This is a genomic window from Streptomyces tendae, assembly GCF_008632955.1.
In the GTDB taxonomy this organism is placed as follows: Bacteria; Actinomycetota; Actinomycetes; order Streptomycetales; family Streptomycetaceae; genus Streptomyces.
Genome location: NZ_CP043959.1, coordinates 2452109 through 2682794, shown reverse-complemented (window position 1 = coordinate 2682794; position 230686 = coordinate 2452109). Strand labels below are relative to the sequence as shown.

Here is a 230686-nt window from a genome sequence, read left to right as displayed (position 1 = left end):
TCCGAACTGTTCACCGGCACCTCGGCCGCACAGAACCTCGGCCACTCCGGCTACGGCCCCCTGGTCCCCGACCCCCACGGGCTGCTCGACCTGCCCAAGGGGTTCCGCTACACCGTGCTCTCCAAGGAGGGCGACCAGCTCCGCTCCGGAGAGGGGCCCGTTCCCTCCAACCACGACGGCATGGCCGCCTTCGCCGGCCGGCAGGGCCGCGTCCACCTGGTCCGCAATCACGAGAACCGCGCGACCGGCAGAGTCCCGGTCCCGGTGATCGACGGACTGACCTACGACCCCGAGGGCAAGGGCGGCTGTACCGCCCTGACCCTCGACCGGAGCGGCCGTGTGCTCTCCGAGCGGGTCGCGATCGCCGGTACGGCCGTCAACTGCGCGGGCGGCCCCACCCCGTGGCACACCTGGCTGACCTGCGAGGAGACGGAGGACAAGGCCGGCACCAACGGCTACGCCAAGGACCACGGCTTCATCTTCGAGGTCGACGGCGCCGACCCGCGCCGCACCGGCGCCGTACCGCTGACCGCGATGGGCCGCTTCCAGCACGAGGCGATCGCGGTCGACCCGGGGCGGGGCGTGGTCTACGAGACGGAGGACGCCTTCGAGCGCCCCTTCGGCCTGTTCTACCGCTTCCTGCCGAAGAAGCCGCTGGGCGGCACGGGCTCGCTGCGCGCGGGCGGCAAGCTGCAGGCGATGCGGGTGCCCGGGGTGCCGGACCTGTCCTCGATCCAGGAGATCGGTGCCCGCTTCGACGACATCGAGTGGGTCGACGTCCCCGACCCGCTGGCCGTCGAGACGCCCATCCGCTTCCAGGACTTCGGCCCGAAGGGCATCACGCACGCGCAGAAGCTGGAGGGCTGCTACTGGGGCGGGGGCTCCGTCTACTTCGTGTCGTCCTTCGCCCGCAGCGCCGACGGCTCGGCCGCCGACCACTACGGCCAGATCTGGCGCTACGACCCGGACCGGCGCCGCCTGACGCTGGTGATCGTCTTCGGCCCGGACACCGACATCCAGCTGCCCGGTGAGTCCCCGGACAACATCTGCCTCGCGCCCAGCGGCGGTCTGATGGTGTGCGAGGACGGCGGCGGCGCCCAGCACGTCTACGGCGTGACCCGGCGCGGCGAGGTCTACCCGATGGCCCGCAACCGCCAGAACGTCGGCACCCCCGAGGAACCGGAGTGGGGCGAGTTCGCCGGCGTCACGTTCTCCCCGGACGGCCGGACGATGTACGTCAACTGCTACGACCCCGGCACGACGTTCGCCGTGACCGGACCCTGGCGCCGGTAGCACCGTCACGGCCGGGGCGCAGGGCGTGACGTCCTCCGCCCCGGTGCCGCGGGTGCGCCGCGGCCAGGTGTGACCCGGACGGCTCACACCTGGCCGCCGGTGAACCCCGGACACCGGGGTACCCGGCCCCGCATGACGCAGAAGCAGCACACGGGTGACTCGTACTGGCTGAGCACCGCACCGGGCGGGGAGCGCCGTCCCGCGCTCGCCGAGGACCTCGACGTCGACGTGGCCGTGATCGGCGGCGGCATCGCCGGCCTGTGCACGGCGTGGGAGCTGACCCGGGCCGGCCGGAGCGTCGCCGTCCTGGAGGCCGGGCGGGTCGCGGCGGGCGTCACCGGACACACCACCGCCAAGATCACCGCGCTGCACTCGCTGGTCTACGACAAGCTGCGCCGCACGCGCGGCAGCGAGGGCGCGCGGCTGTACGCCCGCTCGCAGTCGGAGGCGATCGAGCGGACCGCCGAGGTGGTGGCGGAGCTGGGCGTCGACTGCGACTGGGAGCGCCGCAGCGCGTACACCTACGTCCGGGACGGGAACCGGGTGGACGAGCTGCGCGCGGAGGCGCGGGCCGCGCGGGAGGCGGGGCTGCCCGCGTCGTTCGTGACGGAGACCGGGCTGCCGTTCCCGGTGGCGGGCGCGGTGGTGGTGACGGACCAGGCGCAGTTCCATCCGCGCAGGTACCTGCTGGCGCTCGCGGACGACATCGTGGCGCACGGCGGACTCGTGTACGAGGACACCACCGTCCTCGGCCTGGAGGAGGGCACGCCCTGCCGTCTGTCGACCTCGACCGGGGCCTCCGTGACGGCCCGCGACGTCGTGGTCGCCACCCACTACCCGCTCTTCGACCGCGCGCTGCTGTTCACCCGCCTCTCCCCGCGCCGCGAACTGGTCGTCGCCGGTCCCGTGCCGGCCGGGCTGGACCCGGACGGGATGTACATCACCCCCGACGAGAACACCCGCTCGGTGCGGACCGCCCCCTACGGCGACGACGGCTCCCGCCGGCTGCTGGTGGTGACCGGCGAGCACTTCACCCCGGGCACCGGTGACACCCGGGCCCGCTTCGACCGGCTCGCGGACTGGGCCCGCGGGCACTTCCCCGGCGTGGAGCTCACCCACTTCTGGGCCACCCAGGACAACGACCCCACCGACACCGTGCCGATGGTCGGGCCGCTACACCCGGGCGCCGACCACACGTACGTCGCCACCGGCTTCGGCGGCTGGGGCATGAGCGGCGGCATGATGGCGGGCCGGCTGCTCACCGCGCAGATCACCGGCGGGGAGTGCGCCTGGAGCGGGCTGTACGACCCGCGGCGCCTGGCCTCCGCGGTCCGTGAGGCGCCCGCCTTCCTCAAGCACCAGGCGCAGGTGGCCAAGCACTTCGTCGGCGACCGGCTACGCCCGTCGCCGCCGGTGGAGGCGCTGCCGCCCGGGGAGGGCGCGGTGGTCCGCACGGAGGACGGCCGGCTGGCAGTCTACCGCGACGACGACGGCGCTCTGCACGCCGTGTCCGCCCGCTGCACCCACATGGGCTGCCTCGTCGACTTCAACGCGGCCGAGCGCGCCTGGGAGTGCCCCTGCCACGGCTCCCGTTTCGACACGGACGGCAAGGTCGTCCAAGGCCCGGCGACGCGGCCGCTGGAGCGCCGGGACATCTGAGCGGGGCGTGACGGCGGGGCGGCCCCTTGGCCCGGGGCCGACCCGCCGGTCGGGTGAGCGCGCCGTTCCCTCCGCACGAGCTGCGACGATCACCGCCGAGGGTCGCCGTATTGTCATACGGTGATCACACTTTCACGCCGTGTCATCGCCGTCTGTGCCCTCGCCGCCGCCCTGGCCGCCTGCGGCACCACCGCCGGGCCCGCCGCGCACCCTCCCGCCCCCGCGCCCTCCCCGGCCGCCCCGTCGGCTCCGCCCACGCTCGCCGCGGGCCCCGCGGGTGTCACCCCGGTCTTCGAGCACGGCCCCCGGGACGGCGGGAAGACCGTCGCCCTCACCTTCGACGCCGACATGACCGCCGACCAGGGCCCGAGGGCCGCGGCCGGCGAGCACTTCGACCATCCGCGGCTGATCGGGACGCTCCGCGCGCTGAAGGTGCCGGCCACCGTCTTCATGACGGGCCGGTGGGCCGAGGAGTACCCGGACCAGGCCCGCTCCATCGGCCGGGACCCGCTGTTCGAGGTCGCCAACCACTCGTACAGCCACTACGCCTTCACCGCCGACTGCTACGGCCTGCCCACGGTCACGCGGGAGCGGATGCGGGCCGACGTGGAGCGGGCGTACGAGGTGTTCCGGACCGCGGGCGTGCCCGATCCGATGCCCTACTTCCGCTTCCCGGGCGGCTGTTACGACCGGCGGGCACTCAAGGCGCTCACCCCGGCCGGGGTCACCGCCGTGCAGTGGGACGTCGTCGGCGGGGACGCGTTCGCCACGGACCCGCAAGCGGTGGCCCGGCAGGTGCTGGACGGGGTGCGCCCCGGCTCGGTGGTCGTCCTGCACTGCACGCGCAGCGCGGCCCCGGCCACGGAGGAAGCGGTACGGACGGTCGTCCCGGAGCTGCGCCGCCAGGGCTACCGCTTCGTCAAGGTCTCCGAGCTGATCGGCGCCGCGAACGGGCGCGGCTGAGCGTCCTACGCTGGAGGTATGAGCGACAACGGCACCGACCGCGACTACTGCCTCGTCCGCACGGAGACGCCCCCGAAGGCGGACGGCCCGCCGTACGCGGCGTGCGTGCTCTGCCAGGAGCCGACGGAGTACCCGGAGACGTACAAGGGCATCACCCTGTGCCCCACCTGCGAATGGCGCGAAGCAGAACGCACGGCCTGCTCCGGCTGACGGACACGTTCGGATCCGACGCGGCGGGCGGTGCGGTCAACCGCGTCGGAGACGCTCCGCGAGCACCTGCGAGGGCCCGCACAACCACCGCAGCGATCGCGCGTTCCGGTAGGTCGTCCGAGGGGCGCCGGTCGCGTTCGCTACTTGCGCCTCGGTTCGTCACGCGCCTGCTGGAACGCCTCGGAGACCGTCTCCACCGCGCCGGACAGCAACCCCTTGGCCACTCCCTTGGAGCCCGACTCGCGCATCTTCCCCGGGAGTTCGGTCAGCCCGGCGGGCTTGCGCGGCCCCGCCTCCAGGTCCAGCCGGTTGCACGCCTCGGCGAAACGCAAGTAGGTGTCGACGCTGGCCACCACGATGCGAATGTCGATCTTGAGTATCTCGATCCCGACCAGTGACACGCGTATGAACGCGTCGATCACCAGCCCCCGGTCCAGGATCAGCTCCAGCACGTCGTAGAGACCGCTGGAACCTCCTCCGCCACGCTGCGGCACCACCTGGGTCATCGCTCATCAGCCCCTTCCCCCCACCCTCGTGCCCGCTCGGCGCCCCTTGATGTCTGACCGAGCCGGCCGTCACGGCCGGCGTCCGGCTTGGCACACTGGGCGGGTGAACGACGACCGGACGACGCCCGACCCCGACAGCCCCTTCCGGCCCGACCCGGGCTCCCGTGACGAGGCCCCCCAGTTCGTGCTGCCCCTGGTGGTCCGCATCGAGCGCGGCTCACCGCCGGCCCGCACGGACGCCCTGGAGACGGCCGCCCGCGCGGTCCTGGTGATGCTGACCGACGAGCGCTCGGTGGGCGACGGCGAGTGGGCCCGGGCGGTGCGGGACTGGCAGGACGCCCGCATCCGCAAGGTGGTGCGCCGGGCGCGCGGCGCGGAGTGGCGGCGCGCCGAGGCGCTTCCCGGGATCACCGTCACCGGCAAGGCGGCCGAGGTGCGTGTCTTCCCGCCGGTCCCCCTGGACGGCTGGCCGAAGGACCTGGCCCGTCTCCAGGTCTCCGGCACGGACCTCGACGACCCGGACCCGGTGCCCCCGGCCGACCCGGCGTCCCCACGCTCTGGCTGAACCCGCGCTGGGATGTCGGCCGGCAAGGCCATGGCCCAGGCCGGTCACGGTGCCCAACTGGCCTGGTGGGAGCTGCCGGACGCGGCCCGTGAGGCCTGGCGCGCGGCCGGCTTCCCGCTCGCCGTGCGCACCGCCGACCCGGCCGACTGGCCCGCGCTGACCGGCGGGGGCCTGCCCATGGTGCGCGACGCCGGCTTCACGGAGATCGCCCCGGGGTCGTGCACCGTGGTCGCGGACCACCCGGCGCTGCGCTAGCTCCGGCACCGTCCGGCCCGCGCCGGCTCCGACACCGCCCGGCCGCGTCCGCCCGGCCCCGTCCGATCGGCCCCGTCCGATCGGGTCCGCCGACCGGGTCCGCCGACCGGGTCCCCCGGATGGGTGTGCGGCCGTGCGGCGGCGGTGGGGCCGCCGGAGGCTGAGCCCATGCCGACACGACGTACGACAGCCACTGCTGCCCTGCTGTCCGGTGCCGTCCTGCTCTCCGCCTCCCTGGCCGCCTGCGGCCCGGCGGGCGAGGGCGGCGCGGGAGGCGGAGGCGGCGAGGAGGACGACCGCGGACGGATATGGGCGCAGTCCCTCGACTGGAAGGACTGCCCCGCCCCGTCCCCCTTGCAGGGCGGCGGAGACGCGCCCGAGCCGTTGCCGGACGGCACCCGCTGGCAGTGCGCCACCGCGCGGGCGCCGCTGGACTGGGACAGACCCGACGGCGCGACGACCGAGCTCGCCCTGATCCGGGCGGCGTCCCGCGCGGACACCGCCGACCGCATCGGCTCGCTGCTGTTCAACTTCGGCGGGCCGGGCGAGTCCGGGGTGGCCACGCTGCCCGCCCTCGCCTCCGACTACGAGCACCTCCGGTCCCGCTACGACCTGGTGAGCTTCGACCCGCGCGGGGTCGGCGCCAGCGACGGGGTCACCTGCCTGGACGCCGAGGCGGCACAGGCGATGGCCGAACAGGACGACACCCCCGACGACGGCGAGGCCGAGGTGGCCGCCGTGCTGCGGGCGCGGGAGCAGTACGCGGCGGCCTGCGCACAGGAGTCGGGCCGGATGCTGCCGCACGTGGGCACCGAGGACGCCGCCCGCGACCTGGACCTGCTGCGCCACCTCCTCGGCGACGACAAGCTGCACTACTTCGGCATCTCCTACGGCACCGAACTCGGCGGCGTGTACGCCCACTTGTTCCCCCGCCACATGGGCCGGGCCGTCCTGGACGGGGTCGTCGACCCCACGCTGAACCAGATGGAGGGAGCCCTGGCGCAGGCCGCCGGGTTCCAGCTCGCCTTCGACCACTTCGCCCAGTGGTGCGTGGACACCGGGTGCGCGCTCGGCGACAGCTCCGAGGAGGTGGCCGGCCTCGTCATGGAACTGGAGGCGGCCCTGGACGACGAGCCGCTGACCGTCGGCGGGGAGAGGGTGCTCACCGGATCCCAGCTGATCGACGCCGTGATCCAGGCGCTGTACCTGGAGACCGCCTGGCCCGCCCTGGAGGTGGGCCTGGAACTGCTCGCGGCCGACGAGGGCGCGACCCTGCTCGGTCTCGCGGACGCCCTGAGCGGCCGCCACGCCCGGGGCTACAGCGACCAGCAGGACGCCCGGACCGCCGTCACCTGCGCCGACCGCGGCGACCGCTACACCGTGGACGACGTGCTGGAGCAGGCCCCCGCGTTCGAGGAGGCGTCGCCCGTGTTCGGGGACACCATGGTGTGGGGCGCGCTGGAGTGCACCGGCTGGCCGGTGCGCGGCAAGGCCGAGCACCCGGACGTGCGGGCGCCGGGCGCGCCGCCGGTGCTGCTCGTCGGCAACACCGGTGACCCCGCCACCCCGTACGGGGGTGCCGCGCGGATGGCCGAACGGCTCGGCGAGGGCGTCGGCGTGGAACTCACCTACGAGGGCGAGGGCCACGGCGCGTACGACTCCGGCAACACCTGTGTGCGTGAGGCCGTGAACGCCTACCTGCTGGAGGGCGCGGTGCCGGCCGCGGGGACCGTCTGCGAGCGGGAGCCGCTGCGGGGCAAGGGGTGACACCGGTCCGGTACCGGCACTGAGACCGCCGAGCCGGCCCGCCGGGCCCGTCGTGAACGGGCCCACCGGGCCGGCTTCGTCGTGCCGCAGGTGCGGGGGCCCCGGGCCGGCTTCGTCGTGGCGCAGGTGCGGGTGTCGGCGTGGCGCTCTCGTCCCGGCGTCGGGGCCGCGCCGGGGGTTCTCCTGCCCCGTGCACACCTCTTGCCGTGTTCATGTCGGGCGGTGTACCAATGAGGCGCGCGGAACTTGAATGTTGTTCATGTTTTGCCCGCCGGGGGCCGACCGACCCTGAGGAGCAGCGTATGACCGCGAAACGTCCTCCGTCGCGCAGCCGCCGGACCGTCCTGAAGGCCGGTGCCGTCACCGGCCTCGGGCTGGCGGGCGCCCATCTGGTCGCCCCGGGCGCCGCTGCCGCCGCCGCGGGAGGCGGCGGCTACCTGGTCGGCCGGGGCATCTCCGACGCCACCGGTGAGGTGGCCGAGGTCGGCATGATGGGGTACGGCCGGTTCGACCAGCAGGCCGCGGGTCTGCACACCCGGCTGCGGGCACGGGCGTTCGTGGTGGTCGAGGAGGCGAGCGGCCGCCGTGTGCTGCTGATCGTCGCCGACTCCCCCATGATCTTCGAAAGCGTGCACCGGGCCGTGCTGCGACGGCTGAAGCAGGCGTACAGCGACCTGTACACCGAGCAGAACGTGCTGATCACCGCCACCCACACGCACGCCGGTCCCGGCGGATACTCGCACCATCTGCTGTACAACACCACGACGTTCGGCTTCCACAAGGCGACCTTCGAGGCGGTGGCGGACGGCCTGTTCGAGGCGGCGCGCAACGCCCACGAGGACCTCGCCCCCTCCGAACTGCTGCTGAGCCACGGCACCTTGACCGGCGCCAGCGTCAACCGCTCACGGACCGCCTTCGACCGCAACCCGAAGACCGACCGCGACCACTTCCCCGACGCCGTCGACCCCCTCACCACGCTGCTGCGGGTGGAGCGGGACGGCCGTACCGTCGGGGCGGTCAACTGGTTCCCGGTGCACGGCACCAGCATGTCCGGCGACAACCGCCTGATCAGCGCCGACAACAAGGGCTACGCGGCGTACCACTGGGAGCGCGAGGTCCACGGGGTGGACTATCTGGCCGACGGCTCCCCGGCGTTCGTCTCGGCGTTCGCCCAGACCAACAGCGGCGACATGTCCCCCAACCTGGACCTCGTTCCGCCGACGACGCCCGCCGACTTCGAGTCGACCCGGGCCAGTGGGCTGCGGCAGTACGAGGCGGCCGCGGCCCAGGCGGAGGGGCCCGGCGCACCGCTGGCGGGCCCGGTCGACTCCCGGCTGGTGTACATCGACCTCTCCGACGTCACGGTGCGCCCGGAATTCACCGGTGACGGGCGGACCCACCGGACGTCCAAGCCGTGCGTCGGCGCGGCCATGGCGGCGGGAAGCCTGGAGGACGGGCCGGCCTTCCCCGGGTTCGACGAGGGCGAGAACCCGTTCTGGGACGCGATCTCCAACTCCCTGATCTACACGGTGTCCCAGGAGCTGAAGCAGGCGCAGGCACCGAAGGACGTCTTCGTGCCGATCGGGGAGATGAACCGGATCTACCCGTGGGTGCAGGAACGGGTGCCGGTGATGCTGGTGCGCATCGGCGCCCTGTACCTGATCGGCATCCCCGGCGAGGTCACCGTGTGCGCGGGTCTGCGGCTGCGGCGCACGGTCGCCGGGATCGTCGGCGCCCCTCTCGACGACGTCCTGGTCGCCGGGTACAGCAACGCGTACTTCCACTACGTGACGACGCCCGAGGAGTACGACGCCCAGCAGTACGAGGGCGGCAGCACCCTCTTCGGCCGCTGGCAGCTCCCGGCGCTCCAGCAGACCGCGGCCGAGCTGGCGGTCTCCCTGCGCGACGGCACGAGCCTGCCCCTCGGCCCCGAGCCGCCGGACCTGACCGGCAAGGCGCTCGCGCTGCAGCCCGGGGTGGTCCTGGACGCGCCGCCGCTGTTCCGGAAGTTCGGTGACGTGCTGGTGAGGCCGCGGGAGACCTACCGTCCGGGTGAGCGCGTCGAGGTGGTCTTCGCGGGCGCCCACCCCGGCAACGACCTGCACCGCGGCGACACCTACCTGCGGATCGAGCGCCGGGACTCCGGCGGCGCCTGGCACACCGTCGCCGACGACGGCGACTGGACGACCCGCTTCCAGTGGGCCCGCGACGGCGTCGCCGCGTCCAAGGTCACGATCACCTGGGACGTCCCCCAGGGGACCCCCTCGGGCACCTACCGGGTCGTCTACCACGGCGACGCGAAGAGCCTGGGCGGGAAGGTCTCCCCGATCACGGGCGTGTCGACGGCCTTCCAGGTGCGTTAGACCTGCGGCCGGCGGCCGCACGACGCCCGGATCCCCGGCCGTCGCCCGACCGGCCGGACACGTCCGGTCCAGTTCCGGCGAGGTACGCCAGGACGGCCCGGGAGGGGGGCGTTCGAGCGTGCCCCAGGGGAGACGCCTTCTTCCCGGGCCGACGCCGGCCTCCTGCTCCATGAGCCGTCCCGCGGCCACGCGGACACTGCTCGCGGGTGTCACAGCGCCACCCCGGCCGTCAGCAGTACCCCGAGTACCGCAGCCAGCGCTCGCGCACGCCCGCGCACCACGAGGCCATGGCGAGCGCGAGAGCCGCTGCAATCGTCGTGTGCCCGCTGGGGTAAACGGGCGGCCGTCGGTGCCCTCACCGTGAGGGAGGGTTCGCCGTCGCGGCGCCCGAAGCCGTCGTCCGGCGGCGGTTCCGACGCCCGCTGCGACGGACCACCCCGAACCTCAAATGTTCCTCTGAAGGCGGCCGGAGGACGGTTCGGGCGCGGAGCCCGGGGTCATATCCCCGGCACGCCCGTGCGGGCGGAACCGGGGGCCGGGCGGTACGCCGGGTGAGGGAGGGGACGGGGATGACGGGGATGACGGTGCGACTGGGTACGGGGATCGGCTGGCGGCCGGAGATCGCGGACGCGGTCGAGGCGATGCCGGGGATCGACTGGGTCGAGGCGGTGGCCGAGAACGTCTGCCCCGGGCACCTGCCCGAGTCGCTGCTGCGGTTGCGCGAGCGCGGGGTGACCGTCGTCCCGCACGGTGTCTCGCTGGGCCTCGGCGGCGGGGACCGGCCGGACGAGCAGCGGCTGACCGCCCTCGCCGAGCGGGCCACGGCGCTCGGATCGCCCCTGGTCACCGAGCACATCGCGTTCGTGCGGGCGGGCGGGCCGCTGACCGCATCCCCCGGAAGCGAGGCCGGGCACCTGCTGCCGGTGCCGCGCACCCGTGACGCTTTGGACGTGCTCTGCGAGAACGTCCGCATCGCGCAGGACGCGTTGCCGGTGCCCCTCGCCGTGGAGAACATCGCCGCGCTGTTCTCCTGGCCCGGCGAGGAGATGACGGAGGGCCAGTTCCTGTACGAGCTGGCCGACCGCACCGGCGTACGGCTGCTCATCGATGTCGCCAACCTGCACACCAACCACGTCAACCGCGGCGAGGACCCGGCCGAGGCGCTCGCCGAACTGCCCCTGGAGGCCATCGCGTACGTCCATGTCGCGGGCGGCCTCGAGCGGGACGGCGTGTGGCACGACAGCCACGCCCACCCGGTGCCGCGGCCGGTGCTCGACATCCTCACCGACCTCGCGTCCCGCGTCTCGCCGCCGGGTGTGCTGCTGGAGCGGGACGAGAACTTCCCGGCCCCGACGGAGCTGAAGGGCGAACTGGACGCGATCGGGCGCGCGGTGGAGGCGGGGGCGCGGAAGCGGCGGGAGACCCCGGCCCCGGCGTACGCACCGACGCGGAACGTTGTTGCCGTCGAGGGCGGGACCGCGCCGGCCCGGGAGCGGCTGGCGCTCGCGCAGACCGCGGTGCTGTCCGCGCTGACCGCGGGGACGCCGGTGCCCGAGGGGTTCGACCGGGCGCGGATGAGGGTGCAGGCGCGGGCGCTGGCCGCCAAGCGGGCCGATGTCGTCGCCAAGGTGGCGCCCGAGCTGCCGGTGATCCTCGGCGACGGCTACCGGGCGGCCTTCCTCGCGTACGCGCAGACGCGGCCGATGACCGGCGGGTACCGGCGCGACGCGATGGACTTCGCCGAGGAACTACTGCTGACCGGGCGGCCCGAGGACACGCGGGCGCGGCGCGAGCTGCGCGCCTGGTGGCTCGACCGCTCAGGCCCGAGGCCCCGCCCGGCCCGCCCGGTCATCCGCCTGGCCCGCGCGACCCGCCGCGCCCTGCTGCGACGCTGACGCGGGTCCGCACCGGGTGTTCGTCCCCGGGCTCCCGGGCGAACCCCACGTCACCGGACGGCACGTACCACTGGTTCGACCTCGCAGTGCGCGATCCGGTCGGTGTACTGGAACTTGGCGGGCACCCGGTACGTGACCTTGTCCTTCGCGGGGACGTCCACCTGATTGCTGGTGTCCAGCAGGGGGGAGCCGTACGCGTCGACGAAGTGGGTCTTGACCTCCAGCAGGGCCTCACGTGCGTTGGGATTCCTGATCTCCACGGTCGCGTACGGGTCCTCCATGTCCGCGCAGCGGACGAGTACGGCGGTGCCGTCCTTCAGGGGCGGGGCGGGGCTGGCGGAGGCGGACACCGTGGGTGTGGGTGAGGGTGTGGGTGTGGGCTGCGCGCCGACCCCGTTCTCACCGGCGGCCGTCACGGGGTCGCCGGAGTCACCGCCTGGCGAGCAGCCGGCCGCCAACACCACGGCTGCCGCCGCCACACTCCAGCTCCATCGGCGTCGCCGACTTCCCTTGACCCGCATCGTGCCGTCCCTCCCGCTGATGATCGTCGCCAGAATGTCATGGGACGACTCCGCGGATCGCCACCCGCCCGCGACACCGTGTCCGCATGGTGAACAAGGCATGGTGTTCTCGCGACCGTGTCCCTTACAAACAACCCATGTTCTGGGTTCCTCTCCTGCTCCTGGCCTGGGCGATCGCCGGGATCTCCTGTCTGCGGCTGTGTCTCGCCGCGGTGCGTGACGCGGCGGCCGGTGACGGCGCGGGAGAGGGGCGCGGCCTGACGTTGTACGAGGCGGCGTTCCTGTCCGGCGGCCCCGCCCGGGTGGCCGACGTCACGCTCGTCGCGATGGCCCGTCAGCGGCGGCTGCTGCTGGCCCACACCGGCTGGGCCACCGTCGTCGATCCGCGCGGGCGGGACGACATGGAGCGGACGGTGATCGGGGCGATCGGGCCGGACGGGCAGTCGCCCATAGCGCCGGTGCGGAAGGCCGCGGCGGCCACGGAGGCAGTGCGCGCGCTGGCGGACCGGCTGGTCCGCGCCGGACTCGCGGTGCCCGAGGGTGCCGGTCGGAGCGTCGGGGAGGCGGTCCGCCGGCTGCGGCTCGCGGCGCCGGCCGTGGCCGGGCTCGGGGCCGTCGCGCTGCTCATGCCGGTCCCGTCGGGGATGCCGCGCCATCTGGTCGCCCTGTGGTTCGCGCTGCCCCTGGTGTTCACGCTGGGCTGCCTGGCCATAGCGCGGTTCGAGGCGCACCCCGCCTCTCGCTGGGCCTCCCCCGCCGGACAGCGGCTGCTGGACTCCGCGTGCCGGGCGGCGGCCGGTGACACCGACGACGACCGCGCCTACCTCACCTCCGTCGCGGTGCGCGGGGTGCACGCGGTGGGCGAACCGCAGGTGCGCGCGGCCTTCGCCCACCGGGAGCCCCGCCCGGGGTGGTGACCCGGGCCCGGCGACCCGCGGCCGACACCCGGTGAGCGGTCCTTGCCCGCACCCCCGCCGCCCGAAAACATCCCTTTTGTCGATGCAGCGCACCGGCGCGGCAGCGCACCGAAGGGATCACCGATGAGAACCGCCGCCGTCCTCCTGGCCGCCGGGGCCGCAGGGTCCTTGCTCCTCACACCCCTGGCCGCGGCGCCGGCCGGTGCCCGGACAGTCACCGGTGAGGCGCGCGGCACCGCCGTCGCCGCCGCGCGCGCCGCCGGGGCGGGCATCGACTTCGGCCCGTGCGCCGAGGAGCAGGACCTGCCGCCCACCGTGGAGTGCGGCACCTTGCGCGTCCCGCTCGACTACGCCCGCCCGGACGGCGAGCAGATCCGGCTCACCGTCAGCCGGTCCCGGGCCACCGGGACGGACCCCGGGACCGGGCGCACGGTGCCCCGGCAGGGCTCCCTGGTGCACAACCCGGGCGGGCCCGGCGCCAGCGGCATGTACTTCCCGATGCTCGGCCACGTCCCCGGGTGGAAGCGTCTCGCGGCGGCCTACGACCTGGTCGGCTACGCCCCGCGCGGGGTGGGCCGGTCCGCGCCGCTGTCGTGCACCGACCCGAAGACCTTCCACCAGGGCCCCGCGCCCGCTCCCGCCCATCCCCCGGCGGAGGTCAAACGCGACCGCGCGGCCCGCGCCGCGGCCTACGCGCGCGGCTGCGCCGAGCGGGCCGGCGACACCCTGCGCCACTTCACCTCGCTCGCCAACGCCCGGGACCTGGACGTGCTGCGCGCCGCGCTGGGCGAGACCCGGCTGACGTTCCTCGGGTCGTCGTACGGCACGTACATCGGGGCGCTGTACGCGACGCTGTTCCCCACGCACGTCCGGCGGATGGTGTTCGACTCGGCGGTGAACCCGGCCCCGGAGCGGATCTGGTACCGCAACAACCTGGCCCAGTCGGCGGCGTTCGAGGACCGCTGGGCCGACTTCCGGGCCTGGGCCGCCGAACACCACGACGTGTACGGGCTGGGCGGCACCGCGCAGGAGGTGCAGGACAGCTACGACCGGGTGCGGGCCCGGCTGGCGACGCGGCCGGCGGGCGGCAAGGTCGGCCCGGCGCAGCTGCACACGGCCATGCTCAGGGCCGGCTACTACGACGACTACTGGCCGCAGCGCGCGCACGCCCTGTCGGCGTACCTGAAGGGCGACCCCGGGCCGCTGGTCGAGCAGGCCGAGGAGCATCCGGAGGCGGCGGCGGAGGCCGAGAACACGCGCGCGGTCTACCTCGCCGTGGAGTGCAACGACGCACCCTGGCCGACGGACTTCGCGGTGTGGGACCGGGACAACACCCGGCTGGCGCGCCGGGCGCCATTCGAGACCTGGGACAACGTGTGGACCAATCTGCCCTGCGCCTACTGGCCCGCGCCCCGGCAGCGGCCGCTGGACGTGCGCGCCGGACAGGGCGCGCTGCCGCCGACGCTGATCCTTGCGGCCGAGCGGGACGCGGCCACCCCGTACGACGGCGCCCTGGAACTGCACCGCAGGCTGGCCGGGTCCACGCTGGTGACGGAACGGGACGCCGGCAGCCACGGCCTCGCGGGCGGGGCCAACGCCTGCGTCAACGAGCACCTGACGGCGTATCTGCTGGACGGCCGGGTGCCGGGCCGGCGCGCCTCCTGCGCACCGCACCCTGCACCCACTCCGGCAGCACCCGCTCCGACGGCACCCGTGACGCCCGCCCCCGCGGCCTGAGGCCGGGCGGGCGTCAGGCCAGGCCCGCGACCAGGTCCGCGACGTCCTTGCGGCGGCCCGTGTAGAACGGGACCTCCTCGCGGACGTGCATGCGGGCCTCGGAGCCGCGCAGGTGGCGCATCAGGTCGACGATGCGGTGCAGTTCGTCGGCCTCGAAGGCGAGGATCCACTCGTAGTCGCCGAGAGAGAACGAGGCGACGGTGTTGGCGCGCACGTCCGGGTAGCCGCGGGCCATCTTGCCGTGGTCCGCGAGCATCCGGCGGCGGTCCTCGTCCGGCAGCAGGTACCAGTCGTAGGAGCGCACGAACGGGTAGACGCTCACGTAGTCGCGGGGGGTCTCGTCGGCGAGGAACGCCGGGATGTGCGAGCGGTTGAACTCGGCGGGGCGGTGCAGCGCCATGTTCGACCAGACCGGCTCGAGCGCGCGGCCCAGACGGGTGCGGCGGAAGAGGTTGTAGGCCTCCTGGAGCTGGTCGGCGGTCTCGGCGTGCCACCAGATCATGAGGTCGGCGTCCGCGCGCAGGCCCGACAGGTCGTAGGTGCCGCGGACGGTGACGTCCTTGGCGGCGAGCTGGTCGAACAGCTCCTGGACCTCGTCGGCGTAACCGGCGCGGTCCTCCGGGAGGACGTCCTTCAGCTTGAAGACGGACCAGAGGGTGTAGCGGATGACCTCGTTGAGGTCCTTGGCCAGCTTGCCCTTGTTGGGGATCCGGTCGGGCGCGGGGGTGGTGGCGTCGTCACTCATGTCCCTCATTCTCCTGCTCCTCCGTGAAGGCTTTGCACCGGGTGGGCGGTGAGCTCCTGCACCGCGCGCAGGTCACCGCTGATCTGGTCGGCGGCGGCATACGCGCTCGCGATGCACGCCGGGACGCCGACGCCGTCGTACGCGGCGCCGCACACGGCCAGCCCGGACAGGCCCGCGAGGTGTGCGCGGACGCGGGCCACGCGCGCGTGGTGGCCGACCGGGTACTGGGGCAGGCCGTCGTCCCAGCGGGTGACGCGGGTGGCGACCGGGGCGGCGTCCAGGCCGGTGGCGGCCTTCAGGTCGTGCCGGGAGAGCTCGACCAGGTCGTCGTCGTCGCGGTGCAGGATCTCCGTCTCGCCGTGGCGGCCCACGGAGGTGCGGACGACGGCCAGGTCCGGGTTCTCCTCGGCGACCCAGCCCCACTTGTGGGAGGCGAAGGTGGAGGCCTTGATGGTGCGTCCCTCCACGGGCGGCACCAGGAACCCGCTGCCCTCGGGCAGCCGGGCCTCGGCGCGGCGGTAGGCCAGGGTGATCAGCGCCATCGAGGCGTACTCGACGGCGGACAGCTCGGCGGCGGCGCCGGGCGCCTCGGTGCGCAGCAGTGCGGCGGCGGCCGGGGCGGGCACGGCGACCACGACCGCGTCGGCGTGCAGCACCTCGTCGCCGGCCACGAGCCGCCAGCCGTCCTCGGGTTCGCGGCGCAGTTCGGTGACCGGGGTGGCGGTGAGGATGCGGGCGCCCCGGGAGCGCAGGGAGTCGGCGACCGCGAGCGGGAGGGACCCCACGCCGCCCGCGACGCCCATGAAGACGGGGCCGGCCTGCTGGGCGGCGGCGGTCTTCGCCTGGACGGCGCGGACCGCTTCGGTCAGGGAGGGGTGGACGCGGGCCGCGTCGAAGAGCGCCGGGACGGCCGAACGCATGGAGATGCGGTAGGCGTCACCCGCGTACACGCCGCCGAGCAGGGGCTCGACGAGACGGTCGACGACCTCCCGGCCGAGACGCTCGGCGACGTACGCGCCGATCGCCACGTCGTCGCCGATCTCGGTCGGGGGGAGGGCGGTGTCGCGCCCGATGCGGGCGACGCCCTCGTCGGACAGCACGCCGGCGAGGGCGGCGGCGGTGCCGGGGACGCCCATGACGTGCCCCTTCGGCATGGGGCGCAGAGCGCCGCGGGTCCACAGCGCGGCCGTGGCGGTGGCGGGCGGCCGCAGCCGGTCGGACAGCCCCACGGCGCGGGCGAGGCCGACCGCCTCAGGGCGCCGGGCCAGCAGCGACTCCGCCCCGAGGTCGACGCGGGCGCCCGCGATCTCGCCGGGCAACAGCTTGCCGCCGACCCGCTCCGAGGCCTCCAGCACGGTGACCCGCGCCCCGTGCTCCAGCAGCCGGTGCGCGGCGGCCAGCCCGGCGATGCCCGCTCCGACGACGACGGCGTGCCGCCCGCCGTCCCTGTGTGTTCCGCTCATGCCTCCCACCTTCTCAAATGCCGCACGCCGGTCCGCCAGGGCCGTGTGGCCCCGCCGAGTCCCGACCGTGACCCCATCGCGACCGTCCGGCCCGAACGCCCGCCCCTCTTCCGGCGTCTCAGGAGCGTCAGCCATGACGACACGAGGGGGACTCCCGCATGCGCACACGACGATCCGTACGAACCGGCCCCGCCCTGGCCGGAGCCCTGCTGGCGGCGGCCCTCGCGGTCACCGGGTGCAGCGCCGCCACCGACGGCGGGGCCTCGTCCGACAGCAAGGCCGACAAGGGTGTGATGGCGGACGAGGCGGCCGGGGACGCGGCGGCGGAGTCCGCCAAGGAGGGCGCGCCGGGCGGCACGGCGAACCGGGCCGCGGCGTCCGCCCCGCGGGTGGCGGCGGAGCACGTCATCCGCACCGCCTCCCTGACGGTGCGGGTCAAGGACGTCCCGAAGGCGCTGGACGAAGCCCGCGCGGCGGCCACGGACGCCGGCGGTCACGTGGGCGACGAGACCACCCGCCGGGACGCGGTGGGCCACGAGCACACCCGTGTGGTGCTGCGCGTCCCGGCCGACGCGTACGAGGAGGTGCTGACCGGTCTGGAGGGCACGGGCACCCTCGTCGAGCGCAGCGCGAAGGCGCAGGACGTCACCGGCCAGGTGGTCGACGTGGAGAGCCGGATCAGCACGCAGCGGGCCAGCGTGGCGCGTATCCGCGAGCTGATGGACCAGGCCACCCGGCTCAGCGACGTGGTGACCCTGGAGGGCGAACTGAGCAGCCGTCAGGCGGACCTGGAGTCGCTGCTCGCCCAGCAGGCGGCGCTGAAGGACCGTACGAGCCTCGCCACCATCACCCTGACGCTGACCGAGACCCTGGTGAAGGAGGAGGCGAAGGACGACGACCCGGGTTTCCTGGACGCGCTCGCGGGCGGCTGGGACGTCTTCCTGACGCTGCTGCGCTGGCTGGCCCTGGCGCTCGGCGCGGTCCTGCCGTTCGCGGCGGTGGCGGCGCTGGTCGTCCTGGTGTGGCGCACGCTGGTACGCCCCCGGCTGCCGCGCCGGCCGGATCCGGTGCCCGCGTCGGGTGGTCCGGGGTCGCTGCCCGTGGCTCCGCCGGTGCCGGGACGCGCCCCCGGGGGCGGGGAGGGCGAGGCCTGAGGGACCGCTCCGGTCCCGCCCCCGTAGCGTGGTCCGCATGGACACGAGCGCTGCGCACGGAGCGAGGGAACGCCTGGTCGTGATCGGCGGTGACGCCGCGGGCATGTCCGCGGCGTCGCAGGCCCGGCGGATGAAGGGCCCGGACGAGCTGGAGATCGTGGCGTTCGAACGCGGCCACTTCACCTCCTACTCCGCCTGCGGCATCCCCTACTGGGTGGGCGGCGACGTCGAGGACCGGGACCGGCTGATCGCGCGCACCCCCGAGGAGCACCGCGCGCGGGACATCGACGTGCGGCTGCGTACCGAGGTCACCGAGATCGACCTGGACCGGGGGCGGGTCCGCTCACGGGACCTGGAGTCCGGGACGGAGGCGTGGACGTCGTACGACAAGCTGGTGATCGCCACCGGCGCGCGGCCGGTCCGTCCGGAGCTGCCCGGCATCGACGCGCCGGGGGTGCACGGGGTGCAGACCCTGGACGACGGGCAGGCGCTGCTCGACACGCTGGCCCGGACCGGCGGGCGCCGCGCGGTGGTCGTGGGGGCGGGGTACATCGGCGTGGAGATGGCCGAGGCGATGATCAACCGCGGCTACGAGGTGACGGTCGTCAACCGGGGCCGGGAACCCATGGCGACGCTCGACCCCGACATGGGCCGGCTGGTGCACGAGGCCATGGCCGGCATGGGCATCACCATGGTGAACGAGGCCGAGGTGACCGGGCTGCCGACCGGTGACGACGGCCGGGTGCGGGCGGTCGCCACCGCGGACGCCGAGTATCCGGCCGACGTGGTCGTCCTGGGCATCGGCGTACGGCCGGAGACGGCTCTGGCGCGGGCGGCCGGACTGCCTCTCGGGGACCACGGCGGGCTGCTCACCGACCGTTCCCTGCGGGTGCGCGGGCAGGAGAACGTGTGGGCGGGCGGTGACTGCGTGGAGGTGCTGGACCTGGTCTCCGGGCAGCAGCGGCACATCCCGCTCGGCACCCACGCCAACAAGCACGGCCAGATCATCGGCGCGAACGTGGGCGGCGGGTACGCCACCTTCCCGGGCGTGGTCGGCACGGCGGTCAGCAAGGTGTGCGACCTGGAGATCGCGCGCACCGGGCTGCGGGAGAAGGACGCCCACCGTGTGGGCCTGCGCTTCGAGACGGTGACCATCGAGTCGACCAGCCGGGCGGGCTACTACCCGGACGCCTCGCCCATGACGGTGAAGATGCTGGCCGAACTGCGCACCGGCCGGCTGCTGGGCGTGCAGATCGTCGGCCGTGAGGGCGCGGGCAAGCGGGTGGACATCGCGGCGGTGGCCCTGACGGCCGGCATGACGGTGGACCAGGTGGCGGCGCTGGACCTCGGGTACGCCCCGCCGTTCTCCCCGGTGTGGGACCCCGTCCAGGTGGCGGCCCGCAAGGCGGCGACGCGCCTCAGGGGCGCCCGGTGAGCGTGCCCCGCGTCCACCGGGCGCCGCTCACGCCGTGCTCACCGTCGACGCCGCGGGCGCCCCGCACACAGTGACGCCGCGTCGCTCACGCCGTCCCGTTGATCCGCTCGATCGCCTGGCGTGCCTGCTCCCCCGGCGGCCGGGACGGCAGGGAGGACACCGAGGCGCTCGACGACACGGACGCGGCCGACGGGACCGAGGAGGGGGGCACGGCGGGCGGCTGCTCCCCCGCGGGTTTGGCGTGCGCGGCGGCGGCCCGCGCGGACCGCAGGCGGCGGCTCACCGCCTCGTCCAGCGTCACCGGCCGCTGCATCTGCGTGGCGAGCCGCCCCGCCTCCTGGCCGAGCCGGGCGACGTCCTCCCAGGGGAGGCGCACCACGAGGGTGAGCTCGGCCTCGCCGTCGGGCAGCGCCTGCATGGCGGTCACTCGGTCGTTCATCGCCTGTGTCCTCACGTCGGCCCCGCGGCCACTTCCCCGCGCCGCGGGCGGTTGGTGAGTCATACGCACGGCGTACGGGCGGCGTTCAGGGGGTCCACGGATTCACCGGCGGCCGTCCGGGCACCAGTGGGATGTGGTCATCCCCGTTCATGACGTGAACCCCGCGCGCCGCACCCCCTGGGTGACGTACGCGCTCATCGTCGCCAACGTCGTCGTCTTCGTGGCCCTCACGCCCGGTGTCGTGGGCTCCCTGACCGGGGGCGGCGGCAGCCTGGCGGAGCTGTGCCACCTTCAGGCGTTCCTGGACCGGTGGGCCGTGGTGCCGAGGGAGCTGATCCACCACCACCTGCCGAACCTGGTGCCGACCGGCGCCACCGGCGTGGGTCCGCGGGGACCGGGGTGCGTGATCGGGCCGCCCGGCTACGACAAGTCGCCGGAGCTGAGCGTGCTGACGGCGATGTTCCTGCACGGCGGCTGGCTGCACCTGCTGGGCAACATGCTCTTCCTGTGGATCTTCGGCAACAACATCGAGGACCGCATGGGGCACGTCCGTTTCCTGCTGTTCTACCTGGTGTGCGGCTACGCGGCCGCCTACGGTTTCGCGCTGCTGAACGCGGGTTCGGGCGAGCCGCTGATCGGGGCCTCGGGGGCGATCGCTGGTGTGCTGGGCGCCTATCTCGTGCTGTATCCGAGGGCACGGGTGTGGGTGCTGGTGCCGTTCCTCATCTTCCTGCCGCTGCGGCTGCCCGCGTGGATCGTGCTGGGCCTGTGGTTCGTGCTCCAGGCGGTGTACTCGGGCGGGCAGGGCGTCACCGACGCGGGCACGGTGGCGTACGCGGCGCACGTCGTCGGCTTCGTCGTCGGCATGCTGCTGGCCTGGCCCCTCAAAGCGGGCACTCCGCCGCCGCCCGAACCACGCGGCATCCTCTTCGGCCGAAGGGCGCGGACGGGCTGGTAGGGGCGCCTAGACTCCCCTTTCGGCGGCCTGGCCCGAAGAGGGAGACGATGTCCGAGCACCTGTACGACAACCCGGTGATCAGCGGGTTCCACCCCGACCCGAGCGTGTGCCGGGTCGGCGACGACTACTACCTGGTGTGCTCCAGCTTCGAGTACGTCCCCGGGCTGCCGCTCTTCCACAGCAGGGACCTCGTGCACTGGGAGCAGATCGGCAACGTGCTCGACCGGCCCGGGCAACTGCCGCTTCCCCTGCCCGGCGCCAAGGCGTCCGGAGGTCTGTACGCGCCGACGATCCGTCACCACGACGGCCGCTTCTGGGTCGTCAACACCAACGTCGACGGCGGCGGCAACTTCGTCGTCTGGGCCGAGCGGCCCGAGGGGCCGTGGAGCGACCCGGTGTGGCTCGCCCTGGACGGGATCGACCCGGACCTGGCCTGGGAGGAGGACGGCACCTGCTGGTGCGCCTTCTCCGGCCCCGCGGGCGGCATCAACATCGCCAGGATCGACCCGGCCGGGGGCAAGGTGCTGGAGGGGCCCGTCCCCACCTGGTCCGGCAGCGGGCTCAAGTACCCCGAGGCGCCGCACCTGTACCGCGTCGGCGGCTGGTGGTACCTGCTGATCGCCGAGGGCGGCACCGAGCGCGGCCACGCCGTGTCCGTGGCCCGCGCCCGCTCCCCGCGCGGCCCGTGGGAGGCCGCGCCCGGCAACCCGCTGCTGTCCCACGCCGGCACCGCGCGCCCCGTCCAGAACACCGGCCATGCCGATCTGGTGGAGGCTCCCGACGGCAGCTGGTGGATGGTGCTGCTCGGCGTCCGCCCCCGCGGCTTCACGCCCGACGTGCACGTGCTCGGCCGCGAGACGTTCCTGACCCCGGTGGAGTGGGACGCGGACGGCTGGCCCGTCGTCGCGCCCGTCCCCGAGCGCCACCCGGCGCCGGGCGGTGCCTGGCATCCCGTTCCGGTCCCGCCCGCCCGTGACGACTTCACCGGCACCGCTCTCGCGCCGTACTGGGTCTCGCCGTTCGCCCGCCCGGAGAGCTGCTGGTCGCTCACGGACCGCCCCGGGTGGCTGGTCCTCGACGCCACCGGACCCACCCTCGACAGCCCCGGGTACACCTTCGTCGGCCGCCGCCAGCAGCACCACGACTGCCGGGTCACCGCCCTGCTGGACCCGGGCACGGGACGCGGCGGTCTCTGCGTACGGCTGGACGAGGCCCACCACTACGAGCTGGAGGCCGGGGACGGGGAGGTCCGGGTCGTCGCCCGGATCGGGCCGCTGCGCCAGACCGTGGCCCGCCGGCCGGTCCCCGCGGGGCCGCTGTCCCTCACCGTGACGGTCCGGACGTCGGACCTCGTGCCCGCGTCGCCCCACCTCACCGACGGCGGGACCACGGGCCCCGACACCCTCGCCTTCTGGCTGGGCGACCCCGGCGCCCCGGACGCCCGGCCGCTCGCCGAACTGGACGGGCGCTACCTGTCCACCGAGGTCGCCTGCGGCTTCACCGGCCGTGTCATCGGCATGTACGCCACCGAGGGCTCGGTCGCCTTCGACTGGTTCGAGTACGTCCCGTCGTCCGCCGTGTGAGGAAGGGCCGGCCCGTCCGCCGAAGGCCCGGCTCCCGCTCCCGGTGGGCGCCCGCACGGTTGGGCTAACCTGTCCCCCATGCCACCCCGACCAGCCGGAACGCGCCCCACCCTGTCCCTGGTCGCGAAAACCGCCGGTACCAGCGTGCCGACCGTCTCGAAGGTGCTGCGCGGCGGGACGGACGTCTCGGCGGAGACCCGCGCGCGGGTCATGGAAGCCGTACGGGCCGTCGGTTACATCCGCCGGGCCGGCTCCAAGAACGAGGCCGTGCGCGACGAGAACGGCTGGTCCAACGTCCTGGACCTGGTGGTCACCCACTTCGAGGGTTCGTGGGCGAACCTCCTCATCGCGGGGGTCGGGCGGGAGGCGGCGGCAGCGGGACTCGACGTGGTCCTGACGCTCGCCGATCCGCAGAGCGACTGGGTGTCGCGGCTGCTGAGGAGGCGCACCCTGGGGGTCGTCGGGACGCTGGTCGATCCGGCGTCGGCGCAGTTCGGCGCGCTCTTCGCGGCGGGCGTCCCCGTGGTGCTGGTCGACCCGATGACCACTCCCCCGTCGGGTGTGTCCAGTGTCGGCGTGGCGAACTGGGAGGGCGGCCGCATGGCCGCCGAACACCTGCTCTCCCTGGGCCACGAGCGGCTGGGGGTGGTCGCGGGGCACGCCCGCCATCTCTTCAGCCGGGCCCGCGTCGACGGTTTCCGCGGGGTGGCCGACACGGCGTCCTCCGGCACCGCCACGGTGTCGGTGGCCCACGGCGGCTGGAACCGCGCCAAGGCGACGACCGCCACCCACACGCTGCTCGACGCGGATCCGGGGATCACCGGTATCTTCGCCTGCGCCGATTCCATGGCTCTCGGCGTCTACGACGCACTGGGCGCCCGTGGCCTGCGGGTGCCCGAGGACATCAGTGTCGTCGGCTTCGACGACCTGCCCGAGGCGCAGTACATCACCCCCGGGCTGACCACCGTCAGACAGCCCAGCACGGAGCTGGGCGCGGCGGCGGTCAGGCTGCTGACGGAGCTCGCCCGCGGCGAGGACGGCGGCTCCCGGCCCGCCGCCCGTATGAAGCTGGCGACCGAGCTGGTCCTGCGCGCCTCCACCGGACCCGCCCCCGGGACCGCGTCCCGCCGGTGAGGCGGACGCCCGTCCTCACTCCGGTGGGGACGTGACGGTCCGCAGGACGAGGCGGCTCGGACGGACGGTGCCCTGAAGGATCGTGTACTCGGCCGCGACGGGCGGCGGGGCCTGGCCGGCCGGAGCGAAGGTGTTGCCGCCGACGTCCCAGCGGGGTGACGAGCTCGGGGCGATGTCGACGCGCACCCGGTGGCCGGGCAGGAACGTGTGCGCCGTCGACCAGAGGTCCACGACGAACTCCTGCGCCCGGCCCGGAACGAGCGGACGCCTCTCACCCGCTCCGGTCACCGGGTCGACGGACCGCGCCGACCCCCGCTGCATCCCGTCGGCGACAACGCGGCTGGTGCCGTCCGGGTGCTCGTCGCACAGCCGGACCACCACGTCCGCGTCCGTCCCCGTGGTCACCAGGTGCACGACGGCGTGGACCGCGCCCATCACCGTGAGAGCCTCGTCCAGCGGCTCGGTGCGCCAGGAGACGACGTCCTGCCGCGCCTCGACCGCCGACTGGTCGGCGGGCCCCGCCACGAACGGCCCGAAGAGAAGGACCGCGCCGCCGCACGTCGGGACCGGGGACCCGGGATCGCTGTTCAGCCGTCGTTCGGCGCTCGCACCCGGCTTGGTCCCGAGCGTCCCGCCGGCGTTCAGGTACAGCGCGAGCGGCCGGGTGTCACGCGGCGGGAACACGTCCAGGTCGACCCACCGGTTCGCGCCCATCAGGAACACCCGCACCGGCGGGCCGTCCTCGGCGTGCGTGACGTCCCGGCGCAGGACGGTGTCGAACCACCGCACGTGGTGCGCCGTGAGGTCGCCGTCGCCACCGGGCTCGTCGGCGGACGCGCCCGGTCCGAAGTCCGCACCGGCGGCCCGGCCGGACAGGTCGTCGTGCGTCCAGGGGCCCACCAGCAGACGGGGCGCCGGCGGCCCGCCGGTGTCCCGCGCGCGGCGCAGCAGCCGCCGGTAGATCTCCAAGGTCGGTCCGAGGAAGACGTCGAACCACCCGCCGGTCAGGAACACCGGGACGTCGACCGCGTCGGTCCGGTCGACGACCTTCCCCTCGCGGTGCCGCGGCGACCCGAGGGGCTCCCGCAGCAGGTCCAGTCCCCACCCGACGATCGCCTCGACGTCCCGCCCGGGGCTCAGGGCACCGGCGCGGAACGCCTCGCCGGTGGTGAGCGCGCGTTCGGTCGCCTCCCAGCGTTCCCGCTCCGCCTCCCGGGCGGCGGCGGAGCCGAGGCGGTCGATCATGTCCGGGGCGATGGCGTAGTGCGTCCAGGCGAGCGTGCTGCCGATCTCCGGCGCCCCGCCGCGGAACCGGAAACCGTCGAGCGCCGACACCGCCGGCGTCATGGCGGGGGCGATCGCCCGCAGCGCCGGGGCGCCGCCCAGCAGGGCGGCGAACTGGGTGTCGGAGGCGTACGACGCTCCCCACATCCCCACGGTGCCGTCGCACTCGGGCCGTGCCGCGAGCCAGGCCACGGCGTCGGCGCCGTCGGCCACCTCCTGCCCGCCGGGGTCGAAGTCCCCCTCGGAGCCGAAGCGGCCCCGTACGTCCTGGAGCGCGACGAGGTAACCCGCGGCGACGAGACGTCCGACGTCCAGCACCCCGGGTTCCTCGGCGCTCACGTCGTAGGGGTGACGGGTCAGCAGGGCCGGCCACGGCCCGCTCCCGTGCGGGAGCAGCAGCAGGGTCCGCAGCCGTGTCCCGTCGCGCATCGCGCAGGTCACCTCACGTCGCCTCGCCACCGCGGTCAGCCCTTCACCGCGCCGGTGAGGCCGCCGACGATGCGCTTCTGGAAGACCGAGAAGAAGACCAGCGCGGGCAGCATGGCGAGCGAGGTGAAGGCGAGCACCTTCGCGGTGTCCGTCGAGTACTGCGAGGAGAACACCTGGACGCCGAGCGGCAGGGTGAAGTTGGCCTGCGAGTTGAGGACGTACAGGGGCAGGAGGTAGTTGTTCCAGCTGCCGACGAAGCCCAGGATGCCGACGGTGACCACGCCGGGCAGCGACAGCGGGACGGCCATGCGGAAGAAGAACCCCAGCCGGCTCATGCCGTCGATCGCGGCGGCCTCCTCGATCTCGTTCGGGATGGCCCGCAGGAACGGCACCAGGATGATGACGGTCGTCGGCAGGCCGAAGGCGATCTGCGGGACGATCACGCCGAGCAGGTTGTCGACGAGGCCGAGGTCCCTGATGACGAGGTACAGCGGGGTGATCGCGATGACCATCGGGAACATCAGGCCCGCGGCGAACAGGGAGTACAGGGCGCCTTTGAGCCGGAAGTCGTAGCGCGCGATCACGAAGCTGACCATCAGACCGAGCGCGACGATGCCCACGGTGCTGGCGAGCGCCACGATGAGGGAGTTGGCGAACTCGCCCCAGAAGACGGACGACTTGAGGATGCCGAGGTAGTTGCCCGTCACCCAGGGGCTCGGCAGGGCGGCCGGCTCGGTGGTGATCTGCGCGTTGGTGCGGAAGCCGCCGATCACGATGTAGACCACCGGCGCGACGCACACGCCGACGAAGAGCAGCGCGACGAAGTAGGTGACGGGGCTGCCCCACTTCTGCGGGCTGTCGCCGCGGCCGGCGGAGCGCTTCGGCCGAGGATCGAGGGACGGGCGGCGGGGGGTGGTGGTCGTCGCGCTCATCACACGGTCCCTTCGGTGACGGCGCCCCTGAGGTCGCGGCGCAGGACGAAACGCTGGTAGAGCAGCGCGACGGCGAGCGAGATCACGAACATCACGACGGCGACGGCGCTGCCGTAGCCGTAGTTGCCCGCGTTGCGGCCCTGGGCGAGCAGGTAGATCGCCATGGTCGAGGTCCCGGCGGTGCCGGAGACGTACTGGCCCCAGATGATGTAGACGAGGTCGAACAGCTGCAGCGAGCCGATGATCGACAGGAAGGCCCAGATGCGGATCGTCGGTCCGAGCAGCGGCAGCGTGATGCGGCGCTGGATCTGCCAGTAGGAGGCGCCGTCGATCTGCGCGGCCTCGAAGATCTCGTCCGGGATCGACTGGAGACCGGCGAGCATCAGGATCACGGCGAAGCCGATGTACTTCCACGTGATGATGGCCATCAGCGTCCAGATGGCCAGGTCCGGGTCGGCGATCCAGTCGGCCTCCAGGGAGCCCAGGCCGATCGAGCGCAGCAGGTCGTTGACGGCCCCGTTGCTCTGCAGCATCAGGCTCCAGCCGGTGCCGACGATGACCTCGGAGATGATGTAGGGCACGAAGATCAGCACGCGGATGGCGGAGCGGCCGCGGATCCGCTGGTTGAGCAGCAGGGCGACACCGATCGCCAGCGGCCCCTGGATGGCCAGGGAGAGCACCAGGATCAGGCCGTTGTGCCACAGCACGTCGTGGAACGCGGAGTCGGTGAGGATCAGCTTGTAGTTGTTCAGGCCGACCCAGTCGGTGGGCTCTCCGTAGCCCTTCCACTGGTAGAAGCCGTAGTACGCGGCGAGCGCGACCGGGAAGATCACGAACGCCAGGAACGTGATGACCGCCGGGGCGGACAGGACGGCGATCTCCAGTCGCGTCCTGCCCCGGCCCCGTCGGCGCGCAGCCGCTCGCGGCGGAGCCGGGGGGACGGACGGGTCCGCGCCCCCGGCTCCGGTCGAGCCCCGCAGCGTGCGGCCGTCGGCCGTGTCGGTGCCCAGGGTGTCGCTCATGTCCGCCCGATCAGCCCTTCTCCGCCGCGGCCTTGACGTCCTTGACGATGTCGGCGGCGGTCCCCTTGCCGGCCAGCAGGTTCACGACGGCGTTGTTCATGGCGTTGCCGACGTTTTGGCCGTACACGGTGTCGAGGAACTGCATCGAGTAGGCGGCCTTGTTGAAAGCCTGGAGCGCGGAGATGTTGTAGGGCTCGGTGACGACGCCCTGGGCCGCCTTGTTCACCGGGATGGTGTCGAAGGCCTCGGCGTACGCCTCCTGCTGCTCCTTGGTCACGGTGAACCGGAGGAAGTCCAGGGCCTCCTTCGGCGCGTTCTTCGAGAGGGAGTAGCCGCCGGCGCCGCCCATGATGGCGGTCGGTTCGCCCTTGCCGCCGGAGACGGCGGGAAAGGGGAACCAGCCGAGGTCGGGGAGCGGCTTCTTGTCCGGGGTCAGGTCGGCGATCACCCCGGGGTTCCAGTTGCCCATGAGCTCCATGCCCGCCTTGTGGTTGGCGATGAGGCCCGCCGAGGACCCGGCTCCCTGCTGGGACGTCGCCGTGAGGAACCCCTTCTGGAAGGGGTCGCTCTCCAGGAGGTCGGCGAGGTCCTCACCCGCCTTGGTCCAGCAGGGGTCCTCGAAGGTGAGCGACTTGGCCGCCTCCTGCATCGTCTCCTGACTGCATTCCCGCAGGGCGAAGTTGTAGTACCAGTGCGCGGCCGGCCAGGCGTCCTTGGCGCCGACCGCGATCGGCGCGACGTTGATCGCCTTCAGCTTCGCGACGGCGTCCTCGAGTTCGTCCGTCGTCGTCGGCGGCGCGGTGATGCCGGCCTTCTTGAACAGGTCCTTGCTGTAGTAGATGCCCTCGGGCTGGGTGTCCATCGGTATCGCGTAGACCTTGCCGTCGATCGAGACGCCCTCGAGCGCCGCCTCGCCCACGTTCTCCCGGTCGGCGTCGGTCAGTTCCAGTGCCTGGATCTGGCCGGCCTCCACCATGGCCTGCATCTTGCCGCCGCCGCGCTGCAGGAAGATGTCCGGCGCGGAGCCCGAGTTGAGCGCGTTCTGCAGCTTGCCGTCGAGGTCCTCGTTCTGCACCGTCTGGATCTTGATCGTGACGTCGGGGTGCTGCGCCTTGTACTCCTTCGCGGCGTTCTGCCAGAAGACCAGGCCGCGTCCCTCCATCGCGTTCGTCCAGAGGGTCACCGTGCCCTTGCCGCCGCCGGACGCGCCGTCGTCCTCGCCACCGGCGCAGCCGGCGGTGGCGAGTGCGAGGCACAGGCCGATCGCGGCAGCCGTCGCGCTGCGGGTCATCCTCGTCATCGTGGAGCTCCTGATCTGTCGTCAGTGATCCAACTACTTATTAGTTTGCGCAAACTAATGGGCCATCCGCGAAGTAGGAGCAGGTCTATCGCCGAAAATGAACGCGGGGCAACAACGAGTTTTCGCAAGTTGCGCAATCGTTACCGACATAGCGACCATTGTTCGAAATGACGAACACGCGAAGAGGCCACCAGGAACTCAGGAGCGGCGCCCGATACGCACACCCGGCAGCACGCGAAAAGCCGGTGCCGCGCGCTCAGCGCGCGGCACCGGCTCGGCCGACGGCCCGTGGGCCGCCGTATACGGTCAGCGGGCGGTGGCCGTGTGGACGTACTCCACGAGGCGCGTCAGGGCGTCCGGGTCGGTGGCCGGCATGACGCCGTGGCCGAGGTTGAAGACGTGACCCTCCAGGCCGGCCGCCGAGTCCAGCACCTCCCGCGCCTTGGTCTCCACGGCCTCGCGGCCGGCGAAGAGCACGGTCGGGTCGAGGTTGCCCTGCAGCGCCTTGCCGGGGCCGACACGACGGGCGGCCTCGTCCATCGGGACGCGCCAGTCGACGCCCACGACGTCCGCACCGGCCTCGCCCATCAGCCCGAGCAGCTCGCCGGTGCCGACGCCGAAGTGGATGCGCGGCACCCCGTAGGAGGCCACCGCGTCGAACACCTTCGCCGAGGCGGGCAGCACCGAGTGGCGGTAGTCGGCGGGGGCCAGGGCGCCGGCCCAGGAGTCGAAGAGCTGGACGGCCGAGGCACCGGCCTCGATCTGCACCTTCAGGAAGGCGGAGGTGATCTCCGCGAGCCGGTCGAGCAGGTCGGCCCACAGCTCCGGGTCGCCGTACATCATCGCCTTGGCGTTCTCGTAGGTGCGGGACGGGCCGCCCTCGACGAGATAGCTGGCGAGGGTGAAGGGGGCGCCCGCGAAACCGATCAGCGGGGTGGACCCCAGCTCCCGGGTCAGCATCCCGATCGCCTCGGTGACGTACGGGACGTCCTCGGGAGCCAGGTCGCGCAGCCGGTCGAGGTCGGCGCGGGTGCGCACCGGCTGCTCGACGACCGGGCCGACGCCCGGCTTGATGTCGAGGTCGATGCCGATGGCCTTGAGGGGGACGACGATGTCGCTGAAGTAGATGGCCGCGTCGACCTGGTGGCGGCGCACCGGCTGCAGCGTGATCTCGGTGACCAGATCGGGGCGCATGCACGAGTCGAGCATGCCGATGCCCTCGCGCACCTTGCGGTACTCCGGCAGGGAGCGCCCGGCCTGCCGCATGAACCACACCGGGGTGTGCGGCACCGGCTCACGCCGGCACGCCTTGAGGAAGGCACTGTCGTACGTCGAAGTCGGCTGGCTGCCCGTCGGGCTCACGTTGGCGCTCACATCGGCCAGTCTCGCATGTCGGGAACGGGGTCCGGCCGCCGGGCGTCCCGGGTGGCCCGGGTCACTCGCCGCGACCGGCGGTCCCCCGGAGAGCGGGCGCGCGGCGGGGGTGCGGCGTGATCCGGACACCCCCGGACGGCACGGGTGTCCCTCCCTGCGCCGACGGCCCGTTCCGCTTAATCTTCCCCGCATGGCTGCGGCTCAGGGACGACTGTCGGACGGCGCTGGCGGAATGGACGAACCGAAGGAGGCGGGGGCGAACACCGGACCCGGGGGTACGCCCCCGTTGCCCTTCCGGGCCGCTGTCGACGCGCTGCGCGGCGCGCGACTGCGGCCGCAGATCGAGGTCGAGCCCACACCTGCGCCCAAACGCCTCGCGCCGTACGCGCACGCGCTGGAGGCGGCGGTCGTGGACGGTGAGGACGATCTCGCCGACGGCCGGCTGGTGCTGCTGTACGACCCGGACGGGCACGAGGCCTGGCGGGGCGCGTTCCGCCTGGTGACCCTGGTCCGCGCGGAGCTGGAGCCGGAGATGGCGGCGGACCCGCTGCTGCCGGACGTGTGCTGGTCCTGGCTGACCGGTGCGCTCACCGCGCGCGGACTGGCGTTCGGGGAGCCGAGCGGGACGGTGACACGGGCGAGCTCCCACTACTTCGGCGGGCTGTCCGAGCGGCCCGCGGCCTCGCAGATCGAGATCCGTGCCTCCTGGACGCCCCGGGAAGGGCTGGGCGGGGTGCCGGACACGGCCGGCCACATGGTCGCCTGGTGCGATCTGCTGGCGCAGGTGGCGGGGCTGCCGCCGGCCGCGCCCGGGGACGCGTCGGTCGTGACGCTCCCGCAGCGGAGGGGACCGCAGTCGCGCTGAGCTGCCCGTGCCGGGCACCGGTCAATCCTCGTTGCCCATCTCTTTGTCGATACGGCCACATTCGGAAGCGTTGCGACGCGGACCGAAACCGTTCGATCTTCGAATGATCGATCGTGCGTCCGAATTGCCCGGATTGTTACTCACCAGATCGTGATCATTTCCTAAAGGACATCAGGTTTGCTGCCGAAGACGACTGTGACCTTGAAAGCACGGTTCGTCCCGGCTTCACCCCCACGAGCCGGCCCCGTCCCCGCACCCCAGGAGGCCTGGTGTCCGTTCTCCTCGAGCAGCCCTCAAGCCTGGTCGCCTACCGCCCGAACAAGCCGACCGCCATGGTGGTCGTGGCCGACCCGCGCGTCCGATCCACCGTCACCCGCCATCTGTGGGCGCTCGGTGTACGCGACGTCATCGAGGCCTCGTCCGTCGCGGAGGCTCGTCCCCGCATCGGCAACCCCCGCGACATCTGTGTCGCCGAAGTCCACCTGCCGGATGGTTCCGGCCTCACCCTCCTCTCCGAAACCCGCGCCGCCGGCTGGCCCAACGGGCTCGCCCTCTCGGCCGCCGACGACATCGGCGCCGTGCGCAACGCACTGGCCGGCGGCGTCAAGGGCTACGTCGTCACCGGCACCCGCACCAACCTCGGGCTCCCCACCCGGCCCGGTGCCGCCCCCATCGGCGCCGCCGCCGCGCGCCTGCACCGCCGCCCCCCGGGTGCCCCGAGCCACCCGGGCGGCTACCGCGAGCTGTCCGGCCGCGAGGTCGAGGTGCTGCGGCTGGTTGCGGAGGGCCAGTCGAACAAGGCGATCGGCGTCTCCATGGGTCTGTCCGCCCTGACCGTCAAGAGCCACCTCGCCCGCATCGCCCGCAAGCTCGGCACGGGCGACCGCGCCGGCATGGTGGCGGTGGCCCTGCGTACCGGCATCATCCACTGACGCCCACTTCCCCGTCCCCCACTTCCGCGTCCCTCACTCCCCCGCCTCGCCCCCACTCCCTTTACCTAGCGCCGCCGATGTCCCCATGTCGGCGGGCGCCCTCGCGCGCGCTGCCGCACGCGGGATCAGCCGCGGCCTGTTTTCGCTGGTCGGCGCCGTCACCGGGCGGAGTGGCAGGTCGGGTACCGGTCCGTACGGATACTCTTGACAGGTGACCGACGCCCACGACACCGCAGCAGACAGTCCACTGCGCACCACCGGAGGCGCCCCTCCGGACGACGGCGGAGCCTCTGCTGCACAGGCGCCGATCCCCCTGCTGGAGCCCCGCGAGGGCATTCCGCCCGTGATCGCCGACGAGGCCGCCCTGGCCGAGGTCGTCGCCTCCTTCGCCGCGGGCCGCGGCCCCGTCGCCGTGGACGCCGAGCGCGCCTCCGGCTACCGCTACGGCCAGCGCGCCTACCTCGTCCAGCTGCGGCGCGAGGGAGCCGGCACCGCGCTGATCGACCCGGTCGCCTGCCCCGACCTGTCCGCGCTCGGCGAGGCGCTGTCCGGCGTCGAGTGGGTGCTGCACGCCGCCACCCAGGACCTGCCCTGCCTGCGCGAGATAGGCATGGTGCCCACCCGCCTCTTCGACACCGAGCTGGCCGGCCGGCTGGCCGGGTTCCCGCGGGTCGGCCTCGGCGCGATGGTCGAGAGCGTGCTCGGCTTCCTGCTGGAGAAGGGCCACTCCGCCGTCGACTGGTCCACCCGCCCGCTCCCCGAGCCCTGGCTGCGCTACGCCGCCCTCGACGTCGAGCTGCTGGTCGACCTGCGGGACGCCCTGGAGAAGGAGCTGGACCGGCAGGGCAAGCTGGACTGGGCCCGCGAGGAGTTCGACGCGATCGCCTCGGCGCCGCCGGCCGAGCCCCGCAAGGACCCCTGGCGGCGCACCTCCGGCATGCACAAGATCCGCCGCCGCCGGCAGATGGCCGTCGTACGGGAGCTGTGGCAGACCCGGGACCGGATCGCCCGGCGCCGTGACGTGTCCCCCGGCAAGGTGCTCTCCGACGCGGCCATCGTGGAGGCCGCGCTCGCCATGCCGCCCAACGCGCACGCGCTGGCCGGACTGAACGGTTTCGGGCAGCGCGTGGGCCGGCGCCAGTTGGAGCAGTGGCAGGCGGCCGTCGACCGGGCCAAGGCGCTGAGCGAGGACCGGCTGCCGCAGCCGGGCCAGCCGGTGACCGGCCCCCCGCCGCCCCGTGCCTGGGCCGACAAGGATCCGGCGGCCGCGGCGCGGCTGTCGGCCGCGCGGGCGGGCGTGAGCGCGCTGGCGGAGGAGCTGAACATGCCCGCCGAGAACCTGATCACCCCGGACACGGTGCGCAGGATCTGCTGGGAGCCGCCTGTCCCGGCGACCGCCGACTCGGTCGCCTCGGCGCTGACCGCGCACGGCGCCCGGGCCTGGCAGGTCGAGCAGGTCACACCGGTGCTGGTGGCGGCACTCACCGCCTGACCGCCGCGCCGTCCGGCGTACGGCGCGGGGCCGGCGGATCGCCGACCGAACGGCCCGTCGCCGCACCGGCCCGACGCCCCACCGCGCCCGGCGGCCCGCAACGGCCGTGGGCGCCCGCGCCGTTCGCGGAGGGGGCGCCGGTGCCGGGCGGGCCGCCGGTGCGCGTGCCACGATGCAGGCATGCGGATCGTCGTGGTGGGTGCGGGCCAGGTCGGTCACACCGTGGTCAAGTCGCTCGCCGAGGCGCACGAGTGCACGGTGATCGGCAGTGACCGGACACGTCTGGACGCCCTGTCGCACGCCTACGACGTGCGGACCGCGCACGGCAGCGGCACCCGCCGCGAGACGCTTCTGGACGCCGGCGTGGCCGGCGCGGACCTCGTCCTGGCGTGCACCTCGCGCGACGAGGTGCACTTCCGCTTCACCCGCCGCGAGCTGGAGCAGGATGTGCATCCGGAGCCGTCCTGCCGGTGCGGGTGAGCGGCCGGGTGGTCGGCACTCCGGTGCTCCGCTCGGTGCTGCTGTTCGTCCTGCTCTACCTGCTCGCCCTCGCGCTCGGCACGCTGGGCCTCGCCCTGGACGCGGGAGCGGACGCGGGCGGCACCCGCGCGTTCACCGCGCTCGGCGCCGCCGCGGCCTGCCTGGGCAACGTCGGCCCGGCCTTCGGCGAGCTCGGTCCGTTCGGCTCCTACGCACCGCTGGGGCAGGCGTCGAAGGGCTTTTGACCGCCCTGATGCTGCTCGGCCGCATCGAGATCGTGCCCCTGGCGGTGCTGCCGCGCCGCCGCTACTGGCGCGCGTAGGCGTCACGGCCCTCCCGGAGGGGTCCGTGCGGCCGATGTGCCGGGTCGAGATCACGCCAAGATCCCCGTAGGCTCCGGGGGACCGCCGCGACCGGGCCCGCGTGCCGCGCGGAGGGGACGCACGCCGCCTCGTCGTCGAAGTCCGGCTAATTCGGGGTCACTTGGACGGCAATCCGTCCCGTCGGCGGGGGCGGCGGCCGATGATCGGAAAAGCACGGAGCGAGCCGCGGGACCGCCTCTCGCTCCACAGCGGCGGCATAGGTTAGCCTCGACCCGGCTGCTCTCCCTGTGAAAACGCCCGTACCCCACGTCGGAGGAGTTTCCTGCGGAGCGGCCTGGACTCCGAACGGAAAATCTCTGACAGGAACAAGGGGCACCATTTCATGGAACCCAGCCACGTCCGCCCGGCCAACCCGCAGCATTCGGACACACTCCCCCACACGTCCGAAAACTACAGGACAGCGACGATCCGCACGCCCGAGATACGTGTGGAGAAATACGGCAACTGGGAGATCGAGTACGAGTTCACGCCCGCTGCGGGCGACCACGGCAACCTCCTTGTCGTGTTTTCCTCGGTCGGCTCGAAGTACGGTTTCGGAAACGCCCTTTCCGGCGTCCAGTGCAACGTGCTGCGAATCCGTGACCGGTTCGACGGAGGACCGTCGTACTACGTGGCGCGGGCGATGGACTTCTCCGTTTCCGACGCGGTCGAGGAACTGATTACGCACTACCGCGAGAAGCTGGGCCTGTCCCGTGACACCGTGGTTCTCGCCGGTTCCTCGAAGGGCGGCAGCGCCGCCTTTTACTACGCCCTGAAGTACGGCTACCGGAACATCGTCGCCTCCACCCCGCAGTACTTCATCGGCAGCTACTCGCAGGGTCACGGCGTGCTGGGCGCGTGGGTGCTCGGCGAGGGTGAGCCGCAGGAGAACGTGGACCGGCTGGACGCGGTGCTCCCGGAGCTGCTGGCCGAGAACACCGACCTCGACCGCAACATCTACCTGTTCTCCTCGACCCGGGACTACCAGTACGAGGAACACGTCGTCCATTTCCTCCCGGCGCTGCGGAAGTACTCCAACTTCAACTTCTTCATGGTGGAGTCCACCGCCCTGGTGAAGCACGCGGAGGTGACGCGGCAGGGGCTCTCGGTGATCCTCAGCGTCATCTACGCGCTCACCGAGGGCACGGTGCCGCGGTTCGGCGAGGTCCAGGTCGGCTCCGGCGAGGTGGACGAGCCCGCCGCGACCGAGCACCTCGCGGAGCTGCGGGCGCGGGACACCGCGACGGGCGTCCTGGTGGCCGCGCAGCTCTCCCCGGAGCAGGCCACGCTGACCGGGCACGCGTTCCTTCCCGGTGTCTCCGCGGAGCGGGGCGAGGAAGCCGGCGCGCAGGAGACCAAGCAGTTGGTGCTGGTCCGGGACGACCAGGCGTGGGTGGCCGACGCGACGTCGGTGCCGGCGGACCAGCTCTACCTCAAGTACTTCGACACCCACTTCGCCTCCTACAAGGACGGCGGCTTCACCTGCGACGCTCGGGAGCTGCTGGACTCCCTGCCGGTCGGCGTCTACGACGTGTTCGCGCGGGTGACCAGCGAGAGCGAGGACATCGACCGCAGGGTGCCCCTGGTGGCCTACCGGACCATCGACCGGCGGGCCGCCTCCGGTGGCAGCGAGGTCATCCTGCGGGCCGACGTGAAGGGCGCCCGGGTGGTCAAGCGCGACCTCACGGGGGCCGGCCCCGGCGGCACGGTGTTCTCCCTGAAGCGCTTCGCGATGGACGGGGCCAGGCTCCGCGTACACGGCGTCTTCTTCCTCCCCGGCCGCAACGCGGACCGCGCGACCCACTCCGCGTACTACCTCACGCTGCGCGGTGAGGAGAGCACGCACACCGTGGCCCTCAAGGCCATCAAGAAGGTGGACAAGATCCAGCCGCTCATGGCGACGGGCGACTTCGGCTCGTACGGCTTCGGGTACTTCACCGCGGAGGACCGGGACGGCGTGGACCTCTCCGACGTCCCGCCCGGCACGTACACGGCGGAGATCGCCATGAGCACCGGCGGCGCGCTGTTCTCGCAGCGGGCGGGCGAGCTGGACGTGGCCGAGAACCGGTCCGCCTCGGTGGCCCGCCGCGTCTCCGGCCGCAACGAGCGGATCAGCACCCGGGCCCGGCTGCGCAGGGGCCTGCGGGCGCGGTTCCGGCGGTCGTAGGACCGGCGCCCGCACCGGGCGCGCACACGCCCGGCCGGCCCTCGTCCACGGGGCCGGCCGTGTGATGTTCGCCGCTCCAGCCGACGGGGGTGTGCAGTGACGTTACCCGCAAGTAGCATGGGTCGTAAGCAAGCGCTCAGCATCCCGCACCCTGGAGGAGAGCCATCGTGCCTCGTACCGTCAGGGACGTCGTCTTCGTCGACGGCGTCCGCACCCCGTTCGGCAAGGCGGGCCCGAAGGGCATCTACCACGAGACCCGCGCCGACGACCTGGTCGTCAAGGCGATCCGGGAGCTGCTGCGCCGCAACCCGGGTCTCGACCCGAAGAAGATCGACGAGGTCGCCGTCGCCGCGACCACGCAGATCGGCGACCAGGGCCTGACCATCGGCCGTACGGCCGGCATCCTCGCGGGCCTGCCCACCTCGGTCCCGGGTTACTCCATCGACCGCATGTGCGCCGGCGCGCTCACCGCCGTCACCACGGTGGCGGGCTCCGTCGCTTTCGGCGCGTACGACGTCGCCATCGCGGGCGGTGTCGAGCACATGGGCCGCCACCCGATGGGTGAGGGCGTGGACCCCAACCCGCGGTTCGTCTCCGAGAAGCTGGTCGACGAGTCCGCCCTGTTCATGGGCATGACCGCGGAGAACCTGCACGACCGCTACCCGAGCATCACCAAGCAGCGCGCCGACGAGTACGCGGTGCGCTCCCAGGAGAAGGCCGCCAAGGCGTACGCCAACGGCAAGATCCAGGCCGACCTGGTGCCGATCTCCGTGCGCCGCACCTCGCCCGAGGGCGGCGAGACCGGCTGGGGCCTGGTCACGGCCGACGAGCCGATGCGCCCGGGCACCACGCTGGAGAACCTGGCGGGTCTGAAGACGCCGTTCCGCGTGCACGGCCGGGTCACCGCCGGCAACGCGGCCGGCCTGAACGACGGCGCCACCGCCTCGCTCATCGCCTCCGAGGACTTCGCGCGCGAGAACGGCCTGCCGGTCAAGATGCGCCTGGTCTCCTACGCCTTCGCCGGCGTGGAGCCCGAGGTCATGGGCTACGGCCCGATCCCGGCGACGGAGAAGGCGCTCGCGCAGGCGGGCCTGTCCATCGACGACATCGGCCTGTTCGAGATCAACGAGGCCTTCGCCGTCCAGGTCCTCGCGTTCCTGGAGCACTACGGCATCGCCGACGACGACGCCCGCGTCAACCAGTACGGCGGCGCCATCGCGTTCGGCCACCCGCTGGCCTCCTCCGGCGTCCGTCTGATGACGCAGCTGGCCCGCCAGTTCGAGGAGCAGCCGCAGGTCCGCTACGGCCTGACCACCATGTGCGTCGGCTTCGGCATGGGCGCGACGGTCGTCTGGGAAAACCCGCACTTCGAGGGGGACAAGTGAGCACCACCGCAGAGCTTCTGAAGGGTGCGGCCGAGCTGTTCCCGGGCGAGGTCGTCACGCAGGCGCACGTGCGCCACTTCGACCTGCCGCTGGGTGCCGGGCGCTTCGCCCTGATCACCCTGGACAACGGTCACGACCACACCAAGCCGACCACGCTCGGCCCACAGTCGCTGGCGAACATCGACGCCGCGATCGACCAGGTCGAGAAGGAGGCGGCGGACGGCGAGATCGTCGGCGTCGGCGTCACCGGCAAGCCGTTCATCTTCGCGGTCGGCGCCGACCTCAAGGGCGTCGAGCTGCTGAAGCGCCACGAGGACGCGCTGGCCATCGGCAAGGGCGGCCACGACGTCTTCAAGCGGCTGTCGCAGCTGGCCGTGCCGACCTTCGCGTACTACAACGGCGCCTCCATGGGCGGTGGCGTCGAGGTCGGTCTGCACTGCACCTACCGCACGGTGTCCGCGGCGCTGCCCGCGTTCTCGCTGCCCGAGGTCTTCCTCGGCCTGGTGCCCGGCTGGGGCGGCTGCACCCTGCTGCCGAACCTGATCGGCGCGGAGAAGGCGGTCTCGGTGATCATCGAGAACAGCCTCAACCAGAACCGGCAGCTCAAGGGCAAGCAGGTCTACGAACTCGGCATCGCGGACGCGCTGTTCGAGGGCGCCGACTTCCTGGAGCAGTCGCTGATCTGGACCGCGGCCGTCCTCAAGGGCGAGATCACGGTCGAGCGTCCGGCGATCGACCGCGGCGAGGCCTGGGACCAGGCCGTCGCCAAGGGCCGCTTCGTCGCCGACTCCAAGGTGCACGGCGCCGCCCCGGCCGCCTACCGCGCCCTGGACATCATCGCCGCCGCCAAGGACGGTGACCTGCAGAAGGGCTACGACGCCGAGGACCAGGCGCTCGCCGACCTGATCATGGGCGGCGAACTGCGGTCCGGCATCTACGCGTTCAACCTGGTGCAGAAGCGCGGCAAGCGTCCCGCGGGCGCCCCGGACAAGAACCTGGCCCGCCCGGTCACCAAGGTCGGTGTCGTCGGCGCCGGCCTGATGGCCTCCCAGCTCGCGCTGCTGTTCCTGCGCCGCCTCGAGGTGCCGGTCGTGCTGACCGACATCGACCAGGAGCGCATCGACAAGGGCGTCGGCTACGTCCACGCCGAGATCGACAAGCTGCTCGGCAAGGGCCGCGTCAACCAGGACAAGGCCAACCGCCTCAAGGCCCTGGTCACCGGTGTGCTGGACAAGGCCGAGGGCTTCGCGGACGCGGACTTCATCATCGAAGCCGTGTTCGAGGAGATGGGTGTCAAGCAGCAGGTGTTCGCGGAGGTCGAGGCGGTCGCCCCGGCGCACGCGGTCCTCGCCACCAACACCTCCTCCCTGTCCGTGTCGGAGATGGCGTCGAAGCTGCAGCACCCCGAGCGGGTCGTCGGCTTCCACTTCTTCAACCCGGTCGCCGTGCTGCCGCTGCTCGAGATCGTGCGCGGCGAGCAGACCGACGACGCCTCGCTCGCCACGGCGTTCGGTGTCGCCAAGAAGCTGAAGAAGACCGCGGTGCTGGTGAAGGACGCCCCGGCGTTCGTCGTCAACCGCATCCTGACCCGCTTCATGGGCGAGATCCAGAACGTCATCGACGAGGGCACCCCGGTCGAGGTCGCCGAGAAGGCCGTCGAGCCGCTCGGTCTGCCGATGTCGCCGCTGGTGCTGCTCGAGCTGGTCGGTCCCGCGATCGGCCTGCACGTCTCCGAGACCCTCAACCGGGCGTTCCCGGAGCGGTTCACCGTCTCCCCGAACCTCAAGGCGGTCGTCGAGGCGGGCAAGCGCGGCTTCTACGTCTACGACTCCGGCAAGCCGGAGCTGGACCCGGAGGTCGCCGCGCTGCTGAAGCAGGGCGACACCGTCCTGACCGAGGAGCAGGTCCGCGCGCGGGTGCTGGACGCGGTGGCGCAGGAGATCGGGCTGATGCTCGACGAGGGCGTCGTCGCCGAGGCCCAGGACATCGACCTGTGCCTGATCACGGGCGCCGGCTGGCCCTTCCACCTGGGCGGCATCACGCCGTACCTGGACCGCGAGGGTGTCTCCGAGCGCGTGAACGGCAAGCGGTTCCTGGAGCCGGGCGTGGCGTCGGTTCCGGCGTGACGCACCTGAAGTGACCGAAGAGGGCCTCCGTCGGTGACGACGGAGGCCCTCCTCACGTGCGTCGGCGGGCTCAGCCCGCCACGGTCCACGCCCCGAACTCCTGAGAGCCGGGGGCGCTCTGACGGGAGACGGCGAGCCGTCCGTCGGCGCCTACGACCGCGACGGTGGCCCGCCCCATCGCGTCGAAGGCGGCGGCGGGGGCGCCGGTGAACGTGCCGCCGAGCGCGGTCACGGGCAGCTCGCGCCAGCGCCCGTCACCGGGCAGGAAGCGGTAGGCCACCCCGCCCAGGTCGCTGCGGCAGGCGACGAGCGTACCGGTCCCGGCGTCCGGGCCCGCGGCGAGTGCGACCACGCCGTAGCCGCCGCGGCCGCCGATCGACGCCGCCGGCTGGGCCCAGCGACCGCCCGGGGCGTCCTCCTGCGCCATGAGCAGCCGCGCGGAGTCCGGCTGCCGGTAGACGGTCATGACCTGCCCGCCCGGCTGCACGACGGCGGCCACGGGCCCGGCGGACGGGGCGAGCCGGAACCGGGGGGCCCGGGTGAGCGGCTCGTCGGGCGAGCCCTGCGCCCAGTGGAAGACGCCCTCGCGGCTGGCGCCGAACACCTCGACGTGGCCGTTGCCGGCGGTCAGCGCGGCGAGCCCTTCCTGGAGGTCGTACCCGCGCAGGTCGGTCCACTCCCCCCAGGTGCCGTCGCTCTCCCGCACCCGGCTGTGCAGGCCCTGCCCGGCGTTGCGGACGAACAGGTGCAGACGGCCCCGGCCGTCCCGGGTCACCACGGGGGTGCCCAGGTGCCGGTCGCGGCGCGGGTCGCCGGCGGAGGGGTTGCCCAGCCCGACCCAGTCGAGGAACGCGCCGTCGGGCTCGGCCTGTTCCAGCAGGACGATCTCGCGGACGTGCGCGTCGTCGGCGGCCAGGTGCGACAGGCGTTCGGCGAGGACCTGCCAGCGCCCGTCCGGCGTGAGGCTCACCGCGAGGCCCGGCGCGAGAGGTCCCCCGCCGAGGGGGAACGGGCCGCGCCACCGGTCGGCGCCCGGCTGCTCCTCCAGCCATACCGCGCACTGTCCGCCGAGCACGGCGAAGGCGGTGAGCCGGCCGAGCCGGTCGGCGAGCAGCCAGGGCGCGCCGCCCGGATGGCGCGGGGTGGTGCTCTGCACCCAGCCGGTGCCCCGGGAGTTCAGGCCGACCGCGTAGTCGCCGCTGCCCGCCGGGTCGCCGCAGTCGTACCCGTCGGCCACACCGTAGACGTTGAGGAAGAACTCCTTCAACGAGACGGCCCGCGGGCCCAGGTTGTGCGGCCAGCGCTCGTTGTAGTAGCCGCGGTAGGCCTCGACGGCGAACGTGCCGTTCTGCTGCGAGCGCCGGTAGTGCTCCAGGGCGCGCCAGGTGAACAGCGCGGCGGCGGTGTGGTCGCAGTGGTCGGACAGGTCGCCGAAGTCGTGGCGCTGCGGGAACTTCTCGTCGTGCACCAGCCGGTCGGGGTCCGGGTCCATGGTGCGCACCAGGGTGGGGCGGACCAGCTCCATGATCTGTACGAGGGTGCCGGTGAGGCCGTCCCGGGTGTAGCCGTACGCCTCCTGGACCAGGCCGCCCGCGGGGATCAGCGTCGGCACCGACTCCACCTGGTCGTGCCAGAGGACGTGCAGGCTGCGGGCCGGGCCCTCCGGGGTGCCGTGCTGCCGGATGTTGAGGAAGACGAGCGTCACCCACGGCGCGTCGGCGAGCGAGAACACCTCGGCGACCGCGCCGCCCGCGGTGACCAGCGTGGACGGCTTCCAGGCCGCCGTGCGTCCGCCGAGCGCCATGGCGCCGTAGGCGGCCTTGATGCCGTTCTGCCGGGCCTTGCCGTAGGCCTCCCGGTCCTCCGTGACCGGGTCGGTCTGCCAGGGCCGCGGGTTCTGGCCGTTCGCGTCACCGGCGGTCACGTAGACCGTGGTGGTGCGGGTGCCGGCCCGCAGGCCGTGGAAGGTGGCCGGGTTCATGAAGTACAGGTCGTCGTCCGGGTGGGCCACGACCTGCAGCACGGACGCGGGGCCGGTCATGGGTGCTCCTTCCGACAGCGGGTGGGACGGCTCACAGCGGCCAGTCCGGGAGGTGGCCGGCGCGGGCGAGTTCGTTGCGGCGGGAGCCGGTCTCGAACTGGCTGGGCACCGGGAAATAGCTGGGCAGGAACGCCGCGAGGACGGCGTCCTGCTCCTCCTCGGACACGTCGCCGTCGTGGTAGTCGTTCAGGCAGAACACGTCGTGCGGGCGGACCGAGAGGATGCGGTTGAGCCGGGGGGCGTGCTCGCTGAGGCCGACGTTGACGAAGCCGCAGGAGATGCTGCCGGGCACGCTGCGCAGCGTGTGGAAGCCGACGTAGTGGTGCAGCGAGGAGGCGACCGACACGTCGCTGTGGTCACGCAGCCGGTTGGCCGCGGTGGTCGCGACGGCCCGCGCGTAGTTCGCCTCGATGTCGGCGAGGACGCTGCGCCGCAGCGGGTGCGGGGCGTGCAGGAACGAGTGGACCGGGGTCTGACCGAAGGACCGCTCGATCAGGGCCCGGTTGTTCTTCGCGGCGCTGATGTTGAACTCGTCGTCGGGGGACGGCGGCGACATCGGGACGGAGGTGGGCGACATGAAGTGCTTCGCCTGCCCGTTGCCCAGGAAGAACATGTCGGGGAGCAGGGTGCGCCCCACGAAGACGTCGTCGTTGAAGTACAGGAAGTGCTCGGCCAGGCCCTCGATGTGGTGCAACTGGCTCTCGATGGCGTGCGAGTTGTACGTGGGCAGGGCGCCGCGGTCGCCGAAGATCTCGGTGTGGTCCACGACCCGCACCCGGGGGTGGGAGACGTCCAGCCAGTGGGGCACCTGCTGGTCGGTGACGAGGTGGATGGTGCGGATCCAGGGCGCGTACATGTCGATGGAGCGCAGGGAGTACCGCAGCTCGTCCCGGTCCCGGAAGCGCGCGGCGCTGGTCGCCGCGTCCTCGGTCTCGAGGCCCATCGACGCCAGGACGGCGTTCTTGCGCTCCAGCCAGGCCATGTCGGCGCCGTTCACCCAGGTGTAGACGGCGTCCACGGGGAAGGCCACGTCCCCGTGCAGCACGCGCCCGAAGGCGTCGATCGTGGGGTAGGCGCGGCCGCCCAGGGTGCGGGCGGTGCGCCGCAGGGCGGAGCCGGGCACCCGGTCGCCGATCAGGGTGCGCGCGGGGGACTTGAGGTGGCTGCGGGTCTCGTCGTCGGGGTCGGTGTCCCAGAAGGAGACGGTGCAGCCGTAGACGGCGCCGAGGCGCAGGGTGCGCGACGGGGAGACCAGGTTGCGGTAGACCCGGACGCCGGAGGAGGGCGTGTCGGCGTACGGCGCCACGAGGCCCGCGAGCACGGTGGCCATCGTGTTCTGCCCCTCGTTGAGGACGGCGGCGTACACCGCGTCGCGCGCGTACCGCTCGGCGAGGGCCTTGAAAACCGCCTCGCGGTACACGGCGTGCACCGCGACGGAGTGCCGCACCAGGTGGTCACGGACCACGAAGTAGGGGATGTCGGCGGCCTCCAGCGCGTCGGCGACCAGCGAGAGGTTCTGCTGCACGACGTCCCAGGGCGACTCCCAGTCCATCAGCCGGCAGATCTGCCCGCCGTCGCTGACCAGGCCGCGCCGCTTCAGCAGGCGTGCCTCCAGCGCGCGCTGGTCGGAGGTGCGCACCGTGCTGGCCGGTGCGGCCGCCGCCGCGGGCACGGTGCCGTCGGGGCCGCTGCGGACGTCGTGCGCGGCCTGACGTTCGGCCTTGACGACGGCCCGGCGTCCGCTGTCACGTTCGGCGACCAGCTCGTGGAACAGGCGCTCCCAGGTGGCGGTCACCACCGCGGGCGAGAAGCGGTTGACCGAGGCGAGGGCGGCCGCGCCCATCCGCCGGCGCAGTTCGGTGTCCCGGATGAGGAGCATCAGGGCGGAGGCGAGGGCGTCGGTGTCGCCGGGCGGCACGAGGATGCCGGTCTGCCCGTCGACGACCACCTCGCGGGGGCCGTTGGGCGCGTCGTAGGAGACGACGGGGACGCCGGCCGCGTGTGCCTCGGCGAGGACCAGGCCGAACGCCTCGTTGCGGGAGGTGAGGGTGGCGATGCTGGCCTTGGCCCACTCCTCCGCGAGGTGCTTGGAGTTGCCGTTGAGCTGGACGCAGTCGTGGAGTCCGAGCGTGTCGATCTGGCGGCGCAGGGCACCGCTGAGCGGTCCGTCGCCGAAGATCCGCAGCTGCCAGTCCGGGTGCTCGCGGGACACGGCGGCCCAGGCGGTCACGGCGTGGTCGATCTGCTTCTCTGCGACGAGCCTTCCGGCGATCACCACCGTGCGGGTCTGCAGCGTGGAGCGCGGCCGGAAGCCGCCGGGCAGCGCGTTGGGCACGACCTCCAGGCGGGGCGCGGCGTCGCCGAGGGTCTCGGCGAACCAGTCCCGGGTGCGTTCGCTGAGCACGGCGAGCGCGTCCAGCCGGGGGGTGTACCGGCGCAGCGGCTCGCCGCTGGTGCCGCGCAGTTCGGAGACCCGGTGTTCCTGGTGGACGGTGACGACGTGCGCGGGGGCCAGCTCCACCGCGAGCGCCATCAGGGCCGGGGTGGTGGTGACGAGCACGTCGGTGTCGGTGGCCTGGAGGGCGAGTTCGAGCTCCAGGTCGGAGAGCCGGCTGAACGCCGCCTCCCAGGAGCGGTCGACGATCCGGCTGGGCTGCGCGGCGAGTTCGGCGCGCACCGCGTCGTCGACGCCGGTGGTGCGCAGCGGCCGCGGGGTGGCGGAGGTGAGGTCGATCAGGTAGTCGAGCCGGACCCGCTCGTGCGGGGTGAAGAACTGCTCGCGCCGGCTCTTGAAGACGCTGAGGACCCGGACGTCGTGCCGGGCGGCCAGCTCGGACGCCTGGTTGAACACGGCGCGTTCGGTGCCGCCCACCGCGTCGGCGGTGGTCAGCAGATAGGTGATCTTCATCGGTGGGTGTCAGCCTGCCTCGGGCATACGCGTGCAGGTGACCCGGAGATTGCCTGCGGGGGTGTAACGGGGTTGGACGATCATCGGCGGGAGTCCCGGTGGGGTGATCGCGAGGCTGCGCATGGCGAAGACGCGCAGCGGGTTGCGTACGTCGTGCAGCCGGCGCCCCAGCCGGAAGCGCCGTCCGCCGGCATCGCACAGCACGACGTCCCAGTGGTCGGGCCGTTTGCCGCGCGGCGGCATTCGGTCCAGGGGCACCTCCACCCGGAGGGTGCCGGGGGCCGGCCCGGTGACGGGCTGTTCGAGCCGGCGCCCGGAGGCGACGAACTCGGCCCATGGCTGGTCGGCCCGGGTGCCGAGCAGCCGGAAGTCGACGGTGATGCCGGCGTGCGTGAGGTGCACCTTGACGACCTCGGCGGCGGGGCGCGCGCCGGTGCTGACGACGCGGGCGCTGCCGCGGAAGGAGCGGCCGAGCCGGTGCCGTTCGCCGGTGACGGAGGAGGCCGTCATGGGCCTGGTCGGCCCCTCGTACGGCACCGGCGGTGCGAGCAGCAGCAGGGGGACGGTGCGGGTACGGCGTCCGGAGCGCAGGCGCAGCCGCAGCCGCCAGCGGCCGGGTCCCGCCGGGGCCCCGCCGACCTCCGCGCCGAGCAGGACGACCGCGTCGACCAGGGCCTCGCCGTCCGGGCCCGCGTACACGGTGGCCTCGGCGGTGTAGGTGCGCCGGCCCCGGCTGAGGACGACCTCCGCGCTCTCGGGCAGCCCGGCCGACACGGGCAGCCGCGCGTGCAGGTTGACGGTGTGGCCGTCGAGGATCGCGGCGTAGTCCAGCCGGGCGGTGCGGTCCTGCCGCAGGGGCAGGAAGACGCTCTGCATCAGCTGGTTGCGCAGGGTGGCGGCGCGGGCGCGGGCGGCCCGGCGCGGGCGGGCGGCCCCGCCGCGCGGGGCGGCGGGGGTCGTGGTGCGAGGGCTCATCGGCCGGCGTACCCCAGTTCGGCCATGCGCTCGGTCTGCGGGGCGGGCCGGCGCGGTGCGGGGGTGCCGGCGCCCGTCTCGAACGGGCTGGGCACCGGGAAGTAGGTGTTCAGGAAGTCGGCGACCATCCGGGACTGGGCCTCGGGGTCGCGGGCGGTGACGGTGTCGTTCATGCAGAAGGTGTCGAAGTTGCGCCGGGCGAGGAGGTCGTCGAGCCGGCGCTGGGCGGTGTCGGCGGCCAGGTCGACGTAGACGTAGCGGATGTCGCCGACAGTGGCGCGGGCCGAGTGGTAGGCGTAGTAGTGGTGCAGCGAGGAGGCGATGGGCACGTCGTGCGGTGAGCGGAACCGGGAGTGCTGGGTGACCCGGTGGGCCTTGGCGTAGACCTGCTCGATCTCCTCGAGGACGCTGCGCCGCAGGGCGTGCGGGGTGTGCTTCATCTTCTGGGAGATGACGGTGCCGAAGTGCTGGGCGACCAGGCCGCGGCTGTTCTTCCCGGCCGCGTTGACGGGCTGGTCCCCGGTGCTCGCCCGGCCGGACGGGATGAGCGCCTTGCTGGGGAAGAACTTGGTCAGGCCGTTGGCGTGGAAGAACTGGCCCGGCTGCACGGGGCGGGCGAAGAACACGTCGTCGTTCAGGTAGAGGAAGTGCTCGGCGAGTTCGGGGATGTGGTGCAGCTGGCTCTCGATCGCGTGCGAGTTGAACGTCGGCAGCGCGGCGGGGTCCGTGAAGATCTCCCGGTGGTCGACCACGCGCAGGCCAGGGAAGTCGGTGCTCAGCCAGGAGGGCGCCTGACCGGCGGTGACCAGGAAGATGTTCCGCACCCACGGGGCGTACTGGTGGATCGAGCGCAGGGAGTGGCGCAGTTCGTCGCGGCTGGTGTAGCGGGAGTCGTTGGCCGCGAGTTCGTGCAGGCCGCCGCCGGGGACGCCGGTGAGCCGCTCACGGGCGGCGTCCCGGCTGGCCCGCCACCGCGGGTCGGAGTCGTCGACCCAGGTGTAGACGACGTCGATCGGGAAGGTGTGGTCGTCGGGCAGCGTGGCCGCGAACTCGGGCAGGGTGCGGGCCTGACCGGTGTTGTACAGGGACGGAACGGGGCTGAACCGTTTCTGCTCCACGAGGATGCGCCCGGCGTCCACGGGGATCTCGGTCACCACCTTGTTGGGCCGGGGCGCGACGAACTGCCCGTCCCGCTCCTCCCAGAACTCGATGTCGCAGCCGAACTCCGGGCCGAAGACCAGGTGTCCGGTGGGGTCGCAGACGACCCAGGTGACGTGCACGACGGACCGGTCGCGCAGCGCGCGCCAGCCGGCCGGCGACGTCCCGGGACGCTGCTGGCCGCGGGCGCTCTCACCGACGTACCCGGGGTTCTGCGCGCAGGCGAGCCGCAGCAGTTCCTCGACCTCGGCACGCCACGGCGCGGGGACGGCGACGCAGGGCACCGGGGAGGTGGTGCCGCGGACGCAGAAGTGGTCGATGCCGGCCTCCTCCAGGAGGGCGACGAGGATGTGCAGGTTGCGGGCCCGGGCGGCCCAGGCGGTGGCGCCGGGCACCTCCACGGCGCGCAGGTGCCGGCCGGCCGCGCGGACGACCCGTACCGCCAGGTCCGAACCCTGCCTGTCCGCCTTCCGGTTCGCGCCCAGGGCGCGGGCGACCACGGCGGAGCGCACGGCGTCGGCGGACGCCAGCGAGCGCTTCACCGAGTTGCGTACCGGCCCCGGCACCCGACGCACGATCCGGCGCCGCGCTCCCGCGGGCACCAGGGATCGATATGTCGACACGAGCGCGCTCGCCTCGGGGTTGTGGAGGCTCACCAGACTTCCGCACCATTCACGTCGAGGCCGGAGCCGACCGGCTCCGGCACATGTCCCCACCCTGACCGGCGGGCGCTCTCCCGGCGTACTGCCCGCGGGAACCGCCCGGGACCGGCCGCTTCACCTCCGGTCGACCCCGCGGTCACACAACGCTCACCGACCTGGCGGAATGTTTACATCACAAGCACTTCATGTCCACCGGTGATCGCTTCCCGGGCTGATCTGTCGGATGTGCCACACCGGTGCAACCTTTTGGCGGGTCGCGGTATCCGCGTGCGAGACGCACGACGGAATCCGCAGCCGCCTCACGACGGAATCCGCAGCCGCCTCACGACGGAATCCGCACCCACTCCGAGAAGGTCAGTCCGGGGCCGCCGCCCTGCCGTGCCACCCGCAGACCGCCGTCGGGTCCGAGGACGGCGAGCACGGCCCGCCCGCCGGCGTCGAGGGCCAGCGCCGGGTCGCCCGCGCAGGGCCGCCCGGTGTCCGCCCACCAGAGGCCCGACGCCTCCGCCTCCGTCGCGCAGACCCCGACGAGCACCGTGCCGGTCGCGCCGCGGTGCGCGACGACCGTGCAGTCCCGGCCGTCGAGCGACACCCTCAGCAGCGCGTGGGCCCCGTCCGCGGGGCTGCCGGGCAGCGGGATCGGCCACGCGCCGGGGCGCCGGCAGACCAGACCGGCGCCGGCCGGGTCGGTCCAGAACCAGGTGACCCGGCCGGGGGCCGTCTCCAGGGCCGCCGCCGATCCCGGCAGCGCGCCGGGCCGCACGTCCTCGGAGCGCCCCGGCGTCGCGCCCGGCTCCGGCTGGCCCCAGGTCAGCGTGACGCCGTAGGCCGGGGCGAACACCTCGACGCGCCCGGTCCCGGCGGCGGTCGCGGCGGGTCTGCCTCTCAGGTCGCTGCCGCGCAGGTCGGCCCAGGGCTCCCACCTGCCGCCCCGCCCTTCCCTGCGCATCATCAGCCCGCCTCCCGCGTTGCGTGCGAAGACGTGCACGTCGCCGCCCGCGTCCACGGCCGCCGCCGGCGGGCCGAGGAGCGCGGCCCGGTCGGGCTCGGCGTGCGGATTGCCCAGGGAGCGCCACTCGGTGAGGGGCCGTCCGGTCTGGTACTGCACCGCGTGCACGAGGTCCACCTGGGCCGTGCCGCCGGCGCGCCGCTCGCGGCGGCCGAGGAAGTGCACATAGGCGTCGGCGCCCTGGGCGACGGTCAGGTCGGTGAGGTCGCCGACGGGGAAGAACACGGGCGCCGACCAGTCGGGGCCGCCCGGCCGGTGCTCGGTCCAGCGCAGCAGACCGCCCTCGCAGCGGGCGTACGCGGTGAGCCGGCCGTCCTTGCCCCGCACCAGCCAGGAGCCCGCCGCGGTACCGGTGACGGAGGGTGTCGCGGACCCGGCGGCCATGGCGGGCCGGCCGCGTCGCGGCGTGCGTACGGACCGATCCCGCATCACCATGTCGGACTCCTGGAACGTTCGCCCGATCGGGACACGGGACCTGGAACGGCCACATGATAGGCACGCCGTGCCCCGCCGAAAGGCACCCGGGGACGCCGCCGGGGCCCCCTCGCCGACGCGGGCCACACCCCGGCCGGCGCCTCTCCCCCGCCACACTGAGTGATGTGGATCACTGTCGTACAACGCCCGACGGGGGTCGTGGGTCTCTCCGTTCGCCCGCGCCGCCGCGGTGGCGGGCGGACCCGCGACCGGCGTCGGCGCCGGGTCGCGTCCCTGCAGGACCCGCGGCACCCGCACCGGCACCACGCGCCACGCACAGACGAGGATCCTTCGGATGACGACCCCAGCCACCGACACCCCGAGCATGTCGCGCCGCGGGCGCGGACCGGACGCGCCCCGCAGGCGGCGCACCGGCCGGTGGATCCTGCTCTCGCTGGCCGTGCTCGTCGTCGCGGGCGCGGGCACCGGGTACTGGCTCTGGAGCGGCCTCGACGGCAACATCAAGGGCGTCGACATCGACGACGCGATCGGCACGGACCGCCCCGAGAAGCTGCCCACGTCCGGCCAGAACATCCTGATCCTCGGCTCCGACTCGCGCGCGGGCGACAACGCGCAGCTGAACACCGGCAAGATCGCCGGGGCGCGCTCCGACACCGCGCTCGTGATGCACATACCCGAGGGCCGCACCCAGGCCGTCGCCGTCAGCATCCCGCGCGACACCCTGGTGACCCGGCCCGAGTGCAAGGACCCGGACGGCTCCACGGTGGACTCCGCGGAGCGCGTGATGTTCAACTCCATCTACTCGCAGGTCGGTCCGGCCTGCGTGGTCAAGACGGTGGAGAAGATGTCCGGCGTCCGCATGGACCACTACGTCGAGATCGACTTCGCCGGCTTCAAGGACCTGGTGGACGCGATCGGCGGCGTCGAGGTCACCGTCGACCAGGACATCCGCGACAGGTCCAGCGGCCTGGACCTGACCGCGGGCACCCATCGTCTGGACGGCACCGAGTCCCTGCAGTTCGTCCGCACCCGGCACGGCGTCGGTGACGGCAGCGACCTCGGCCGGATCGGTCTGCAGCAGGAGTTCATGGTCGCCCTGCTCGGTGAGATCAAGAAGCAGGACCTGCTGGGCAGCCCCGCCAAGACCTACGAGATCGCGGACACGCTGACCTCCGCGCTCACCACCGACACCGAACTCGCCTCGCTCACCGCGCTCGCGGACTTCGGGCGCAGCATGAACGGTGTCGACCCGGGCTCCATGGAGACCATCATGCTGCCGGTGGCGTACGACAGGACCGACCCCAACCGCGTGGTGGCCGCCGAGCCGCAGGCGTCCACGCTGTGGAAGGCCATCCGGAGCGACCAGGAGATCCCGGAGTCGGCGAAGAAGTCCCCGGCGACCGGCGGCGGTTCCTGACCTGCCGGCCGGGTCGCCGCCGCCGTCGGGCCGTCTACCGGCGGCCTCTCAGACCTCCCGCCACGGACGCAGCGCCAGGCCGGGTTCGTCCGTGCGGCGGGTGACCCGGAGCGTGGCGGAGTCGGGTTCGAGGGAGGCCGCGACGACCTCGCCCGCGGCGTCCACGGCCAGGTCGACCAGGGTGCCGGACGGCAGCTGGGGGCCGGACTCGGTCCACCAGGCGCCCGCCTGCTCCTGCTCGGTGGGGTAGGCGGCGAACGCCACCCGGCCGCTCGCGGAGCGCTGGGCGAGCACCGTGCAGTCGTGGCCGTCGATGGCGCAGCGCACGGCCGCGACGGGGCCGGGTCCCGCCGCGGGGAGCAGCGTCACCGGCTTGCCGCCGGGACGCCAGGCGCACAGGTCGCCGTGCCGGTCGACGAAGAAGAGGGTGGTCCGCTCGGCGGACGTGCGCAGGGCGCGCAGGGTGCCCGGCCGGGCGGCGACCTCGGCCTCCTCCTCCCGGGCGGGGGTCCTGCCGGGCTCCCGCTGACGCCAGTGCAGGATCCGGTCGTCGGTGGCCGCGTACAGCTCGACGAGCCCGGATTCCCGGCTCGTGGCGGCGAGTTGGTCCTGGATGTCCGTGCCCGCGAGGTCCCGCCACGGGTACCAGCCGCCCCGCTCCTTCTGGACGAGGAGGCTGACACCACCGCCCGCGTTGCGGACGAAGACGTAGGCGCGCCTGCGGTCGTCGACGGCCACGGCGGGGTGCCGGTGCGGTCGCCCTTGCCGTTGGGGTGGCCCACGGGGGACCAGTCCAGGGGGGCGAGGCGGGGGCGGAAGTGGGTGGAGTGCACCAGGCGGGCCTCGCCCTTCCCGGCCGGCCGCCAGGCCGCCAGGTGGCGTAGCCGTCGGCGCCCTGTCCCACGGCAGCCGGTCCCGGGTGGAGCCCCAGGCCGCCGCCGGCCTGGCGGAAGGGCTCCCAGGGTCCGCCGGGAGCGAGCTCCGCACGGCACAGGACGGCGTCGTCCGATTTCAGATAGACGGTGAGGCGGCCGTCGCGGCCGCGGAGAAGCCAGTCGCCGTTCACCTGTTCACCTTACGCACACGGCTCTGCGGCCCGGGCGCGGGGACCCCGCCGTACGGCCGCCCCCGCGGCGGGATTGCCCGGCTTGCGTGGGACCCTGACCGTATGGAAGACGCCCTGCTCGTGATCGTCGACGCCGCGAACGTCGTGGGGTCGGTACCCGACGGCTGGTGGCGGGACCGGCGGGGCGCCGCGGAACGGCTGCGGGACCGGCTGGCCGCCGACGGGCTGCCCGGGCACGAGGGACCGGTGGACATCCTGCTGGTCGTGGAGGGTGCGGCGCGCGGGGTGGAGCCGGTGCCGGGCGTCCGGGTGGCGTCGGCGCCCGGCAGCGGGGACGACCACATGGTCGAGCTGGTGGCCGCGGCGGGCGACCGACCGGTGCTGGTGGTCACCGCCGACCGTGAACTGCGCCGCCGGGTGGCGGCGCTGGGCGCCGACGTCACCGGGCCGCGCGCGGTGCGCCGCTGAGACGTGCGGCCGTCCGCCAGGCCGGGCCGTGGCGCCGGGCCGGGCCGTGGCGCCGGGCCCGGCGGACGGCCCGGCCCGGCGCCACGGCGACGACCGGCTGCTCCTCCCGGTCCCGGGGCGAGGCGCTGATGCACCGGGCGAGCGCAGTGGTGCGGGGTGCGGCCGTCCGGTGGCCAGGCGGGCCGGGGCGAGGCGGCAGGACGTCCGGGGGGTGAGCCGCCCCTTCGGGTTCACCGGCCACAACATCGTCCTTGCGCTCGCCTCCTGACATGCCGGAGCCCGGGGCGCGCACCGCTCGGGTGCGCGCCCCGGGCTCCGGGGGCCGGGCGGACCGGGACCGGGTCAGCCGGATCCCTTGCCGGACGGTCCGACGGCTCCGGCCTCCGTGTCCTCCCCGCCGGCCAGCCTGCTGTGGCTGCGGCTGTAGAGGAAGTACACGACGATGCCGATCGCCATCCAGATGCCGAACCGGACCCAGGTCTCGGCGGGCAGGTTGAGCATCAGCCACAGCGAGGCCGCCACCGACACGATCGGCAGCACCGGCACCCACGGGGTGCGGAACGCGCGGGGCAGGTCGGGCCGGGTGCGGCGCAGGATCAGCACGCTGATGGCGACGATGACGAAGGCGAACAGCGTGCCGATGTTCACCAGCGCGGCCAGTTCGTTGAGCGGGGTGAAGCCGGCCAGGATCGCGATGAGGACACCGAGCAGGATGGTCGGCCGGTGCGGGGTCTTGAACCGGGGGTGGACCCGGGAGAAGAACCGGGGCAGCAGTCCGTCGCGGCTCATAGCGAAGAAGACGCGGGTCTGGCCGAGCAGCAGGATCATGCAGACGGTCGTGAGGCCGACGGCGGCCCCGAAGCTGATGAAGCCGGCGAACCAGGGATGCCCGGTGGCCTTGAACGCGTCGGCGAGCGGGGCGTCCACGGACAGCTCGGTGTAGTGCTGCATGCCCGTCACGACGATCGACACCAGGACGTAGAGCAGGGTGCAGATGAACAGGGAGCCGAGGATGCCGCGGGGCATGTCGCGCTGCGGGTTCTTGGTCTCCTCGGCGGCCGTGGCGACGATGTCGAAGCCGATGAAGGCGAAGAACACCACGGAGGCGGCGGTGAAGATGCCCATCACGCCGAAGTTGGCCGGGGCCCAGCCGAACATCAGCTGGATGAGCGGGGAGTCGAGACTGTCCCCGGCGGGCACCGGCTTGGCGTCCGGGATGAACGGGTCGTAGTTGTCGGCGGTGATGAAGAAGGCACCGGCGATGATGACGACCAGGACGACGGTCACCTTGATGGCGACGACGACCGTGGTGACCCGGGCGGACAGCTTCATGCCGAGGACCAGGATGCCGGTGAGGACGAGCACCAGGACGGCGGCGAGGATGTCGAAGCCGAAGACGTCGGAGCCTTCGCGGCTGCCGAGGGCGGCGGGCATCTCCCAGCCCGCGTTGTCCATGAGCGACTGGATGTAGCCCGACCAGCCGACGGCCACCACCGCCGTGCCGAGCGCGAACTCCAGGACCAGGTCCCAGCCGATGATCCAGGCCGGCAGCTCACCCAGGGAGGCGTACGAGAACGTGTAGGCGGAGCCCGCCACGGGGACGGTGGAGGCGAACTCGGCGTAGCAGAGCGCGGCGAGCGCGCAGACGACACCGGCCACCACGAACGCCAGGGCCGTCGCGGGCCCGGCGTTGTCCTTGGCGACCGTACCGGTGAGGACGAAGATGCCGGTGCCGATGATGACACCGACACCGAAAACGGTGAGGTCCAGCGCGGACAGGGACTTCTTGAGGGCGTGCTCGGGCTCCTCGGTGTCGCGGATGGACTGCTCTACCTTCTTCGTCCGGAAGAGGGGGCTTGTCACGGGTACCTCCCACGCTTGTCGTCCTCGACATGATCGAGAGGGGGCGTGGTTCGTATGCCCCGGCGCGGACGCCTTCACGCGAACGGGCCGCGCGCGCCACACTTCACGGTGGCACGCGCGGCCCGTTCGGACCACGTGCGCGCGGCCGGACCGGTGACGGCGGGCCGCGCGCGGACGGCGGGTCAGTCCCGGGCGGGCTCCACCGCGTCGACGGCGTCGGCGGAGGACCGCTCGTACCGGCCGTCCAGCTTCGCCACCAGGCCGGTGACCTGACGGGCGATGTCCGGGGCGGTCAGGCCGATCTCGGTCATGACCTCGGCGCGCGAGGCGTGGTCGAGGAAGCGCGGCGGAATACCGAAGTCACGCAGCGGCATGTCCACCCCGGCGTCGCGCAGGGCCTGGGCGACCGCGGAGCCGACACCGCCGACGCGCGAGTTGTCCTCGACGGTGACGACGACGCGGTGCTTCTCGGCGAGCGGGGCCATGGCCTCGTCGACGGGCTTGACCCAGCGCGGGTCGACGACGGTGGTGGAGATGCCCTGCCGGTCCAGCAGGGAGGCGATCTCCAGGCACATCGGCGCAAGCGCTCCCACGGAGACGAGCAGCACGTCGGGCGTGTCGGTGCCGGGCTCGCGCAGGACGTCCATGCCGCCGACGCGGCCCACGGCGGGCACGGCGGGGCCGACGGCGCCCTTGGAGAAGCGCACCACGGTGGGGGCGTCCTCGACGGCGACGGCCTCGCGGAGCTGGGCGCGGACCTGGTCGGCGTCGCGCGGCGCGGCGAGCCGCAGTCCGGGCACCACCTGAAGGATCGACATGTCCCACATGCCGTTGTGGGAGGCGCCGTCGGTGCCGGTGACGCCGGCCCGGTCGAGCACGAAGGTCACGCCGCACCTGTGCAGGGCCACGTCCATGAGCACCTGGTCGAAGGCGCGGTTGAGGAAGGTGGCGTAGACGGCGAACACGGGGTGGACGCCCGCGTGGGCGAGGCCAGCCGCGGAGACGGCGCCGTGCTGCTCGGCGATGCCGACGTCGTAGACGCGGTCGGGGAAGCGCTTGGCGAACTTGTCGAGGCCGACCGGCTGGAGCATGGCGGCGGTGATGGCGACGACGTCCTCGCGCTCCTCGCCGAGCTTGACCATCTCCTCGCCGAAGACGGACGTCCAGTCGGCGCCCGAGGTGGCGATCGGCAGGCCCGTGTCGGGGTGGATCTTGCCGACGGCGTGGAAGCGGTCCGCCTCGTCCTGGAGGGCGGGCTGGTAGCCGCGGCCCTTCTCGGTGAGGCAGTGCACGATGACCGGGCCGTTGAACCGCTTGGCGCGGGCCAGCGCGGACTCCAGGGCCTCGATGTCGTGGCCGTCGATGGGGCCGACGTACTTCAGGCCCAGGTCCTCGAACATGCCCTGCGGGGCGATGAAGTCCTTGAGGCCCTTCTTCGCGCCGTGCAGGGTGTCGTAGAGGGCCTGGCCGACGACCGGGGTGCGCTCCAGGAGGTCCTTGGTGCGGGTCAGGAAGCGCTCGTAGCCGTCGGTGGTGCGCAGGGTCGCCAGGTGGTTGGCGAGGCCGCCGATGGTGGGCGAGTAGGAGCGCTCGTTGTCGTTGACGACGATGACCAGCGGGCGGTCCTTGGCGTCGGCGATGTTGTTGAGCGCCTCCCAGGCCATGCCGCCGGTCAGGGCGCCGTCGCCGATGACGGCGACGACGTGGCTGTCGTCCCGCTTCATGATCTGGTTGGCCTTGGCGATGCCGTCGGCCCAGCCGAGGACGGTGGAGGCGTGGCTGTTCTCGATGACGTCGTGCTCGGACTCGGCCTGCGAGGGGTAGCCGGACAGGCCGCCCTTCATCTTCAGCCGGGAGAAGTCCTGCCGGCCGGTCAGCAGCTTGTGCACGTAGGACTGGTGACCGGTGTCCCACAGGACCTTGTCCTTGGGGGACTCGAAGACCCGGTGCAGGGCGATGGTGAGCTCCACCACACCGAGGTTGGGGCCGAGGTGGCCGCCGGTCTTGGAGACCGCGTCGACGAGGAAGGTCCGGATCTCCCCGGCCAGCTGGTCGAGCTCCTCCAGGGTGAGCCGGTCCAGATCGCGCGGTCCCGTGATGCGGGTCAGCAGCGGCACCCGTGCCTCCTTGCAGTAGAGCTGATCGAGCTGTTGCCGGGCGGGTCGAGTCTAATCTTCCGCCCGGGCGGCCGTTTCCCGGGCGGTGCGTCGTACGTCACCCGATCAGCAGTACCCACGAACGAGGCGCCGAGCCCTCCCGGCCCCGCCCGCCTGTCCGCGTCCCGTACGGGTACCGGAGAGTCCATCGGGCGGCGGACCGGCCGCCGGGCGGGCCGAGGAGTGCGGATGTCGGTGGACCTGACGGGTTTCCTCGGTGTCGTCGTGGTGGCCTATCTGGTCCCGGGACCGGACTTCCTGGTGGTGGTGCGCTCGGCCGCCGACAGTCCCGCCCGGGGACGGGCCGCGGCGCTGGGCGCCCAGACGGGGCTGTGCGTGCACATGCTGGCCGCCGCGGCGGGCCTCTCGCTGATCGCGGACCGCTCCCCCGTGGTCTACGGCGCCGTCAAGCTGCTCGGCGCGGCGTACCTGGTCCACCTCGGGGTCCGGGCCGTTCTGGCGGCCCGGCGTACGGCCCGCGCACACGGCACCGGGACGGCGGCGCCCCCGGACGAACCGGCGCGCGGCCGGTCGGGCTTCACCGAGGGATTTCTCACCAACGTGCTCAACCCGAAGGCGGCCCTGTTCTTCCTCAGCGTCCTGCCGCAGTTCGTGCACGGCACGGACTCACCCGCACGGCCGATCCTCCTCCTCGGCGTCCTGGACGTCCTGATCGGCGTCGTCTTCTGGTTCGCCCTGGTCACCGTGGCCGGCCGGTTACGGGCCCTCCTCGCCCGCCCACGCGTCCGCCGGCGCTGGGACCTGACGACGGGGTGGCTCTTCATAGCCATGGGCCTCACCCTGGCCACCGCAACCCCCTGACCCGGAAACACCGCTGCCCGGCGCCTGAAAGGCGCCGGGCAGCGGTAACGCTTTTGAGAGGGGGCGCGGGGAACTGCGCGATCAGCCACAGTCCACCGTCAGCGGACCAACTAGGCCCGCCCCGCGGTCTTCTGCGTCTTCCTGGTGACGGCGTCGATGACGACCGTCGCCAGCAGCACACCACCGGTGATCATGTACTGCACCGGCGAAGCGATACCTTCCAGCGCGAGCCCGTACTGGATGGAGACGATGACCATCACACCGAGCAGCGCGTCCCACGTGCGGCCACGCCCACCGAAGAGGGACGTACCGCCGATGACGGCGGCGGCGATGACGTTCATCAGGAACTCACCGGTACCGGCGCCCTGGTTGGCGGAGGCGATCTTCGACGCGACGAACAGGCCGCCCATCGCGGCGAAGGTGCCGGCGATCGCGAAGACCGATATCCGGATCAGCTCCACGTTGATGCCCGCGCGGCGGGACGCCTCGACGCTGCCGCCGAGCGCGAACACCTTGCGGCCGTAGGCGGTACGGCGCAGCACGAAGTCCGTGAGGACCAGGAAGGCCAGGAAGATCACCACGGCCAGCGGCAGGCCCTTGTACTGGTTGAACACGATCGCGACGGCGAACGCCAGGATCGCGAGCAGCACCGTCCGCACGATGATCTCGTTCAGCGGGCGGGAGGGCACACCGGCGGCCTCACGGCGGCGGTTGTCGAAGAACGCGGCGAGGAAGTACGCCACGGTCGCGAGCAGCGCCAGACCGTACGCGGCGGCCACGTCGCTGAAGTAGTAGCTCGTCAGCTTGACGACCAGACCGTCGCTGTCCAGGTTGATGGTGCCGTTGTCGCCCAGGATCTGGAGCATGAAGCCCTGCCAGAACAGCAGGCCGGCGAGGGTGACGGCGAAGGCCGGGACGCCGATCCGGGCGAAGATGAAGCCGTGGATCGCACCGGCGACCGTGCCGGTGAGGATCGCCAGCACCAGGGCCAGGATCTCGTTCATGCCGTGCGTGATGTTCAGCACGGCGAACGTGGCGCCCGCGACACCGCTGACGGAACCGACCGACAGGTCGATCTCGCCGAGCAGCAGGACGAAGACGATGCCGACGGCGATCATGCCGGTGCCGACCATGGCGACGGACATGTCGGAGAAGTTGCCGGCGGTGAGGAAGTTGCCGTTCAGGCTGGTGAAGATGGCCCAGATGATCAGCAGGCCGACCACGACGGGGATGGAGCCGAGGTCACCGGCCTTCATCTTCCGCTTGAACTCGTTCCAGTAGCCCGCGAGGCCCTGCTCGCGCACCAGCAGGCGCGGGTCGACCACGGTGACCGCCTTGGCGGCCGCTTCGGGGTTGGCCACGGACTTGTCTTCGGCGGTGGGGGTGGAGGTCTTCTCGGTGCTCACTTCGCGATCTCCCCATTGGTGCGCGCCGCACGACGGGTCACGGCGTTGTCCGTGGCGCCCGTGATGGCGGAGATGATTTCTTCCTGCGAGGTCGACTTGACCTCGAAGACGCCGTTGTTGCGCCCGAGGCGCAGGACGGCGACCTTGTCCGCCACGGCCTTCACATCGGCCATGTTGTGGCTGATGAGGATGACCGCGTGGCCGCGCTCGCGGAGCCGCTCGACCAGGTCGAGGACCTGCGCGGTCTGCTCGACGCCGAGGGCCGCGGTGGGCTCGTCGAGGATCACCAGCTTGGGCGCGCCGAGCATGGAGCGGGCGATGGCCACGACCTGGCGCTGACCGCCGGAGAGCGAGGCGATCGGGATACGGACGCTGGGGATGCGGATCGACAGGGTGTCGAGGAGCTCGCGGGAGCGGCGCTCCATCTCCACCTCGTCCAGGACACCGCGCCTGCGGATCTCCCGGCCCAGGTAGAGGTTGCCGACGACATCGATGTTGTCGCACAGCGCGAGGTCCTGGTAGACCGTCGCGATGCCCAGGCTCTGGGCGTCGTGCGGCCTGCTGATCTGCACCGGCTTGCCGTCCCACTCGATGACGCCCTCATCGATGGGATGCACGCCGGCGATCGTCTTGACCAGCGTGGACTTTCCGGCTCCGTTGTCGCCCACCAGGGCGACCACTTCACCGGCGTGGACCTCAAGCTCGACGTCGGTGAGCGCCTGGACGGCACCGAACCGCTTGGAGACCCCGCGCAACGCCAGCACGGGCGTAGCGGACACGTGAACCATCTCCTTCGCCGCCTGACCCGGCGGGAGGTTGTGCAGAGGATTGGGGGGTGTTCCGTCCGGCGCCCCGCGTAGCTTGCGGGGCTGTGGTGTGCGGGGCGCCGGAGGAAGCGTGGGGCAGTCGGTCCCGTAAGGGAGTCCGGGTCACGGACTCCCCGGCTCACGGGACGCGAGGGCTGCTTACTTCAGGCCGATCGCGTCGCAGGCGGCCTTGTACTTGTCCGTGCAGATCTCCTGGACGGTGTAGATGCCGTCCTTGATCACGGTGTCGTTGATGTTCGCCTTGGTCAGCGACACGACGGGGACGATCACCGACGGGATGCCCTTGTCGGTGGGGCTGTCGACCTTGTCCTTGGCGATGGAGTCCAGCGACTTGCCCTGGGCCAGCGCGACGGCCATCTCCGCGGCGACGTTCGCCTCCTGCGGGTACGGCTTGTAGACGCTCATGTACTGCTCACCGGTCACGATGCGCTGCACACCGGCGAGTTCGGCGTCCTGACCGGTGACCGGGATGTTCTTCAGGCCCGCGGCCTTGAGGGCGGTGATGATGCCGCCCGCCATGCCGTCGTTGGCGGAGTAGACGCCGACGATCTTGTCCTTGCCGAGCGCGGAGATGGCGCCCTGCATGTTGGCGTTGGCGTTCTCGGGCTTCCACTCCTTGGTGTCGTACTCGCGCCCGACCTTCACCTTGCCGTCGAGGACGGAGTGCGCGCCCTGCTTGAACATGGCGGCGTTCGGGTCGGTGGAGGAGCCGTTCATCATGACGATCTGGCCGCTCTTGGCCTTGGCGCCCAGCGCCTGCAGGAGGGCCTCGCCCTGCGTCTTGCCGACGGTCACGTTGTCGAACGACGTGTAGGCGTCGATCGGACCCTCGGCGAGGCGGTCGTAGGCCACGACCGGGATGCCCGCGTCCTTGGCCTTCTTCACGGAGCCGGCGATGGCCTTGGCGTCCACCGCGTCCACGATGAGCACGTCGACCTTGTTGGTCACCATCGTGTCGACCTGCTGGTTCTGCAGGCTGGCGTCCTGCTTGGCGTTGGCGTAGACGACCTCGCCCTTGTTGTTCGTGAGCTCCTTGACCTTCTTCTCGATCAAGGGCTTGTCGAGCTTCTCGTACCGCGCGGTCTGGTTCTCCGGCAGGAGCAGCCCGACCTTGATGTTGTCGCCCTTGGCGGCGGAGTCGCCCGAGTCACTCTTGTCGCCGGACTCGGCGGCGCTGCCACAGGCGGCGAGCGAGACGGCCATCGCACCCGCGGCAATGGCAAAGGCTGCACGACGCATACGCGTGTTCACTTCTACAAACCTCCCTGACGAGGCCGCGTCGTTGCGGCCGAGGTGGCTGGAAGTCAACTCGGCCACGCGTGCGACGTCAAGAAGTAAATCCTTAACGAGATGGCAACGGTGCCATCCGTTCTCTAAGTGAAGGCAGGGGTGGACACGGCGAGGGACCCCGTCGCCGTTCCATCCAAAAGGGTCGAATCGCCCATTTCGCTCAGCGCCAGGGCGAGGGCGCCGAGCACCTCCGCACGGCCGCCAAGTGCCCCGGGAAGCACGGACAGTTGACGCGCGGCACTAGGGATGGCATAGCGTCCCACAGACTCCCTTATGGGCCCGAGGACCAGCTCACCCGCCTCCGCGAGATCACCGCCGAGCACCACCCGGCTCGGATTCAACAGGTTGCAAAGATTGGCCACACCCGACCCGATATGGCGCCCCACGTCGGCGATCACGCGACGGCAGCCCGGGTCGCCGTCCCGCGCCAGCCGCACGACGCCCTCCATGGTCAAGTCCGTCCCGTGGCTGGGCTGGAGGAGCGGCAGCACATAGCGCGCGGCCGTGAAGGTCTCCAGGCAGCCGCGGTTGCCGCAGCGGCAGACCGGACCCGACTCATCCAGGGTGATATGCCCTATCTCGCCCGCTGTTCCGCCCGGCCCGCGGTAGATCTTGCCGCTGATCACCAGCCCCGCCCCGACGCCGCTGGCGACCTTGATGTACGCCAGGTCGCGCACGCCCCGGCCGCTGCCCCAGACCATCTCGCCGAGGGCGCCGAGGTTGGCGTCGTTGTCCACGTGCACCGGCACGCCGAGCCGCCCCCGCAGCTCCTCGGCGGGCCGGGTGCCGGACCAGCCGGGCAGGATCGCGGTGGACCCCAGGGTGCCGGACTCCACGTCGATCGGGCCGGGCACGCCGAGACCCACCCCGGCGACCTTGGAACGGTCCACCCCGGTCGCCTCGATCAGCCTGCTGACCAGCTGTTCCGCCCGGTCGAAGCCCTGCGCCGAGGAGGCGTCCACGTCCAGCGGCTCGGACTCCTCCGCCAGCACCTGGTGGGCGAGGTTCCCGACCGCGACCCGCAGGTGGGTGTGGCCGAAGTCGACTCCGATCACGATGCCGGCGTCCCCGCTCAGCGACACGCTGCGGGCCCGGCGTCCCCCCGACGAGGTGGGGGTGACCTCGACCGTTCCACCCTCCTTCAGTTCCCGGACGATGTTGGAGACCGTGGCCGCGGACAGGCCGGTCGTCCTCGCGATCTCCGCCTGGGTCAGGGAACCCGCCAGACGTACTGCTCGGACGACCCGCTCCAGGTTGGCTCGGTGCAGCGACGACTGCGACCCCGGAGTCTCCATTGACTCTCACCCTCATCCCTGGCCCGCGTCACCATGGGGCGACGAGGCCTTGTACAAGTTATGAAGTCCAAGCTCCGCTGAATCGCCCAGTGGCGTCAAGACCTTGACAGAAATCGGTTCCAGGCCGTGTCCGGCCGACTACCCGCGGTGCGCCACAGGGGTCCGGCCCCGGAGAGCTGTCTCTCCGGGGCCGGACCCCTGCGTACGACGGGTGGAGCGGCGGTGGGCGTCAGCGGAAGGTTCCCTGCGACACCGAACCGGCGATCCGCCGCTGGAAGACGCAGTAGACGATCAGTACGGGCACCACCGTGATCACGATCGCCGCGAACAGCGCGCCGTAGTCGATGTCGTAGACCTGCGAGGAGGCGTAGGCGGCCATGCCCTGGGTGAGGACCCACATGTCCTGGTCGGTGTTGAGCGCCACCGGCAGCAGGAACTGGTTCCACAGCCCCAGGAAGTTGAAGATCGCCACTGCCGCCATGCCCGGACGGGCCATCGGCAGCATCACCTGGAAGAACGCCCGCCAGTCCCCGGCACCGTCGATCAGCGCGGCCTCGTACACGTCGTGCGGAAGCGACCGGAAGAACGCATAGAGGAAGAACATCGTGAACGGCAGCGCGAACGCGACATAGGTGAGGATCAGTCCAGGACGCGTGTTCAGCAGCCCGAAGTTCTGCAACTGGAAGAAAAGCGGAACGATCGCCAGAAAGACCGGGAACGTCAGACCGGCGAGCATGACGTAGTAGATCAGCCGGCGGCCGGGGAACTCGAACCGGGCGAGAATGTAGGCACACATCGCGCCGAGCAGCATCACCAGGATCAGTGCCGAGACCACGACGATCACGGAATTCAGGAAATACCTTCCGATGCTCGCGTCGGTCCACGCGTTCGCGTAGTTCTCGATCCGCCAGTGATCCGGCAGCGAGAACGGCGACGAAAGGATCTCGCCGGTCGATTTGAACGACGACATCAGCACCCACAGCATGGGCACGATAACGATCACGGACCACAGGATCAGCAGGGCGTGCGAGACCGCCGCGAATCTGCGGTCGCTGCTCGCGGCGACGCGCGTCAGCCTCCGGTCTCTCGCCGGTTCACGGTCACTGGCCGGCTTCCGGTCGGCGGCAACGACGCTCACCCGGCACCTCCCTTGGCTGCGGCACGCCGAGCTCTGGACCCAGGTGCTTTCCTCTTGGTCTCGCGCTCGCCGCCGCCCGTGAGGCGGTTGACGAGAAACACCAGCGCCGCGAACACCAGGGTGACGACGGCGAGGACGACGCCCATCGCGGTGGCGTAGCCGAACTGCTGCTTGGCGAAAGCGACGTTGAACAGACGCTGGCTGATCGTCAGGGTCGAGTTGTCCGGGCCGCCGTTCGGCACCATCGCCTGGACGTAGACGAACGCGTCGAGGGCGGCGATGCCCAGGTAGATGTATGCCGTCTGCACGCTGTCCCGGATCGCCGGCAGGGTGATCGAGATCGTGGTGCGGAACCGGCCGGCCCCGTCGATCCTCGCCGCCTCGTACAGCTCGGCGGGAACGCCCTTGATCGCGGCGATGAAGAGCACCGCGTAGAACCCGACGAGCCCCCAGATGATGACGAACATCACGGCCGGCATCGCCGTCGCCTTCTCGCCCAGCCACGCGAACGTGTCGAACTGGTCGAGGCCGACGCCCGTGAGGACGCCGTTGAGCAGGCCGGCGTTCGGGTCGTACATCTGCGCCCAGATCAGACCGACGATGATCGCCGGCACGACGTAGGGGAAGAACGAGACGATCCGGTAGAACGACGCTCCCCGGATCCCTCGGACGGGGCCCTTGCCGGGTCCTCCCAGGGTGATGGCCACGGCGACCCCGAGGGCGAGCGTCAGCGTCACCAGCGGCACGAAGACCGCGAGGAGTGCGACGTTGCGCAACGCCTTCAGGAAGATGTCGTCCTGGAACATCTTCGTGAAGTTGTCGAAGCCGACGAAGTTGTAGTCCGGGCTGAAGCCGCGCCAGTCGGTCATCGCCCAGAAGATCGCCTGGCCGAACGGGATCAGCACGAAGATCACGAAGATGGCCAGCGGGACACCGAGGAACGCGAGGAAGAACGTCACCCGGTCGAACGTGAGCTTGCGGCGCCGTGGCCGCCCACCGCGAGCGGCCGGCTCGGGCCGACGGCTCGCGGTTTCGGCAGTGGGGATCGTGTCCTTCATCGCCGTGCTAGCTGACCTTGACCTTGTCGACGGAGTCGTCCTCCCGGACCTTGTCGGAGATCTTCTGCAGGGCCGAGGTCAGCCCCTTGCCGTCGAGGTCACCGGCGAGGAACGAGTTCCACGGCACCAACTGGTCGGTGTTCATCCCGTAGGTCTCGACGAACATGTAGTTGAAGATGTTGGTGCCCGCGGCCTCCAGCATCGTCGTCTGCGAGACGAGGGCCGTCGATCCGTAACCGTCGGCGGGCACGGTGCCCTTGACGATCGTCGGGGCCAGCTTCGTCCTGGAGAAGTTGGCGGCCGCCTTCTCCGACAGCATCGCCCGCAGCACCTCCTTGGCGCCGGCCGGATTCTTGCCCTGCCTGGGCACGATGAACGGCTCGCCGGCGGCCGCGCGGAGCGACTCGTAGGGCAGCGCCGGCTTGTCGGTGAGCGTCATCGACGGGAATCCGGTCATCTGGAAGTCCGCCTTCGTGGCCTTCTTCATCTCGTTCTCGATCCAGCCACCGGACGGGTAGAGCAGCGCCTTCTGGTCGTTGCTCCAGATCGCCTGCGCCTTCTGGAACTGGGTGCCGGAGCCACCGGGGACGAACATCTTCTGCCTGACCATGGTCTCCATGACCTTGATGACGCCCTGGACGGCCGGGTGCGACCAGCAGCCCTTCTCCAGGTTCTCCAGGGCGAGCCGGACCTCGTCGCCGCCCTCCTTGATCGCCGAGTCGATCAGGAGCGTGCGGTAGTAGGTCGCCGCCTCCTTGCCGTGGACGAAGAGGTACTTGCCCTTCTTCTTCGCCTTCTGGCCGAGGTCGAGCGCCTCGTCCCAGGTCTTCGGCGGGGTCCAGCCGTTCTCCTCGAAGAGCGTCTTGGAGTACCAGACGCCGTACACGGTCATCACGTAGTTGAGCGCGACGAACTTGTCCCTGAACGTGCCGGGGGCCTTGACGCCGGGGTAGACGATGTCGGCGATCTTCTTGCCTTCGTAGGTGTTGGCCTCGAAGAGGTCGTCGAGTTCCTCCAGCTGGTCGAGGATGCCCAGGAAGCCGATCTGGTCCTCACCGGAGTTGTCGATGAGGTCCGGCGGATTGCCGCCGACGAAGCGGGGCTGGAGCTGGGGGGCGATGTCGACGACCGGCTTGACCTGGACCTTGAGGCCCTTGACCTGGCTGCCGAGCACCTGGTTGGTGTAGTCGACGTAGTCGGTGCCGTAGCCGCCGTCGAAGATGGCCGCCTCGACCGTGGAGTTCGCGGCGACACCGAACGGATTCGTGGCGCTCTTCTCGCCCTTCGGGCCGCTGTCGCCGTCCCCGTCCTTGCTGGAGGGAGAGCTGCACGCTACCGCGAACGAGCCCATCGCCGCGGTGGCGATGGCCCCGCGCAGGAGCGTCCGCCTGTCAAGAGAGCCGGCACGAATGGTCATCTCTGCATCCTCACTGATCGAATGGCTCGGTACGGGTGTGCTGCGTGTGCGCCCGCCGTGGCCGGACCGGTCCTGAACCGGCCGAACGTGGGGCGTTGTCGCCGTCGTTTCGGAGCCGCGGTGCGGCGCCGATGATCAGCTGAGCGATGCCGGCACGGAAGTCGCCGGTGCCGGAGCGGCGGTCGCACTCCGCCTGATCAGATCGCAATGGCCTACGCCGGAAGTGGGTCCCATGCTCAAGTCCTCGCCTTCTCCAGGACTCAGGCGGTGAACCGGATCCTTCCCGGCACCGCGTTCGGGTCACGCTGGGTCGTGCAGGAAGTGCGGCTGGTACTGGTCGGGTGCGGTGAAGATTGCCCCGGAGTGCCGACAGGTATAGTCCACTTCACGCCGACGGAGCAAGATCGAATGCAAGGTTCCCCTTACGTCTTTTCCGAGTTGAGACCTCGCGGAAATAAGAGCCTCGGGCACCTTACGCAACGGAAATGTCCGCACCATCGCTTGCGAATGCCACAATCAACCCCTTGACATCAAAGGCCACTTGGCCCACTACTGGTCCTTGCGCACTGCAATTGACAACGTTGTCCAGGGCAGGGAGGGTGCGAGCGCATGCAACAGAGGGTTCGGCACAGATGGGGTTCGGCGGTCGTCGCGACGACCGCCTTCGCCTTGGCCGCGGGTTCGCAGGGCGTCGCGGTGGCGCTGCCCGCGGCACCGCCGAAGGCCGACCGGGAGTTCGTGTCGTCGTTCGAGTCGGGTGAGCCCGCGCCGGACTGGCTGAACACCGTCGAGACCACGCGGGGCGGCGGCAAGCGCGCCTCGGGGGTGAACGGCGGGTACAGCTCCGGCATCCCGGGCAACATCACCGACCACGTCACCGAGGTCCGGGCGAGCGCCGAGAACACCTCCGGCCGGGAGGTGAAGGAGCACCTCGTCGACAGTCTGTCGAGCACCAAGTGGCTTGCCTTCGAGCCCACCGCCTGGGTCGAGTTCGACTTCGACGCCCCGGTCGAGGTGCAGCGCTACGCGCTCACCTCCGCCAACGACCACGACGAGCGCGACCCGCGCGACTGGACCCTCAAGGGCTCCACCGACGGCGAGGACTGGAAGACCCTCGACACCCGCTCCGGCGAGACGTTCACCGAGCGCTTCCAGACCAGGACGTACGCCCTGGACGCGGCGGCCGTCGGCGAGTACCGCCACTTCCGGCTGGAGATCACCAAGAACGGCAGCGGCGATCTCGTGCAGCTCGCCGACGTCCAGTTCGCGGCCGGCGGCGAGGACGAGCCGGTGCCCGAGGACATGCTGTCGCTGGTCGACCGCGGCCCGACGGGCTCCCCGACCGCCAAGGCACGGGCGGGCTTCACCGGTACCCGCGCGCTGCGCTACGCCGGCCGGCACCTCGCCGACGGGCGGGCCTACTCGTACAACAAGGTGTTCGACGTCGACGTGAAGGTCGAACGGGACACGCAACTGTCGTACCGGGTCTTCCCGTCGATGGCGGACGGCGACCTCGACTACGACGCCACGAACGTCGCCGTCGACCTCGCCTTCACCGACGGCACCTATCTGAGCGACCTGCGCGCCACCGACCAGCACGGCTTCCCGCTCACCCCGCGCGGGCAGGGCGACGCCAAGGTCCTGTACGTCAACCAGTGGAACAACGTGGTCTCCCGGATCGGCTCGGTGGCCAGGGGCAAGACGGTCGACCGGATCCTGGTGGCGTACGACTCCCCCAAGGGCCCGGCGAAGTTCCGCGGCTGGCTGGACGACGTGGCGCTGAAGCAGGTGCGGCCCGAGCCGCCGAAGGCCCATCTGTCCGACTACGCGGTGACCACCCGCGGCACCAACTCCAGCGGCAGCTTCTCGCGCGGCAACACCTTCCCCGCGACGGCCGTGCCGCACGGCTTCAACTTCTGGACCCCGGTGACCAACGCCGGTTCCGACAGCTGGCTGTACGAGTACGCGGCGGGCAACAACGACGACAACCTGACCACGATCCAGGCGTTCAGCGCGAGCCACGAGCCGAGCCCCTGGATGGGCGACCGGCAGACCTTCCAGGTGATGCCGTCGGCCGCGGAGGGCACCCCGGAGACCGGCCGCGAGGCCCGCGCGCTGCCCTTCCGGCACGAGAACGAGACCGCCCGGCCGTACTACTACGGGGTGCGGTTCGAGAACGGCGTGAAGGCTGAGATGGCGCCGACGGACCATGCGGCGATGATGCGGTTCACCTACCCCGGTGACGACGCGAGCGTGATCTTCGACAACGTCACAGACCAGGCGGGACTGACGCTGAACAAGGAGGACTCCTCCTTCACCGGCTACTCGGACGTGAAGTCCGGCCTGTCCACCGGCGCGACCCGGCTGTTCGTCTACGGCGAGTTCGACAAGAAGGTCACCGGCGGCGACTCCAAGGGCGAGCGGGGCCACCTGCGCTTCGACGCGGGCAAGGACCGCACGGTCACCCTGCGCCTGGCCACCTCGCTGATCGGCGTGGACCAGGCGAAGGACAACCTGCGCCAGGAGATCGGCCGCACGACCTCCTTCGACAAGGTCAAGCGGGACGCGCGGCGCCAGTGGGACCGCATCCTCGGCAAGGTCGAGGTCGAGGGTGCCACCCCGGACCAGCTGACCACGCTCTACTCCAGCCTCTACCGCCTGTACCTGTACCCGAACTCGGGCTTCGAGAAGGTCGACGGGAAGCACAAGTACGCCTCGCCGTTCCAGCGGATGCCGGAGCAGGACACGCCGACCCACACGGGCGCGAAGATCGTGGACGGCAAGGTGTACGTCAACAACGGCTTCTGGGACACCTACCGGACGACCTGGCCGGCGTACTCCTTCCTGACCCCGTCCAAGGCCGGTGAGCTGGTCGACGGCTTCGTGCAGCACTACAAGGACGGCGGCTGGACCTCCCGCTGGTCCTCCCCCGGCTACGCGGACCTGATGACCGGCACCTCCTCGGACGTGGCGTTCGCGGACGCCTACGTCAAGGGCGTCGACACCTTCGACGTGAAGGCCGCGTACGACGCCGCGGTGAAGAACGCCACCGTGGTGCCCCCGTCGTCCGGGGTGGGCCGCAAGGGCATGGCGACCTCGCCCTTCCTCGGCTACACCAGCACCGAGACCCACGAGGGCCTGTCCTGGGCCCTGGAGGGCTACCTCAACGACTACGGCATCGCCAAGATGGGCGAGGCGCTGTACCGGAAGACAGGCGACAAGCGCTACAAGGAGGAGTCCGCGTACTTCCTCAACCGCGCCCAGGACTACGTCAACCTGTTCGACTCCGAGGCCGGTTTCTTCCAGGGCCGTGACCTCAAGGGCGACTGGCGGGTGAAGTCCTCCGAGTACGACCCCCGGGTCTGGGGCTACGACTACACCGAGACCAACGGGTACGGGTACGCGTTCACCGCCGCGCAGGACAGCCGGGGCCTCGCCAACCTGTACGGCGGGCGCAAGGGCCTCGCCGACAAGCTCGACGAGTACCTGTCCACACCGGAGACGGCCTCCCCGGACCTCAAGGGCTCCTACGGCGGCGTCATCCACGAGATGATCGAGGCGCGCGACGTCCGGATGGGCATGTACGGCCACTCCAACCAGGTGGCCCACCACGCCCTGTACATGTACGACGCGGCCGGGCAGCCGTGGAAGACGCAGGGACACGTGCGCGAGGTGCTGTCCCGCCTGTACACCGGCAGCGAGATCGGGCAGGGCTACCACGGTGACGAGGACAACGGCGAGCAGTCGGCCTGGTACCTGTTCTCCTCGCTCGGCTTCTACCCCCTGGTGATGGGCAGCGGCGAGTACGCCATCGGCTCCCCGCTGTTCACGAAGGTCACCGTGCACCTGGAGAACGGCCGCGAGCTGGTCGTCAAGGCCCCGAAGAACAGCACGAAGAACGTGTACGTGCAGAGGCTGAAGGTCAACGGCAAGCAGTGGAACTCCACGGCGCTGCCGCACTCGCTGATCGCCAAGGGCGGGGTGCTCGAGTTCGACATGGGCCCGCGCCCGTCGTCGTGGGGCACCGGCAAGGACGCGGCGCCGGTGTCGATCACACAGGACGACGAGGTGCCCACGCCCCGCACGGACGCGCTGCAGGGTGACGGCCCCCTGTTCGACAACACCTCGGCGACCGGCGCGACGGTGACCGAGGTCGAACTGCCGGTGGAGAAGGCCGCGAAGGCCGTGCAGTACACGCTGACCTCCTCCGACCACGCCAAGGCGCCCACCGGCTGGGTGCTCCAGGGTTCGGCGGACGGCACGACGTGGCAGGACCTGGACCGGCGGACGGACGAGTCCTTCCGCTGGGACCGGCAGACCCGCGCCTTCTCGATCGCCGTGCCGAAGGCGTACGAGCACTACCGGCTGGTGCTGACCGGTGAGGCGACGCTGACGGAGGTGGAACTGCTGAGCTGATCCCGCGCTCACCTGGCGGGCCCGGACCCCCTGGTCCGGGCCCGCCTTGTTGGCCGGGGCGCCCCCTGCCCACGGCTACCTCGGCGGCCTCCGGTGCACCGGAACGGGGCCACGACGGACTCGGGGGACTTCGACGCCGCCCGGCTGCCCGCCGCCGCGGTTCCGCGGGGCCGGCACCCGCCGTTCGGCGCCACGGGGCGCCTCGGCCCCCTGGCGGACACGGTCCGCGTACGCGTCGCGCGCCTCGGGCGCAGGTACGGTGCTCACGGCTCCTCCCCGCCGAGCAGCAGCCGCTCGTCCCACCAGGGCGGAGTCTCGTCGTCCACCGGGGTCAGCTCGACGAGGGTGATCTCGTGGCGGGCCAGCGTGACGGTGAGGTCCGCCCGGCCGTCCTCGACGGGCAGCCGGCCGTGGGTGCGGGCGGGCTCGGCGGCCTCGTGCAGCATGTCGAGCTGCCCGGGGCGCGGGGAGCGCGGGGAGCCCATGTGCCGCCAGGCGGTGTAGGCGTTGCCGCGTTCCTCGTCCACGGAGGACCGGCGGACGAACACCTCGCCGCGCCCCTCGGTGCCCACCGGGAGGGACAGGCGCAGGGTGTGGCGGTCCGGGCCCGGGGTGCGTCCCGTGGGGTCGACGGGGGCCCAGGCGAGGAGGCTGACCCGGCCGTCCGCGTGCCGGGTGACCATGTGGTCGTCTCCGCGGGCGAGTTGCCGCTCCCCCAGCCGGGCCATGAAGGCGTACAAGTGGTAGGTGGGCTTGCGGACCTGGCGGTGGGTGAGCAGGCCGAAGCCGCCGTGGAACAGCGCGGTGGGGATGCCGGTCTCCTCGAAGACGTCGCTGAACGTCCAGTAGGAGAACGAGTCGGCGTGGTCGCCGCCCGACGCGACCACGGGCGCGAGGTAGGCGGCGTGGAAGGCGGTGTCGTGGATGAGGTTGTCGGGGCGGTAGGAGGAGTTGAACTCGGTGATGTGCACGGGCAGTCCGGCCAGACGGGTGCCTTCGAGAGCCCTGCGCGGCTGGGCGAACTGCTCGAGCAGGGTGCTCGCCGGGGCCAGGGTCTGGTGGGTGCCGAACGGGACGGACCGGGCGGGCCCCGAGGCGTAGGCGTGCCGGGACACGAAGTCCACCGGTACGTCACGGCGTTCGGCGAACTCCGCGAACCGCTCCAGCCAGCCGTCGGCGGCCGGCGACAGCGCGGGGCCGCCGACCCGCAGCTCCGCGTCCACCTCCTTGACGGTGCGCGCCGTCGCCTCGTACAGCCGGTGGTAGGCAGCCTCGTCGGCGTCCTGCCAGAAGGGGGGCAGGTCCGGCTCGTTCCACACCTCGACGGGCCAGGTGCGCACCTCGTCGAGGCCGTAGCGGTCGATCAGGTGGGTGAGGACCGCGCGGACCAGGCACGTCCACTCCTTCTCGTCGGCCGGCGGGGTGACGTTGCCCTCCCACCAGAACACCGTCTGCTTCCCGGACGCCATCTCCTTCGGCATGAAGCCGAGTTCGAGGAAGGGGCGGATGCCGGTGGAGAGGCAGGCGTCGAGCACCTGGTCGAGGTAGGTGAACGAGTGGTGGGTGCGGCGGGCGCCCTGCCACTCGTAGGGGCGGTGGACGCCCATGCCGTCGCTGAGCAGGCCGTGGCCGCGCAGATACCGGAAGCCGATCTCGCGCTGGAGCAGCGAGAGGGAGTCCTGGTAGTCGCGGCGCAGCGCGAGGTCCAGACGGCCGGTGCCGACGCAGGCGCGCCAGGCGTCGGACAGCGGGCCGGCCGGCTCGGTGGGCACGTGGATCACGCGTTCTCCTTCTTGAACCGCTGGTGGGCCTGGTTGTCCGGCTCGACGAGCCGCCCGGGATGCCGGCCCCACGCAGTACGCGCCGGGAGGCGTCCTCGCGGCTCGGACCGGCACAACGCGATCACGTCACTGATCACCGGCAGGCGGCAGCACAGCAGGAAGCACAGCAGCGGCGGCACGGCCGCGAGTACGGCCGCCGGTCCTGGTGCGGCGCGGCGCTGCCGACCGGTGCGCGCGGACGACCGCATGCCGCGGGACGGGAAGTGCCGACGGCGGGTCCTCCGGCGGCGGTGCCGACGTGGTGGGACTGCTCATCGATCGGGCCTCCCGTGTCGGACGCGGAACCGAAACTTTCGAGCAGGGGTCGACAACCTCGCGGCAACCTATGGGCCGGGTCGAACGGTGTCAACCGGTGCTGCTGAGGGCTCTTCCGACGTCGAGCCGCAGAGAGGTCCGGAACGAGGCGTTGTGGGGGGCGAGTCAGCGATCTGGGGCCGCCGCCTTCGAAATTGGCTTCCGTCCTCCCGCAACGATCGGACGCGTCCCCGTCCGGCCCGCGAGGTGCCGCGTGCCCGCGAGCGACCTGCCGTGCCCCCCCCCCCAACGGAGCGGGAGCGTCACCGCCCGGACCTCACTGGGCCCGGCGCCTTCGACGCGTTCCGCGAGCGCGCGCAGGACGAAGCGTCGGACGCGGTCATGTCCTGGTCTCCGCCGGGCCGATGGACAGCGGGCCGCGACTGACGGACACCCGGGACGTGACTGCCGCACGCCTGCACGGACGACGGGCACGACGGCCGGGACGCGGCCAGCGGCACGCGAGACGCCGACCGGGGCGGAGGCGGGAGGCGTTGGGCAGGAAGCGCGCGCACTTCGGCACGGGATGCGATCGGGCCGCCGAGGCCGGGGGCGGCCGGGGGATGCGGCCGCGCCGCCCTGGGCGTGCGTCAACCGGCCCGGCACGACAGGGCCGTTCCGGCAAGGGTGGCCCGCTGGGCCGCGGGCAGGGCCACCCGGAAGCCGCAGACCCCTGGCACGGGGCGCGGTGGTCGCGCGGAGCGCGGAGATCGCGCGGGTGGCGTGAGGTCTTCAGCGGCGCCGGCGCTCGCATCACGGCCGGCAGCGGCGGCGCCGTCCGGCGCCCCCTGACGGCACAGCAGGCCCAGGACGTCCGGGCGCGGCAGCGCGCCGTTGCGGGTCTGGGTGACGGCGCCGGACGTCAGGGCCAGCCCGGCCGCGGGCACGGCGGCCAGCAGGCAGACCAGGACGAGGAACAGCACCCTGCTGCCGGTACGCAGCACCGGCCGGGCACCGGCACGGTCGTTCGTTGGCGCGTTCATGAGCACGTGAGCACTTCCGTCCGCGCTGTGGGGGTCGACGGATGACGGAGACGCGGGGCCGGACGAGGTGGCGGCGCCCCGGCGACGGGTTCCGGTCCGCCACGCTCATGGGAGCGCTCCCACCCCGCCCGTGAGGGGGACGCTAGCGCCGGGGCGCGGGGTTGTAAACGGTTACCGCGCGTATCCGGCCGCGCGGACGCCGTTCACTCCGCGGTCCGGACCCGGGAACGCCGAGGGCCGCACCCCCTTGCGGGGGTGCGGCCCTCGGTCCGCCCTGCCTGCCGCCTACTTGCGGATCAGGCTGCGCAGCACGTACTGCAGGATGCCGCCGTTGCGGTAGTAGTCGGCCTCACCGGGGGTGTCGATGCGGACGACCGCGTCGAACTCCACGCCCGTGTCGGTGCTGACCTTCACCGTGCGCGGGGTCGTGCCCTCGTTGAGCGCGGTCACGCCGGAGACGGAAAAGGTCTCCTCGCCGGTCAGGCCGAGGGACTCGGCGGTGTGGCCCTCGGGGAACTGCAGCGGCAGGACGCCCATGCCGATGAGGTTCGAGCGGTGGATGCGCTCGTACGACTCGGCGATGACGGCCTTGACGCCGAGGAGCGCGGTGCCCTTGGCCGCCCAGTCACGGGACGAGCCTGAGCCGTACTCCTTGCCGGCCAGGACGACCAGCGGGATACCGGCGGCCTGGTAGTTCTGCGAGGCGTCGTAGATGAAGGAGACCGGGCCGCCGTCCTGCGTGAAGTCGCGGGTGTAGCCGCCCTCGGTGCCCGGCGCGATCTGGTTGCGCAGGCGGATGTTGGCGAACGTACCGCGGATCATGACCTCGTGGTTGCCGCGGCGCGAGCCGTAGCTGTTGAAGTCGCGGCGCTCGATGCCGTGCTCCGTGAGGTACTTGCCGGCCGGGGTGTCGGCCTTGATCGCGCCGGCCGGGGAGATGTGGTCGGTGGTGACCGAGTCGCCCAGCTTGGCCAGCACGCGGGCGCCGGCGATGTCCTCGACCGGGGCCGGCTCCATCTGCATGCCCTCGAAGTACGGAGGCTTGCGGACGTAGGTGGACTCGCTGTCCCACTCGAAGGTGTCGCCGGTCGGGATGGGCAGCGCCTGCCACTGGGCGTCGCCGGCGAAGACGTCGGCGTAGGACTTGGAGAACATGTCCTCGCCGATGGCGTTGGCCACGACGTCGTTGACCTCGGCCTCGGAGGGCCAGATGTCCTTCAGGAAGACCGGGTTGTTGTCCTGGTCGTAGCCGAGGGCCTCGCGGGTGATGTCCACCTTCATGGAACCGGCGATCGCGTAGGCGACGACCAGCGGCGGGGACGCCAGGTAGTTCATCTTGACGTCCGGGTTGATCCGGCCCTCGAAGTTACGGTTGCCGGACAGCACCGAGGTGACGGCCAGGTCGTGCTCGTTGACGGCCTGGGAGACCTCGTCCGGCAGCGGGCCGGAGTTGCCGATGCAGGTGGTGCAGCCGTAACCGACCAGGTTGAAGCCGACCTTGTCGAGGTAGGGGGTCAGGCCCGCCTTCTCGAAGTAGTCGGTGACGACCTTGGAGCCCGGGGCGAGGGTGGTCTTGACCCACGGCTTGCGGGTCAGGCCCTTCTCCACCGCCTTCTTGGCCACCAGCGCGGCGGCGACCATGACGTACGGGTTGGAGGTGTTGGTGCAGGAGGTGATGGCCGCGACCGTCACCGCGCCGTGGTCCAGGGTGTAGGTGGTGCCGTCGGGGGCGGTCACCTCGACCGGGTGGGAGGGCGCGCCGTTGGAGATGGCCGGGGCGTCGGAGGCCGGGAAGGACTCCTTGCTGGCCTCGTCGACGTCGCCGCCGTCCTTGACGTAGTTGCGCACGTCCTGGGCGAACTGGGTCTTGGCGTCGGCGAGGACGATGCGGTCCTGCGGGCGCTTCGGGCCGGCGATGGACGGGACGACCGTGGACAGGTCCAGCTCGAGCTTCTCGGAGAAGTCCGGCTCGGCCGTCGGGTCCAGCCAGAGGCCCTGCTCCTTGGCGTACGCCTCGACCAGGGCGACCTGCTGGTCGCTGCGGCCGGTCAGGCGCAGGTAGTTCAGCGTCTCGTCGTCGATCGGGAAGATCGCGGCGGTGGAGCCGAACTCCGGCGACATGTTGCCGATGGTGGCGCGGTTGGCCAGGGAGGTGGCGGCCACACCCTCGCCGTAGAACTCGACGAACTTGCCGACGACGCCGTGCTTGCGCAGCATCTCGGTGATGGTGAGCACCAGGTCGGTGGCGGTGGTGCCGGGCTTGAGCTCACCGGTGAGCTTGAAGCCGACGACGCGCGGGATCAGCATGGAGACCGGCTGGCCGAGCATCGCGGCCTCGGCCTCGATGCCGCCGACGCCCCAGCCGAGGACGCCGAGGCCGTTGACCATGGTGGTGTGCGAGTCGGTGCCGACCAGCGTGTCGGGGTACGCCTTGCCGTCGCGGATCATGACGACGCGGGCCAGGTGCTCGATGTTCACCTGGTGGACGATGCCGGTGCCGGGCGGGACGACCTTGAACTCGTCGAACGCGGTCTGGCCCCAGCGCAGGAACTGGTAGCGCTCCTTGTTGCGGCCGTACTCCAGGTCGACGTTCTGCTTGAAGGCGTCGTTGGTGCCGAACTTGTCGGCGATGACGGAGTGGTCGATGACCAGCTCGGCCGGGGCCAGCGGGTTGATCTTCGCCGCGTCGCCGCCGAGCTCCTTCACGGCCTCACGCATCGTGGCGAGGTCGACGACGCAGGGCACGCCGGTGAAGTCCTGCATGATCACGCGGGCCGGCGTGAACTGGATCTCCTGCGACGGCTGCGCCTGGGAGTCCCAGCCTCCCAGGGCACGGATGTGGTCGGCGGTGATGTTCGCGCCGTCCTCCGTGCGGAGCAGGTTCTCCAGCAGCACCTTCAGGCTGTAGGGAAGGCGCGCGGAGCCCTCGACCTTGTCCAGCCGGAAGATCTCGTACGACTCGTCGCCCACCTGCAGCGTGCTGCGGGCGTCGAAGCTGTTCGCCGACACGACAGTCTCCTTCATTGATGTGCGCGTACCACCGTCAATCGTGCCGCCACGCCGGCTTGGCCGTTCCGGTGAGGTCAGGCTAAGTTAGGTGTGCCTAACTCGCGTGGCGACCGCGGTGCGCCTCGGCAGATATCTCGATGTCGAGATAACTCTAGTACACGGGCGCGGAATGGTCATGCCCGGGTTCCCGCGTGGCCCCGGCGCGCCCGCTCCCGGCGCCCTCCCGTGGGCGCGCTGTCCCCTCCTCCCCTCCACCCTCCCGCCGCGACGGGCCGGGCGCCACGGGTGACACGACTCCCGCCCGCCGGAGTCGCCGGGAGCGCCGGGGCACGCCGGCCGCCGAAGGCGGCGTGGACGCCGTGGACGCCGTGGACGCCGAAGGAGCCGTCGAGCCGAAGGTGCCGTCGACGCCGAGAGCGCCGTCGAGCCGAAGGTGCCGTAGCCGCCGTGGACCCGCGAGACACCGGATGCCATTACCGCTCCGAACCGGGGTATCCGACTGAGACACAGTCAGTCACGGCAGGACCGATCAAGGAGGCGAGGATGCCCCTCACGTTCCGTAAGAGTTTCCGGATCCTTCCGGGGGTGCGGCTGAACATCAACAAGAAGTCGTGGTCCATCACCACCGGCGGGGGGAAGAACGGCCCTCGGTACACCCGGAGCAGTACCGGACGTCATACGACATCGATGGATTTGCCCGGACCTTTCGGTTGGCGCCGCACCACCCGCAGCCGCCGGACCAGCGGACATTGACGTCACATCACCCGACCATCACCCGAACGGACCCCCCAAGAGGTGCCATCTCATATCTGAGATAGCCTCAACCTCATGGCAGACGACTACCTCGTACGCATCGGCAAGCTCATCCGTGACGCCAGACAGCACCGAGGCTGGACACAGACCCAGCTCGCCGAGGCGCTCGGCACCAGTCAGAGCGCGGTGAACCGCATCGAGCGCGGCAACCAGAACATCAGCCTTGAGATGATCGCGCGCATCGGTGAGGCGCTCGACAGTGAGATCGTCTCCCTGGGCTACGCCGGTCCGATGCATCTGCGGGTGGTGGGCGGCCGGCACCTCTCCGGCTCCATCGACGTCAAGACGAGCAAGAACGCGTGCGTGGCACTGCTGTGCGCCTCGCTGCTCAACAGCGGGCGCACGGTGCTGCGCCGCGTGGCCCGCATCGAGGAGGTCTACCGCCTCCTGGAGGTGCTGAACTCCATCGGCGTGCGCACCCGCTGGATCAACGACGGCGTCGACCTGGAGATCGTGCCGCCGGCCGAGCTGGACCTCGCCGCGATCGACGCGGAGGCGGCCCGCCGCACCCGCTCCATCATCATGTTCCTCGGTCCGCTGCTGCACCGCATGGACCGCTTCATGCTCCCGTACGCCGGAGGCTGCGACCTCGGCACGCGCACGGTGGAGCCGCACATGATCGCTCTGCGCCGCTTCGGCCTGGACATCGCGGCGACGGAGGGGCAGTACCACGCGGTGGTCGACCGGGCCGTCGCGCCGGACCGCCCGATCGTGCTGACCGAGCGCGGGGACACCGTCACCGAGAACGCGCTGCTGGCCGCGGCGCGGCACGACGGCACGACCGTCATCCGCAACGCGTCCTCCAACTACATGGTCCAGGACCTGTGCTTCTTCCTGGAGGCGCTGGGCGTCAAGGTCGACGGCATCGGAACGACGACGCTCACCGTGCACGGTGTCCCCACGATCGACGTGGACGTCGACTACTCCCCCTCCGAGGACCCGGTCGAGGCGATGAGCCTGGTGGCCGCGGCGGTGGTGACGGAGTCGGAGCTGACGGTCCGCCGGGTGCCGATCGAGTTCCTGGAGATCGAGCTGGCGGTCCTGGAGGAGATGGGCCTCGACCACGACCGCACGCCGGAGTACTTCGCGGACAACGGCCGTACGCGCCTGGTGGACCTGACCGTCCGGCCCTCCAAGCTGGAGGCGCCGATCGACAAGATCCACCCGATGCCGTTCCCGGGCCTGAACATCGACAACGTGCCGTTCTTCGCGGCGATCGCGGCGGTGGCGCAGGGCAAGACCCTCATCCACGACTGGGTCTACGACAACCGCGCCATCTACCTGACCGACCTCAACCGCCTCGGCGGCCGGCTCCAGCTCCTCGACCCGCACCGCGTCCTGGTCGAGGGTCCGACCCGCTGGCGCGCCGCCGAGATGATGTGCCCGCCGGCCCTGCGCCCGGCCGTCGTCGTCCTGCTCGCCATGATGGCGGCGGAGGGCACCTCGGTGCTGCGCAACGTGTACGTCATCAACCGCGGTTACGAGGACCTGGCGGAACGCCTCAACTCGATCGGGGCGCAGATCGAGATCTTCCGGGACATCTGAGGACACCCAGGCGGATCGAGCACTCCGGAGAGTGCTTCGAAGCCGTGGAGCGTCGGTGGGCGCCCGCCCACCGACGCTCCACGGACAGGCCCCTGACCCGCCAGGCGGCCGGGGCAGCTTTCGGGCTATTTCGGGCTTTCTGCTTCGGGTTCGCTGCGGCTGGCCAGTCGTTCGTACCGCTGCCTGGCCGCTTGCGGAGTTCCGAGCCCGAGGCCGAAGGCGATCTCTTGCCACGTCATGCCTCGTCCGCGCGCCATCTGCAGGAGTCCGGTTTCCAGTTCGTCCATCTCCCCGCGCATCAGCGGCACGAGGCTCAACGCGGCGGTGATGTCGGCCTGGTCCACCTCCGGCTCGCCGTCGTCGAGCAGTGCGGCCCCACTGAGCAGGAACGAGACGAGCCTGACGGCTTCGTGCGGTCCGAGGACCGAGGGATGAATTTGTCGGTGGCGTTGCTCGTCGGTGGCCGCGTGCCGCTCGGCGATGCGAAACAGGGACGCATGGACACGGTGCGCTCGCGCCTGCTCCGGCTGCTGAGGCGTGAACGGGTCGGCGTGCTGTTCAGGAGTGGACGACATGAGAAGAGGATGCGGCGGCCCACGAACCGTTGTCAACGAGTCGATGTAAACAACTCGTTCAAATTGCGCCGCCTGCGGGTTGTCCACCCCGTCCTCACCGGCGACCCGGGGCCGGAGGCCAACGTATGGCACCGGCGGCTCTTCCTCCGCGCCGCCAACGCGGGACTCGTCCCCTGACGTCTGGTTCCGCCGCGCTTCGGGCAGTGCGCGTTCACCGTCCCATGAGCTCCTGATTGGGCGTGGGAACAGTCCGTCTCCACGCCGCCTCCGTGTCTGGTTGACTCCGCGGCCACCCCCACATCCGTACCGGCACCCCACCGCGGGGCGTCGGATCGTCGTGCGTGAGCGGAGTCGTCTTGGAGTTCTACGGAGCGGAGCCGTACCGGCAGGGGCCGCCGGTGCCTGATGACCGCGCCCTGTCCGCCCACGTCCCGGCGGAGGCCGCGCGGTTGGCGGTCGGGTTGCGGGTCGGTCTGCGGATCGGCCTCGTGTGGGTGCTGTACGTGGTGGCCGCCGCGCTCGTGCCGGGTGTGTACGGCACTCCGGTCGCCGGGGCCGTGAGTCTCGGGGCGGTGCTGGCCGTCGTGCCGCTCGGGGTCGGTGTGCACGGTCTGGTCGCGTACGGGCGACGGGCCGACCGGGTCACCGCGGCGAACGAGGCGGACGACCGGAGGTGGGCATGACCGCGTTGCTGGATTCCTCCTCACGGTCGCTCGTCTTCGCCGTGTTCTCCGTGTTCGTCGTCATCTGCCTGATGCTGTGCGTCATCACCGGCGCCGACGAGGACGACCGCGCCCTCGTGCGGTCCGACAGCCGGCGGCTGCGCTCCTGGCAGCAGGGCATCGCGATGGGCGGCGACACCACCACCGTGGCGACCGTCACCGTGCTGGTCGGCATGGTCGCCACCACCGGGTTCGACGGGCTCGGCGTGATGCTGGGCAGCCTGGTCGGAGTCCTGCTGTTCCTCGTGCTGGTCATCGAACCGCTGCGCGCGCACGCCTCGCTGACCGCCCCGGACCTGCTGGACGCGCGCGGCAACGGCGGGTCCGCCGTGCGGGTGGCGTGGGGTGTGGTGACCCTGCTCGTCTGCTTCCCGTTGCTGGTCGTGCAGTTGGTGGTGGTCGGCAACGTCGCCGCCGCGCTGCTCGGGCAGCCCGGCGCGCGGACCGGCTGCATCGTCGTCATCGGCTGTGTGATGACCGCGCTGGCCGTCAGCGGCGGCATCCGGGGCACGGGCGTGGTGATGATCGCCAAGTCGGTGATCGCCGTCCCCGTGCTGCTGGTCACCGCCGCGCTCGTCCTGCACCGCTTCGGCGGGGATCTCGGCCGCCTGCTGGACGCGGCCACGAACGGATCGGGGACGGGCGAGGGATTCCTGCGGCCCGGTGGTTATACGGGTGACGGCTGGGTCGGGGCGGTGAACCGCGTCGGCCAGATCCTCGGCATGACCATGGCCACGTTGGCCATGCCCGCCGTACTGATGCGGGCCATCGCGACGAAGAGCCCGCGCGGGGCCCGGACCGTCGGCCGCTGGATGCTCGGGGAGCTGGTCCTGCTGTACGGCGCCCTCGCCGTCGTCGGTGTCGGCGCGGCGGCGCTGGTCGGCGGTGTGCTGCGGGAGGCCGGCCCGTCGGCGCAGGTGTTCACGCCGCTGCTGCTGGGGCGGGCGCTGGACAGCGGCGGCATCCTGGTCGCTGCCCTGGCCTGCGTCCTTTTCCTCACCGCGCTGGCCGCCGTGGTCGACGTGACCCTCGCCGCCGGGATCACCCTGGGCCGGGACGTGCTGGGGGCCTCCGGCGGGCGCCCGGCGGGCCGGGTGGACGGCACCGCGTCGCGGTGGGCCGCCGCACTGACCGGGCTCGCCGCCGCGGCCGTCGCCGTGGTGTGCGCCGACTGGAACCTGGTGGTCGTCTCGACGCTCTGGCTCGGCCTCTGCGGCGCCGCCCTCGCGCCCGTCCTGCTCTACGCGCTGTACTGGCCCCGCTTCACCGCCCGCGGCGCGCTGTGGTGCCTGTGGGGTGCCACGGTGGTGACCGTGGTGGCGCTCGCGGTGTCGCCGTACATGTCCGGCACCCCCACGTCGATCATGCCGGGGCACGACTTCCGGGTCTGGGACGTGACCATCCCGGGGCTGGTGACGACACCGGTCGGGTTCCTGCTCGGCTGGCTGGGCAGCGTCACGGATCCGCGCCGGACGGCAGGCGACACCGTCCGGAGGTCTTCACCGCGTGCCGCCCACCGATGAATTCCGGTCGGTGGCACGGTCGTAATCGGTACACGGACCGGACACCCAGGAGGACACCATGTCCCGGAAGATCGTCGCCAGCCTGTTCATCTCCCTCGACGGTGTCGTCGAGGCGCCCGACCAGTGGCACTTCCCGTACTTCAACGACGAGATGGGCGTGGCCGTCGGCGAGGGCCTGAGCAACGCCGACACCATGCTCTTCGGACGCGTGACGTACGACAGCTTCGCCGGCGCCTGGCCGGCGCGGGAGACGGCGGGCGCGGAGGACGCGGGCTTCGCCAAGCAGCTCGGCGACATGCGCAAGATCGTGTTCTCGCGCAGCCCTCTCGATTTCCAGTGGCGCAACTCGGAGCAGGCGCAGGGCGACGTCGCCGAGGTCGCCGCCGCCCTGAAGGGCGAGTCCGGGGGTGACATCGGGCTGAGCGGCTCGGTGTCGGTCATCCGGCAGCTGCTCGCGGCGGGCCTGCTCGACGAGCTCCAGCTCCTCGTCCACCCCGTCGCCGTACGCAAGGGCATGCGCCTGTTCGACGAGGGCGAGCCGTCGATCCCGCTGCGGCTGCTGAAGTCGCAGACGTTCAGCACGGGTGTGCTGAATCTGGTGTACGGGCCGGACACGGCGCCGCCGACGGGCGGTTACAAGGAGGCGGTGGCGTCGCTCGGGGAGTAGGGCGGGGTCAGTGGAAAACCAGCCTTAGTGGGAGGCCAGCCATCCGACGCCCAAGGCACAGGTCAGGCCGGCGGCGGCCATGGCGGCGGGCCGGTTGCGGTGCAGTGCGAACCAGAACAGCGCGGCGGTCACCGCCACGGCCCCCGCCCCTATGGACGCACGCAACGGCCCGTCGCTGTACCCGAATTCATCGGCATGCTGTGCCAGCCAGGCGAACCAGGTGATTCTCACGACGCTTACGTGTCCCTCCTGTTGTGGTGATGTTCGGGTTCCGGAGTGCGGCACAGGATCCGCGTGCCGACGTCGCTTCGGCGCGCCCGTCAACTCTGTCACGCGGCGCCGTGACGTTGTTGAACGCGGCAACCGGCATGCCCACAGCCCCAGTTGAGGCGTAAGGTCGTACCTCCTGAGGGAGCGCGAAAGGGGAGACGCGTGGAACCCGTGGCGGCGGACCTTCTCATGGCCCTGGCGAGCGGGACCGCCGGGGCGGCCGGGCAAAGTGTGTGGGAGCGGCTGCGGACCCTCGTGCAGCGGTCGCCCGACCGACAGCCCGATGCAGTGCAAGGTGACGGCGAACCCGAGGTGGGCGCCTTGGTCGGAGCTCTCGACGAGGACTCCTCCGACGAGGAGCGCGCCGCCCGACTGGCCGAGGGTCTCGAACTGCGCGCCCGGCAGGACCCCGCGTTCGCCGAGGCGCTGGCGTTGTGGCGGCGGGAGGCGGAGCAGGTGTCCGGCGCGGCGGCCGGCGGTGGCACCCAGCACCAGGAGATTTCGGGCGGCACGCAGCACAGCGTCGTCTTCACCCGCGACGTCCACGGTTCGATCAATCTGGGCTGACCGGGGAGGAGCGGGGCGTGGCGAGCGGCGGCGACGGCCTGCATCAGGAGATATCCGGGGGAACCCAGCGGAACGTCGTCTTCGCGCAGGTCGTCGAGAACGTCTCCCTGCACGGGGACAGCGACCTGCACGCGGGGCACGGTGCGGGCGGGCCCGGCGCCCGTCGCAATCCCGGCGTGGCCGTTCTGCCCTACGCCGTCGGTCTGCTCGGGGTGTTCCTGCTCATCGCCCGCCCCGAGCTCCCCCTTCCCGCACGCCTCGACCCGGGGCCGGTGGTCGGCGGCGGACTGCTCCTCGCCGGCACCATCGGGCTCTCCGCGTGGTCCTGGCTGCGCGGGAAGTGGGCGTACCGGCGCCGGGCCGCCTGGCGCACCAGGCGCACCCTCGACCGCGCCGCCGAGGCGCTCGCGGAGAGCCTGGTCGTCCGCTACGACGAGGACGAACGCCTGAGAAGGCTCAACGACCCCCACCCGCTGGACGTGGCCTGGACGACCCTGCCGCCGCCGAGAGAGGAGAGCGGCGAGGAGGAGGCCCCGTCGGCGCGGCCCGGCCCACCGGACATCGCCGACTACTACACCGCCACCCCCGCGCGTCGCCTCGTCGTCCTCGGCGGAGCCGGCGCCGGGAAGTCCGTGCTCGTTCTGCGCCTGGCCCACGCCCTGCTGCATCGCCGGACCCGCGGCTCCGGCGATCCGGTCCCTTTGATCGTGTCGCTGGCGTCCTGGGACCCGGACCAGGGACTGTTGCGCTGGATGGCGGAGCAGCTCGCCGACGCGCACCCGCCGACGCGCACCCGGAAGCCTGCACCCCGGCGCCCGACGTCCCGCCGACGGAGGTGGCCTTCCACCTCCTCCTCACAGGTCGGGTCCTGCCGGTGCTCGACGGTTTCGACGAACTCCCCGAGCACCGCCGGCCCGCCGCCCTCCGCCAGATCGGCGAGACCATGCGCGGCCGCCGGCCCTTCGTACTCGCCAGCCGCGAACCCGAGTACCGCCGACACGTTCTCGACCAGCTCGACTTCGAGCGCACGGAGATCCACCTCAGGCCGCTCGGCGAAGCGACCGTACGGGCGTATCTCAGCCCCGGCCGGGCTCCCACCCGCTGGACACCGGTCCTGGACCGGATCGCCGACCGCTCACCCGCCGCCCCACCCGAGGTACGGCGGCTGAGGCAGGTGCTGTCCGTTCCGCTGATGGTGGGACTCGCCCGGGTCGCGTATGCCCGCGTCGGTGCCGATCCCTCGGAACTGCTCGAGTCGGATGTGTTCCGGTCCCGCGCCGACATCGAAAGCCATTTGTACGACGCGTACCTGGACGCCGTCTACAGCTCCTCGTACGACATCCAGACGGCCCACGGCGGCTGGTCACCCCAACAGGCTCGCACCTGGATCGGTTTCCTCGCCGCGCACATGAAGGCGGTGAACGAGCAGGACTTCGCCTGGTGGCGACTGGACCGCACCCTTCCCCGGTCCGCCTCCGTGCTCGTCATGCTGCCGGCACTCGTGGTCGGCTGGCTGTCGGTGGCCGTCGTCGCCTTCGGGATGCCGTGGTGGCGGCAGTGGCTTCCGCTGCCGTCCCTGGCCGGGGCGTACGCGGTGCTCTGCGGGTTGGCTCTCCTGGCGGAGGCGGCCGAGCGGACCACCGGGCGGCAGGAGCCGCCGCGCAGGCTGCGCCGGCCCGGACGCGGGGATCTCCGGGGCGCGTTCACCTCGTGGCCGGAGCGAGGGCTGGGAGTTCTGGCCGTCCTCACGATCGGCGCCACGGTGACGGCCGTCGTCCGCCGGGACGGCTCGTCGTTCCTGTACCTCTGGCTCTCCGGCGTAGTGGTCTGGTGGTACGGGCGCCGAGCTCTCAGACACGTGTGGCGCGGCACCGATCCGGCCAAGGCGGACAGCCCGGCCGCCCTGCTGCGGGCGGACCGGCGGAGCGTGATCACCGTGGGCTGGTTCTCCCCGCTCCGCCTGACCGACGATGCGACGCCGTTGCGGCATGTGCTCGCCCTGCCGCCCATGCTGCTGTTCGCCTGGCAGTCCGTAGGAGGCGGCAGGGACGTCGTCACCGTCGGCGACTGGACGCTGATGGCGGTGGCGACGCCGGTGTTCTGGCTGCTGTTCGCCTTCGGCTCCTCGGCGTGGGGCGGGTTCACCATGGCCCGCCTGTACTTCTGGGCCACCGGCCGGCTTCCCCGGCGCCTCCTGCCCTTCCTGGAGGACGCACATGCCCGGGGGGTACTACGGCAGGCGGGCGGCGTCTACCGGTTCCGGCACATCGAGCTGCGGAACCGTCTCGCTCTCCGTGTGCCGTCCGAGGTGCGGGCGCGGCCCCGGAGCGCGCCCGGGCGGGTTCGCCGAGCCGTGGCCGCGGGGCTCGCCGCCGCTGTCGCCGGCGGGCAACTCGTGGTGGGCTCCGGTGCCGTGGTCGCCGAGCGTCTGCCAGGACCTGTCCGCTCGCTGCCCACCGCCTGCGCACTGCTCGACGCGGCGGACGCGGCCCGGCTGATGCGGGATCCGGTCCGGGTGGCCGCCGACGACGCTGCTTCGTGCTCGGTGGGCGAGCAGGCGCCGTTCAGCCGCAACGTGACCATCGGCATCAGCCCCATCCTGCTCACCGGGAACGGCGTCACCGTCAGCGGAAGCGAAATGGCTCAGGTCCGCTACGGACAGCTTCGCGCCGGCGCACCCAACGCCGGGCAGAGGGGGGTGTCGGACGACGGCTTCCACAGGGATCTCCGTGGCCTCGGCCACGAGGCGTACGTGGCCGCCTGGTCCCGCTCGGCCGACACGACGGCCCGCCTTGAGCGTTCGAGGACGGTGGCCAGAGTGGGCGTACGGGTCGCCAACGCTGTGGTCCAGGTCGACTACAGCGAGGAGTTCGCCTCCTTCGACCGTGCTGCCGAGGTCGCCCAGGTCCTGGCCCGGCAGGCGCTGCGCCGGGCCGGCCTCGACGGCACACGCCCACGGGACGGTGACCCGAAGCCGCTTTCCCGGGGTGCCACCGAGCCCGCTGTCGACGGGCCGCTCTCCTCGGTCACCCCGCAGTCGGCGCTCCCCGCCAAGGAGAACCGCTTCGCCTTCTACAACCGGCGGGCCACCGGTTCCGTGTACGGCGCGACCTGGCAGGACGACGAACGCTCGTACATCTGGGAGCTGGCGTTCGCTCCTTTCGTCTTCCGCGCGCCCAAACACATGGACTGTCACCGGAACGGCAGTTACACGCGGAGCGCGTACACGTGCACGGCGGTGCCCGACCTCGTCGAGGCCGGCTTGCTCCCCGACCTGCGCCTCGAGATCCGCAACCTGCGGTGCGGGGTGAACTGCAGCGACCAGCAGACGGCGGCATACCTGCGCTCCGCTCCCGATCACGCCACCACCCCGTGGACGAAGCACAACGAAGCCACGTACTACGCGGCCGACGTGGTCGGTGACGGCCGCTACCGCATGACCATGCAACGATTCTGGGCCTGGCAGAACAAGACAGAACGCACCCAGCAGGCCTACCTGCTGTGGGTGCGCGTCGAGGTTCCGTCCACACACCGGGCTTTGGCACAGAAGATCGTCAACGACATGTACGCGCAGACGGGCGCCGGCGACATCGTTCAACTCGGCTGAACCCGTCCTGCTCGGACTCGTCGCCCATAGGTGACCCGCCTGGCCAGCACCTCGAAGGGACCCCGGTGACCCCTGCGATGCATCTGGTGGGCGAGGAGAACTGTCCCCGTCCACGTCGCCAGGGCCAGGAGGGCCGTGGTGGTGACGGTCAGGGTCCCGGAGAGGTCGAGCAGGAAGGGCGTGAAGACGAGCGTCCAGATCACCGACTGCACGAGGTAGCAGGTCATCGAGCGTTGGCCGGTGGCGGCGATCGCGTTCACCACCGACCCCCGGCGGTTCCCGAGGCGCAGCGCGAGCAGGGACACCGCCGCCGCGTATCCGAAGCCGCCGAGGACGCCCGTCGCGTCGTGCAGCGGGCCGATCAGTTCCTGGGCCGGCCGGTCCGGCACGCGCACGACTCCCGCGAGCATCAGTGAGATCGGCTGGGCGCCGAGGACGGCGGCGCCCAGTCCCACGGAGGCCGTGACCCGCAGCAAGGCCCGGTAGCGCTCCGGCTGTTCCAGGATCCGCCGGCGGCCCGCCCAGAGCCCCGCCGCGAACGGACACATGAAACCGAGGGGTCCGAGCAGCGCGATGTAGGGCGCCGTCTGCGCCCGCTCCACCACCATCGTGAGCAGGTCGGCGGGGAGCAGCGCGCCGTCCGGCGGATCGGTGCTTATGGTCGACGACTCCCCGCCCGGCAGGGAGACGAGCACCAGGAACAGCGCGGCGGTCAGCAGCAGCGAGCGGTCCTTCCAGCGGGCCATCCACGCTCCGACGAAGAGCAGCACCCCGTAGGCCGCCAGGATGTCCCCGACGTACAGCAGCAGTGCGTGCAGCGAGCCGATGACGACCAGCGCCAGGCTGCGCCGCCACAGCAGCCGTCGCACCGAGCGAGGTGTGCTGTCCTCCTGCCTGCTCACGATGCGGGCGACGCCGTACCCGAACAGCAGCCCGAACATCGGGAACGCCCGGCCGTCGACGAACGTCGAGATCAGCCACGTCACCGCCGAGTCCACGGGGGAACCATCGCGGGGGTAGCCGCCGAGCACCGACGTGCCGCGCAGGAAGTAGTGCGAGTTGGCCAGCGCGATGAAGAGGAGCATGAAGCCCCGCGCCAGGTCGGGGGCGAGGGCGCGGGTGGCCACGGCGGTGGGCTCGGACGTCCGGGTCGTCATGCGTCCAGTCAAGGGCGCGCAGGTGGGGGCAGGACATCGGCCAGGAGTCGGCCGCCGCGCGACTTTCGTCCACGCCTGTCGCCGGAGAACCGGCCGATGGGGACGGCGATGTCAGTGGGGGCTGCCACTATCGGCGGGTGGACGACAACGAGTTCGACTGGCGGACGTTCCTGCGGCGTTGGCAGGACGAGTGGGTGCCGAGCGAGGACGAGGCGATGGAGCTGGCGGAGGGGGACACGACCCTCGCCGAGCTGACGCTGGAGTCGCCGCCGGCCTCCGAGGCCGAGGTGGCCGATGCCGAGCGGCGTCTGGGGACCCGACTGCCGCCGTCCTACCGGGGGTTCCTCCTGGCCAGCAACGGCTGGAGCCTGCGCGACGATTCGATCTACCAGCTCGGTGCGGCGCACGAGATCGGCTGGTTCGGCGACCCGTTCGGCATGACGCCGATGTACCGGGGGAACCTGGACGAGCGGTCGACCGGGCAGGACGTGCTGCTCGCCGGGATGTGGGAGCGCGCGCTTCAGCTGGAGACCGACTCCGACATGTCCTATGCGCTGCTCGACCCGGGCGACACCGACGAGGACGGTGAGTGGGCCCTCTACGTCTACAAGGGCTGGAGCGGCGAGTACCCGGCCCGGTATCCGTCGTTCCGTGCCTACATGCAGCGCCGGTACGAGTCCTTCCACGCCGAGCGGGCACGACTCCCGGACTTCGTGAACGACACCACCCGCGCCCGGGACGCCGACGTCGAGCGGGCGCGGGAGGACGCGCTGAGCGGGCGGTGGGAAGCCGCGCGGGACCTGCTCGCCGGCGCCGAGCGCTACGGGCGGCCAGGGGCCTGGGGGATGCTGCGACAGCTCGACACACTGGCCCAGGGCTACGGGGTCAATACCGCGAGCTTCGGCGGGCTCGTCGCCGATCCGCGCTGCGTGCAGGACCTGGTGCCCGTCCTGGCCCTCGCTCATGTGCGGGACAGCCGCCCCGGCGGCCCCGCCCGTCATTTCGCGCTGGGCGCCGAGACCGACGACGGCGTTCGAGCAGCCGCCGACGAGATCCTCGCCCGGGTGCGCGACGGCTCCCACCGCTACGCACCGGACGGCGCCTTCGGACAAGCGGTCGCCGAGGCGAGGGACGCGGCGCGCTGGGGTGACACGGACACCGCGTGGCGGCTGATCCGCGCCGGGCTGCCGTCGTGGTCGCCGCCCGCGCCGGACCTGCTGGCACCGCTCGGCCTGCTGGCCGACCCGGTCCTTGGGCCGGTGGTGACGCGAGAGCGGGGGCTGGAGTTGCTGGCCACGCCCCGGGCCGGCCGCACGGGCGCGCTGCCCGAGCCGGTGCCGGACCTGGATCCGCCGGGGCTGTGCTGGCTGGCGGAGCCCCAGCGGTGGAACGCCCCGCACCGCTCCTACCGCTGTCTGTGGGTGGAGGGCGTGGAGCCGGAGGCGCTGCCCGGTCTGGTCGGTGAGGACGGGGGTGCGGGCGAGGACGGGGGCACGGGACTGACCGCTGCGCCCGTTCGTCCCGCCGGGTGGTTTCCGTACGACGTCGGGCAGCGGGACGACTCGGCGCCGTGGGAGGACCGGGCCGTGATGGCGGTGGGCCGGACGGGCTGCGGGTGGGCGTTCGGCTTCGACGCGGCCCTGCGGGCTTCGGAGCCCAGGACATTCTTCGTCTCCCCGGCCGCCGGCGCCTCGCGCGGCGGACGCGCGGTGGTGCTGTGGGTGCGCCGCGGTCGCGACGACACCCCCGCGGTGTTCCACCTCTCGGTGGCCGAGCGGGGTGAGGAGCGGTACGCGTACACGCTGCGCGGCACGGACGTCGAGCGCTCGGGGCAGGTGCCGGCGGCCCTCGACCCGGAGCATGTTCTGCGCGGCGTCGACGACGCGGACCGTGAGCGGCGCCTGCTGGCCGCCGTGCAGGACGAGTTCGGCCTCTCCCTCCCCCGGCACGCCCTGGCCGAGGGCATCCTGCCGCAGCTGACCACCCGGTCCTGGAACCGCGCGCCCCAGGAGGGTGAGGCCTTCGCGTACGTCACGGTCACCGTCAGCCCGCGATGACCCCGGCCGGGAGTGGTCCGGCCGGGGGCGGCCTCGGCCGGACGGGTCAGACCGGGGCGGGTCAGGCCGGGGCGGGTGAGGCGGCTTCGTGGATCACGAGTTTGAACTCGGCCAGGACGATCTTGCGGGCCACCGAATCGTCATGGGTGGCGCGTACGGCGAGGGGGACGGCCGGGTCCACGAAGATGCCCCAGCTCTTGGTCCAGCACTGCATGCCGGGGCTGGGCGGGCGGTGCTCCGTGGCCGTCGTGTCGTTCGGGTTCGGGGTGAGACCGAGCGGGTCGCGGACGAACTGGTCGCGTAGTTCGCTGTAGCCGCCCGCCTCCCACTGGATCATCGCGTACAGGGTTCCCCAGCCGGCGACGCTCGGCCATATGAGTCCGGAGCGCGGGTCGGTGTCCCAGCTGGTGATGACGTACCCGTCCGGCTGGTTGACCTGGTGCATGGTGAAGTGGTCGCTGGACTCGGCGGACCCGAAAGGGAACCTGATGACCGTGTAGGGGCTGTTCGCCGGGATCGTCTGCGGTGTGTCCCGCTTGAGGGAACAGACCTGGACCCCGGCCGCCGCCGTCGTGTGAGTGGACATGTCCCGCTTCTTCCCGTCCGGCGGCCCGGTGAGTCGGCGCACACCGCACTCAACGGGCGGAACCGCCGGGGAACTTACGTATGCCATACAACCGTTCGACGTCTCGAACGGTCTTCATTGATGACCAACGCGGTCATTTTCACGAGGAGATCGTCATTTTCGCGCTGCGCAAGACTCTGACCACCACCGCCGTCGCCGGCATGGTTCTCGCCGGCACCGCCGCCTGCGGCACCGTGGAGAACCTGTCCGCCGGGCAGAAGCTGGACAACGCCTTCGACAAGCTCGGTGAGGAGCGTTCGCTCTCCTTCGAGCTGGACCTGGACACCGACGCCGCGTCGCTGAAGGCGCTGGACGCCGAGTCGTCGGAGCCGGGCGAGGAGATGCCCGACGAGGTCGCCGAGCTGCTCAGCGAGGCGCGGATCAGCTTCTCCGTGCAGTCGAAGAAGCCGATCGAGAAGTCCGAGGAGAAGGACTTCACGGCCATGGCGATGAAGGTCAGCGGCGCCGACGGCGACCTGCTCGAGTACCGGCTGGTCGGCGACCACGTCTACTTCCGCGTGGACGCCGTGAAGCTCGGGGAGCTCTCGGGCAGCCCCATGCCGCCGGCCGACGAACTTCCCGCCGAGGCGGGGGCGTTCAAGAAGCTCCTGGACGGCAAGTGGCTGAAGGTCTCGAAGAAGGAGATGGAGGAGACCGGCAAGGGGATGGCGGGTGCCGGGGCCCTCGGGGGCGAGGAGCCGTCGGCGGAGCCCAGCCTCGACGCCAAGGCGCAGAAGAAGCTGACGAACGCGCTGAAGAAGGTCGTCGCCGAGAACGTCGACCTCACCGCCTCCGGCGGGTCGGACGGCACCGAGCACATCAAGGCGACGGCGCCGTTCCGCACCCTGGTGACCGAGCTGTTCGACACGCTCCGGCCGCTGCAGAAGGACCTGCCGATCGGCGACGAGCTGCCCACCGCCAAGGACTTCGCGGACGCGCCCAACAAGAAGGTCACCGCCGACTTCACCCTGAAGAACGGTGAACTGACCGAGGTGTCCGTGGACCTCGCCAAGCTGGCCGACAAGGCGAAGGTCAAGAAGTTCGCGCTGGTGTTGCGCGTCGGCAAGGGCGAGAAGACCACGGCGCCGGCCGGTGCCACCGAGGTGCGCGTCGAGGAGATCCTCGGAGGGCTCTTCGCCGGGGCCGTCGGCTCCGCGTTCACGGACGAGGAGTTCGGTGATGCGTCGTTCGAGGAGGGCGACCTCTCGGACGACGTGCAGATGTGGTGAGCCGTCCCCTGAGGGCCGGAGCCGCGCCGGGGCCTCAGCCCGCGGCCACCGCCTCCCAGGGGACCGTGCGGTCGCACCAGCGGTTCAGCAGGGTGCGGTCGTGGCCGACCGACAGCAGGCCCGCCCCCGTCGACGCGCGGTAGTCCTCGACGACGCGCACCAGCGCCGCCGTCGTCGACGCGTCCAGCATCGCCGTCATCTCGTCGCACACCAGCCAACGCGGTCGCAAAGCCAACGCGCGGGCCAGGCAGGCGCGTTGGAGTTGGCCGTCGCTCACCTCGTGGGGGCGGCGGCCCAGCAGGTCGGGGGTGAGGCCGACGGTGTCGGCCAGCTCCGCCACCCGGTCGGCGGCCGAGGCGCGCCGGCCGGTCGCCCTCAGGGGTTCCGCGATCAGGTCGGCGAGGCGCAGCCGGGGGTCGGCCGCCAGGCGGGGCTGCTGGAAGACGACGCCGACGGCGGTGCGCTGTGCACGGGGTGCGCGGTGCCGGAAGCGGTGGACGGGTACGCCGTCGAGGACGACCTCGCCGGCGACCGGGCGGTGCAGCAGGGCGGCGACCCTGGCCAGGGTGGACTTGCCGCAGCCGCTCGGGCCGAGCAGGCCCACCGCCTCGCCCGGGGTGACGGTGAGGGTCGTGTCACGGACGACGGGGGCGCGGCGGTCGTAACCGGCCGTGACGGCACGCAGCTCAAGCACGGATGTCCTCCGGGGTGGGGGCCGTCTCCGGCGGGCCGGCGGGGGCCGGGTGGTGGCAGGCGACGGAGTCCCTGAACGGCGGCAGGGTGGCGCAGAGGCCGGTGGCCCGGTCGCAGCGGGGGGCGAAGGCGCAGCCGTCGGGGAGGCTGCCCAGCTCGGGCGGCAGCCCGGGGACGGGCGTGAAGGACCGTTCGGGGAGGGCTTCCAGCAGACCGCGGCTGTAGGGGTGGCGGGGGCCCGGGGCGCCGAAGAAGGCCGGGGCGCCGGTCAGTTCGACGATGCGGCCCGCGTACATGACGGCCACGCGGTCGGCGATACGCTCGGCGGCGGCCAGGTCGTGCGTGATCATCAGCAGGGCGTGGCCGTCGTCCACATGGCGGCGCAGTTCGTCCACCGTGCGGTCCACGAGGTCACGGTCCAGGCCGGTGGTGGGTTCGTCGGCGAGCAGCAGCGGGGCGTCGCCGATCAGGGCGAGGGCGGTGGCGGCGCGCTGGGCCAGACCGCCGGAGAGTTCGTGCGGGTGCCGGTCGAGGTGGTCGAGGGGGAACTCGACGCGTTGCGCGGCCCGTTCGGCCGCCTGACGGCGGGCGGCGCGGCCCCGGGTGCCGGTGAGCCGGGCGACCGTCTCCTCGATGTGGGAGCGGATGGTGCGCACGGGCGTGAGGTGCGCCGCCGGGGACTGCGGGACGAGCCCGACACGGCGTCCCCGTACGGTACGGGCGAGGGTGGGTTCGTCGGCGGTGAGCAGGTCGAGGTCGCCGAGGTGGGCGTGCCCGGCGGTCCGCGCGTTGGCGGGGAGGAGCCCGAGCAGGGCGGAGGCCAGCACGGACTTGCCGCAGCCGCTCTCCCCGATCAGCGCGAGGCACTCCCCCGGCGCGACGTCGAACGACGCGTCGGACACGGCGGCGACCCGCCGCCCTCCGGGCAGCAGGAAGCGCACGGAGAGCCCGCGGACGGACAGCACCGGTGCCATACGGGTCCGTCCGACGCCGGTCCGCCCGGCGCCGGTCCGCCCAACGCCGGTCGGCCCGGCGCCTGTCGGCGGCGTGTCGGCCGACCCGGTCGGCGCGGTGTCGGTCGCCGCGGTTTCGGTCGGCCGGGTCGGTGCGGTGTCGAGCGGCCGGGTCGCCGCCGTGTCAGCCTTCTCGGTCGGCCCGGTATCGGACGGGCCGCTCGGCGCCGTGTCGGGCGGGCGGGTCGCCGCTGTTTCGGCCCTCCCGGTGGGCCCGGTGTCGGACGGCCGGGTCGGCGCGGTGTCGGACGGCCGGGTCGACGCGGTGTCGGACGGCCCGCTCGGCGCCGTGTCGAGCGGCCGGGTCGCCGCTGTTTCGGCCCTCCCGGTCGGCCCGGTTTCCGTCGGCCCGGTTTCGGCCAGCCCAGTCGACCCGGTTTCCGTTGGCCCAGTCGACCCGGTTTCGGTCGATCTGGTTTCGGTCGACCTGGTTTCGGTCGCCTCGGTTTCGGTCGCCTCGGTTTCGGTCGCCTCGGTTTCGGTCGCCTCGGTTTCGGTCGCCTCGGTTTCGGTCGCCTCGGTTTCGGTCGCCTCGGTTTCGGTCGCCTCGGTTTCGTCGTCGGTCGCCTCGGTCGCCTCGGTTTCGGTCGCCTCGGTTTCGGTCGCCTCGGTTTCGGTCGCCTCGGTTTCGGTCGCCTCGGTTTCGGTCGCCTCGGCAGCCGCCCGCCCGGACGGGCGGGCCGCCTCGCTGGTGGAGACCGCGTCCCGGCCCGTCGACGCGGTCCCGGCCGCAGGGGCGGCGGTCTGCCGGGCCGGGCCGGCCGGCGCGGCAGACTCCGCCGCGCCCGCCGCACCCTCGGCCTTCCAGACCGATGCCGCCCCGTCCCCTGGCGGGGAGGGGGCGGGACCGGCCTCCTCGTCTCCAGCAGCCGGCACGGCAGCCGGGTCGGTCTCTGCCGGGGAAGGCGCCGATGTCATGGCGTCCTTGACAGTCACAGCATCAGCTCCGATCGGCGGCGCGGGTTGATCCGCTCGCGCCAGACGCCGGCCAGGCCGGCGACCGCGAGGGTGGGGATGATCAGGAACAGGCCGGGGAAGAGGGTGGGCCACCACTGTCCGGCGAGCAGCGAGCCACGGGCGCCCTGGATCAGGGTGCCGAGGCTGGCGGTGTGGGTGGGCAGGCCGAGACCCAGGAAGGACAGGGCCGACTCGTGCCACATGGCGTGCGGGACCATCAGGACGGCGGCGAGGCCGGCCTGCGGCAGCACCCCCGGCAGCAGGTGGCGTACCGCCACGCGCCACCGGGACGCGCCACCGGAGACGGCCGCGTCGACGAAGGGCCGGGACCGCAGCGACAGCACCTCCGCGCGGACGATGCGGGCGGTGGACAGCCAGTGGGTCAGGGCGACGGACACCACCACCGGCCAGACGCCCGGCCGGAACATGGCCACGATGAAGATGCCGAGCAGCAGGTGCGGCACCGAGGACAGCGTGTCGACCAGGCGCATGACCGTGCGGTCGGCCCAGCCGCCCAGCGCGCCGGCGGTGGCGCCGACGGCCGTACCGATGACGGTGGCGGTCAGTGCGGCCACCACGCCCACCAGCAGCGAGACGCGCAGCCCGTAGACGCAGCGCAGCAGCAGGTCGCGGCCCACGTCGTCGGTGCCGAACGGGTGGGCCCAGCTCGGTGGTCGGAGCTTGGCGGCCAGGTCGACCGCCTGCTGGTCCAGCTGGGTCAGCGGCGGCACGAGCAGCACGGCGAGCACCGTCACGGCGACCAGCACGCCGGAGACCCGCAGCCGCAGGACGTGCGTGGAGCGGCGTGCGGTCCCGTGCGCGCGCCACGCGGGGGCGGCCGGTTTCACGTCCGCCGTGTCGACGTCGGTCGTCACATCTCCTCCAGCTTCACCCTCGGGTCGATCAGCCCGTAGAGCAGGTCGGCGAGCAGGTTGCCGGCGAGGACGGCGGCGGTGGCGAGGGTGGTGAGGGCGGCCAGCAGCGGGAAGTCGACGGCGGTGGCCGCCTCGACGGTCGCCGAGGCGATTCCGGGCCAGCTGAAGACCGTCTCCACCAGCAGGGCGCCGGTGATGAGTTCCGGCACGCGGGAGCCGATGAGCGTCAGCACCGGCAGCAGTCCGGAGCGCAGGGCGTGGCCGAGCAGCACGGTGCGTTCGCTCAGGCCGCGCGCCCTGGCCCCGCGTACCGGGTCCTCCGCGAGGGCGTCGCCGACGCCTTGGCGGACGTACAGCGTGAACCAGGGCAGCTGGGAGAGGGCGAGGACGCCGGCGGGCAGCACCAGGTGCTGGACCAGTCCGCCGAACGTGACCAGGTCGCTTCCGGTGTCGGTGAGGCCGCCGGCCGGGAGGACGTCCAGCCGCAGGGCGAACAGCCAGACGGCGAGCAGCGCGATCCAGAAGACCGGGGCGGCCTCCAGGGTGTACGCGAGCGAGGTGACCGCGCGGTCGACGAGGGAGCCGGGGCGGCGGGCGGCGAGCACGCCGAGCACCGTGCCGAGCAGCACGGCGGCGGCGAACGCGACGGCGCACAACAGGGTGGACCACAGCAGCCGTTCGCCGATCACCTCGGCCACCGGCTGACGCATGACGGTGGACCGGCCGAGGTCGCCGCCGACGGCGGAGGTGAGCCAGTCCCACCAGTGCGCGGTGAACGGCCGGTCCACGCCCAGGTTGTCCCGCAGCCGGTCCAGGGTCTCCTGGTCGGCGCCGAGCGCGGCGGTGCCCGCGTACGCCTTGACGGGGTCGAAGGGGGAGGCGGCGGCGACGGCGAACACGCCGAAGGTGACGACGCCGAGCACCGGCACGGCGTACAGGGCGCGGCGGGCGGTGAGCCGTGTCATCGCTCCCCAGGGGGCGTGGGTCATGGCGCGGGCTGCCAGTCCTCGACGTTCCACCAGGGTCCGGCGGCGAAGCCGTGCTCGTGGGGTTCGGTCTGGGTCGTGAGGCCCGTCCAGCGGTCGGCGAGCACGTACATGTGGTCGATGTGGGTGAGGAAGGTGTAGCCGGGGTCCTTCATCAGGGCGCGCTGCAGGTCGTCGTAGGCGGCCTTGCGGGCCTTCGGGTCCTGGGTGCGGCGGCCGGTCTCCAGGGCCCGGTCCACGGCCGGGTTGTCGTAGCGGGCCATGTTGTTGAAGCCGTCGCCCGCGAGGGAGGAGTGCAGCAGGGTGTAGAGGCCGAAGTCGGGGTCGCCGATGCTGCCGAAGCCCGCGAGGACGGCGTCGTGCTTCATGCGGGGTTCGATGACCTCCCAGGTGGCGCTCTGCACCCGTACGTCGATGCCGGCCTTCTTTGCGTCGGAGGCGTAGGCGAGGGCGTGGTCCTGGCGGACCTTGTCGCCGGAGGGGTAGTACAGGGTGAAGCGGGCGGGGCGGCCGTCCTTGGCGCGGATGCCGTCGTTGCCCTCCTTCCAGCCTGCCGCGTCGAGGATGCGCCCGGCCTCGGCGAGGTCCCGGGACCGCTCGACGTCCTTGGCGAACCAGGGGTCGTCGACGGGCAGCGGGCCGTAGGCGGGGCGGCCGGCGCCGTCGAGGATCTTGTCGACCATGGCCTGCCGGTCGACGGCGAGGTCGAGGGCGCGGCGGATCGCGGTGTCGCCGGTGACGGGGCTGCCGCTGGGCAGGGTGACGGCGCGGAAGTCGTAGGAGGTGGCCCGGTACGTCTTCTTGTCGTCGTCGTTCTTGAAGGTGGCGGCGAGGTTGGGCGGGAGGACCGCGCCGTCGAGGTCGCCGGAGCGCAGGCGGGTGGCGCGGACGTCGTCGTCGGCGACGATCGCCATGGTGAGCTTCTTCACCTTCGGCGCGCCGCCCCAGTAGTGCGGGTTGGCCTTGAAGGTGAGCTTCTCGCCCTTGCGCCAGTCGACGAGGACGTACGGCCCGGTGCCGACCGGCTCGGTGTTGAAGGCGCCGGTGTTGGGGTCCTGCTTCCCGGCGACGTGCTCGGGGACGACCGGCAGCACCGTGCGGGCGGCGAACGGCGCGTAGGGGTGACGCAGGGTGAAGACGACCGTGTCGTCGCCCACCGCCCGGACGTCCTCGACGGCGGCCAGTTCGCTCTTGAAGGTGTTGTTGGTGTCGTCGTCGAGCACCGTGCGGTAGGTGAAGACCACGTCCCGGGCGGTCAGCGGCTCGCCGTCGCTGAACTCCACACCCTCGCGCAGGGTGTAGGTGTAGGTCCGGCCGCCGTCCGTGATCTTCGGGAGCGCCTTCGCCAGGGCGGGCCGCAGGTTCATGTCGGCGTCGCGGGCGAGGAGTCCGTCGAAGATCTTCGAGTTGCCGTCCTTGCCGTAACCGAGCAGCGGGCTCAGGGTGTCGGGCTCGGTGGAGACCCCGATCACGACGGACTCGGCGGCCGCCGCGCCGTCCGCGCCGCCACTGCCCGGCGCCGAGCAGGCGGTGACCACCGAGGCCGTCGCCAGTACCGCAGCGGCTCCCCGTATGCGTCGGGTCGTCATCGAACCTCACATCCCTGTCGACCGGACCTCTTGCCCGGGCCTCTTGTCCGGACGTCCTGTCCGAACCTGTTGCTGGAAAGTCGTTGTTGCATATTAGTTGCAGCAAGACCCTGCCCAGGACGGCGGCCCCCTATCCCCCGGATCCGGAAGCGGGCCCCGTGAGGCCCGAACGCGCAGGTGTGCGCCGGGTCGCGAGCTGCCGGGCGCCGTCCGCGCGCCCCCGTCGCCGCTTGTCACCGGGCCTCGCCGGGGACTACTGTCGCCACGCCTTGGTGACGGGAAATCGGTGCGATACCGGTGCGGCCCTCGCCACTGTGATCGGGAAGTCCGGCTCCGGCCCTCGCGGGCAGCCACTGGGTCCTCCGGGACCCGGGAAGGCGGAGCACGGGCGGTGGTACCCGTCAGCCAGGAGACCGGCCAAGGCGCGTCAACCATCCACGAGGTGCTGGAGAGGGTCTGCTGAGCCATGCACATTGCCGAGGGTTTTCTGCCACCGGCGCACGCGGTCGCCTGGGGCGTCGCGTCGGCGCCGTTCGTCGTCCACGGAGCCCGGTCGCTCATCCGTGAAGTGAGAGCTCATCCCGAGAGCACACTGCTGCTGGGCGCGTCGGGCGCCTTCACGTTCGTCCTGTCCGCGCTGAAACTGCCGTCGGTGACCGGGAGTTGCTCCCATCCCACCGGCACGGGGCTGGGCGCGATCCTGTTCCGGCCACCCGTCATGGCGGTGCTCGGGACCATCACCCTGCTGTTCCAGGCACTGCTGCTCGCGCACGGCGGGCTGACCACCCTGGGCGCCAACGTCTTCTCGATGGCGATCGTCGGACCGTGGGCGGGGTACGCCGTCTACCGGCTGCTGCGCCGGTACGACGTGCCGCTGATGGGAGCGGTGTTCTGCGGCGCGTTCGTCGCCGACCTGTCGACGTACTGCGTGACGAGCGTGCAGCTGGCGCTCGCCTTTCCGGACCCCGGCAGCGGATTCCTGGGCGCCCTGGGCAAGTTCGGGTCCATCTTCGCGGTCACGCAGATCCCGCTCGCGGTGAGCGAGGGGCTGCTGACCGTGCTGGTGATGCGCCTGCTGGTGCAGTCGAGCAAGGGCGAGCTGACCCGGCTCGGGGTGCTGGTCACCTCGGTCGCCGGGCGTCGCGGGCGGGCGGAGTCGGCCGAGTCGGCGGAGGTGGTGGCCCGATGAGCCGCAACACGAGGATCAACACCCTGCTTCTGCTGCTCGTCGCCGCCCTCGCCGTGATCCCGCTGGTGTTCGGGCTCGGCGACCACAAGGAGGAGCCGTTCGCCGGGGCGGACGGGGAGGCGGAGACCGCGATCACCGAGCTCCACCCGGACTACGAGCCGTGGTTCTCGCCGCTGTACGAACCGCCGTCCGGCGAGATCGAGTCGGCGCTGTTCGCCCTCCAGGCGGCGCTCGGCGCGGGCGTCCTGGCCTACTACTTCGGGCTGCGGCGCGGGCGCCGGCAGGGCGAGGCACGGACACGCGAGCTGATCGCGGCGGACGCGGGTGCCGGTGCCGCGGGTACGGGCGCAGACGCCGACAGTGCGGGTGCCGAAGGCACGGGTGCCGGCGCAGGTACGGGTACCGCGGGTCCCGGCGCGGGTGTGCGTACCGGCCCCGGTGACGGACGGGACTGACGGTTCCGTGCTGCCGATCGATGCGGCGGCGCACAGCAGCCGCTGGCGCCGCCGTCATCCGGTGGACAAGGCCGTCCTCGGTCTCGGTCTCACCGTGCTCGCGATCTCGCTGCCGCCCTGGCCGGGCGCGGCACTGGTCCTGGTCACCGCGCTCGCGTTGCTGCTCGGCCCGGCGGGCGTGCCGGCTCGGCGGCTGTGGCGTGCGTACCGGGTGCCGCTGGGCTTCTGCGTCACCGGGGCGCTCACCCTGCTGGTGCAGGTGGGCGGCCCGGGCGGCTTCGTGTCCCCCGCCGGCAACGGGCCCGTGCGCGCCGGGGAGTTGCTGCTGCGCACCTCGGCCGCCTCGCTGGGCGTGCTGCTGTTCGCGTTCACCACGCCGATGTCGGACCTGCTGCCCCGGCTGGTGCGCGCCGGGGTGCCGGCGCCGCTGGTGGACGTGGCGCTGGTGACGTACCGGATGAGCTTCCTGCTGCTGGACTCGGTGCGCCGGGTGCACGCGGCGCAGGCGGCCCGGCTCGGGCACACCACCCGGGCGGCGACCTGGCGTTCGCTCGGCGGGCTCGGCGCGACCGCGTTCGTGCGGTCCTTCGACCGGGCGGCGCGGCTGCAGACCGGGCTCGCGGGCCGCGGCTACGACGGCACCCTGCGCGTGCTCGTGCCCGAGGCCCGCGTCTCCGCGCGGTTCACGGCCGCGAGTGGGGCGCTCCTGGCGACGCTGGCCGTCCTCACCTTCGTACTGGAAAGGCCCCTGTCGTGAGCGAGTCGGTGCTGGTGGCCCTGCGGGGCGTCTCGTTCGCGTACGACGAGGGGCCGCCGGTGTTCACCGGGCTGGACTTCGAGGTGCGTGAGGGCCGGGCGCTGGCCCTGCTGGGGCGCAACGGAAGCGGCAAGACGACGCTGATGCGTCTGCTGAGCGGCGGACTCCGGCCAGGCAGCGGGGAGTTGAGCGTGTCGGGGCGGGTGGTGCGCCACGACCGGAAGGGGCTGACCGCGCTGCGCACCACCGTGCAGCTGGTGGTGCAGGACCCCGACGACCAGTTGTTCGCCGCGTCCGTGGGGCAGGACGTGTCGTTCGGGCCGCTGAACCTGGGACTGTCCGACACCGAAGTGCGCGCGCGGGTGGCGGAGGCGCTGGCCGCGCTGGACATCACCGCGCTCGCCGACCGGCCCACGCACCTGCTCTCCTACGGGCAGCGCAAGCGGACGGCGATCGCGGGCGCGGTCGCCATGCGTCCCCGGGTGCTGATCCTCGACGAGCCGACGGCGGGGCTCGACCCCGACGGCCAGGAACGCCTGCTCGCCACCCTGGACGGGCTGCGGGCGAACGGCACGACCGTCGTGATGGCCACCCACGACGTGGATCTCGCCCTGCGCTGGGCCGACGACGCGGCGCTGCTCACCCCGTCCGGCGTCCACACCGGCCCCGTCGCCGGGACGCTGTCGCGCCGGGACCTGCTCACGGCGGCGGGGCTCCGGCTGCCGTGGGGTGTGGCGGCCGGGCTGTTCCTGCGGGCGCACGGGGTGGGGGCAGACACGGACGTCGGCCCCCGCACCCCCGAGGAGCTGGCGGCGCTGGCTGCCGCGCCGGAGTACCGGGACCGGAGGCCCGGCTAGGTTCCACCTCTCCGGCCGGCGTCGGGCCTGATGAGGATGCCGGCGAGGTGGAGGGCGGCCTGGCGGGCGGGGCCACCCGGGTGCGCGCCCCGCTCCCCGGCCGCCTGCTCGCCCCGGTCGCGCCTGCCATGACGTGGCCGGCCAACCACACGGCCTCGCACCGCCCGGCCGCCGAGCCGGCACGTGTCCGCCGCCGGTACCTGACGGGAGCCCGGTCGGTCCTGTTCAGCGGTGCCTGTCGACAACGGCACGGACGACGGCGGCGACCTCCTCGCGGTCGGTGGGCCGCAGGTCGACGGAGTTGTGGATGGAGAATCCCTCGACCAGCGCGTCCAGGGCCCGTGCGGTGAGCGGGTCGAAGTGCCTGGCCAGCGAGTCCCGGCTGGTCTCCATCCAGGAGCGCATGACGGCGCGCACCTCGGGATGGCGGGTGGCGAAGGCGTAGAGCTCGTAGCTGAGCAGGAGGTTGCGGTCGGTCCCCCAGACCTTGCCGCAGATGATCTCGACGACCGCCTCCTCGGCCTCCTGGCGGGTCCGCGCGGCCTCCAGAAGGGCGCCGTAGCGTGTGGAGACGGTCTCCGCGAGCCGGGTGAAAGCGGCGGTCAGCAGGTGCTGCATGTCGTCGAAGTAGTAGGTGAGTGACCCGAGAGGCACACCGGCCGCCTCCGCGATCTTACGGAAGGTCACCTTGATGGCGCCGTGCTCCGCGACGACGTCGAGCGCGGCGTCGAGGATGCGTTCGCGGCGCCGAGGGTCGTTGGGGCCACGCGTGCTGCCTGTCATCGCCGTTGTCCGCCTTGTCTTCTCGGCCGCCGAACCGATGTGTACATTTGTTCATACTCGGTGGGGGCAGCGGGATCGTCGCCTGCCGGCCCCTCATACTCTCCAACACCGGCGGAGCGCCTCCTTGACCGACCATGCCGTACGCAGGCGCCGCCGGGCGCTGTACCTCTTCTTCTTCCTCAACGGCATCGCCATGTCCTCATGGATCACGCGCACCCCGGACGTGCGGGACCGTCTGGGTGTGTCCACGGGGCAGATGGGGCTGGTGCTGTTCGGGCTGTCCGTCGGCTCGATGGCCGGCATCCTGTGTTCCGGCCGTTTCGTGTCCCGGTTCGGGACCAGACCCGTGACGGCGCTCGGCACCCTGTTCGTCACCGCGAGTGTGGTCGTCGTGGGCGCGGGCAGCGCCCTCGCCTCCGCGCTCCTGGTCGCCGCCGGGCTGTGCCTGTTCGGCCTCGGGGTCGGGGCGGGCGAGGTGGCGATCAACGTGGACGGTGCCGACGTGGAGCGGATCACCGGCACGGCGGTTCTGCCCACGCTGCACGGATGCTTCAGCCTGGGCACCGTCATCGGCGGGCTGGCCGGCATGGCGGCCACCGCTGCGGCGTTCCCCGCCCACTGGCACCTCCTGGCGGTGGCCGCGGTGACGGCCGCGCTCTTCGGGTACGCCATCGGCGGCGTCCCCGCCGGGACCGGGGTCCGTGCCGCGGTGCCCGCTTCGGACTCCGCACGGCCCGCGGGCCCGCGGGTGTGGAAGGACCGGCGGCTGCTGATGATCGGGGCCATCGTCCTGGCCATGGCTCTCGCCGAGGGCGCCGCCAACGACTGGCTGCCGCTGCTGATGGTCGACGGCCACGGTCTCGACGCCGCCGTCGGCTCGCTCGTCTTCGTGGGGTTCGCCGCCGCGATGACCCTGGGACGCTTCGGCGGCGCGTTCTTCCTCAGGCGTTACAGCCGGGCGACCGTGGTACGGGCCAGCGCGGTCTCCGGAGCCGTGGGTCTGTGCCTGGTCATCTTCTCCGACAACGCCGTCGTGGCCGCGGCCGCCGTCCTGTTCTGGGGACTGGGCGCGTCCCTGGGCTTTCCGGTGGCCCTGTCGGCGGCCGGCGACTCGGGGCCCGACGAGACGGCCCGGGTCGGCCTCGTGGCGACGATCGGTTACCTCGCGTTCCTGGTGGGGCCGCCCACCCTCGGCTTCCTGGGCGATCACTACGGACTGCGCCCGGCGATGGTCGTGGTCCTGGTGTTCGTCGCCGCGGCCGTCCTCGTGGCCCCTGCGGCCGGTACCCGCACATCCCGACACCGCGAAGCCGATGCCGCCGTCCCTGCCGAACTCGCCGTGGAGCGGCCCGGGCAGCACGCCGGGGGATGATCCCGTGAGCGGCGCGCGTCGGCGACGGCTCCACCCGCGCCGACGTTCCGCGCCCTCCGACGCCGCAACCGGCCGCGGATGCGGCTGCCGCCGGAACCTTGGAGAAAGTCCTCACCGCCCCGCTGCGGCAAGCATGTCGAGCGAGACCTGCCACAGGCGGGCGGCCGCCTCCGGGTCGAGTGCGTGCGCGGCGACGCCCTGCGTGGGCTTGTCCGGGGTGAACGGCAAGGCTTCGTTGCAGTACTCGAAGTAGCGGCCCCCGACACCGTCGAGCGTCGGCCACGTGGCGAGCAGAACGGACGTGGCCGCGCCCTGTTCGGGTGTCGTGTAGTCGTAGGCCGGCAGGTGGGCCATGTCTTCCTCGGTCAGGTGACGCCCGAGGTTGGTGATGACCGAACCCGGGTTCGCGGCGTTGACGGTGATGCCGTCACCGGACCAGCGCCTGTGGGCCTCGACCGCGAACAGCGCGGTCGCGGTCTTCGACTCCCCGTAGGCGAGCATGCGGTCGTACGGCCGCCTCAGGAAGCCGATGTCGTCGAAGACCATCGGTGCCTGCAGGTGGGCGTTGGAGCTCAGCGACACGACCCGGGCCCGGCCCGCGGCGGCCAGGGCACTGTGCAGACCGGTCGCGAGGGCGAAGTGGCCGAGATGATTCGTGGCGAAATGCAGTTCCCATCCCTCCTGGGTCCGCGCCTCCGGGACCGCCGCGACACCGGCGTTGTTGACCAGGATGTCCAGCGGGTCGTTCCAGGTGGTGACGAACGCGGCGATCGAGTCCTGATCGGAGAGGTCGAGCGGAGCGACCCGGACCGGTCCGCCCTTGGTGGTGGCGCGGATGTCCTCGGCCGTCTTCTCGCCCGCTTCGATGTCGCGGACCGCCAAGGTCACCTCGGCGCCCGCGGAGGCCAGAGCCCGGGCGGTCTCCACTCCGATACCCGAGGAGGCCCCCGTCACGATGGCGTGTCGTCCCGTGAGCCGAACGCCTGCGGCGACCTCTGCCGCTGTGGAGTCGGCGGTGAAAGGGGTGGTGACGCGAGATGTGTTCATGATCCTTCTTCTGGTCGTACACAGTGTCCGGGGGAGATGCGTCCGGACTCGGACCCGGATCCTCATGGCTCTCACCCCAAGGGCCGACGACCCGCCGTCCGGTTCAGGCCGGCCGCCGCTTCGGTGCCTGTCACCACGGTGCGCGACGGGCCGCGCCGGGTCCAACAGAGACTGCCTGCCGGAGTTACAGTCTGATCCTGTGACCACTCCTGAGCTGCGGCAATTGCGCTACTTCCTCGTTCTGGCGGAGGAACGGAGCTTCACGCGGGCCGCCCGGCGTCTCATGATCGCGCAGCAGTCGCTGTCCCAGCAGATCAGTGCCTTGGAGCGCATGCTCGGTGCCAGGCTCTTCGACCGTGGCGGCAGAGGAACGGAGCTGACGGACGTCGGCGCCCTGTTCGTCGAGGAGGCGCGTGCCGTCGTGAACAGGGCGGACGAGGCGGTCGCCGTGGTGTCCCGCGCGCTGCGGGGGGAGGTGGGGAGCCTCCGGCTCATGTTCCTGACGACCGTCACCAACCAGCTTCTGCCGCCTGTCGTGCGGGCCGTGCACCGCGAACTGCCGGACCTCCGCCTGACGACGGAGTCCTCGGCCATCGCGCCGTTGGTGAAGGGTCTCCGCGAGGGCCACCAGGACGTCGCTTTCACCCGGCCCCCGCTCGTTCCAGGTCTGGAGTCCAGGGTCCTGACGACCGAGCCCGTGTGCGCCGTCCTGCCGACGGGCCACCCACTCGCCGGGCGAACGGAAGTGGAGCTGGCGCAGCTGGCGGACGAACCGTGGGTGATGACCCCGCGCGATTCATGGCCACCTTGGCACGACGCCTACGACGCACAGTTCCGTGAGGCGGGCTTCACGCCGAACGTCGTCCAGGAAGCGGACAGCGCGCAGGACCTCCTCGGCCTGGTCGCCGCCGGACTCGGAGTCACCCGGCTGGTCCGCTCCTCGCTCACTCTTCGTGGCAGCGGCGTGGTGTTCGTCCCGCTGAAGGACGCGTACGCGCACACCGAGATGGCGTGGCTGCCGGGCAACACCTCTCCGGCCCTGCGCCGGTTCGTCGACATCGTGACCGACCTGGCCGCGACCACCGACTTGACCGCATACGGCTGACACCGGGCCTCGCCCCCGTACCGCAGGTACGGTCGGGCAAGGCCCCCGCGTTGCTTCGGCGGCGCTCCCTCACCGTCCGAGGGGGCCTGTATGCCAGGTTGAGGGCCGTCGATCCCTCGTGGCCGGTGCCGCACACCGTGCCTGGGTGCGTGCCGCGGCGATGCCCGAGCGTGCCCATGATGGCGTCCACGGAGCACAAGTGCGCCTGCGGCGCCCCGGCCGCCACGGCGAGCCGGTACGGGCGGAGCCGAAGGGCACGCCGCCGCACACTGCCGTCCGGCAGCGGCGTGGCGGCGCGCCCTCGGGGGGACACCGTACGGACTCCGCCGAGCGCTCGCCGCTCGCGTGAGCCCGGCGGAGACGGCTCGGGCGGGAGGGTCCCCACCGGAGGAGCCCCGGGTACGGGTGTCTGACGCGAGGTCAGCAGCCGCCGCAGTTGTAGTACGTGACGTCCCAGTGGTTGCCCTCGTCGGCGTAGACGTTGCCCGAGCCGGAGCGCCACTGCGGGGCTCCGTCGCCGCGCACGCCGATGTAGGTGAACGTGTTCTTGACGTAGTTCGAGACGCAGGTGGTCTTGCCGAAGTCGAGCTTGTAGCCGTTCCAGTGCGAGTACGTGCCGGAGGCGTGCCCGGTCTCGGTGCCGCCGGTGATGTTCAGGGCGCAGCCGGTGGCCCGCTTGAGGGTCTGGGCGCCCTGGGCCGTGGCCAGGTTGAGCTGGTCGAAGGACGTGCAGGTGGAGACGTTGCGGTCGGAGCAGCCTCCGGACGACGACCAGGTGATGCCGACCTCGCGGAACATGGACGTCGCGGTGGCGTGGCTGATCTTGGTGACGGCGAACGCCTCGCCGGCGGTGCCCATGACGGCGGCGCCCGGGGCGACGACGAGGGCGAGGGCGGTCAGGACGGAGCGGAGCTTCAGGGCCTTGATGGCCATGTGGGGGGACCTTCCTGCTGGGGGCCATGGTGCGAGGGGACGGCTGTGCAGGCGGAGCAGACCGATGATGCCCGGGGTCTACGCGCGTCTGCCAGAGGACAAAACGGAACCCCGGCCGCGGTCGGCCTCGTTCACCCGGCCGGGACCGCCTCGCCGGCCGCTTCCTGGGGTCGGCGAGGCGGTCCCGGGGAAGCGGTTCAGACCGCCGAGCGGAAGGCGGGCAGGTAGCCGCCCGACTGTCCGACGGCCTTCGGGTGGTAGGAGTTGCCGATCGGGATGGTCACGCTGTGCAGCCAGGCGTCGCCCGAGCAGAGCTCGTGTCCGCTGAACTCGTCCACCACGCTGGAGTAGGCGAACCCGGCGTTGGCGGCCCGCTTGGCGATCACGCCGTTCAGTACGTCACCGGCGTTGTTGATCGCGGAGCGCTCGGTCTCGGTCAGGCCCGCGATGCAGCTGCCCGACAGCTTGTAGAAGCGCGGGTAGCCGAGGACGACCACGCGTGCCTGCGGGGAGCGGGAGCGGATGCCGGAGTACAGCGAGTCGAGCTTGCCCGGGAGGGTGTTCTGCATCTGCGAGACCGCGGTGTTGACCCGGGAGACGCAGGTCGCCTCGCTCTGCAGCACGCAGGTCTGCATGACGTCCGCGAAACCGACGTCGTTGCCGCCCGCGGTGACGCTCACGAGCGTCGTGGCGGAGGACAGCGCGCCGAGCTGGGTGGAGGCCACACTCGTCGTCGTCGCGCCGGAGCAGGCGACGAACTTGAACGAGGCCGGGGCGTTGGCGTTCTTCCAGAGCTGGGGATAGGCGGCGGTGCTGCGCTTGCAGTCGCCGCTCTCGGAGGTGTAGCTGCCGGCGCCCACGCCGGAGGAGTAGGAGTCGCCGAGCGCCACGTAGTTGTGGCCGGCGGCAGCGGCGGGCTGGGCGAGGCCGAGTACGGTCGCCACACCCAGGACGAGGGTGGCGAGAGTTGTTCCCAGTGAACGCGTTGACACGTGTATCCGCCCTTCACGACGAATCTCGCGACGGTAGTTGAGGGAGCAACAGGTGTTGTAGCAGGCCGGAATACCGCCCGGTAACTACCGGTCGAAAAGTCTTCCGTAATGACCCGAATACTGATTTCGCCGAACCAGCTCCGCGCGTAGATAAACGTCCCGCAGGCCATGTTCACGTCAACTTGATGGCGTGAAACCGATGCCGGCTCACGCCTCGGCGCGGCCCGGCTCGGCGTCCTCGGCCCGCCCCCCTTCAGCCGTCGTCCCCCTGCCGGGGCGGGTCCGCCAGGAGGCGGCGGGGGTCGGTGGCGCGGGTGATCGCCGACTCCACCGCCGCGATGCGGTCGCCCAGGAGGGCGAGGGCCGACACCGCGCGGCCGAGGGCGTCGTCGTCCGGGCCGCCCAGGGTGAGGGTGCGGACGTGGCCCGCCTTCACCTCCGCCCAGCGCGCCGCCCGTCGAGGTGTGAGCGTGCCGCGCAGTTCGGCGAGCTTCAGCAGGTTCGCCTCAGCGCCCGTGGTGAGGGTCTGGGCCTCGGCCGTGTAGTGGTCCTCGACGACGGCGGACAGTTCGGCGTCGTTCATCACGGGCTGGATCCGCTGGGCGATCTTGTTCATGTTGCGGTAGGAGCCCTGGAGCAGGAACGGCGGCTCGGTGCGGGCGTCGTCGGAGCGGGCCGCGGAGGCGATGTAGGCCGCGTTCACCGCGAGGACGGTGCGGCGGGCGGTGAGCAGATGGCGCAACACCGCCAGAACGCGGTCGAGTTCGGTGGGCGCGTACGGGTGGAGCAGGCGGTCCGGGCGGGCCGTCGGGTCGTCCGCGGTGAGCCGGATCAGCAGGTCCAGGTCGGCGCGGTCACGTCCGGCGAGCGGGGCGAGGACCGGGTTCGCGGTGAGGGCGTTCTCGACGAAGCTGAGCGCGAAGACGTCCTCCTTGCCGGTGAGCACGTCGCCCAGGTTCCACACGTCGGCCCGGTTGGCCAGCATGTCGGGGACCCGGAAGACCTCTCCGGACTCGGTGTAGGGGTTGCCGGCCATGCACACCGCGAACCGCTTGCCGCGCAGGTCGTAGGTGCGCGGTTCGCCCTGCCACACACCCTCCACCCGGCGGGTGGCGTCGCACAGCGGGATGAACTTCTGCAGCAGTTCGGGCGAGGTGTGCTGGATGTCGTCGAGGTACAGCAGGGTGTTGCTGCCCGCCGCCAGCGCGAAGTTGATCTTCTCGATCTCCTGGCGGGCCGTGGCGTTCGGTGCCTCGGCCGGGTCGAGCGAGGTGACGCCGTGGCCGAGCGCGGGGCCGCTGATCCGCACCAGGACCAGGCCGAGGCGGTGCGCCACGTACTCCATGAGCGTCGTCTTGCCGTAGCCGGGTGGGGAGAGGAGCAGCAGCAGTCCGCCGGTGCCGGTGCGGGCGGACTCGCCCGTGGTGCCGAGCTGCTTGGCGAGGCTGTCGCCGATCAGCGGCAGGTACACCTCGTCGACCAGGCGGTTGCGGACGAACGACGCGGTCACGCGCGGCCGGTGGTCGTCCAGGCGCAGCCGCGCGCGTTCGGTGGTGACGAGGGCGGCGCGGCGCCGCTGGAAGGCGCGGAAGGCGGGCACCTCGCGCGCCCGGAACGTGTCGGTGCGGGCGAGGAACTCGTCCAGGCGCAGGGTGAGGCGGCGGTCGGTGATCCGCGGGTGCGTGGAGACCAGGCCCTCGACGGTGACGGTGAGGGACGCGTCCGACTCGTGGCGGGGCAGGTCCGGGCACAGCTCCGCGGCCACGGCCTCCGCGAGGTCGCCGGCGTCCACCCGGTCGCCGGTGGCCTCGCTGTACGCGGTGAGCCACGCCTCGACCAGTTGGCGGCGCGCGGTGAGGTCGGCGAGGGCGGTGAGGTCCTCGTCGTACGCCTCGCCGGCGACCGTGCGGCGGAACTTGTCGAGCAGGGTGCGCGCCCGCGCGCTGATCACGAACCCCTCGGGTCCGGTGGTCAGTTCGTCGAAGAGGTACGCGGCGCACGCCTCCGGACGGACGGGCGTGTCCGGTGCCCACTCCCCCACCGCGCCGGCGAGTTCTCCGCGCAGCGCGTCCAGCGCGGGAGGCGCGCCGAAGGCGTCCCGGACCCGGGCCAGCGAACGGGAGCGGGTCGTCCAGTCGGCGCGCTCCCGCTCCGTCGTGCCGTACGCCCAGAACAGCAGGGCGTGGGCGCGGGCGGCGGAGGTGTGGCGCAGGGTGCCGGCGCCGCCGAACAGGGGCAGCAGGGCGGTGAGGAGCGCGGTGGCGTCGTGGTCGTGCACGCCCCGCTGGTAGCCCTCGTCGTACGCCTCCTCGGCGACCCCGCGGACCAGGGCGGTGAGGTCGTCGGCGGCGGCGAGCGCGTCCGGGCCGTGTTCCTGCAGCAGCCGGGCGGCGAGGTGTTCGGCGCGGGCGACCCGCGGCGACTCGGACGGCAGGTGCCGGTCCCACAGCGGGCGGTCGGCGAGCAGGGCCGGGTCGGTGACAGGAGCCCGGTAGTCGGTGCCGGTGAGGGCGAGGGCGAGGCCGTCGTCGTGCGGGACGACGGTGAGCTCGAAGGGCTGGGTGGAGACGGCGAAACGGTGGGTGCCGAGGCGGATGGTGCGGCCGCCGTCGGCGTACAGGTCGGTGCGGTCGCGCAGGGCGCGCGCCGCCTCCTCGCGTGCGGACCGCAGCTTGCCGTCGAGTTCCTCGGCGCGCACCCGGTCGCCGAGGGCGCGCAGGTCGTCGGCGCTGCGGCGGACCTTGGCGACCAGCGGGTCGGAGGCGAAGTAGGTGCTCACCGCGTCGGTGTCGGCGAGCGCGGCGCTGCGGCGGGCGATGGTCTCCAGCACCCGCTCGGCGGCGGAGGCGAGCTGTCCGGCGCGGCGGGCGCGGGCGTCGGTGAGGCTCTGCTTGCGGGCGGAGAACGCGTCGTGGATCTCGGTCCGCCTGTCGGCGAGTTCGCCGAGGACGTCGTCGAACCCGGCGAACCGGGACTCCAGTTCCTCGAGCTGGGCGAGGACCCGGGCGAGCTGGTCGTCGCAGGCGTCCGGGTCGTCGGCCGCGGCGAGGGCGCCGGTGACGGTCTGGCCGAGCAGGGTCAGCTCGGCGGTGAACCCGGCGCGCGCCTCCCGGTCGAGGAGGCCCCGGCGCCGGGTGTCGAGGGTGGCGCGGGCGCGGTTGACGCCGCCCATGGCGTCGGCGACGCGCTCCAGGACGTCGGTGCGGACGGTGGTGTCGGCGATGTCGAGCCCGGCGACCACCTCGGTCACCGTGCGCAGTCCGTCGGCGAGTTCGTCGAGCCGGGCGGTGAGCGGGGCGGCCTGGGCGGTGGTGGTGACCGCCTCGATGTCGGCGTGCAGCCGCTCCAGGTCGGAGTGGTGGGTGGCGAAGGAGTCCGCGCGGGCCAGGAAGGCGACGGCGCGCTGCCCGAAGGAGGCGAGGTCGTCCCCGGCCTCGGCGGCCAGCGCGTCGATGCGCTCGTGGTCCGCGTACCGCAACTCCTTCAGGGTGAGCAGGTGGCCCTGGGCCTGGCGGAGTTCGGTGAGTCCGCGCACCCAGGCGGCGGCCTCGCGGGGCTGTTCGCCGCGCAGCCGGCGCACCACGGACGCGATCCGGTCGGCCGCCTCGTCGAGCGCCCGGGTGGCCCGGCGGGTGAGGTCGGTGACGGTCTCCAACTCGGCGAGCACCTGCTCGGCGGTGGCGCGCACCTCCTCCAGCGGGGTGCGCAGGTCGCCGACCTCGGGGTCGCCGAGCCAGTGGTGGGTGTCCAGGGCGCGTACGCAGGCGGCGGCGAGGGTCGCGTAGATCTCGGCGGTGGGGGTGGTCTCGGCAGCGGAGCGGGCCAGGGACATGCAGTCGGAGATGCCGCGGACGAGGTCGGCGTTGCCCACCCGCGCCAGCGGCCCTTCACCGGCCGGCTGTGCGGCCGCGTGGGTGTCGGAGAGGTAGGGCGAGTCCCACCGTTGCACGGGGTGCACCCGGGCGGGTTCGTCGCCCTCGGGGCGCAGCAGGGCGAGGTGTCCGTCGTCGAAGAGGGCCCAGCCGTGGCAGGCCATGGGGGTGGCGACGGCTTCGCGGATCTGGTTGTAGGAGAGCAGCAGCGCGCGTCCGCGTCCGGGCGCGTGGAAGGCGTACAGCACGTCCTCGCCGTACGGGGAGCGCACCTCGCGCTCGAACTCCATGCCGCCGGTGTCGAGTTCGTACGTCTTGTGGCTGCCGGCGGCGAGGCAGTAGCCGCCGGGGAAGACGATGCCCTGGTCCTCGGGCAGCCGGCGGCAGCCCTGCCCGATGCCGTCGAGGCGGACGACGGTGCGGGTGAGGGTGTTGAAGACCAGATGGCGGTGGACGGTCTCCTTGTACGGGAGGATCCGCAGCAGGATCAGCGGGCCGACGCGGGCGTGCGCGACGTCGGCGTCGGCGAGGGACTGCAAGGGCTCGTCGACGGGCTCGCTGTGGATGCCGTCGGGCGTGCCGGTGTCGTTCTCCGCCTTGACCGTGAGGGTGCCGCCGAGGGTGTCGACGAACACCTCGCCCCGCACGGAGACGTGCGGGTGGCGGCCGAGGACGTGGTCCTCGCGGGTGGCGGGCGTCCACGTGATGTCGGCGGGCGGGACGCGCGCGTGGTCGCGGTCGCCTCGGGCGTCGAGGAACTCCGCGCGGCCGTCCTCGGACACCGACCAGCGCAGGACGCGCATGTCACCGGCCTTCTCGCCGGTCTGGAAGACGGCGAGCAACTTGCCGTCGACGCGGCGCAGCCGCAGCAGCCGGGCCTGCCGGTAGTAGCGGTGCAGGGCGGCGAACTCCCGTACGAACGCGGAGTCGTCGAGGAGTCCGGGCACGGCGTCGTCGGGCAGCCGGTTCAGGTCCCGGCCGTGCGGTACGAGGACGTCGCCGACCGCGGTGTCCCGCTCCGGGCGGGGCCGGGTCTCGTAGCCGAAGAGCAGCACGTCACCGACGGCGACGATGTCGCGGGGCACGGCGGTCCGTTCGGTGTGCAGCCGCTCGGTGCCGGTGAGGCGCAGGGCGGGCGCGCCGAACTCCTCGACCCGGCGCCGGTTCAACGCCTCTGCGCGGCGCGCGAGTTCGGAGGCGCGGTCGGTGAGGCGGTCGCGCAGCACCTGGTAGGCGCCGCCGTCGACCGCCGCGGACGTCTCCTTGGCGGCACCGGCCGGGCCGGGGCGGGCGCTGTCGTGGGTGGGCTCGTGGGTGCCGGTGGTCATGGCTGCCTCTCGGGAGGGTCCCGTCCGGGAGCCGCCGTCCCCTGTGCGGCGGCTCCCGGACGGACGGTGGTCAGGCCCTGGTGTGGCCGTTCAGCACGGCAAGCGGAGTGTCCGCCAGACCCAACTCACCTGCTTTGTCGAGCAGTTGCTTGACCTGCCCGGTGTTCTCGCCGCCCTGCTTCATCAGCTTCATCAGCAGGGCGGAGACGGTGAGGTTCTGCACGTCGGCCGTGGAGACGGAGCCGAGGATCCGGCTCAGGTCGTCGGGGAAGCTCGCGGAGCCGTCCAGCCAGGGCCCGGCGAGGGCCTGCGCGGTCTCGGAGTTCTTGACGAAGCCGTCCACGCTCTTGCCGAGCGCGATGGAGGACATCAGGCGGTCGAAGAACACCGAGTCCCCGCCGACGATGTTGATGTCCGCGTTCTCCAGGCCGGTGGCGAGGACGGTGGCCTGGGCCTCCGCGACCTGCCGCTGCACGTCGAGGCCGGCGAGCCGGACGTCCTTCTCGGCCTCGAGGCGCAGCCGGTACTCCTCGTGACCGCGGGACGCCTCGTCGAGCGCGGCCATCGCCGCCGCCTTCTCGGTGAGGCCGGCCGCCTCCGCCCGCAGCTTGCTGCCGACGGCCTCCGCCTCGGCGAGCGCCTTGGCCCGCGCGCCCTCGGCCTCCGCGCGCAGCCGGGCCTCGGTGGCCTCGGCCTCGGCGCGGCCCGCCTTCTCGATGACCTCCGCCTCCTTGTCCCGCACCTGGACGGCGGCCAGCCCCTCGGCGGCGGACTCGGCCTGGACGCCCTCCGCGAGCCGCAGCTTGGCCTGCGCGTCGAGGTCGGCGGTCTTCAACCGGGCCTCGGCGAGGGTGAGTTCCTCGGCGGCACGGTGGGTGGCGGCCTGCTCGGCGGCCTCGGCGGCCTTGATGTCCTTGACCAGCTTCTCCTGCGCCTCGGCCTCCGCCGCGATGATCACGGCCTGGCGCCGGCGCTCCGCCTCCTCGACGGCCCGGAGCTTCTTGATGGACTCCTCCTGCTCGGCGACCGTACGGTCCACCGCCACCCGCTCGCGGACGACCTCGGCGATCTCCCGCTTCTCCGCCTCGACCTCCTTGTCGGCGGCGATCCTGGTCAGCGAGGTCTCCCGCTCGCGCGCGATGACCTCCAGCAGCCGGTCCTTCTCGATCCGCTCGCTCTCCACGGCGATGACCCGTTCGCGGTTCTTCGCGGCGACGGCGACCTCGCGGGCCTGGTTCTCCCGCTGCACGCCGAGCTGTTCCTCGGTGCGCAGGAAGGCGCTCTGCGCCCTCAGCCGCTCCTCCTCGACCACCCGCGCGGTCTCCGCCTCCTCGCGGGCGCGCACGGTCTCGATCTCCCGCTTCTGCTTGATCTCGGCGTCCGCCTGCCGGCGCTGCAGCTCCAGGATCGCCTCGCGCGCGTCGACGTCCTGCCGGGTGATCTCCTTCTCCTCGTTGCGCTGGGCCTCGTTGGTGCGGACGTGCTCCACCGCGGTCAGCTCAGTGATCTTGCGGATGCCCTGCGCGTCGAGGACGTTGCCCGGGTCGAGCTGGGTCAGCGGCGTCTGCTCGAGGTAGTCGATCGCCGCGTCCTCGAGGTGGTAGCCGTTCAGATCGACGCCGATGACCTCGATGATGCGGTACCGCAGTTCCTCGCGCTTGGTGTAGAGATCGGTGAAGTCCATCTGCTTGCCGACGGTCTTCAGCGCCTCGGAGAACTTGGCGTGGAAGAGTTCCTGCAGGGTGTTGCGGTCACTGGCGCGGGCGGTGCCGACGGCCTGGGCGACCTTGATGACGTCCTCGACGGTCTTGCTGACCTTGACGAAGAACGTGATGCGGATGTCCGCCCGGATGTTGTCCCGGCAGATCAGGCCTTCCTTGCCTGCCCGGGTGATCTCGATGGTCTTCACCGAGATGTCCATCACCTCGGCCTTGTGCAGCACCGGCAGCACGACCGAGCCGGTGAAGGTCACATCGACCTTGCGGGTCTTGGAGACGATCAGCGCCTTGCCCTGTTCCACCTTGCGGAACAGTTTGGTGACGAGCAGCAGACCGATGAGCACGAGCAACAGGGCGGCGCCGGCGAGTACGGCGATGCCCACGGTGGCGGCATCCATGGGACACGTCCTTCTGGGCTGGCATAAGGGCAGAAGTCGGGTGTGTACGGCGCCTCGCGGGCGAGGTGCCTCAAGGGTGTGGTGCCTCGATCGGGCGAGGCGGTGGCGTCCGGTGGAGAGGGAGACGGCTCAGCCGGCGCTGCGGTTCTGCGCCGGATGCGGACGCACGGCGTCCGCGGTGGGGCGCGTCGGGCGCGCCGCGCCGTCCCGGTCCGCACCGCGGGTGCGCGGGGACCGGGACGGCATGGGTTCGTCAGGGGCTCTGCGGTGCAGCGGCCCCGTGCGGCGGGGGGCGGTCAGGCCGTCGGCACACTTCACGAAGCCGCGCATCCCCGCCCCCTTCCGTACATCCGTCGACGTCATCGGGTAGCACCGCTCCCCTCCGGTTCCTGCGCGGACACCTGCCGGTGCCCGGCACCGGAACCTGCACAGTGCTCCCCGCGAGCCATGCTGCCCGGTCTACGGCGCACCACGCATTGCCGGATCCCGGCAAAGTTCATTAGGGTCTGCATGCCGGTGAGCCGCCATGAACGCATCAGAACGGCATCAGGAACGCGTCAAGAGTTGGGGGGACGACGTGACGGAACGAGATCTTCCGGAGGAGTATCTGGAGGGCTATGCCCAGATCCTGGCCGAGGTCGCGGCCACGGGCAGGCGCCTCACCCGGGACGAACTCGCCTCCCGCCGCGCCCTCGGGGAACAGGCCGCGGAGGCCGGCTTCGGTCTGCGCTCCCTCGTCATCGCCCATCTCGCCGGCGCGCGCGGCGCGTGGCCTGCGCGCGGCAGGGACGCGACCGACGACGCCCTCGCGGCCGTGCAGCAGGTCGTGGACGCGTTCGCCGAAGGGTACGAGCGGGCGCAGCGGCAGGCGGTCCGTCAGGAGGAGGCGGCGCGGCGGGAGTTCATCGACGACCTGCTCTACGGCCGCAGCGACCTGGGCCGGCTGGCCGAGCGCGCCGAACGGTTCGGGCTGCGGCTGTCCCACGAGCACGCGGTCGCCGTCGCCCGGGGGCCCGTCGCCTACGAGGAGGGCGACCCGGTGCCCCGGCAGGTGGAGCGCGCGCTGATCTCCCGGTTCGGCGACCGCAGCATCCTGCTCACCACCAAGGACGGGCGGCTGCTGTGCATCGCGCCCGGCCATCAGGGCGAGGTGCTCATCCACTTCGCCAAGCAGGCGCACGCCGCCACCGACGGCGGACAGGTCGCCCTCGGACGCCCGCAGTCCGGCCCCGGCGGGGTCGTCCAGTCGTACGAGGAGGCGCTCAACGCCCTGGAGATCGCCGAGCGGCTGGGCATGGACGACCCGGTGCTGCGCGCCTCCGACCTGCTCGTCTACCCCGTGCTGGCCCGCGACCGGCAGGCCATGGCCGACCTGGTGCACAACACCCTGGGTCCGCTGACCGAGGCGCGCGGCGGGGCCGGGCCGCTCCTCGACACGCTCACCGCCTACTTCGACTCCGGCTGTGTCGCCGCCGAGGCGGCGCGGCGGCTGTCCCTGAGCGTGCGGGCGCTGACGTACCGGCTGGAGCGGATCCACCGGCTCACCGGCGCCGATCCCGGGGACCCGGCGCACCGCTACATGCTGCAGACGGCGGTCATCGGGGCCCGCCTGCTGGACTGGCCGGCCGCAGCGGCCTGAGCCGGCGCGCGGGGCGGGGCCGGGGCAACGCCCTGAATCCCGCCTCGAACGCCGCCTCGGTCTCCGCCTACGGCTACCGCTCGGACTCGGGCTCCGGCTCCGGCTCCGGCTCCGGCTCCGGCTCCGGCTCCGCCAGGATGTCGCGGCGCAGGTCCTCCGGGCCCAGGGCCGTCAGCTGCGGCACCTCGCTGTTCCATTGCGCGGCGAAGTCGTCCAGGCCCCGGCCCCAGGCGCGGGCGAGGGGGCGGCGGAACAGGCGCAGGGCGAGCGCGGTGACCGGGCGGAGCGGGCCCCGGCCGCGCAGACGCGCCGTCATCCTCACCTCCCAGCCGTCGCCTTCGCGTGCGGGACGCGGGAGGGCCGTCAGCTCCGCGCGGGCGATGCCGCACGTCAGCCGGACCCGCAGCGGAGCCTTGCGCGTGGGGCGGTCCCGGTCCGCCGCCGCCCACCAGTCCTCGCACCGCAGGACGGCTTCGCCGCTCGGCCGGGACAGCGCGGACCACACGTTCTCGATGCGTGCGCGGCCCGTCAGTTCGACCAGGTCCGGGCGGTCCGGGCTGCGCAGCACGGCGTGCGCCGAGAGGACGCCGTCGGGCGCGGACGCCGCGACGGCGAGACGCAGTGCCCGGGTGCGGCGCCACTCCTCGACGGTGACGCGCACCCTCTCACCGGCGGCGGCCCCGGCGTCCCCCTTGGCGTACCCGGTGCCCGAGCTGTCGTCGGTCTCGTCGGTGTCCTCCGTGACGCTCTCGTAGACGGCGCCCGGGCGCAGGTGGCGCCCTTCGGCCAGACGCAGGTCCGGCACCTCCCGCCCGTCGGGCAGCAGGACGTACCCCGCCTCCGTGCGGCTGCTCTCGGCGAGGTCCATGAGGACGCCGAGGGCGTCGACGAGCCAAGGGCGCGGGACGGGCGCGAGGACCAGCGTGCGGGCGAGTCGGACCATGAGGACACGGTGGCGGCCGTGGGGTCCCCCGGTCCATGCCCGCGCCCGGCAGAACGTCCACCGGGGCGCTTCCGGGGCTCGGCAGCGGGGGCGGGCGCGGCCCACCGGCGGGTGAGGGGCGGTCAGCCCGCGACGAGGGTGACGTCCTCGTGGCTCACGGCGTGCGGGACGGGGATCACCAGGAGGCCGCTGCCGCGCAGTTCCAGGACGGTCGCCTCCACCCGGGCGGGACCGGCCGCCAGGGCGTTCCGCGGGGCGGTGCCGCTGTTCTGCCAGCGGTGCTCCTCCCCGTCGCACACCGCGCCGGTGCCGCCGATGCCGTAGTTGATCGTGGGCGTGCCCTGGCTGACGGAGGAGCTGACGAAGACGGGGCCGGTGCCGGCGGTGCAGCGGTAGGTGCCGGAGAGGGCCACGGTGCCGTCGGCGGTGACGCGGCCCTCCGGGTCCACCGTCACGTACTCCGCGGGGACGGCGGACGCGGATGCCGAGGGGGCCACGACGGCGGTGCCGAGGAGCAGCAGGGCGGCACCGGCCGTCGCGCCGAGGACGGGGCGTACTGGCATGGGGAACCTCCGGAAGAGGGCGGAAGGGGGACCTCCAGCAGTACCCGCCGCGCGGGGGCACGGCCACTCATCGTCACCCTTCGGTGGCGGAGCCGCCTCGGCCGTCGGGGAACCGTCCCGGGAGTGTCCGGGGACTGTCACGCTTCCCGCCGGGGCGTATCGGCGGCTGCCCCGGCCGCCGCATGGTCGTGCTGTACGACACGCTCGTACGACGTGTTCGGACCGTTCCGCCGATGTGGAGGTGCGCCATGTGTGCCCACCGGACGTCCTGCAACCCGACCGACTCCCCCTCCCCGCACGTGGTGGCCGCCCACCCCGAGCAGGGGTGGACCCTGCTGTGCGACGGCGCGATCGTCTTCGACGACACGGGGGAACTACGGCCTGACGGCCGGGTCGTCGCTCCGCACCGGCTGCCGACGGAGGGCCTCGCGGTAGCGGCCTGACCGGAGCCCCGCCCAGCACGCCACCCCGCGCTCGAGTGACCGTCCGCGCAGTCTCCGCGGTTCGCGCAGTTCCCCGCGCCCCCGAAGGGGCGCGGTCAGCCCTCCGCGACGAACCACCGCAACAGTGACGCCAGCCGGCCCGGGCGGTCCTCCGCGATCAGGGTGCGGGTGTTCCTCAGCTCCACCAGGCGTCCCCGGGGCAGCAGTTCGGCCAGCAGACGGCCGTGCTCGCGGGGCATCATCAGGTCCTCGGCCGCCCAGACGACCAGCGCGGGCCGGTCGAAGTACCGGAGTCCCTGCGCCGCTTCGAGCAGTTCGGTGCGCCGCACGTGCGTGTTGTAGTGGCGGAAGTCGCGGCGGATCGCCGGATCGGTGCGCAGGGGCCGCAGCCAGCGGTCGACGATCTCGTCCGGCACCGCGCGCCTGGTGAGCGCGCCGAACCCGACGGGCAGCCGGCGCAAGGGCTTCGAGCCCAGGGTGCGGACCAGGAGGGGGACGCCACCGGGCACGCGGCAGGCGAGCTGGATCATCCGGCCGGGCAGTCCGGGCGGGTAGTTGTCGAAGGCCTCGCAGGAGATCAGCACCAGCCGGGCCAGCCGCTCGGGGTGCCGGGCGGCGACCGTCTGGGCGCGTCCGCAGTCGCTCTCGACGAGGGTGACGTCTTTGAGGTCCAGCCGGTCGAGGAACTCCGCGATCAGCTCGTTGACCAGGTCCGGGGTGGGCGGCCGGGTCATCGGCCTGCGGTGCGCGCCGTACGGGAGGGTCGGCGCGAGGACCCGGTGGTCGGTGCGCAGTTCGGCGACGACGTTCCGCCAGACGGAGGCGTCGTGGAGGAGTCCGTGCAACAGCACGACGACGGGTCCCTCGCCGCCCGTGTCCTCGTACTCGACGGTGCCCGCGCTCAGCTCGATCTCCGGCATCACCCCAGGCTAGGAGTCGTGGGCCGGACGCGCCCGGCGGCTCACGGGAGCAGGGCGAAGCCGTCGAGTTCCACCATCGCCTCCTCGTCCCACAGCCGGACCACCTGGACGACCGCCATCGCCGGGTAGTCACGGCCCGCCAGGTCGCGCCAGACGCGGCCCAGTTCACGGGCATGGGTGCGGTACGCGGCGACATCGGTGGCGTAGACGGTGACGCGGGCCAGGTCGGCGGGTGTGCCGCCGGCCGCCCGCAGCGCGGTGAGCAGGTTGCCGAGGGCGCGGGTGAACTGCTCGGGCAGGGTGTCGCCGACGATCTTCCCGTCGCCGTCGAGAGCGGTCTGACCGGCGAGGAACACCAGGCGGGTGCCGGTGGCGACGACGGCGTGCGAGAAGCCGGCCGCCGGGGCCAGGTCGGGCGGGTTGACGCGCTCGGCGGTCACCGGTCCTCCAGGGTCTTGTACAGCTCCTTGGCGATGATGCCGCGCTGGACCTCGCTGGCCCCTTCGTAGATGCGGGGGGCGCGGACCTCGCGGTAGAGGTGTTCGAGCAGGTGGCCGCGGCGCAGGGCGCGGGCGCCGTGCAGCTGGACGGCCGTGTCGACGACGTACTGGGCGGTCTCGGTGGCCAGCAGCTTCGCCATCGCGGAGCGCCGGGGGACGTCGGCGGCGCCCTCGTCGTACGCGGTCGCCGCCGCGTAGACCATCAGGCGGGCCGCCTCGGTGCGCACCGACATCTCGGCGACCTGGTGGGCCACGGACTGGAGGTCCTTCAGCCGTCCCCCGAAGGCGTCCCGTCGGGCGGTGTGGGCGACGGTGGCGTCCAGGGCGGCCTGCGCCATCCCGACGGCGAAGGCGCCGACGCTGGGCCGGAACAGGTTGAGGGTGTCCATGGCCACCCGGAAGCCGGCGTCGGGTTCGCCGAGGACGTCGTCGGCGGTGACCGGCACGCCGTCGAAGCGCAGGGCCCCGAGGGCGTGCGGGGAGATCATGTCGAGCCGGCCGCCGGTGAGGCCGGGCCGGTCGGCGGGCACCAGGAACGCGGTGACCCCGCGCGCGCCCGCCCCGGGGGTGGTGCGCGCGAAGACGGTGTAGAAGTCGGCGTCGGGGGCGTTGGAGATCCAGCACTTCTCGCCGGTGAGCCGCCAGCGGTCCGTGCCGTCGGGCTCCGCGGACAGGGACAGTGCCGCCGCGTCCGAGCCGGCGCCCGGTTCGGACAGGGCGAAGGCCGCGATCGCGGTGCCGTCACCCACCCGGGGGAGCCAGTGCTCGCGCTGTGCGGGGGTGCCGTGGGCGTGCACGGGGTGGGCGCCGAGTCCCTGGAGGGCGAGGGCGGTCTCCGCCTCGGTGCAGGTACGGGCGAGGGACTCGCGCATCAGGCACAGCTCCAGGGCGCCCGAGGTGAACAGCCGGGCGAGCAGGCCGAGGGCGCCCAACTCGGCGACGAGGGCGCGGTTGACGCGGCCCGCTTCACCCTTCTCGGCGAGCGGACGGAGTCGTTCGGCGCCCAGGTCGCGCAGCTCCGCGCACCGGGCGAGTTGTGCCGGTTCGAGCGAGAATGCGGTCATCGCCGGTCCCTTCCCTCGCCGCTGGGCCACTCCCGAGGTTATCGCGGACCGTTGACTGCCGTCACCAACACGATACGCTCTCGATGCGAGCCCACCACGCCTAGGGGGCGGATCGACATGAATCCACGGGCCACCGCGCACGTCGACACCTTCGCCCGCGACCATCTCCCGCCACCCGACGAGTGGCCCGAGCTCCTCTTCGACCTGCCGGAGCTGCGCTATCCCGAGCGGCTGAACTGCGCCGCCGAGCTGCTGCACGGCCAGCCCGACGACCGCCCGGTGTTCCGCACACCGGACGGCCCGGCCTGGACGTACGGCGAGCTGCGTGCCCGAGTGGACCGGCTGGCGCACCTGCTCACCCGCGACCTCGGGGTGGTCCCGGGCAACCGGGTGCTGCTGCGCGGCCCGACCACGCCCTGGCTGGCCGCCTGCTGGCTGGCGGTGCTGAAGGCGGGCGCGGTCGCCGTCACCGTGCTGGCCCAGCAGCGCCCGCACGAACTCGCCACCGTCTGCGCGCTCGCCGAGGTCCGGCACGCCCTGTGCGACATCCGCTGCGTCGACGACCTGGTGAAGGCCGAGGTCCCGGGTCTGCGCATCGCCACGTACGGCGGGGACTCCCGTGACGACCTGCTGCGCCGCCCGGCACCCGACGGGCCGTTCGAGGCGGTGCCCACGGCCGCCGACGACGTCGCCCTGATCGCCTTCACGTCCGGCACCACCGGCAGGCCCAAGGGCTGCACGCACTTCCACCGGGACGTGCTGGCGATCGCGGACACCTTCTCCCGGCACGTCCTCAAGCCGGTCGCCGACGACGTGTTCGCCGGCAGTCCCCCGCTCGGCTTCACCTTCGGCCTCGGCGGTCTGGTGGTGTTCCCGCTGCGGGCCGGCGCGAGCACCCTGCTGCTCGAACAGGCGCATCCCCCGCAGCTGTTGGCGGCGATCGCGGAACACCGGGTGTCGGTGGTGTTCACCGCGCCGACGGCCTACCGGGCGATGCTGGCCGAGGCGGACGCCCACGACCTCACGAGCCTGCGCCGCTGCGTCTCCGCGGGCGAGAACCTGCCGGCGGCGACCTGGCGGGCGTGGCACGAACGCACCGGGCTGCGCATCATCAACGGCATCGGCGCCACCGAGCTGCTGCACATCTTCGTCTCCGCCGCGGACGAGGACGCCCGCCCCGGCACCACCGGCGTCCCGGTGCCGGGCTGGCAGGCGCGGGTGCAGGACGCGGACGGCGCCCCGGTGCCCGACGGGGAGCCGGGTCTGCTCGCGGTGCGCGGTCCCGTCGGCTGCCGCTACCTGGCCGACCCGCGCCAGCGGGACTACGTGCGGGACGGCTGGAACATCACCGGTGACACGTATGTCCGGGACCCGGACGGCTACTTCCGGTACGTGGCCCGCGCCGACGACATGATCATCTCGGCCGGGTACAACATCTCCGGGCCGGAGGTCGAGGACGCCCTGCTGCGTCATCCGGACGTGGTGGAGGCGGCGGTGGTCGGCCGCCCCGACGAGGCACGCGGTCAGGTCGTGGTGGCGTACACGGTACTCGAGGAGGGCGCGGAGCGGGACGCGGAGGCGCTGCGGGCCTTCGTGAAGTCGGAGCTGGCGCCGTACAAGTGCCCCCGGGAGATCGTGTTCCTGGACGCGTTGCCGCGCACGGCGACCGGCAAGCTCCAGCGGTTCCGGCTGCGCACGGAAGCCGGCACCGGAGGCGACCAGGACCGATGCCGGGGAACGGGGCCCGCGGGCACGACCTAAGATGATCAACGTGTCCGACCAGCATGCTCCACGGTCTCTCATCGTCACGCTCTACGGCGCCTACGGCCGCTTCGTACCGGGCCCGGTGCCCGTCGCGGAGCTGATCCGCCTGCTGGCCGCCGTCGGGGTGGACGCCCCGTCCGTGCGTTCCTCCGTGTCCCGGCTCAAGCGGCGCGGGCTGCTCCTGCCCGCCCGTACCGCACAGGGCGCGGCGGGCTACGAACTGTCCGGCGAGGCACGCCAGTTGCTGGAGGACGGCGACCGGCGGATCTACGCCACCGCGTCGCCCGGCGACGAGGGCTGGGTGCTCGCGGTGTTCTCGGTGCCGGAGTCCCAGCGGCAGAAGCGTCACCTGCTGCGCTCCCGGCTGTCCGGCCTCGGCTTCGGCACGGCGGCTCCCGGGGTGTGGATCGCCCCGGCCCGGCTGTACGAGGAGACCAGGCACACCCTGGAGCGCCTGCGCCTGGACGGGTACGTCGACCTGTTCCGGGGCGAGCACCTCGGGTTCGCGGCCACCGCCGAGGCGGTCGCCCGCTGGTGGGACCTGGAGGCGATCGCGGAGCGGCACGAGGCGTTCCTCGAGCGGCACGCGCCCGTGCTGCGGGCCTGGGAGCGGCGCGCGGACACCCCGCCGGAGGAGGCCTACCGCGACTACCTCCTCGCCCTGGACTCCTGGCGTCACCTGCCCTACACCGACCCGGGCCTGCCCGCCGCGCTGCTCCCCGCGCACTGGCCCGGCACCCGCTCGGCGTCCGTCTTCCAGGCGCTGCACGAACGACTGCGCGACGCGGGCGCGGAGTTCGCGAACCCGGCGGCGGACCCCGCGTCGGACCGTGCGGCGGACCTCGACGCGGACTGAGGCGCGCGCCGCGTGGTCATGCCCCGGGCGCCGGGGCCTCCGCGAGCGGCAGGCCCGGGAGGGTGAGCCGGGGTTTGGGGGCGTCGGTGCGGCCGGTGCGCGGCGGGCGGCTGCCCGCGCGGTACTGCGGGGGCCAGGCCACGCCCGGGCCCTCGTAGCCCTGCTCGGCGGCCGCGTGCAGCGTCCAGTGCGGGTCGTACAGGTGCGGGCGGGCCAGCGCGCACAGGTCGGTGCGCCCGGCGAGGATCAGGGAGTTGACGTCGTCCCAGGAGGAGATGGCGCCGACCGCGATCACCGGGACACGGACCTCGTTGCGCACCCGGTCGGCGAAGGGCGTCTGGTAGGAGCGGCCGAACTCCGGTTCCTCGTCGGCGACGACCTGCCCGGTCGACACGTCGATCGCGTCGGCCCCGTGCTCGGCGAAGGCGCGCGCGACGGCGACCGCGTCCTCGGCCGTCGTACCGCCCTCGGCCCAGTCGGTCGCGGAGATCCGCACGGTCATCGGCCGGTCCCCCGGCCACACCGCGCGCACCGCGTCGAACACCTCCAGCGGGAAGCGGAGCCGTTTCTCCAGGGAGCCGCCGTAGGCGTCGGTGCGCCGGTTGGTGAGCGGTGACAGGAATCCGGAGAGCAGGTAGCCGTGCGCGCAGTGCAGTTCGAGCAGGTCGAACCCGGCCCGCGCGGCGCGCACCGCGGCGGCTGTGAACTGCTCGCGCAGGTCGGTGAGCTGGGCGCGGGACAGTTCACGGGGCGTCCGACCGCCCGGCTTGTACGGCAGCGGGGACGCGGCGACCAGCGGCCAGTTGCCGTCGTCCAGCGGCTCGTCCATGCCTTCCCACATCAGCTTGGTCGAGCCCTTCCGCCCGCTGTGCCCCAGCTGTACGCCGACGGCCGTACCGGGCGCGTGGGTGTGCACGAAGTCGGTGATCCGGCGCCACGCCTCCGCCTGCCTCCCGGACCAGAGGCCGGCGCAGCCGGGCGTGATGCGGCCCTCCGGGCTCACGCACACCATCTCCGTCATCACCAGCCCCGCGCCGCCCAGCGCGCGGGCGCCGAGGTGGACGAGGTGGAAGTCGCCGGGCACCCCGTCGGCCGCGGAGTACATGTCCATGGGTGAGACCACCACCCGGTTGCGCAGGGTGAGGCCGCGCAGCCGGAACGGCGTGAACATCGGGGGTGTGCCGGGCGGGCAGCCGAACCCGCTCTCCACGGACTCGGTGAACCGGGCGTCCCGCAGGCGCAGGTTGTCGTGGGTGACCCGGCGGCTGCGGGTGAGCAGGTTGAAGGCGAACTGGCGGGGCGGCTGGTGGAGGTACAGGGAGACGTTCTCGAACCACTCCAGGCTGGCGCGCGCCGCGCGCTGGGTGGAGGCGACGACGGGCCGGCGCTCGGCCTCGTAGGCGTGGAGGGCGTCGTCGAGCGAAGGGTGCTCACTCAGGCAGGCGGCGAGGGCGAGCGCGTCCTCCACGGCGAGCTTGGTGCCGGAGCCGATGGAGAAGTGGGCGGTGTGGGCGGCGTCGCCGATCAGCACGACGTTCCCGTGCGACCAGTGTGCGTTGACCACCGTGCGGAAGGTGGTCCAGGCCGAGTTGTTGGAGCGCAGCGGGCGCCCGCCGAGGGCGTCGGCGAAGATCTTGGCGCAGCGTTCGACGGACCCGGTCTCGTCGAGCTCGTCGAACCCGGCGGCCCGCCAGACCTCTTCGCGCATCTCCACGATCACGGTGGAGGCGTCGGCGGAGAAGGGGTAGCCGTGCAGTTGCATCACCCCGTGCTCGGTCTCCGCGATCTCGAAGCGGAAGGCGTCGAGGGCGAAGTCGGCGGCCAGCCAGATGTAGCGGCAGCGGTGCGAGGTGACGGTGGGGCGGAAGACGTCCGCGAAGACCGCGCGGGTGGTGCTGTGCACGCCGTCGGCGGCGATCACCAGGTCGTGCGTCTCCGCGAGGCGGGCCGGGTCGGGCGCCTCCGCACGGAAGCGGAGTTCGACGCCGAGGTCGCGGCAGCGGTCGTGCAGGATCTCCAGCAGGCGGCGCCGGCCGAGGGCGGCGAAGCCGTGGCCTCCGGAGGTGTGGCGGGTGCCTCGGTGGACGATGTCGATGTCGTCCCAGCGGACGAACTCCGCCTGGAGGGCGGTGTAGACCTCGGGGTCGGCGTGTTCGATGCCGCCGAGGGTCTCGTCGGAGAGGACGACGCCGAAGCCGAAGGTGTCGTCGGGGGCGTTGCGTTCCCAGACGGTGATGTGGCGGTCGGGCCGCAGCCGTTTCAGGAGGGCGGCGGCGTAGAGGCCGCCGGGGCCTCCGCCGACGATCGCCACCCGCAGGGGGTCGGTCGCCCTGGTCGGCGGGTGCGGGTTCGTTGTGGCCGGTCGCGCGGTTCCCCGCGCCCCCGAGGGGGTCGACAGCATCGGGGTCACCTTCCCCGCCACTTCGGGGGGCGTTTCTCCGTGAAGGCGGCGTGGAACTCCGCGTAGTCCTCGCCGTGCATCAGGAGGGCCTGGGTGGAGGCGTCCAGCTCCACCGACGCCGCGAGCGGCATGTCCAGCTCGGCTGTGAGCAGGGCCTTGGTCTGGGCGTACGCGAGCGCCGGGCCGTCGGCGAGGCGGCGGGCCAGGTCCCTGGCCGCCGTGTCCGCGCCGCCCTCGTCGGCGAGCGCGCTGATCAGGCCGATGCGCTCGGCCTCCGGCGCGTGCACCGGTTCGCCCAGCATCAGCAGCCGGGTGGCGTGGCCGAGGCCGACGACCCGGGGCAGCAGGTAGGCCGCGCCCATGTCGCCGCCGGACAGGCCGACCCGGGTGAACAGGAAGGCGAAGCGGGCGGTGGGGTCGGCGACCCGGAAGTCCGCGGCCAGCGCGAGGACCGCGCCGGCGCCGGCCGCCACCCCGTGCACCGCGGCGACCACCGGGAACGGGCACTCCCGTACGGCCCGCACCACCTGGCCGGTCATCCGGTTGAAGTCGAGCAGCCGGGCGGTGTCCATGCCGAGGGTGGCGCCGATGATCTCGTCGACGTCACCGCCGGAGCAGAAGCCGCGCCCCTCCCCGCCCAGCACCAGCGCGCGGACGGCCCGCTCGCGGGACAGCTCGGCGAGCAGGTCGCGCAGGTCGGCGTAGGCGCCGAAGGTGAGCGCGTTCAGTTTGCCGGGGCGGGCGAGGGTGACGGTGGCGACGCCGTCGGCGAGCTCGACGCGCAGATGCTCCCAGCGCGCGGTGCGGGCGGCGGAGCCGGTGAAGGGACTCATGAGGGCGGCCTCCTCGGGCGGGCACTGCGCGGCTCACTGAGGTCTGCCCCTCGAAGTTATCACCTGTCGGTGACTGTCGTCACGACTGCGCGATACGCCGTTCGGGCGCCGTCACACGCGTCACGGATCGTCGACGCCTCGGTAACGGTGAGGGCGGGTACGGGAGGCGGGGCCGCGGCGCGGGTAGGCCGCCGGTGCCGGGGCGCAGCTCCGGACGGCGCGCCCGGGCAGGGCCGCGGTACCGCCCCTCCCCGGGCGGGGCCCGGGTTCCGGGCGCCGTACCATGGGCACTCGAACACGGGAGCGCCTGCTCCATGAACGGAACGACTGTGTACGAACCCCCCGCCGCATCCACCTCCTGGCGCGTCGCGCTGCCGCACACCACCGCGGCAGTGCCGGTCGCGCGTGCGCTGGTGCGCACCGCGCTGGCCGAGCGGGAGCACACCGCCGACTGCGACACGGCGGAGCTGCTGACGGCGGAACTGGTGGCGAACGCCGTGGAGCACACCTCGGGCCCCGCCCCGATAGAGCTGGTCGTACGGCTGCTGCCGACCGGCTTCCAGGTGGAGGTGCACGACGCCGACCCGGAGCCGCCCCGTGACCTCACCCGGCCCGACCCCGGCCTGCCCGATCCGTGGCAGGAGCACGGGCGCGGGCTGCTGCTGATCCGCATGCTCAGCTCGTCCTGCGGACACCGGCCCACCGAGTCCGGCAAGGCCGTGTGGTTCCGGCTGCCGGGCCAGCGGCGCCCGGTCTGAGTCTCCGGGGCCGCCGGCCCACGGTGCCGGCGGCTCAGCCGAGGGTGGCGACCAGGACCGCCTTGATGGTGTGCATGCGGTTCTCCGCCTCGTCGAAGACCAGCGAGTGCGCCGACTCGAACACCTCGTCGGTCACCTCCAGCGACTGAAGGCCGTGCGTCTCGTGCACGTCCCGGCCGACCGTGGTGCCCAGGTCGTGGAAGGCCGGCAGGCAGTGCAGGAAGCCCACGTCCGGGTTGCCGGTGGCGCGCAGCACGTCCATGGTCACCGCGTACGGCGCGAGGGCGGCGATCCGCTCGTCCCAGACGTCCTTGGGCTCCCCCATGGACACCCAGACGTCGGTGGCGACGAAGTCGGCGCCGGTCACCCCCTCGGCGATGTCCTCGGTGAGCGTGAGGCGAGCGCCGCTGGTCGCGGCGAGCTCGCGGGCCCGGTCGACGACCTCCTGCGCGGGCCAGTAGGTCTTCGGGGCGACGATGCGCACGTCCATGCCCAGCAGGGCCGCGGTGACCAGGTAGGAGTTGCCCATGTTGAAGCGGGCGTCGCCGAGATAGGCGAAGGCGGTCTCCGTGAGCGGCTTGCCGCTGTGCTCGGTCATGGTGAGCACGTCGGCGAGCATCTGGGTGGGGTGCCAGTCGTCGGTGAGGCCGTTGTAGACGGGCACGCCCGCGTAGGCGGCCAGCTCCTCCACCTTGTCCTGGCTGTCGCCCCGGTACTCGATCCCGTCGTACATCCGGCCCAGCACCCGGGCGGTGTCCTTCACCGACTCCTTGTGGCCGATCTGCGAGCCGGAAGGATCCAGGTAGGTCGTGGAGGCGCCCTGGTCGGCGGCGGCGACCTCGAAGGCGCAGCGGGTGCGCGTCGAGGTCTTCTCGAAGATCAGCGCGATGTTCCTGCCGCGCAGGTACGGCGTCTCGGTCCCGGCCCGCTTGGCGGTCTTCAGCTCCGCGGCCAGCTCCAGCAGGCCGCGGAACTCCTCCGCGGAGAAGTCGACCTCCTTGAGGAAGTGACGGCCGGCGAGGGGGGTCGGGACTGTCGCCATGGGGGCGCTCCAGGGGTGGGGGACACGAACCATGGAAGTCTATACGACGATCCGCAATTCTATACAGCGTCGTCTATACGGCGTCCCGCTCGACGGGGCAGCTCATGCAGCGCGGCCCGCCCCTCCCCCGGCCCAGCTCGCTGCCCGGGATCTCTATCACTTCGATGCCCTGTTTGCGCAGGTGGGTGTTGGTGGTGGCGTTCCGCTCGTAGGCGACGACCACGCCCGGTTCGACGGCCAGGACGTTGCAGCCGTCGTCCCACTGCTCCCGCTCGGCGGCGTGCACGTCCTGCGTGGCGGTCAGCACGCGGATCTCGCTCAGACCGAGCGCGGCGGCGATCGCCCGGTGCATGTGCTCCGGCGGGTGGTCGGTGACCTTCAGCTCCTTCTCGTCGGCGCCCGGCTCGATGGTGTAGGAGCGGAGCATGCCGAGGCCCGCGTACTGGGTGAAGGTGTCGCCGTCGACCATGGTCATCACGGTGTCGAGGTGCATCAGCGCGCGTCTTTTCGGCATGTCCAGGGCGACGATGGTGCGGGCCGAGCCGGCCGCGAAGAGTTTGTGCGCGAGCATCTCCACGGCCTGCGGGGTGGTGCGCTCGCTCATCCCGATCAGCACCGCGCCGTTGCCGATGACCAGCACGTCCCCGCCCTCGATGGTGGACGGGTAGTCGGCCTGTCCCTCGGACCAGAGGTGGAAGGACTCCTTGCGGAACAGCGGGTGGTGCCGGTAGATCGCCTCGAAGTGCACGGTCTCGCGCTGCCGGGCCGGCCACCGCATGGCGTTGATGGCGACCCCGTCGTAGATCCAGGCGGAGGTGTCGCGGGTGAACAGGTGGTTGGGCAGCGGGCCGAGCAGGAAGTCGTCGAGCTCCATGGCGTGGAAGCGCACGGACACCGGCTCCGGGTGGGCGTCCAGGAACTCCCGCTTGGTCATCCCGCCGACCAGCACCTCGGCCAGCTCCGGCGCGGGCAGCGTCTCGAACGCGGCCCGGAGGTGGTCGGTGGCCAGCGGGCCGTACTCCTTCTCGTCGAAGACCCGGTCCAGGACAAGGGCGCGGGCCTCGGGGAGCTCCAGCGTCTCGGTGAGCAGGTCGCCGAAGAGGTGGACGGTGACGCCTCGGTCGCGCAGCACGTCGGCGAACCCGTCGTGCTCGGCGCGCGCCCGGCGCACCCAGAGCACGTCGTCGAAGAGCAGGGCGTCCTTGTTGCTGGGGGTGAGCCTTTTGAGCTCGATATCGGGCCGGTGCAGGATGACGCGGCGCAGCCGCCCGGCCTCGGAGTCGACGTGGTAGGTCATGCCTCCATCCTGACCGCCCGAACCCGGGTTCACCCCTGCCCTCCGCGAATCCCGTCCGCCGCACGCGGAACCGCGGGGGGCGGAAGGTACGGCCCTCCGCCCCCGTCCGCCTCACAGACGCGGGTCGACCGGCTCCGACTCCAGGGCGAGCACCGCGAACACCGGCTCGTGAACCCGCCACAGCGGCTCCCCGTCGGCGAGGCGGTCCAGGGCCTCCAGGCCGAGCGCGTACTCGCGCAGCGCGAGGGACTGCTTGTGGCCGAGGAAGCGGGACCGCAGCCGCGCCAGGTTCTCCGGGCGGGTGTACTCGGGACCGTAGATGATCCGCAGGTACTCCCGGCCGCGGCACTTGATGCCGGGCTGCACCAGGCGTCCGGCGCCGTCGCGGGCCAGGGCCTCGGCCGGCTTGACGACCATGCCCTCGCCGCCGCGTCCGGTCATCTCCAGCCACCAGTCCACGCCGGCCCGCACCGACTCGGGGTCGGCGGTGTCGACGTGGAGCCGGCGGGTGGTCCGCAGCAGGCCGGTGGCGTCGTGCTCGACCATGCGGTCGATCAGGGCGAGCTGCCGGTCGTGCGGCAGGGCGGCCAGGCTGCGCCCCTGGACGGCGAGGATCTGGAACGGCGCGAGGCGCACGCCCTCCAGCCCGTCGGTGGTCCAGCAGTAGCGGCGGTAGGCGTCGGTGAACCCGGCCGCCGCGCTCGCCCGCTCGCGCTGGCGGGTCAGCAGCTCGCCGACGTCGACCCCGCGGGCCGCGGCGCCTTCCAGGGCCGCGAGAGCGGCCGGGAAGACGGTGCCGGCCGCGGCGCCGACCGCCGCGTACTGGGTGCGCAGCAGTCCGGACGCCTTCAGCGACCAGGGCATCAGCTCGGCGTCCAGCAGCAGCCAGTCCGTCTCCAGCTCCTCCCAGAGCCCGGCGTCGGCGACCGCCGTGCGCAGCCGGCCGAGTATCTCCTCGGTGACGGCGGCGTCGTCGAAGAACGGCCGGCCGGTACGGGTGTACAGCGAGCCCGTCCCGCCCCCGGCCGCGCCGAAGCGGCGGGCCGCCACGCCCGCGTCGCGGCACACCAGGGCGACCGCGCGCGAGCCCATGTGCTTCTCCTCGCACACCACCCGGGCGACGCCGTCCTGCTCGTAGCGGGCGAAGGCCTCCACCGGGTGCTCCAGGTAGCCGTCGAGCTGCGAGGTGGCGGTGGGCGCCATGGTGGGCGGGAGGTACGGCAGCAGCCGCGGGTCGAGCGCGAAGCGGCTCATCACCTCCAGGGCAGCCGCGGCGTTCTCCTCGCGCACGGACACCCGGCCCATGTGCCGGGTGTCCACCACCCGCCGGCCGTGCACGTCCGCCAGGTCCAGCGGACGCCCCTCGTGCCCGCCGGGCGCCTCGGTGCGCAGCGGACGGACCGGCTCGTACCAGACCCGCTCGGCCGGTACGTCGACCAGCTCGCGCTCCGGCCAGCGCAGCGCGGTGAGCTTGCCGCCGAACACCGCGCCGGTGTCCAGGCAGATGGTGTTGTTCAGCCAGGTCGCCTCGGGGACGGGCGTGTGACCGTAGACGACGGCGGCCCGGCCTCGGTAGTCCTCCGCCCACGGGTAGCGCACGGGCAGCCCGAACTCGTCGGTCTCGCCGGTGGTGTCGCCGTAGAGGGCGTGACTGCGGACCCGCCCGGAGGTGCGGCCGTGGTACTTCTCGGGCAGACCGGCGTGGCAGACCACGAGGTTGCCGCCGTCGAGGACGTAGTGGCTGACCAGTCCGTCGACGAACTCCCGCACCTCGGTGCGGAACTCCTCGCTCTCGCCCGCCATCTGCTCGACGGTCTCGGCGAGTCCGTGGGTGTGCTGGACGTTGCGGCCCTTCAGGTAGCGGCCGAACTTGTTCTCGTGGTTGCCGGGCACGCACAGGGCGTTGCCCGACTTCACCATGGCCATCACGCGGCGCAGCACGCCGGGGCTGTCGGGCCCCCGGTCGACGAGGTCGCCGACGAACACGGCGGTGCGGCCCTCCAGGTGGACGCCGTCGACGTAGCCCAGCTTGCCGAGCAGCGCCTCCAGTTCGGTGGAGCAGCCGTGGATGTCGCCGACGATGTCGAACGGCCCGGTGAGGTGGGTGAGGTCGTTGAACCGCTTCTCGGTGACGACGGTCGCGTGCTCGATCTCCTCCACGCCGCGCAGCACGTGCACCTTGCGGAAGCCCTCGCGCTCCAGGTGGCGCAGGCCGCGGCGGAGTTCGCGGGTGTGGCGGCGGATGACCCGGCGGGGCATGTCGGCGCGGTCCGTGCGGGCCGCGTTGCGCTGCGCGCACACGTCCTCCGGCACGTCCAGGACGATGGCGATGGGCAGGACGTCGTACTGCTTGGCCAGGTCGATCAGCTGGCGCCGGGCGTCCTGCTGGACGCTGGTGGCGTCGACGACGGTGCGGCGGCCGGCCGCGAGGCGCTTGCCGGCGATGTAGTGCAGCACGTCGAAGGCGTCGCGGGAGGCGCTCTGGTCGTTCTCGTCGTCGGCGACCAGACCCCGGCAGAAGTCGGAGGAGATCACCTCGGTGGGCTTGAAGTGACGCCGGGCGAAGGTGGACTTGCCCGAGCCGGAGGCGCCGATCAGCACGACCAGGGACAGGTCGGTGACCGGCAGGGTACGACCGCGTGCGGCGGCGGTGTCGGTGGTGCTCATGCGGCCTTCGCCTCCTTCGGGGTGTCGAGCCGGAACACGGCCATCTGGGTGGGCGGTCCGACCTCGGGGTCGTCCGGCCCGACGGGCAGGAACTCCACGGCGTAGCCGTGCCGTTCGGCGACGGTGCGGGCCCAGCCGCGGAACTCCTCACGGGTCCACTCGAAGCGGTGGTCGCCGTGCCGGGCGTGCCCGGCCGGCAGGCTCTCCCAGCGGACGTTGTACTCGACGTTGGGCGTGGTGACGCAGACGGTCCGGGGGCGGGCCGACCCGAACACCGCGTACTCCAGGGCGGGCAGCCGGGGCAGGTCGAGGTGCTCGATCACCTCGCTGAGCACGGCGGCGTCGTAGCCCTTGAGGCGCTTGTCGGTGTAGGCGAGAGAGCCCTGCAGCAGCGTCACGCGGGACGCCTGCCGCTCCCCCATGCGGTCCAGCTTCAGGCGCCGGGAGGCGATGGTGAGCGCCCGTATCGACACGTCGACGCCGATGACCTCGGTGAACGCCGGGTCCTTCAGCAGTGCCTGCACCAGGTGGCCCTGGCCGCAGCCGAGGTCCAGCACCCGGGCGGCACCGGACGCGCGGAGCACGGACAGGATCGCCTCGCGGCGCTGCACGGCCAGCGGGGCCGGCCTCTCCTCCTGCTCGGCCTCCGGCTCGACGGCGTTGTCGAGGTCGTCGACCTCGGTGTCGTCCGCCTCGGCCAGCCGGACCAGCTCCAGTCGTTCCGTCGCCTGCCGGGTCAGCGACCAGCGGTGGGAGAGGTAGCGGCGGGTGATCAGCTCCCGCTCGGGGTGGTCGGGCAGCCAGCCGTCGCCGGAGCGCAGCAGCTTGTCGACCTCGTCGGAGGAGACCCAGTAGTGCTTGGCGTCGTCCAGGACGGGGAGCAGCACGTAGAGGTGGCGCAGCGCCTCGGCGAGAGTGAGGGTGCCGGCCTCCAGGGTCAGGCGTACGTAACGGGAGTCGCCCCAGTCGGGGAACTCCGTGTCCAGTGGTACGGGCTCGGCGGTGACCGTCCAGCCGAGCGGCTCGAACAGCCGGCGGACCAGGTCGGCGCCGCCGCGTGCGGGCAGCACGGGCACCTCGACGCGCAGCGGCAGCGGGGCGCCCACGAGCTCCGGACGGGCGGTGCACACGCCGCGCATGGCGCTGGAGAAGACGGCGCCGAGGGCGACGGCGAGGAGTGAGGAGGCCGCGTAGGGGCGGTCGTTGACGTACTGCGCGAGGGCGGCGTCGGGGGCGCCGCCGCGGCCCTTGCCCTTGCCGCGCCGGACCAGTGCCACCGCGTCGACCTCCAGCAGCAGCGCCGCCGTGCAGCGTTCGGCGTCGGCCTCCGGGTAGAGGACGTGTGCCGTGCCGTACGACGTGGAGAACGCCTGCGCCTTCTCGGGATGCTTGTGCAACAGATGGCCGAGGTCGGTCGCCGGACGCTGCGCGGAGCCGGTGGTACTGATCGTCAGGAACACGGGGTCACACCTCGAGACACCTTCTGAGCTGCGGGTACACACCAGGATTCCGGTGTCGGCCCAACGTACAGGGAAGGTCTCGCGGCGGTCCGCGCATTTTTCGTACCGGGGGCGCGGGGTGTACGCGGAGCGGGGCCGCCCCCGGGTGGGGGCGGCCCCGCTCCGGAACCGGGTCGGGACGACCGGGCCGGGACAGCCGGCTCAGGACAGCTGGGACTGGACCTCTGAGGAGATCAGCTCCAGGTGGTCCAGGTCGGACAGGTCCAGGACCTGGAGGTAGATGCGGCTGGAGCCGGTCTCGGCGTAGCGGCCGATCTTGTCGACGACCTCGGCCGGGGAGCCCGCGAGGCCGTTGGCCTTGAGCTCGTCGGCCTCGCGGCCGATCGCGGCGGCGCGGCGGGCGACCTCCTGGTCGTTCCGGCCGACGCAGACCACGAGCGCGTTGGAGTAGACGAGGTCGCCGGGGTCGCGTCCGGCCTCACGGGCGGCGTCGCGGACCCGCTGGAACTGGGCCGCGGAGTCCTCGACGGACGCGAAGGGGATGTTGAACTCGTCGGCGAACCGGGCCGCGAGGCGCGGGGTCCGCTTGGCGCCGTGGCCGCCGATCAGCACGGGCACCTTGGACTGGGCCGGCTTGGGCAGCGCGGGCGACTTGGTGAGGTCGTAGTAGGTGCCGTGGTGGTCGAAGGTCTTGCCGGTCTCGGTGGCCCACAGGCCGGTGACGATCTCCAGCTGCTCCTCGAGGCGTGCGAACTTCTCCTTGGGGAAGGGGATGCCGTACGCCTTGTGCTCCTCCTCGAACCAGCCCGCGCCCAGGCCCAGTTCGACCCGGCCGCCGGACATCTGGTCGACCTGGGCGACCTGGATGGCGAGCACGCCGGGGAGGCGGAAGGTGCCGGCCGTCATCAGCGTGCCGAGTCGGATGCGCCTGGTCTCGCGGGCGAGTCCGGCGAGGGTGATCCAGGCGTCGGTGGGCCCGGGCAGGCCGTCGCCGGAGCCCATGCTCAGGTAGTGGTCGGAGCGGAAGAAGGCGTCAAAACCCAGGTCCTCGGTGGCCTTGGCGACGGTGAGCAAGGTGTCGTAGGTGGCCCCCTGCTGGGGCTCGGTGAAGATGCGAAGATCCATGACTCCATCCTGCACGCTCCGGGGCGCGCGGGCGCGCGCGGATCACCGGGCGCGCCCCGGGGCCATGCCCGTGCGCTCCCGTGGGCCACGGCCGGGTGAATCGCGGCCGGGACCGGGCGCGGGGCACGGACCGGCAGTGACCGGGGGTGAGGAAGATCGTTGGCTCGGGCGGAGCCGGAGCATCCGGTGCCCGCGCCGGACGGTGGGTGTGCCGGGGTGTCACTGTGTCGGCCCCCGGTGGGGCCGTGGGCCGGGGAGGCCGTCATGTCCGAGGGAAGCGTGCCGCTGCGGGGCGAGGCGGGAGACGGGCCGCCGGCGGGGCTGCTGCGGCAGATGGAGGAGTTGATGGCGGCGCTGAACGCGGACCTGTCCGCGCTGGACGCGGATCTGCGGGCCACGGGGTCCGGGCCGGGCCGGGGCGGAGCCGCCGTGGAGGAGAGCGGGGGCCGCTGAGGGTCCCCGCGGCGGGGCGGGCGTGCGGGAGGGACGGCGCGGTCAGCCCGCCTCCCGCTCCAGTAAGGCCGCGTCGCGCTCCGCCAGCCTGCGGAGCATGTCCCGGACGCGGTCGCGCGCCTCGTCGGCCGCGTCGATGGCCTCCACGCAACTCCAGTACGTGGCCTCGTCGTCGGCGGCGCAGGCGATGCCGACCAGGGCGATGCCGACGTCGCCGAGGAGGCCGCCGAGATGTGTCAGGCACGGGCGGGTCTCGCCCAGGTCGGTGAGCTTGGCCGCGCGCGGCCTGCCGGTGGCGGGCGGCGGACGGTCCAGCACCCCGCAGCCCCGGCCGGCCAGCTCGGCCAGCCCTTGTGCCTCACCTCGCAGTTCGGGCGGGCCGGTGACGGCCAGGCGGCTCCCTATCGTCTGGGCCAGCGCCTGCGCCTGCCACACCTCGGTCAGCAGCTCCGGCACACCGACGCCGGCGGCCAGGGCCTTCCTGCTCTTCACGATGAGCCGCACAGCGTCCATGCGCTGCCCCCGTCTGTCCGACGCGCTGCCCACGCGTCCGCATCCGTTGAACTCCCTTGTTCACTACCCAGAGTGAATCTCCGTGAGACAAAAGGCCAGAGGAAGTCCGAAATCTGTGGACAACAATTCCAGCCGGGTCGGCTTTTCGAACACGGAGCGTGAGAACGGAGGGCTCGCGTCCTACGTCTCGGGCGGGGTGGGGACCGGGAAGCGGTGTTCGTTCCGCTCGATCTTGCGGGCCAGGGCGTCCAGCGGATCGACGCCGAGGATTTCGCAGAACTGCAGGAGGTAGGCGAGGACGTCGGCCACCTCGTCGGTGACGCGGTGCGCGGTGTCCGGGTCGTCCATCACACGCGCGGACTCCTCCGGCGTCAGCCACTGGAAGATCTCCTGGAGTTCGGCGGCCTCCACACCGAGCGCGGCGACCAGGTTCTTGGGCGTGTGGTACGGCTGCCAGTGACGCGCGGCGGCGAAGTCGGAGAGACGGCGCTGGAGCGCGGGCAGGTCGCCGGGGCGGGTCTCCCCGTCGTGCGGATCAGTCACGCCTCAGGTGTACCACGGTCGCGCCGGGCACCCCGGCGGCCCAGGTGGCGTCGCTCACCGCACCGGTCAGGCGGATGTGCCCGCGTTCGCACATCCGCGCCGCCAGCTTGAGGAGGGCGGCGCGCTGTGCCGGGTCGAGCGACCGGTCCAGGCCGTCGGCGAGGACGGTGAGGCACCGCAGCGCGGCGGGCACCTCGCCGGGCACGTCGGTCTCCAGCACACCGGGACCGGTGAGCAGCACCAGCGCGAGGGCGGTGTAGCGCAGTTCGCCGTCGCCGAGCCGCCGCAGCTCCGTGCGGGTGCCGTTCCCCCGGTCGAACAGGGCACGCACCAGGCGGCCTCCGCCGCAGGGCTCGGCGAGCAGGTCGGCGACCGGCCCGGCGCAGCCGACGCGCACGGCGTCCACGAGGAGTCCGTGCCGCCGGGTGCACTCCGCCCGGGTGCGCCACAGGACGTCGGCGAGGTTGTCGCAGCCGCCCAGCAGCCGGCCGGTGCCGCCAGGGACGGGGGCGCGCATGCGCTCGGGGCGGGGGTCGCAGGGGAAGACGGAACGCAGCGCCACCAGCATCTGCTCGGCCGCGGCGAGCACCCGGAGCTGACCGGCGGTCGTACCGGCCACGCGCAGCGGCAGCAGGGCGGTACCGAGGCGGTCGTCGGGAAGGGGGCCACGGGTGACGGCGGTGGCGCCCGCCGTGTGCCAGGCGGCCTGGACGGCCCGCCGCCGGGGGTCGCGCAGGGCGGTCTCCAGGAGGACCAGGCCGTCCGCGGACAGCCGCTCCCCCACGATCCGCAGTTCGGGTTCGGCCTGCACGGCGACCTCCAGGCGGACCGGCCCCTCGGGTCCGTCGGCGGTGCAGCCGATACGGAAACCGCGGCGGCGCTGGGCGTCGGCGCGCGCCCACTCCGGTACGCAGGCGGCGGGCTCCGGGAACGCCTCGCCCAGCTCGGCACCGCCGCCCAGCCGGGCCAGCGCCTCGTACGCGCGCAGGGCGCTGGTCTTGCCGCTGCCGCTGGGCCCGGCGATCAGGGTGAGGTCGCCCAGGGGGAGGGTGGTGCCGCGGTGCCCGGCGAAGGCGGAGAGCAGCAGCTCGGTGACCCGCGGCAGCCCGGGCCGCCGCGTCGCCCGGCCCGTGTCCGCGGGTGCGTGCGTGAGTGGTGCGGCGGGCTGCGGGACGGTGGTCGCGACCGGCTGGGGCGGGGGCGGCGGGGTCATGCGCCGGACGCTAAACGCCCCGCACCCCGCCGAACCGTTCCGTCGCCCGTTCATTCCTACGGACGGACGGCACACGCCCGTCGGGAGCGCCCGCGCTCCCGCGCCGCACGCGCCCCTCGGGCCGCGCCCGCACGCGCCCGTGCGCGCCTGGGCCCGGCTCGTCACGCCCCCGGTGCCCCCACGCCCTCGATGAGGCCCGTGACCTCCGTGCCGGCGGGGGTGAGGAGGAAGACGTTGCGGTCGACCCGGTGCATTCCGCTGGCGAGTCCGAAGACGACGCCCGTGCTGAAGTCCAGGACACGCTTGGCGACGTCGGACTCCGCGCCGGTCAGGTCCAGCAGGACGGGTATCCCGGACATCAGGGTCTCGGCGACCTCGCGGGCGTCGGCGAAGACGTTCACCCGCAGGACGACGAAGCGGCGCCGCGCCTCCGTCGCGGCCTCCGGCATGGCGCGGTGGCCCACCGCGGACGGCCACGCGTCGCGGCCCCGCAACGGCACGACCTGGGCGAGCCCCTCCCACTGTTCGTCGGTGACATCGTGGCTGCTCACCGGCATGCTCCGTCCCCTGTCGCGCTGACTGTCTGCATCAGCCAATTCTTACCCATGGTCACCCGTTCGGCCCAATAACGACACGCTCCGCCATCCCTCGCCGGACAACCCCCGGACGGACGGCAGACGTTGACCCCGGCGCCGCGTGCGGGTTGCATGAGCGCATGGCTGGTGAGACGGACGGTGGGACGGGCCCGGTGCTCGGTTTCGACACCCAGGAGGACTGGGAGACGTGGCTGGAGGAGCATCAAGGGGACGCGGCGGGAGTCTGGTTGAGGATTCCGCGGAAGGGATCGGGGCTTCCCGGCATCGACTACGCCACCGCCCTGGAGTCGGCGCTGTGCCACGGCTGGATCGACGGGCACAAGAAGAGCCTGGACGAGACGCACTGGATCCAGCGGTTCACGCCCCGGCGCCCCCGCAGCAGGTGGTCGGCGGTCAACCGGCAGAAGGCGCTCGACCTCATCGCGCGGGGCCGGATGCGCCCGGCGGGCCTGCGGGAGGTGGAGAAGGCGCAGGCGGACGGCCGTTGGGACGCGGCGTACGCGAGTCAGCGTACGGCGACCGTCCCCGACGACCTGCGGGCCGCGCTGGATGCGCGGCCCGCCGCCCGTGAGTTCTTCGACACGCTGGACAGCAGGAACCGGTACGCGATCCTGCACCGCGTCGAGGAGGCGAAGCGGGCGCAGACGCGTGCGGCGCGTATCGAGAAGTTCGTGACCATGCTGGCGGCAGGCGAGAAGCTCTACCCGTGACCGACCGGGGCTCCGCCCCGGACCCGCTCCTCGAACGCCGGAGGGGCTGAAGTCAGCCCCTCCGGCGTTCGAGGAGGCGCGGCCCCCAGGGCGCGGTCAGCCCGCGAGGAGCGCTTCCGCCGCCGCGACCCCGCAGACGCGGGCCGCGCCGTGCGTGGCGATGTGCAGGGCGCCGCGGGGCGTGGCCTGGGGGACACCCATCTCCACGACCGCCGTGTCCGGTCCCACGGCGAGCAGGGTGTCGACGGCCGCGCCCATCCACGCGTGCCGGTGCTCGTCGCGGACCACGGCGACGACCCTCCGGCCCCCCGCCGCGCGAAGCGCCTCCGCACCGGCGTCGGGACCGGTGAAGTGGCCGGTGACGGTGCCCGGCAGCAGCCGTTCCAGTTCCGTACCGACGCCCCACGGCGTCTCCGCGCCGACCGCGATGTTCGGGGCGGGGCTGAACGTGGCGACGTACACCGGCCCGGTGACCGGTGCGGGTCCGGCGGCACGGGTGACGGTCACCGCGCGACGGGCGGCCGCCAGCCCGATCTCCGGCGCGGGGTCCCCGACGGACGCGGGTGAGCGCCGCATGCCGGTGGTCCACTCCGCGAGGGAGCGGACCCGGGCGGCGGCGTCGGCGAGCCGCTCCTCCGGCAGTTCGCCCGAGCGCACGGCGGCGACCAGGGCGTCCTGGAGGCGCTGCACCGTGCCCTCGTCGCTGAGTCCGCCGCCCACGCAGATCGCGTCGGCGCCGGCCGCGATGGCCAGGACGACACCGTGTTCGAGGCCGTAGGTGTCCGCGACGGCACCCATCTCCATGCCGTCGGTGACGATCAGGCCGTCGTAGCCGAGTTCGCCGCGCAGCAGGTCGGTGAGGATGCGCCGGGACAGTGTGGCCGGGCGGTCCGGGTCCAGCACCGGCACCCTGATGTGCGCGGTCATCACGGCCCGGGTGCCGGCTTCGATGGCCGCGCGGAAGGGCTGCAGTTCGCGCTGGTGCAGCGTCGTGGCGTCGAGGTCGATCTGCGGGAGCGCGTGGTGGGAGTCGACGCTGGTGTCGCCGTGGCCGGGGAAGTGCTTGGTGCAGGCGGCGACGCCGGTGGACTGCAGGCCCTCCACGTAGGCGGCGGTGTGCCGGGCGACCAGGGCGGTGTCGTGGCCGAAGGAGCGGACGCCGATCACCGGGTTGTCGGCGTTGGCGTTGACATCGGCCGACGGGGCCCAGTTGAGGTTGACGCCGCACTCGGCGAGCCGGCGGCCCAGTTCGCGGGCCACCTGCCGGGTGAGGGCGGGGTCGTCGACGGCGCCGAGGGCGTGGCTGCCGGGGAAGGAGGAGCCGGTGCGGACCTCCAGGCGGGTGACGTCACCGCTCTCCTCGTCGATGGCCACCAGCAGGTCGTCCCGTTCGGCCCGCAGCTGGGCGGTGAGGGCGGCGACCTGCCCGGGGTCGGCGACGTTCCGGCCGAACAGGGCGACGGAGGCGAGGCCTTCGGTCAGGCGGCGCCGGATCCAGTCGGGCGCGGTGGTGCCGGTGAAGCCCGGCTGCAGCACGGCGAGCGCGTCCCGGGTGAGGGTGTCGGTGCCGGTGGTGAATGTCGTCATCGGGTGGCGTTATCCCTTCACGGCGCCCGCGGTGAGGCCGCTGACGGCCCTGCGCTGCAGGAAGACGAAGAGGATCAGGATGGGGACGGCGAACAGGGAGGAGGCGGCCATGGTCGCGCCCCAGTCGTCGCCGAACTGGGTCTGGAAGCTGGACAGCCACAGCGGCAGGGTCTGCGCGCCCCCGGACTCCTTGCTGAGCACCAGGACGAGGGGGAACTCGTTCCACGCGGTGATGAAGCCGAACATGGAGGTGGACATCAGGCCCGGCGCGAGCAGCGGCAGGATGACCCGCCGGAACGCCTGGCCGCGGGTGCAGCCGTCGACCATCGCCGACTCCTCCAGCTCCTTCGGCACGGCGGCGACGAAGCCGCGCAGCGTCAGGATGGTGAAGGGCAGGATCATCATCATGTAGAACGCCGTCAGCGGCACCAGGCTGTTGAGCATGGAGGCGTCCCGCACGATCATGTAGATCGCGATGACCATGACCTCCCAGGGCGCCATCTGGGCCAGCATGAAGCCGACGATGAAGCCGCGCCGCCCCTTGAACCGCATGCGGGCCAGGGCGAAGGAGCCGGCCAGCGCGATGCCCAGGGAGAACAGGACGGCCAGGCAGGTGACGGTCAGCGAGTTGCGGACGTACGTCCAGAAGTGGTCGGCGTCGACCGCGGTCGCGAAGTGCTCGAACGTGACGTTCGTCGGGAACCACACCGGGTCCTCGGCGATGATGTCGCCGGTGGGCTTCAGGGCCGTGGCGAACATCCAGTACACGGGGAAGAGGCAGGCGACGAACACGACGAGGGCCGTGGCGTTGGGCCAGACACGGCCGAAGAGCGAGCGCTTCACAGCGCGTCCTCCTCTTGCTTGAGCACGATCCTGAGGTAGTACGCGGTCAGGCCGAGCATGATCAGGATGGTCAGCACCGCGATCGCCGCGCCCATGCCGTAGTGCTGGTTGCCGACGCCCTCGATGTAGGCGTAGACGGGCAGGATCTCGGTGAGCCGGTCGGGGCCGCCGCCGTTGAAGGTGAAGACCTGGACGAACGCCTTGAAGATCCAGATGATCTCCAGGAACGTCGTGGCGTAGAGGAACGGCCGCAGGAACGGCAGGGTGACCGTGGTGAAGCTGCGCCAGGCGCCGGCGCCGTCCAGGGCGGCCGCCTCGTACAGTTCGCCGGGGATGGTGGTGGTCGCCGCGTAGAGGTTGATCGCGACGAACGGCACGGACATCCAGACGATCAGCAGGGTGACGACGAAGAACGTCGACATCTGGCTGCTGGTCCAGCTGTAGTCGGCCATGGAGTGCCAGCCGAGCTTGTCCAGGACCCAGTTGACGACGCCGAAGCGCTGGGCGAACAGCCACTGGTAGACGGTGGTGGCGGCGACCACGGGCATGGCCCAGGCCAGGACCAGGCCGATCATCAGGGTGAGCCGCATCCGCTTGCCGAGGCGTGCCAGCAGCAGACCGACCAGGGCGCCCAGCAGCATCGTGAGGGCGACGTTGACGGCCGTGAACAGGATGGAGCGGAGGGTGACCCGCCAGAAGTCCTCGCCGGTGAGGACCTCCTTGTAGTTGTCGATACCGTTCCACTCGGTGACGTGCTGGATCAGCTGCGCCATGTTGAGGTTCTGGAACGACAGCAGCAGGTCCTTCAGCAGCGGCCAGCCCAGCAGCAGCACGGTGGCCGCGCAGGCGGGCAGCAGCAGGAGGTACGGGGCGAGCGCGCCGGCCCGCGACGCGGCTCTCGGTGGGGGTCCGCCCGGTGCGGTCCCGCCCGACTTGCGGACGTCCGCCGGTCCTGAGGGCGGCCGTTCGGTCTGCACGGTCATGCTCGCGATCTCTCTTCTCGGCGTGCTCAACGCGGGGCGGGGACCGTCTGGCAGGCCGGTCCCCGCTCCGGTCGGAGCGCGTGCGCTGTTACTGCTGCTGCGCCAGGCGCTTGTTGAACTCGCCCTCGACCTGCTTCGCGGCGGCGGCCGGAGACTTGCCGTTCAGCACGGCGGTCAGATACGTCTTGACCGGGTTGGGGTCGTTCTCGACCGCGGCCCACTCCGGGATCAGCGGCGTGGTGCCGCCGACGGCGGCGGCCGGTGCGGCGGCCTCGGCGGGGGCGTTGCCCTTGAGGTTGCCCTGCAGCGACTCCTTGTTGGGGATGACGCCGTTGAGCTTGGCGAGCTGGCCCTCGTACTTGTCGGAGAGGGCGAGCTTCAGGAACTCCTTGGCGAGTTCCTGCTTCTGGCTGCCCGCGGCGACGGCGAGGTTGGAGCCGCCGAGGAAGACGCCCTCGGGCTTGTCGGCCGTGGCACCCGGGATGGTGAAGTAGCCGATCTCCTTCTCGATGGCCGGGTTGGCCTCGATGGCGATGCCGGCCTCCCAGCCCATGCCGATGAAGGCACCGACGTTGCCCTTGGCGAAGACCTCACCCTGCTGCGGGGTGGCCTCGTCCTTGTCCTTGGGGGCCTTGGAGAGGGCCTGGAACTTCTTGTAGGTCTCGGCGGCCTTGGCGACCTTGGGGTCGTCGAGGTTGGAGACGTACTTGTCGCCGTCCTTCTTGACCAGTTCGCCGCCCTCGCCGACGACCAGGCCGACGAAGTGGTACCAGTTCTGGCCGGGCAGGTAGATCGGCTCGGCGTCGGTCTTGGCGCCGATCGTCTTGAGCGCGGCGTAGAACTCGTCGCGGGTCTTGGGCGTGTCCTTGAGGCCGGCGTCCGCCCAGACCTTCTTGTTGTAGAGGACGACGCGGTTGGCGAAGTACCACGGCGCGGCGTACTGCTTGCCCTCGAAGACGGACGACTCGTTGAGGGACTCGGTCCACTCGCCGCCGATCTCGCTCTTGAGGTCGGCGAGGTCGGCGAGGCCACCGGTCTTGGCGTAGGCCGGGGTCTGGGTGTTGCCGATCTCGAAGACGTCCGGCGGGTTCTCCTCGGACAGGGCGGTGGTCAGCTTCTGCTGGATGCCGTTCCACTGCTGGACCTCGAACTTGACCTTCGCCTTGGTCTTCTTCTCGAACTCGGCGGTGAGGTCCTTCTGCCACTGGTCCGGCGAGGAGCCGTCCATGACCCACACGGTGAGCGTCTGACCGGCGTAACCGTCCACGCCGGCCTTCTTGCCGCCGTCGCCGTCGTCGCCGCCACACGCAGCGACGGAGAACAACATGCCCGCGACCCCGATCGCGGCTATCAGCTTGCGCTTCACGCGCCACCCCTCCTCAGGAATGCCTTGCGCACCCACGCCCTCGGCGGAGACCCCCGCAACGGCGCAACAGCTCGGCGGGGTGGGACCCGGCTTCCTCTAAATGGTTTAGACCAGCAAGGGGAGCTTGGCCTAGACCTATGGCCCTGTCAAGGGTTGTCCGCGAACGGCTGGACAACGGAAGGGGAGGTGAAACGCGGGCGGAGAACTCCATCCAAAGAGGGACGTGTTGCAGGGTTGGACTAGACCAAATTGACGACACGCCGTTATAACGGGATCGCCGAGCGTGCGGCGCCGATCCCTGGCGGTCCGCCGACGTGCACCGTGGCCGGCCCCTGCCGTCCGCGCGCCGGACACCGCAGCCGGAAGGCAGGTCATGAGTACGGACGTCAGCAGCGCCGGGGCCGACACGAGGGCGCCGGGCCGCCGGGACCGCGTGCCGAAGTACTACCTCATCAAGCAGCGGCTGCTGCAGATGACCGACGAGCGCGCGCCGGGCTCCCCGATGCCGGCCGAGCGGCTGCTCGCCGTCGAGTTCGGCACGTCCCGCACCACCGTCCGCAAGGCACTGCTGGAACTGGTGAGCGAGGGCCGGCTCGACCGCATCCAGGGCAAGGGCACCTTCGTGGCCCGGCCGAAGGTGTATCGGACACTCCAACTGACCTCGTACACCGAGGACATGCGCGCCCAGGGGCTCAGCCCCGCCTCGCAGGTCCTGGACATCGGATACGTCCCGGCGGACGCGGAGCTGGCGGCGCTGCTGGAGGTGGAACCGGAGGACCGGGTCCTGCGGATCGAGCGGCTGCGGCTGGCCGGTGGCGAGCCGATGGCCATCGAGGCGACCCACCTCTCCGCCCGCCGCTTCCCCGGCCTGCGGCGCAACCTCACCCGCTACACCTCTCTCTACACCACGCTCGCCGAGGTGTACGGGGTCCGGCCCGCGGAGGCCGACGAGACCATCGAGACCTCCCCGGCGACACCGCGTGAGGCGGGCCTCCTCGGCACGGACGTGGGCCTGCCGATGCTGCTGCTGTCCCGCCACTCGCGGGACGAGAACGGGGCCCCGGTGGAGTGGGTACGGTCGGTGTACCGCGGCTCCCGCTACAAGTTCACCGCGCGACTGCGGCGACCGCGGGGGTGAGGGTGCCGCGGCACGAACCGCCGGTCAGCTCGTCGAGGGGACGGTGAGCATGCGAGGCTCGATGCGCTCCTCGACCGCCTCGTCCCCCTCGCGTCTGACGAGGTAGGCCCCCTTGCCGGGGATCTCGGCCACCGCCTCCACCAGTTCCGTTCCGCGGTAGACCAGACCGACACCGTCGTCGGTGCAATGGGCCGTCGGAAGCGTTCCGTCCGCGACGAGGCGGTGCGTCAGGGGCCGTCGCCCCTCGTCCGTGTCGTAGTGCACGCCGTTGCCGTAGGGAAGGAGACCGAGGGCGTTCGTGAGCGGGCGCAGCTCCGGTCCGAACGAGTCGGTGGCTCCCCCTTCGAACCAGCACAGGGACCCCGCGCTCACCCCGCTCAGTACGACGCCGGCCTGCCAGGCTCGGCGCATGACGCCGTCCAGCCCATGGACGCGCCACACCGCCAGCAGGTTGGCCACGGAGCCGCCCATGACCCAGACGACGTCCTGGTCGAGCACCGTCGCCTCGACGTCCTCCACGTTGGGCATCGGGAACAGGTGCAGAGGCGTCAGGTCGAACCCCGCGATCCGCGCGGCCTCCGTCATACGGGCCGTGAAGTGCTCCGCGTCCCCTATGGCGGTGCCCACGTACATGACGCGCGGGCGTCGGCCGTGGACGCCGGAGAGGTCGACGGCGTGATGCACCAGGGCGTCGAACATCACCCGGGTACGCGTTCCGACCCGGTGCCCGCCCGAGGTGGCGACGATGGTGGGTTCCCGTGACGTCATGACCGTGATCGTAGGGGTGACTCAGCGGCCCCGGCGGCCCGTTCGAGCTTCGCGCGGTGGGCCGCGCGGGCTTCCTCGTCGATCGGCCGCTCGTGCTCGGGGCGCAGCCCGGTGCGGCCGTCGAGGCCCTCGCGCAGGATGTCGGCGTGGCCGGTGTGCCGGACGGTCTCGCCGAGGACATGGACCATGACGGCGAACAGGTTCGTGTCGGCATGCGGCTCCGGCCACCACGGCACACGGCCGGGGGTGTCGAGGGCCAGCGCGTCGATCGTCGCGTCCGAGTGCTCCCACGCGCGCCGGTAGAACCCGACGACCCCGTCGCGGGTCTCGCCCCCGGCCGCCCACAGGTCGCTGCCGTCGGCGTCCTGCCAGCGGGGCAGCGGCTGCGGGGACGGGCGGCCGAAGACCTCGCCGAAGTACCTGGCCTCGACGGTGGCGACGTGCTTGACCAGGCCGAGGAGGTTGGTCCCGGTCGCTGTCAGGGGCCGGCGGGCGTCGTACTCGGACAGTCCGTCGAGCTTCCAGAGCAGCGCCTCGCGGTCCCGCCGCAGTCTGCCGTGCAGATGGTCCTTCGCGTATGCGTCGATCACGCGGCAGGAGCCTGCCACGCCCTTCTCACGGCCTCAAGATCCCGCGGGCGGTTCGGGCAGCTCGGATCCGCCGGGCGCGAGCGGCGTCGGGCGGGGTGAACCGGACGTTCCGCAGTGCGGGCGGGGTGGATCACCCATGTGATCTCGGACATCCGTCCCGGCTGCACGAGTCGGTACGGCGCGCCCGGACGGACCCACGTCGCCGTCCCTGCGGGCGCCGTCGCACGGGGGCGGCGGAGGGCCGTGGGCGGCTCTCCGGGCGCTTCCGTCCCGCCCAGGTCACCCACCCCGCGGGGCCGCCACGTGCACGGGAACCTCCGGCATCGTCGTCACGGCCGCTCCCCCGGTCCGGCCGGCCGGCATCGGCCCGCGGGCACCGCGAGTCCATCCACCGCTCACATGACGGGAGTTGGGGATTACCGAACACGGCAGGCGGGCAGGCTCCGGCCGTCCGAATCGGCCACGTCACTTGACCACATTTTCCACACACCCTCTCTTCATACCGGCCCCGATGGTCTAGATTGACCCTGCTTCGGCTGTTCCAGCACGAGGCGACCGATTAAATGATCTTTGAGTCCGGCCTCGCGGGAAGGGACATTCCGCGGCGCCAGGCGTGGGGGTGATCACACCGCTGAGCCCCGGGGGGGCTCGGGTGCGGCACGCACCCGGGGGACCGGAAGGTCCGCTCGGCTCGTTACACCGGCGCGGCCGTGTGCCGTTGCCGCCGCGACAGGTTGGTCACGTTGTTCTGACGTACTCGGCATGCCATGCACGGGAGGCGGGGGCCTCCCGGGGTGAGGAACAGCGCGGTTCGGGGGGTGGGGTCCCCCCGGCGGGAGAAACAGTGTCAGGCGTGCACGTCGCATCACTGGGGACCTGGGGGGTTCTGTGCGGCAAGGGGGAGTGGTCAGCCCGTTCCCGTCGGAGCGCGGGCAGCTGGCGGACGGGGAGATCAGCAGAGGCACGGCCGACTGGGAGCACCGGTACCGCCGTACCGTGATCACCGGCGACACCGTGGCCACCGCCGTCGTGGTGGCGGGCATCGGGAACTTCTTCGGCGTCCGGGACGCCGCCAACTGGCACGAGAAGTGGGGCATTCTCGCCTTCGGCACCTGGTTACTGGTGCTGGGGGCGCTCGCGGTGAGCCGCTCGTGGGCTCCGACCGTGCTGGGCCAGGGCGCCGAGGAGTTCCGCCGGCTCGGGCGCTCGCTGTTCATGGCGACCGTGGTGCTGGCGCTCGGCGGCATCGCCCTGACCTCGCGCAACATCAAACTCTGGATCTTCGTCGCGGTGCCCGCCATCGCGCTCGTCACCATGACGATGCGCTACCTGCTGCGGCTGTGGCTGCACCGCCGGCGCAAGGAGGGGCGGTGCCTGCGGCCGGTGCTGGCCGCCGGAAGCCCCGCCACGGTGCGCGACCTGATCGCCCGCACCCGCAGGTTCCCGCACCTGGGCTGGCGGGTGGACGCGGTCTGCACCACCGACGGCCCCGGGCTCGACGGCGACCGGCTGGACGGCGTGCCGGTGGTCGGACGGCTGGCGGACGTCGCCGAACACGTCCGTCACGACGGCTACCGCGTCGTCGCCGTCACCCCGGACCCGCACTGGTCGCCGGACCGGCTGCAGCGGCTGTCCTGGAACCTCGAGGGCAGCGATGCCGAGATGGTCGTCGCCCCGGTGCTGATGGAGGTGGCCGGCCCGCGGCTGCATGTCGACGCCGTCCTCGGCATACCGCTCCTGCGGGTCAGCATGCCGGCGTTCACCGGCGGGCGCCGGGCGGTCAAGGGCGTCGTCGACCGGCTGGGCGCGCTGATCCTGCTGGTGGTGCTGGCGCCGCTGATGCTGCTGGTCGCGCTGCTCGTGGCGACGGACAGCCGGGGCGGGGTCTTCTACCGGCAGCGCAGGGTCGGCAAGGACGGCCGCGAGTTCACCATCCTCAAGTTCCGCACGATGGTCCCCGACGCGGACCGCGTACGCGCCGCGCTCGCCGACCGCAACGAGGGCGCCGGGCCGCTGTTCAAGATGCGCCGGGACCCGCGGGTGACCCGGGTGGGGGCGGTGCTGCGCCGCTACTCGCTGGACGAGCTGCCGCAGCTGTTCAACGTGCTCACCGGCGCGATGTCGCTGGTCGGCCCGCGGCCGCCGCTGCCGGAGGAGTGCGCCGCCTACGGCCCGGACATCCGGCGCCGGCTGAAGGTCAAGCCCGGTCTCACCGGCCTGTGGCAGATCAGCGGGCGCAGCGACCTGTCGTGGGAGGAGGCGGTCCGGCTGGACCTGCGGTACGTGGAGGACTGGTCCCTCGCCCTGGACACCGTGATCTTGTGGAAGACGCTGCGCGCGGTGGTGCAGGGGCAGGGGGCCTACTGATGCGCGACGGCCGTGGGGCGGCCGGGGTGGTGCGGACCGCAGGCCGAAGGGGCCTGCCCGGGGGGAGGAACGGGTCATGAGAGTCAGCGTGTTCGGACTCGGTTACGTGGGCTGCGTGTCGGCCGCGTGCCTGGCGAGCATGGGTCACGAGGTCATCGGGGTGGACGTCAACCCGGTGAAGGTGGACCTGGTCAACGACGGCAAGGCGCCCGTCGTCGAGGAGCGGATCGGCGAGCTGATCGCCGAGGTGGTGGGCAGCGGGGCGCTGCGGGCCACCACCGACGTACGCGAGGCGATCGCGGGCAGCGAGGTGTCGCTGATCTGCGTGGGCACCCCGTCGGAGCCCAACGGCAGCCTGTGCACGACCTACTTGGAGCGGGTGACCGAACAGATCGGCGCGGCGCTGGCCGAGCGGGGCGGGCGGCACACCGTGGTGTTCCGCAGCACGATGCTGCCGGGCACCTGCCTCGGTCTGCTGGTGCCGGTCCTGGAGAAGCACGTCGGCGGCACCGCGGGCGTGGACATCGGTGTCGCGGTCAACCCGGAGTTCCTGCGCGAGGGCACCAGCGTGCGGGACTTCTTCGACCCGCCGAAGACCGTCATCGGTGAACTCGACCCGGCGAGCGGCGACGTCGTCGCGGCGCTCTACGCGGACCTGCCCGGCGAGGTGTTCCGGGTGCCGGTGCCGACGGCCGAGGCGATCAAGTACGCGGACAACGCCTTCCACGGGCTGAAGATCGGCTTCGCGAACGAACTGGGCGCGGTGTGCCGGGCGCTCGGGGTCGACTCGCACCAGGTGATGGACGTGTTCCTCGCCGACCGCAAGCTGAACATCAGCCCCGCCTACCTGCGTCCCGGCTTCGCCTTCGGCGGCTCCTGCCTGCCGAAGGACCTGCGCAGCCTGGTCCACGCGGCGCAGCGGGCCGACGTGTCGGTGCCGATCCTCGCCCATGTGCTGCCTTCCAACGAGGAGCACCTGCAGCGCGCGATCGAGCTGGTGGAGCGCACCGGGAGACGCAAGGTGGGCCTGTTCGGGCTGTCGTTCAAGCCCGGCACCGACGACCTGCGCGAGAGCCCCCTCGTCGAACTGGCGGAGCGGCTCTTCGGCAAGGGGTACGACCTGCGCATCCACGACGCCAACGTGAGCCTGTCCCGGCTGCTCGGCGCGAACCGCGAGTACATCGAGACCCGGCTGCCGCACCTCGCCCAGCTGCTCGCCGACTCCGTGGACGAGGTGCTGGAGCACGCCGAGGTCGTCCTGGTCGGGACCAAGGACCCCGCCGTGCTGTCGGCGCTGCCGCACGGCGGCGGGCCCGTGATCGTCGACCTCGTCCGCCTCCCCGACGCCGAGGCGCGCCGGGCCGAACCCGGGTACGTGGGCCTTGCCTGGTGAGACGAAGGGCGGGCGGCGGCGCCGCGCGCTGATCCTGGTGGAGAACCTGTCGGTGCCGTTCGACCGGCGGGTGTGGCAGGAGTGCCGGACCCTGCGGGACGCGGGCTGGGAGGTCGACGTCATCTGCCCGCAGGGCACCAAGCGGGACACCGAGCCGGAGGCCGTGATCGACGGGGTGCGGATCCACCGCTACCCGCTGCGCGCGGCCACCGGGGGCCCGGCCGGCTACCTCAAGGAGTACGGCACGGCGCTGTGGCACACCGCCCGGCTTGCCCGCAAGGTCGGCCCGGTCGACGTGGTGCACGCCTGCAACCCGCCGGACCTGCTGTTCCTGCCCGCCCTGATGCTGAAGCGGCGCGGGGCGAAGTTCGTCTTCGACCAGCACGACCTGGTGCCCGAGCTGTACCTCTCCCGGTTCGGCCGGGGCAAGGACCTGCTCTACCGGGGCGTGTGCGCGCTGGAGCGGACGACGTACCGGGCGGCGGACGTGGTGCTCGCCACCAACGAGAGCTACAAGGACGTCGCCGTGCGCCGGGGAGGGCGGCGCCCCGAGGACGTGTTCGTGGTGCGCAGCGCGCCGGACACCGAGCGGTTCCACCCGGTCGAGCCGGAGCCGGAGCTGAAGCGCGGCAAGCCCCATCTGCTCTGCTACCTGGGCGTGATGGGCCCGCAGGACGGCGTCGACTACGCGCTGCGGGCGCTGGCGAAGCTCCGCGACGAGCTCGGGCGGACCGACTGGCACGCGGTGTTCGTCGGGGCGGGCGACACCTTCGACGCGATGGTCGGGCTGTCCCGGAAGCTGGGGCTGGCGGAGCAGGTGGAGTTCACGGGGCGCGTGCCGGACGCCGACCTGGTGCGCTACCTGTCCTCCGCGGACGTGTGCCTCTCCCCCGACCCGTGCAACCCGCTCAACGACGTGTCGACCATGAACAAGGTCCTGGAGTACATGGTGATGGGCCGGCCGATCGTCTCCTTCGACCTGAAGGAGGCGCGGGTCTCCGCCGGTGAGGCCGCCGTCTACGCGGCGGGCGACGACGAGACCGCGTTCGCCGAGCTGATCGCCCAGCTGCTGGACGACCCCGAACAGCGCGCCCGCATGGGCAAGTTCGGGCAGGAACGGATCAACGGCCCGCTCGCCTGGCGCAATTCGCAGGCGGCGCTGCTCGCCGCGTACGAGGCCGCCGTCCGGGGCGGCGCGGGAGCGGTGGCGGCCCGGAACGGGCGGGAAAGAGGCACGTCCCTTGAGCGATGACGCGATACGCCTGGTGACCATCGGGCGGATGTTCCGCCGGCGCGGGAGGCTGCTGGCGTCCCTCGTCGTACTGGGGGCGCTGGCCGGCTTCGGCGCCTCCCTGGTGTTCCCGCCGCGGTACACGACGTCGGCGTCGGTGCTGCTGCCGGGCGCCTGGGAGGAGCGCGTGCTGCTGACCCAGGCGGAGATCGCCACCAGCACGGTGGTCACCGACCGGACCGCCGCCGCGCTCCGCTGGGGCGGGGTGGACGGCGAGGAACTGCGCGAGCGGGTGCGTGCCGAGGCCACCGACGGCAACATCATCAAGATCTCGGGCACCGCCGAGAGCCCCGAACGGGCCCAGCGGCTCGCCGACGAATCGGCGCGGCAGTTCGTGGAGTTCTCCGCGCGGGTCGTGGACGAGACGGCCGATCCGAGCACGACGGCCGGCCCCGACGAACTGCGGCAGACGGTGCTCACCACCAGCCGCCGCATCACCGAGCTGGCCGACTCCGCCGACCCCGGCCGGACGGTGGAGAGCGTGCAGACCCGCACCGAGCTGGCGAAGCTGCGCACCACGCTGCAGGAGGCCCTCGGCAAGCTCAGCCAGACCGACCCGTCCGCGGCGGGCTCCCGCCTGGTCGTGATGGGTCCGGCGGCCGAACCCACCGGTGAGGCCCGCCGACCCGGGTGCAGCTGGTGGCCGCGGGAGCGGTGCTGTTCCTGCTGCTCGCGGTGGTCGGACATCTCACCGCGGCCCGGGTGAGCCGCCGGCTGCGCGGCGAGCCGGAGATCGCCGCGGCGCTGCGGTCCGGGCTGCTGGGCGGCGTGGACGTCCCCGCCGAACGGGGCGCGCGCCGGCCGGGGGACGGTGGCGCGCGCCACCGGCTCCGCCGGCTGCTGGGCGTCGACCGGCCCTGGAACACGCCGGCTCCGCGGCGGGCCGGCGACGAGGCGGACCTGGGGATCCGGTACCGGAGGGTGTGCGCCCGCGTCCGCGACCTGCTGCCGGGCGCGCGGCGCCTGGTGCTTGTCGTGCCCGATGACGACCCGGTCGCCCTCCGGGCCGCGGCGCGGCTGGTGGCGGAGTCCGGGGGTGATCCGCTGCTGCGGGTGGCGGAGGTCTCCGCGGAGGCGCCGCTGGTGGCGGACCGCGACGACGAGTCGGGCGTCCTGGTCGTGCTGGGCACGGGCACCCGCACCGCCGCCGAGCTGGCCGGCATCGCGGAGGCGTGCGCGGACGCGGGACACGACGTCGTCGGCATCGTCCTGGCCGACGCGGTCCGGACCCGTCCGGCGCGGTCCGCCGGCCCGCTGCGGGAGGCCGCCGCGCCGGCCCTCGCGGTCGGCGACGGGGCGCGGGGAGGTACGCGATGACGACGAGTACGCCGGCCGAGCCGACGGCCGCCGCTCCCCTGCTGGACCTGCAGGCGCTGGTGGTGTCGGTGCGCAGACGCCGCCGCCTGTGGGGCTCCCTGGCGCTGCTGGGGCTGCTCCTCGGCGCAGCGGTGGCGGTGCTGCTCCCGCCGCCGCCGACCGCGGTGACCAAGGTCCTCGTGGCCCACCAGGACGACCAGCCGAACGACCCCGGCACGCTCATCCTCACGGACGTGGCGCTGCTGCACACCACGCGGATCGCCGACGCCGCGCTGGAGTCGCTCGGGTCCTCCGAGAGCGCGGAGGGCTTCATGGAGGACTACGAGGGCGCCGGTCTGACCAACAACCTGATGGAGATCAAGGCGACGGGCGACACCGGCGAGGAGGCGGTGGCCCGTGCCGAGGCGGTGGCCGAGGCGTTCGTCGCGGACCACGTGCGACGGATCAAGCAGGCCGCGGCCGCCGACGCAACGACCCTGCTCGTCCAGCGCGACCGTATGCAGACAGAGCTCGACCAGGTGAACGAGACGATCGGTGACGGGCCGCCGGAGGGCAGCCCGGAGCAGTCGGCGAACCTGGAGTCGCTGTTCGCCCGACGCGCCGAACTCAGCTCCCGCATCAGCGACTTCACGCAGCGCGCCGCGGAGGCCCGGGTCGGCACGCCCCGGTTGATCGCCGGCACGCAGATCGTCGACGCCCCGCACACGGTGCGGCACTCGATGCCCAAGGCCCTCGTGACCGACGGCGGGATCGGGCTGGTCCTCGGCCTGGTGCTGGGGCTCGTGGTCGCCGCGGTCGCCTCGGTGGTGGGCGACCGCCCGGTGCTGCGGCGGGAGATCGCGGCGCACCTGGGTGCCTCGGTCACCGCGGAGGTGTCCCGCTCGGCACTGCGGCCGGGCGGGCCGTGGCGCGGGCGCCGCAGGCGCGCGGCACGGACCCGGCTCACCTCGTCCCTGGCCCGTACGGTGCGCGGATCCACCGAGCCGGTGTCCCTGCTGGAGCTGGGCTGTGCGCGCGGCGCCGGCGCGATCGCCCTGGACCTCGCCCGGACGCTGGCCGAGGACGAGCCGGTGGTCGTCGTCGACGCCCTGCCCCGGCACGGCCCGGCCGCGCGGCGCCGTCCGAGGCCGGGCGACCCGGAGGTGGTCGGTGTGGAGCGCGTCGCGGCCGTGTCACCCGAGCGGCGCCGGATCGGTGTCGGTTCGGTGGCGCCCGGCGCGACCTGGGCGGACCTCGCCTCCCTCGGCACCCGGACGGTGCTCGTCGTACGGGCCGGCCACGGCACCACCGCGTGGCTGCACACGGTGGCCCGGCAGCTCGCGGACCGGCGCGTCGAGGTGGCCGGTGTGGTGCTGGTCGACCCCGATCCGCGGGACCGGACCGACGGGACGCTGTGGGACGGGCCGTTCCCCGTGCAGCGCGCCCGGGGAGAGCGCGCGGCCCGGCAGAACGGCGGCACCTCCTCCACCGTGCAGGCGGTGGGGGACGGTACACGGCGGACGGAGCGGCTGCCGATGTGGGCGGCGCGGGTCCCGGACAGCGACCAGGAGGCGCGGTAGCTCATGTGCGGCATCGCAGGCACGTACCGGTGGCCGGACGGCAAGGCCGTCACCGACCGGCTCACCGAGACCCTCGCCCACCGCGGCCCGGACGGGTCGGGCGGCTACAGTCACGCCCTCGGCGACGGCGAGGTGCACCTCGGGCACCGCAGGCTGGCCATCCTCGACCTGTCGGAGAACGGCGCCCAGCCGATGGTGTCGGGCGGTCTGGCCCTGACGTACAACGGCGAGCTGTACAACGCGCCCGAGCTGCGCGCCGAGCTGGAGGGCGCCGGGGTGCGGTTCCGGGGCACCTCCGACACCGAGGTGCTGCTGGAGGCCTGGCGGCGCTGGGGGACGGACTGCCTGCCCCGGCTGCGCGGGATGTTCGCGTTCGCGGTGTTCGACGAGCGCACCGGTGACCTGGTGCTGGTCCGCGACCAGCTCGGCATCAAGCCGCTGTTCCTGCTGCGGCGGGGTGAAGGGCTGGTGTTCGCCTCGGAGTTGAAGGCGCTGGCGGCGGTGACGGGCGGGTCGCTGGAGGTGGACCCGGCGGCGCTGGTCGCCTCGCTGCTGTACTACTGGGTGCCGGACTCGCGGTGCGCGTTCCGCGGGGCGGAGAAGCTGCCGCCGGGGACCTGGCTGCGGTGCCGGGCGGACGGCTCGGTGCAGCGCGGCCGGTTCTGGGACCTGCGCGAGGTCGCCGCCGAGGGGCAGGAGCGGGCACGGTCCGGTGATCTGCCGGACCTGGCGGCCGTGGTGGAGGAGTCGACGCGGCGTCATCTGCTGTCCGACGTGCCGGTGGCGACGTTCCTGTCCGGCGGGCTGGACTCCAGCTATCTGACCGCGCTGGCGGCCCGGGACCGGCCGGGCATCCCCGCGTACACGATCGGGTTCCGGGCGGAGGACGCGCGGTTCGAGGCGATGCCGGACGACCTGCGCTACGCCCGCCGGGTGGCCGAGCGGTTCGGTGTGGACCTGCGGGAGATCGAGATCGCCCCGGACGTGCTCGACCTGCTGCCCCGGATGACGTACCACCTGGACGAGCCGGTCGGTGACCCGGCGGCGATCAACACCTTCCTCATCTGCTCGGCCGCCCGGGAGGCCGGGGTGAAGGTGATGCTGTCGGGGATGGGCGCCGACGAGCTGTTCGCCGGGTACCGCAAGCACCTCGCCAACCTGATCGCGGTGCGCTACCGGCACGTTCCGGGGCCGGTGCGGCGCGGGGTGGCCTCCGCCGTGGACCGGCTGCCGGTCGCCACCAGCCGTCGCGGACTGCGGTCGGTGCGGTTCGCGAAGCGGTTCCTGTCCTTCGCGGGCCTGCCGGAGGAGACGGCGTTCCGGCGCAGCTACACCCTGTACGACCGCCAGGAGCTGGCCGGTCTGCTCGACCCGGACCTGGCCCCGGCGGTGGACGACGTGCTGGCCGAGCACGCGGACGTCTATCAGGACAACGAGCTGGACGACTTCGTCAACCGCATGTGCCTGGCCGACGCCCGGATGTTCCTGCCGGGCCTCAACCTCGCCTACACCGACCGGTCGAGCATGGCCGCGTCGACCGAGGTGCGGGTGCCGTACGTGGACGTCGAGGTGGTCAGGGCGGCGTTCGCCGTCCCGGGCGCCCGCAAGATCGCCGGACGGCAGGGCAAGGCGGTGCTGAAGGAGGCGGCCACGACGGTGCTGCCGCGGGAGATCGTGTACCGGCCCAAGGGCCTGTTCAGCGCCCCGCTGCGGGCCTGGATGAGCCGGGACCTCGCGCCGCTGGTGCGCGAGGTGGTGAACGACGGCCTGCTGGTCCGCTCCGGTTTCCTGCGCCGGGAGGCGCTGGCGCGCATGGTCGCCGAGGACGCGGCCGGGCAGCGGGACTTCTCCAAGCATCTGTGGCACGTGCTGACCCTTGAGTACTGGTACCGCGACGCGACCTCCAGGGCCGGCCGGAACTCCCCCACCTCGACGGCGTAGAGACAAGAGGAACTCCGTGAAACAGGTAGTGCAGAACTACAAGAGCGGTGAGCTGGCGCTGCTCGACGTGCCGGAACCGGGCTGCAAGCCGGGCGGGGTGCTGGTGCGCACCGCCTTCTCGCTGATCTCCACCGGCACCGAGCTGATGAAGGTGTCCGAGGCCGGCATGTCGATGCTGGGCAAGGCGCGTTCGCGGCCGGACCAGGTGGCGAAGGTCGTGCAGAGCGTCGCCGCGAACGGGGTGCCCGCCACCTACCGCAAGGTGATGGGCAAGCTCGACTCGTACACGCCGCTGGGCTATTCGCTGTGCGGGGTGGTGGAGCAGGTCGGCGCCGGCATCGACGACGTGAAGGCCGGCGACCTGGTGGCGTGCGCCGGCAACGAGCACGCGCTGCACGCCGAGCTGAACTGGGTGCCGAAGAACCTCTACGTGCCGGTCCCCGACGGCGTCGCGCCCCGGCACGCGGCGTTCGGCACGGTCGGGTCGATCGCGTTGCAGGGCGTGCGGCAGGGCGAGTCGAGGCTCGGCGAGGTGGCGCTGGTCATCGGTCTCGGGCTGATCGGGCAACTGGTGGTGCAGCTGCTGAACGCCTCCGGGGTGCGGGTGGTCGGCGTGGATCCCGATCCGGCGCGCTGTGAGCTGGCCGAGCGGCTGGGGGCGGCGGCCTGCGGGGACCCCGGGTCCGCGAGCGTGGAGAGCGCGGTCGCCGAACTCACCGGCGGCATGGGCGTGGACCAGGTGTATCTGGCGGCCGGCGGGAGCAGCAACCAGCCCGTCGAGCTGGCCGCGCGGCTGTGCCGGGACCGCGGCCGGGTGGTCGACATCGGCAAGTGCCGGCTCGACCTGCCGTGGAACGCGTACTACGAGAAGGAACTCGACGTCCGCTTCTCCCGCAGCTACGGCCCGGGCCGCTACGACCCGGAGTACGAGCTCCAGGGCCGGGACTACCCGATCGGCTACGTCCGCTGGACCGAGCGCCGCAACCTGGCGTGCTTCCTGGACCTGATCGCCCGCGGCCGGGTCGACGTGGAGCCGCTGGTGTCGCACGTCTCCGGCTTCGAGGACGCGGTGGAGACGTACCGGCGCCTGGAAGACGGCGAGTTGAAGGCCGTCGCCGTGCTGTTCCGGTACGCCGCACCGGCCGGGGGGACGCCCGTGGAGGAGGCTCCCGAGGTGACCGTGCCGGAGGTGCGGCGGCGGCCCGAGCGGTCGGGGCCCGTCCGGCGCACGGGCACGGTGCGGCTGGCCTTCGTCGGCGCGGGCACCTACGCGTCGTCGATGCTGCTGCCGCACCTGGCCCGCCGAGGCGGAGTGGAGCTGGCCACGGTCGTCACCACGACGGCGCTGTCCGCGGCCAACGCGCAGCGGAAGTTCGGCTTCTCCGAGGCCACCACCGACCTGGACGCGGTGCTCGGCGACCCGGCCGTGGACGCGGTGTGCGTGGTGACCCGGCACAGCTCGCACGCCGAGCTGACCCGGCGGGCGCTGCTGGCCGGCAAGGCGGTGTTCGTGGAGAAGCCGCTGGCGCTCTCCGAGGAGGAGCTGGCCTCCGTGCTCTCGGCGGTGGAGGAGTCCGGCAACGACCGGATCCAGGTGGGCTTCAACCGCCGGTTCGCCCCGCTGCTGCGGGAGGCCCGGGAGCGGTTCGGGGGCCGGTCCGGCCCGGCGAGCCTGCGCTACCTGGTCAACGCGGGCCGTCTGGACCACGGGAGCTGGTATCTGCGCCAGGACACCGAGGGGTCGCGGTTCGCCGGGGAGGGCGGGCACTTCGTCGACACGGCGAGCTGGCTGCTCGGCGCCGACCCGGTGTCGGTGTACGCGGTCGCCCCGGACGGCAACGAGGACCTGCAGATCGTGCTGCGCTACCCGGACGGGTCCACGGCCACGATCAGCTACGTCACGTCCGGGCCGTCCTCCTTCCCGAAGGAGACGCTGGACCTCATCGCGGACAACAAGGTGCTGCGGCTGGACGACTTCGTGCGGGCGGCGGTCCACGACGGCCGCCGCAGGCAGTGGGTCGGCTCGCGACTGCCGAAGGCCCGGGACAAGGGCCAGTCCGCGGAGCTGGCGGCGTTCGTGAAGGCCGTGCGCACCGGCGGGCCGATGCCGGTGCCGCTGGAGTCGCTGGTCGCCACCACGACGGCCACGCTCGCCGTCACGACCGCCCTGGCGAGCGGCGTGCCGGTCACGCTGGCGGGGGCGCGATGACCATGAGCGCGGGGTGGTACCTGCGGCGGCTGTCCCGGATGGGGCCGCGGGAGGCCGGCGGCCGGGCGGCCGACGCGGTGCGCCGCCGGCGGTGGCGGTCGGGGGTGCCCGGACGGCCGCCGGTGAGCGGCGCCCGGTTCACGGCCGTGCTGCCGGCGGACGCGCTCGGCGCGGTGGCGCCGGACGCGGTGAAGCGACTGGTCGCCGAGGCGGACCGGCTGATGGCCGGGCAGGCCGAGTACTTCGGGGTGACCCGCGACGACATGGCCGGCCCGGACTGGCAGTTCGACCCGAGGACCGGCCGCCGGGCCCCGCTCGGGTACGCCTTCGACGTGCCGTACCGCGACGAGGACGCGGTCGGTGACATCAAGCAGATCTGGGAGCCGTCCCGGCACCAGTACCTGACGGTGCTGGCCGCCGCGTACGCGCTCACCGGCGACGACCGGTACGCGGAGCGGGTGGCCGCGCATCTGCGGTCCTGGTGGGAGGCCAACCCGCCGCTACGGGGCGTGCACTGGGTCAGCGGCATCGAGCTGGGCATCCGCCTGGTGTCGTGGGTGTGGGTCCGCCGGCTGCTGGACGGCTGGGCGGGCGCGCCCGCGCTGTTCGAGGAGAACCCGGTGGCGCTGGACCAGATCTGGCACCACCAGCGCTGGCTGGCCGCCTTCCCCAGCCGGGGGTCGTCGGCGAACAACCACGCCGTCGCCGAGGCCGCCGGGCAGCTCGCCGCCTCCTGCGCGTTCGACTGGTTCCCGTACTCGCCCCGGTGGCGGGCGGACGCGCTGCGCGACCTCGACCGGCACCTGCGCGCCAACACCTTCCTGTCGGGGCTCAACCGTGAGCTGGCGACCGAGTACCACGGGCTGGTCCTGGAGCTGGGTCTGGCCGCGCTGGCCGAGGCGGACGCGGCGGGCGCCGGGGTCCCGGCGACGGTGCGGCTGGTGCTGCTGCGGATGACGGACGCGCTCGCGGCCGTCGTCGACAACCGGCTGCGTCCGCCCCGCCAGGGGGACGCGGACGACGGGCACGGGCTGGTCGTGGACGGCGCGGGCACCGACCGCTGGGGGTCGCTGCTGGCCACCGGGGAGGCCGTGTTCGGCCGGCTCGACTGGTGGCCGCGGGTGTCCGGCACCGACGTCCGCACCCCGCTGCTGACCTCGCTGGTCCGGCCGTACGGGGCGACGGTGGCGCGTCCGGTGAGCCGGCCGGCGCACTTCGCGGACGCGGGACTCACCGTGCTGCGGGGTCCCGGGGAGATCTGGTGCCGCTGCGACGGCGGGCCGCACGGCTTCCTGTCGATCGCGGCGCACGCCCACGCGGACGCGCTGTCCGTGGAGGTGCGGCACGACGGGGTGGACGTGCTGGCCGACCCGGGCACGTACTGCTACCACGGCGAGCCCCGGTGGCGGAGCTACTTCCGCTCGACACTCGGCCACAACACGCTCGAGGCGGACGGCCGCGACCAGTCGATCTCCGGCGGGCCGTTCCTGTGGACCCGGCACGCCCGCACCCAGGTGCTGGCCGTGGACACCTCCGGCACGCGGGCGGCCCGCTGGTGCGCCGAGCACGACGGGTATCTGCCGCTGACCCACCGGCGGCAGGTGGAAGTGGTGCACGACAGCGCGGAGGTGAGGGTGGTCGACACGGTGAGCGGCGACCGCCGGAAGGTGCGGCTGGCGTTCCACCTCGGACCGGCGGTCACGGCGCAGTTGGAGGGGCACCGGGCGCGGCTCACCTGGGACCGGGACGGCGAGCCGCGCTCGGCGACGCTCGACCTGCCGGCCGGTCTGGTCTGGCGCGCGCACCGCGGCGAGAGCGACCCGCCGCTCGGCTGGTACTCCCCCGGCTTCGGCCGCAAGGAGCCGAGCACCACGCTGGTCGGCAGCGGACGCGCCGACGGGACGGCCGAGTTCACCACCGTCCTCGGGTTCGGCGGCTAGGGGGTCTGCGATGGGTCTCCGCGGAGGAGGAAGCGTGCGCCGCGCCCGGGGAGGGCCGCGGCGCTGGACGGCCGCGGCCGCACTGGCACTGGCCCTGCTGGTGACCACCGGCTGCGACAGCGAGCCGGACGCCACACCGCGCACGAACGGCACCACGAGGCCGGACGCGAGGACGCAGCCGGAGGACTCCGCGGAGCCGTCCCGGGCCGTGGCGCGGGTGTGTGCCAAGCCGGCCACCGGGCCGGCGAAGGCACCGTCCGGGGCGGTGACCGTCGACGCGGCCGTCCCGGGCGACCTGGCCGCGAAGACCAAGGCGAGCCCGGCCGGCACCACGTTCTGGCTCCGGCCCGGCAGACACCGTCTCGACGCCGACCGTTACGCCCAGGTCGTGCCCAAGGAGGGCAACACGTACGTCGGCGCGCCGGGCGCGGTGCTCGACGGCCGCCGCACCAACCAGTACGCCTTCGGCGGCACCGCGCGGGCCGTCACCCTCTCGCACCTGACCGTGCAGGGGTTCGTCGCGCCGCACGACGAGGGCGTGGTCAACCACGACTCGGCCGACGGCTGGGTGATCGAGCACTCCAGGATCCAGTTCAACTCCGGCGCCGGACTGATGGCCGGCTCCGGTCAGCAGGTGCGGTCCAGCTGCCTGCGCGGCAACGGGCAGTACGGCATGAACGCGTACAAAGGGTCGGGGCAGTTGCGTGATCTGGTGCTGGAGGGCAACGAGATCACCGACAACAACCGGCACGACTGGGAGCGGAAGCGGCCCGGCTGCGGCTGCACCGGAGGCGTCAAGTTCTGGGCCGTGGACGGCGCCGACGTGCGCGGCAACTGGGTGCACGACAACCGCGGCACGGGCCTGTGGGCGGACACCAACAACAACGACTTCGTGATCGAGGGCAACGTCCTGGAGGGCAACGACGGGGCCGCGCTGATCTACGAGACCAGCTACAACGCGGTGGTCCGGGACAACACCATCCGGCGCAACAACTGGGTCGAGGGCCGCCGGTCCGCCGAGCGCGGCGACAGCTTCCCGTTCGCCACCGTCTACGTGTCGGAGTCCGGCGGCGAACCCCGCGTGAAGGCGCGCACCGACCGCTTCGAGATCAGTGGCAACCTCTTCGAGGACAACTGGAACGCGATCACCCTGTGGGAGAACGCCGACCGGTTCTGCAACAGCCCCGCCAACACCTCCTCGGGCGACTGCACGCTGCTGGTGGAGGACATCGACCGGTGCGCTCGGCCGGGGATCGCCTCCGCGCCGCTGTACTCCGACTGCCGGTGGCGGACCCAGCGGGTGGACATCCACCACAACCGCTTCCTGCTGGACAAGTCGGTGGTGGACTGCGCGCGGCTGTGCGACCGCATGGCGGTGCTCGCCAACTACGGCACCTACCCGGACTGGTCGCCGTACCAGGGCGAGCGGGTGGCCGAGGCGGTCACCCTGCGGCAGCGCAACCGCTGGCACGACAACGTCTACGTCGGGCCGTGGGCGTTCGTCGCCCAGGACGTCAGCCGGGTCCTCGACTTCGCCGGCTGGCAGGGCGCGCCGTACCGGCAGGACACGGGCAGCACCCTGCGCGACGGGGACGGTGGTTGAGATGCGTGCCGGACCGACGCCGCGGACGGTGGGGACGGTGTGGGGGCTGCTGGTCCTCAACACCCTCGGTTCCACCGGGGCGGAGACGATCGTGCCGCTGCCCCGGTCCCTCATCCAGATGGTGACCATGGGCGCGCTGGTCGCCGCGTTCGCGCTGGCGCTCGCCGTCAACCTCCGGCTGCGAGTGCGGGCCAGCGCCTTCCTGCTGCTGCTCAGCCTGCTGCTGGTGCCGAGCCTGATCTCCAGCGCGGACCTGAGCGCGGGTCTCGGGGCACTGTTCCGCTGCGGGCGGCTGGCGGTGTTCGTCGCCACGCTGTGGCTGCTCAGCCGCTGGTGGGACGGTTCCACGACGTTCGTACGGCACCACATCCGGATGTACTTCGTGGTCCTGTGCTCGGTGGCGGCCGGACTGCTGGTGTCGCCCGGCGCCGCGCTGCCCGACCTCTACGGCGGCCGGCTGGTGGGGGCGCTGTGGCCGCTGACCCCGCCGCAGATCGGGCAGTACGCGGCGGTGGTCGTCGGGCTCGCCGTGCTGCTGCTCCTGGGCGGCCGTACGGACCGCCGGAGCGCCGCGCTGGTGATCGTGCCGTCACTGGCGCTGCTCGCCCTCACCCACACCCGCACGGCCACGATCGGACTGCTGGCCGGACTGGTCGTGGCGATCGGCTCGATGGTGCTGACCAGTGCCGCCGCCCGCCGCTGGTTCGGCTGGGCGGTGCTGTGCGCGGCCGTCGCCGCGGTGGCGTTCGGGTCCCTGCTGCAGGCGTGGTTCCTGCGCGGGCAGACCGAGGAGAACTTCTCCAGCCTCACCGGTCGCGCCAAGGTGTGGGAGGCGCTGCTGGACGCGCCCCGGACGGGCGCGGAGCAGCTGTTCGGTGTGGGGCTCGGGGACAAGTCGTTCGACGGGCTGCCCATCGACAACAGCTGGCTGGCGGTCTACCACGAGCAGGGACTGCTGGGCGTGGGACTGGTGGCGGGGTTCGTGCTGGTGCTGGGCGCGGTCGCGCTGCTGCGCCCGCCGTCGCTCGCGCGGGCCTGCGCGCTGTTCCTCATCAGCTACTGCGGGATCGCGTCGTACACCGAGGCGGGGCTGGGCGACGCCTCGCCGTACCTGCTGCACCTGGCGGTGGCGGCCTCGCTGCTGGTGGCACCCGTCGCCGCCCCGCCCGCGCCCCCGACCGGACCACAGGCGCCGGAACCCGCCCGACGGGCCGTTCCACGGCCCGTCCCCGGAACGGAGGTGGCGTGAGCATGCACGTCATGGTGGTGCACAACCGCTACGCGTCGGCGCAGCCGAGCGGGGAGAACAAGGTCGTCGACCAGGAGGTGGCACTGCTGCGGGAGGCCGGCCACCGGGTCGGGGTGTTCGAGCGGCGCAGCGACGACATCGCCGCCCGCTCGCTGCCCGCCAAGGCGGCGATCCCGCTGCTGGTGCCGTGGAACCCTGCGGTGCGCGCCCGGCTGGCCGAGCGGCTGCGCGCCGAGCGGCCGGACGTGGTGCACCTCCACAACGTCTTCCCGCTGTTGTCACCGGCGGTGCTGGCCGCGTGCGCGGACGCGGGCGTGCCGGCCGTGGCCACGCTGCACAACTACACCCAGGTGTGTCCGCCGGGCACGCTGCACCGGGACGGCTCGCCGTGCACCGCGTGCGTGGGCCGGGCGCCGCTGCCCGCCGTCCGGCACGGCTGTTACCGGGGCAGCAGCCTGGCCACGGTGCCGCTGGCGGTGAGCCTGTCGGTCAACCGGCGGCGGTGGTGGTCGGGTGTGGAACGGTTCTTCTGCATCTCGGCGGCGCAGCGCGAGGTGCTGGTGGGCGCCGGGATGCCGGCCGGACGGCTCGTGGTGAAGCACAACTTCGTGCCGGAGACGGACGTGCGCCGCACCGGCCCGGGCGAGCACCTGCTGTACCTGGGGCGGCTCGCGGAGGTGAAGGGCGTGCGGCTGCTGATGGCCGCGTGGGACGAGCTCACCGCCGCCGGCGGGGTGGGCGTGCCGCTGGTGATCGCCGGCACGGGCCCGCTGGAGGCGGAGGTGGCGGCCTGGGCGGCGGGCCGGGACGACGTGCGTTACGTCGGCCTGTACGACCGGGTGCGGTGCCGGCGGGCCGTGGCGGAGGCGGTGGCCGTGGTGGCCCCGTCCACGTGGCAGGAGGCGTTCGGCCTGGTCGTGGTGGAGGCGATGGCGGCGGGGGTGCCGGCCGTCGCCTCGGGACACGGCGCCTTCACCGAGCTGGTGGAGGACGGGGCGACCGGGCTGCTGCACCGGCCGGGCGACGCCGCGTCGCTGGCCGCCGCGCTGCGCCGGGTCACCGCCGAGGGCGGCCACAACCAGGAGATGGGCCGGGCGGCCCGGCTCCGTTACGAGCGGGGGTTCAGCCCGGAGGTCGGGCTGGAGCGCCTGGTGGAGGGGTACCGCGCCGCGATCGCGGGACACGGCGGGGCGGACGGCCCGTCACGCGGGGAGACGCAGACGGACTCGCGCCGGGGGGACCTGCGCGAGCGGGATGGGGGAAACAGATGACACGTTGCCGACTGTGCGGTTCGACGGCGCTGGAGAGCGTCGTCGACCTGGGGGCCACCCCGCCGTGCGAGAGTTTTCTCGCGGCGGAGCAGCTCGACGCGCCGGAACCGGCGTACCCGCTGCACCTGCGGGTGTGCACCGACTGCTGGCTGGCGCAGATCCCGCCGCTGATCACGCCGGAGGACACGTTCAGCGAGTACGCGTACTTCTCGTCGTACTCCTCCTCCTGGGTGGAGCACGCGCGCACCTTCGTGGCGGACACGGCGGCACGGCTGGGCCTCGGCGGCGACTCCTTCGTGGTCGAGGTGGCGAGCAACGACGGCTATCTCCTGCGGCACGTGGTCGAGCGCGGCATCCGCTGCCTCGGCGTCGAGCCGTCGGTGAACGTCGGCGCCGCGGCGCGGGACGCGGGGGTGCCCACGGTGACGGAGTTCCTCAGCCCGGACACCGGCGCCGCCGTGCGCGCCGAGCACGGCCCGGCCGACCTGGTGGTGGCCAACAACGTGTACGCGCACATCCCCGACGTCATCGGGTTCACCAAGGGGCTGCGCGCGCTGGTCGCCGACGACGGCTGGGTGTCGATCGAGGTGCAGCACCTGCTCACCCTGATCGAGGAGAACCAGTACGACACGATCTACCACGAGCACTTCCAGTACTACACGGTCGCGTCCGCGATCCGGGCGCTGGCGAGCGGCGGGCTGACGCTGGTGGACGTGGAGCTGCTGCCCACGCACGGCGGTTCGCTGCGGCTGTGGGCCCGTCCCGACGAGGTGGCCGGCGAGCCCGGCAGGCGGGTGGCCGACGTCCTGGCCCGGGAGAAGGCCGCCGGGCTCCAGGAGCTGTCCGGGTACACCGAGTTCTCCGCCCGGGTGGCCAAGGTGCGCCGGGACCTGCTGCGGTTCCTGATCGAAGCGGCGGAGGACGGCAGAACGGTCGTCGGGTACGGCGCCCCGGGCAAGGGCAACACCCTGCTCAACCACTGCGGCGTCCGGCCCGACCTGCTGCCGTACACGGTGGACCGCAACCCCTACAAGCACGGCCGGTACACCCCGGGCACCCGCATCCCGATCCTGCCGCCCGACCGGATCGCCGCCGACCGGCCGGACTACGTGCTGGTGCTGCCCTGGAACCTGCGGGCCGAGCTGGTCGAGCAGCTGTCCTTCGTGCACGAGTGGGGCGGCCGGCTGGTCTTCCCCATCCCGGAACTGAGCATTGTCGAGGTCGAGCGATGAAGGTCGTACTGTTCTGCGGCGGTTACGGGCTGCGCATGCGCGCCGGGGCCTCCGACGACGTGCCCAAACCTATGGCGATGGTCGGCCCGCGCCCGCTGATCTGGCACGTGATGCGCTACTACGCGCACTTCGGGCACAAGGAGTTCATCCTGTGCCTGGGCTACGGGCGCACCACATCAAGGACTTCTTCCTCAACTACGAGGAGACCACGTCCAACGACTTCGTGCTGCGCGGCGGGCGGACGGAGCTGCTGTCCACCGACATCGCGGACTGGACCATCACCTTCGCGCAGACCGGCATCGAGTCGCCGATCGGTGAGCGGCTGCGCCGGGTACGGCACCATCTGGACGGCGACGAGATGTTCCTCGCCAACTACGCGGACGTCCTCACGGACGCCCCGCTCCCGGAGATGATCGACCGGTTCTCCCGCAGGGACGCCGGCGCGTCGATGATGGTGGTCCCGCCGCAGTCCTCGTTCCACTGCGTCGAGCTGGGCGAGGACGGCCTGGTGGGCGGCATCACCCCGGTGAGCGAGCTGCCGCTGTGGGAGAACGGCGGCTACTTCGTGCTGCGCCAGGAGGTCTTCGACCACATCCCGGAGAACGGGGACCTGGTCGCCGACGGATGCGCCCAACTGGCCAAGCAGGGCAGACTGGTGGCGCACCAGCACCGCGGCTTCTGGAAGCCGACCGACACCGTGAAGGAAAAGGCCGCGCTCGACGAGGCCTACGCCCGGGGCGACCGCCCGTGGGCCGTGTGGGAAGGGAAGCGGACCGAGGCGGGGGTGGGGACCGCGTGATCCGGCTGGGAACGGGACGTCTGGAGCGGATCGTCGCCGTGGGCGCGCACTGCGACGACATCGCGATCGGCGCCGGGGGCACCCTGCTGTCCCTGTGCCGGGCCCGTCCGGGCCTGCGGGTCGACGCGCTGGTGCTCTCCGGCGGCGGCACGGAGCGTGAGCAGGAGGAGCAGGAGGCGCTCGCCGCCTTCTGCCCGGGCGCCGATCTGCGGCTGACCGTGGACAAGATGCCGGACGGCCGGCTGCCCGCGCACTGGGCGGACGCCAAGGCCGCGGTCGAGGAGCTGCGCGCCCGCACCGAGCCCGACCTGGTGCTCGCCCCGCGCACCGAGGACGCGCACCAGGACCACCGGGGCCTCGCCGAGCTGATGACCACCGCGTTCCGCGACCACCTCGTCCTCGGCTACGAGATCGTCAAGTGGGACGGGGACCTGGGCCGCCCGGTGGTGTACCAGCCGCTGACGCCCGGGGCGGCCGAGGACAAGGTCCGGCTGCTGCAGGAGCACTACCCCTCGCAGCGGCACCGGCCCTGGTACGACCGGGAGGCCTTCCTCGGGCTCGCCCGGATCCGGGGCATCGAAAGCAACGCGCGGTACGCCGAGGCGTTCGCCGTCACCAAACTCACTGTCGACCTGGGGGGTTGAAACCTTGCGCGTACTGCTCACCGGACACCAGGGCTATCTGGGCACCGTCATGGCCCCGGTGCTCAAGGCCGCCGGACACGAGGTCGTCGGGCTGGACGCCGGCCTGTTCGCCGACTGCGTGCTGGGGCCGGCGCCCGCGGACCCGCCGGGGACGCGGGTGGACCTGCGGGACGTCACGGCCGACCACGTGGCCGGGGTGGACGCCGTGATCCACCTGGCCGCCCTGTCCAACGACCCGCTGGGGGCGCTGGCGCCGGAACTGACCTACGACATCAACCACCACGCGTCCGTACGGCTGGCCCGGCTGGCCCGCGACGCGGGGGTGCGGCGCTTCCTGTACGCCTCCACCTGCTCGGTCTACGGCGCCGCCGGCGGTGACGAACTGGTCGCCGAGGACGCCCCGCTGCGCCCGGTGACGCCGTACGCCGAGTCCAAGGTGCGGGTGGAGGACGACCTGCACGAGCTGGCCGACAGCGGTTTCAGCCCGGTGTACATGCGCAACGCCACGGCCTTCGGGTACTCGCCCCGGCTGCGCGCCGACATCGTGCTGAACAACCTGGTGGGTCACGCCCTGCTCTCCGGGGAGGTGCTGGTGCTCTCCGACGGCACCCCGTGGCGTCCGCTGGTGCACGCCGCGGACATCGCGCGGGCCTTCGCGGCCGCCCTGGAGGCCCCGCGCGAGGCGGTGCACGACCGGGCGTTCAACATCGGCAGCGAGACCAACAACGTCACGGTCGCGGAGATCGCGCAGCAGGTGGCGGAGGCGGTGGACGGCTCCAAGGTGGTCATCACCGGGGAGACGGGCGCCGACCCGCGCTCCTACCGGGTGGACTTCTCCCGGTTCCGGGCGGCGATCCCCGGGTTCCGGTGCGAGTGGACGGTGAAGCGGGGCGCGCTCGAACTCGCCGACGCCTACCGGACGCACGGGCTGACCCGGGAGGCGTTCGAGCAGCGGTTCACCCGGCTGGCCGTGCTGCGCGCGGCGTCCGACGCGGGCGAGGTCGACGGCACCCTGCGGTGGCGGTCGTGACCACGCCCGGCGAGGAGATGCACGCCCTGGTGCGGCGGTTGTACCCGCTGTGCCGGAGCATCACCGGCGACGGGGTGCGCGCCACCCTGGACGTCGTCGGTGAGCACCTGCCGCTGGAGGTGCACGAGGTGCCCACCGGCACGCAGGTGCTCGACTGGACGGTGCCGCAGGAGTGGAACATCCGGGAGGCGTGGATCGCCGACCCCTCGGGCCGGCGGGTCGTCGACTTCGCCGACTCCAGCCTGCACGTGCTGGGCTACAGCGTGCCGGTGTCGGCGAGGATGCCGCTGTCCGAGCTGCGCCCGCACCTGCACACGCTGCCGGACCACCCGAAGTGGATCCCGTACCGCACCAGTTACTACAAGCCGGACTGGGGCTTCTGTCTGACGCAGGAGACCCTGGACGCGCTGCCGGACGGCGAGTACGAGGTGCGCATCGACTCCACCCTCGCCGACGGGCACCTCACCTACGCCGAGCACGTGGTGCCGGGGCAGGTGTCCGACGAGGTCGTCGTCTCCAGTCACGTCTGCCACCCGTCGCTGGCCAACGACAACCTGGCAGGCATCGCGGTGGCGGCGTTCCTCGCCCGGTCGCTGGCGGAGCGCACGCCGTACCACACCTACCGGTTCCTGTTCGCGCCCGGCACCATCGGGGCGATCACCTGGCTGGCCCGCAACGCCGGGCGGGTGGAGCGGGTGAAGCACGGGCTGGTGCTGGCCTGCGCCGGCGACCGGGGCGCGCTGACGTACAAGCGGAGCAGGCGCGGGGACGCGGGGATCGACCGGGTGATGCGGCATGTGCTGGAGACCTCCGGACGTCCGCATTCGATACGGGAGTTCACGCCGTACGGCTACGACGAGCGGCAGTTCTGCTCGCCGGGCTTCGACCTCGGTGTGGGCTCGCTCAGCCGGACCCCGTACGCCGGCTATCCCGAGTACCACACCTCGGCGGACGACCCGGACTTCGTCTCCCGGAGGCGATGGAAGACACCTCGCCGTGTGCCGCGAGGTGTTCTCGGTGCTGGACCGCGACCGGCGGTACGTGAACCTCAGCCCGTACGGGGAGCCGCAGTTGGGGCGGCGCGGGCTGTACGAGGCGCTGGGCGGCCGCAGCGACGCGCAGGAGGCCCAGATGGCGATGCTGTGGGTGCTGAGCCTCTCCGACGGCGAGCACGGGCTGCTGGAGGTGGCCGAACGGTCCGGTCTGCCGTTCGACACCGTGGCCGCCGCGGCCGACGCCCTGCACGGGGCCGGACTGGTCAAGGTGTGAGACGGATGGCCACCGAGGGGGACAGGACGACGGCGCCGCCGCGGCCGGCCCGCACCGTGACGCGGGCCGTCGCGGGGCGGCTGTCGTGGGGACTGGCCGACCAGGCGGCCTCCAGCCTGTCCAACTTCGCCGTGGGCGTGTACGTGGCGCGCTCGCTGGGACTGACCGCGTTCGGCGTGTTCAGCCTGGCCTGGGTGACCTACGGCGTGGTGCTCAGCGTCTCCCGGGGAGTGGCCACCGACCCGCTCGTGGTGCGCTTCAGCGCCGTCGCCGAAGCGTCCTGGCGGCAGGCGGTGGCCCGGTCGACGGGCACCTCGCTGGTCGTCGGCGCCGGCGTCGGGACGCTGTGCCTGGCGTTGTGGCCGCTGCTCGGCGGCAGCGTGGGCGCCGCGTTCGCCTGCCTCGGCGTCGTCCTGCCGGGGCTGTTGCTGCAGGACGCCTGGCGGTACTCGTTCTTCGCGGCCGGCGTCGGCCGGAAGGCGTTCGTCAACGACGTGGTGTGGGGCGTGGCGCTGATCCCCGCCATGGTCGTGGCGGCCCAGGTGGGCACCGTGCCCGCGTTCGTGCTCGCCTGGGGCGGGTCGGCCGCGGTGGCGGGCGCGTACGGCTGGCTGCAGTCCGGCATCCGGCCGCGGCCCGCCGGGGCGCGGCCGTGGATCCGCGACCACCGTGACCTCGGCCTCCGGTACCTGGTCGAGAACACGTGCGTGAGCGGCGCGAGCCAGCTGCGCGCGTACGGGCTCGGCGCGATCGTCGGCGTCGGCGCGGTCGGTGTCGTCCGGGGCGCCGAACTGCTGCAGGGCCCGTTCACGGCGGTGCTCATGGGGCTGACGCTGGTCACCGTCGCGGAGGCGGCGCGCATGCTGCGGCAGGCCCCGCACCGGCTGGGCCGGTTCTGTCTGCTCCTGGGCGGCGGCCAGGCGGTCGCCGCCCTGCTGTGGGGCGGCGTGCTGCTGCTGATGCCGGACCGGGCGGGCGAGCTCGTCCTCGGCGACGTCTGGCCCGCCGCCAAGGAACTCATCGTGCCGGCCACCCTCAGTGTCGCGGGGGCCGGCGTGGGCACCGGAGCGGCCGCCGGGCTGCGCGCGCTCGGCGCGGCCCGGCTCAGTCTGCGGTGCCAGATCTTCGCCTCCGTCTGCTACGTCGGCCTCGGGATCGGCGGTGCGGCCCTCGGCGGCACCGTCGGCTCGGCCTGGGGCGCCGCCGCCGCGTCGGTGTGCGGTTCGGCCGCATGGTGGCTGCATCTGCGGATCGCCCTGCGGGAGCACCACCGGGATTCCCTTCGTGAAGTGAGGACGTCATGACCGCGCAACCCCGGCTGAGCATCGGCCTTCCCGTGTACAACGGCGAGGAGTACCTCGCCGAGTCGCTGGAGGCCCTGCTCGGCCAGACGTACGAGGACTTCGAGTTGGTCATATCCGACAACGCGTCGACCGACGGGACCGAGGACATCTGCCGGCGCTACGCCAAGCAGGACCCGCGGATCCGGTACATCCGGCTGCCCCGGAACATCGGCGCCGCGCCGAACCACAACCACGTCTTCACCGAGTGCCGCGGCGAGCTGTTCAAGTGGGCCTCGCACGACGACCTGTACGCCCGTGACCTGCTGAAGCGCTGCGTGGAGGCGCTCGACGAGCGCCCGGACGTGATCCTCGCGCACAGCGACCAGGCCGTGATCGACGGCGACGGCAAGGTCACGGTGCCCTACGCGTACACGCTCGCCACCGGGTCGCCGCACGCGCCGGAGCGCTTCCGCAGCCTGCTGTTCGAGCCCGGCGGCGACGACTTCTACGGCGTGATGCGCGCCGACGTGCTGCGGCGGGTGAAGCCGCACGACAGCTACCACCACGCGGACCGCACGTTCGTCGCCGAGATCACCCTGCACGGCCCCTTCCACCAGGTGCCGGAGCTGCTGTACTTCCGCCGCGACCACCCCACGCGCGCCGAGCGCGCCAACCCCTCCAAGCGCGCCCGCTGCGTCAATCTCGACCCGCGCCGGGCCGGACCGCTGCACCCGACACCCCGGCTGCTCGCCGAGTACGTCTGGGGTTTCGTGTCGGCGGTCCGACGGGCGCCGCTGTCCGCCGCCGACCGGCGCGCCTGCTACCGGCACCTCGCCGCGTGGGCGACCAGCCGGGTCCGGCCGGGCGCCGGCGAGCGGGTCGAGGACCGGGCCCCGGTGGACCCGGCCGAGCACGCGGTCTCCGTCGACGCCCTGGTCGCCGGACGCGAGAGGGGGGACGCGTGACGTCCCCTCGTGTGGGCATCTTCGGCCTGTTCGGCTCGGGGAACGTCGGCAACGACGGGTCGCTCGAAGCCGTGCTGGACCACCTGCGTGCCGCGCACCCGGACGCGGTCGTGGACGCCCTGTGCGGCGGACCCGAGACCGTCACGGCGCGGTACGGGATCCCGGCGACCCGGCTGCACTGGTACCGCGGCGAGTACCGTACCGCCTCGCGGCTGAAGGACGTCGCGGGCAAGGGCCTGGGCAAGCTCGTGGACGCCTTCCGCATCGCGGCCTGGGTGCGCCGGCACGACGTGGTGGTCGTGCCGGGCACGGGCATCCTGGAGAGCACGCTGCCGCTGAGGCCCTGGGGCCTGCCGTACTCGCTGTTCCTGCTGTGCGGGTGGGGCCGGGTGCTGCGCGCCCGGGTCGCGCTCGTCGCCGTCGGCGCCTCCGAAACCGGCAGCCGGCCGGTGCGGGTGCTGACCCGCTGGGCGGCGCGGCTGGCCGCGTACCGGTCGTACCGGGACACCCTGTCCCGTGACGCGATGCGGGCCATGGGCGTGGACACCACGGGAGACCAGGTTCACACGGACCTGGTGTTCGCCCTGCCGACCCCGCCGCGGGGCGACCTGTCGGGCCCGCCCGGGCCGGTCTGTGTCGGCATCATGGACTTCCACGGCAGCAACGACGAGCGGGACCGGGCGCGGGAGCTGAACAGCCGCTACCTGGACGGCATCACGCGGTTCGTCGGCGCGCTGGCCGCGGAGGGCAGGCCGGTGCGGCTGCTGACGGGTGACGACGTGGACCGGCCGGTGGCCGAGGCGATCATCGAGGCGGTGGACTCGCCGATGGTCACCGCGGCCGCGACGGCGTCCCTGGGCGATCTGATGAAGGAGATGACGGTGGCCGACGCGGTGGTGGCGACCCGGTACCACAACCTGGTCTGCGCGCTGAAGGTCGGCACCCCGGCGCTCTCCGTGAGCTACGCGGCCAAGAGCGACCGGCTGATGGCGGACATGGGCGTGGGCGCCTACTGCCACTCGGCCCGCGAGATCGACGCCGACCGGCTGCTGGAGCAGTTCCGGGAGCTGGAGCGGAACCGGTCGCGGGTGCGGCGGATCCTCGCCGAACGCAACGTGGTGCTCGTGGGGCGGGTCCGGCAGCAGTTCGCCGCGCTGTCCGCCCTGTTACCCGGGTCCGACCCCGCCCCGGCCCCCGCAGGACAGGAGACCCCATGAAGGTGACCGAGGTCCCGGCGATCGCCGGGGCGTTTCTGTTCGAGCCGACGCCGTTCGCCGACGAACGCGGCTTCTTCTGCCGCACGTTCGACGCGGACGTGGTGCGTTCCGCGGGCATCGACCCGGACGCCTTCGTCCAGGACAGCCTGTCCCGTTCGGTGCGGGGCGTGGTGCGCGGGATGCATCTGCGGTCCGGCGCCGGCGAGGCCAAGCTGGTGCGCTGCTCGTCCGGGCGGATCTTCGACGTGGTCGTGGACCTGCGGCCCGGCTCGCCGACCTACCTGGGCCGGGCCACGTTCGAGCTGTCCGGCGAGACGCAGGCGACCCTGTACGTCCCGGCGGGCTGCGCGCACGGCTTCCAGGCGCTGACGGAGACCGCCGACACCTCGTACCGCATCGACCGGCCGCACGATCCGGCCGAGGACGTGACGATCGCCTTCGACGACCCCGAACTGGCCGTCCCCTGGCCGCTGCCGGTCACGACGACGTCCGAACGCGACCGCAAGGCGCCGGGACTGGCCGAGGCGCTGAGGACGCTGGAGGCGCGGCGGGCGGAGGTGAAGCAGGCGTGAGCGGCGAGGAGATGCGGCTGCCCCGGTCGCGGGCGGTCAACGAGCGGCTGCACGCCCTGGTCCCCGGCGGCGCGCACACCTACGCCAAGGGCGACGACCAGTACCCGCAGGACCTGGCCCCGGTCATCAGTCACGGGCGGGGCGCCCATGTGTGGGACGTCGACGGCAACCGCTACATCGAGTACGGCTCGGGGCTGCGGTCGGTGAGTCTCGGCCACGCCCATCCCCGGGTCCTTGAGGCGGCACGGAGAGAACTCGACCGCGGCAGCAACTTCGTGCGGCCGTCCGTGGTGGAGGCGGAGGCGGCGGAGCGGTTCCTCGCCACGGTGCCGACCGCCGAGATGGTGAAGTTCGCGAAGAACGGCTCGGACGCGACCACGGCGGCGGTGCGCCTCGCGCGCGCCGTCACCGGGCGCGCCCGGGTGGCGCTGTGCGCCGACCATCCGTTCTTCTCCACCGACGACTGGTTCATCGGCACCACGCCGATGTCCGCGGGCATCCCGGCGGAGACCACCGAGCTGACCGTGACGTTCCCCTACGGCGACCTGGCCGCCACGGAGGAGCTGCTCGACCGGCACCGGGGCGAGATCGCCTGCCTGATCCTGGAACCGGCCGCGCAGACCGAGCCGCCGCCCGGCTACCTCGCCGGGCTGCGCGAGCTGGCCGACCGGCACGGTTGCGTGCTGGTCTTCGACGAGATGATCACCGGCTTCCGCTGGTCGGAAGCCGGTGCCCAGGGCCTGTACGGGGTGGTCCCCGACCTGTCCACGTTCGGCAAGGCGCTGGGCAACGGCTTCGCCGTGTCCGCGCTGGCCGGGCGCCGCGCCCTGATGGAGCGGGGCGGGCTGCGTCACGACGACGACCGGGTGTTCCTGCTGTCCACCACCCACGGCGCGGAGACGCACGCCCTGGCCGCGGCGATGGCCGTGCAGGCCACCTACACCGAGGAGGGCGTCACCGCGCGGCTGCACGCGCTGGGCGAGCGGCTGGCCGCCGGGGTGCGGGACGCGGCGGCCGCGATGGGCGTGGGCGACCACCTGGTGGTGCGGGGCCGGGCCAGCAACCTGGTCTTCGCCACCCTGGACGGGCCGGGACGGCCGTCGCAGGAGTACCGGACGCTGTTCCTGCGCCGGCTGCTGACCGGCGGGGTGCTGGCGCCGTCGTTCGTGGTGAGCGCCGCGCTCGACGAGGCCGACGTCGACCGCACGGTGGACGTGGTGGGCCAGGCGTGCGCGGTGTACCGGAAGGCGCTGGACGCGGGCGACCCGACGCCGTGGCTGGGGGGACGGCCGGTGCGGCCGGTGTTCCGCCGACGGGCGTGAGGCGCCGGGTCGTGTGAGGTCCCGTCAGCCTCTCCGGTGGCGGAGGGCGGCGTCGGCCGTGCGGTCGACCGCCCACGCCACCGCCGGCACCACCGCGAGCGCGGTGCCCCAGCCGCCGACGGTGTCGGTCGGGTAGTGCGCTCCGGTGGCGACCTGCGCCCATCCCATGGCGGCCCCGGCGGCCGAGGCGGCGCCCAGTACGAGCGCCGTCCCGGCCGCGGGTCCGAGGCCGAGCCGGCCCGTCGCGAGCAGCGCGACGGTGAGGGCGAACGCGGTGAGGAAGGCGGTGTGGCCGCTCGGGAAGGCGAGGTTGTCGTCGCCGTTGATGGTGCGGGCGGCCAGCGGCTTCAGCAGTTTCGTCACGCCGACGGCGGCACCGCTGCGGCGACGAGCAGCACGGCGGCGCGCTGCCACCGCAGCAGCAGGCAGCCCGTCACGCCGGCCGCGAGCAGGAGCAGGGCGCCCGCCGGGTCGCCGAGGAAGTCCGTCGCGGAGGCGATGTGCCACCACGGGGCGCCGGCGCCGTACGCCGCCTCCCCGATCCGGGCGTCCGTCCGGCCGGGCCCGGCGTCACCGGCGTAACGGACGCCGAGCACGAGGACCATCAGCGCGGCGAGCGCGGCCACGGCCGCGAGCCGTCCGCGGAGCGCCGCCGGAACCACCGGCGGCACGACCGCCCTGCCGTCCGTCACCGTCACCGTGCCGCCACCCCGTGAAACGTCCCTTGTCAGCCTAACCGACGGTGGGATGCGGGGAGTTGGCGGACGGGCGGCGTCAGGGGGCGGGCGGCGCGAAGAGGTGGTACTCGGACACCGTGGTGAACTCCAGGTGCTGGTACAGCGGTTCGCCCGCGGGACTGGCGACGAGGGCCGCGTGGCGCATGCCGCGGTCGCGCCCGGCACGCAGGGCCGCGTCGGTAAGGGCCGCGCCGATCCCGCGGCGGCGGTACTCCTCGGCGACATGGACGAGGAAGATCCCCGCCACGCCGTACGCCGAGATCACCGTGGCGGTCCCGATCACCCGCCCCTCGTCGAGCGCGGCCAGCCGGTCGATGACCCCGTTGTCGGCGCGCCGCGCCTCGATGCGCGCCAGGTCGGGCTCGATACCGGGGACGGCGCCCATCGACCTGCTGTAGACGCGCACCACCTCCGCGAGCAGGCCGGGCCCGGCCTCCGGGACGATCCGTACGCCCTCAGGTGTGCGCGGTGCGGGGCCGAGCCGGTCGAGGGGGCGCGCCATCACCGGGAGGGTCCCCAGTTCGGTCATGCCGTGCCGGGTGAGCGCCTCCCGTGTGCCCACGGGGCTGTCCTGCCCCACCCACCACCACCAGGGCACCCCCGCGAGCGCCTCGCCGGCGGCGGTGACCGCCTCCCCCGCCTCCGCCGGCCGCCGCAGCCGGACCACGCCGTTGAACTGCGGCTGGGCGAGGCCGCTGCGGAAGTGGTCGGTGATGCCCGTCGCCCGCACCTGTTCTCCCCAGCCTGTCAGGTACTGGCGGAAGTTGGCGTACACCCGGTCCAGGAGTCCGGCGTGCCGGGTGTCCGGTCCGGCGTCCGTGCGCACGGTGTCGGTCATGCTCGTCGTCCTTCTCGTCAGCGCCTACGGCGTCACGATGCGGTAGTCCGCCACCGGCCGGTAACCGATGCGCGCATAGAGGCGGTTGCTCACCGGGTTGGACAGATCGGTGAACAGCAGTACGTGCTCCGCGCCCGCGTCGCGCGCGGCGCGGGACACGGCGGCGGTGACCGCCGCGCCGTACCCGCGCCCACGGTGCGGGGGCGGCACGTACACCGGGGTGATACGGGCGGTGGCGGCCACGACGGTGGTCCTGGCGGCCGTCGCGACAGGCTCGTCGTCGACCGACCAGATCCGCCAGCCGCCCTCGGCGATCCGCTCGTCGACGAACCGGTCCAGGTCCGCGCCGAGTGATCCCGCCTCGGCGACGAAGCGGTCGCACCAGGCGCGCAGGAGGGGCCGGTCGTCCTCGGTCGCCACGCGTGCCGCCCCGGGCGGTGCGCCGACGGGCGGGACGAGCCGGTCCAGTCGGTGCAGGCGCAGGCGGGGCCCGGCGCCCGGGGCCGCGCCCGTCTCCTTCTCCCAGGCCGCCTCGAAGGCGCGCACGGACGCCTCGTCGCTCATCAGCCCGGCGTACGGGTGGGCGTGGGTGAGGAGCGACCGGGCCAGGCCGCGCACGGCGTCCGGCGGGAGGGCGGTGGCGACCGTGAGGTGCGGCGTCCCGACGAACGCGGCCGTCACCGGGGCGTCGGACGCCTCACGCCACCAGCCCAGGCGGGCGGCCGTCCCGGCGCCGGCGAGCGGGGCGCGTTCGAGCGAGTCGAGCGCGGACAACAGCATCGTGTGCCGGTCGGGCCGCGCGGAGACGAAGGCGCCGGCCTCCCGCCGGAACAGTCCGGGACTGCCGGTGACGGACCATGCCATCGTCGCGCTCTCCTGCTGTCGGTGCCGGGGTGCGGCGGTCGCCCCCGTGAAGGGTCCGCTGCACGCCGTGGGGGTGTGCACGGCGTACAGCGACCGCCGTCATCCTGCCTCCGGCACGCGTGCCGCGTCCATGTGATAGATGTCTCAGATAATCTATCTATTCCCGACGACCCGCACCCGGCACTCCGGGCGCACGCCCACGCGCGAGGGGCGCGCCGTGCCCCACGGCGCGCCCCTCGTCGGTCGACGACTCCTCAGACCGGATGGTCCGGCTGCTGCTCCGGGGGCTTGCCGCCACCCCGGCCGCCGCCCTTGTTGCCGCGGTCGGTGCCATGGGCGTGGCCGCCGGCGCCCCGGCCGGGCTGGGACGCCTTGCGGGCCTCACTGTCCTGCGGAGTCGCCCCGCCCTTGTCACTGCGCCGCAGCTCCGGCTGTTGCGGGTTCGACATCGGCTTCCTCCTCGAAGTCGCCTGCGTCTCGATTTCCCTGCCGTTCACCGGGTGATTCGTGATCCGGCGCCGAAACACCCGTCCCGGACGCGTCCCCGCATCACTTCTGTCCGGAGCCCTCGCCGTCCCCCGTCCCCGGCTCGGCCATCCGCCGGTGGGCCGCCGCCTTCACCCCGTCCGGCAGCACCTTCCCGGCCAGGCCCTGCGCCTTGGTCATCAGCGACCCGGTGACGGCCTTCTTCTCCCCCTTCACGATCGCCTCGAACGCCTGCCCGGCCACCTGCGCGGGGTCGTCCTTCTTCATGGATCCCATGCGGGTGTCCCCGCTCATGTCCGCGCGGTCGAAGAACTCGGTCTCCGTCGGTCCCGGCATGAAGGACGTGACGGTCACACCGGTGTCCTTCACCTCTTCCGCCAGCGCCTGGGCGAAGGACTGCACGAACGACTTGGACGCGTTGTAGACCGGCTGGAAGGAGCCGGGCATCTGCGAGGCGACGGACGAGGTGAAGGCGAGCCGCCCCTCACCGCGCGCCACCATCGCCCGCAGCAGCGGCTTGGCCAGCCGTACGGTCGCGGTGACGTTGAGGTCGATGACCTCCTGGTCGTCGGTGAGGTCGGTGTCGACGAAGGCGCCGCCCTGGCCGACCCCGGCGTTCAGGGCGGCGACGTCGACTGTCAGGCCGTCGAGCGCGTCCAGGAGCAGGAACCGTCCCTCGCCGGTCCGCAGGTCGGCGCGCACCGCGCGCACCTCCGCGCCCGGCTCCCGCAGCTCCCGGGCGGCGGACTCCAGCTCCTCGTCCTCGGCGTTCACCACGAGGTCGTAGCCGTGCGACGCGAACTGCCGGGCCAGCTCGAGGCCGATGCCGCTGGACGCGCCGGTGATCAGTGCGAGTGGCCGTGTGTCAGTCATGCCGGACGAGTAACCCCGCGGGTCCGCGTCACGCACCCCGCCCGTCGCGGGCGACGTTTCCCGCCCACCGGCGCGGTTACCCGCGCGGTGGTGCGCCCCGCACGCCAAGAACCGCGCGCCCCCCACGTCCGGCGCCGGGGACGGTCGTCCGCCGGCGGGAGCAGGAACGGAGCTCGCATGGCCAGCACGAAGGTGTCCGACTTCATCCTCCAGCGCCTGCGCGACTGGGATGTCGACCATGTCTTCGGCTACGCGGGCGACGGGATCAACGGGCTGCTGGCCGCCTGGGGCCGCGCCGGCAACAAGCCGAAGTTCGTGCAGGCACGGCACGAGGAGATGGCCGCCTTCCAGGCGGTCGGGTACGCGAAGTTCTCGGGCAGGGCCGGCGTGTGCGCGGCGACCTCGGGTCCCGGCGCGATCCACCTGCTGAACGGGCTGTACGACGCCAAGCTGGACCACGTGCCGGTGGTGGCGCTGGTCGGGCAGACCAACCGCAGCGCCATGGGCGGCTCCTACCAGCAGGAGGTCGACCTCGCCTCGCTCTTCAAGGACGTGGCGTCCGACTTCTGCGAGACGGCGACGGTCCCCGAGCAGCTGCCGAACCTGGTCGACCGGGCCTTCCGCACCGCGTACGCCCGCCGCACCGTCACCGCGATCATCCTCCCCGGTGACGTGCAGGAACTGGACTACAGCCCGCCCACGCACGCCTTCAAGATGGTGCCCTCCAGCCTCGGCCTGGGCCGGTCGGCGCCGGTCCCCGCGGACGAGGACCTGCAGCGGGCCGCCGACGTGCTGAACGCGGGCGAGAAGGTCGCCGTCCTGATCGGGCAGGGCGCGCGCGGCGCCCGCGAGGAGGTCGAGCGGCTGGCGGACGTGCTGGGCGCCGGGGTGGCCAAGGCGCTGCTCGGCAAGGACGCCCTGCCCGACGACCTGCCCTACGTCACCGGCTCCATCGGGCTGCTGGGCACCCGCCCCTCCTACGAGCTGATGCGGGGGTGCGACACGCTGCTGATGATCGGCTCCAGCTTCCCGTACACGCAGTTCCTGCCGGAGCTGGACCAGGCGCGGGCCGTGCAGATCGACATCGACCCGCACATGATCGGCCTGCGTTACCCGAACGAGGTGAACCTGGTCGGCGACGCCCGCGAGACCCTGCGGCGGCTGCTGCCGCGCCTGCACCGCAAGGAGGACCGGACCTGGCGGGAGGGGGTCGAGAGGAACGTCGCCCGCTGGTGGGAGGTGATGCAGCGGCGCGCCGCCGTCAGCGCCGACCCGGTCAATCCGGAGTACGTGGTGCACGCCCTGGACGGCCGGCTGCCCGACGACGTGATCCTCGCCGCCGACTCCGGTTCGGCCGCCAACTGGTACGCCCGGCACCTGCGGCTGCGCGGCCGGATGCGCGGCTCGCTGTCCGGCACCCTCGCCACGATGGGCCCCGCTGTGCCGTACTGCATCGGTGCGAAGTTCGCCCACCCCGACCGGCCGGCCGTCGCCCTGGTCGGGGACGGGGCGATGCAGATGAACGGGATGATGGAGATGGTCACGGCCGCCAAGTACTATCGCGAGTGGTCCGACCCGCGGCTGATCGTCGCCGTGCTGAACAACGGCGACCTGAACCAGGTGACGTGGGAGATGCGCGCCATGTCCGGCGCCCCGCAGTTCGAGGAGTCGCAAGCCATCCCGGACCTCCCCTACGCGGACCTCGCCCGGAGCATGCGCCTGGACGGCGTGCGGGTCGAGAAGCCCCGGCAGGTCGAGGCCGCCTGGGACCGGGCGTTCGCCGCCGACCGGCCGTTCGTCATCGACTTCCGCACCGACCCGGCCGTCCCGCCGGTCCCGCCGCACGCCTCCCTGGACCAGATCGAGGCGGCGGCCGGCGCGATCCTCAAGGGCGACAGCGACCGCGGTTCCATGGTCAGGCAGGGCCTGAAGGCCAAGGTCCAGGAGATGCTGCCGGGCACCCGCCACCGCTCCGACCGCCCCGGCGCCGGACCGGACGACAGCGCCGGGGGCGGCGGGTGACGCCCCGGGCGCCCGGAGTGACGCCGTGACCGTCGCCGTGGTCCTGTTCACCGCGGACCTGCGCCTGCGCGACCATCCGCCGCTGCACGCGGCGCTGCGGTCGGCGGACGAGGTGGTGCCGCTGTTCGTGCTCGACCCCGGCATCCACGCGGCCGGCTTCGACGCGCCGAACCGGCGGGCCTTCCTCGCCGACTGCCTGGGCGACCTCGACGACGGCCTGCGGCGCCGCGGCGGCCGGCTGGTGGTCCGCTCCGGGCCGGTCGTCCGGGAGGTCCGCGCGGTGGCCGCCGCGTGCGGGGCCACCGAGGTGCACCTGGCCGCGGGCGTCACCGCGTACGCCCACCGCCGTGAGGAGCGGCTGCGCCGGGAGCTCGGCACCGCCGGCGTGGCCCTGCGGGTGCACGAGGCGGTGATCACCGCCGTCGCCCCGGGTGCGGTGACCCCGGCCGGCTCGGACCACTTCGCCGTGTTCACCCCGTACTCCCGTCGCTGGTCCGAGCAGACACTCCGCACACCCCTCGCGGCGCCCCGCGCCGTCCGTGTCCCCGACGGGGTGCACGGTGAGCCGCTGCCCGGCCGCGCGGACGGGTCCGGCACCTCCCCCGGTCTGCCGCCGGGAGGGGAGACGGCCGGCCGGGACCGGCTCGCGCGGTGGACGCGCTCCGGGGGCCTGGACGCCTACGAGGAACGGCACGACGACCTCGCGGGCGACGCGACCTCACGGCTGTCGCCCTACCTCCACCTCGGGGCGCTCTCCGCGGTCGAGGCCGTCCACCGGGCACGCGCGCGGGGAGGTCCGGGCGCGGAGGCCTTCGTCCGTCAGCTGTGCTGGCGGGACTTCCACCACCAGGTGCTGGCGGCCCGGCCCGAGGCGTCCTGGCGGGACTACCGCACACGGGACGACCGGTGGCGCGGCGAGGACGACGCCGCCGGGGACATCGCCGCGTGGCGGGACGGGCGGACCGGCTACCCGATCGTCGACGCGGCCATGCGCCAGCTGCGTCACGAGGGCTGGATGCACAACCGGGCGCGTCTGCTGACGGCGAGTTTCCTCACCAAGACGCTGTACGTCGACTGGCGGATCGGCGCCCGGCACTTCCTGGACCTGCTCGTGGACGGTGACATCGTCAACAACCAGCTCAACTGGCAGTGGGCCGCCGGCACGGGCACCGACACCCGCCCCCACCGGGTCCTCAACCCCACGGTCCAGGCCAAGCGGTTCGACCCGGACGGAGCGTACGTACGCCGCTGGGTCCCGGAACTCGCGGACGTCGACGCCGGGCGGATCCACGAACCGTGGCGCCTCCCGGAGGACCGCCGCACGGCACTCGCCTACCCGCCCCCGATCGTCGACCTCGCCGACGCCCTCACCCGCTTCCGGCATGCGCGGGGCCGTGACTGAGGGGCGAGACCCTCACGGTCCGTGTGCCCCCGGGGGGCGTCGGCTCGGGTGCCCCGCCCGTCAGTTCGTTCGTCCACGAGGGTGGACAGCCACAGACAGCGCCGGTCGAGTCCGGCGGGCCCCTGCATGGGGTGGACGAGAGCCACGTTCAGGGTGCCCGCGTCGGCCGTGAACCGCTCGGGGGCGCGGAGGCGGGGCGACGGCCTGTGCCTGGCCCTCATGATGACGGCCCGTCCGCCTCGCCCCGACCCGCGGTTCGCCGGCGGGGAGCACCGCGGGACCCGCCCCTGCGGGCAGGTCCCGGGGTCTGTCGGCCGAGGTCAGCCGCTGACCGTGATGGTCGAGCTGCCGCTGCTCTGGTAGCCCTCGGTCGCCATGATCATGTAGTACCTGAACTGGCCGAGGTTCATGCCGCGCGCGCCCAGGCGTCGAAGTGGTTCCCGGTGGTGATGGTCCCGGAGCCACTGGTCACCTTCTGCTGCCGGACGCTCCAGTACTGGTCGAAGGTGCGGGTGCCCTCGACGGAGGGGGCGTTGTACCGGGTCGTCTTGTAGATGTCGTACGTGCCGCCGTCGCTGTAGACGGTGCCCCGGAACTCACCCGTGGGCCGGTAGCTGCCCCAGTTGTCGACGATGTAGTACTCGACCAGGGGGTTCGAGGTCCACCCGTAGAGGCAGCCGTAGCCGTTGCCCGACGGGTTGAAGTAGCCGTTGTAGCGGACCGTCCTGCGTCCGCCGTTGCCCAGCCCTTGCCGGCGACGAAGTTGCCGCAGTTGGTCCACCGGGTGCTGTAGCTGCCGCCGCCGTTGAGCGTCATGGAGACGGAGCCGCCGCCGTCGGTCCAGAACGAGTAGTACAGCCCGTCGTAGCCGGTCTGGTTGGTGGTGATGGTGGTGGCGGCGTGCGCGGTGCCGGGGAGCACCAGCCCCGACGCGGTGGCGAGCGCGGCGGCGCCGGCGCCGGCGCCGACGAGGAAGCCGCGGCGGCTCAGGCCGCTGAAGGGGGCGGGGTTCTGCTGGATCTCGTGCCGCTTGCCGTCCTGGTTCATGCGTCCTCCCGATGAAGGCTGGTGGGGGGCCGGGTGGCTGCTGCCACCCGCTGCCTCGCATGGCCGACCACCCTGCCCGGCGGCCAAGTGACGCCTGGGGCACGGGGGTTGGCTGTCGTGCGGTGGCCACAGTGTTCGTAGAACGACATGAGCGTGTCAACAGTTTCGACGCACTTTCGGAAACTTCGCCGTAACAAGGAACCCCTGAGAGGCCAACAGAATCGCTGGTCAGACCGCAATCGGAGCCACCCACATCCGAACGACGAACCCGTCGTGGAAGTGGTGACCCGCAAGTAGGCGGATCGTCGTCGAAACTTTCGCCACGTCCCGGCGGCAGCACGGAGGAGGCCGGTGACATCCGGCCAGGTCCGGGAGCTTCCTGCGCACCTACCGGGAAACCGGTGACGGTCCCTCCGCCGTGACGACCAACGCCGCCTGGTCGTCGTCGACCGTGTGGCCGCCCATGAAGGCGCGGATGTCCTCCGTCAGGCTCCGTACGACGTCGGTCGCGGTCGGGCGGACCGGGACGGAGGCCAGGGCGCCGGCCAGTCGCTCCTCCCCGTACTGCTCCGTGTCCGCGGCCCGGCATTCGGTGATGCCGTCGGTGTACAGCACCAGGCTCTCCGTGGGGCGCAGCGTGAGGCGGACGGCGTCGAGCGTGGGCGGGATGCCGATGCCGAGCAGACCGCCGGGGACCTCGACCGGAGTCACCGTGTGGCAGGCGTCCAGCAGGAGGGGCGGTGTGTGGCCGGCCCTCACGAGCTCGACGGCGAGTCCGTCGTCGGCCTGCGTGAGATGGCCGTAGACGAGCGTCACGAAGCCGTTGTTCTGCTGGGAGTTGCGGTCGTTCAGCGCTCTGTCGACGGCCTTGACGACGCTGACCGGGTCGTCGAGCAGCGGGGCGACGGCACGGGCGGTGTGACGGACCAGGGCCGTCGTGGTGGCCGCCCTCGCCCCGCGCCCGCAGACGTCTCCGAGGACGAAGGACCAGCTGCCGTCCCCGCGGGGGAAGACGTCGTAGAAGTCGCCCCCGATGTCGAGCCCTTGACCCGCCGGGCGGTAGAGGGCGGCCAGCTGCGCCCCGGGGACGTCGGGCAGGTCCGGCAGCAGCAGGCCGGTCTGGAGGTCACGGGCGAGGGCGGCGCGCTGCGCGTACTGGCGGGCGTTGCGCGCGGCGGAGGCGGCGCGGCGGGCCACTTCCTCCGCCAGGGCGATCCGGTGGCCGCCGAGGGACGCGTCGTCCGTCGCGAACAGGCTCAGGACGCCGAAGGGCCGCTCCCGGTCCATGAGCGGCACGCAGACGTATCCGGTGACGCCCAGTTCCTGCCAGAGTCCGGGACCGACCGGGGTGCGGCGGGCCACCTCGGTGAGGCCGGTGGCCAGGACCCGTGCGACGGCGTCGTCCCCGGTCTCCCTCAGGGCGCCGTGCGAGGCGAGCAGTTCGCGGGCGTGCCCGGTCGTGGCGGCGGCCGCCACCCGGTGCACCCGCCCGGCCTCCAGGACGTCCACCACCGCGAGCGGGGCCAGCGCCGGGACCGCCAGGTCGGCCACCCGTCGCAGGGTCTGCCCTTCGTCCAGCGGGCCGGCCAGCGCGGTGCTGACGTTCAGCAGGAAGGAGAGGTCGTCGCGTGCCGCCTTCTCCCGGGCGTCGGCCGTCCGCCGGGCCTGCTCGGCGTGGTGCCGCTCGATGGCGAGGCCGGCGGTGTCGACGAACAGGCGGGCCAGCGCCAGGTCCGTGTCCTGGGGGGCGCGCGGTGTGCGGTGGTACATCGCGAAGGTGCCCAGCACCCGCCCGTCACGGGCGAGGATCGGGGTGGACCAGCACGCGGCCAGCCCCGCCCGGACGGCCAGGTCACGGAAGTCGTCCCACAGGGGGTCGGTGGCGATGTCGGTGACGATCACCTTGCGGCGCCGGTGGGCGGCCGTGCCGCACGAGCCGGCGCCCTCACCGGTGGCGATGCCGTCGATGGCCTCGTTGTAGAAGACGGGCAGGCTGGGCGCGGCTCCGTGGTGCAGGCGGCAGCCGTCCTCGTCCGCCAGCAGGACGGAGACGATGACGTCGGGAGACAGCTCCTCGATCACCCGGCACATGCCCTCCAGCACCTCGGGCAGCGGCGCCTGGCGGGCGATCTGTTCGAGGAGGGCGCGCTGCTCGGCGGCCAGTCGCCGGGCGTGTTTGGCCTGAGTGGTCTCCACGCCGATCATGCGTACGCCGATGACGTTGCCGCCGCTGTCGCGGCGGGCCTCGTAGGTGAAGTCGACGAACGCCTCACGGGCCTGGCGGCCGACGCCGAGGACGACGCGGGTGTCCCGGCCGACGTGCCGCTCCCCCGTCCGGTAGACCTGGTCGAGCAGCGCGAGGAAGCCCTGGCCCTTCAGCTCGGGCATCAGATCGCCCAGGGGCACACCGGTGCGTTCCCGCCGCTCGCCCCCGATCGCCGTGAAGAACGCCGGGTTCGCGGCCTCCAGCACATGGGCGGGCCCTGCCATGGAGGCGAACAGCGCGGTCGACGTCCCGAACAGCAGCGACAGGTCCTCGTCCGAGGCCCGTGCCGCCGGTGACGGGCGCGTCCCCTGCGGTGACCGCGATTCCCGTTCAGCTCTCATCTCGTCCCTCCGCCGGTGCGTGCACCGCGCCGGCACGCGTTCCCCCCGGCACCGGCCCCCGCCTGCCGCGGGACCCGGTGTCCTGGCCTCCCGGCTGCCCGGGACGCCGCCGGTCATGACGGGGTGTGGCGCAACGAACGCGGAAGCGGCACCCCGGCCGGGCCGTCAGGGACGGCACGTGGAACCGGTCCGCCGGTGAGGGACGGGTCACCGGGACGGGCCGGTGCCGTCGGCGGCATCGCCCGCTGCGAGGGCGGCCAGCGCGTCGGCGACCGTGTCGTGCATGGGGAGCAGCTGGGAGATGCCGGTCATGGTCACCATGCGCACGAGACGGTCGGGAACGCTCGCGATGCGGAGTGACCCGCCGGCCTCCTGGGTGGCGTGCATCAGGACGATGAGGGTGCTGAGGCCGGTGGAATCGACGAAGTCCACCTGGGCCATGTCCAGGACGAGGTGCGGAGCACCTTGTCCCACGGCGGTCAGCGCCTGCGCACGCAGCACGGGCGCGGTGTGCAGATCGACATCTCCGGTGACGACGACGACGGCGGTGCGCTCCCCGGTGTGTCTGATGGTCGTGTCGAGGGTGTCACTCACGTGAGACATCACTCCTGGACGGGCGGCTCTGGTAGGGCGTGGCAGGTACGGCGGCGGGTGTCACCGCCGCACGGGCGCCGGGAGAGGACGGGCAAAGGTGCGCATTCCCCCACCGGGCCGGGTCAACCCTGCGGTCCGTTCCGTGTGCCGGCGCTGTGGACGACGGGGACGAGATCGGCGAGACCCGAGACGGTGAGGACGGGCTCGAGCAGCGGGGGGACGACCAGCTCCAGCCTCTCGGCGTGGGCGAACAGCACGCTCAGCCCGGCGCTGTCGAGGTACTCCACCTCCGTCAGGTCCAGCACGAGGGGGCCCGCACCCCCGTCCAGGGCCTCGGCCAGATGACCGGCGTTGCTCATGTCGATCTCGCCGCTGACGGCGAGACGGACGGTGCCGTCGGGGCTCCGTCCGGGTATGAGCGTGAGCGGGGTTGTCATCAGGCGATCCTCATCTGCATGTCGACGGTGGTGCCGGACGGGCCGGGAGAGACGGTGACGTGCTGCATCAGCGCGTGCATCAGGGACATGCCCCGGCCGCGGTGAGCGTTGATCTCGGGCTGCGGGACCTTCCACCGGCCGCTGTCGGCCACCGTCACGCGCAGGGTGTCCACCAGTGCCACGGCGCGCAGCCGTACGTCTTCCCCGGGGGCGTTCCGATGGCCGTGCTCGATCGCGTTCGCGCACGCCTCACCGGCGGCGACGAGTACGTTCTGCACCGTGTTCGGCGGCAGGTCGCACTGGGCGAGCCAGCTGCGCAGCGCCTTGCGGACGGGTGCCAGCTGGGAGGACTCGGCCGGGAAGGTGATCTCCAGCGGCGCCGGGTGACGGTAGAGCAGCAGCGCCACGTCGTCGTCGTATCCCCCTGCCGGCGCGAGCCGTGACATCACCGTGCTGGCGAGGTCCTCGACCGGCATGTCGCGGCCCTCCTGCATGGCGTCGCCGGCCTGCTCGATGCCAGTGCTGAGGGGACGCCGGCGGCGTTCCACGAGACCGTCGGTGTACAGCAGCAGCGTGGCGCGGGCGGGAAGGGAGCAGGAGGCCTCCGGGCGCGGCCGGCCCGGCCGTACGGCCAGGGGCAGCGCGCGCCCCTCCTCCAGCAGCCGGGTGCTGCCGTCGGAATGCACGAGGATGCCCGGCGGGTGCCCGGCGCTGGAGTAGGTGAGTTCTCCGGTGGCGGGGTCGAGCACACCGCAGAACACGGTCGTGCACAGCGCGCCGGTCACGCTCGCCGCGAACTGGTCGAGCGCCGTCAGCGTCCGGGCGGGGCTGGGGTCCTGGAGCAGCAGTGCGCGGCAGGCGCTGCGCAGTTGTCCCATGACGCTGGCCGCCTCCAGGCCGCGTCCGACGCAGTCACCCACGACGATGCCGATGCGCCCGTCGGGCAGGGCGACAGTGTCGTACCAGTCGCCGCCCACCTCCAGGGGGCGCGTGGCCGGTTCGTACCGCACGGCGAAGCCGTCGGGGAGCTGTGCGGGGCCGAGGATGGCGCGCTGGAGCGCGATCGCGGCCTCGCGCTGCTGGTCGATCTGGTGCGCCCGCACCAGGCCCTGCGCAAGGTGCCCGGCGAGCAGCGACAGCAGCAGCTGGTCCTCGGAGGTGAAGGGCCGGTGTCCGCCCAGGTCGATCCAGAGGGCCAGCGGGCCCCGCGGGTGTTCCAGCGGCACGCCCGCGCCGCTGTCCTCCGTCACCACGGTGAGCGGGGGCCGGCCGCGCAGCGCTTCGAGCAGTTCCCGGCGCTCGGCCGGCAGGTCCGCCCACCGCAGGCCGGGTTCGGTGGCCGTGAGTGAGGGTGTCTCGTCGCTGCCGAAGACGGCGGCCACCACGACGTCCGCGTGCCACAGCGACCGCAGCTGGTCCAGCGCGCCGGACAGCGCCTCGGACATGTTGGAGGCGCGTGACAACGAGGTGCTCAGCGCCGCGAGCGCCGTCTCACGCTGGACGGCGTAGTGCTCGGCGGTGACGTCGCGGAAGGTGCCGACCGTGACCTGGCGCCCCGTGTCGGGGTCCTCGGCCTTGTTGAAGGTCACGGCTATCCACAGGCGACGGCCGTCGCGGCGGGTGACCGGCACGGTGTACGAGCCCTGCCCGTTCTCCAGCAGGCCGGCGAAGGCGGCGCCGACCTCCTCGTGTGCGCCCGGGTCGGTGACCGCGTCCGGCCACCAGGGGTGCACCGGGGTGTACGGCAGGTCCTCGGGACCGTAGCCGAGGATGTCGGTGAAGGCCGTGTTGATCTCCACGACGGCACCGGAGTCGTCGCAGACGAAGAACGCCTCCTGGAGCGAGTCGATGAGCGCGGTGCGCCAGCGCAGGTGGTGACCGCGCAGCCGGGCCAGTTCGACGTTGGCGCGGACCCGGGCGAGCAGCTCGGCGGCGGCGAAGGGCTTCACCAGGTAGTCGTCGGCGCCGGCCTGCAGTCCCTCGATCGACGCCTCCTGCCCGGCCCTCGCCGACAGCAGCAGGACCGGCACGGAGGCCGTACGGGGGTCGCCCCGCAGGCGCGACACCAGCTCCAGGCCGTCCAGCCGGGGCATCATCACGTCGCTGACGACGAGGTCGGGGGTGCGGCGGCGGGCGGCGTCGAGTGCTTCGACGCCGTCGGTGACCGCGGTGACCTCGTACCCCCCGGCGGTCAGGATGCGGGTGAGGTACTCGCGCATGTCGGCGTTGTCGTCGGCCACCAGCACCCGTGCGCTGCGTGTGGTGCCGGCGTCCGACCCGAGCGGGGCGGCGCCCGCCGTCTCCGCGCCGTCGTCGGCCGTGGTGCCCGCCGCGCTCTCCGGGAGCCAGCGGAGCGCCTCGTGGACGTAAGGGTCGGCGGTGGCGGAGGCCGGGGTGCCGGCGGGCGCGGCCACCACGGAGTCGGCGGGCAGGTGCCCGGTGCCGAACGGCAGCCGGATGGTGAAGGTGGTGCCCTTCCCCTCGGCGCTCTCGGCGTCGATCGTGCCGCCGTGCAGGCCGACGAGTTCGCGCACCAGGGCCAGTCCGATGCCGCTTCCCTCGTTCGAGCGGGAGCGGGCGTTCTCGATGCGGTGGAAGCGCTCGAACAGCCGGGGCATCTCCGCCTCCGGCACGCCGGTCCCGGTGTCGGCCACCGTGACCACGGCGTGGGAGCCGGACCGGCGCACGGCGACGCCGACCGTCCCCTCGAAGGTGAACTTCAGCGCGTTGCTCAGCAGGTTCAGGACCACCTTCTCCCACATGGAGCGGTCCACGTACACCGGCTCGTCCAGCGAGGAGCAGTCCACGTCGAAGGTGAGCCCGGCCCTCTCCACGGCCGAACGGAAGACGCTGGCCAGCTCCGCCGTCACGGCGCCCAGTTCGACCGGTTCGTAGGCGGCCTGCATCCGGCCGGCCTCGATGCGTGAGAAGTCCAGCAGCGTGTTGACCAGCTTGCCCAGCCGCAGCCCGTTGCGGTGGATGACGTCGAGCTCGGTCCGTATCTCCTCGCCCGCGTCGGTGAGCCGGGTGCGCAGCTCCTCGACGGGTCCCATGATCAGGGTCAGAGGGGTGCGGAGCTCGTGGCTGATGTTCGAGAAGAAGGTGGTCTTGGCCCGGTCCAGCTCCGCCAGTTCCTCCGCGCGCCGCTGCTGTGCCTCGTAGCTGCGGGCGCTGCCGATGCCGGAGGCGATGTGCCCGGCCGCCAGCTCGATGAACCCGCGGTAGCGCTCGTCCAGCTCGCGGTAGCGGTTCAGGGCGGCCACGAGGAAGCCGTACGGCGCGCTGCCCTGCTGCAGCAGGGGCACGACGAGCGCCTCCGTCGGCGGCTCGGGCCAGTCGCCGCCGGGCAGAGCGTCGAACGGCACGCCGGTCAGCGGGACCACCCGCGCCTCGCCCTCGGCCAGCGCCGCGGCGGGCCAGGGCCCCTCGGAGCCGGCCAGGGGGAGAAGGCGGGGTGCGACGGGCAGGCCGGGTGTGACGCCGGTCGCGCCGGCCAGCCGGGCGTCGTCGCCGTCGAACAGGTAGGTCAGGGTGAAGGGCAGGTCCTTGCGGTTGCGGGACAGCTGCCGGTCGGCGAAGGCCAGCACCTCCTGCTCGGTGCGGATCACGCTCGGGTCGGAGCCCAGGTCACGCAGGGTGGCCATGCGCCGCTCGCCGATCACCCGCTCGGTCTCCTCGCTGACCACGCAGAGCATGCCGACGATGTCACCGGCGTCGTCCCGCAGCGGGCTGTAGGAGAACGTGTGGTACGTCTCCTCGGTGTAGCCGGAACGCTCCAGGAAGAGGAGCAGTCCCTCGTCCCACGTGGCCTGCCCCGTGCCGAGCACGGCCTCGATGCGCGGGCCGATGTCCCCCCAGATCTCCGCCCACACCTCGCTCGCGGGCCGGCCCAGCGCCCAGGGGTACTTACGGCCGAGGGTGTCGCGCCGGTACGCCGCGTTGCAGAAGAACGTCAGCTCCTCGCCCCACGCCATCCACATCGGGAACCGGGAGGAGAGCAGGATGCTGACGGCGGTCTGCAGACTCTGCGGCCACTGCTGCGGCGGGCCGAGCGGTGTGGCCGCCCAGTCCACTTCGGCGAGGTCCCTGCCCACCTCCGGGTCGGCGGTGAACACCTGTGCGCCGACTTCGTCTCGCGACCCGCTCACCGACCGGCCTGCACGCTCCACGCGACACCCTTTCCCTCATGCCGGCCCAAGTCCTCGGCCACGTCCCTGACCTCCCGTGCGGTTCGCCCCGTCACCCCTCGGGATGCGTCCCACCCACGGGCCACCGGTCGCGGGGCTCAGGATAATGGGGGCCGTCACGACACCTGCGCGGGAGGTGCACCGACGGAACACACGACGGCGGTCCGGAGCCGCCCGTCGCCGTCCTCGGCCGCCGCCGACCAGGAGCCCGGAACCGCCCCGAGGACCGTCGTCCTCGTGGGGTGTTTCCGCGCCGGATCACGGCAAACGCGGAGTTTTCCGGGCCGGCCGGCGGAACGGACCCGGCCTCCGTCCACAAGGACACCCCCTCCCGCAGGGGCACCACCTCGCCCTTCCACACCTGCAGCGACAGCGCGCTCACCGGTCAGGCGCCCCTTGCGACATCCGGCGCCCGGACCGCTCACCTTGCACACGGGAGAACGGATCGGCGGGCACCGGCCCGCCGGACACCCAAGACCGCGCACCCCGCCATCGCACTGTTCCGCATCGAAGTTCCGGGCTTCCTCGGGTTGGTCATCGAGGATGACGGTCCGGCAGGCAGCCTCGATCGGGGCGCCCTGGTCGACGAGTTCGCGGGCGCGGACAGCGAGGATCGCGGCCGAAGTACCGAACGCGGACGATCCGAGCGATGCCGGAAGGCGCGAGCCGCCCTGCTCGCGGACGCGGTCGTGGACGGTCGAGGAACGTGTCAGCTGACCCGAAGACCGACCGCGAGCGTCAGTTCGAGGACCCGGTGCGGCGACCCGAGATCCGGAAACAGCTCCCGCAGCTGCGACATCCGGTACCGAACGGTCTGGGGATGGACGAACAGCGCCGCCGCCATCTCGTTCCGCTTGCCATGGTGCAGCAGCCATGCCCGCAACGTCTCCCCCAGCCGCCGCGCGGTCGCGACAGGCAGGGTCTGCAACGGTGCGAGGGCTCGGGCACGCAGGTCCGCGAACGCGTCCACGTCGGCGCTCAGCACCAGCTCGGGCAGGTGGTCCTCGGTGTCGCGGATGTCAGAGGAGAGGGAGCGCGCACGGACGGCACGTGCGTACGAGGCGGAGGCACGCGTCCATGGCCGGGCCGGGCCGACCACGGCGGTGCGGTCGGTCATCTGCCGCAAGAGATGTGATCGGTCGGCATCGGGGACGAGCAGCACGCCGAAGGAGTCCGGCAGATCGTCGAGGACGAGGGTGCGCGGGTCGAGCGCGCGATAGGCAGGCCGGGCCTGGGCGGCGGGCAGCAGGACCGCGGTCAGCGAAACCGGAGGCTGCCACCCGGCCCGTTGAGCGGAGACAAGGAGCACGTCCGGGCTCGCGCCGGCGAGGAGGTCGCGAGCCAGGTGTTCCAGGTGGCGCTCGTGGGCCCGGCCTCGGGCGGCCAGTTCGTCAGCGTGGCCCGCGGCGCTCGCGGCGGAGAGCTCGTCGATGTAGGCGAAGGTCAGCTCGGCGAACTTGGCGACCTCGGCAGCGGGCAGACCCGTGGACACGGCACCCGCTGCCAGGCATCGCCAGGCCACGCGGGCGCCGACGCGGTAGGCGCTGAGCAGGGCGTCCATCGAACGGCCGTCCCGGACCTCGCCGCGGCCCAGCTCGTACGCCGCGTCACCGCCGTCGCCGTGTGTGGCGTTCCCGCTCGCGAGGTCCAGGTAGTGCCCCAGGGCGGTGCGGACGGCTCGGCGGATGGTGGCGCCCATGTGGCCCGACAGGGCGTTGGCGTAGGGAGGGACCTCGTCGATGATCGCCTGGACGACCTCGTCAGCGGTGGTCTTCAGGGCGGCCCGCAGCGCGGTGACCGTCGTCTCATTCAGGGCCAGTTCGCTGGCCCTTTGGATTGCATGGCTCATGTCTTGTTCCCTGCGAACAACTCAGCCGACCAGATTTACGTCTTGCGGTCAGGACTTTACGCCTTGAGGCGCAGCAAGCTGGAGTCATGACGAGTACAGCTCTGCGCAGCAGGGCGTGGAAACTGCTGGAGATGGTCACGACGCCGCTGCTGCCGTCGGACTACCTCGACCTGGTCGGCCCGCTGCGTGCGGGCGCCGACCTGCGTGGGCGCATCGAGGCCGTGCACCCCGAGACGGGTGACGCCGCGACCATCGTGATCAGGCCGGGACGGGGCTGGCGCGGCCACACAGCCGGTCAGTACGTGCGGATCGGGGTCGACGTCGACGGGGTGCGCCTGTGGCGTGCCTACTCGGTCACCTCACCGGCGAACCGCCGGGACGGCCGCGTCACGATCACCGTGAAGGCGATCCCGGACGGCAAGGTCAGCAACCACCTGGTCCGCAGGGCGAAACCGGGCACGCTGATCCAGCTCGACCAGGCGACGGGTGACTTCGTGCTGCCGGAGGCCAAGCTCGCCAAGGTGCTCTACCTGACGGCAGGCAGCGGCATCACGCCCGTGATGGGCATGCTGCGCGACACCGAGTTCGACGACGTCGTCATGGTCCACTGCGCGCCGCGGCCGCAAGACGTGATCTTCCGCGACGAACTGCACGACCTGGTCGCGAAGAAGAAGCTGCGGCTCACCGAGGTGCACACCGACACCGACGGCATGCTCGACATCGCACGTCTCGACGAACTCGTGCCCGACTGGGCCGAGCGCGAGACCTGGGCCTGCGGGCCCGCGGGCCTGCTCGACGCCGCCGAGGAGCACTGGACCGAACACGGCGTGCCGGAGCTTCTGCACACCGAACGCTTCCGCCCCGGCATCGTCGTCGCCGGCGACGGTGGCGAGGTCACGTTCAGCACCACCGGCAAGACCGTCGACGCGGACGGCGCCACGCCGTTGCTGGACGTCGGCGAGGAGGCCGGCGTGCTCATGCCGTCCGGCTGCCGCATGGGCATCTGCTTCGGCTGCGTCACCCCGCTCAAGGCCGGCGCCGTCCGCGACCTGCGCACCGGTGAGATCACCGAGGCCGAGCCGGGCGTCCTCATCCAGACCTGCGTGTCCGCCGCCGCGGGCCCCTGCGACATCGAACGATAGGAACATCTTGACCGCTATCGACCCCACCGCCCACCTGACCGCGGAGCAGATCGAAGAGCTGGGCCGCGAGCTCGACGCGATCCGCGACGAGGTGATCGCCGGCCGCGGCGAGAAAGACGCCGCCTACATCCGCAGGGTCATCTCGGCGCAGCGCAAGCTCGAGCTGGCCAGCAGGGGCGTGCTGTTGTTCTCGTTCTTCCCGCCCGCGTGGCTGATCGGCACCGCCGGGCTGTCCGTGGCGAAGATCATGGACAACATGGAGATCGGCCACAACGTCCTGCACGGCCAGTGGGACTGGATGCGGGACCCGAAGATCCACTCCACCACCTGGGAATGGGATCACGTCTCGCCCTCCGACCAGTGGAAGCACTCGCACAACGAGCTGCACCACACGTACACCAACGTGATCGGCAAGGACAACGACCTCGGCTACGGCATCATGCGCGTCGACGAAGACCAGAAGTGGAGCCCGTTCCACCTCGGCCAGCCGCTGTGGAACTTCATCAACGCCTGCTTCTTCGAGTACGGCATCGCCGCCTACGACCTGGAACTCGGCAAGAACCTGTCCAAGCACCGCCGCAAGGACCCTGAGTTCCGCGCGCGGGCCAAGGCCGTGGGTCGCAAGATCCGCAAGCAGGTACTCAAGGACTACGTGATCCACCCGCTCCTTTCGGGCCCGTCGTTCCTCACCACGCTCGCCGCCACGTTCACCGCGAACCTGGTCCGCAACCTCTGGACCCACTCGGTGATCATGTGCGGGCACTTCCCCGAGGGCGTACAGGTCTTCGAGCGCCGGTCGATCAACGGCGAGACGCGCGGCCAGTGGTACCTGCGTCAGATGATGGGCTCGGCGAACATCAGCGGCAGCAAGGCCATGCACTTCATGACCGGCAACCTGTCGCACCAGATCGAGCACCACCTGTTCCCGGACCTGCCGAGCAACCGGTACGCCGAGGTCGCGGTGAAGGTGCGCGCGCTGTTCGAGAAGTACGAGCTGGAGTACGTCACCGGGCCGCTGCCCAAGCAGGTGTTCTCGGCGTGGCACAAGGTTTTCCGGCTCTCGCTGCCGAACAAGAAGCCCAAGGTCACCACGCCGGACCGCGAGCAGGAGCTCGTCGCGGCCTGACGCCCGGCATTGGTTCAGAACGTCGGCCTCGTGACCGGCACCGCGATCATCACCGACACCGTCCCCCTCGCCACCTGGGCCAAGACCCAGGGCCTGGTCGACGTCTCCATCGCGGTCGCCGGAGCGACCGGTGGCACGGCCCCCGGCGTCATGGTCGCCGGCACCAGCTGCCCGCCCTCGCCCTGACCGCCGGGCCGACGCCGACCCGGTCCGACGCGCCCTGGCACCAGGCCGGGTGACTTCTCCGCTGCTTGCGGCCGGCCGCACCGCCTGCGCTGTGAACGTTCATGCCGTCCACCGGGACTGTGCGTGCGATGCCCGCCCAGGCAGGCGGGCACGCTCATCTCACGCCGTGGTCGTCCGACTGGATCGGGCGGCGCGGTGTTCGCTGTTCATGCGCCGGGCTTCCTCGAGCTGATCTTCCAGCATGACGATGCGACAGGCGGCCTCGATGGGAGTGCCCTGGTCGACGAGCGCGCGGGCGCGGGCGGCGATGCGCAGCTGGTAGCGGGAGTAGCGGCGGTGACCGCCCGGGGAGCGGAGCGGGGTGATCAGGCGGGCGTCTCCGAGGGCGCGGAGGAAGCCGGGGGTGGTGCCGAGCATCTCGGCGGCCCGGCCCATGGTGTAGGCGGGGTAGTCCTCGTCGTCGAGACGGCCGTACGAGTCGTCTGCTGTCATTGCACCTCTCTGTGGAACGCGTGGAGGGGCCTTGGTGCCGTACGGCACCAAGGCCCCGAAGGAACTACTACACCACCTGCCGGCCCTTGTGCTGCGCCGGCCTTCTGTGTCCGCATGCCAGACCTGGATGCTGTCCGGGGTGCGGGGATCGCGGTTGCGTGACCGGAGACCACCTCACTATCGATGTCCTGCGGTACCCGGGCACAAGACATCAGCCCGGGCGATCCTTGATGGTGCTCGGCCCCTCCGTTCTTCCCTCTGGATCAATCACTTACCGAACCGGAACTGCGAACTGCTTGTACTGCTGGTGTTGCGTACTGCTGGTGGCCTCTCACAGCGCCACTTCTGCGGGTACCGCTCTGCTGCGGTACCGCTCACGGCGGCCCCTGATCACTGCGGGCCACCCGGTCCGGTCACCAGTCCCGTCGCCGTCCTGCAACAACACAGGCTTCGAAACTCCGTCACCGAACCGTCCTGCGAACTGCGACTGCGGCTGTCGCTGCCCGGCAGTTCATCTCTGCCGGGCCCTTCTCGATCTCGGCTACGACAGAAACCATAAGCACACCACCGCCTAATGTCTACTCCGGTCACCATAGATTTTCGCGTGTGCGGGAGTGAGGTGTCGGCCTCGAACCGAGACGGGTGGTCATCGCCGGGGGGTGACCGCCACAGGCCGGGGTCTCCTACCGGCACCACGCGGCGGCGCCTGCACCGGAGGCCTGGCCGCACACCTTCTGACAGCATCGAGGCCGACGTCGACGACCCCGGTCGGCGGGAAGACGGCGACTGCCCCTCTCGCTCGGTGGCACCACCGACGCGGGGATGGGCGAGTTCTCCGCCGTCTTCACCGCTACGCCACGAGGGAAGGGCGAAGGCGGGCGGGCCGCGGAGTTTCCGGAACCTTTACCTGGCGGCAGCCGTTGGTCCGGTGAACGCGCGAGCTGATCGCGACCGATGGCTCAGAGGAATACCGAGGGTGACGCCAATGGCTCTGTGGGACCGACTCAAGGACCAGGCCCAAACTCTGCAGCAGGCCCAGCGCGGGCGCGGTGCAACCCACGGAACGAGCCGCGGCGTGGGATCCGGCGGTGGCTCGCGCGCCCAGCTGGTGAGCGCGCTGAAGACGCAGCTCGGGTCCCTCAGGACCGAGCTGAAGAGCGGTGCGTACCGCGACGCGAGCATGGCGATGTGCGCACTGGTCACGGCTGCGGACGGGCGCGTGGACCCGGCCGAGCGGCAGCACGTCGAATCGATGATCCTCAGCAATGAAGTGCTGCAGAATTTTCCGGCGGAGCAGTTGCGCCAGCGCTTCAACAAGCATGTGGACCAGCTGACTCACAACTTCCAGCAGGGCAAGACCGAGGCGATGCAGGACATCGCCAAGACCGCCAAAAAGCCGACCGAGGCAAGGGCGGTGATCCAGACCGGCATCGTCATCGCCGGGGCCGACGGCGACTTCTCCCCGGCCGAGCAGATGATCATCCGGGACGCCTGCGCGGTGCTGGGAGTGTCCGCCGCCGAGTTCCAGCTCTGATCCGCCCGCGACCCAGATGCCAGGCGGCTGACGCAGGGCCACATCGGAAGAGCCGGAGACCGTCGGCACGCCGTCCGGTGACCAAAAGCGGGCTGCGGCGAAACACCTGCACACGGCCGCGCACGCTGACATGCGTCACGTGGCGCATCGATGACGCACGCCATGCACGCTGCCCAGCCGCAGGTGAGCGGCCCGTCGACAGGATCAGCCGGGCAGCGACCACCGTCGAGCACCTCGACCTGCTGAGCTCACCACCCCGGTTGCGCGAGGTCCCCGAACCGCTAGTCGACGGCCTAAGGCACTTCCTCGGGCACCGGAGCCCTTACGGACCGACCTCTTGAGCGCCCGCTCCGCCAACGTCCGGCCCGCCGAACTACGGCATGCAGGAACTCGGCTCAATGCCTTCGACTTCCTGCAAGGACAGCCCGCGGGAACCCGCCCTCCAACTGGCACGGCCTACACGATCAGTCAGGCGACATCCCGTCAGAACGAGCGTCATTTCAGCGTCAAGATATCGCCCGTAACGCCCACACCGCACCTAATGCGCACGCACAAGACCGCAGGTCAGGAGCCCTTCGCGGCCGGTTCGAGGATGGCGACACACTCCACATGATGCGTCATAGGAAAGGTGTCGGTCCGGACAAGGCCCGAAAAACAGCAGGTCATAGGCGGTTTCACGGCTCATCGCAGCTACCCCGAGGCGCCCGGAGCGTCAAACGAGCGTCACGGGGTTCGAAGACGACATCGCCCGGAGTGAGCAGCCCCCTTTCGGCGGTGGACGGCCAACGATCCGGCGCCGAAGGTGGGCAGCTGAACCGGCATCCGACGCTCCGTCACCTGCATGCACGGGAATGTCGCGGAAGGACCGCCCCCGACTGAGTAAGACCTGCCCGGCTGGGAACCCGGCCGACCTCGCGGCGCAGCGTCACGACAGGCCGACGCTGCAGGCGGCACCTCTCCGGTCAGCGTCCGCGACCGCCACCAGAACCAACTGGGCGGCGGCCCGGAGCCGCCTGCACGGCTAGCAGAGAGTTACCCCAATCATGACAAGCATCACCGTCCGCACTCCGCGTTCCGAGAGTTCCGGCAGCGACTTCGCCCGGCTGTCGAGAAAAATCGCGGATGCCGGACTGCTGGAACGCCGCCCCGGCTACTACACGCTCCGGATCACCGCGGTGGCCGGCCTCTACGCCACCGGATGGATCGCCTTCGCACTCGTCGGCCGCTCATGGTGGACGCTGGCGGTCGCCGCCTTCCTGGCCGTCGTCTTCGGACAAGTGGCCCTGGTCGCCCATGACGTGGCCCACCGCCAGGTGTTCCGCCGGCGCAGGGCCAGCGAGGTGTCCGGACGGATCGCCGGAGCGGGCATCGGGATGGGGTACGGCTGGTGGCAGGACAAGCACACTCGTCACCACGCCAACCCCAACAACGAGGACCTCGACGTCGCCCCCGACCTGCTGGTCTGGTCCCAGGACCAGGCCCGCGCCGCCACCGGACTCCCCCGCCTCGTCGGCCGCTGGCAGGCGTTCCTGTTCTTCCCCCTCCTCACACTGGAGGGCCTCAACCTGCACGTGTCGAGCGGAAGGGCGGTCGCCAACCGCTCGCTCAGGCACCGGGCCCTCGACGGCGTTCTGCTGTCCGTGCACTGCGCGGCGTACCTGACCGCCCTGTTCTGGGTCCTGCCGCCCGGCATGGCCATCGCCTTCCTCGCCGTCCACCAGGGCCTGTTCGGCCTCTACCTCGGCTCCCTCTTCGCCCCCAACCACAAGGGCATGCCGATCCTGAAAGGCGACGACCGCCCGGACTTCCTCCGCCGCCAAGTGCTCACCTCACGCAACGTGAACGGCGGCTGGTTCACCGACATCGCCCTCGGGGGCCTGAACCACCAGATCGAACACCACCTCTTCCCCAGCATGCCCAGCCCCAACCTGCGCAAGGCACGGCCCCTCGTCCGGCGCTACTGCGAGGACCTGGGCGTGGACTACCTGGAGACCGGACTGATCGCCTCCTACCGACAGGCACTCACCAGCCTCCATCAGGCCGGAGCACCCCTGCGGAACAAGCGCGTCCCCGCCTAGTTGCTATCGCCCGCGGGCGGGGCGCACCGGTCCCCCTGCCCGTCATAGGACGGTCGGCTCACAGCACCCTCTCCCGGGTGACCGGGACGCCGGGCGCCGGTCCCGGGCCGGGGCGGACGCAATGCAGCAGGAACCCGGTGCCGGTGATCTCGGTGACACGCATCAGGGACCGTGGGAGGCCTGTGCAGGCGCACACGTGCTCCCGAACGCCCGACGAATTGCGCCATCTCCAGGAAGAGGTTGAGCCCGCTGTGCGGGGGACGTCCGGTGGTTGGGGGGACATGGCTCCTCGTTCTGAGAATCCGTTCGAAGACGCCGCGCGGCAGACGGAAACCGGCCGCCGCCGTCACGGCCGGACAGGTGGGCCCAGGTCCGAGCCCGGGTGCCGTCGACCGTCCCGACGGCCCGACCGCCCGCCCCGTACCGCGAATCGATCCGGTGGATGTACCGGGAGTCGATCCGGTGGACGAGGAACCCCCGCGGCTGTCACCGCCCAGAGCGCGCGGCCGTGGACGTCCACGGCCTCGACACCGTCGTTCACTGACCCAGCGGCACAGCGACGACCGACCGGCCCGGTGCGCGAGCCACCGGAGCCGAGAGTGCGCGGCCGCCATCAGCCGGCTCGCGGAATCGCCGCGCCGGGGGTCGCTCGCGGCGGCCGTCAGCCACGCGGCCCTTGCGGGATCCGTAGCCGGGGGACGACCAGGAGGTTCCAGCGACCCAGGTGGTACGAGAGAAGCAGCAGCTCGTGCGGGTCCTGCTCGGCCCGGAACCGGTCCACCTTCACCACGTGCCCGGCGACGGGAACCTTGCGCGGGACAACCGGCCACCTGTCGGGGTTCACCGTGATCCGGATGATCCGTCCCCGCAGCGGATCGAGGACGGCGGCCAGTGCGGGCAGTTCGGCGCGGAGGTCACGCGAGCGCGGCCACCAGGCGCCGTCCAGCAGTGCCGGCGCGGAGCCGGCCGGGGCGAGGACGAGGCGTGGGAGGGAGGGAGCCGACCGGCCTGCGGATGTCGTCGGGCGGGAGATGGTCACAGTCATGACGCGGACCCTGCCCCGGGCCGGTCGCGACCGGCCCGGCGTATTCGATCGCCGAAAACGACACAGGTACGGAAGTTGGTGCCCTAAGAATTCTCGGTACTCCTCACCGTCCTCCTCGAACCACCCGAGCGGACGGCGCGTCCGCGGACCGCCCGGGGACACGGACGGCGGCGCTCCCCCCGGCCGTCCGGGGTCGTCCGATTTCCCCGAAGCGGGGCGGCGTACCGGCCTCGGGCCCGGCCAAGTCCCGGTCGCCTGCCTCCGGGCGAGGTGAGCGCCTGCCGGGCCGTCCTCACCCGCGTCGTTTCCTTGTGCGAGTCAAGCGGGGAAGTTCCTCGTACGACAATCGGCCGACCAGCGCGCCGCCGAAGATCACGACTCCCACGCCGAGCAGCCAGGACTCGACGACCAGGACGGTTCCGACGGGTCCGTAGGCGACGGCGTTGGATGCGATCAGCGGCGAGAAGACGACGGCGGAGAAGACTCGCAGACCGAGCAGCCCGATCACCGTGGCCACGGCGCCCGGCAGGAGGGCGCGCCAGCGGATCCGCCCGCCGAGCAGCAGGTGCTGGGACCACCAGAGGAACAGGACGGCGCTCAGCGACGCGACAGCCCCGCCTGCCAGCGGTTGCGGCCGTAGCGTGGTGGTGGCCGAGGCGAAGAGGTAGCCGGTGAGGACGCCGAGCCAGACCACATGCCGCCACCTGGCCCACCAGCGGGCCGGCGGCAGGTCCCAGACCTTCTCGTAGCCGGTCTGCACGGCCGCCCCGAAGGCCAGGCCGAACAGGGCGAGGGCGGCGATACCGAACACGGTCGTGCTCCGCAGCGCCTGGCCGGGCCGGGCGAACAACATCTCGACCTGCTCCCTGGCGGCCGTCGACACGCCGAGTCCCTCCCCCAGCCACTGTGCGAACCCTCGCCCGTGCTCGGGATCGGCGGAGGAGACGATGATCAGCAAAGGCACCAGCGTGAGCAACCCCAGCGCCGAGAAGCCCAGCGCACGCGACCCCAGTTCCAACTGCACACTCCGCCGCCAGCCACGCCCGACCGGCGAACGACTGACGGCGCGGCGCAGCCGCCCGAACGGAAAGGAACGGTCCGCGGCCTCGGAGGGCTTTTCAGGCATGTCTGTCGATTACCACGGCCGACGTCTTCGGCAGGTGAGGGCGGCGCGCGACACGACGTTCGCCGACAGGCTGTTCCGGGCTGATGGGGCGTGCCGGTCCACGAGAGCGTGCTCGCCAAGTGCGAGGACGTGGTCGACCGTGATCGTGAGTGGGTCTGCTCACCGAGTTCGTCACGGACCCGGATCCGGCTCTTGCGTCCGGGGATCGTTCGGGGCTCAGACGGCACGAGAAGCCGCATCTTTGGCACGCACTGTCGGAGCGGGTCGGCGTCAAGAGCCCGGCGTCCAGGCGTCACGCGGCCGCTCCTACCAGTCACTCCAGCACGAACCCGCAGGTGAGTGGGGATGCGATGACCTCGACCTGCTGGACATCGCGGAACAGGTCGAGACCCCGGCGCCACCGCTGAGTCGCAGGTCAGGCGCCCTTGGCAGCAGGCTCCAGAATGGCCACGCACTCCACGTGATGCGTCATCGGGAACAGGTCGAAGACGCGCAGCGTCCGCACCTTGTACCCGCCGTCCCGGAAGTACGCCAGGTCGCGGGCGAGGGCGGCCGGGTCGCAGGCCACGTAGGCGATGCGGCGGGCGCCCAGGGACGTCAGGTGCTCGACCGTCTTGCGGCCGGCGCCCGCGCGGGGCGGGTCGAGGACGACGAGGTCGACCTCGGTGATGCCCGTGCGGGGCAGGACCGACTCGACCTTGCCCTGTTCGATGCGCACGCGCGGGAACTCCGCGAGGTTGTGCCGGGCGTCCTCCACCGCGCGCTTGCCCGACTCGACGCCGAGGACGGCGCCCTGCTCGCCGACCCGGTCGGCCAGCGCGCCGGCGAACAGGCCGACGCCGCAGTACAGGTCGAGCGCCATGTCGCCCTTGCGGGGCAGCAGGCCCTGCATGACCGCGGTGACCAGGGTGTCGGCGGCCTTCGGGTGGACCTGCCAGAAGCCGCCGTTGCCGACCCGGTGGGTGCGGCCGTCGGCGCGCTCGCGGACGAAGGGGCGGCCGTGCACGCGGTGCACCTGGCCGTTGCGCTCGTCGATGCGCAGCACCGAGACGGGGCGGTCCAGTTCGACCAGCGGGAGGCGGGCGCCGGGCTTGGGGGTCAGGACGACCTGGCGGTCCTGGGAACCGGTCGCGGCGATCGCCTCGACCGAGTCCATGCCGGTCCAGTCCCGCTTCTCGATGCCCAGCTCGCTGACGCCCTCCGCGGCGATCATGCAGTGGTCGATCGGCTCGACCTCGTGCGAGCGGTGCCGGCGCAGACCCGCGCGGCCGTCGGCGGTGACCGCGTACTGCACGCGCGTGCGCCACGACGGGACCTGGCCGGCCGGGACCTTGTCGCCCTCGGCGGGCATCACCGTGCCGTCCCAGCCGGCCTCCTCGGGCGTGAGCCCGGCAAGCCGCTGGAGCTGCTCGGCGACGACCTCACCCTTGAGACGCCGCTGGGCGCCGGGCTTGGCGTGCTGCCAGTCGCAGCCGCCGCAGCGGCCGGGACCGGCGAACGGGCAGGGGGCGTCGATGCGGTCCTTGGAGGCGTCCAGCACCGTCACCGCGTCCGCGCGCAGGAACCGCGCGCCCTCCTCGCCCTCGGTGACCCGGGCGACGACCCGCTCGCCGGGCAGAGCGTGCCGGACGAAGAGGACCTGGCCCTCCGACGTACGGGCGATGCAGTGGCCGCCGTGGGCGACGGGGCCGATCTCGACCTCGTACTCCTCCCCCACCAGTGACTTCTTCGGTTCTGCCTGCATGGCGGGGTGACTCCACAACATCGGGTACGGGCGGCCGGGCCCTGCGGCCCGGGACAACAGCCCACCAGTCTACGTGCGCGGGGAGGTGTCCTTCGTCCGCTCCGCCGGTCCCCGGCGCACCGAGCCGGGCGCGGACCAGTTCTGCCTTCTGCGCGCCCGCAGTTTCGCGGCCTCGGAGGACTCCAGCTGGTAGGGCACCGAGGTGACCATCACACCGGGCGTGAACAGCAGCCGGCCCTTCAGCCGCAGCGCGCTCTGGTTGTGCAGGAAGTGCTCGTACCAGTGGCCGACCACGTACTCGGGGATGATCACGGACACCACGTCGCGCGGCGACTGCGCGCGCAGGCTCTTGACGTACTCGATGACCGGACGGGTGACCTCCCGGTACGGCGAGTCGAGCACCTTCAGGGGGACGTCGATGCCGCGCCGCTCCCACTCCTCGCGCAGCGCCCGGGTCTCCTCGGCGTCCACGTTGACGCTGAGCGCCTCAAGGGTGTCGGAACGCAGCAGCTTGGCGTAGGCGAGGGCGCGCAGTGTGGGGCGGTGGACCTTGGAGATCAGCACCACGGAGTGGACCCGGGACGGACGTGCGGTGTCCTCGCCCGGTGTCTCGGGGGCGGCGATCTCCTCGGCGACCCGGTCGTAGTGGCGGCGGATCGCGGTCATGGTCGCGTAGAAGATGCACATCCCGAGCAGCGCGACCCAGGCGCCGTGGGTGAACTTGGTGAGCAGGACGACGACCAGGACCAGGCCGGTGAAGAAGGCGCCGAAGGCGTTGATGGCCCGGGAGCGGATCATGTGCCGGCGTTTGGCCTGGTCCTTCTCGGTGGCCAGCAGGCGGTTCCAGTGCCGCACCATGCCGGTCTGGCTGAGGGTGAAGGACACGAACACACCGACGATGTACAGCTGGATCAGCCGGGTGGAGTCGGCGCCGTAGACCCACACCAGCAGTCCGGCGGCGCCGGCGAGCAGCAGGATGCCGTTGGAGAAGGCGAGGCGGTCGCCGCGGGTGTGCAGCTGGCGGGGCAGGTAGCGGTCCTGGGCGAGGATCGAGCCGAGCAGCGGGAAGCCGTTGTAGGCGGTGTTCGCGGCGAGGAACAGCACCAGGGCGGTGGCGCCGGCGAGGACGACGAACAGGAAGGTGCCGCTGCCGAAAACGGCCTCGGCGACCTGCGAGATCACCGGGTCCTGGACGTAGCCGGGGCCGAGCGGGACACCGTTGTGGACCAGGTCCTTGCCCGGGTTCTCGGCCATCCGCACGTCGGTGGCGGAGGCCAGCGCGATGATGCCGCAGAACATCGTGACGGCGAGCAGGCCCATCAGGGCGAGGGTGGTCGCCGCGTTGCGCGACTTGGGCTTGCGGAAGCCGGGCACGCCGTTGGAGATCGCCTCGACGCCGGTGAGGGCGGCGCAGCCGGAGGAGAAGGCGCGCAGCAGCAGGAAGACGAGGGCGAAGCCGGCGAGGCCGGGGTGCTCGGGTTTGATCTCGAAGTCGGCGGTCGGTGCCCGCATGTCGTCGCCGAGCACCACCCCGCGGAAGGCGCCCCACGCGATCATCAGGAAGACGCCCGCGACGAAGACGTACGTGGGGATCGCGAAGAGTGTGCCCGACTCCCGGACCCCGCGCAGGTTCATCACCGTCAGCAGCACGATCACGCCGATCGCGCAGGGCACCTTGTTCTCGACGACGAAGGGCACGGCGGAGCCGAGGTTCTCGATGCCGGAGGAGATCGACACGGCGACGGTGAGCACGTAGTCGACGAGCAGGGCGCTCGCGACGGTCAGGCCGGCCTTCGGGCCGAGGTTGGTGGTGGCCACCTCGTAGTCGCCGCCGCCGCTGGGGTAGGCGTGCACGTTCTGCCGGTAGGAGGCGACCACGGTGAACATCAGCACGACGACCGCGACCGCGATCCAGGGGCTGAAGTGGTACGCCGACAGGCCCGCGATGGACAGGACCAGCAGCACCTCCCCCGGCGCGTACGCCACGGAGGACAGCGGGTCGGACGCGAACACGGGGAGTGCGACGCGCTTCGGCAGGAGGGTCTCCCCCAGCCGGTCGCTGCGCAGTGCGCGCCCGATGAGGATGCGTTTGGGCACGTCGGTCAGTTTGGACACAAGTGTGGATCGTAAGGCGTCCGCCGGGAAGTGACGCACGCGCCACCCCAGATCCATACGGCATCCATACGGCCGCTGCCCTCCGGGTGAAAAGTGCGGGCGGTGGGCTGCGGACCGGGCAGGCCGGGGGAGTCCCATGCCTGTACGACCACATGTCCGGCCGTTGTCGCCACGCCTCGTGGAGGGTCCCATGCACACGACCGCAGAACTGATCGGCGCGGCGGCCGGACTCGTCGTCCTCGGGATCCTCGCGGTGGCGAGCGTGCGCAGCATCACGCGCCGGTAGGTGTCGGGCGCCTGCGGCACCCGGCTGCCCGCGCCCCGGGCGGGCGCCCGCGCGGGGCGCCGTGGCGGTTCGTGCGCGTCCGGGTGCGGGTCGTCGTGGGTCGACGCGTGGTTCCCCGCGCCCCTTCCGGGCGCGTTCACCGCAGCACCCTCAGGGGCGCGGGGAACTGCGCGCCAAGCCCCCACCGCGCCGCGGACGGAATCGAACCGCCCCCGCCGCGGAGCGGCCCCCACGGTGACGCCACGCCCGCGCACGCCCTACCGCCGGTGACGGCGACCCCGCGTACCGTCGGTTACGGCGGACAGGGCGCCCCCGAGGGGCGTCAGGGTTCACGGACCCCGGCATGATGTTGCCTGGCGGCCCGCACGCAGGCCGCGACGTGTTGCCTGGCGAGCCGAAAGAGAGACATGAGCACGAAGGTCATGAAGGTCCGAAGGCCTGCAGGAAGCGCGGTGTGACGCGATGCATATTGTCATCATGGGCTGCGGAAGGGTGGGCTCCGCCTTGGCCCAGGCCCTGGAGGAGCAGGGGCACACCATCGCCGTGATCGACCGGGACCCCACCGCGTTCCGCCGGCTGGGCTCCTCGTTCGGCGGCCGCCGGGTCACCGGCGTCGGCTTCGACCAGGACACCCTGCGCGAGGCGGGCATCGAGGACGCGGGCGCCTTCGCCGCCGTGTCCAGCGGCGACAACTCGAACATCATCGCCGCCCGCGTGGCCCGCGAGATGTTCGGCATCGAGAACGTCGCCGCCCGCATCTACGACCCCCGCCGCGCGGAGGTCTACCAGCGCCTGGGCATTCCCACCGTCGCCACCGTCCGCTGGACGGCCGACCAGATGCTGCGACGGCTGCTCCCCTCGGGCGCCGAACCCCTGTGGCGCGACCCCACGGGCGGGGTCCAGCTCGCCGAGGTGCACACCTCCACGGAGTGGGTGGGACACCGCATCTCCCGGCTCCAGGACGAGACGGGCGTGCGGGTCGCGTTCCTGACCCGGCTCGGCGAGGCCATCCTCCCCAGTTCGCAGACGGTGTTGCAGGAGGGGGACCTGGTGCACGTGATGATGCGTACGGACGAGATCGACCGGGTCGAGGCGGTCTTCGCCAAGGGACCCGACGAGGAGGGCGGTCGCTGATGAGGGTCGCCATCGCCGGAGCCGGCGCCGTGGGCCGCTCGATCGCGGGCGAGCTGCTGGAGAACGGCCACGAGGTCCTGCTGATCGACAAGGCGCCGACCGCCATCTCGGTGGAGCGGGTGCCGCAGGCGGAGTGGCTGCTGGCCGACGCCTGCGAGATCACGTCCCTGGACGAGGCGGCACTCCAGCGCTGCAACGTCGTCATCGCCGCGACCGGCGACGACAAGGTCAACCTGGTCGTCTCGCTGCTCGCCAAGACCGAGTACGGCGTACCGCGTGTCGTCGCCCGGGTGAACAACCCGAAGAACGAGTGGCTGTTCAACGAGTCCTGGGGCGTGGACGTCGCCGTGTCCACTCCGCGTCTGATGTCGGCGCTGGTGGAGGAGGCGGTGAGCGTCGGCGACCTGGTCCGGCTGCTGCGCTTCAGCCACGGCGACGCCAACCTGGTGGAGCTGACCCTCCCGGAGGAGTCCGCGCTGGCGGGCACGCAGGTCGGGGACGTGGAGTGGCCGCAGGACACCTCGCTGGTCACCATCATCCGCGGCACGCGCGTGCTGACCCCGACCCGCGAGGATTCCCTGGAGGCCGGTGACGAGCTGCTCTTCGTCGCCGCGCAGGCCCGGGAGGAGCAGCTGGAGGACCTGCTCTCGGTCCGCAAGCAGGCGTAGCCGTACACCGCGTACGCACCTACGAGTGAGGGGCGCCCGGAGAGGATCTCTCCGGGCGCCCCTCATGTCGTCGGGGTCAGGACTCGCGGCGGTGCCGGCCGGCCGGTGCCCCTTCGCTCTCGCCCGAGGCGGCCGCCGCCTTGCGCTCCTCCTCGGCCCGCTCCTCCGCCTCCATCTCGGCGAAGACGTCGATCGGCGGCGGCGCCTTCGCCAGGAACACCCAGGTCAGGTACACGGCGAGCAGGAACGGCGGGATCTTCAGCGCCACCAGCACCCAGCCCAGCTGGGTGGTGTCCGCCCACCAGTACAGCGGGAAGAGGATCGCGCACTTGGCGAGCAGGATCAGGCCCCAGGCCCAGCTGGCCTTGGTGTACGCCTTCTTGCGGCCGGGGTTGCGGGTCCGCCAGGAGAGGTTCTCCTTGAAGACCGGGCCCAGCATCAGACCGATCAGCGGGACACCCGCCATCGCCGTGACGATGTACGCCAGGGCCAGGCCCAGCGTGTAGAGCATGCCCGGCAGGTAGAAGTCCTTGGCGTTGCCGGTCATCATCGCGAAGACCACACCGAAGCCGACGCCGAAGACGCCGCTGAACGCGTGCTTCACGGTGTCCCTGCGGGCCAGCCGGACCACGACCATGGCCAGCGCCACGCCGAGCGCCGCGAGCGCCGACATGTGCAGGTTCTTGTTGACCGTGTAGATGCTGACGAACAGCAGCCCCGGAAGCACCGTCTCGACCATGCCCCGGACACCGCCGAACGCCTCGAACAGGGCGGCTTCCGTCACCGCCCGGGCGTCGTCCGCGGACGTGTCCGCGGATGTCTCTTCGGTTGTCGGCTTGTCGAGTGACGTCACCGGCTACTCCCGTCCGAGGGGTCTCAGTTCGTATTTCGGGTTGAACAGCACCCGGCGGCCACGGCTCATGGCGATCCGGCCCGATGCGATCAGCTTGCGCCCCGGCTCTATCCCCACGATGGAGCGCCTGCCGAGCCACACCACGTCCAGCGCGGCCGTACCGTCGAAGAGCTCGGCCTCCAGGGCCGGGACTCCCGCACGCGGCCGCTGCGTGACCGTGCGCAAGGTACCAGTAACGGTAACGACCTGCCGGTCCTGGCAGTCACCTATCCGCGTGCACCCGGCAGTCGCGGCGTCCTCGCGCAGCTCCTCCGACTCCAGGTCCTCCTGCGAGGACGAGAGCCGGTCGAGCATGCGCCGGAACCGGCCTGCCGGCTTCTCGGACCGAGGAACAGCACTCATATCTGAAGCGTACCGGGGTGCACTGACGGTTACGTACCCCCTGCTTCCCCGGTCCGAACGGCCCGGCCTCACTTCTCGAAGCGGTACCCCATGCCGGGCTCGGTGATGAGGTGCCGCGGACGCGAGGGGTCGGCCTCCAGTTTGCGGCGCAGCTGGGCCATGTACACGCGCAGGTAGTTGGTCTCCGTCCCGTACGACGGCCCCCACACCTCCCGCAGCAGCTGCTTCTGCGCCACCAGCCGGCCGCCGCCGCGCACCAGCACCTCCAGCAGGTGCCACTCGGTGGGCGTCAGCCGTACGTCCCTGCCGTCGCGGTGCACCTTCTTGGCGGCCAGGTCGACGGTGAACGCGTCGGTCTCCACGACCACGTCTCCCCCGTCGCCGACGGGCTCCGCGCGGCGTACGGCGGCCCGCAGCCGGGCCAGCAGCTCGTCCATGCCGAAGGGCTTGGTGACGTAGTCGTCGGCGCCGGCGTCCAGCGCCTGGACCTTCTCGGCGGAGGCGTGCCGCGCGGACAGCACCAGGACCGGCACCCGGGTCCACTCGCGCAGGCGCCGGATCACCTCGACGCCGTCCATGTCGGGCAGGCCCAGGTCGAGGACGACCACGTCCGGGTGGCGGGCGGTCGCCGCGCGCAGGGCACCGGCACCGTCCTCGGCGGAGTCGACCTCGTACGACCGTGCCTTGAGGTTGATCACCAGGGCACGCACGATGGCCGGGTCGTCGTCGACCACCAGCACACGGGTCATGAGAACCGCCTTTCCTTCTCCACGTCCGCACGACCGCGCAAGGAGCCGTCGGCTGCGCGGCCGCACACGAGGTCTCCGGCCTTCCGGCCCCGCACGGAGTCATCGGTCGCCCGGCCGGGCCCGCCGCCCCCGGGTCCGGGCAGGAGCCCGGCAGCCCCGGTTCCGGGTGGGGCACCCGCTCCCACGAGCTCGGGCGGCGCCTCCGCCGATGCGGGCGAGGTACCCGCCTCCGCGGGTTCGGGCTCGACGCCCGGCACCGAGGGGCCGCCGGTGACCCGACCGCGCACGGGACCGCCGGTCGCCCGGCCGTACGCGGAATCTCCGGCCGTCCGACCGCGCGCGGAGTCGTCGCCCGCCCGGCCGGGACCGGCGTCCCGGGGCTCGGGCGGATTGCCACGTCCCGGGGGCCCGGGCGAATTGCCACGTCCCAGGGGCTCGGGCGAATTGCCACGTCCCGGGGACTCGGGCGAATTGCCACGTCCCGGGGACTCGGGAGTGACGTCCGCCTGGCCGGGCCGTCCGCCCGCCCCCGCGGGCCGGGCCGCCGCGGCAGGCGCCGGGGGCGCCGGGCGGTTGCCGGGTTCGGTGGGCGGGGGCGGAGCCGGCGGGCGGGTGGCGGTCGCGCGCAGGGTGAGGGTCATGGTGAGCCCCCCACCGGGGGTGTCCTCCGCGTTCAGGGTGCCGCCCATCGCCTCCGTGAAGCCCCGGGCGACCGCCAGGCCGAGGCCGACGCCTGCACCGCGCGGGGCGTCACCGTGCCGTTGGAAGGGCTCGAAGATGCTGTCCTTGGCCTCGTCGGGGACGCCGGGGCCGCGGTCGACGACCCGCACCTCGACCCGGCCGGCCAGGGCGCTGGCGGCGACCAGGACCTTCTCCCCCGGCGGGCTGTACTTCACGGCGTTCTCGATCACATTGGCCATCGCCCGTTCCAGCAGTCCGGGGTCGGCGGAGACCATGGGCAGCGCCTCGGGGACGTCCAGGGCGACGCTTCCCTCCGGCACCCCGCCGAGCGCGCGCGGCACCACCTCGTCCAGGTCGGTCCCGCGCATCAGGGGCGCCACGGTGCCGGTGTGGAGGCGGGACATGTCCAGCAGGTTGCCCACCAGGTGGTCCAGCCGGTCCGCGCCGTCCTCGATGCCTTCGAGCAGCTCGGCCCGGTCCTCGTCCGACCACTCGACGTCCTCGGAGCGCAGCGAGGAGACGGCCGCCTTGATTCCGGCCAGCGGGGTGCGCAGGTCGTGGCTGACGGCGGCGAGCAGCGCGGTGCGGATGCGGTTGCGCTCGGCGAGGGCGAGGGCGCGGTCGGCCTCCTCCCGCAGCCGGCGGCGGTCCAGGACCACGGCGGCCTGCGCGGCGAACGCGGCCAGCACCCTGCGGTCCTCGGCGGGCGGCACCCGGCCGGTCAGCGCCAGCGCCATGTGGTCCCCGACGGGCACCTCGACGTCCGCGTCCTCGGGCCGTCCGACCGGCCGTCCCCGGCCGGCCCGTCCCGCGCAGGTCCACGGCTCGACGTCGCCCGCGCGTTCCAGCAGCGCGGCGGACTCCATGCCGAAGGTCTCGCGGACCCGCTCCAGCAGGTCCTCCAGACCGGTCTCGCCGCGCAGCACGTTGCCCGCGAGGAAGGACAGGATCTCCGACTCGGCGCGCAGCCGGGCCGCCTGGTGGGTGCGCCGGGCCGCGAGGTCGACCACGGACGCCACCGACGCCCCGACCGCGACGAAGATCACGATGGCGATGATGTTCCGCGGGCCGGAGACGCTCCAGGTGTGCAGGGGCGGGGTGTAGAGGAAGTTGAGCAGCAGCGAGCCGACCGCCGCCGAGGCGAGCGCCGGCCACAGTCCGCCGAGCAGTGCCGCGGCCACCGTCACCGCCAGGAACAGCAGCATGTCGATGGCGAGGCCCGGGTCGACGGCGCTCAGCAGCACCGCCAGGGCCACGGGCCCGGCCGTCCCGACCGCCCAGCCCCAGGCGAGCCGCAGGCGTCCCAGCCGGGCGCCCCGGGCGACGGGCAGTCCGCGTCCCTTGGCGACCTCCTCGTGGGTGACGATGTGCACGTCCATGTCGGGCCCGCAGTCCCGCGCGACCGTCGCGCCGACGCCGGGGCCGAAGACGTACTGCCAGGCCCTGCGGCGGGAGGAGCCCAGCACGATCTGGGTGGCGTTGGCGCCGCGCGCGAAGTCCAGCAGGGCGGCGGGTATGTCGTCGCCGACGACGTGGTGGAAGCTGCCGCCGAGGTCCTCCACGAGGGTGCGCTGGGCGGCCAGCTCCCCGGGCGAGGCGGAGGTGAGCCCGTCGCTGCGGGATATGTACACGGCGAGCAGCTGCCCGCCGGCGCCCTTCTCCGCGAGCCGCGCGGCCCGCCGAATGAGCGTGCGGCCCTCGGGGCCGCCGGTCAGGCCGACCACGATCCGCTCGCGGGAACCCCAGATCGCCGAGACCTCGTGCTCGCTGCGGTAGCGCTGGAGGTGGGCGTCGACCCGGTCGGCGACCCACAGCAGGGCCAGTTCGCGCAGCGCGGCGAGGTTGCCGGGGCGGTAGTAGTTGGAGAGGGCGGCGTCGACCTGGTCGGGCTGGTGGATGTTGCCGTGCGCCATGCGGCGGCGCAGCGCCTCGGGCGTCATGTCGACCAGTTCGACCTGGTCGGCCCGGCGCACCACCTCGTCCGGCACGGTCTCCCGCTCCCGTACGCCGGTGATGGACTCCACGACGTCGCCCAGCGACTCCAGGTGCTGGATGTCGACCGTGGACAGCACGTCGATCCCGGCGGCCAGCAGCTCCTCGACGTCCTGCCAGCGCTTGGCGTTGCGCGAGCCGGGGACGTTGGTGTGGGCGAGCTCGTCGACCAGGGCGACCCGGGGGCGGCGGGCGAGGACGGCGTCGAGATCCATTTCCGGGACGACGGCGCGGCCGTGCTCCAGTCGCCGGTACGGGACGCGTTCCAGCCCGGTCAGCAGCGCCTCGGTGCGGGGTCTGCCGTGGGTCTCGACGAAGGCGACGACGCAGTCGGTGCCCCGCTCGACACGCCGGTGCGCCTCGGCGAGCATCGCGTAGGTCTTGCCCACGCCCGGTGCCGCACCGAGGTGGATCCGAAGCTTGCCGCGTCCCATGGCCCCATTGTCTTCCGCTCCTGTGTCGCGGAGTCGACCTTAGGTCGCCGTGCGCGCGGGACGGGCGGCGGGAGGGGGCGCGCGGACCGTCCTTGACGCAACCCTGACGCGGGGACGGTCCCGGCCGGGCGGTCAGTGCTCGACGATCTCGCCGTCGCTGAGCTCCAGGACCCGGTCGGCCAGGTCGAGCAGCGTGGCGTCGTGGGTGGCGACGAGCGCGGTGACGTTCTCGCTGCGGACGACCGCGCGCAGCAGTTCCATCACGGCGTGCCCGGTCTCGGCGTCGAGCTGCCCGGTGGGCTCGTCGGCGATGAGAAGGGAGGGGTTGTTGGCGAGGGCGCGGGCGATGGCGACCCGCTGCTGCTGGCCGCCGGAGAGTTCGCCGGGCCGCTGGGCGGCGTGGTCGGCGAGGCCGACGAGGGACAGCAGCAGGTCGACGCGCTCCTCGCGCTCGCGCGGGTCGGCCCCGCGCAGGCGCAGCGGGACGCCGACGTTCTCGGCGGCGCTGAGGATGGGGATGAGGCCGAAGGACTGGAAGACGAAGCCGACGTGGTCGCGGCGCATGGCCAGCAGACCGTTCTCGTCGAGGCCGGCGAGGTCGCGTCCGCCGACGTCGACTCGTCCCCGGTCGGGGGTGTCGAGGCCGCCGACGATGTTCAGCAGCGTGGTCTTGCCCGATCCGGAGCGTCCCTTGAGGGCGACGAGTTCGCCCTGCGGGATCTCGAAGGAGACGCCCCGCAGCGCGTGCACCGCAGCGGCTCCGCTGCCGTACGACTTGTGCACGTCCTCGACGCGCACCATGGTCTCGGTGACCGTCCGCCCCATGTGCCTGCCCTCCCCCGTGAACCGGGCGCCAGTATCGCTTCCCGGCGCCCGGCTGATCAACGGGGTCAGGCCGGGTTGTCCCCATGTGTGAGGGTTTCCCACGCGACGAACAGGTTGTTGGTGCCGGCCGGGCGGGTGCTTTCGGTCAGCGCCTGGGTGTTGGTCATGGCGTGGCCGAGGCGGTTGTGCAGGGCGTTGTAGCCGACCTCGGTGACCGGGCCGAGGCCGCGGTGCAGGGTGCCTCCGCACAGCCAGCCGGGGGCCGCCTCGCCCCGCTCGTACTTCGCCTGGAAGCCCAGCGCGTGCCGCAGCCGCTCGCCGACGTCGGTGCCGTAGAGGTCCTGGCCCTGGATGCGGCTGGTCTCGGCGATGTGTGAGATCGAGGAGAGGCCGTAGCCGGTGTGCGTGAAGTCGCGGCAGGTCTCCTGGGTGAGGCCGGTGACGAAGGTGGACTGGTTCTGCCAGTACCTGACGATCTTGTCCCGGGTGTCGAGGTTCTGGCTCGGCACGGTCTTCGGCAGGGCGCCGTCGGAGGCCAGGTACACGTAGGCGGCGGTGCGGGTGCGGAACTTCGCCATGGCCTTGTCGTAGGAGGCGCGGTCCTCCAGGTGGACGGAGATGCCGACGGCGGCCTCCATCATCGTCAGCTCCCAGTTCCCGTTGGAGTTCGAGCCGTTGATGATCTCGGGCAGGTAGACGTCGCGGAGCACGGTGGCGAAGCGGCCGGCGCCGGGCCAGCCACCGGTGTAGGTGTGCTTGACGATCTCGGCGGCCTTGGCCCAGGAGGAGCCGGCCCAGCCGGTCTGCAGGGGCGCGTTGCTGTTGGTGTGGTCGCGGATCACGGCGGACCAGGCGTCCATGAGCTGGATGGCCTTCTGGGCGTGGCGTTCGTCGCGGGTGACGTACCACAGGAGCGCCTGGGTGTAGGCGGCGATCGCGTCCTCGCGCTCGTCGGTGCAGCCGAGGTTGGGGTTGGAGTACGAGCCGCACTCCACGACCGCGCGGGGCCGGGGCGTGCGGTTCAGGTCGGCGTACTTGCTGGCCGCCATGCGGTCGTAGGCGTTCTTCCACGGCTGGGCACCGGCCTGGACCTTGCCGCGCGCGAAGTCCAGCTGGCCCCGGGAGACGGTGACGCCGGGGTGCGCGAAGGTGGCGGGGGCGGCGTCGGCGGGCGGGGCGTCGGGGCGGAGGACGAGGGTGCCGACCAGCGCGGTGGTCAGCAGGGCGAACAGGGTGGCACGAGCTCTGCGGCGGTGGCGTGGGGGTGCAGCGGACATGTGGGGCCATCCGTTCTCGTACGTGAACAGAGGGCGTCCTTTTGAACGCCCGGATGACCCGGCACGGTAGGTCCAGACCAATTCACCGTCAAGGGCCCGCGCACGAATACGGGGACGGCGGCTCCCGGACGGGAGCCGCGCCCTCGACGTCAGTCCAACGTCTGCGTCAGCTCGCTGCGCCCCGGTGCGTGCACGACCCGGCCGCGGGCCCCGTTGACGATCGGCATGTGGGGCGGGACGTGGCCGCACTCGACGTCCGCGACGATCGGCACGCCCAGGGAGCCGAGGGCGTCCAGGACGGCTTCGTGCTGGCTGAGCGAGGCGGCGTCCGGCGCGCCGGTCCGGCCGACGAGGATCGCGTTGGCGTGGTCGAAGAACCCGGCCAGCCGCATGCCGTGCAGGTTCCGGCAGGTGGTGTAGGCGTTGTCCTCGGCCGCCTCCACGTACACGAGGAGCCCTTCCGGCGCCTCGTCGCGGGCGAAGGCCGACACGTCGAGGTACGGCGTGCCCGCGAGGTTGCACAGCGTCTCGACGCAGCCACCGATCAGCCTGCCCTCGGCCTCCACGGGGCCGTCGCCGTCCAGCCGGGTCCAGGTGCCCCGCGCGTCGAGCGTGTACTCCCGTACGTGGGGGAAGGCGGCGAAGTCGTCGAAGCCGACGGTCCGGTGGCGGCCGGGCGGGGTCTGGGTGAACCGGTGACCCGCGGGAGCGGCGACGACGTCCAGCCACGACAGCAGCCCCTCGGGCACGTGGTAGGGCGTGTCCATCAGGTTGTTGCCGTGCAGCGTCGCCGTGCCGGTGAGCAGCGTCAGCGGGGTGATCAGGGTCGAGAGGTCGGAGTAGCCGACGAGCCAGGTCGGCTCCGCCTCGCGCAGCCGGTCCCAGTCGAGCAGCGGGATCAGGTCGACGGCGGTCTCCCCGCCCCACGGCGGCACCACGGCCCTGACGGCGGGGTCGGTCAGCATCGCCGTCAGCTCGCGCGCACGGTCGGCGGCCGGGGCGCTGACGTGCCCGGAGCCGTCCAGGCACTCCCCGACGACGACGTCGTACCCGTGTGCGCGCAGGTCCCGGAGAGCGACGTCCAGCCGCGCGAGCAGGGGCTTCGGGACACCGCTGGACGGAGCGGTCACACCGACACGGTCACCGGGACGCAGGGGGCGCGGGTAGCGAACTGACATGCGCCGGATCCTGACACAGCGCCGACAGCGGCCGACAGCGGATTTCACCACCGAACCACCTGGCCGACGCAGCCGAGTTGGGCCACACCGACCCCTGCGGCCGGCCCTGCCCCCCCACTCCGGCACCCACCGGAAGCGGCCGGGCCGGGGCAGGCCGCCTCGGAGGCCGGATCACAAGGCACCGAGTCTGGAGCGCGCAGCCCACAGCGGCGCCTGAGCACTTCGCGAGTCACGCCCTCGCGGCGTGCGCCGGCCGCGATACCAGCTCTGCCGCAAGCGACCCGCAGCGGCGCCTGTGCCGCCGAGCCCCTACGGCCCTCCGCGCGGACCTGCCACCAAAGCCGACTTCGCCCGGCACCCGCCGGAAGCGGCCGGCCGGGGCAGGCCGCCTCCAGGGCCGGCCGGAAGGGACCGGGGCCGGAGGGCGGGGGAAGGAACCGGGACCGGAGCGAGCGGCACAGACCCGCTCCGGCGCGGGTTCAGCGGACCTCGGTGATCTCCGGCCCGCGCTGGAGGCGGCTCATTCCGCCGGCGAAGCGGGAGCCACCCTCCTCCTGCTGCACGCTCTCGGGGACCATCTGCGCGTCGTTCGGCAGCTTCAGGACGATCGGGTCGCGCGGGGCCATCGGGCCCTCACCGCGCACCACCACGGTGTCCCGGAAGATCTGCTCCAGCAGTCCTGCGGCCTGCGGCTGCACCGCGCCCTGACCGGAGATCACACCGCGCAGGAACCAGCGGGGGCCGTCCACGCCGACGAACCGCACGACCTGGAAGCCGCCGGTTCCGTCCGGCAGCTGCACCGGAACCTGGGCGCGCAGCTCCCAGCCGAGCGGGCCCTCGACCTCGTCGATGATGCCGCCCTGCTGGGTGATGCCGGTCGCGATCTCCTCGCGCACCTCGCCCCAGATGCCCTCACGCTTGGGCGCGGCGAAGGCCTGCAGCTGGATGGCGCTGTCCCGCAGCACGACGGTCGCCGCGACGATCGCGTCGCCCGCGACCTCCACGCGCAGTTCCATGCCGTCCACACCGGGCACGAACAGGCCGCCCAGATCGACCCGGCCCTCGCCGGGTTCGCGGACCTCGGAGCTGTCCCACGGCCCGTCGGGCCGCGGCGCGGGCTCGAGCCTCAGCCGCCCGGCCTCCCCGTCCGCCTCAGCGTCGACACCGTCGACGACCTGCTCGGCCTCGCCGGCCGCACCGTCGGCGGCATCCGTCTTCTTGCGACGTCCGAACACGTCACTGTCCTTCCCGGTCGGATACGACCGAAGCGTATCGATTCCCACCCGCTGCACCGCCCACGGCGGCCTGAACGCTTGTGCCGCTCTTACCTTCCACCGCGGCATGGCCGCCGGTGGATCCGAAGCCCCCCTCGGCCCTGGCCGAGACAGGAAGCTCCGCGACCGACACGAAGCGCACCCTCTCGACCTTCTGGACGACCAGTTGGGCAATCCGGTCGAAGCGCTCGAACCGCACGGCCTCGCGCGGGTCGAGATTCACCACGATCACCTTGATCTCCCCACGGTACCCGGCATCAATCGTCCCCGGGGCATTCACCAGGGCGACGCCACAGCGGGCGGCGAGACCGGATCGCGGGTGCACGAAAGCCGCGTACCCCTCGGGGAGCGCGACAGACACCCCGGTGGGCAGCACGGCCCGCTCACCGGGCTCCAGCACGCGGGCCTCGGTGGTGCGCAGATCGGCCCCCGCGTCGCCCGGGTGCTCGTACGCCGGAAGCGGTACGTCCGGGTCGATGCGCCGGATCCGCACCTCAAGTGCGCCGCCGGCCGGCTCGCTCACGGGTTCACCTCGAAGGCGCGGGCCCGGCGGACCTGGTCGGGGTCCTCCATGGCGGCCCGGATCTCCTCCTGGCGGCCGTGGTCGATGAAGTGGTCGACCTTGACCTCGATGAACAGCGCGTCCGCGCGGACGGCGACGGGGCCCTCGGGGCCGCCGATCCGCCCGGTGGCGGTGCAGTAGATCTTGCGTCCCGCCACGGCCGTCACCTCCGCCTCCAGGTGCAGCACGGTGCCGACCGGCACGGGCTGCACGAAGTCGGTCTCCAGCCGGCCGGTCACCGCGATCGTGCGCAGCAGCCAGTTGAGCGAGCCGAGCGCCTCGTCCAGGGCGGTGGCCAGCACGCCGCCGTGGGCGAGGCCGGGGGCTCCCTGGTGGGCCCGCTGCACGGTGAACTCGGCGGTGATCGACACGCCTTCACCGGCGCGCGCCTCGAGGTGCAGCCCGTGCGGCTGCTCGTCGCCGCATCCGAAGCACTGCCCGTAGTGCGCGCCCAGGAGCTCACCGGGTGCGGGGGCGTCGGCGTGACGGACGGGCGGTACGGCGTCGGCGGGGGGCTGAAGAGCTGCGGAATTACCACTCACAGGCGCGAACCTTACCCGCCCGCCCTGTGGGTGCTCCGCACGCGCCCGCCCTGGAGCCGGAGGCCCGCGGGGAGCGTGCCAAGCTTGGGTTCATGCAGCTCTCCGCCGCCCCGTACGAAGAACGTCTCACCGCGCCCCGCTCCTGGTGGTTCTTGTCCCTCCTGGCCGGGCTCTCCCTCGCGTTGATCATGCTGCCGTTCGGCACCCTGCCGATGCTGGCCGGGCTGGCCGGCGGCACCGCCGCGGCGGCGGTCGTGGTGAGCGCGTACGGCTCGGTGCGGATCCGCGTCGTGAGCGGTCATCTGATCGCGGGCGACGCGAAGATCCCGGTGGCGGCGCTCGGCGCCGCCGAGATCCTGGACGCGGAGGAGGCCCGCGCCTGGCGTGGCCCCAAGGCCGACCCGCGCGCCTTCATGCTGCTGCGGGCGTACATTCCGGGTGCGCTGCGCGTGGACGTCACGGACCCGGCGGACCCCACTCCCTACGTCTTCCTGTCGACCCGTGAGCCCGAGCGGCTTACGCAGGCGCTCCGGGCGGCGAAGGACGCGGCGGACGCCTCCTAGGCGCCCGCGCGCACAGCACGAGCGCCACGCGTACGGGAAGGGACGTAGGGACGTGCGGGCGGGATGTCGCCCGCACGGGGGAGGTCTCAGGGGGCGGAGTGCCCGTCGTCCTTCCGGGGACGGCCGCCCAGCTCCTTCAGGGCGTCCTCGGGCAGGACGTCGTGGGGACGCTCCAGCGCCGGGAGCGCGGGCAGCGCGTCCCAGGGCACCTGGACCTTGCGCAGGTCGTCACGGATGCGGGTGGCGAGCTTTCTGGTGTCGCGCCGGTTCATGACGGCTCCCACGGCCGCTCCCACGAGGAACGGCATCAGGTTCGGCAGGTTGCGCACCGTGCGCTTCATGATCCGCTGGCGCAGCTCGCGCTTCATGCGGCTGTTCAGCGCCGCGCTCACGGTGGAGGGCTTGGTCGCCTCGACTCCCCGCTCCTGGGACCAGGAGTTGAGGTAGACGGTGCTGCGCTGGGCCAGGCCGCCCGCCGGGCGTACGCCGTAGACCTCGTGCAGTTCGGCGATGAGCTTCAGCTCGATCGCGGCGACGCCGGTGATCTCCGCCGCCAGCTCCGTCGGCATCGCGGGCGGCAGGGGCATCATGGCCGCCGCGCCGACTCCGGCCCCGACCGTCGCGGTGGCCTTCGCGGCGCCCGCCACGAGCTTGTCGGCGAGCTCCTCGGGCCCGAGCCCGGGGAACTGCTCCCGCAGCGTCGCGAGGTCCCGTACGGGCACGCGCGGGGCGATGTCGATGATCCGGTCGGCGAGGTGCGCCAACGCCGCGCGGGCGCGGGCTCCGCCCTTGCGGACGCCTTCCCGGGCCTTCTCACGGACGACGGCGGTACGTCTGCGCGCCACGGGCGCGGTGACCTCCAGGGATGCCGGGAGGTCACCCCGGCCGGCCGGCGCTTCGAGCGAGGCCGACCCGGATCCGGTCCAGCCTCGCTCTCGGTCACGCGTGTCGTGCTGTGGGCCCTCGGAGGACCCTTGGTCCGCTCCCTTCGAGAAGAAGCGGCGCTTCCGCGGTGGGGTCGAGCCAGTCACGGCCGACCCCGCCTCAGTCGCAGTCGCGGCAGATCGGCTGGCCGTTCTTCTCGCGGGCCAGCTGGCTGCGGTGGTGCACCAGGAAGCAGCTCATGCAGGTGAACTCGTCCTGCTGCTTGGGCAGGACCCGGACGGCCAGCTCTTCGTTCGAGAGGTCCGCACCGGGCAGTTCCAGGCCTTCCGCGGCCTCGAACTCGTCGACATCCACGGCCGAGGCCGACTTGTCGTTCCGCCGGGCCTTCAGCTCTTCCAAGCTGTCCGAGTCGACGTCGTCGTCGGTCTTGCGTGGAGTGTCGTAGTCGGTAGCCATGTCGCTCTCCCCCTCTGGGTGTATGCGGTGTCTCCAGCGCACGTAACGCGTGAGAGGCCGGACTTGTGCCCGACCTGAGGCGGAGATTTTGCCTCACATCAAGGTCTGTTACTCAATCGACACCCAACCGGACTCCTCACGAGTGATCGGCTTGGATGGCGAAGGGGACCGTACACGGTCCCGATGCCGCACTTCAAAGGCACCTCACCGTGTACTTCCCGTGATGGAGGCCCCTGAAAACCGGGACTTTTCCGGCCTTACGGCGGCACTCATGATCACGGAGAGTAGATGGCCGAATCGGCCCACCTGTGATCGATCACACATGAATTCGATTGCGGAGCGACGCGAAAATTCCGCGCAGAGCGAACACATGTCGGGGACGGGGCATGATGTCAGATCGGCAGGGTGACACGCATCACGAGCCCGCCTCCCTCTCTCGGCTGGGCGTAGATGTGCCCGCCGTGCGCCCGGGCGACCGACCGCACGATGGACAGCCCCAGACCCACGCCCTTGTCACTGCCCGTCCGCTCGGTGCGCAGCCTGCGGAACGGCTCGAAGAGGTTCTCGATCTCGTACGCCGGGACGACCGGGCCCGTGTTGGACACCACGAGGATCGCCTGCCCGTGCTGGACCTCGGTCGTGACCTCCACCCAGCCGTCCTCCGGCACGTTGTACCGCACCGCGTTCTGCACCAGGTTCAGGGCGATCCGCTCCAGCAGCACGCCGTTGCCCTGGACGACCGCCGGGTGGCGGCTGCTGCGGATCACCACATGCCGGGCGTCCGCCTCCGTGGTGACCTGGTCGATGGCCTGCCCGGCCACCTCGGCGAGGTCGACGGGACCCCGCTCGACGATCTGGTTGTCGCTGCGGGCGAGCAGCAGCAGGCCCTCGACGAGCTGTTCGCTGCGCTCGTTGGTGGCCAGCAGCGTCTTGCCGAGCTGCTGGAGCTCCACCGGCGCCTGGGGGTCGGAGAGGTGCACCTCGAGCAGCGTGCGGTTGATGGCCAGCGGGGTGCGCAGCTCGTGGGAGGCGTTGCCCACGAAGCGCTGCTGGGCCGTGAACGCGCGCTGGAGGCGCTCCAGCATGTCGTCGAAGGTGTCGGCCAGCTCCTTCAGCTCGTCGTCCGGGCCGTCCAGCTCGATCCGGCGGGAGAGGTCCGAGCCGGCCACCGCGCGGGCGGTGCGGGTGATCCGGCCCAGCGGCGACAGCACCCGGCCCGCCATGGCGTAGCCGAAGGCGAACGCGATGACGGCGAGGCCGAGCAGCGCCAGCAGGGAGCGGCTGAGCAGGTTGTCCAGGGCGACCTGGCGCTGGTGGTCGATGCACTCGCTGATCGCCGAGTTGAACTCGGACAGCGAGAGGTTGCCGTCGGCGATGCCCGGACAGTCGTTGCTGGAGACCTTGAGGCCGTCGAAGTCGACGATCTTGAACAGCGGCTGGCTGCCGGTGCGCAGGGCCTGCGCGGCGAGCAGGTAGATGATCGACAGCAGCAGGATGCCGGCGATCAGGAACATGCCGCCGTACAGCAGCGTGAGCCGTATGCGGATGGTGGGACGCAGCCAGGGCAGCGGGGTGGGCGACCGAGGGTCCCAGGTGGGCTTGGGGGGCGCCGTGGGGGGCGCGGGGGTGGCAGCCATGGTCAGTTGATCAGATCCGGTATCCGGAGCCGGGCACGGTCACGATGACCGGCGGCTCGCCCAGCTTGCGGCGCAGGGTCATGACGGTGACCCGCACCACGTTGGTGAACGGGTCGGTGTTCTCGTCCCAGGCCTTCTCCAGCAGCTGCTCCGCGGAGACCACGGCGCCCTCGCTGCGCATGAGGACCTCGAGCACGGCGAACTCCTTCGGTGCGAGCTGCACCTCCTTGCCGTCGCGGAAGACCTCGCGGCGGTTGGGGTCGAGCTTGATCCCGGCCCGCTCCAGGACGGGCGGCAGGGGCACGCTCGTGCGCCGGCCGAGGGCCCGCACGCGGGCGATCAGCTCGCTGAACGCGAAGGGCTTGGGGAGGTAGTCGTCGGCGCCGATCTCCAGGCCCTCGACGCGGTCGCTGACGTCGCCGGAGGCGGTGAGCATCAGCACGCGGGTCGGCATGCCGAGCTCGACGATCTTGCGGCAGACGTCGTCGCCGTGCACGAGGGGGAGGTCGCGGTCGAGGACGACCACGTCGTAGTCGTTGACGCCGATGCGCTCCAGGGCGGCCGCGCCGTCGTACACGACGTCGACGGCCATGGCCTCCCGGCGCAGTCCGGTGGCCACCGCATCGGCGAGCAGCTGCTCGTCCTCGACGACGAGTACACGCACGTCGCTTGTCCTTCCTCATGACCGGCCCGGCGGCCTTCGAGAGCGCGCACTCGGGCAGGGGTACGGGTGGGTGTGTTGCCTCCATCCTGCCCTTTTCGACCGTAAGTCGGCTGTAAGGCGGCCGGGCCGGGGAATGCCGACGGCCCGGGGCCGGGGAACCTGCGGGCGAACGGGGCGGGAATACGAGAATTTCTCGCGCGGTTAGGTTTCCGCGGAAGGGAGCTTGGGGAGGACGGGTTTTACATCCCGCGATCACGCTCTGCATGTACCGCACCACCATGCGGTGCACACGGTCCGCTTCCGCAGAGCGGGCGTGGATGTCCGGTACCGTCGCCGCCCGGCCAGCGGCGCTGGGCATCCGCCACGGACGTGATCATCCCTTCCGACGGCACACCCCCGTGCCACCGACCCACCGACCCAGGACGAGGGGGCGCAGCATGGACGCATTCACCGCAGGACTTCTGCAGCGCATAAAGACGACCGAGTCCGATCTGTCGCGTGCCCGCGACGAGGGCGACGACTTCCTCGTCGACGTGGAGCAGGGCGAACTCGACGACCTGCGCCGCCTCGCCGCCGAGCACGGCGTGGAAGTCGGCGCGTACAGCGTCTGACCAGCCGGCACAGCACCAAGGACGGGCCCCGACGGATCCAGCCGCCGGGGCCCGCCCATGTACACGCACCTGTGGGTGCGCGACCTCCGACGTGGGGCCGGCCACCTGACGACGTCCGCACGGCCGACTGCCGAGTGTGACCGGCCGCCACCTCATCCCACCCGGCCGTTCGGACGGCCGAGGCGACCGCGAACCCGGTCGCCGGAACCGGCCCCCGTGCGCGCGAAGGTCCGGCGCCCAGGTGGCCACCCGCCCACGGCCGCCCAGCCCCACGCCCGGGTGCCGTCGTCCTGCGAACCATCCGCCACCGCCCGGTCGGCCGAGCCGATGGCGGCCCCGGCCGACGGTTCCCGTAGCGGGCGCCGTAGGCACGGCCGACCCCGGCACCCAACCGGCCCCGCCTGCCCTCGTCGGCGGCTCGGGGCGGGACGCACTGCCCGGCCGCCTCGGTCACGCCGACATACCGCTCGGCCGCACGCTCGCTGCCGAGTCCGGCCGGCCGGCCGCCACCGCCCGCCCGGACCGTACGGACGGCTCAGCGGACCGGTGCCGGGCTCGGCACCAACGGGGCTGGCGGCAGACGGTGCGTGCCGGCGCCCCCGCGCCAAAGGGCCCCGGCGCTGTGATCAGCGTCGGGGCCCTTTGGCGCGGGGCGGTGTCCGGGGCGCGCACCGTCTGACTGCTCAGGACGGTGGTCCGCCCGTCAGCTCAGTCGTGCCACGCGCCGAAGTCCTCCAGGAGGTGGAGGAGGGGGTCGAAGACACCCGGGGAGGCCGCCACCGGCCGGCCGACGAGCTGACCGGCCTGGGCGGCGACTGGTACGACCTGATCCCGCTGTCGGGCGCCCGGGTCGCGCTGGTCGTGGGCGAGGTGCCGGGGCACGGCATCGGCGCCGCCGCGGCCATGGGGCGGCTGCGCACGGCGGTGCGGACGCTGGCCGCGATAGACCTGCCGCCCGAGGAGGTGCTCGCGCACCTGGACGACCTGGCGTCCCGGTCGGCGCGGGACGACGGCGAGGGCGAGGACGGGGACGGAGAGGACGAGGACGGCACGGGCCACTCCGTGGGGTCCGGCTGCGTGTACGTCGTGTACGACCCGGCGGACGGGCGGTGCACGATGGCCGCCGCGGGCCATCCGGCGCCCGCCGTGGTGGCACCGGACGGCACGGTCGGCTTCGTGGACCTGCCGCAGGGGCCGCCGCTGGGTGTGGGCGGCCCGCCGTTCGAGGCGGTGGAGCTGTCCCTGGCCGAGGGCAGCACACTGGTGCTGCACACGGACGGCCTGCTGGCGCACGGCGGGGACGGCACGGAGGCCGACCGGGAGCGGCTGCGGCAGGCCCTGGAAGGGACGGCGGGCGAGCTGGAGGTCGGCTGCCGGTCCGTGGTCGACGCGCTGGTCCCGTCCCGCCCGCACGACGACGTGGCCCTGCTGATGGCGCGGACCAGACGGCTGGCGCCGGAGCAGGTCGCGGCATGGGAGCTGGCGCCGGACCCGGCCGTGGTGGCCGACGCCCGCAGGACCGCTCAGGACCAGTTGTCCCGCTGGGGCCTCGACGACCTGATGTTCACCACGGAACTGCTGGTCAGCGAGCTGGTCACCAACGCGATCCGGCATGCGTCCGGGACCGTGCGGCTGCGGCTGATCCGGGAGCGGGCGCTGGTGTGCGAGGTGCTGGACGGCGGTGCCACCGCCCCGCATCTGCGTCACCCCCGCGCGATGGACGAGGGCGGGCGCGGACTGCTGCTGGTCTCGCAGCTCGCCGAGCGCTGGGGCACCCGGTTCGTGCCCGACGGAAAGATCATCTGGGCGGAGCAGTCGCTGACCGCGCCGCCGGAGTGAGGCAGGGTCATGGCGCAGGCGTCGATCGACTACGAGGCGGTCTACCGCGCGCTGCCGGGCATGGTGGCGCTGCTGACCCCGGACCTGGTGTTCGCGGACGTCAACGAGGCCTACGTGCGCGGAACGGGACGCCCGCGCGCGTCCCTGCTGGGCCGCCACGTGTTCGACGTGTTCCCGGAGTCCGTGAACGTTCGCGAGGCGAAGAACTCGCACCATCTGCGAGCGTCGCTGCTGCGGGTGCTGGCCACCGGGGAGCGCGACGCGATGGCGCTGCAGCGCTACGACGTCGAGACCCCGGAGCACTCCGGGCAGTGGCAGGAGCACTACTGGTCCCCGGTCAACAGCCCGGTGCTGGCACCGGACGGGCGGGTGCGGCTGATCGTGCACCGGATCGAGGAGGTGACCGAGTTCGTGCGGGCCCGGGGCCTCGGGGGCGACACCGCGGGCCGGCTGCTGGAGGCCGAGCTGTACACGCGCGCCCGTGAGCTGCAGGAGCTCAACAACCGACTGCGTGAGGCGCACGCCCGGGAGCGTGAGGTGGCGCTGGTGCTGCAGAAGGCCATGCTCCCGGCACGCCGGCAGATGGGCCATCACCGGGCCGCCGTGCGGTACCGGCCCGCGGTGGGCGCGCTGAACGTGTGCGGCGACTGGTACGACCTGGTCGACCTGGTGGGCGGCCACCGCATCGGCGTCTCGGTCGGCGACGTGGTGGGACACGGCCTGGAGGCGGCCGGTGTCATGGGCCAGTTGCGCAGCGCGCTGAGCGCCGCCTCCCGGGTGGCCGACGGGCCGGCCCAGGCGCTCGACGTGCTGGGCCGGTACGCCCATGTGGTGGACGGGGCGGAATCGGCGACCGCGGTGACCACCTTCATCGACTTCGACCGGCACGTCGTCACCTACAGCAGCGCCGGTCATCCGCCGCCGGTGCTGCTCCACCAAGACGGACGGGTGGAGTTCCTCGACCGGGCCACCGACCCGCCGCTCGACGCCCGTCCGGACCCGAGGCCCCGGCCCCAGGCGTCGACCGCGTTCGTGCCGGGGGCGACCCTGGTGCTGTACACCGACGGGCTGATCGAACGGCGCCACGAGGACATCGACACCGGGCTGCGGCGGCTGGCCGACGCGTTGTGCCGGCACCGGACGCTGGATCCCGAGCCGCTGGCGGACACGGTGCTGCGGGAGCTGCTGCCGCCCGGGGGCGCCACGGACGACACGGCGCTGGTCGTCGTACGGCCGTGACGACGCCCGGCGGGCCCGTGGGTCCTGTGCCCCGTACCGGTCAGGAGCCGGTGCGCGCCCGGTCGAGGCGTGCCGTCCGCTCCACGTTCGACCGGTCCTCGGGGTCCTCGCTGGGCCGGCCGGCGAACCAGGCGTCGAGGATCTCCCTGAGCAGCGGGACGGAGGTGAGGCGCAGGCTCAGCGCCAGCACGTTGGCGTCGTTCCAGCGGCGGGCGCCGTCGGCGGTGTACGCGTCGGCGCACAGGGCGGCCCGGACGCCGGGCACCTTGTTGGCGGCGATGGAGGCGCCGGTCCCGGTCCAGCAGCACACCACCGCCTGGTCGGCGGTGCCGTCGGCGACCTCGCGGGCCGCCGCCTCGGAACAGGCCGCCCACTGCGGGTCGTCCCCGGGGCTGAGGGCACCGTGCGCGCGCACCTCGTGGCCGCGTTCGCGCAGTTCGGCGAGGAGGGCGCGGGCCACGGGTTCGTCCATGTCTGAGGAGACGGAGATCCGCATACCGACGAGCGTACCCGCGGTCGCGCGGGCGGCCGCCGGACGCCGTACGGGCGGGCCCTTCCGGGGCGAGGCGTTCCGGTTCCCGTCGAACGTGGTGCCCTGCCCCGTCTCCCGGACCTAGACTGGCAGTTCACGACGTGCCGGATGACCTGCTGGAACGCGGCGACCCCGCCGTTCCCAGAGTCGAGGAGCGTGCTTTTGTTCTACTACTTGCTCAAATACGTGCTGCTGGGCCCGCTTCTGAGACTGGTCTTCCGGCCTCGAATCGAGGGCCTGGGGCATGTTCCGTCGTCCGGCGCCGCGATCGTGGCGGGGAACCATCTGTCGTTCTCCGACCACTTCCTGATGCCGGCTGTGCTCAAGCGGCGCATCACCTTCCTCGCCAAGGCCGAGTACTTCACCGGGCCCGGCATCAAAGGGCGGCTGACGGCGTTCTTCTTCCACAGCGCGGGCCAGATCCCCGTCGACCGCTCCGGCAAGGACGCGGGGCAGGCGGCCATCCGCGAAGGGCTCGGGGTGCTGGACAAGGGGGAACTGCTCGGCATCTACCCGGAGGGCACACGGTCGCACGACGGGCGCCTGTACAAGGGCAAGGTCGGCGTCGCGGTGATGGCCCTCAAGGCGGGCGTCCCGGTGGTCCCCTGCGCGATGATCGGCACGTTCGAGGCGCAGCCGCCCGGCAGGAAGATCCCCCGGATCCGTCCGGTGACGATCCGGTTCGGCGAGCCGCTGGACTTCTCCCGCTACGCCGGGATGGAGAGTGAGAAGGCGATCCTGCGCGCCGTCACGGACGAGATCATGTACGCCATCCTCTCCCTCTCCGAGCAGGAGTACGTCGACCGGTACGCGGCCGACGCGAAGGCCGCGGAGACCGAGCGCAAGGCGGAGGAGAAGCGGCGCACGCCGCGCATGCCGCTGCGGTGAGCATCCGCGGACACGGACGAGGGGCGGCCGGAACACTCCGGCCGCCCCTCAGTGTCGTACGGCTACGACTGGGACTTCGACTACGGCTTCGGCGTGGCGTGCGGGGCGCAGGTCACGTCGGAGCGGTCCACCTTGCCGGTGAGCAGGTAGGTGTCGACCCGGTCGTTGACGCAGGGGTTGACCAGGCCCGTGACGCCGTGCGAGCCGGCGTCCCGCTCGGTGATCAGGCGGGAGCCCTTGAGCCGCTTGTGCAGTTCGACGGCACCGCCGTACGGGGTGGCCGCGTCCCGCTCGGACTGGACGATCAGCACCGCGGGCAGGCCCTTGCCGGTCTTCACCTCGACCGGGGTCCGCTGGGCGACCGGCCAGGTGGCGCAGGGCAGGTTCATCCAGGTGTTGGACCAGGTCAGGAAGGGGTGGTCGCGGTGCAGCCGGGTGGTGTCACGGTCCCAGGTGCGCCAGTTCGTCGGCCACTTGGCGTCGGTGCACTCCACGGCGGTGTAGACGGCGTTGCCGTTCTCCGAGGCCGCGTTGCCCGCCGTGTCGGTGAGATCCGGGGCGGCGGCGTCGATCAGCGCCTGGGCGTCACCGGCGACGTACTGGCTGAAGATCTGGGCCGTCGAGGCCCACGCCGAGTCGTAGTACGGGGCGCTCTGGAAGAAGCCGAGCAGCTCCGCCGGGCCGACGACGCCGCCGAGCGGCTTCGTCGCGGCGGCGGCGCGCAGCTTCAGCCACTGCGCCTGGACGGCGGCGCGGGTGGTGCCGAGGTGGTAGGTGGCGTCGTTCTTCGCGACCCAGTCCTGCCAGTCCGCCCAGCGGCTCTCGAAGGCGACGTCCTGGTCCAGGTTGGCCTGGTACCAGATCTTCTGCCGGGAGGGGTTGACGACGCTGTCGACGACCATGCGGCGCACGTGGCCCGGGAACAGGGTGGCGTACACGGCGCCGAGGTAGGTGCCGTAGGAGACGCCCAGGTAGTTGAGCTTCTTCTCGCCCAGGGCGGCGCGGATGACGTCGAGGTCGCGCGCGGTGTTCGGCGTGGTCATGTGGGGCAGCATCGCGCCGCTGCGCTCGTAGCAGCCCTCGGCGTACTCGCGGGCCAGCCTGCGCTGTTCGCGCTTGTCGGCCTCGGAACCGGGCACCGGGTCGGCCTTGGGCGCCTTGACGAACTCCTGCGGGTCGGCGCAGGAGATGGGCGCGGACTTGCCGACGCCGCGCGGGTCGAAGCCCACGAAGTCGTACGCCTTGGCCGTGGTGGCCCAGACGGGGTTCTTCGCGGTGACCCGGGTCGGGAAGCGCAGACCGGAGCCGCCGGGGCCGCCGGGGTTGTACAGCAGCGCGCCCTGGCGCTCGCTCTTCGTGCCGGTGCTGCCGATGCGGTCGACGGCGAGCTTGATCTGCTTGCCGTTCGGCTTGGCGTAGTCCAGGGGAACCGAGACCCAGCCGCACTGGATGGGCTTGGGCAGGTTCCAGTCGGCGGGGCAGTCCCGCCAGTCGACGCCGGTCTTCGCGGCCCGGGCGGCGGCGACCGCCACGCCCTTGGCCTCGCGGTCCTTGCCCTCGTGGGCGGCCGTCGCGCTCGCCGTGGGCGCCGCGACGGCGCCGGCTATGAGTGTCGCCGTGACGAGCACGCCGGCCGAACCGAACGCCGCCACCCGCCTCTTCGGTCTGCTGTCCCTCAAGGGGGCCTCCCCGTACAAGGTTTCGATGGGTACGGGGGAGGATCCTCGCTCCCCGGACGTCACCGGGGACAGAGGGGATACGTCTTCTTTGCCAATCCGATAACCGGACCTGGGAGTTGTGGCATGCGGACGCGGGGTCGCGTCAGGCGGATGCCGGGGTGAAGGAGCCCGGTGCCGCGTCCAGCAGGCGCCGCAGCCGCAGGGCGTCCGGCGCAACCGCGCCGACCAGCACGGCGGGACCGGCCAGCGGCAGCACGGCCGTGCCGTCCCCGGGCGCGCCGGCGGCGACCGGCTTCTCCGCGAACTCGGGGTCCGCGACGACCAGTTGTCCGACGGCCCGGTGTCCGCCGAGCACGGCCGGCCCGTCCCATCCGCCGGGTGCTCCGGGTCCGCAGTCCAGTTCCTGGTCGAGGACCGGGCGCCCGTCGATCCGTACGGTCAGCCGGGAGGTGAGCCGCCCGGGCTCCTCACCGGCCCGCCCCAGGACCAGTTCCTCACGGAGGACCAGCCGGGCCCCCGGAGCGAGGTCGACGTGGGTACGGACGGTGAGCCCGCTGCCCGTGACGGAGATCAGCGGCTCCGGCAGCCAGTGCAGTTCGCCGCCCTCGGCCACGGTGATCCGCACGTCCTGACGCGCCTGCCCGCCGTGCTGGCCCGGCAGGGCGAGGGTGGCGGCGGCCGAACCGAGCCGCAGCCGGGCCCCGGGGCCGACGTCGGCCCGGACCGTGAAGTGGTCCCCGCCGTGCGGACCGCTCATGGCGCCGACGAGCAGGACGTGCGCCGCGGCACCGCTCCCCCGCGTCCGCCGCGGGGTGAGCGGGCCACGGCTCTCCAGGACGGGCAGCGCGGTGCCGCCCCGGCCGTCCGCGCGGGCGTGCACCCGGACATCGGCCCGGACTCCCTCGGTGTTCACGCCGCCCACGCGGCAAGCCGCTCCCGCACCCAGCCGGCCACCTCGGCGACCCCGCTCCGCTCCCGCAGCGACTGGAACACCACGGGCAGGTGGGCCCGTTGCGCCTTGGCGTCGACCGCCATGCGGCCGAGGTCGGAGCCGACGTACGGCGCGAGGTCGGTCTTGTTGACGACCAGCAGGTCGGCGGTGGTCACGCCGGGGCCGCCCTTGCGCGGGATGTCGTCCCCGCCCGCCACGTCGATCACGAAGATCTGCGCGTCGACCAGCCCCTTGGAGAAGGTGGCCGTGAGGTTGTCCCCACCGGACTCGACGAGCACCAGGTCCAAGGGGCCGACCGTCTCCTCCAGCTCCTCCACCGCTTCGAGGTTGGCGGAGATGTCGTCCCGGATCGCGGTGTGGGGGCACGCGCCCGTCTCCACGGCGGTGATCCGCTCGGCCGGGAGGACGGCCTCGCGCAGCAGGAACTCGGCGTCCTCCCGGGTGTAGATGTCGTTGGTCACCACCGCCAGCGACACCTCGTCGCGCAGCGCCCGGCAGAGCGCGGCGACGGTCGCGGTCTTCCCCGAGCCGACGGGTCCGCCGAGCCCTATGCGCAGGGCGCGCCGGGTCCCGTCGGGCCGGCGGGCGTCGGCGCCGAGGACGGCGGGCCCGCCGTACGGGAAGGAGTGGTCACGATGCATGCGGCACCTCCAGGGTCACGGCGCGTCGGGTACGGAGACGGGCCGTCGGGGTCGGGTGAGGGGGTGGGGGCGGGTGGGCTCGGGAACCCGCCTGCGAACGCGGGTGGGGCCGGACGCGTCCCGTGTGCCGCTGCGGACCGGCGCCCGGGAACGTCCTGCCCACCAGGCCGTCCGGGGTTCGGGCCGGGCAGGTGCCGGCGCACGAGGCGGGCCGGGCTGCTCGTACGGCGACTTCCCGTGCGGGAGACAGGCCCGGACCACGCGCCGCGCCCGGAGCCCGCGGCGGGCCCCGCCGAGCCCCGACACGGGCGGCTACGAGCGTGAACCGGGCCGCGGCCCGGGCGCGGCGCTCGCGGGCGAGGGGCCGGGGCCCGGGATGTGGGCTCACGAGGCGCTCCGGGAGTGTGGGGCTCACGAGGCGAACAGCCGCCCGGAGCGGGCCGCGTGGGCCTCGGCGTACACCTCCAGCAGCGGGGAGGACGTCGCGGGCAGCGCGTCGGTCCCCTCGTGCGCGACGCGGCGGGCCGCCGCTACGGCCGCCGCCGCGAGCTCGTCCGCCTCCGGCGCGAGCCGGGCGAGGACCCCCGTCGCGTCGAACGGGTCGAGCCCGAGCAGCCGTACCGTCGCGGTCGCGGGCCCGCCGACGCTCTCGTAGAGCGCGCAGTGCGCCGCGTCCTGCGGGCCGAGCCCGGCCGCCCGGGCGGCGACCCCGAGCACCA

Annotated in this window: 178 protein-coding genes, 10 pseudogenes and 1 riboswitch (2 of these 189 cut by a window edge); of the genes and pseudogenes, 85 read left to right on the top strand and 103 right to left on the bottom strand. The window is 72.6% G+C overall.

Annotated elements, in window-relative coordinates; genetic code table 11:
* From F3L20_RS12460 to F3L20_RS12445, 4 genes are all read left to right on the top strand, one after another.
* On the top strand, positions 1–1293 hold the 3' portion of the coding sequence (locus F3L20_RS12460) for a PhoX family protein (protein WP_150154381.1). The gene continues 102 nt to the left of window position 1, outside the view; the window shows 1293 of its 1395 coding nt (coding positions 103–1395); its start codon lies beyond the left edge, outside the window; the stop codon is at positions 1291–1293.
* A 132-nt stretch (positions 1294–1425) separates the two neighbouring features.
* Positions 1426–2952, top strand: a complete 1527-nt coding sequence (locus tag F3L20_RS12455) for an FAD-dependent oxidoreductase (protein ID WP_150154379.1) — start codon at positions 1426–1428, stop codon at positions 2950–2952.
* A 120-nt stretch (positions 2953–3072) separates the two neighbouring features.
* Positions 3073–3915, top strand: a complete 843-nt coding sequence (locus F3L20_RS12450) for a polysaccharide deacetylase family protein (protein ID WP_150154377.1) — start codon at positions 3073–3075, stop codon at positions 3913–3915.
* 18 nt (positions 3916–3933) lie between these two features.
* Entirely contained in the window at positions 3934–4125 is a 192-nt protein-coding gene (locus F3L20_RS12445; RefSeq protein ID WP_150154374.1) for a hypothetical protein, read from the top strand.
* Positions 4126–4265: 140 nt separating this feature from the next.
* Here the strand turns inward: F3L20_RS12445 and F3L20_RS12440 are convergent, their stop codons facing one another.
* The gene (locus tag F3L20_RS12440) at positions 4266–4631 is read right to left on the bottom strand and encodes a gas vesicle structural protein GvpA (protein ID WP_145828731.1); all 366 of its coding nucleotides are present in this window, start codon (positions 4629–4631) and stop codon (positions 4266–4268) included.
* A gap of 103 nt (positions 4632–4734) precedes the next feature.
* On the opposite strand from F3L20_RS12440, the pseudogene F3L20_RS12435 reads away from it, so the two are divergent.
* The 4 genes and pseudogenes from F3L20_RS12435 (at position 4735) to F3L20_RS12420 (ending at position 11476) form a co-directional block, all read left to right on the top strand.
* Positions 4735–5451 (top strand): annotated as a pseudogene (locus F3L20_RS12435) (peptidyl-tRNA hydrolase).
* A gap of 168 nt (positions 5452–5619) precedes the next feature.
* Complete coding sequence (locus F3L20_RS12430) at positions 5620–7218, top strand: alpha/beta hydrolase (RefSeq protein ID WP_150154372.1); 1599 nt, start codon at positions 5620–5622, stop codon at positions 7216–7218.
* 302 nt (positions 7219–7520) lie between these two features.
* Positions 7521–9581, top strand: a complete 2061-nt coding sequence (locus F3L20_RS12425; RefSeq protein ID WP_150154370.1) for a neutral/alkaline ceramidase — start codon at positions 7521–7523, stop codon at positions 9579–9581.
* A gap of 578 nt (positions 9582–10159) precedes the next feature.
* Positions 10160–11476, top strand: a complete 1317-nt coding sequence (locus F3L20_RS12420) for a DUF692 domain-containing protein (RefSeq protein ID WP_431193190.1) — start codon at positions 10160–10162, stop codon at positions 11474–11476.
* 50 nt (positions 11477–11526) lie between these two features.
* Here the strand turns inward: F3L20_RS12420 and F3L20_RS12415 are convergent, their stop codons facing one another.
* The gene (locus F3L20_RS12415; RefSeq protein WP_150154366.1) at positions 11527–11955 is read right to left on the bottom strand and encodes a hypothetical protein; all 429 of its coding nucleotides are present in this window, start codon (positions 11953–11955) and stop codon (positions 11527–11529) included.
* 179 nt (positions 11956–12134) lie between these two features.
* On the opposite strand from F3L20_RS12415, the gene F3L20_RS12410 reads away from it, so the two are divergent.
* Positions 12135–12914: a TIGR04222 domain-containing membrane protein gene (locus tag F3L20_RS12410; protein WP_150154364.1), complete on the top strand. Its 780-nt coding sequence runs from the start codon at positions 12135–12137 to the stop codon at positions 12912–12914.
* 123 nt (positions 12915–13037) lie between these two features.
* Positions 13038–14651, top strand: a complete 1614-nt coding sequence (locus F3L20_RS12405) for an alpha/beta hydrolase (protein ID WP_150154362.1) — start codon at positions 13038–13040, stop codon at positions 14649–14651.
* 13 nt (positions 14652–14664) lie between these two features.
* Here the strand turns inward: F3L20_RS12405 and hemQ are convergent, their stop codons facing one another.
* Together hemQ and hemG are read right to left on the bottom strand one after the other, a co-directional pair.
* Positions 14665–15396, bottom strand: coding sequence for a hydrogen peroxide-dependent heme synthase (gene hemQ / locus F3L20_RS12400; protein WP_150154360.1), 732 nt, complete (start codon positions 15394–15396; stop codon positions 14665–14667).
* 5 nt (positions 15397–15401) lie between these two features.
* Complete coding sequence (gene hemG, locus F3L20_RS12395; protein ID WP_150154359.1) at positions 15402–16859, bottom strand: protoporphyrinogen oxidase; 1458 nt, start codon at positions 16857–16859, stop codon at positions 15402–15404.
* A gap of 158 nt (positions 16860–17017) precedes the next feature.
* On the opposite strand from hemG, the gene F3L20_RS12390 reads away from it, so the two are divergent.
* Together F3L20_RS12390 and F3L20_RS12385 are read left to right on the top strand one after the other, a co-directional pair.
* Positions 17018–18013: a DUF4349 domain-containing protein gene (locus tag F3L20_RS12390; RefSeq protein WP_150154357.1), complete on the top strand. Its 996-nt coding sequence runs from the start codon at positions 17018–17020 to the stop codon at positions 18011–18013.
* Between the two features lie 37 nt (positions 18014–18050).
* Positions 18051–19448, top strand: a complete 1398-nt coding sequence (locus tag F3L20_RS12385; RefSeq protein WP_150154355.1) for an FAD-dependent oxidoreductase — start codon at positions 18051–18053, stop codon at positions 19446–19448.
* 85 nt (positions 19449–19533) lie between these two features.
* On the opposite strand, the gene F3L20_RS12380 is transcribed toward F3L20_RS12385, so the two are convergent.
* Positions 19534–19887: a hypothetical protein gene (locus F3L20_RS12380; protein ID WP_150154353.1), complete on the bottom strand. Its 354-nt coding sequence runs from the start codon at positions 19885–19887 to the stop codon at positions 19534–19536.
* A gap of 133 nt (positions 19888–20020) precedes the next feature.
* On the opposite strand from F3L20_RS12380, the gene F3L20_RS12375 reads away from it, so the two are divergent.
* The 3 genes from F3L20_RS12375 to F3L20_RS12365 all read left to right on the top strand — a co-directional run bounded on the left by F3L20_RS12375 (position 20021) and on the right by F3L20_RS12365 (position 23562).
* The gene (locus F3L20_RS12375; RefSeq protein ID WP_150154352.1) at positions 20021–20845 is read left to right on the top strand and encodes a rhomboid family intramembrane serine protease; all 825 of its coding nucleotides are present in this window, start codon (positions 20021–20023) and stop codon (positions 20843–20845) included.
* Positions 20846–20892: 47 nt separating this feature from the next.
* Positions 20893–22428, top strand: a complete 1536-nt coding sequence (locus F3L20_RS12370; protein WP_150154351.1) for a glycoside hydrolase family 43 protein — start codon at positions 20893–20895, stop codon at positions 22426–22428.
* A 78-nt stretch (positions 22429–22506) separates the two neighbouring features.
* Positions 22507–23562: a LacI family DNA-binding transcriptional regulator gene (locus F3L20_RS12365; protein WP_150154350.1), complete on the top strand. Its 1056-nt coding sequence runs from the start codon at positions 22507–22509 to the stop codon at positions 23560–23562.
* Positions 23563–23577: 15 nt separating this feature from the next.
* On the opposite strand, the gene F3L20_RS12360 is transcribed toward F3L20_RS12365, so the two are convergent.
* From F3L20_RS12360 to hemE, 5 genes are all read right to left on the bottom strand, one after another.
* Entirely contained in the window at positions 23578–25275 is a 1698-nt protein-coding gene (locus F3L20_RS12360) for a CocE/NonD family hydrolase (RefSeq protein ID WP_150154349.1), read from the bottom strand.
* A gap of 35 nt (positions 25276–25310) precedes the next feature.
* Complete coding sequence (locus F3L20_RS12355; RefSeq protein ID WP_150154348.1) at positions 25311–26207, bottom strand: carbohydrate ABC transporter permease; 897 nt, start codon at positions 26205–26207, stop codon at positions 25311–25313.
* Positions 26207–27229, bottom strand: coding sequence for a carbohydrate ABC transporter permease (locus tag F3L20_RS12350; protein WP_150154347.1), 1023 nt, complete (start codon positions 27227–27229; stop codon positions 26207–26209). Before F3L20_RS12350 ends, F3L20_RS12355 begins: the two co-directional genes overlap by 1 nt.
* 10 nt (positions 27230–27239) lie before the next feature.
* Positions 27240–28529 carry an ABC transporter substrate-binding protein gene (locus tag F3L20_RS12345; protein WP_150154346.1) on the bottom strand — a complete coding sequence of 430 codons (1290 nt, stop codon included), beginning with the start codon at positions 28527–28529 and terminating at the stop codon, positions 27240–27242.
* A gap of 306 nt (positions 28530–28835) precedes the next feature.
* Complete coding sequence (gene hemE / locus F3L20_RS12340; protein ID WP_150154344.1) at positions 28836–29903, bottom strand: uroporphyrinogen decarboxylase; 1068 nt, start codon at positions 29901–29903, stop codon at positions 28836–28838.
* 190 nt (positions 29904–30093) lie between these two features.
* Between hemE and F3L20_RS12335 the strand changes: the two genes are divergently transcribed.
* The 8 genes from F3L20_RS12335 to F3L20_RS12305 all read left to right on the top strand — a co-directional run bounded on the left by F3L20_RS12335 (position 30094) and on the right by F3L20_RS12305 (position 39712).
* Positions 30094–30768, top strand: coding sequence for a DUF3000 domain-containing protein (locus tag F3L20_RS12335; protein ID WP_145828711.1), 675 nt, complete (start codon positions 30094–30096; stop codon positions 30766–30768).
* A gap of 269 nt (positions 30769–31037) precedes the next feature.
* Positions 31038–31700, top strand: a complete 663-nt coding sequence (locus tag F3L20_RS12330) for a helix-turn-helix transcriptional regulator (protein WP_006130493.1) — start codon at positions 31038–31040, stop codon at positions 31698–31700.
* 211 nt (positions 31701–31911) lie between these two features.
* A complete protein-coding gene (locus tag F3L20_RS12325) occupies positions 31912–33192 on the top strand; it encodes a ribonuclease D (RefSeq protein ID WP_150154342.1) in 1281 nt (426 codons plus the stop codon).
* 180 nt (positions 33193–33372) lie between these two features.
* Positions 33373–33672 (top strand): NAD-binding protein, encoded by a 300-nt coding sequence (locus F3L20_RS34290; RefSeq protein WP_240810887.1) that lies wholly within the window; start codon positions 33373–33375, stop codon positions 33670–33672.
* A gap of 8 nt (positions 33673–33680) precedes the next feature.
* Entirely contained in the window at positions 33681–33917 is a 237-nt protein-coding gene (locus tag F3L20_RS34505; RefSeq protein ID WP_240810886.1) for a hypothetical protein, read from the top strand.
* A gap of 460 nt (positions 33918–34377) precedes the next feature.
* Positions 34378–36201, top strand: a complete 1824-nt coding sequence (locus F3L20_RS12315; protein ID WP_150154340.1) for a hypothetical protein — start codon at positions 34378–34380, stop codon at positions 36199–36201.
* Between the two features lie 167 nt (positions 36202–36368).
* Complete coding sequence (locus F3L20_RS12310; RefSeq protein ID WP_145828708.1) at positions 36369–37586, top strand: thiolase family protein; 1218 nt, start codon at positions 36369–36371, stop codon at positions 37584–37586.
* Positions 37583–39712: a 3-hydroxyacyl-CoA dehydrogenase NAD-binding domain-containing protein gene (locus tag F3L20_RS12305; protein WP_150154338.1), complete on the top strand. Its 2130-nt coding sequence runs from the start codon at positions 37583–37585 to the stop codon at positions 39710–39712. Before F3L20_RS12310 ends, F3L20_RS12305 begins: the two co-directional genes overlap by 4 nt.
* 70 nt (positions 39713–39782) lie before the next feature.
* Here the strand turns inward: F3L20_RS12305 and F3L20_RS12300 are convergent, their stop codons facing one another.
* The 5 genes from F3L20_RS12300 to F3L20_RS12280 all read right to left on the bottom strand — a co-directional run bounded on the left by F3L20_RS12300 (position 39783) and on the right by F3L20_RS12280 (position 48900).
* Complete coding sequence (locus tag F3L20_RS12300) at positions 39783–41753, bottom strand: PIG-L family deacetylase (RefSeq protein WP_150154336.1); 1971 nt, start codon at positions 41751–41753, stop codon at positions 39783–39785.
* Positions 41754–41784: 31 nt separating this feature from the next.
* Positions 41785–44661 carry a stealth conserved region 3 domain-containing protein gene (locus F3L20_RS12295; protein WP_150154334.1) on the bottom strand — a complete coding sequence of 959 codons (2877 nt, stop codon included), beginning with the start codon at positions 44659–44661 and terminating at the stop codon, positions 41785–41787.
* Between the two features lie 9 nt (positions 44662–44670).
* A complete protein-coding gene (locus F3L20_RS12290) occupies positions 44671–45636 on the bottom strand; it encodes a hypothetical protein (protein ID WP_150154332.1) in 966 nt (321 codons plus the stop codon).
* Positions 45633–47453, bottom strand: a complete 1821-nt coding sequence (locus tag F3L20_RS12285) for a stealth family protein (RefSeq protein ID WP_150157310.1) — start codon at positions 47451–47453, stop codon at positions 45633–45635. The genes F3L20_RS12290 and F3L20_RS12285 overlap by 4 nt, the downstream gene beginning before the upstream one ends.
* Before the next feature lie 325 nt (positions 47454–47778).
* Entirely contained in the window at positions 47779–48900 is a 1122-nt protein-coding gene (locus F3L20_RS12280) for a hypothetical protein (protein WP_240810885.1), read from the bottom strand.
* Between the two features lie 334 nt (positions 48901–49234).
* On the opposite strand from F3L20_RS12280, the gene F3L20_RS12275 reads away from it, so the two are divergent.
* Positions 49235–50317 (top strand): LCP family protein, encoded by a 1083-nt coding sequence (locus F3L20_RS12275; protein WP_150154330.1) that lies wholly within the window; start codon positions 49235–49237, stop codon positions 50315–50317.
* A 48-nt stretch (positions 50318–50365) separates the two neighbouring features.
* On the opposite strand, the pseudogene F3L20_RS12270 reads toward F3L20_RS12275, so the two are convergent.
* Positions 50366–51383: pseudogene (locus F3L20_RS12270) on the bottom strand (hypothetical protein).
* 102 nt (positions 51384–51485) lie between these two features.
* Between F3L20_RS12270 and F3L20_RS12265 the strand changes: the two are divergent.
* Positions 51486–51851 (top strand): NYN domain-containing protein, encoded by a 366-nt coding sequence (locus F3L20_RS12265; protein WP_145828701.1) that lies wholly within the window; start codon positions 51486–51488, stop codon positions 51849–51851.
* A gap of 342 nt (positions 51852–52193) precedes the next feature.
* Here F3L20_RS12265 and F3L20_RS12260 read toward each other — a convergent pair whose 3' ends face one another.
* Positions 52194–53714, bottom strand: coding sequence for an amino acid permease (locus F3L20_RS12260; protein WP_150154328.1), 1521 nt, complete (start codon positions 53712–53714; stop codon positions 52194–52196).
* 182 nt (positions 53715–53896) lie between these two features.
* Positions 53897–55831, bottom strand: coding sequence for a 1-deoxy-D-xylulose-5-phosphate synthase (gene dxs / locus F3L20_RS12255; RefSeq protein WP_150154326.1), 1935 nt, complete (start codon positions 55829–55831; stop codon positions 53897–53899).
* Positions 55832–56059: 228 nt separating this feature from the next.
* Between dxs and F3L20_RS12250 the strand changes: the two genes are divergently transcribed.
* Complete coding sequence (locus F3L20_RS12250) at positions 56060–56692, top strand: LysE family translocator (protein ID WP_150154324.1); 633 nt, start codon at positions 56060–56062, stop codon at positions 56690–56692.
* Between the two features lie 110 nt (positions 56693–56802).
* On the opposite strand, the gene F3L20_RS12245 is transcribed toward F3L20_RS12250, so the two are convergent.
* The 7 genes from F3L20_RS12245 to ngcE all read right to left on the bottom strand — a co-directional run bounded on the left by F3L20_RS12245 (position 56803) and on the right by ngcE (position 65057).
* Positions 56803–58098 (bottom strand): sugar ABC transporter permease, encoded by a 1296-nt coding sequence (locus F3L20_RS12245; protein ID WP_145828698.1) that lies wholly within the window; start codon positions 58096–58098, stop codon positions 56803–56805.
* Entirely contained in the window at positions 58095–58886 is a 792-nt protein-coding gene (locus tag F3L20_RS12240) for an ATP-binding cassette domain-containing protein (RefSeq protein WP_167534515.1), read from the bottom strand. Before F3L20_RS12240 ends, F3L20_RS12245 begins: the two co-directional genes overlap by 4 nt.
* 177 nt (positions 58887–59063) lie before the next feature.
* Positions 59064–60164 (bottom strand): ABC transporter substrate-binding protein, encoded by a 1101-nt coding sequence (locus F3L20_RS12235; RefSeq protein ID WP_167534514.1) that lies wholly within the window; start codon positions 60162–60164, stop codon positions 59064–59066.
* Positions 60165–60298: 134 nt separating this feature from the next.
* Positions 60299–61510, bottom strand: a complete 1212-nt coding sequence (locus F3L20_RS12230) for an ROK family transcriptional regulator (protein WP_145828695.1) — start codon at positions 61508–61510, stop codon at positions 60299–60301.
* Positions 61511–61739: 229 nt separating this feature from the next.
* On the bottom strand, positions 61740–62648 hold the full coding sequence (locus F3L20_RS12225; protein WP_150154320.1) for a carbohydrate ABC transporter permease: 909 nt from the start codon (positions 62646–62648) through the stop codon (positions 61740–61742).
* On the bottom strand, positions 62645–63706 hold the full coding sequence (locus F3L20_RS12220) for a carbohydrate ABC transporter permease (RefSeq protein ID WP_150154318.1): 1062 nt from the start codon (positions 63704–63706) through the stop codon (positions 62645–62647). Before F3L20_RS12220 ends, F3L20_RS12225 begins: the two co-directional genes overlap by 4 nt.
* Before the next feature lie 7 nt (positions 63707–63713).
* Positions 63714–65057 carry an N-acetylglucosamine/diacetylchitobiose ABC transporter substrate-binding protein gene (ngcE, locus tag F3L20_RS12215; RefSeq protein WP_167534680.1) on the bottom strand — a complete coding sequence of 448 codons (1344 nt, stop codon included), beginning with the start codon at positions 65055–65057 and terminating at the stop codon, positions 63714–63716.
* Between the two features lie 675 nt (positions 65058–65732).
* Here ngcE and F3L20_RS12210 point away from each other — a divergent pair.
* On the top strand, positions 65733–69539 hold the full coding sequence (locus F3L20_RS12210; protein ID WP_150154314.1) for a GH92 family glycosyl hydrolase: 3807 nt from the start codon (positions 65733–65735) through the stop codon (positions 69537–69539).
* A gap of 263 nt (positions 69540–69802) precedes the next feature.
* Here the strand turns inward: F3L20_RS12210 and F3L20_RS12205 are convergent, their stop codons facing one another.
* The 4 genes from F3L20_RS12205 to acnA form a co-directional block, all read right to left on the bottom strand.
* Positions 69803–71320, bottom strand: coding sequence for a GH39 family glycosyl hydrolase (locus F3L20_RS12205; RefSeq protein ID WP_150154312.1), 1518 nt, complete (start codon positions 71318–71320; stop codon positions 69803–69805).
* Positions 71317–71568 carry a hypothetical protein gene (locus F3L20_RS12200; RefSeq protein WP_150154310.1) on the bottom strand — a complete coding sequence of 84 codons (252 nt, stop codon included), beginning with the start codon at positions 71566–71568 and terminating at the stop codon, positions 71317–71319. The genes F3L20_RS12205 and F3L20_RS12200 overlap by 4 nt, the downstream gene beginning before the upstream one ends.
* Before the next feature lie 696 nt (positions 71569–72264).
* Positions 72265–72657, bottom strand: coding sequence for a hypothetical protein (locus tag F3L20_RS12195; protein WP_150154308.1), 393 nt, complete (start codon positions 72655–72657; stop codon positions 72265–72267).
* A 285-nt stretch (positions 72658–72942) separates the two neighbouring features.
* Positions 72943–75666: an aconitate hydratase AcnA gene (gene acnA, locus F3L20_RS12190; protein WP_150154306.1), complete on the bottom strand. Its 2724-nt coding sequence runs from the start codon at positions 75664–75666 to the stop codon at positions 72943–72945.
* Positions 75667–76209: 543 nt separating this feature from the next.
* Here acnA and F3L20_RS12185 point away from each other — a divergent pair.
* Positions 76210–76419 carry a DUF4236 domain-containing protein gene (locus F3L20_RS12185; RefSeq protein ID WP_150154304.1) on the top strand — a complete coding sequence of 70 codons (210 nt, stop codon included), beginning with the start codon at positions 76210–76212 and terminating at the stop codon, positions 76417–76419.
* 75 nt (positions 76420–76494) lie between these two features.
* The gene (locus tag F3L20_RS12180; protein ID WP_150154302.1) at positions 76495–78024 is read left to right on the top strand and encodes a helix-turn-helix domain-containing protein; all 1530 of its coding nucleotides are present in this window, start codon (positions 76495–76497) and stop codon (positions 78022–78024) included.
* A gap of 125 nt (positions 78025–78149) precedes the next feature.
* On the opposite strand, the gene F3L20_RS12175 is transcribed toward F3L20_RS12180, so the two are convergent.
* Positions 78150–78599, bottom strand: a complete 450-nt coding sequence (locus tag F3L20_RS12175; protein WP_150157308.1) for a DNA-binding protein — start codon at positions 78597–78599, stop codon at positions 78150–78152.
* Positions 78600–78940: 341 nt separating this feature from the next.
* On the opposite strand from F3L20_RS12175, the gene F3L20_RS12170 reads away from it, so the two are divergent.
* Genes F3L20_RS12170 through F3L20_RS12160 form a run of 3 tightly spaced genes read left to right on the top strand, consistent with a single transcriptional unit; the run spans position 78941 to position 81511 of the window.
* Positions 78941–79282: a hypothetical protein gene (locus F3L20_RS12170; protein WP_240810883.1), complete on the top strand. Its 342-nt coding sequence runs from the start codon at positions 78941–78943 to the stop codon at positions 79280–79282.
* The gene (locus F3L20_RS12165) at positions 79279–80844 is read left to right on the top strand and encodes a sodium:solute symporter family transporter (protein ID WP_150154300.1); all 1566 of its coding nucleotides are present in this window, start codon (positions 79279–79281) and stop codon (positions 80842–80844) included. The genes F3L20_RS12170 and F3L20_RS12165 overlap by 4 nt, the downstream gene beginning before the upstream one ends.
* 58 nt (positions 80845–80902) lie before the next feature.
* Positions 80903–81511 (top strand): dihydrofolate reductase family protein, encoded by a 609-nt coding sequence (locus tag F3L20_RS12160; RefSeq protein ID WP_150154298.1) that lies wholly within the window; start codon positions 80903–80905, stop codon positions 81509–81511.
* A gap of 24 nt (positions 81512–81535) precedes the next feature.
* On the opposite strand, the gene F3L20_RS12155 is transcribed toward F3L20_RS12160, so the two are convergent.
* Entirely contained in the window at positions 81536–81742 is a 207-nt protein-coding gene (locus tag F3L20_RS12155; RefSeq protein WP_150154296.1) for a hypothetical protein, read from the bottom strand.
* A gap of 360 nt (positions 81743–82102) precedes the next feature.
* Here F3L20_RS12155 and F3L20_RS34500 point away from each other — a divergent pair, with 360 nt between their 5' ends.
* Both F3L20_RS34500 and F3L20_RS12140 read left to right on the top strand, forming a co-directional pair.
* Positions 82103–82348 (top strand): hypothetical protein, encoded by a 246-nt coding sequence (locus F3L20_RS34500; RefSeq protein WP_240810882.1) that lies wholly within the window; start codon positions 82103–82105, stop codon positions 82346–82348.
* Between the two features lie 874 nt (positions 82349–83222).
* Entirely contained in the window at positions 83223–85955 is a 2733-nt protein-coding gene (locus tag F3L20_RS12140; RefSeq protein WP_167534513.1) for a hypothetical protein, read from the top strand.
* On the opposite strand, the gene F3L20_RS12135 is transcribed toward F3L20_RS12140, so the two are convergent.
* Entirely contained in the window at positions 85943–87112 is a 1170-nt protein-coding gene (locus tag F3L20_RS12135; RefSeq protein ID WP_150154288.1) for a DUF418 domain-containing protein, read from the bottom strand. The genes F3L20_RS12140 and F3L20_RS12135 overlap by 13 nt on opposite strands.
* 137 nt (positions 87113–87249) lie before the next feature.
* Here F3L20_RS12135 and F3L20_RS12130 point away from each other — a divergent pair, with 137 nt between their 5' ends.
* Positions 87250–89169 (top strand): SMI1/KNR4 family protein, encoded by a 1920-nt coding sequence (locus F3L20_RS12130; RefSeq protein WP_150154286.1) that lies wholly within the window; start codon positions 87250–87252, stop codon positions 89167–89169.
* A 61-nt stretch (positions 89170–89230) separates the two neighbouring features.
* On the opposite strand, the gene F3L20_RS12125 is transcribed toward F3L20_RS12130, so the two are convergent.
* Positions 89231–89755, bottom strand: coding sequence for a hypothetical protein (locus F3L20_RS12125; RefSeq protein ID WP_150154284.1), 525 nt, complete (start codon positions 89753–89755; stop codon positions 89231–89233).
* Between the two features lie 200 nt (positions 89756–89955).
* Between F3L20_RS12125 and F3L20_RS12120 the strand changes: the two genes are divergently transcribed.
* Positions 89956–91023 (top strand): hypothetical protein, encoded by a 1068-nt coding sequence (locus F3L20_RS12120; RefSeq protein ID WP_150157306.1) that lies wholly within the window; start codon positions 89956–89958, stop codon positions 91021–91023.
* Positions 91024–91057: 34 nt separating this feature from the next.
* Here the strand turns inward: F3L20_RS12120 and F3L20_RS12115 are convergent, their stop codons facing one another.
* The 6 genes from F3L20_RS12115 to F3L20_RS12090 all read right to left on the bottom strand — a co-directional run bounded on the left by F3L20_RS12115 (position 91058) and on the right by F3L20_RS12090 (position 97136).
* Positions 91058–91717: an ABC transporter ATP-binding protein gene (locus tag F3L20_RS12115; RefSeq protein WP_150154282.1), complete on the bottom strand. Its 660-nt coding sequence runs from the start codon at positions 91715–91717 to the stop codon at positions 91058–91060.
* Entirely contained in the window at positions 91710–92690 is a 981-nt protein-coding gene (locus tag F3L20_RS12110) for an ABC transporter ATP-binding protein (protein WP_150154280.1), read from the bottom strand. Before F3L20_RS12110 ends, F3L20_RS12115 begins: the two co-directional genes overlap by 8 nt.
* Before the next feature lie 163 nt (positions 92691–92853).
* Positions 92854–93537, bottom strand: a complete 684-nt coding sequence (locus tag F3L20_RS35590; RefSeq protein WP_431193194.1) for a hypothetical protein — start codon at positions 93535–93537, stop codon at positions 92854–92856.
* 124 nt (positions 93538–93661) lie between these two features.
* Positions 93662–94561, bottom strand: a complete 900-nt coding sequence (locus F3L20_RS12100; RefSeq protein WP_150154278.1) for an ABC transporter permease — start codon at positions 94559–94561, stop codon at positions 93662–93664.
* Positions 94558–95526 carry an ABC transporter permease gene (locus F3L20_RS12095; protein ID WP_150154276.1) on the bottom strand — a complete coding sequence of 323 codons (969 nt, stop codon included), beginning with the start codon at positions 95524–95526 and terminating at the stop codon, positions 94558–94560. The genes F3L20_RS12100 and F3L20_RS12095 overlap by 4 nt, the downstream gene beginning before the upstream one ends.
* A 20-nt stretch (positions 95527–95546) precedes the next feature.
* Positions 95547–97136: an ABC transporter substrate-binding protein gene (locus F3L20_RS12090; protein ID WP_150154274.1), complete on the bottom strand. Its 1590-nt coding sequence runs from the start codon at positions 97134–97136 to the stop codon at positions 95547–95549.
* Between the two features lie 253 nt (positions 97137–97389).
* A riboswitch (cobalamin riboswitch) is annotated at positions 97390–97572 on the top strand.
* A 30-nt stretch (positions 97573–97602) separates the two neighbouring features.
* On the opposite strand from F3L20_RS12090, the gene F3L20_RS12085 reads away from it, so the two are divergent.
* From F3L20_RS12085 to F3L20_RS12070, 4 genes are read left to right on the top strand one after another with little or no spacing between them, the layout of a single operon-like run.
* Complete coding sequence (locus F3L20_RS12085; protein ID WP_150154272.1) at positions 97603–98325, top strand: energy-coupling factor ABC transporter permease; 723 nt, start codon at positions 97603–97605, stop codon at positions 98323–98325.
* Entirely contained in the window at positions 98322–98780 is a 459-nt protein-coding gene (locus F3L20_RS12080) for an energy-coupling factor ABC transporter substrate-binding protein (RefSeq protein WP_150154270.1), read from the top strand. Before F3L20_RS12085 ends, F3L20_RS12080 begins: the two co-directional genes overlap by 4 nt.
* A gap of 7 nt (positions 98781–98787) precedes the next feature.
* The gene (cbiQ, locus tag F3L20_RS12075) at positions 98788–99537 is read left to right on the top strand and encodes a cobalt ECF transporter T component CbiQ (RefSeq protein WP_150154268.1); all 750 of its coding nucleotides are present in this window, start codon (positions 98788–98790) and stop codon (positions 99535–99537) included.
* Positions 99534–100394, top strand: coding sequence for an energy-coupling factor ABC transporter ATP-binding protein (locus F3L20_RS12070; protein WP_150154266.1), 861 nt, complete (start codon positions 99534–99536; stop codon positions 100392–100394). Before cbiQ ends, F3L20_RS12070 begins: the two co-directional genes overlap by 4 nt.
* 225 nt (positions 100395–100619) lie before the next feature.
* Here F3L20_RS12070 and F3L20_RS12065 read toward each other — a convergent pair whose 3' ends face one another.
* Complete coding sequence (locus F3L20_RS12065) at positions 100620–101177, bottom strand: TetR/AcrR family transcriptional regulator (protein ID WP_145828672.1); 558 nt, start codon at positions 101175–101177, stop codon at positions 100620–100622.
* Between the two features lie 82 nt (positions 101178–101259).
* On the opposite strand from F3L20_RS12065, the gene F3L20_RS12060 reads away from it, so the two are divergent.
* Positions 101260–102549, top strand: coding sequence for an MFS transporter (locus F3L20_RS12060; RefSeq protein WP_382686514.1), 1290 nt, complete (start codon positions 101260–101262; stop codon positions 102547–102549).
* Between the two features lie 111 nt (positions 102550–102660).
* Here F3L20_RS12060 and F3L20_RS12055 read toward each other — a convergent pair whose 3' ends face one another.
* Positions 102661–103596: an SDR family NAD(P)-dependent oxidoreductase gene (locus tag F3L20_RS12055; protein WP_150154262.1), complete on the bottom strand. Its 936-nt coding sequence runs from the start codon at positions 103594–103596 to the stop codon at positions 102661–102663.
* Between the two features lie 199 nt (positions 103597–103795).
* Here F3L20_RS12055 and F3L20_RS12050 point away from each other — a divergent pair, with 199 nt between their 5' ends.
* Entirely contained in the window at positions 103796–104701 is a 906-nt protein-coding gene (locus F3L20_RS12050; protein ID WP_240810881.1) for a LysR family transcriptional regulator, read from the top strand.
* 420 nt (positions 104702–105121) lie between these two features.
* On the opposite strand, the gene F3L20_RS12045 is transcribed toward F3L20_RS12050, so the two are convergent.
* From F3L20_RS12045 to F3L20_RS12030, 4 genes are all read right to left on the bottom strand, one after another.
* A complete protein-coding gene (locus F3L20_RS12045; protein WP_145828668.1) occupies positions 105122–105634 on the bottom strand; it encodes a hypothetical protein in 513 nt (170 codons plus the stop codon).
* A 197-nt stretch (positions 105635–105831) separates the two neighbouring features.
* Positions 105832–106626, bottom strand: coding sequence for an SGNH/GDSL hydrolase family protein (locus F3L20_RS12040; protein WP_150154258.1), 795 nt, complete (start codon positions 106624–106626; stop codon positions 105832–105834).
* A 253-nt stretch (positions 106627–106879) separates the two neighbouring features.
* Entirely contained in the window at positions 106880–111826 is a 4947-nt protein-coding gene (locus F3L20_RS12035; RefSeq protein ID WP_150154256.1) for a DNA repair ATPase, read from the bottom strand.
* A 70-nt stretch (positions 111827–111896) separates the two neighbouring features.
* A complete protein-coding gene (locus F3L20_RS12030) occupies positions 111897–113942 on the bottom strand; it encodes an SPFH domain-containing protein (RefSeq protein ID WP_150154254.1) in 2046 nt (681 codons plus the stop codon).
* 577 nt (positions 113943–114519) lie between these two features.
* Between F3L20_RS12030 and F3L20_RS12025 the strand changes: the two genes are divergently transcribed.
* Positions 114520–115581 carry a PucR family transcriptional regulator gene (locus F3L20_RS12025; protein ID WP_150154252.1) on the top strand — a complete coding sequence of 354 codons (1062 nt, stop codon included), beginning with the start codon at positions 114520–114522 and terminating at the stop codon, positions 115579–115581.
* Between the two features lie 73 nt (positions 115582–115654).
* Here F3L20_RS12025 and F3L20_RS12020 read toward each other — a convergent pair whose 3' ends face one another.
* Positions 115655–116524: a hypothetical protein gene (locus tag F3L20_RS12020; RefSeq protein WP_150154250.1), complete on the bottom strand. Its 870-nt coding sequence runs from the start codon at positions 116522–116524 to the stop codon at positions 115655–115657.
* Between the two features lie 122 nt (positions 116525–116646).
* Positions 116647–117087 (bottom strand): DUF6299 family protein, encoded by a 441-nt coding sequence (locus F3L20_RS12015; RefSeq protein ID WP_150154248.1) that lies wholly within the window; start codon positions 117085–117087, stop codon positions 116647–116649.
* 248 nt (positions 117088–117335) lie between these two features.
* On the opposite strand from F3L20_RS12015, the gene F3L20_RS12010 reads away from it, so the two are divergent.
* Positions 117336–117530, top strand: coding sequence for a DUF5999 family protein (locus F3L20_RS12010; RefSeq protein ID WP_150154246.1), 195 nt, complete (start codon positions 117336–117338; stop codon positions 117528–117530).
* Positions 117531–117625: 95 nt separating this feature from the next.
* On the opposite strand, the gene F3L20_RS12005 is transcribed toward F3L20_RS12010, so the two are convergent.
* The 3 genes from F3L20_RS12005 to F3L20_RS11995 are packed head-to-tail and all read right to left on the bottom strand — an operon-like array spanning position 117626 to position 120014.
* Positions 117626–118450, bottom strand: a complete 825-nt coding sequence (locus F3L20_RS12005) for an alpha/beta fold hydrolase (RefSeq protein ID WP_150154244.1) — start codon at positions 118448–118450, stop codon at positions 117626–117628.
* 41 nt (positions 118451–118491) lie between these two features.
* Positions 118492–118890: a RidA family protein gene (locus F3L20_RS12000; protein ID WP_150154242.1), complete on the bottom strand. Its 399-nt coding sequence runs from the start codon at positions 118888–118890 to the stop codon at positions 118492–118494.
* Positions 118887–120014, bottom strand: coding sequence for an acyl-CoA dehydrogenase family protein (locus F3L20_RS11995; protein WP_150154240.1), 1128 nt, complete (start codon positions 120012–120014; stop codon positions 118887–118889). Before F3L20_RS11995 ends, F3L20_RS12000 begins: the two co-directional genes overlap by 4 nt.
* A gap of 117 nt (positions 120015–120131) precedes the next feature.
* Between F3L20_RS11995 and F3L20_RS11990 the strand changes: the two genes are divergently transcribed.
* Entirely contained in the window at positions 120132–121775 is a 1644-nt protein-coding gene (locus F3L20_RS11990) for an AMP-binding protein (RefSeq protein WP_150154238.1), read from the top strand.
* Position 121776: 1 nt separating this feature from the next.
* Positions 121777–122634 (top strand): PaaX family transcriptional regulator, encoded by an 858-nt coding sequence (locus tag F3L20_RS11985; protein ID WP_150154236.1) that lies wholly within the window; start codon positions 121777–121779, stop codon positions 122632–122634.
* Between the two features lie 16 nt (positions 122635–122650).
* Here F3L20_RS11985 and F3L20_RS11980 read toward each other — a convergent pair whose 3' ends face one another.
* Together F3L20_RS11980 and F3L20_RS11975 are read right to left on the bottom strand one after the other, a co-directional pair.
* Positions 122651–125035 (bottom strand): bifunctional salicylyl-CoA 5-hydroxylase/oxidoreductase, encoded by a 2385-nt coding sequence (locus F3L20_RS11980; protein WP_150154234.1) that lies wholly within the window; start codon positions 125033–125035, stop codon positions 122651–122653.
* A gap of 5 nt (positions 125036–125040) precedes the next feature.
* Positions 125041–125868 (bottom strand): enoyl-CoA hydratase family protein, encoded by an 828-nt coding sequence (locus F3L20_RS11975; RefSeq protein WP_150154232.1) that lies wholly within the window; start codon positions 125866–125868, stop codon positions 125041–125043.
* A gap of 314 nt (positions 125869–126182) precedes the next feature.
* Between F3L20_RS11975 and F3L20_RS11970 the strand changes: the two genes are divergently transcribed.
* Positions 126183–126626, top strand: coding sequence for an ATP-binding protein (locus F3L20_RS11970; protein ID WP_167534512.1), 444 nt, complete (start codon positions 126183–126185; stop codon positions 126624–126626).
* A gap of 34 nt (positions 126627–126660) precedes the next feature.
* Here the strand turns inward: F3L20_RS11970 and argF are convergent, their stop codons facing one another.
* The 5 genes from argF to F3L20_RS11945 all read right to left on the bottom strand — a co-directional run bounded on the left by argF (position 126661) and on the right by F3L20_RS11945 (position 134217).
* Positions 126661–127668 carry an ornithine carbamoyltransferase gene (argF, locus tag F3L20_RS11965; protein ID WP_150154230.1) on the bottom strand — a complete coding sequence of 336 codons (1008 nt, stop codon included), beginning with the start codon at positions 127666–127668 and terminating at the stop codon, positions 126661–126663.
* Between the two features lie 73 nt (positions 127669–127741).
* Positions 127742–128965: an arginine deiminase gene (locus tag F3L20_RS11960; protein ID WP_150154228.1), complete on the bottom strand. Its 1224-nt coding sequence runs from the start codon at positions 128963–128965 to the stop codon at positions 127742–127744.
* Between the two features lie 111 nt (positions 128966–129076).
* Entirely contained in the window at positions 129077–131632 is a 2556-nt protein-coding gene (locus F3L20_RS11955; protein ID WP_150154226.1) for a polynucleotide kinase-phosphatase, read from the bottom strand.
* Entirely contained in the window at positions 131629–133092 is a 1464-nt protein-coding gene (locus F3L20_RS11950) for a 3' terminal RNA ribose 2'-O-methyltransferase Hen1 (RefSeq protein ID WP_150154224.1), read from the bottom strand. The genes F3L20_RS11955 and F3L20_RS11950 overlap by 4 nt, the downstream gene beginning before the upstream one ends.
* A 201-nt stretch (positions 133093–133293) precedes the next feature.
* A complete protein-coding gene (locus tag F3L20_RS11945; RefSeq protein WP_145828649.1) occupies positions 133294–134217 on the bottom strand; it encodes an LLM class F420-dependent oxidoreductase in 924 nt (307 codons plus the stop codon).
* 264 nt (positions 134218–134481) lie between these two features.
* Between F3L20_RS11945 and F3L20_RS11940 the strand changes: the two genes are divergently transcribed.
* Positions 134482–134670: a hypothetical protein gene (locus F3L20_RS11940; RefSeq protein ID WP_150154222.1), complete on the top strand. Its 189-nt coding sequence runs from the start codon at positions 134482–134484 to the stop codon at positions 134668–134670.
* Positions 134671–134712: 42 nt separating this feature from the next.
* Here the strand turns inward: F3L20_RS11940 and F3L20_RS11935 are convergent, their stop codons facing one another.
* The 4 genes from F3L20_RS11935 to F3L20_RS11920 form a co-directional block, all read right to left on the bottom strand.
* On the bottom strand, positions 134713–135183 hold the full coding sequence (locus tag F3L20_RS11935; RefSeq protein WP_150154220.1) for a DUF6099 family protein: 471 nt from the start codon (positions 135181–135183) through the stop codon (positions 134713–134715).
* Between the two features lie 180 nt (positions 135184–135363).
* Positions 135364–135726: a nucleotide pyrophosphohydrolase gene (locus tag F3L20_RS11930; RefSeq protein WP_150154218.1), complete on the bottom strand. Its 363-nt coding sequence runs from the start codon at positions 135724–135726 to the stop codon at positions 135364–135366.
* Complete coding sequence (locus F3L20_RS11925; RefSeq protein ID WP_150154216.1) at positions 135719–136939, bottom strand: ATP-binding protein; 1221 nt, start codon at positions 136937–136939, stop codon at positions 135719–135721. Before F3L20_RS11925 ends, F3L20_RS11930 begins: the two co-directional genes overlap by 8 nt.
* Positions 136940–137100: 161 nt before the next feature.
* Positions 137101–137496, bottom strand: coding sequence for a cell division protein SepF (locus F3L20_RS11920; protein ID WP_145828644.1), 396 nt, complete (start codon positions 137494–137496; stop codon positions 137101–137103).
* 158 nt (positions 137497–137654) lie between these two features.
* Between F3L20_RS11920 and F3L20_RS11915 the strand changes: the two genes are divergently transcribed.
* Positions 137655–138245: a YdeI/OmpD-associated family protein gene (locus F3L20_RS11915; RefSeq protein WP_167534511.1), complete on the top strand. Its 591-nt coding sequence runs from the start codon at positions 137655–137657 to the stop codon at positions 138243–138245.
* A gap of 96 nt (positions 138246–138341) precedes the next feature.
* On the opposite strand, the gene F3L20_RS11910 is transcribed toward F3L20_RS11915, so the two are convergent.
* The 4 genes from F3L20_RS11910 to F3L20_RS11895 all read right to left on the bottom strand — a co-directional run bounded on the left by F3L20_RS11910 (position 138342) and on the right by F3L20_RS11895 (position 143024).
* Positions 138342–139832 (bottom strand): glycoside hydrolase family 3 protein, encoded by a 1491-nt coding sequence (locus F3L20_RS11910; RefSeq protein WP_150154214.1) that lies wholly within the window; start codon positions 139830–139832, stop codon positions 138342–138344.
* Between the two features lie 9 nt (positions 139833–139841).
* Entirely contained in the window at positions 139842–140675 is an 834-nt protein-coding gene (locus tag F3L20_RS11905) for a carbohydrate ABC transporter permease (protein ID WP_150154212.1), read from the bottom strand.
* Positions 140672–141658 carry a carbohydrate ABC transporter permease gene (locus F3L20_RS11900; RefSeq protein ID WP_150154210.1) on the bottom strand — a complete coding sequence of 329 codons (987 nt, stop codon included), beginning with the start codon at positions 141656–141658 and terminating at the stop codon, positions 140672–140674. The genes F3L20_RS11905 and F3L20_RS11900 overlap by 4 nt, the downstream gene beginning before the upstream one ends.
* Positions 141659–141746: 88 nt before the next feature.
* Positions 141747–143024: an extracellular solute-binding protein gene (locus tag F3L20_RS11895; protein WP_150154208.1), complete on the bottom strand. Its 1278-nt coding sequence runs from the start codon at positions 143022–143024 to the stop codon at positions 141747–141749.
* Positions 143025–143397: 373 nt separating this feature from the next.
* On the opposite strand from F3L20_RS11895, the gene F3L20_RS11890 reads away from it, so the two are divergent.
* A complete protein-coding gene (locus F3L20_RS11890) occupies positions 143398–144162 on the top strand; it encodes a GntR family transcriptional regulator (RefSeq protein WP_150154206.1) in 765 nt (254 codons plus the stop codon).
* A gap of 24 nt (positions 144163–144186) precedes the next feature.
* Here F3L20_RS11890 and F3L20_RS11885 read toward each other — a convergent pair whose 3' ends face one another.
* Both F3L20_RS11885 and F3L20_RS11880 read right to left on the bottom strand, forming a co-directional pair.
* Positions 144187–144930 carry a peptidase E gene (locus F3L20_RS11885; protein ID WP_150154204.1) on the bottom strand — a complete coding sequence of 248 codons (744 nt, stop codon included), beginning with the start codon at positions 144928–144930 and terminating at the stop codon, positions 144187–144189.
* Positions 144927–145520 carry a DinB family protein gene (locus F3L20_RS11880; protein WP_150154202.1) on the bottom strand — a complete coding sequence of 198 codons (594 nt, stop codon included), beginning with the start codon at positions 145518–145520 and terminating at the stop codon, positions 144927–144929. Before F3L20_RS11880 ends, F3L20_RS11885 begins: the two co-directional genes overlap by 4 nt.
* A gap of 888 nt (positions 145521–146408) precedes the next feature.
* Here F3L20_RS11880 and F3L20_RS11875 point away from each other — a divergent pair.
* The 21 genes and pseudogenes from F3L20_RS11875 (at position 146409) to F3L20_RS11775 (ending at position 173993) form a co-directional block, all read left to right on the top strand.
* A complete protein-coding gene (locus tag F3L20_RS11875) occupies positions 146409–147887 on the top strand; it encodes a sugar transferase (RefSeq protein ID WP_150154200.1) in 1479 nt (492 codons plus the stop codon).
* Positions 147888–147963: 76 nt separating this feature from the next.
* The gene (locus tag F3L20_RS11870) at positions 147964–149280 is read left to right on the top strand and encodes a nucleotide sugar dehydrogenase (RefSeq protein ID WP_150154198.1); all 1317 of its coding nucleotides are present in this window, start codon (positions 147964–147966) and stop codon (positions 149278–149280) included.
* Positions 149270–150532 carry a glycosyltransferase family 4 protein gene (locus F3L20_RS11865; protein WP_150154196.1) on the top strand — a complete coding sequence of 421 codons (1263 nt, stop codon included), beginning with the start codon at positions 149270–149272 and terminating at the stop codon, positions 150530–150532. Before F3L20_RS11870 ends, F3L20_RS11865 begins: the two co-directional genes overlap by 11 nt.
* Positions 150522–151888, top strand: a pseudogene (locus F3L20_RS11860) (polysaccharide biosynthesis protein). The gene F3L20_RS11865 and the pseudogene F3L20_RS11860 overlap by 11 nt, the downstream one beginning before the upstream one ends.
* Entirely contained in the window at positions 151885–153447 is a 1563-nt protein-coding gene (locus F3L20_RS11855; RefSeq protein ID WP_150154195.1) for a Wzz/FepE/Etk N-terminal domain-containing protein, read from the top strand. Before F3L20_RS11860 ends, F3L20_RS11855 begins: the two are co-directional and overlap by 4 nt.
* A 3-nt stretch (positions 153448–153450) precedes the next feature.
* A complete protein-coding gene (gene asnB, locus F3L20_RS11850) occupies positions 153451–155388 on the top strand; it encodes an asparagine synthase (glutamine-hydrolyzing) (protein WP_150154194.1) in 1938 nt (645 codons plus the stop codon).
* Between the two features lie 16 nt (positions 155389–155404).
* Positions 155405–157597: a bi-domain-containing oxidoreductase gene (locus F3L20_RS11845; RefSeq protein WP_150154193.1), complete on the top strand. Its 2193-nt coding sequence runs from the start codon at positions 155405–155407 to the stop codon at positions 157595–157597.
* On the top strand, positions 157594–159537 hold the full coding sequence (locus F3L20_RS11840; protein WP_150154192.1) for an alginate lyase family protein: 1944 nt from the start codon (positions 157594–157596) through the stop codon (positions 159535–159537). Before F3L20_RS11845 ends, F3L20_RS11840 begins: the two co-directional genes overlap by 4 nt.
* 34 nt (positions 159538–159571) lie before the next feature.
* The gene (locus F3L20_RS11835) at positions 159572–161140 is read left to right on the top strand and encodes a right-handed parallel beta-helix repeat-containing protein (protein ID WP_240810880.1); all 1569 of its coding nucleotides are present in this window, start codon (positions 159572–159574) and stop codon (positions 161138–161140) included.
* 1 nt (position 161141) lies between these two features.
* Positions 161142–162389 carry an O-antigen ligase family protein gene (locus F3L20_RS11830; protein WP_150154190.1) on the top strand — a complete coding sequence of 416 codons (1248 nt, stop codon included), beginning with the start codon at positions 161142–161144 and terminating at the stop codon, positions 162387–162389.
* A 2-nt stretch (positions 162390–162391) separates the two neighbouring features.
* Entirely contained in the window at positions 162392–163660 is a 1269-nt protein-coding gene (locus tag F3L20_RS11825) for a glycosyltransferase (RefSeq protein ID WP_150157303.1), read from the top strand.
* Entirely contained in the window at positions 163657–164892 is a 1236-nt protein-coding gene (locus F3L20_RS11820; RefSeq protein ID WP_150154189.1) for a class I SAM-dependent methyltransferase, read from the top strand. Before F3L20_RS11825 ends, F3L20_RS11820 begins: the two co-directional genes overlap by 4 nt.
* A pseudogene (locus F3L20_RS11815) lies at positions 164889–165691 on the top strand (glucose-1-phosphate cytidylyltransferase). The gene F3L20_RS11820 and the pseudogene F3L20_RS11815 overlap by 4 nt, the downstream one beginning before the upstream one ends.
* Positions 165688–166335 (top strand): PIG-L deacetylase family protein, encoded by a 648-nt coding sequence (locus tag F3L20_RS11810; protein ID WP_150154188.1) that lies wholly within the window; start codon positions 165688–165690, stop codon positions 166333–166335. The pseudogene F3L20_RS11815 and the gene F3L20_RS11810 overlap by 4 nt, the downstream one beginning before the upstream one ends.
* A 4-nt stretch (positions 166336–166339) precedes the next feature.
* Positions 166340–167365: an NAD-dependent epimerase/dehydratase family protein gene (locus F3L20_RS11805; protein WP_145828625.1), complete on the top strand. Its 1026-nt coding sequence runs from the start codon at positions 166340–166342 to the stop codon at positions 167363–167365.
* Positions 167366–167382: 17 nt separating this feature from the next.
* Positions 167383–168634: pseudogene (locus tag F3L20_RS11800) on the top strand (DUF4910 domain-containing protein).
* A 5-nt stretch (positions 168635–168639) separates the two neighbouring features.
* Positions 168640–169938 (top strand): hypothetical protein, encoded by a 1299-nt coding sequence (locus F3L20_RS11795; protein WP_150154187.1) that lies wholly within the window; start codon positions 168640–168642, stop codon positions 169936–169938.
* Entirely contained in the window at positions 169935–170882 is a 948-nt protein-coding gene (locus F3L20_RS11790; RefSeq protein ID WP_150154186.1) for a glycosyltransferase family 2 protein, read from the top strand. The genes F3L20_RS11795 and F3L20_RS11790 overlap by 4 nt, the downstream gene beginning before the upstream one ends.
* Positions 170883–170893: 11 nt before the next feature.
* Positions 170894–172099, top strand: coding sequence for a polysaccharide pyruvyl transferase family protein (locus tag F3L20_RS11785; protein ID WP_150157302.1), 1206 nt, complete (start codon positions 170894–170896; stop codon positions 172097–172099).
* Positions 172096–172671 (top strand): dTDP-4-dehydrorhamnose 3,5-epimerase family protein, encoded by a 576-nt coding sequence (locus tag F3L20_RS11780; RefSeq protein WP_150154185.1) that lies wholly within the window; start codon positions 172096–172098, stop codon positions 172669–172671. The genes F3L20_RS11785 and F3L20_RS11780 overlap by 4 nt, the downstream gene beginning before the upstream one ends.
* Positions 172672–172682: 11 nt before the next feature.
* Positions 172683–173993, top strand: a complete 1311-nt coding sequence (locus tag F3L20_RS11775) for a glutamate-1-semialdehyde 2,1-aminomutase (RefSeq protein ID WP_150157301.1) — start codon at positions 172683–172685, stop codon at positions 173991–173993.
* A gap of 24 nt (positions 173994–174017) precedes the next feature.
* Here the strand turns inward: F3L20_RS11775 and F3L20_RS11770 are convergent.
* From F3L20_RS11770 to F3L20_RS11750, 5 genes and pseudogenes are all read right to left on the bottom strand, one after another.
* A pseudogene (locus F3L20_RS11770) lies at positions 174018–174685 on the bottom strand (phosphatase PAP2 family protein).
* An 82-nt stretch (positions 174686–174767) separates the two neighbouring features.
* Positions 174768–175568 carry a GNAT family N-acetyltransferase gene (locus F3L20_RS11765; protein WP_240810879.1) on the bottom strand — a complete coding sequence of 267 codons (801 nt, stop codon included), beginning with the start codon at positions 175566–175568 and terminating at the stop codon, positions 174768–174770.
* A gap of 24 nt (positions 175569–175592) precedes the next feature.
* Positions 175593–176432 carry a GNAT family N-acetyltransferase gene (locus F3L20_RS11760; protein ID WP_150154184.1) on the bottom strand — a complete coding sequence of 280 codons (840 nt, stop codon included), beginning with the start codon at positions 176430–176432 and terminating at the stop codon, positions 175593–175595.
* A gap of 254 nt (positions 176433–176686) precedes the next feature.
* A complete protein-coding gene (locus tag F3L20_RS11755; RefSeq protein ID WP_150154183.1) occupies positions 176687–176881 on the bottom strand; it encodes a hypothetical protein in 195 nt (64 codons plus the stop codon).
* Positions 176882–176981: 100 nt separating this feature from the next.
* A complete protein-coding gene (locus F3L20_RS11750) occupies positions 176982–177791 on the bottom strand; it encodes an SDR family NAD(P)-dependent oxidoreductase (protein WP_150154182.1) in 810 nt (269 codons plus the stop codon).
* Between the two features lie 177 nt (positions 177792–177968).
* Between F3L20_RS11750 and F3L20_RS11745 the strand changes: the two genes are divergently transcribed.
* Positions 177969–179813, top strand: a complete 1845-nt coding sequence (locus tag F3L20_RS11745) for a thiamine pyrophosphate-requiring protein (protein WP_150154181.1) — start codon at positions 177969–177971, stop codon at positions 179811–179813.
* Positions 179814–179838: 25 nt separating this feature from the next.
* Positions 179839–181215, top strand: coding sequence for a cryptochrome/photolyase family protein (locus tag F3L20_RS11740; RefSeq protein WP_150154180.1), 1377 nt, complete (start codon positions 179839–179841; stop codon positions 181213–181215).
* 320 nt (positions 181216–181535) lie between these two features.
* Here the strand turns inward: F3L20_RS11740 and F3L20_RS11730 are convergent.
* The 6 genes and pseudogenes from F3L20_RS11730 to F3L20_RS11700 form a co-directional block, all read right to left on the bottom strand.
* A pseudogene (locus F3L20_RS11730) lies at positions 181536–182262 on the bottom strand (glycoside hydrolase family 11 protein).
* A 387-nt stretch (positions 182263–182649) separates the two neighbouring features.
* A complete protein-coding gene (locus F3L20_RS11725; RefSeq protein WP_206338888.1) occupies positions 182650–184869 on the bottom strand; it encodes a SpoIIE family protein phosphatase in 2220 nt (739 codons plus the stop codon).
* 207 nt (positions 184870–185076) lie between these two features.
* On the bottom strand, positions 185077–185472 hold the full coding sequence (locus tag F3L20_RS11720) for an STAS domain-containing protein (RefSeq protein ID WP_150154178.1): 396 nt from the start codon (positions 185470–185472) through the stop codon (positions 185077–185079).
* Positions 185473–185585: 113 nt separating this feature from the next.
* Positions 185586–185900, bottom strand: coding sequence for an STAS domain-containing protein (locus F3L20_RS11715; RefSeq protein WP_145828612.1), 315 nt, complete (start codon positions 185898–185900; stop codon positions 185586–185588).
* Positions 185900–189880, bottom strand: a complete 3981-nt coding sequence (locus F3L20_RS11710; protein ID WP_382686518.1) for a SpoIIE family protein phosphatase — start codon at positions 189878–189880, stop codon at positions 185900–185902. The genes F3L20_RS11715 and F3L20_RS11710 overlap by 1 nt, the downstream gene beginning before the upstream one ends.
* A 916-nt stretch (positions 189881–190796) precedes the next feature.
* Positions 190797–191936 carry a PucR family transcriptional regulator gene (locus F3L20_RS11700; protein WP_150154176.1) on the bottom strand — a complete coding sequence of 380 codons (1140 nt, stop codon included), beginning with the start codon at positions 191934–191936 and terminating at the stop codon, positions 190797–190799.
* 86 nt (positions 191937–192022) lie between these two features.
* On the opposite strand from F3L20_RS11700, the gene F3L20_RS11695 reads away from it, so the two are divergent.
* From F3L20_RS11695 to F3L20_RS11685, 3 genes and pseudogenes are all read left to right on the top strand, one after another.
* On the top strand, positions 192023–193078 hold the full coding sequence (locus F3L20_RS11695; protein ID WP_150154175.1) for a ferredoxin reductase: 1056 nt from the start codon (positions 192023–192025) through the stop codon (positions 193076–193078).
* Positions 193079–193085: 7 nt separating this feature from the next.
* Positions 193086–194204: a fatty acid desaturase family protein gene (locus tag F3L20_RS11690; protein WP_150154174.1), complete on the top strand. Its 1119-nt coding sequence runs from the start codon at positions 193086–193088 to the stop codon at positions 194202–194204.
* An 18-nt stretch (positions 194205–194222) separates the two neighbouring features.
* Positions 194223–194443 (top strand): annotated as a pseudogene (locus tag F3L20_RS11685) (hypothetical protein); the annotation flags it as partial.
* A 106-nt stretch (positions 194444–194549) separates the two neighbouring features.
* On the opposite strand, the gene F3L20_RS11680 reads toward F3L20_RS11685, so the two are convergent.
* Positions 194550–194882, bottom strand: coding sequence for a MerR family transcriptional regulator (locus F3L20_RS11680; protein ID WP_150154173.1), 333 nt, complete (start codon positions 194880–194882; stop codon positions 194550–194552).
* 985 nt (positions 194883–195867) lie between these two features.
* On the opposite strand from F3L20_RS11680, the gene F3L20_RS11675 reads away from it, so the two are divergent.
* Both F3L20_RS11675 and F3L20_RS11670 read left to right on the top strand, forming a co-directional pair.
* A complete protein-coding gene (locus tag F3L20_RS11675) occupies positions 195868–196416 on the top strand; it encodes a tellurite resistance TerB family protein (RefSeq protein WP_150154172.1) in 549 nt (182 codons plus the stop codon).
* A gap of 1043 nt (positions 196417–197459) precedes the next feature.
* On the top strand, positions 197460–198494 hold the full coding sequence (locus F3L20_RS11670; protein WP_150154171.1) for a fatty acid desaturase family protein: 1035 nt from the start codon (positions 197460–197462) through the stop codon (positions 198492–198494).
* A 661-nt stretch (positions 198495–199155) separates the two neighbouring features.
* On the opposite strand, the gene F3L20_RS11665 is transcribed toward F3L20_RS11670, so the two are convergent.
* The 4 genes from F3L20_RS11665 to F3L20_RS11645 all read right to left on the bottom strand — a co-directional run bounded on the left by F3L20_RS11665 (position 199156) and on the right by F3L20_RS11645 (position 204524).
* Positions 199156–199539, bottom strand: a complete 384-nt coding sequence (locus F3L20_RS11665; RefSeq protein WP_431193189.1) for a DUF5994 family protein — start codon at positions 199537–199539, stop codon at positions 199156–199158.
* A 292-nt stretch (positions 199540–199831) separates the two neighbouring features.
* A complete protein-coding gene (locus tag F3L20_RS11660; RefSeq protein ID WP_150154170.1) occupies positions 199832–200665 on the bottom strand; it encodes a YihY/virulence factor BrkB family protein in 834 nt (277 codons plus the stop codon).
* Between the two features lie 415 nt (positions 200666–201080).
* Positions 201081–202409, bottom strand: a complete 1329-nt coding sequence (locus F3L20_RS11650; RefSeq protein WP_150154169.1) for a class I SAM-dependent RNA methyltransferase — start codon at positions 202407–202409, stop codon at positions 201081–201083.
* A gap of 69 nt (positions 202410–202478) precedes the next feature.
* On the bottom strand, positions 202479–204524 hold the full coding sequence (locus tag F3L20_RS11645; protein ID WP_145828603.1) for an APC family permease: 2046 nt from the start codon (positions 204522–204524) through the stop codon (positions 202479–202481).
* Positions 204525–205272: 748 nt separating this feature from the next.
* Here F3L20_RS11645 and F3L20_RS11640 point away from each other — a divergent pair.
* Positions 205273–205944 (top strand): potassium channel family protein, encoded by a 672-nt coding sequence (locus F3L20_RS11640; RefSeq protein ID WP_145828602.1) that lies wholly within the window; start codon positions 205273–205275, stop codon positions 205942–205944.
* On the top strand, positions 205944–206612 hold the full coding sequence (locus tag F3L20_RS11635; protein ID WP_024885580.1) for a potassium channel family protein: 669 nt from the start codon (positions 205944–205946) through the stop codon (positions 206610–206612). Before F3L20_RS11640 ends, F3L20_RS11635 begins: the two co-directional genes overlap by 1 nt.
* A gap of 76 nt (positions 206613–206688) precedes the next feature.
* Here F3L20_RS11635 and F3L20_RS11630 read toward each other — a convergent pair whose 3' ends face one another.
* The 10 genes from F3L20_RS11630 to F3L20_RS11585 form a co-directional block, all read right to left on the bottom strand.
* A complete protein-coding gene (locus F3L20_RS11630) occupies positions 206689–207465 on the bottom strand; it encodes a DUF3159 domain-containing protein (RefSeq protein WP_145828601.1) in 777 nt (258 codons plus the stop codon).
* A gap of 3 nt (positions 207466–207468) precedes the next feature.
* The gene (locus tag F3L20_RS11625) at positions 207469–207867 is read right to left on the bottom strand and encodes an OB-fold nucleic acid binding domain-containing protein (protein ID WP_150154168.1); all 399 of its coding nucleotides are present in this window, start codon (positions 207865–207867) and stop codon (positions 207469–207471) included.
* A gap of 68 nt (positions 207868–207935) precedes the next feature.
* Positions 207936–208616, bottom strand: coding sequence for a response regulator (locus F3L20_RS11620; RefSeq protein WP_150154167.1), 681 nt, complete (start codon positions 208614–208616; stop codon positions 207936–207938).
* The gene (locus F3L20_RS11615) at positions 208613–211723 is read right to left on the bottom strand and encodes a sensor histidine kinase (RefSeq protein WP_240810878.1); all 3111 of its coding nucleotides are present in this window, start codon (positions 211721–211723) and stop codon (positions 208613–208615) included. Before F3L20_RS11615 ends, F3L20_RS11620 begins: the two co-directional genes overlap by 4 nt.
* A gap of 132 nt (positions 211724–211855) precedes the next feature.
* Positions 211856–212548, bottom strand: a complete 693-nt coding sequence (locus F3L20_RS11610; protein WP_150154166.1) for an ABC transporter ATP-binding protein — start codon at positions 212546–212548, stop codon at positions 211856–211858.
* 65 nt (positions 212549–212613) lie between these two features.
* On the bottom strand, positions 212614–213825 hold the full coding sequence (locus tag F3L20_RS11605; protein WP_150154165.1) for an alginate lyase family protein: 1212 nt from the start codon (positions 213823–213825) through the stop codon (positions 212614–212616).
* Positions 213826–213974: 149 nt separating this feature from the next.
* Positions 213975–215003, bottom strand: a complete 1029-nt coding sequence (locus F3L20_RS11600) for a S66 family peptidase (protein WP_150154164.1) — start codon at positions 215001–215003, stop codon at positions 213975–213977.
* Between the two features lie 479 nt (positions 215004–215482).
* Positions 215483–216238, bottom strand: coding sequence for a DUF3710 domain-containing protein (locus F3L20_RS11595; RefSeq protein ID WP_145828596.1), 756 nt, complete (start codon positions 216236–216238; stop codon positions 215483–215485).
* Between the two features lies 1 nt (position 216239).
* Positions 216240–216800, bottom strand: a complete 561-nt coding sequence (dut, locus tag F3L20_RS11590) for a dUTP diphosphatase (RefSeq protein WP_150154163.1) — start codon at positions 216798–216800, stop codon at positions 216240–216242.
* On the bottom strand, positions 216797–217381 hold the full coding sequence (locus F3L20_RS11585) for a PaaI family thioesterase (protein ID WP_150154162.1): 585 nt from the start codon (positions 217379–217381) through the stop codon (positions 216797–216799). Before F3L20_RS11585 ends, dut begins: the two co-directional genes overlap by 4 nt.
* Positions 217382–217473: 92 nt before the next feature.
* Between F3L20_RS11585 and F3L20_RS11580 the strand changes: the two genes are divergently transcribed.
* Positions 217474–217944 (top strand): DUF3093 domain-containing protein, encoded by a 471-nt coding sequence (locus tag F3L20_RS11580; RefSeq protein WP_150154161.1) that lies wholly within the window; start codon positions 217474–217476, stop codon positions 217942–217944.
* Positions 217945–218030: 86 nt separating this feature from the next.
* Here F3L20_RS11580 and F3L20_RS11575 read toward each other — a convergent pair whose 3' ends face one another.
* From F3L20_RS11575 to F3L20_RS11560, 4 genes are all read right to left on the bottom strand, one after another.
* Positions 218031–218975, bottom strand: a complete 945-nt coding sequence (locus F3L20_RS11575; protein WP_150154160.1) for a hypothetical protein — start codon at positions 218973–218975, stop codon at positions 218031–218033.
* Positions 218976–218988: 13 nt separating this feature from the next.
* Entirely contained in the window at positions 218989–219285 is a 297-nt protein-coding gene (locus tag F3L20_RS11570; RefSeq protein WP_003993510.1) for a DUF4193 domain-containing protein, read from the bottom strand.
* Between the two features lie 392 nt (positions 219286–219677).
* Positions 219678–220922 (bottom strand): sensor histidine kinase, encoded by a 1245-nt coding sequence (locus F3L20_RS11565; protein ID WP_145828591.1) that lies wholly within the window; start codon positions 220920–220922, stop codon positions 219678–219680.
* A gap of 10 nt (positions 220923–220932) precedes the next feature.
* Positions 220933–221586, bottom strand: a complete 654-nt coding sequence (locus F3L20_RS11560; RefSeq protein ID WP_003993508.1) for a response regulator transcription factor — start codon at positions 221584–221586, stop codon at positions 220933–220935.
* Between the two features lie 437 nt (positions 221587–222023).
* Between F3L20_RS11560 and F3L20_RS33955 the strand changes: the two genes are divergently transcribed.
* Positions 222024–222197, top strand: coding sequence for a hypothetical protein (locus F3L20_RS33955; protein ID WP_167534509.1), 174 nt, complete (start codon positions 222024–222026; stop codon positions 222195–222197).
* Positions 222198–222905: 708 nt separating this feature from the next.
* Here the strand turns inward: F3L20_RS33955 and F3L20_RS35585 are convergent.
* Positions 222906–223013: pseudogene (locus F3L20_RS35585) on the bottom strand (inositol monophosphatase family protein); the annotation flags it as partial.
* On the opposite strand from F3L20_RS35585, the pseudogene F3L20_RS11555 reads away from it, so the two are divergent.
* Both F3L20_RS11555 and F3L20_RS11550 read left to right on the top strand, forming a co-directional pair.
* A pseudogene (locus F3L20_RS11555) lies at positions 222975–224036 on the top strand (ATP-binding SpoIIE family protein phosphatase); the annotation flags it as partial. The pseudogenes F3L20_RS35585 and F3L20_RS11555 overlap by 39 nt on opposite strands.
* 9 nt (positions 224037–224045) lie before the next feature.
* Positions 224046–225275: a PP2C family protein-serine/threonine phosphatase gene (locus F3L20_RS11550; RefSeq protein WP_150154159.1), complete on the top strand. Its 1230-nt coding sequence runs from the start codon at positions 224046–224048 to the stop codon at positions 225273–225275.
* A 40-nt stretch (positions 225276–225315) separates the two neighbouring features.
* Here the strand turns inward: F3L20_RS11550 and F3L20_RS11545 are convergent, their stop codons facing one another.
* Complete coding sequence (locus F3L20_RS11545; RefSeq protein ID WP_145826045.1) at positions 225316–225771, bottom strand: RpiB/LacA/LacB family sugar-phosphate isomerase; 456 nt, start codon at positions 225769–225771, stop codon at positions 225316–225318.
* A gap of 198 nt (positions 225772–225969) precedes the next feature.
* On the opposite strand from F3L20_RS11545, the gene F3L20_RS11540 reads away from it, so the two are divergent.
* Entirely contained in the window at positions 225970–226695 is a 726-nt protein-coding gene (locus F3L20_RS11540) for a lysophospholipid acyltransferase family protein (RefSeq protein WP_150154158.1), read from the top strand.
* 80 nt (positions 226696–226775) lie between these two features.
* On the opposite strand, the gene F3L20_RS11535 is transcribed toward F3L20_RS11540, so the two are convergent.
* From F3L20_RS11535 to F3L20_RS11520, 4 genes are all read right to left on the bottom strand, one after another.
* Positions 226776–228374 (bottom strand): alpha/beta hydrolase, encoded by a 1599-nt coding sequence (locus tag F3L20_RS11535; RefSeq protein ID WP_150154157.1) that lies wholly within the window; start codon positions 228372–228374, stop codon positions 226776–226778.
* Between the two features lie 142 nt (positions 228375–228516).
* A complete protein-coding gene (locus tag F3L20_RS11530; RefSeq protein WP_150154156.1) occupies positions 228517–229296 on the bottom strand; it encodes an urease accessory protein UreD in 780 nt (259 codons plus the stop codon).
* A complete protein-coding gene (ureG, locus tag F3L20_RS11525; RefSeq protein WP_150154155.1) occupies positions 229284–229967 on the bottom strand; it encodes an urease accessory protein UreG in 684 nt (227 codons plus the stop codon). Before ureG ends, F3L20_RS11530 begins: the two co-directional genes overlap by 13 nt.
* 411 nt (positions 229968–230378) lie before the next feature.
* Positions 230379–230686: the end of an urease accessory protein UreF gene (locus F3L20_RS11520; protein ID WP_150154154.1), read on the bottom strand. Its footprint extends 367 nt past the window's final position; 308 of the gene's 675 nt are visible here — the last part of the coding sequence; the start codon falls outside the window, past its right edge; it ends in the stop codon at positions 230379–230381.

Excerpts from the sequence above, each read along its gene's own strand:
- F3L20_RS12455 (WP_150154379.1), top strand. The coding sequence starts at position 1,426 with ATGACGCAGAAGCAGCACACGGGTGACTCGTACTGGCTGAGCACCGCA.
- F3L20_RS12445 (WP_150154374.1), top strand. The coding sequence starts at position 3,934 with ATGAGCGACAACGGCACCGACCGCGACTACTGCCTCGTCCGCACGGAG.
- F3L20_RS12440 (WP_145828731.1), bottom strand. The coding sequence starts at position 4,631 with ATGACCCAGGTGGTGCCGCAGCGTGGCGGAGGAGGTTCCAGCGGTCTC.
- F3L20_RS12430 (WP_150154372.1), top strand. The coding sequence starts at position 5,620 with ATGCCGACACGACGTACGACAGCCACTGCTGCCCTGCTGTCCGGTGCC.
- F3L20_RS12425 (WP_150154370.1), top strand. The coding sequence starts at position 7,521 with ATGACCGCGAAACGTCCTCCGTCGCGCAGCCGCCGGACCGTCCTGAAG.
- F3L20_RS12420 (WP_431193190.1), top strand. The coding sequence starts at position 10,160 with ATGACGGTGCGACTGGGTACGGGGATCGGCTGGCGGCCGGAGATCGCG.
- F3L20_RS12410 (WP_150154364.1), top strand. The coding sequence starts at position 12,135 with ATGTTCTGGGTTCCTCTCCTGCTCCTGGCCTGGGCGATCGCCGGGATC.
- F3L20_RS12405 (WP_150154362.1), top strand. The coding sequence starts at position 13,038 with ATGAGAACCGCCGCCGTCCTCCTGGCCGCCGGGGCCGCAGGGTCCTTG.
- hemQ (WP_150154360.1), bottom strand. The coding sequence starts at position 15,396 with ATGAGTGACGACGCCACCACCCCCGCGCCCGACCGGATCCCCAACAAG.
- hemG (WP_150154359.1), bottom strand. The coding sequence starts at position 16,859 with ATGAGCGGAACACACAGGGACGGCGGGCGGCACGCCGTCGTCGTCGGA.
- F3L20_RS12390 (WP_150154357.1), top strand. The coding sequence starts at position 17,018 with ATGCGCACACGACGATCCGTACGAACCGGCCCCGCCCTGGCCGGAGCC.
- F3L20_RS12385 (WP_150154355.1), top strand. The coding sequence starts at position 18,051 with ATGGACACGAGCGCTGCGCACGGAGCGAGGGAACGCCTGGTCGTGATC.
- F3L20_RS12380 (WP_150154353.1), bottom strand. The coding sequence starts at position 19,887 with ATGAACGACCGAGTGACCGCCATGCAGGCGCTGCCCGACGGCGAGGCC.
- F3L20_RS12370 (WP_150154351.1), top strand. The coding sequence starts at position 20,893 with ATGTCCGAGCACCTGTACGACAACCCGGTGATCAGCGGGTTCCACCCC.
- F3L20_RS12365 (WP_150154350.1), top strand. The coding sequence starts at position 22,507 with ATGCCACCCCGACCAGCCGGAACGCGCCCCACCCTGTCCCTGGTCGCG.
- F3L20_RS12360 (WP_150154349.1), bottom strand. The coding sequence starts at position 25,275 with ATGCGCGACGGGACACGGCTGCGGACCCTGCTGCTGCTCCCGCACGGG.
- F3L20_RS12355 (WP_150154348.1), bottom strand. The coding sequence starts at position 26,207 with ATGAGCGCGACGACCACCACCCCCCGCCGCCCGTCCCTCGATCCTCGG.
- F3L20_RS12350 (WP_150154347.1), bottom strand. The coding sequence starts at position 27,229 with ATGAGCGACACCCTGGGCACCGACACGGCCGACGGCCGCACGCTGCGG.
- F3L20_RS12345 (WP_150154346.1), bottom strand. The coding sequence starts at position 28,529 with ATGACGAGGATGACCCGCAGCGCGACGGCTGCCGCGATCGGCCTGTGC.
- F3L20_RS12335 (WP_145828711.1), top strand. The coding sequence starts at position 30,094 with ATGGCTGCGGCTCAGGGACGACTGTCGGACGGCGCTGGCGGAATGGAC.
- F3L20_RS34290 (WP_240810887.1), top strand. The coding sequence starts at position 33,373 with ATGCGGATCGTCGTGGTGGGTGCGGGCCAGGTCGGTCACACCGTGGTC.
- F3L20_RS12315 (WP_150154340.1), top strand. The coding sequence starts at position 34,378 with ATGGAACCCAGCCACGTCCGCCCGGCCAACCCGCAGCATTCGGACACA.
- F3L20_RS12300 (WP_150154336.1), bottom strand. The coding sequence starts at position 41,753 with ATGACCGGCCCCGCGTCCGTGCTGCAGGTCGTGGCCCACCCGGACGAC.
- F3L20_RS12295 (WP_150154334.1), bottom strand. The coding sequence starts at position 44,661 with ATGAAGATCACCTATCTGCTGACCACCGCCGACGCGGTGGGCGGCACC.
- F3L20_RS12290 (WP_150154332.1), bottom strand. The coding sequence starts at position 45,636 with ATGAGCCCTCGCACCACGACCCCCGCCGCCCCGCGCGGCGGGGCCGCC.
- F3L20_RS12280 (WP_240810885.1), bottom strand. The coding sequence starts at position 48,900 with ATGGTGATGCGGGATCGGTCCGTACGCACGCCGCGACGCGGCCGGCCC.
- F3L20_RS12275 (WP_150154330.1), top strand. The coding sequence starts at position 49,235 with ATGACGACCCCAGCCACCGACACCCCGAGCATGTCGCGCCGCGGGCGC.
- F3L20_RS12265 (WP_145828701.1), top strand. The coding sequence starts at position 51,486 with ATGGAAGACGCCCTGCTCGTGATCGTCGACGCCGCGAACGTCGTGGGG.
- F3L20_RS12250 (WP_150154324.1), top strand. The coding sequence starts at position 56,060 with ATGTCGGTGGACCTGACGGGTTTCCTCGGTGTCGTCGTGGTGGCCTAT.
- F3L20_RS12240 (WP_167534515.1), bottom strand. The coding sequence starts at position 58,886 with ATGGTTCACGTGTCCGCTACGCCCGTGCTGGCGTTGCGCGGGGTCTCC.
- F3L20_RS12235 (WP_167534514.1), bottom strand. The coding sequence starts at position 60,164 with ATGCGTCGTGCAGCCTTTGCCATTGCCGCGGGTGCGATGGCCGTCTCG.
- F3L20_RS12230 (WP_145828695.1), bottom strand. The coding sequence starts at position 61,510 with ATGGAGACTCCGGGGTCGCAGTCGTCGCTGCACCGAGCCAACCTGGAG.
- F3L20_RS12220 (WP_150154318.1), bottom strand. The coding sequence starts at position 63,706 with ATGAAGGACACGATCCCCACTGCCGAAACCGCGAGCCGTCGGCCCGAG.
- ngcE (WP_167534680.1), bottom strand. The coding sequence starts at position 65,057 with ATGGGCTCGTTCGCGGTAGCGTGCAGCTCTCCCTCCAGCAAGGACGGG.
- F3L20_RS12210 (WP_150154314.1), top strand. The coding sequence starts at position 65,733 with ATGCAACAGAGGGTTCGGCACAGATGGGGTTCGGCGGTCGTCGCGACG.
- F3L20_RS12200 (WP_150154310.1), bottom strand. The coding sequence starts at position 71,568 with ATGCGGTCGTCCGCGCGCACCGGTCGGCAGCGCCGCGCCGCACCAGGA.
- F3L20_RS12195 (WP_150154308.1), bottom strand. The coding sequence starts at position 72,657 with ATGAACGCGCCAACGAACGACCGTGCCGGTGCCCGGCCGGTGCTGCGT.
- F3L20_RS12185 (WP_150154304.1), top strand. The coding sequence starts at position 76,210 with ATGCCCCTCACGTTCCGTAAGAGTTTCCGGATCCTTCCGGGGGTGCGG.
- F3L20_RS12180 (WP_150154302.1), top strand. The coding sequence starts at position 76,495 with ATGGCAGACGACTACCTCGTACGCATCGGCAAGCTCATCCGTGACGCC.
- F3L20_RS12175 (WP_150157308.1), bottom strand. The coding sequence starts at position 78,599 with ATGTCGTCCACTCCTGAACAGCACGCCGACCCGTTCACGCCTCAGCAG.
- F3L20_RS12165 (WP_150154300.1), top strand. The coding sequence starts at position 79,279 with ATGACCGCGTTGCTGGATTCCTCCTCACGGTCGCTCGTCTTCGCCGTG.
- F3L20_RS12160 (WP_150154298.1), top strand. The coding sequence starts at position 80,903 with ATGTCCCGGAAGATCGTCGCCAGCCTGTTCATCTCCCTCGACGGTGTC.
- F3L20_RS12135 (WP_150154288.1), bottom strand. The coding sequence starts at position 87,112 with ATGACGACCCGGACGTCCGAGCCCACCGCCGTGGCCACCCGCGCCCTC.
- F3L20_RS12125 (WP_150154284.1), bottom strand. The coding sequence starts at position 89,755 with ATGTCCACTCACACGACGGCGGCGGCCGGGGTCCAGGTCTGTTCCCTC.
- F3L20_RS12120 (WP_150157306.1), top strand. The coding sequence starts at position 89,956 with ATGGTTCTCGCCGGCACCGCCGCCTGCGGCACCGTGGAGAACCTGTCC.
- F3L20_RS12110 (WP_150154280.1), bottom strand. The coding sequence starts at position 92,690 with ATGGCACCGGTGCTGTCCGTCCGCGGGCTCTCCGTGCGCTTCCTGCTG.
- F3L20_RS12095 (WP_150154276.1), bottom strand. The coding sequence starts at position 95,526 with ATGACACGGCTCACCGCCCGCCGCGCCCTGTACGCCGTGCCGGTGCTC.
- F3L20_RS12090 (WP_150154274.1), bottom strand. The coding sequence starts at position 97,136 with ATGACGACCCGACGCATACGGGGAGCCGCTGCGGTACTGGCGACGGCC.
- F3L20_RS12085 (WP_150154272.1), top strand. The coding sequence starts at position 97,603 with ATGCACATTGCCGAGGGTTTTCTGCCACCGGCGCACGCGGTCGCCTGG.
- F3L20_RS12080 (WP_150154270.1), top strand. The coding sequence starts at position 98,322 with ATGAGCCGCAACACGAGGATCAACACCCTGCTTCTGCTGCTCGTCGCC.
- F3L20_RS12065 (WP_145828672.1), bottom strand. The coding sequence starts at position 101,177 with ATGACAGGCAGCACGCGTGGCCCCAACGACCCTCGGCGCCGCGAACGC.
- F3L20_RS12055 (WP_150154262.1), bottom strand. The coding sequence starts at position 103,596 with ATGAACACATCTCGCGTCACCACCCCTTTCACCGCCGACTCCACAGCG.
- F3L20_RS12045 (WP_145828668.1), bottom strand. The coding sequence starts at position 105,634 with ATGGCCATCAAGGCCCTGAAGCTCCGCTCCGTCCTGACCGCCCTCGCC.
- F3L20_RS12035 (WP_150154256.1), bottom strand. The coding sequence starts at position 111,826 with ATGACCACCGGCACCCACGAGCCCACCCACGACAGCGCCCGCCCCGGC.
- F3L20_RS12030 (WP_150154254.1), bottom strand. The coding sequence starts at position 113,942 with ATGGATGCCGCCACCGTGGGCATCGCCGTACTCGCCGGCGCCGCCCTG.
- F3L20_RS12020 (WP_150154250.1), bottom strand. The coding sequence starts at position 116,524 with ATGGTCCGACTCGCCCGCACGCTGGTCCTCGCGCCCGTCCCGCGCCCT.
- F3L20_RS12015 (WP_150154248.1), bottom strand. The coding sequence starts at position 117,087 with ATGCCAGTACGCCCCGTCCTCGGCGCGACGGCCGGTGCCGCCCTGCTG.
- F3L20_RS12010 (WP_150154246.1), top strand. The coding sequence starts at position 117,336 with ATGTGTGCCCACCGGACGTCCTGCAACCCGACCGACTCCCCCTCCCCG.
- F3L20_RS12005 (WP_150154244.1), bottom strand. The coding sequence starts at position 118,450 with ATGCCGGAGATCGAGCTGAGCGCGGGCACCGTCGAGTACGAGGACACG.
- F3L20_RS11995 (WP_150154240.1), bottom strand. The coding sequence starts at position 120,014 with ATGACCGCATTCTCGCTCGAACCGGCACAACTCGCCCGGTGCGCGGAG.
- F3L20_RS11990 (WP_150154238.1), top strand. The coding sequence starts at position 120,132 with ATGAATCCACGGGCCACCGCGCACGTCGACACCTTCGCCCGCGACCAT.
- F3L20_RS11985 (WP_150154236.1), top strand. The coding sequence starts at position 121,777 with ATGATCAACGTGTCCGACCAGCATGCTCCACGGTCTCTCATCGTCACG.
- F3L20_RS11980 (WP_150154234.1), bottom strand. The coding sequence starts at position 125,035 with ATGCTGTCGACCCCCTCGGGGGCGCGGGGAACCGCGCGACCGGCCACA.
- F3L20_RS11975 (WP_150154232.1), bottom strand. The coding sequence starts at position 125,868 with ATGAGTCCCTTCACCGGCTCCGCCGCCCGCACCGCGCGCTGGGAGCAT.
- F3L20_RS11970 (WP_167534512.1), top strand. The coding sequence starts at position 126,183 with ATGAACGGAACGACTGTGTACGAACCCCCCGCCGCATCCACCTCCTGG.
- argF (WP_150154230.1), bottom strand. The coding sequence starts at position 127,668 with ATGGCGACAGTCCCGACCCCCCTCGCCGGCCGTCACTTCCTCAAGGAG.
- F3L20_RS11960 (WP_150154228.1), bottom strand. The coding sequence starts at position 128,965 with ATGACCTACCACGTCGACTCCGAGGCCGGGCGGCTGCGCCGCGTCATC.
- F3L20_RS11955 (WP_150154226.1), bottom strand. The coding sequence starts at position 131,632 with ATGAGCACCACCGACACCGCCGCCGCACGCGGTCGTACCCTGCCGGTC.
- F3L20_RS11945 (WP_145828649.1), bottom strand. The coding sequence starts at position 134,217 with ATGGATCTTCGCATCTTCACCGAGCCCCAGCAGGGGGCCACCTACGAC.
- F3L20_RS11940 (WP_150154222.1), top strand. The coding sequence starts at position 134,482 with ATGTCCGAGGGAAGCGTGCCGCTGCGGGGCGAGGCGGGAGACGGGCCG.
- F3L20_RS11935 (WP_150154220.1), bottom strand. The coding sequence starts at position 135,183 with ATGGACGCTGTGCGGCTCATCGTGAAGAGCAGGAAGGCCCTGGCCGCC.
- F3L20_RS11925 (WP_150154216.1), bottom strand. The coding sequence starts at position 136,939 with ATGACCCCGCCGCCCCCGCCCCAGCCGGTCGCGACCACCGTCCCGCAG.
- F3L20_RS11920 (WP_145828644.1), bottom strand. The coding sequence starts at position 137,496 with ATGCCGGTGAGCAGCCACGATGTCACCGACGAACAGTGGGAGGGGCTC.
- F3L20_RS11915 (WP_167534511.1), top strand. The coding sequence starts at position 137,655 with ATGGCTGGTGAGACGGACGGTGGGACGGGCCCGGTGCTCGGTTTCGAC.
- F3L20_RS11910 (WP_150154214.1), bottom strand. The coding sequence starts at position 139,832 with ATGACGACATTCACCACCGGCACCGACACCCTCACCCGGGACGCGCTC.
- F3L20_RS11900 (WP_150154210.1), bottom strand. The coding sequence starts at position 141,658 with ATGACCGTGCAGACCGAACGGCCGCCCTCAGGACCGGCGGACGTCCGC.
- F3L20_RS11890 (WP_150154206.1), top strand. The coding sequence starts at position 143,398 with ATGAGTACGGACGTCAGCAGCGCCGGGGCCGACACGAGGGCGCCGGGC.
- F3L20_RS11885 (WP_150154204.1), bottom strand. The coding sequence starts at position 144,930 with ATGACGTCACGGGAACCCACCATCGTCGCCACCTCGGGCGGGCACCGG.
- F3L20_RS11870 (WP_150154198.1), top strand. The coding sequence starts at position 147,964 with ATGAGAGTCAGCGTGTTCGGACTCGGTTACGTGGGCTGCGTGTCGGCC.
- F3L20_RS11855 (WP_150154195.1), top strand. The coding sequence starts at position 151,885 with ATGACGACGAGTACGCCGGCCGAGCCGACGGCCGCCGCTCCCCTGCTG.
- asnB (WP_150154194.1), top strand. The coding sequence starts at position 153,451 with ATGTGCGGCATCGCAGGCACGTACCGGTGGCCGGACGGCAAGGCCGTC.
- F3L20_RS11840 (WP_150154192.1), top strand. The coding sequence starts at position 157,594 with ATGACCATGAGCGCGGGGTGGTACCTGCGGCGGCTGTCCCGGATGGGG.
- F3L20_RS11830 (WP_150154190.1), top strand. The coding sequence starts at position 161,142 with ATGCGTGCCGGACCGACGCCGCGGACGGTGGGGACGGTGTGGGGGCTG.
- F3L20_RS11825 (WP_150157303.1), top strand. The coding sequence starts at position 162,392 with ATGCACGTCATGGTGGTGCACAACCGCTACGCGTCGGCGCAGCCGAGC.
- F3L20_RS11820 (WP_150154189.1), top strand. The coding sequence starts at position 163,657 with ATGACACGTTGCCGACTGTGCGGTTCGACGGCGCTGGAGAGCGTCGTC.
- F3L20_RS11795 (WP_150154187.1), top strand. The coding sequence starts at position 168,640 with ATGGCCACCGAGGGGGACAGGACGACGGCGCCGCCGCGGCCGGCCCGC.
- F3L20_RS11790 (WP_150154186.1), top strand. The coding sequence starts at position 169,935 with ATGACCGCGCAACCCCGGCTGAGCATCGGCCTTCCCGTGTACAACGGC.
- F3L20_RS11780 (WP_150154185.1), top strand. The coding sequence starts at position 172,096 with ATGAAGGTGACCGAGGTCCCGGCGATCGCCGGGGCGTTTCTGTTCGAG.
- F3L20_RS11775 (WP_150157301.1), top strand. The coding sequence starts at position 172,683 with ATGCGGCTGCCCCGGTCGCGGGCGGTCAACGAGCGGCTGCACGCCCTG.
- F3L20_RS11765 (WP_240810879.1), bottom strand. The coding sequence starts at position 175,568 with ATGACCGACACCGTGCGCACGGACGCCGGACCGGACACCCGGCACGCC.
- F3L20_RS11760 (WP_150154184.1), bottom strand. The coding sequence starts at position 176,432 with ATGGCATGGTCCGTCACCGGCAGTCCCGGACTGTTCCGGCGGGAGGCC.
- F3L20_RS11755 (WP_150154183.1), bottom strand. The coding sequence starts at position 176,881 with ATGTCGAACCCGCAACAGCCGGAGCTGCGGCGCAGTGACAAGGGCGGG.
- F3L20_RS11750 (WP_150154182.1), bottom strand. The coding sequence starts at position 177,791 with ATGACTGACACACGGCCACTCGCACTGATCACCGGCGCGTCCAGCGGC.
- F3L20_RS11745 (WP_150154181.1), top strand. The coding sequence starts at position 177,969 with ATGGCCAGCACGAAGGTGTCCGACTTCATCCTCCAGCGCCTGCGCGAC.
- F3L20_RS11725 (WP_206338888.1), bottom strand. The coding sequence starts at position 184,869 with ATGAGAGCTGAACGGGAATCGCGGTCACCGCAGGGGACGCGCCCGTCA.
- F3L20_RS11720 (WP_150154178.1), bottom strand. The coding sequence starts at position 185,472 with ATGTCTCACGTGAGTGACACCCTCGACACGACCATCAGACACACCGGG.
- F3L20_RS11715 (WP_145828612.1), bottom strand. The coding sequence starts at position 185,900 with ATGACAACCCCGCTCACGCTCATACCCGGACGGAGCCCCGACGGCACC.
- F3L20_RS11710 (WP_382686518.1), bottom strand. The coding sequence starts at position 189,880 with ATGTGGATGGCGTGGGGCGAGGAGCTGACGTTCTTCTGCAACGCGGCG.
- F3L20_RS11700 (WP_150154176.1), bottom strand. The coding sequence starts at position 191,936 with ATGAGCCATGCAATCCAAAGGGCCAGCGAACTGGCCCTGAATGAGACG.
- F3L20_RS11695 (WP_150154175.1), top strand. The coding sequence starts at position 192,023 with ATGACGAGTACAGCTCTGCGCAGCAGGGCGTGGAAACTGCTGGAGATG.
- F3L20_RS11680 (WP_150154173.1), bottom strand. The coding sequence starts at position 194,882 with ATGACAGCAGACGACTCGTACGGCCGTCTCGACGACGAGGACTACCCC.
- F3L20_RS11675 (WP_150154172.1), top strand. The coding sequence starts at position 195,868 with ATGGCTCTGTGGGACCGACTCAAGGACCAGGCCCAAACTCTGCAGCAG.
- F3L20_RS11670 (WP_150154171.1), top strand. The coding sequence starts at position 197,460 with ATGACAAGCATCACCGTCCGCACTCCGCGTTCCGAGAGTTCCGGCAGC.
- F3L20_RS11665 (WP_431193189.1), bottom strand. The coding sequence starts at position 199,539 with ATGACTGTGACCATCTCCCGCCCGACGACATCCGCAGGCCGGTCGGCT.
- F3L20_RS11660 (WP_150154170.1), bottom strand. The coding sequence starts at position 200,665 with ATGCCTGAAAAGCCCTCCGAGGCCGCGGACCGTTCCTTTCCGTTCGGG.
- F3L20_RS11650 (WP_150154169.1), bottom strand. The coding sequence starts at position 202,409 with ATGCAGGCAGAACCGAAGAAGTCACTGGTGGGGGAGGAGTACGAGGTC.
- F3L20_RS11640 (WP_145828602.1), top strand. The coding sequence starts at position 205,273 with ATGCATATTGTCATCATGGGCTGCGGAAGGGTGGGCTCCGCCTTGGCC.
- F3L20_RS11635 (WP_024885580.1), top strand. The coding sequence starts at position 205,944 with ATGAGGGTCGCCATCGCCGGAGCCGGCGCCGTGGGCCGCTCGATCGCG.
- F3L20_RS11625 (WP_150154168.1), bottom strand. The coding sequence starts at position 207,867 with ATGAGTGCTGTTCCTCGGTCCGAGAAGCCGGCAGGCCGGTTCCGGCGC.
- F3L20_RS11620 (WP_150154167.1), bottom strand. The coding sequence starts at position 208,616 with ATGACCCGTGTGCTGGTGGTCGACGACGACCCGGCCATCGTGCGTGCC.
- F3L20_RS11615 (WP_240810878.1), bottom strand. The coding sequence starts at position 211,723 with ATGGGACGCGGCAAGCTTCGGATCCACCTCGGTGCGGCACCGGGCGTG.
- F3L20_RS11610 (WP_150154166.1), bottom strand. The coding sequence starts at position 212,548 with ATGGGGCGGACGGTCACCGAGACCATGGTGCGCGTCGAGGACGTGCAC.
- F3L20_RS11605 (WP_150154165.1), bottom strand. The coding sequence starts at position 213,825 with ATGTCCGCTGCACCCCCACGCCACCGCCGCAGAGCTCGTGCCACCCTG.
- F3L20_RS11600 (WP_150154164.1), bottom strand. The coding sequence starts at position 215,003 with ATGTCAGTTCGCTACCCGCGCCCCCTGCGTCCCGGTGACCGTGTCGGT.
- F3L20_RS11580 (WP_150154161.1), top strand. The coding sequence starts at position 217,474 with ATGCAGCTCTCCGCCGCCCCGTACGAAGAACGTCTCACCGCGCCCCGC.
- F3L20_RS11570 (WP_003993510.1), bottom strand. The coding sequence starts at position 219,285 with ATGGCTACCGACTACGACACTCCACGCAAGACCGACGACGACGTCGAC.
- F3L20_RS11565 (WP_145828591.1), bottom strand. The coding sequence starts at position 220,922 with ATGGCTGCCACCCCCGCGCCCCCCACGGCGCCCCCCAAGCCCACCTGG.
- F3L20_RS33955 (WP_167534509.1), top strand. The coding sequence starts at position 222,024 with ATGGACGCATTCACCGCAGGACTTCTGCAGCGCATAAAGACGACCGAG.
- F3L20_RS11550 (WP_150154159.1), top strand. The coding sequence starts at position 224,046 with ATGGCGCAGGCGTCGATCGACTACGAGGCGGTCTACCGCGCGCTGCCG.
- F3L20_RS11545 (WP_145826045.1), bottom strand. The coding sequence starts at position 225,771 with ATGCGGATCTCCGTCTCCTCAGACATGGACGAACCCGTGGCCCGCGCC.
- ureG (WP_150154155.1), bottom strand. The coding sequence starts at position 229,967 with ATGCATCGTGACCACTCCTTCCCGTACGGCGGGCCCGCCGTCCTCGGC.